This window comes from Hyphomonas sp. J20-32, from assembly GCF_055808555.1.
In genome coordinates this window covers 1,613,863-1,838,954 of the sequence record NZ_CM147873.1, presented here as the reverse complement: position 1 = coordinate 1,838,954, position 225,092 = coordinate 1,613,863, and the positions used below count along the sequence as shown (strand labels likewise).

Here is a 225,092-nt window from a genome sequence, read left to right as displayed (position 1 = left end):
GGCGCAAACCTCTATTCAGCGGCCCGCGCCGTGGGGCTGGAGATCGATTTCCGCAAGCTTTTGAAGGAATTCCAGGGCAAGGGCCGCCTCCTGCGGGCCAATTACTACACAGCGCTGGTGGAAACCGACGAATACAGCCCTATCCGGCCGCTGGTCGATTGGCTCGCCTACAATGGATATAATGTTATCAAGAAGCCTGCACGGGAATTCACTGATCGGGAGGGCCGCAAACGCGTTCGGGGCAGCATGGACGTGGAACTCGCCATCGACATGCTCGAAACGGCCAGGAATATCGACCATATCGTCCTGTTCAGCGGCAATGGGGACTTCCGCCGCGCGGTCGAGGCCGTGAAAGCCCGAGGCGTACGCGTTTCCGTTGTGTCGACTGTTGCCTCCAACCCGCCGATGATTTCAGACGATTTGCGCCGCGAAGCCGACCATTTCATCGACCTGGAAGACCTCGGCGAATTGATCGCCCGCCCCAGACGCGACTTTTCCGAGGATGAACAAAGCGGCGACGACGAGAACTAGTTGAGCCAAAGATTTACGGATCTACCCGGCCCTGCCCGCCCTCTCGATACCTGCCGCATAGTCAGCGCGCCGCACGTGTCAGGCGACCGACATCCCCTTTTTTACCTCCGGCGCGAGGGATTCTGCATGGGCCGAGAGCTCAGCATATTTCTGGTCGGCACCAGCACCAAAAAAGCCCGCAGACAAGTTGAGCAGTTCAGCGCCGATCGCGTTCGCAACACGCAATTGGTCTTCCGGGTTCGTTGTTTGGCCAGTGTCGCGCGATGCGAGCGCCGCCAATCCCACCAGAATGATCCGCTCCTGGACGGCTGGCGGCCAATCATCTTTCTTTTCCGCAAGGTATTGCGCGCAAAAGTCGGCGAAGGCCGTTTCGCTGAACAGCCATTTTTCATTCACGTCCCAGAAATATTCGGCTGTATTCACCAGTTCGGGATCTTTCCCGCGAGGAACGACCGCTTCCACGACACTCTCCAGCCATTTCGAGCGCGATGGAGAAGAAAATGAAGCCGTAATGAAATGGGCAAGGGCATAGACTGGCACATCCTCCAGTTGCTCTTGGCTGTGATCCTCGAGGTATTCTTGAAACCTGGCTTCCGATTGGGTGTACGTCGAGATCGCGGACAGGACTTTAGCGGCGGCATCGACATTTTGATCGCTGGCCATCTGTGGCCGGGGCGGCGCCTCGGCGCCAGTGCCGCGCTGCTTCCCCGTTTTGACGAGGATCGACAACGCGATGAGCGCCACAACGGCGACCAACACGATCACACCAAAGCTCAAACCGTCCATGTCCCACTCCCGCGCCAGCCATGAAGGTGGCTAGCCGAGGAACCTTAACATCATACAAACTCTAGACTGGCGGATTCTGCCGCACGTAAACCACGGTCGGCTTTCGCCAAGCCTGCACGACGGTAAGCAGACTCCACACCCAGTTGGCAACCAGAACGAGGATGCCAAACCCGCCAAACGGAATAAGCAGGACGCCAACCGGGATGAGCACGAGCTGGATGATCGCCGTGCCGATACGTCCCACGAAAAACGTGCCCAGACCCGGGACGAAGAAGTTCAGGATGAAGGCCACGATTTTGAACGTGCCTTTGGCTGTCGCCGCAGCCGCGCTGCCTGCTGCGTGTCCGATACCGCTCTTTTCTGGATATTCCGGAAACCTAGTCATGTTGGCGATATGGTCCGGTTGCCCAAAGGATTCAATTCCCTAGCGTGCCGGCACGTGTGCCGCGATCAGTTGCGGTCCCTCCGCCGCAAATGCCTGCTCCAGCGCCTTGTCGAAAGCGTCCGCCGTATCGACCGCAACGGCCGGCACTCCCATGCTTTGCGACAGGGCCACCCAGTCGATCTCCGGTTGGTCCAGCTCCAACATACTCTTGGCCGTCGGGCCCGGATTTCCGGCGCCGGTCCGTGCAAGCTCAATGTTCAGGATACGGTAGGAATGGTTGACGAACACGACCGTCACGACGTTCGCCCCCTCTCTCGCCATGCTCCACAGGGCCTGATTCGTATACATCGCTGCGCCGTCACCGGTCAGGCACAGAACTTTCCTGTCCTTTGCCGCCATCGCTGCACCCAGCGCCAGCGGCATGCCCTGTCCGATCGCCCCACCCGTCAGCATCATCCAGTCGTGTGGTTTCGCCTTCTGCGTCATCAGGAAAGCCGGCAATCCGTTCGACACGCCATCATCCGACACGAAACTGCCTTCCGGCAGGTGGCGCGCAATCGACTGGCCCACGCTAGCTGCATTCAGCCCGCCGCTCGGCATGTCTGGCTGCTCAAGCGCCGCGAACGGGGCCGCCTCTTTCGCACCCAACGCATCAGCCAGTGCGGCAAGGATAGCCGCACTGTCGCATTCGGGCCCGCCCAGGATCATCGTGCTGCAGCCTTCCGGCACCAGCACGCTCGGCTTGCCCGGATAGGCAAAGAAGGCCACCGGCACCTGCGTGCCCGCCACCAGCATCAGGTCGCAACCCTCAAGATCGGCCATCGCGCCTTCCGCGAAATACTGCATCCGGTCCGGTATGAATCGTCCGGCCCCGCGCGCCTGACGTGGGAAGAACGTGTCTGTCATCACTCGTACGCCTGCGGCCTTCAGGCGGGCCGCCGTGGCAAGCCCCGACCCGGTCAGCGCAGTGCCATTTATCAGGATCATCGGTTTCGCTGCCGCCTTGACCGCCTTCGCCGCAGCCTCGACCCGGGAATTATCCGGTGCTCGAAGCATTGGCCGCGCCCGCGTCTTGCCCGCCTTGCCGCCCTCCAGCCAGGCCGTGTCCGCTGGCAGGATCAGCGCCGCCGGCCCCGACATTGGCGACAGGCTCGCTTCCCAGGCCTCTGCCGCCAATTCGCCAGCGGTCTCCGCCTTGTCCGCCGACTTGATCCACACAGAGTTCGGCCCGGCCATGCCCCTGATGTCGGAAGCCAGCGGCGCATCGTAGCGCTGGTGCGGGACGGCATGGTCGCCGATAACATTGACCATCGGCGTCCATGCCCGGCGCGCATTGTGGATGTTCGCGCCGCCATTCAGGTAGCCCGCGCCAAGGTGCAGCAAGGTCATCGCCGGACCGCCGGTCACCCGCGCATGGCCATCCGCCGCTCCCGTCGCGACCCCTTCAAAGAGGCAGAGCACCGAATGGATCCGCGGCTCATGGTCGAGCGCAGTCACGAGATGCATCTCCGATGTGCCGGGGTTGGCGAAGCAGGCGGAAACGCCATGATCAGCAAGCGTGGAGACGAGAGCTTCGGCGCCAGTCATGTTGCGTTCAGGTTCAGTGGTCATTGATGGTCGGCCCTCGATTGTTTGAGCGCCTGTGTAGCGCGTTCGCAGTGAGGGTCAAAGCGGGACGGATCGCGACACTACCGGAGCAGACTTGGGGTTTACACCGGCAGCTTCGCGATCCGCCCGCCAGCCAAAGGGGATCTGGCTGGAGCCACCGTTGGTGGACATGCAGCTCCACAAACAATCTTAATTACAGACTGAATGAATTCCACCCAGAATCTGGCGTTTCCGGCGGATTTGAATGAATGCAGGGCTCAATAACTGACGAGAATAACATCTGGCGCTGGTGAATCCTCGTAAATTCGGTCAACTTGGTCCTTGCGCAGATCCAGCGTCCGGCCTTGATTCATATAACCCTTTTCGGTGATTTCGCCCGCGTCCGCTTGCGGTGGCGTCTCCTGCAACAGGATTCGCGCGATTCGCGCCGACGCCTTCGGATGGGCCGCATTGTGCGCCTGCAGCCCGTCTTTCACCGCGGCTATGACCTTCGGATGATGCGCCAGTTCCGCCAGGGCCAGAGCTTCGCCAACCAGGCGCTGGCACCATGCCTCGTTGAGGAAGCCAAGCAGGCAGATCTCGTCCCGGTTGAGACCGCACACGACCGCGTCCGACAGTGCCCCGCCTGTCGCCGCCACTGCTTGCACCCGCACCGTGCCGGCTGACACCCAGGTGCCGCTCGCGAGCTTGAACTCCTCTGCCGTGCGGCCATCGAACGCGAGGCCCTTCTCCGGGTGGTCCGGATCAACGAAACGCACCGCATCGCCCAATCGGTAGTATCCCTCCTCGTCAAATGCCGCCGCCGTTTGCTCGGGATTGCGATAGTAACCGGGTGTCACGTTGACGCCCTTCACCCTGAGCTCCAGCTTGCCCGCATTTGGCACCAGCTTGAACGTATTTCCCGGCAGCGGCAGGCCGATCAGTCCCATCACGTCATTTGGCCAGTGCACGTTGGAGGCGGTTGGCGACGTCTCCGTCGCACCATAGCCAGCCGACAGAGAAATACGTTCTCCCGTGACGCGCACCGCCACCGCCTGGATGCGCTCATAGATGTCCTGCCCCATGGCTGCGCCGCCATAGGCCATGCTGACGATACGCTTGAAGAAGTTTTCGGCAAGCGCATCGTCCCGCTCCAGCTCTGTGGCCAGCGCCGCCCACGCCGCCGGGACGGTCGTGTGCTGCGTGGTCGGGATTTCCTTCAGGTTTCGGATCATCTCCGGCAGGCGGGCCGGTGTCGGCGCGCCCTGGTCGAGATAGAGCGTTCCGCCCCAGTCTAGCATGTTGTGCAATATCGAATGGGCGCCATAAGTGTGGCTCCATGGCAGGAAATTGCACATCACCTGCGGTCCGCCCGTGATGGCGTCCAGCCTATCCTCGTCCCAGACTGACCGGATCATCTTGGCATTCGCCGCGACCATACCATGCAGGTTGATCACCGCCTTCGGCTCGCCGGTCGAGCCGGAGGTCAGCATGTATTTCGCCACGGTCTCCGGCGTCAACGCCGCATAGGCCGCATCGACCGCCGGGGTCGGCTCCTTGGCGAAACGGCCGATATTGACGCTATCGCATCCCTTCGGCTCATGGCGGCTATACAGGACAAGGCGACTGCCCACGCCCATACCATCAAGGCCGCGCTGGTACTCGGCGCCATCCTCGACATAGATGAATTTCGGCTGGGTCAGCTTGTCGATATATTTCAGCCGTGCGAAGTCATTGCTGAGCAGGGCATAGGCGGGCGTCACGGGCACGACGGGGCTGCCAGCCCACATCGCCGCATACATAACCAACGCGTGGTCGATGGAATTCTTCGACAGGATCATCACCGGCGCGTCCTGCCCTGCCCCGGCATCAATGAACCCCTGAGCGAGCCGCTTCACGCGCTCAAGCCCTTCGCCATAAGTCATCTCGCGCCAGCCGTCTGATTGCGGGTCTTCCGGCACGCGCTCAGCCAGCCATATCCGATCCGGCGCCTCGGCCGCCCATTTCACCAGCGGCGCCAACAGGTGTGGCGGATACGGCTTCAGCGGCTGGCCGTTGTTCAGGTAAATCGTGCCGTCCGGCCGACGGTCGACTTCCAGCTTCAGCGGCAGGTAGGGCACTTCGCGGAAGGGTAGATTTGAGGTACTCATGTCAGGCCTTTTGTCTGGATATGGATCACCGCGCCGCAATGCTTGCAGTGGACGGCGTCAGGGTCGTGCATTGTCAGGCCGCAAGTGTCGCATTCCTGCTCGACCTTGTCGGTTGGCCGCAATATGGCGCGCACCAGCCGCAGGAACAGGGTCAGGCCCAGCACCATGATGACGATAGCGATCAGCTTGCCGCTCTCGCCCACCAGCAGCACGTCACCATAGCCTGTCGTGGTCAGGCTGGTGACGGTGAAATAGAGTGCGTCGAGATAGGTATTGATACTGTCATTGATCCGCACCTGCGAAACATAAACGAGCGCCGCCATGATGAAGACGAACACGACAAGGTTGGTGACCCGGTCGATCACCTGCTCATGGCGCGAGACAAAGCTCCACATCTTCCCGGCGCGACGGATGAAAGTGAAGGCCCGTACCGCCCGCACCGCTCGCAGCACGCGCAGGAAGGCCATGTTCGCCACCAGCAGCGGCGCGAACATGGTGATGACCACGATCAGGTCTGCCCAGGGCAGGAACCGCATCAGGAATTTGCGCTTGGATTTCGCGATGTAGAACCGCGCGACAAGGTCGAACAGGATCACCGCACCGATCGCATAGTCGATACCGACATGATGCGGCCCCCGCTGCGCGAAAGGCGCCAGCAGGAAATAAACGATGGTCGCGAAATCGAAGATCAGCATGGCCCATCGGAAGATGAACGGCCCGCGACCATGCCCCTCGTAAAGCCAGAACAGCCCCCGGTTCAACCCTCTGCGATCGCTCAAGACAACTCCTCGAAAATTCCTATTGCCAAGCGCGCGCCCGTTCGGGTGATCCTTGTCTCATTCTGCATGAGCGCTTCTCGAAAAGCAAAGCCGCTCGCCCATTAGGCTGAAGACGACGATTTGTACATTCGCCCATATGGCGCACAGATTCGCGGGAAGGCATAGCGGCACGATCTGCTTGACCTGAAAGGGTGCGCAAACCACGATGAGGTCACCGACCAGCAACGAGACAGTGTACATGCGAAAAGACGGGATCCCCTCACATGTGAAAACCATGTTCGCAGCGGCGGCTGTCATGACCGCGTCGGCCTGTGGCGGCGGCGGTGGCGGCGCGTCACCGCCGCCGCCTCCACCAACTCCTCCTGCTGCAACGGGGCCGACGTGGACCCAGGGCACCTACGCTTCGGCGAGCAGCTTTGTTAACAGGTGCGAGGTGGTCCGCACGGGAGTCGACCTTGAGGGAAACCCATTCCCCGACCAGGCTGGATCCCTGTTGCAGGAAATGTTCTGGCTTCGGTCATGGACGCACGAGACCTATTTATGGCCCGACGAAGTCACGGACCGGGACCCCAACAACTACAGCGACCGAATAGCGTATTTTGACACGCAGAAGACCATCGCCACGACAGCGTCCGGTGAAAACAAGGACGATTTCCACTTCAGCCAGCCCACCGAAGAATATCTCGAGCAACGAAACTCCACCGCTCTTCCGGGTTATGGCGCAGCATTCGTCGTCTTTTCGTCCACACCGCCACGCGACATTCGCATCCGCTATACGGAACCTGGTTCACCGGCATCCGAAGCGCCTCTCGGGCAACCTAATCTTGTGCGTGGAACCCGCATCCTGCGAATAGACGGCATCGACGCCGTCAATGGTGCCACCACGCAAGCGGAAGTTGACTTGCTGAACCGGGCCCTCTCTCCGCAGACCGTTGGCGAACAGCATGATTTCGTCGTGCGCGACCCGGGCAGCTCGACCGACCGCTCGATTTCGTTGACCGCAGCCAACATCGCTCCCAAACCCGTCAACCGCTTCTCGACCATCGACACATCGGCCGGCAAGGTCGGTTATGTCCTGTTCAACACGTTCAGCCCCTTTGCGTCGGAAAAGGATATCGCCGACGCAATCACGTCGCTGAAGACATCCGGCATCAACGACCTGATCCTGGACCTGCGTTACAATGGCGGCGGACTGCTCGCGGTCTCCTCGCAGCTCGGCTACATGGTCGCCGGGCAGGCGCGCACGCAGGGCAAGACGTTTGAACAATTGCGATTCAATGCCGCCGCCGGCAGCCGTAACCCGGTAACCGGCGCATTCAATGACCCGATCCCGTTCTATTCAACCGGGCTCGGCTTCTCGCTCACCGACGGCCAGCCCCTGCCACAACTTGGTGTGCCACGTGTCTATATCCTGACGACGGGCCGCACCTGCAGCGCCAGCGAAGCCCTGGTTAATGGCCTGAGGGGCGTCGATGTGGACGTGGTGCTGATCGGGGATACGACCTGCGGCAAGCCGTTCGGCTTCTACCCCACCTCCAATTGCGGCGAGACCTATTACAGCATCCAGTTCCAGGGTGTGAACAATAAGGGTTTTGGCGACTATACGGATGGTTTCACACCCCAGAATTCATCCAGCGCCTTTGCTGTGAAGACGCCCGGATGTCAGGTCACAGATGATTTTACCCGGGAACTTGGCGACACGAGCGAAGCGCTGCTCGCTGCGGCCCTGCAGCATCGCCTGGACGGTTCCTGCCCGGCCGTCCCGGTCTCCAGCCAGTCCACCCAAAGTGTTTCGGTGGACAAGGCAACCACCGCAGACGGGCCGGCGATCGACTTTCCCTCGCCGGGCCTTTCGGAAACCAATCGCGACATGAGCATGCCGCGCACAAAATGGAGTACCGGCCGATGAAAAAACACGCGCCTCTGGCCTATATCTTCGCCAGCCTCTCCCTGTTCGCCCTGCCAGCCTGCCAGACCCATGCCGACATGACACCCGCGACACTCTCAACCACCGATGATTCCAATATCGCCATCCTGAAGTCCGCGCTCGGCGAAGCCATGGGGCGCGCCAGCATCCAGATAGCCGAGACAGACCTGACAACGGCCACCCATGTCTCTGTGCTCCCACCACCGCCCGGAGAGTTCGAGACCCATAGCGTGGCCATGCCCGTCGCGTTCGACATTGTCCTGGATGACGGGGTTTGCACGCTCGTGCGCCGCGACACCGGCAAGCATCACGCAGCGCCCGGACTGGCCTGTCGTCCCGCGAAAGACTGACCGCAGCCTTCGCGGTCGCTTAGGCCCCAGATTCAAGACCGGAAATGGCCCGGGCCAGATTCGCACGGGCCTGTTGGTCCCATTCCGCATGAGCTAGATCGGTCAGGTAGAGTCTCTCACGCCCAAGGAAGTCCTTCAGGATGGCCTTCCTGGCGATCCGGAACCTTTCATCGGGAACGAAATCATATTCGGCGCGGATGTCATGCTGCTTTTGCGCAAAGTCAGATTCCGACGCCGCGAAGGAGGAGAGGTCCAGATCGAGGAACAGGGAAAGGTCGTCCGCATCCGGGCCGGTCAGCCCTTCCGGCACCCTGTGCCCCGCCGTCGCACGGATAATCTGCGCGGCAAAGGCGATGTCTTCCGGCGGCAAGTTACCGGCAGCTTCCTTCCCCAGCAGACGCGCGCTCTGCTCCTCATTGTCGGATGCGCGCGGATCGTAGATCGCGTCATGCCAGTAGAGCGCCCAGAGGACCGGTTCCGGCCGATGGAAATGCGATTCCCAGCGGCGGAAATTCGCCAGCAAGGACTCGATATGCGCCCAGGTGTGATAGTGCCGCTGCGGTTCGCCGTAACGCGCCTTCAAGGCGTCCAGCAAACCGGGCGGCACATTCAAGCCTGCGGCTCCAGCGTCTCGTTGAAGCGCACAGGCTTGCCTCCGCCCTTGGCGACGATCTCGCCGTCGCGCATCACGAATCCGCCGCGCACGATGGTGGCCACCGGCCAGCCGGTTGCTTCGAAGCCGTCAAACGGTGTCCAGCCGCATTTCGATTTCGACCACTCGGCGGTGATGGTCTCCTTGCGCTTCAGGTCCACGACCGTGAAGTCGGCATGATAGCCCTCTGCGATGCGGCCCTTGTCGGCGAGGCCGAACACGCGCTGCGGCCCGGCGCTGGTCAGTTCGACGAAACGCTGCAGCGACAGTTTCCCATTGTTCACATGCGTCAGCATGACCGGCACCATGGTCTGCACGCCCGGCATGCCGCTCGGGCTCGCCGGATACGGCCGCGCCTTTTCCTCGATTGAGTGCGGCGCGTGGTCTGATCCCATCACATCCACGACCCCGGCATTCAGCGCGCGCCACAGCGCATCGACATGACGCTGCTCGCGGATCGGCGGGTTCATCTGGGCATAACCCTTGAGGCGCTGGTAGGCCTCCGGCGCCACCAGTGTCAGGTGCTGCGGAAGGCATTCGACGCTGGCCACGTCCTTGGCGTCGCGCAGCATGTCCAGCTCTTCTGCCGTCGTGATGTGCAGAACGTGAATGCGTTTGCCGACCTTGCGCGCCAGTCTCAGCAGGCGCCGGGTCGACATCACTGCCGTTTCCACGTCACGCACCACCGGGTGGCTCGTCCAGTCGCCCGTCACTGCCAGTTCGCGCCGCTCGGCGAGACGGTACTCGTCCTCGGAATGGAACGCAGCGCGCCGCTTGATTGCCTGCAGCACAGCCTCGACACCCTCGTCGTCATGCACCAGCAGGTCGCCCGTCGAGGCGCCCATGAACACTTTCACGCCGCAACAGCCCTGCGTGCGCTCCATCTCGGCCAGCAGGCCGACATTGTCATGCGTCGCCCCGGCATAAAAGGCGTGGTCAATATCCATCCGGCCCTTCGCGCGCGCCAGCTTGTCAGCCAGCATTTCGGGGCTGGTGGTCGATGGGTTCGTGTTCGGCATCTCGAACACCGCCACCACACCGCCCAGCGCCGCTGACCGCGCACCGCTCTCAAGGTCTTCCTTCCATTCGAGTCCCGGTTCGCGGAAATGGACTTGGCTGTCGATCACGCCCGGCAGGATGTGCAGCCCGCCTGCATCATAAGTCTCGCCGGCACTCGCTCCGGACAGGTCGCCAATTTCGGCGATCCGCTCGGCCCGCACACCAATATCAACGCGGGCTTCGCCGCCGGGGGTGACGACAGTGCCGCCACGCAGGATCAGGTCAAATGTCTTGGTCATGGCCTCTATATGCTACCGCTTGCGTGGCCTGTCATCCCATGACGCTGCCGCAGGCTTGACCCGCTCCCTGCTGCGCCGCACAAACGCCGCTGAATCACCGACAGGACCTCCCATGAAATTCGCCCACACCCATCCCCTCACCCACCCTGCGCTGCGCCCCCTGGCCATTGGCTGTCTCGGCGTCGCAGCACTGACCGCATCGTCCTATATCTCCGTGCCGATGTACCCTGTCCCGGTGACGTTGCAGACCATGACCGTCCTCTTGATGGGGGCCCTGTTCGGCCCGCGCATGGGCGCAGCCATCGTCCTGTCCTGGCTGGCCCTGTCGATGACCGGCGCGCCTGTGCTGGCGGGCGGCAAGTCCGGCCTTATGGCCTTTGCCGGCCCGACCGCCGGCTACCTCGCTGCCTTCCCGCTGGCCGCCTTCCTCGCCGGCCACCTACCCAAGGGCGACCGCCTCGCCGCCCACGGGGTGCGCCTTGCGGGCTTCCTCGGCCTTCACGCCCTCATCCTGACGCTTGGCTGGGCCTGGCTGTCAGGCTTTGTCGGCGCTGAAACCGCCTTTGCAACAGGCGTTGTGCCTTTCCTGATCGGATCGCTTCTGAAAAGCGGCCTTGCCGCCGGAATCTATGCAGCATGGAAAGGCACTGACAAACAGGGCCGCGCCCACTAGATTGACGCCATGTCAAAGCGCGCCCTGCCCAACCGGTCCATCATTCGTCTGTCCGGCCCGGACATGCTGACCCTGCTGGACCGCACGGTCACTCATTCGGTCGACAACTGGAACACCGGAGAGATGCGCTACGGCGCCTTGCTGACACCGCAGGGCAAGATCATTGCCGAATATCTCGCAATGCTCTCGCTCGAAAATATCTATCTCGACGTCCACGCTGACGCCGCCGGCGATCTGGAAAAACGCCTGCGCATGTTCCGCCTGCGCTCAGATGTGCAGATCGACCGCATCACTGACGACGTGGTCACCGAAGGCAGCTGGGTCGACGTGCGCTCCGCTCAGCTTCCCCACCGCGCCATCTCGCCGCGCGGCGAGATCGGCATCGATATGCCCGAAGCCGAATGGCACGCGGCGCGCATCGCGGCCGGCGTACCCGAATGGGGCGCCGACTACCGCGCCGCTGAAGTTTTCCCGACCGACGTGAACATGGATGTCATGGGCGGCATCGACTACAAGAAAGGCTGTTTCGTGGGTCAGGAGGTCGCCAGCCGCATGAAGCGCAAGGGCAAGATCCGCAAACGCACATTGCCCGTGCATGGCACTGGGCTGGAAGCGGGTGTGGATATTCTCGCCGAAGCGCCGATTGGACATGTTACCAGCGTGGCGGGCGACAGCGGCCTCGCCCTCATTCGCACTGACCGGCTTGTTGCAGCCGAAACCGCAGGCATCGCCCTCACCTGCAACGGCCAGCCTGTCACGGTTAGCAAGCCAGCCTGGCTCGAACCCGAACTACTAGCGGTAGTGGCTGATGACTGAAGCTCCCTACTGCGCCTGGGCCCCGCTCAATGACACGATCTATCGCGGTTACCATGATTCCGAATGGGGCGTGCCCGAGCGCGACTCCCGCGCCTTGTGGGAAAAGTTGCAGCTCGACGGCATGCAGGCCGGGCTCTCGTGGATCACCATATTGCGCAAGCGCGAGTCCATCCGCGAGGAGTTCGACGGTTTCGAGCCTGAGCGCCTCGTACGCTGGACACAGGCGCGTATCGACAAGGCCCTGCAAAACCCTGGCATCATTCGCAGCCCGAAAAAAATCGAAGCCACGATCGGCAATGCCCGCGCCTATCTCGACATGGCAGAAGCAGGTGAAGACTTTTCCGAATATTGTTGGGACTGGGTCGGTGGCAAACCCATCGTCAATCGCTGGAAACACTTCCGTCAGGCACCGACCTTCACGGACTGGTCCACAGCGATGTCGAAAGACCTCAAGAAGCGCGGCTTCAAGTTTGTCGGGCCGACAATTGTCTATGCGTGGGCGCAGGCAGTCGGCATGGTCAATGACCATGATGTAACTTGCCCGCGTCACAAAGCTGTACAGGAATGCTGAAGATGAAACATCTCGTCATTACAATCCTCGCCAGCCTGCCACTGCTATCGGCCTGCACGGCGACGTCAGGTCCGGAATACCGCAACCAGGTCGCCTGGAATCGCTGCGCCAATTCACCCGGCCCCGAAGCCCGTGCCTCCTGCATTAAAACCCAGGTCGCACTACTGGAAGCCGCTGACCGTGCCGAAGCTGAGAGCGTCAAAGCCAAGCAGGAAGCCGCCGAGGACCGTCAGGCCAGGATAGAAGCTCACGGCGTTCCTGCCGACAAGGCGAAGCAAACGACAGATTCCGGCCTGGACTGGCCCAGGTGATCACTTGCACCTCGTCTCTCGACCCGATGGGCAACGCGGTTTACACCTACCTCATTGAATAGACTATCGTAAAAAGGTGCGGACCCCACCGCACTCATCCCGAGGGCAAGATGAAAACTGCAGTTATATCGGCGACCGGTCTCTGGACGCCATCGCAATCGATTTCGAACGAAGAGCTTGTTGAGAGCTACAATGCCTGGGCGGACAACTGGAATATCGCCTACGCTGCCGAGATCGGCGCGGGAACCGTCGATCCGAAAACCCATTCCTCGGTCGAGTTCATCGAGAAGGCTTCCGGCATCAAGTCCCGCTATGTCATCGACAAGGAAGGTGTGCTCGACCCCGGCACGATGGCACCGCGCATCGACGAACGCCCGAACGACCAGATTTCCGTCATGGCGGAAATGGCGGTGCATGCTGCCCGCCAGGCGCTCGAACGCGCCGGTCGCAAGCCGGAAGACGTCGACGCAGTAATCTGCGCCGCCTCAAACATGCAGCGCGCCTATCCGGCGATGGCCGTCGAAGTTCAGGCCGCACTCGGTTGCGGCGGCTTCGCCTTCGACATGAATGTCGCGTGTTCCTCGGCCACATTCGGAATCCAGACTGCGGCGGATTTCATTCGCAGCGGCAGCGCCAAATCGGTCCTGATGGTCAATCCGGAAATTTGTTCCGGCCACCTGAACTTCACCGATCGCGACAGCCATTTCATCTTCGGTGATGTCGCCACCGCCGTTCTTGTCGAAGAAGAAAGCGTTGCGCCCGCAGGGCACTGGAAAATCCTCGGCACGAAGCTCAAGACCGAATTCTCGAACAATATCCGCAACAATTTCGGCTTTCTCAATCGCGCAGCACCGGAAGGCGTCGGCGCACCGGACAAACTGTTCGTCCAGGAGGGTCGCAAAGTGTTCCGCGAAGTCGTCCCGATGGTTGCCGATATGATCGGCGAACATCTCGGCGAACTTGGCCTGAACGGTTCAAACCTGCGTCGCATGTGGCTGCACCAGGCAAATGCCAACATGAATTGTCTGATTTCGTCGAAGGTCCTGGGGCATGAGGCGAGCGATGACGAAAGCCCGACCGTGCTCGACACGTATGCCAACACGTCGTCTGCGGGTTCGATCATCGCGTTCCACAAGCACTCGAGCGATTTCAAACCCGGCGACAAGGGACTGATCTGTTCGTTCGGTGCGGGCTATTCGGCTGGAACGGTATTCGTCGAGAAAACCGCCTGAGGCGCCAAACTAGTCTTCGAGGTCTTCAGCAAACATGTCGCCCCAAAGGGCAATCCGGCTGGCTCGGATGGCTTCGACCACGACTATGATACAGCCGCCAAGCAACACGCAGAATGGCAGCGTCTGGCCGGAAATGAACTGTGTCATGGAGTCGATCATGTTTGTTCCTTGCTGGGCCACACTTCGTGCGCGGCCTTTGGCGTGTGATATGCAATGGTTATGCCGCAAAGGACTTAACATGGCATTGGCCAATCGAGGCGGAAATGGGGTGACTTCGTAACCGGATCGCCTCGGTTTCTTTACCCTTGCTACCAATAGCTTAAAGATGGCCCGAATGAGCACCCAACCGAAGCGTTCTGTTAAACCTCCTCGTGTCTGGCAGCGCATGCTGTCAGGGCGCCGGCTCGATCTTGCACACCCTTCTCCCGTGGATGTCGAGATCGAGGACATTGCCCACGGCCTTGCGCGTGTGGCCCGCTGGAATGGCCAGACAAGGGGCGGCCACGCCTTCTCGGTGGCCGAACACTCGGTGATCGTCGAGCAGCTCTGCCGCACATTGGAGCCGGGTCTCAATCCACGCGACTGCCTGACAGCGCTCCTTCATGACAGTCCGGAATATGTCATCGGCGACATGATCTCACCGTTCAAGGCGCTGCTGGGCGAAAGCTACAAGTCGATCGAGTCGCGCCTGCAGGAAGCGATTCATATCCGGTTCGAGCTGGCGACCGTCACGTCGGTCAGGCTGAAGAAACTGATCAAGAAAGCCGATCACATCTCGGCCTGGTTCGAAGCAGTGCAACTGGCCGGTTTCTCCGAGGAAGAATCGAACAAGCTGTTTGGCAAGCCGCCCGAAGGCATTCGCCTCAAGCTGAAACCACTCTCGGTGCCCGAAGCACAGGAAGCTTTCCTTGCGCGCTATGGACAACTGCACAATGATTTCGAAATGAGCAAACGGCGATGACCTATTCTGTACTGATTGGCCTGTCTGCCGTGATGGTGGCCATCGAGGATGACGCGCCACTCGTCCTGGTCAGCCAGCGCGAAACGGGAGAAGACGCCCTGCCCTTCGGTCCGTTCGATCCGGAACGCCACCGCACGTTCGACCTGTCGCTGCGCGGCTGGGTGCGCGAGCAAACCGGCTTCGAACTCGGTTATGTTGAGCAGCTTTACACGTTCGGCGACAAGGACCGCGATACCCCCGAGGCCACCCTTGCCGACACCCCGACAGCCGCCCGCGTCATCTCGGTCGGTTATCTCGCCCTGATGCCCGAAGCGGCGCCAACCGACGCCCGGTTCGAGGCCCGCTGGCAAGGCTGGTACCGCTACTTCCCGTGGGAAGACCATCGCCACGGTCGCCCTAAAATGATCGACACCGAACTCGCCCCCCACCTCTACACTTGGGCGGCCGGCAACACACAGCGCCTTGATCGCGCCCGCATCGCCTTCGGTCTCGACGGTGCCCGCTGGGTCGAAGAGCGCGTGCTTGAACGCTACGAGCTTCTTTATGAGGCTGGTCTGGTTGCCGAATGCGCGCGCGATGCCGGCCTGCCTGAGCCCGCGGTCTGCCTCGGCGCCGCCATGGCCTCAGACCATCGCCGCATCCTGGCCACCGCCCTGTCACGCCTGCGCGGCAAGATCAAATACCGGCCCGTCGTGTTCGAACTGTTGCCCGCGTGCTTCACGCTCTCAGCCCTTCAGCGCACCGTTGAAGGCATACTCGGCCTTTCGCTGCACACGCAGAACTTCCGGCGCGCACTTGAAAAGACCGGCCTTGTCAAAGGCACCGGGCGGCTCGAGACCGGCACCGGCGGGCGTCCTGCCGAACTCTACGAATTCTGCCGGGACTATGTGCGCGGCATCGCAGCCCCGGGCCTTGCGACGCCGCGCAAGTCACAGGACTGACTATTCGAGGCCTTCCGGCTCACCAACGATGACAAAAGTGAACTTGTCGGGCGACAGGTATTCTTTCGCCACCCGGTTCACATCGTCCAGGGTGACCGCGTTGATCTTTGCGTTGCGCGTGTCGAAATAATCGATGCCCAGTTCTTCCTGGCGCACCCCCATCATCTGGTCGGCAATCTTCGCATTGGAGTCAAACCCCAGCGCATAGGAACCGGTCAGATAGGCCTTGGCATCGTCCAGCTCTTCCAGCGTTACGCCATCGGCGACGAACTGGTTCAGCTCCGCATGGATCCCGTCCATGAACTCGCCCGCGCTTTCGTTCTTGGTCTGCCCGCCGCCGCTCCATGTATTGAGATGGTCTGAGTTCGACAGGCCGGTATAGATGCCATAGGTGAGGCCTTTTTCGACACGCAGCGTTTTCATCAGGCGACTTTCGAAACCGCCGCCACCGACCGTGTAGTTGAGGACATAGGCGGTGAAAAAATCCGGATCGGTGCGCTTGAGGCCCGGCGCGGAAAACGAGACCAGACTCTGCGGCTGCGGCAGGTCGACCAAGATGGGTTCGGACGGCGCCGCGGGCAATGCGATATCCGCCACGGCGTCGATCTCGCTCGAACCCGGCAGTCTTTCAACAGCCTTGTCTATCATGGGCGCCAGCTCTTCGGGTGTCACAGCGCCAACGGCCGTTACCAGCAACCGGTCCTTGACCATCAACTTGCGCATATGCTCCCGCGCGAGCTCCGGTGTCAGGGCGGATATGCTTTCAGTGCTTGTCTGCCTTGCGTAAGGGTGCTCGGGAAAAAGCGCATCGGCCATGGCCGCACGCGCCAGCCAGTTCGCGCTCGTTTCGCGTTGCTTGATACCGATCAGGTTCTCGCGCTGGAATCGTTCGAACGGGCCTTCATCGAACCGCGGCGCGGCGAAAGCCGTTGCGATCAGGTCCATGGCGTCGGTCGCATTCTCGGTCAGCATGGAACCCGAACAGCTCGTCCAGTCACTGCCTGTCGAACAGCCGAAACTCATGTTCAGCTCTTCCATCCGCGTCTGGAATGCCAGCGAGTCGAGATCGCCCGCGCCTTCATTCATGTTGTAGACGACTGAATCTGAAAGGCCCTCGAGACCTTCAGGATCCGAGGTCTCGCCGCCACGCCAAGCCATCTCCAGAGAGAGAATCGGGATCGACGGTTCGGACACGAGCCAGACCGAGACGCCGCCCGGCGTCACGAATTGCTGGATTTCCGCGAAGTCTCCCTTGTGAACGTCGACCACCATGCCTGGTTCGGTCACGGTTGAGACGAGCGTTTCAGGTGTGGGTGCAGGCAGGGGCTCGGAGACGCAGGCCGTCAGGGCAACCGCCGTCACCGCGCCCAGGATCAGCTTCAGGTATGTCATCTCAAATGCCTCCTTCGGCTGGTACGAGTTCGGCTTCGATATAGTGCCGGTCTTCGGCGAACACTCTGCGCACGGCGGCAAGGGCCTCGTCCGTCGTGATCGAACGAAGCTCGTCAGGATAGTTCAGGATATCGTCCACCGTGCCTCCAAGGGACAGCGTCGACCCGAACGTATTGGCCATCGCGGACTGGCTGTCGCGACCATAGATCGCCTGGGCCGCCAAAGCATTGCGCGCGCGCTCCACCTCGGCGTCGGTGAACCCTTCGGCGAGAACTTCACGTACCTTTGCCATCACCGCCGTGTCGAGTTCATCAAGCGACACGCCGTCGACAGGGCTCGCACTGATGATCGCCGGGCCTTCATCGTGTAGCGTGGTCCATGCATATGTGTTCACGTCGATGGCAATCCGCTCGTCTTCAACCAGCGCCTGGTAGAGACGGCTGGTCATGCCACCACCCAGCACGGCCAGACCGACGTCCAGGGCGTAGGATTCCCGCCTTTGACGCGACTGCGACAGGCCTGAATAATATCGGCTCCAACTGGGCTGGCGAACCTTCGGGTCTGCATGCACGATCAGCGAGTTCTCGGTGAGCAAGGGCACCGGAGCCCATTTGCGTGTCCCATCCACAGTGCCCGTCGGGTCGATCTGGCCATAGGTCGCTTCGGCGAGCATACGAACCTCATCTGTCGTCACGTCGCCAGCCACCACGAGGATCGCGTTCTCAGGCGAATAATATTTCTCGTAGAACGCCATGCCGTCTTCCGGTGTCAGGGCAGCGACCTCGTCCATCACGCCAATCACGGTGATCTCGTAGGGGTGCCCCTTCCACAGCGTCGACAGCACCTGCTCCTGCAGGATCGCGCCGGGATTGTTCTCGATGCGCTGGCGGCGTTCTTCCTTGACGACGTCGCGCTCGGAAATGAACGGGCCTTCGGGATCGTCATTGATCTTGAGATTGACCATCCGCTCGGCCTCGAGCTCCATCATCCTGCCCAGTTGCGGCTTGGCCACCCGCTCGAAATAGGCTGTGTAGTCCCAGCTCGTGAAGGCGTTCAGCTGCCCGCCATTGCGTTGGACGATCGTGGTGAATTCCTCGGGGCCGAGATTCTCGGTCTCCTTGAACATCACATGCTCGAACAAGTGGGCCAGGCCCGACTTGCCTTCGGCCTCGTCCACGGCACCGACCTTGTACCAAACCATATGCGTGACGACCGGCGCCCGATGATCAGGTACCACGACAACTTCCATGCCATTGTCGAGCGTAAAGGTCTCCGGTGCCCACGCGGCCTCGTCAGCCAACGCAGCCGGGCACAATAGAGAAACCGCGAGCAGCCCCCCGGTAATTATCCGTTTCATGGGCAGGCTTCCTCTATTCGTGTCTAGCATCCGGTATTGGTGTGATCAGGTACCCGGCAGCTTCAGGCGGGTCGACCCGCTGGCCTTCTCGATGACGACATCGCCGCCACCCGTGGCATTGTCGGCCCGCGCTGCTTCAATATCTTCCGGGTTTTCCTTGCGCCAGAAGAGCAGCTTGTCGACCACACCGGACGACTTGCGGATCGTCTTGGTCTCTTCATAGTCGACCTGCGAGCGCACCATCGGGTTGACGGCATTCGCGCCTGCGGCAGCGACCAGGGCACGCTCGGACTTGCTGGCGTCCTTGCCAACTGTCGTACCAAAGGCGGTTGCCACTTCGGTGCGGGCAGGATCGACTTCAGCGGGCAGCGAGCCGCCAGCCGGTGGTGGACGCAGTGCATATTCCGGCGGAATGATCAGCGGCGCCTTCGTCACAACGCGAAACTCGTCCGGCGTCCGCGCGCCGCCACTGCCGGAACTGCAGGCGCTCGTCACTGCCATGGCAGCCCCAGCTGCAATCAAAAGAACAGGTTTCATCATGATAGGGCGTCCTCGCCTCGGGTTGGCATCGGTTTCAATAGTCATATCAGGCCTTAGCCTGCTTTCGGCCCGACAGTAAGAACTGATCGACAAACAGCAAGACCGCTCCGACACTAATTGCAGCATCGGCGACATTGAAGACCCACGGGAAAAACAGGGCGTTGGCGTCTATAAAGTCGACCACGGCGCCGAAACGCACCCGGTCGATCAGGTTTCCGAAGGCGCCGCCAACAACCAGGGCGAGCGACAGTTTGAGCAACCGACCTTCGGCGCGCAGCAGCCAGACCAGGAATCCCAGCGCAATTACCAGCATCACAGCCGCAAGTACCCAGCGCATGATACCTTCCGACTGAAGGAAGCCATAGCTCATGCCCCGGTTCCACAGCATGCTCAGGTCAAGCGGACCGGGCACAATCATCCGACCACAAGGCACGCTACCATCGAGGCAAGGCAGAGCATTGAAGCGCGGCTCTGACAGGATCATCCACTTCGTCACCTGATCGGCCAGGACAACGACGGGCACGAGGGCCAGCGCCCAGATATTTGCCGGATTGAACTTCATGCCGTGCAGATTGCAGACCCCGCCCCGCCGATCAAGCGATTCTGTACAGGTTGGGGTCGCAAGTCCGCACCTGGCTGCCCTCCAGGAATCAATGAGTACGCGGCGCCCCTTGCAGGAAGGAACGCCACTACAGGTTATTCAGGGTTGGTCAGCTTCAGAATGAACCGGTCAGTCTGGCCTCGCACGGCCGGGTCGAACACATTTTTAGTGTGATCGTCAGTCGCGCTGGCCAGGATATTGCGGTTCTCTTCAACTACAAATCCTGCGGCCTCGGCCGACGCCACCGCCAGCGCCGGATCAATCCGGTGCAGTTCGTTGTTGTCAGCCCCGGGTACACCGGCATGATCGATCACGCCCAGCACTCCGCCTGGCTTCAACGTCGCCCGAATTGCGGACAGGAAACCAACCGCTGCGTCGGGCCCGTACGAATTGTAGACGTCGTGAAAGTTCAGGCCTGTCAGCGCAACGTCGACGCTACCCGCCGGGATGGTGAGCGCTGTCAGTTCTTCGTCCTTGCGCACGACATTTGGCAACCGGTCGCCGTCCAACCGTGCCGTCAGCTCCTTGTCATAAGCACGGTCCCGCAGGGCGAGCGCCGCTTCGCTGTTCTGGGCATAGACCGTACCATCCGGCCCTATTGCGACCGAGAGCACTTCGGTGTACCAGCCGCCTGACGCGATGAAGTCCGCCGCCGTATCGCCAGGCCTGAGTCCGAGATAAGCCAGCACTTCGGCCGGCTTGCGGCCTGAATCGCGCGCCTTGTCTTCGTCTGAACGGCTTGCCGCAGTCGCGAGTGCCTCGGACAATGCAGCCGCTGGCTCGACCGCCATATCCGCTTCAGGAGCCACCTCCGGCGCGGCGACTTCGACGGGCGCAACGGGAGCCTCCACGAAAGTGGCTTCCGGCGCGTCGGTTACAGGTGTCGCGCAGGCACCGAGCATCGTCGTGCCCAACAATGCAATAGCGAGATATTTCATGATCTGTCCCTCCCGATCATTGTTATGATTGAGGGGAAGCCTAAACAGGTCGCTCAGACCCGGCAACGATTGCCGGGGCTGACTCTACTCAACAATCCGTGAGCGATTACCCGTTGATCGCATCCCATGCTTTCACGGTCAGCGCGTCACGTGGGGTGATATCCGCGAAGGCCGGGTCTGCGGTCGCCGGATCGAAATACTTCCAGCTGCGCCGGCACTTCACGCCATCCGCCTTGACCGGATACACGATCACGCCGGGCGTATCGTCCAGCGTGAACCCGCCGCCGTCGTCTTTGGCCGAGTGCACCAGTTCAGCGCCTGACGTGATGAACAGGTCGCCGGCATCCTCGCCCTCGAACGCCTTGACCAGTTCCTCGTCGGCAACCAGCACGCGCGGCGTGGATTCGAGTGACGCCCCGATCCGCTTCTCGCGGCGTTCGACTTCAAGTGCGCCTGTCACGACACGCCGAACAGTGAAGATCTTCTCCCAGCGTGCCGCCAGCTTGGCATCCTGCCAACCTTCCGGCGTTTCCGGGAACTGCAACAAGTGCACCGACGCCGCACGGTCCTTCAGGTGGCTTTCAAGGAAGGCCTCTTCCATCGTGAACGGCATCACCGGCGCGAGCCAGGTCAGCAGCCGTTCCAGCACTGCCGCCATCACAGTACGCGCCGCGCGCCGCCGGTTGCCGAACGCCTCGGTCGCCTTGTCCCACGCTTCCGCCGTCTCGAAACGCGGATCGCAATAGAGACTGTCCTTTCGAATGTCGAAATAGACGGCCGAGAGGTCCACACCGCAGAAATTGACGAGCAGGCTCATCACCTTCTTGAAATCATAGACATTATAGGCGTCGCGCACCTGCGCATCGAGTTCCGACAGGCGGTGCAGAACCCAGCGCTCGAGGCCCGGCATCTTGTCTGCCGCGATGGCTTCGTCTGCCGTGAAACCGTCCAGCGCGCCCAGCATGTAGCGCACCGTGTTGCGCAGCTTGCGATAGGATTCCACCGATCCCTTGATGATCTCGTCGGAGATGCGCAGGTCGTCGGTATAATCGCCGCTCGCCGTCCATATCCGCAGGATTTCGATGCCGTACTGTTTTTGGATCTGCTCCGGCTCGATCGTGTTGCCGATCGACTTCGACATTTTCTTGCCTTCAGCATCGACGATGAAGCCGTGCGTCAGCACCTGCTTGAAAGGTGCCATGCCGCGCGTCGCGCAGCATTCCAGCAGCGAAGACTGGAACCAGCCACGATGCTGGTCTGAGCCTTCCATGTAGAGGTCGGCCTGCCCTGTCTCGGCATCGATGATGCCGCGCTCGCGCAGCGCAAAGGCATGCGTCGTGCCGCTATCGAACCAGACGTCGAGCACGTCCGTGACCTTGTCCCAATCTGCAGCGTCTATGCCGTGCGCCGACAGGAACGTCTCCTTCGGCGTGTCGAACCAGGCCTCGACGCCGCCCTCGGCGATGGCCGCCTTGATCGTCTCGTTCAGCGCCTTTGCCATGTCGGCTGGCAGCGCCGCCGTATGCGGCTGGCCGGACTTGTCCACGAAGATCGTGATCGGCACGCCCCAATTGCGCTGCCGGCTGATCAGCCAGTCCGGGCGGCCTTCCACCATGCTGCGCAGGCGGTTGCGGCCCGTCGCCGGGAAAAATTCGGTCGCGTCGATGGCCGCCAGCGCATTCTCGCGCAGCGACTTGCCGTTCGGGCCGGGCTTGTCCATCGAGATGAACCATTGCGGCGTCGCCCGGCGGATGACCGGCGCCTTGGACCGCCACGAGTGCGCATCGCGGATCGTGGTGATGCCGCGCGCCAGCAGGTTACCGCTCTCGGCCAGTGCCGCGATCACTTCATTGTTCGCCTTGCCCGGCTCGCCACGCTTCTTGCCGCTGGTGCGGATGATATCCATGCCGCCAAAGCGCGGCACGTCCGGCGTGTAGCAGCCATCGGCATCGACGATCTGGCGAACTGCGCCACCATCTTTAAAGATGATCTGCGTGCCACCGCCCGTCCAGTGGCCTTTAGACCCTATCTCCTTCATCCAGACCGCATAGTCGTCTTCGCCGTGAGCCGGTGCGGTGTGCACAAAACCAGTTCCCGCGTCATCGGTAACGTGGTCGCCCGAGAGCAGAGGAATTGGGTGATCCCAAAATGCATTCATGTCAGCGAAGGGATGCTTTAGCGCTGACAACTGACTCGGGTCTACATCTCCAGTCCGCTTGTAAGACGATACTTTTGCACCATCCATCGTTGCGGCTGCGAGCTTGTCAGCAAGGATGAGTTTATCGCCGGGATTCACGTAGGGTGCAAAGCCGAGTTCTTCCTCACTCATCACCGTTTCGACTTCGTAGAGACCATAGGCGATGGAAGGACTATAACTGACAGCCTGATTGGCCGGGATAGTCCACGGAGTTGTTGTCCAGATCGCGACCGCCGCGTCGCTGCCGCTAACCGGAAACTTCACCCAGATCACCGGCACTTTCCGGTCGTAATATTCCACTTCCGCTTCCGCCAGCGCCGTGCGCTCCACCGGGCTCCACATGATCGGCTTGGCTCCGCGCACCAGCGCGCCCTGCATCGCCATGCGCAGGAACTCGGCGACGATGGTCGCTTCGCTCTCGAACTTCATGGTCAGGTACGGGTTGTCCCACTCGCCTTCGATGCCCAGCGCGCGGAATTCCCGGCCCTGTATCTCGACCCATTTGCCGGCATAGGCGCGGCAGGCGGCGCGGAACTCGTCGCCCGGCACATCGTCCTTGCCACGGTTCTTGCCGCGAAATTCCTCTTCCACCTTCCATTCGATCGGCAGGCCGTGGCAGTCCCAGCCTGGCAGGTAGGAGGCATCATGCCCCGTCATCTGGTGCGAGCGCACGATGATATCTTTCACGATCTTGTTCATCGCCGTGCCGAGGTGGATATGCCCGTTGGCATAGGGCGGGCCGTCATGCAGGATCCACTGCTTGGCGCCGCGCGCTTTGGCGTCCGCGCGCAAGCCCTCGTACAGCTTCATATCGTCCCAGCGTTTGATCCATTCCGGTTCGCGCTTGGGAAGCCCCCCGCGCATCGGAAAATCGGTTGTCGGCAGGAACAGCGTGTCGCGGTAATCGCGGTCAGTCAGGGAATCGGTCATGGGGCTCTGTATGGCTTCTTGCGGTATCTAGGGGTCTGATACGGGTTTCCCACGGCTTTGCCACGGGTTTCTGGATGGTTGGCTGCAGAATGAATTCCCGGCTTCGCCCGCCCCGTCAAATCGGGTCAGTGCGCCGCCGGGCGTCTAATTCGAATGCAGTATATCCGTGCCATGCCATCCGCCTAGCAGGCGGGACAAGACCTGTCACTATCTGACGCCATCCGGAGCCATTTCCACGCCATCGGCAGGTGCCGGGTCTTCGAGTTCGCCAGACAGTTTTTCGCAGAGCACTTCAAACACGGCCGCGTTCTCAAGCAGGTTCGCCCAGGTCACGCCATGGTCGAGAATGACATAGCGCGACACGCGCACAGTATGTGGATCGGACTTGTAAACCGACACGGCCGCGTAGGATTGATCGATCAGACTGACCTCTTCAATGGACCTGTCCGACTTGAGACCCAAAAGGAATTCAAGCCCACGGCAATCCGTGCCATCCGGATTGGCGCAGGCCGTGTAGATCGCGAAGGGCCTGCCATCCTTGCTCGTCGCAAACACATAGGGCGCATTTCGGTCATTGACGCCCGTCATGGTCAGATGGGCGCCCATGTCGTCCAGCAGCAGGTGAAGATCACCTATGCCGACAGACCCGACCAGCATGTCGGGCGCGCGAATGCTCGATTCTGGCACCTGCGCCAGCGCGTAAGCCGGCGCGGCAACAGACAGGCAAAGGGACACGATGGCTTTCTGCATACGAACTCCAACTCAGCGGCGTTCAGGCGTTCCGACCGGCAGTATCAGTTTTCGAGGTAAATCAGGCGCTAATTGGGCGGGAACGAAGCCGTTTTCAGCCGGACGCGCAATTCCGCAGCATCCTTGTGCATCTGTTCGATCAGGGCGTCCACGCTCTCAAACTTCAGTTCAGGCCGCAGGTACGAAACCAGCTGCACTTCCAGCCACTTGCCATAAATGTCCTGATCGAAGTCGAAGATGAACGTCTCCAGCAGCGGATCGCGCAGGCCAGTCGTGGGCGTGCGTCCGAAACTGGCGACGCCATCGCGCCAGCCGTCTTCGCCTTCGATCCTTGCGCGCACCGCATAAACACCGTGCCGCGGGTGGATCAGGTCGTGAAGATGGATATTGGCCGTCGGAAAGCCGAACGTCCGACCGTTCTTTTCACCGGATTCGACCAACCCATCGGCAATCCACCAGTCACCCAGTATCTCGGCCGCCGTTTCCGGCTCGCCCGCCATCAGGGCTTGCCGCGTTGCTGTCGACGACGCCTTCATTCCCAATTCGAGCACTTCCTCGACGATCGACACGCCGAAACCGAGGGCCCGCCCCAGGCTGGAAAGACGCGCCGCATGGCCCATCCGTCCGCGCCCGAAACGGAAGTCAAAGCCGACCGACACGTGCGACACGCCCAATCCCTCGACCAGGACCGATCGGACAAACCCCTCATCCGTCATCGCCGCCATTTCGCCATTGAACGGCAGCTCAAACACAGCATCCGCGCCCTCGGCGAGGATGCTGGCATTGCGTCTTTCCGGACGAAAGATACGAAACGGCGGGTCGTTCGGCCTGAAATAGGCACGCGGAGGCGGCTCGAATGTCGCGACTGAAAACTTGCCATGCCCGGCCTTGCGAGCCGCGTCGATCACAGCCCGGTGTCCCGCATGCAATCCATCAAAGTTGCCAAGCGCAATCGACGCGCCTCGCGCACTCTCAGGCAATCCGCGATAATCGGCGTAGATGGCCATCAGGCCTCCCGGCGCGGCGCAACCACTTCGGCTTCGCCTGTAATGACGCGTTTGCCGTCAACCGTGCACTCGACTTTGAGGGTCACCCGGTTGCCCCGATCCTGCTTTTCAGCGACTTCGGCGCGAACTGTCACCGTGTCACCGATATGAACCGGGCGCTTGAAGCGCATGGACAGGCCGATGAAGATGGCGCCCGGGCCTGGCAAATTGTTGCCAAGAATGCCGGATATGTAGCTGGCTGTAAGCGCGCCATGGGCAATGCGGCGTCCGAAAACGGTTTTCGCCGCGAATTCCTCGTTCATGTGCAACGGGTTGTAGTCGCCAGACACTTCAGCAAACCGCTGGATGTCGTTTTCGGTAATCGTGTGCACGGTTTCGTGCGCCATGCCGATTTCCAGGTCTTCGTACTTGTAGCCGTTGAACTCGCTCATGCGTTCGGGTCTCCGATATTGATCTGAAAGGTTCGTTACACGCGGGCGATGCCCACGTCACCATCTTAGGCCTGTCATCGCGTAAGTGGCTTCTTCGCCATAGTCGGCCAGCAGATCTGTCACTTCCTGCTCAAAGTCCGCGCCGTGCTCCTTCAGTCCCGTGCCGACATAGAGGCTGTCAAAGCCCTGCAGGCGCGCGCCGCGCACGTCGGTCGCCGGGCTGTCGCCAATGCACAGGACGCGGGCGGCGCCTGCTCCGAGTTCACGCAAACGCGCCACTGCCTGCCGATAAATCGCGGCGTGCGGCTTGCCCGGGTAGACAACCGTCCCGCCGAGGTCTTCGTAAATTTCGGCCAGCGCACCGGCACACCAGTAAAGCTTGCCGCCAACGCGCACCTGCTTGTCCGGATTGGCACAGATCATCGGCAGGTCACGGTCAACGCCCTGTTTGAGTTCCGCCCGGTAGTCGCCCGGCAGGTCATTCACCTGGTCACGCAGGCCGATACACAGCAACAGGTCAGCGTCGGCGGTATCGACAAAGGTCAGGTCGAGGCCGTCGTAGAGGTATTTGTCGTGCTCGAAGCCCTCGTCGGAGCCCAGCCGCCAGATTGTCTTGTCGCGGCGCAACTTGAGTTCGGCGCGGGTCGCATCCCCGGACGAGACGCAATCGTCAAACGCCTCGGCCGGCACACCGAGCGGCTCAAAATAGCGGATGACCTGCGCTTTCGGCACCGGCGCATTGGTGATCAGGCACACGCGCCCGCCCTGAGCCCGGAAAGTCACCAACGCATCACAAGCCTCGCTGAACGCCGCGCGGCCGTTATGGATCACGCCCCACACGTCGCACAGGATGGAATCGTAATCCTGCGCAATCGTGGACAGGCCTTCAGGGAACTGGAGTTTTGTCATGCGCCGCGACCTAGGCTGCGCCGCAGGCAGGGTCAATCCAGACCAAAACTATTGGGTCAACCCGCAGGCGCGTGGCGGCAGCGGATTAAGCACATAGAGCGTGGCCGTCGGGATCGCATGCGCGTTCGCGAGATAGCAACCCCGCACTGTCACGACCTGGCCGATATTCTCGCCGAGTTGCAGGCTCGGCATGTATTCGCAGGACACGCTATTGGCGGCGAATTGCGCCGGGTCTCCCGGGCGTATGTTCAGGAGCAGATGGTTGGACCCCGTCGGCACCGACATCATGCGCACCCCGTCCATCGGGCCGAACTCACAATCGCCGTCCAGCATTGAGTACGTGCCGTCGGCATTTTCAAACGACGGATAGGCTTCGACTGACATGGTCAGGTCCAGAAGGACGATGGAATGGTCTTCGATTTTCTCAAGGTCGGGCGGCACCTCGTACTCCTGCGGATCAGGCAGGATAGCCCTGACGGAGAGCACGTCGGGCGGCGCCTGCGCCGACGCCGCGCATGCAAATGCGAACAGGAAAAAGGGCAAGGCAATCAGGCGCATAAGGCTACTCCCGTCTCAATCGGACAGGCGCATTAAGCTCGGCGATTGGGGCGAAATGATGCCGGACAGTCAGCCGAAGCTGGACAGGCGTTCCACCAGCGCCTGTGGCGGGGCAGTCTCTTCCATGAGCGACGCCTTGATAGGACGCGGCGCACCAAAGATGTGGCCCTGACCGTACGGGATGTCATATTCGAGGATTTCAACGACGCTGGCTTCGTCCTCGATTTTTTCCGCAATCATGGTGACACCGTAGCGCGAGAAGACCGCACTGACTTCCTCGCCACCAACCCGGCGGTTGATAGACGAGACGGGGCGGGCACCGTGCGGGTCGCGCAGCTGGTCGATCAGGGTCGTGCCGTTCATCTTCACGAAACGGACGCCCGCCGCCTGAAGGCGCGGCAGATCAAGTGACAGCTCGGTTGCATGGTCAATCGAGAAGCGGAAGCCGAGGGCAGTGAGCCGGTCCATGTTATCCCGCATCGTACGCGAACGTGTCTCAAACCGGTCGGCGCGGATCTCGAAAATCACCGCCCCGGACAAGTCGCGATTCTCGGTCATGAACTGCAGGAACATCGGGAAGAAGGCCGTGTCTTCCAGCGACGATGCCGCAATGTTGCAGAACACGCCTACCCGGCGGTCGCGCTCGGCGAGTCGCCGCACAATCTGGACGCAACGGAACAGCGTGAAATTGTCGATGATTCCCATCAGGTTGGCGCGGCGGCCGGCATCCAGGAATTCAGCTGGAAGGATCAGCGAACCATCCGGACGGCGCAGGCGCGTGAAACCTTCGTAAAATGACACGCGGCGCTGTGGAAGCGACACAATGGGCTGGAGGTGGAGGTCGACCCGGCCATCCTTCAGCGCATCCTTCACATCCCGCAGGACGGCGTCTTCCTGCGGTGCGACTGCCGATACGATGGACGGCTCGGACAGTTTCGATTCGAAGCTCCGCGAGAGACGGTCGATCAGGCCTTCCAGTTGCTTCATCTCGGATACCAGCGCGTCGCGGCGCTCGGTCAGCTCATGCTTCACGGTGGCCTCGACGGCGTCTGTTCGCGCGTCGATGACATCGACCCGCTCTGCCGTGTCGCGATTCCTGCGCTCGACCTGGTCCATGCGCTCGTCAAGTTGCTGACGGGAGCGACTACTGGCGGTGAGAACATGAATCTGGGCGAGGATCACGGACGTGATGGCCCCGCTTGCGATCGACAGCGGCAAGCTGAGACCTGCGTAGGTATTAACGCCATAGCCGACGCCGCTGCCTATCGCGATGTACAGCAGGAACAGGACAAAAGTCATACGTTCAGCACCCAGTTCAATCCATCAACCTTAACAGATATGGCCAATTGGTTAACGAATTGCGTGGAAATGGCCTGATTTGCCACCTCCGACAATCCCGTCGCGGTCCATCGTTGCGTCAAGGTCACAGACATTTTGAGTCACACTCATGACACGTCTGCCAAGACTAGACAAAGGTTTAGGTCGGCGATACCCGAGCGCCATCCCGTCGCACTGGTCCGTGGCCATTTTATTGGCCGGAGCGGGGGCGATCTCGGGGGAGAACGGGGCCCTGCAGCGATGCGGGGCCTCGTCGCTTTACGGCGCTTCGGGGCCTGTTTCCGCTTCACTTCGGACGACAAAGACGAGTTCGGTGACAGGCCAGGTCAGCCCGCTGTTCTGGCACGCCACGGTCAGGTCTGATTCTCCGGCGAACTGCATTGCCTGGGTCATGCCACACGGTTCGAGAACGAGACGAAAACCATTATAATCAATCCAGTAGCCCACTCGCCCTGCATCGTTCACCAGATGGGTCACAACCAGGTCGCCTGTGTCGAAGACACGCGTCTTGGTATCCTTTTCACCCGGCAAGGGCCTGAGGACGGCTGCATTGAATCCGCCTGCAGGCGCCTCTTCCACGAAGGTGAAGGCATCCGACGTTTCATAGGCCGTGTTGATGGCGGACAGGACCTCGCTTGTTCCCGCCGGACCGGAGACGCGGAGAGGCAATTCATGGCCCGCGCGCCAACTGGAATTGCGCACTTCGTCGAGGCCTTCGAGGTCGTCACTGCGCAGTGAAAACAGCATCACGGCATCGAGATTCCGGAGGTCTTCCAGGGACATATCCGCCGCCACGCCAGCAGGTGTGCCAAAAAGGACACGCTTTCCGCCCGCCATCACCAAAACGCAGGGGTTCGGGGCCGTCCGGGGTCCGCAGGGCAGCAGTGCGAAGTCCGTGCTGGTGATGTGGGAACGGGAGGTGTCCGGGGGTGGCAAGGGTGTGGCAGGTCCGCCGCAAGCAGCCAATGCAAGACTGGACAGCAGGATGATGATTCGCATGCAAGGGAGCTCCGGTCTACGCGATGACGGTCTCGCCCGGTTCCCTTACGATTTCGTTTTCAGTGAAGCCGAGACAATCGATTTCGACGCGGACGCGGTCGCCCGCCTTCAGCCATTTCGGTGGCGTGTGGCCCGCCCCGACCCCGGCAGGCGTGCCGGTGAAGATGACATCGCCCGGTTCCAGCGTGAAGGCGGCCGTGAGGTGGGCGATCTGCGCCGGGATGTCGTGGATCTGGTCACGCACGTATCCGACCTGGCGCGGCTCTCCGTTGACGAAGGTACGCAGCTCGAGTGCGGACAGGTCGTCGATCTCGTCCAGCGTGACGATGGCCGGGCCGAACACGGCATGGGTGTCGAACCCCTTGCCCATGATCATGGTCTGGCTGGCGCGTTGCCAGTCGCGCACCGAATAATCGCAACCGACCGTAACGCCGGCAACAATCTCGAACGCGCGTTCGCGCGGCACATGGCGACCATGCTTGCCGATGATGACAACGAGTTCGCCTTCATAGTCGAGCTGCTCTGAGACCTTCGGCAAATGAACCTCAGCATAGGGGCCGTTCACCGCGGTGACCTGTTTGTTGAACCATTTCTGGACCTCAGGTTTCTTCGTATCGATGAAGCTGACGCTTTCAGCAGCGTGCGCCGCGTAGTTGACGCCGATACCAAGAATCTTGCCGGGCTTAGCAACAGGCGCAAGCAGGGTGACGTCGTTCAAGGCAATGGGATCGCCCGCTGCTGGAGCCTCGAGCGCCAACTCAAGCGTATCCCCGGCAAGTGGAATAACAGAGGTTGCCTGCAAGGCCCCGAAGTGCACCTCGCCCTCAAATTCAAATCTCACCAGACGCATACCGTTACTCTCCCGTCACACTTTTGCCCAAACACATTGCCAACCGTTCATCCCGCGTTGTGATGGTGTTTGGCAAGGGCTAGGGAAAAGGGCTGTATAGGGGAATTGAAATGGACCTCGGCGTACGAGCTCAGGAGAGCTCGCTAAGCGGCATATTCGGACAGGGAGAACGCCTGTGCATGCCGCCCTACCAGCGTAGTTATTCGTGGGGAGAGCGCGAAGCCCTCGACCTGCTCGGCGACCTTGCCGAAGCGACCGATAGCAACATTCCGCATTTCATCGGCGCGATCGTTCTCGTGAATGGCGCCGAGTCCGGCATGGTGGAGATTGTCGACGGGCAGCAGCGCCTGACCACCCTGACGATCCTGCTGGCCGTGCTGCGTGACCTTGAGCCAGACAAGGAACGCGCCGCAGCGTTGCACGCCATGATCGCCGATGATCCGCGTCCGATGCTCGGCGAAGCCGCCAACTGGCGCCTCACGCTGAATTATATGGATGGCGCATTTTTCCGCGACACGATCCAGCGCCTTGGCGCAACAAAGACGCTCCGGAACGAACCGGGCGAAAGCGACAGCCAGCAACGCATGGTAGGAAATGCCAGTGCCCTGCTGAAGGAACTCAAGCAGATGCCGGACGAGCGTCGCCGCGCCCTGACGGATACAGTCGTCACCGGTTGCGCGCTCGTTCGGGTCGTCGTGAACGACAAGGATCAGGGGTTCAAGGTTTTCAGGGTCCTCAACACGCGCGGCAAGGAACCTGACGCACACGACATCATCAAGACCGAACTGTTCCAGAAAGCGAAATTCTCGGTCAAGGAAGCCAATACCTATGCCGAACGCTGGGCCGAACACGAGGCCATCCTGGGTGGCGGAGCCTTTGACGACCTGTTGCGCCAGATCCGCGCGATCCATGATCGTTCGCCCAAGGGTGATCTCGTGGCGGGTTTCCAGAAGGCGGTCCTGTCGAAAATCGATCCGCGCAAGTTCCTGGACGACATGCTGCCGAACTATGTCGCCGCTTACCGGCAAATCACGACCGCCAAAGTGACTGACAGCCCCAATGCCACGCTCGTCGCCGACAAGCTCAACCAGCTTCGCGCGCTGGAGCAACAGAGCTGGCGGGCGCCTGCCCTCAAATTCCTAGTCGAGCGCGGGATCGACTCCCCGATTGCGCCGCAATTCTTTACCGGTCTCGAACGCCTCGGCTATGTCATCCAGCTCATCCTCCACGACAAGGACCAGCGCAACAAGCGGTTCAACAAGGTGAGCGATGCCGTGACGAACGAACGAACGCTCCTCGCGAAGAACGGCCCGTTCGCAATCTCGAAGGACGAATCCCGCAAGGTGCGCGAGCGCCTGCTTGGCCGCTTTGCCACATTCGGCCAGAGACGCGCCATGGCGCTGCGCCTCAATGCGGCGCTTGATGGCGGCTTCACCATCCCGCCGGAATCGGACGCGACTGTCGAACATGTCCTGCCGCGCAATGTTCATGAAGACAGCCACTGGATGATCACCTGGCCAGACCCCGCCAAGCGCCGCGAACAATGCGATACGCTCGGCAATTTCGTACTGCTGACCAATAAAGTGAACCAGAAGGCAGACCGGCTTGATTATCGCGCCAAGAAGGAAGTCTATTTCAACGGCGGCGGCGGCGCAGACTTTGCCCTGACCCGCGACCTGATGGACCAGGACGCCTGGACGCCGGAAGTCGTGCGGAAACGCACCGAACGGCTCGCAGAAATCCTGGTGGAAGAATGGAGCCTGCTGGGCTAGGGCGCCTGGCGCATCCACAAAAAGCGTTCAAAGCCTCCTATTTTGCGCCTTTCGCTAGGTAACCCCTAGCGGCAGGGCGCGTCAGACCTTACCCTCGACCCAGACATAAAACACGAGGGAGCGGCGCCATGAGCCTGTTTGATCTAACCGGAAAATCAGCCATCATTACAGGGTCTTCGCGCGGCATCGGCCGGGCAATTGCAGAGGCCATGGCCGATCAGGGCGCCAAGGTGACGATCTCTTCGCGCAAGCCCGGCCCGTGCCAGGAAGTCGCCGACGTGATCAACAAGAAGCATGGCGACGGCACGGCGATTGCCGTACCCGCAAACATCTCTTCGAAAGACGAATTGCAGGCGATGGTCGATGCGACGAACAAGGCGTTCGGCAAGGTCGACGTGGTTGTGTGCAATGCAGCCGCCAACCCGTATTACGGCCCGATGGAAGGCATTACGGACGAACAGTTCGAGAAAGTCCTCCAGAACAATATCATCTCGAACCACTGGCTGATCCAGATGTGCATGCCGCAAATGCGCGAGCGCAAGGATGGCGCGATCATCCTGGTGTCGTCGATTGGCGGCCTGCGCGGCTCCCCGATCATCGGCGCATACAACATCTCGAAAGCGGCTGACTTCCAACTCGCCCGCAACCTGGCAACCGAATACGGCAAGGACAATATCCGCGTGAATTGTATCGCGCCGGGCCTGATCCGCACAGATTTCGCCCGCGCCCTGTGGGAAGACCCGAAGAACCTGAAAAGCGCCCTGTCCGGCACGCCCATGGCGCGGATTGGCGAACCGGTCGAGATCGCCGGTGCAGCCGTGTACCTGGCATCGGCAGCAGGCGCCTATATGACCGGCCAGATGATGGTCGTCGATGGCGGCGCGACGTGCTGAAACCGACATGCACCTGACTGACAAACCGGACTCCCCGGAGGCGGCGCCAACCGATTTCGCCACCTTCCGCGAAATCGACATCCGTATCGGAACGATCCTCGAAGCCGCCCCGCTGGGCGGAGCGCGCAAGCCCGCCTTGCGGCTGGTGATCGATTTCGGTGCGGGCGTTGGCGTGAAGAAGAGTTCAGCGCAGGTAACTGTACACTACAAACCCGAAACACTTGTCGGCAAACAGGTTGCTGCCGTCGTCAATTTCCCGCCCCGCCAGATCGGCAAGTTCATGTCGGAAGTGCTGACGCTCGGATTTCCCGATGCCGATGGCGCCATCGTGATGTTCTCACCCGACCTGCCGGTGCCAAACGGAGCCCGCCTCGCATGAGCCGTACCGAACTTTCCGCCCAACAATCCGAATTCTTCGCCCGCCTGAAAAACGGCACCTGGGACTTCCCGCCCGGCATCAGGAATCTCGGAATCCGGCCGGACCTCTGGCTGAAGGAAGTGTCCTATGGCCACACGCGCTACGAATGGCCGAATGACGGCTCGCGCGACATCAATGAAGGCCGGGTCTTCGGCGGCTGGGTGGCCGGCCTGTCCGACCATATCGTGTCGATGACCATGGCCAGCGCACTGGAAGACGGCGAATGGTTCACCACAATGGAATTGCAGACGCGCATCCTGCGCCCGGTGCCGCACGGCCTGATCACGATCGAAGGCCGGCTCGTCAGCCGTGGCAAGACGACCGGACTGGTGGAAGCTGACTGGCGCGACGAGAAGGGCCGCCACCTGGCCCGCATAACGGCCGCCAAAGCAATCCGCACGATGGACGAGTTACGCGGCCCGGCTGCGCTGAAATCAACCGCCTGACACCTGTTGCTCAGGGCAAGAGCAGGCAGGCATCGCCGTAGGAATAGAACCGGTAGTCGTTCGCAATGGCGTGCGCGTAGGCGGCCTGCATCACGTCCGTCCCCATGAGCGCGCAGACAAGCATGAACAGGCTGGATCCGGGCAGGTGGAAATTGGTGACAAGCGCGTCGGTGGCGCGCACGGCGTCGCCGGGCTTGAGGAAGATATCGGTAGGGCCGGTAGCAGGCGAGAGAGTGCCTGATGGCGTGCTGCAGCTTTCCAGCGTGCGCATCGCAGTCGTACCGACGGGGACACAGCGGTGTCCGGCGGCCCGGGCGGCATTGAGGCGCCCCGCGGTTTCCGGCGTCAGCCGGCGCCATTCGGCGTGCAGGCGGTTGGCTTCAATCTGCGCATCTTCGAGCGGCTTGAACGTGCCGAGGCCAACATGAAGTCGAACCGTCTCGCGCTGCAGACCGGCGGCATCGAGTTCCGACAGGAGACGGGGCGTGAAGTGCAGGCCCGCCGTCGGCGCGGCAACTGAAGCCGCATCCTCGCCGGCGAAGGCGGTCTGGTAGGTCTCCCGGTCACGGGAATCGGCGGGGCGGCGGCGGGCGATGTAAGGGGGCAGCGGCATGGCGCCATGGGCGTCCAGCGCCTGTTCCAGTTCCGGTCCGGACAGCGAGAAAGAGAGTTCGATTTCCCCGCCATCGACGCGCTGTGTGATGCGGGCCTGGAAGCCCTCGGCGAAATGGATAGGGTCTCCGGGCTTCAGCCGCTTGCCGGGCCGGGCGAGCGCGCGCCATGTATGGTCGTCGATCCGCTCGACCAGGTTCACGTCACAGGCAACATCGGCGCCCGTTTCGTCGCGCGCCGGACGTACGCCCTTCAAGGCGGCGGGCAGAACGCGCGTATCATTGAACACGAGCACATCGCGGGGCGAGAGGTAGCGCGGCAGGTCGCGCACATGCGCATCCTCAAGCCGGCCATCCCCGTGCACGACCAGCAGCCGCGCGGAATCCTGCGGGTCCGCAGGCCTGAGCGCTATCAGGCGCTCTGGGAGGTCGAAATGAAAATCCGCAAGATTCAAGGGCATGGAGCGTGTGTGCCCGTGAAAGGCTCTGGCAGTCTAGTGCGCAACAACGGCCGGAACGGACGGCAAATCGCACACGCCGAGGTCTTCGCTCACATCGGCCAAGCCCGCCGTGAAGACGGGACCATCCGTGCGCTGGACCCAAACGTTCGGGCGGTCAGACTTCGGCATGTCTGCAGCGACCTTTGCTGACATCAGAATATCCGGGAGAGCGACTTCGCCATTGAGCGCATCCTTGCCTGCCTTGATGGCCAGCACGACATCCTCGCCTTCGACGACACGGCCCCAGGCTGTGTACTCCTTGTCGAGATGCGGAGACGTGTCGCGCATCAGGAAGAATTGCGAATTGGCGGAGTTCGGATCAGACGTGCGCGCCGTCGACACGACACCGCGGCAATGCGGAATCCAGCTTTCGACGAGCCCGTCAGCCGACATTTCCGCGAAGAAAGACGCCTGCGTTGCGATCGGGAACCCGTTCACATAACCCGTTTTTGCTGAATCCGCGGGGCCGATGCTGGCCTGGAGCGGCATCTCGGCCGGATTTCTGCGGAACGTGAACTCGCCTGGAATGTTCGGCAGGCCGGACTCACGGCCCTTGAGGGCATAGATGTCGCCGCCCTGTGCCATGAAGCCATTGATGACACGGTGAAAGCTGGTGCCATCGAGGTCGCCCGAACGGATGATGGCGAGGAATTGCGCGTAATGCTTCGGCGCAACATCCGGGAAGGCCTCGATCAGGATGCGGCCCTTATTGGTCTGGAAGACGAACAGCCGCTCCGCGTCAACAGCGCGCCAATTCGCGGCATCAGCCTTTGCCTCTTCGACTGTCGTCGCCGGGGCAGCATCCGCGACCGCCGTTGTCGTATCCGCGTGCGCCGTCAGACCCAGCGAAAGGGTCGCGGCGGCCAATGCCAAAGTAGCCAGCTTCATTTGCCGTATTTCTCCATGAGGGCCCGTTTCACGTCAGGGCTTACAAAAGGCGAAATATCGCCGCCGAGACTCGCGATTTCCTTCACGAGACGCGACGCGACCGCCTGGTGCCTAACATCGGCCATCAGGAACACGGTTTCAATATCGGGATTCAGTTGCTCGTTCATCGCCGTCATCTGGAACTCGTATTCGAAGTCCTGAACGGCCCGAAGCCCGCGCAAGATCATCTGCGCGCCGCACGCTTCGGCAAACTTCATGAGCAGGCCGTGCATCGGCATGACCTTGATTTCCGCCATGCCGGGACCGTTGAACCGGGCACACTCGTATTTCACCATGTTCACACGCTCTTCGAGCGAGAAAAGCGGCTTCTTGGCCTCGTTGATTGCAACGCCGATCACGAGTGTATCGACCAGTTTCATTGCCCGGCCGAAAATATCGATATGGCCATTTGTCGGGGGGTCGAATGTTCCCGGGTAAAGTCCGATACGATGCACTGGCACCCCCTATTGCCTATTCCTGTGGGTCAGGCGCCCCGGTTTCGGTCGGGCCACCCTTGTCGGCCTCATCCATATCGGTTTCAGCGTCTTCTACAAGACGTGCAACAGAAACAACGTGTTCGCCTTCCGCCGTCCGCAGGACCCAGACGCCGCCGGTGGAGCGGCCCGCGATGCGAATCTGGTCGACAGGCGTACGGATCAGCTGCCCGCCATCGGTGACGAGCATGACCTGGTCTCCATCATCGACCGGGAAGGACTGGGCAACCTTCTTGGTCGGCCCCTTCTTTTTGTCGCGGCCCCAGATGTTCTGCGCGACGAGGCCTTTGCCGCCGCGTCCGGTGGTACGGTAGTCATAAGCGGAAGACCGTTTGCCCATGCCGTCATCCGCAATCGTCAGGATGAATTCTTCAGCGGCGCCGAGTTCGGCAATCCGCTCAGCGCTGAGCGCGGCATCGACAACGGCATCATCGGCCTCATCCTCGCCGATTTCCTCTTCTTCGCCGGTGGCCGCCCGGCGCATGGCCGAGGCATGCTTGAGATAAGCGCGCGCCTCTTCCGACGAAGCCTCGACATGGCGCAGGATGCCCATCGAGATGACTTCATCCTCGGCCCCGAGACGGATGCCGCGCACGCCGGTCGAGTTCCGGCCGGCAAACACGCGCACGTCGGTGACCGGGAAGCGGATGCACTGGCCGAGCGCGGTGGTGAGCAGGATGTCGTCGCGTTCGGAGCAGATCTTCACCGAGACGATGCCATCGCCCTCGTCGAGTTTCATCGCGATCTTGCCGTTGCGATTGACCCGCGTGAAGTCTGCCAGCTTGTTGCGGCGGACAGTGCCGGAGCGAGTGGCAAACATGAGGTCGAGCACTTCGTGCGCCGTTTCGTCATCCGGCAGCGGCATGACGCTTTCGATGCGTTCATCGGCGGCCAGCGGGAAGATGTTGACCAGCGCCTTGCCGCGCGAATTCGGTCCGCCAACGGGAAGCCGCCAGACCTTTTCCTTGTAGACCATGCCAGCCGACGAGAAGAACAGGATCTCGGTATGCGTGGTGGCCGAGAACAGCTTGACCACGAAATCCTCGTCCTTCATCGCCATGCCTGAGCGGCCCTTGCCGCCGCGGTGCTGGGTCCGGTAGGTTGAGAGCGGCGTACGCTTCACATAGCCGCCATGGGTGACGGTAACGACCATGTCTTCGACCTCGATGAGGTCCTCGTCTTCCATGTCGATACCGCCAAACGCGAATTCGGACCGCCGCGGAACGGCGAACTTCTCTTTCACGTCGGTCAGTTCTGCCTTGATGATCTCGCGAATGCGCGGACGCGACCGCAGGATATCCAGCAGGTCGGCGATCTTGTCGGACAGGCCCTTGGCCTCGTTGCCGATCTCGTCGCGGCCAAGGCCGGTCAGGCGGTGCAGGCGCAGGTCGAGGATGGCGCGGGCCTGCTCATCCGACAGGTAGATCGTGTCGCCGCCGGACCAGCGCGTGCGCCGGTCTGCGATGAGTTCGAGCAGCGGACCCATGTCCATGATCGGCCAGGCCTTGGCGAGCAATTGTTCGCGGGCCGTTGCCGGGTCTGGCGAGTGGCGGATGATGCGGATCACTTCGTCGATATTGGCCACGGCAAGGGCGAGGCCGACCAATACGTGGGCCCGGTCGCGCGCCTTGTTGAGATCGAACTTGGTGCGGCGGACAATCACTTCCTCGCGGAAGCTGATGAAACAATCGAGCACCTTGCGCAGGTTCATCAGTTCGGGACGGCCGCCATTCAGGGCGAGCATGTTGACGCCGAAACTGGTCTGCAGCTGGCTGAAGCGGAACAGCTGGTTCAGCACGACTTCGGCGCTGGCGTCCTTCTTCAGTTCGATGACAACGCGGATGCCATTGCGGTCGGACTCGTCGCGCAGGTCGGAAATGCCCTCAACGCGCTTTTCGCGCACCAGCTCGGCGATCTTGGTGATCATCGCGGCCTTGTTCACCTGGTAGGGAATTTCGGTGACGATGATCGCCTGACGGCCGTTCTTGGCTTCTTCTATGTCGGTCTTCGCGCGCATGATGACCGATCCGCGCCCGGTGGTCAGGCCCTTGCGGCTGCCGGCATGGCCCATGATCAGGCCGCCTGTCGGGAAGTCGGGGCCCGGCACGATTTCAAGCAGCGCCTCATCCTCGATCAGCGGATCGTCGATCACGGCAAGCGTCGCATCCACGACTTCACCGAGATTGTGCGGCGGGATATTGGTAGCCATGCCGACCGCGATGCCGCCGCCGCCATTGACCAGGAGGTTCGGGAACTGCGCCGGAAGCACCATCGGTTCCTGCTGCGAGCCGTCATACGTGTCCTGAAAGTTGACCGTGTCCTTTTCGATGTCGGCGAGCAGGTAGGTTGCCGCCTTGGTCATCCGGCTTTCGGTGTAACGCATGGCGGCCGGCGGATCATTGTCAATCGAGCCGAAATTGCCTTGCCCGTCGACCATGGGCAGCCCCATCGAGAATGGCTGGGCCATGCGCACGAGCGCGTCATAGATCGCGCTGTCGCCATGGGGGTGGAAGTTACCCATCACGGCGCCGACGATATTGGCGGATTTCTTGTATGGCTTGTCCGGCGTGTTGCCGCCCACTTGCATGGCGTAGAGGATGCGCCGGTGCACCGGCTTCAGGCCATCGCGCACATCGGGCAGCGCGCGGCTGACGATCACGCTCATCGCATAGTCGAGATATGAACTTTTCAGCTCGGATTCGATCGAGATCGGCTCAATTCCGTCCGGAAGGGCGGGGTGGCCTTCGCCTGCATTCTCAGGGGTTTCCGGCTCGTCCGGCGGGGTCGTATCGTCACTCATGAGGGGGCTTTCTGCGTGTCCGGTCTCGTGCGGCGGGGACCATGCCCGAATCGCCTATATTTATTGAGAAAACACTAGCAGGCGGAGGGGGCGAAAGCCACCCTTTCGGCCATATTTTGGCAGTTGCCGCCCGGCGCCTCGAATGCCCCGAAAACCACACGAATACATGCACGTAGATTGCACGGAAACAGCCCGGAGCCACCCCGGCCAGTCCGGGCGCCGGTGCCTGTGCCAAACAGCCGAGCGGCGGGCCTATTGGGCCCGCGGGAGCACCCCGAGATCGGACAGGGCCTGCATGACAGCGGCCTTGCGCCTGGGCACGTCGGCTTCCGGATCGCTCATGTCCATGTTGAAGGCGAAGGCATAGGTGCCGGGTACCTCGCCACCAGTCTGCTCCAGCCAGCCGACGAACCAGCCGATATCCGTTTCGCCCTTCACGCTTTTCCAGCCGGTCTTGCCGTAGAGCGTCCAGCCCGCGCCGGACTCCAACACCATCATGGGGACCGCAAGCTCATAGGTGCGGGCCGTCAGCGGCAGGGTGCGCCTCGCCAGATGGGACAGGAACGCGACCTGTTCCTCGGCGGAGATGGCCAGCGGTCCCGCCAGCCAGTATTGCGACACGTCTTCCGGCGCGCCGACATCGGCATTGCCGTAATGGAACTGGTCCAGCCAGTCGTGCAGCGCGGCAGAGCCGATGCGCGGCGTGACAGCCTGGTAAATCCATACGGTGGAACGCCTGAAGGCGTCGGCAAAGGCCTGGTCTTCGTTCCAGCTGTCGACAAAGCGCTTCTGGCCGTCCCAACTGAACATCTCGTCCGGGCCGGAGACGGCCCTTGTCTCTAAGGCGATCAATGTGTGCGGGATCTTCGACGTGGAGGCGGGCGTGAATCGCTCCTCCGCACGGTCAGGGTTGCTGATCCATGTGCTTGAGTCCTCGAGCCGGTAGACGACCAGCGTGGACGTTTCAGGATCGACGCCCGCAGCGGCGACGCTCGCACTCAGCGCCGGCGGCGTTGCCAGCGTCATGCAGGCGGCCAGCACGCAGGCCGTCAGGGCCAGAACCAGACCACTGGCGACGCGCGTGAAAGGGGCCACCCTGCGCTGCAATCATGCCTCCTAGAACGGGATTTCGTCGTCAAGATCCTGGCTGAAGCTCTCGGCCGGGCCGCTCATCTTGCGGGCGCCGCCCTGCTGACTGCCAAAATCATTACCACCTGACCGGGCACTGCCACGATCACTGGCGCTGTCGAGCATGGTGAGCGTGCTGCCGAAGCCGCGCAGCACGACTTCCGTCGTGTAGCGGTCCTGGCCATCCTTGTCCTGCCACTTGCGGGTCTCGAGCTGGCCTTCGATGTAAAGCTTGGAGCCTTTTTTCACATAGTTCTGGACGACACGGACGAGACCTTCGCTCAGGATCGAAATCCGGTGCCACTCGGTCTTTTCCTTGCGCTCTCCGGTCGCCTTGTCTTTCCACGTCTCGGACGTGGCCAGCGTGAAGCTGGCGACCTGGCCACCATTCTGGAACTGGCGGACTTCCGGATCCTGCCCAACATTTCCGACAAGGATGACCTTGTTCACTGATCCTGCCATGTATCCATCTCCGCTCAGGCTTGTTTCGTTATCGAATCTGTTCTCTTGTACCCCGACCGGAAGCAACTGTCGCCTCCTGAGGCGTTTTTCCACAGGCCGGGTTGAAAAAAGCAGCTCGACCGAAATGTTCACATTTTGTTCTTGTGGTCAAGCTGGACTCGCGCCACACATAAAGCCTAGCAACACACCAATCCTGTTTCGTCACCGTAACGAGCTTTCCGCATGGCCCGACTAGAATCGCCTTTCATCCGCGTGCGCGGCGCAAAGGAACACAATCTCAAGAATATCGACGTGGACATCCCGCGCGGCGAGCTTGTCGTGATGACCGGCCTGTCGGGCTCAGGCAAATCCTCGCTCGCGTTCGACACGATCTATGCCGAGGGCCAGCGACGCTATGTCGAAAGCCTGTCGGCCTATGCGCGCCAGTTTTTGGAGCTGATGCAGAAGCCGGACGTGGAAAGCATCGAGGGCCTCTCGCCCGCTATCTCGATCGAGCAGAAGACGACCAGCCGCAACCCGCGCTCGACCGTCGGCACCGTGACCGAGATTTATGACTATATGCGCCTGCTGTGGGCGCGCGTGGGCATTCCCTATTCGCCCGCGACCGGCCTGCCGATCGAGAGCCAGACGATCAGCCAGATGGTCGACCGGACGATGGAACTGCCCGAGGGCACGCGCCTGTACCTGCTGGCGCCGATGATCCGAGGCCGCAAGGGCGAGTACCGCAAGGAGTTCGCCGAGCTGCTGAAGAACGGCTACCAGCGCGTCAAGGTGGACGGCGAATTCTTCGAACTGGAAGACGCGCCCAAGCTGGACAAGAAGTTCAAGCATGACATCGACGTCGTGGTCGACCGCGTGGTCGTGCGCGAAGGCATGGAGCAGCGCCTCGCCGAGAGTTTCGAGACGGCGCTGGGCCTGGCGCAGGGCATTGCGCTAGCCGAATATGCCGACCTCGAAGAGGGCGAGACTGAGCCGAAGCGGATCACCTACAGCGCCAACTTCGCCTGCCCGGTCTCGGGCTTCACGATTTCGGAAATCGAACCGCGCCTGTTCTCGTTCAACAATCCGTTCGGCGCCTGCCCGACCTGTGACGGCCTTGGCAACCAGCTGAAGATCGATGCCGACCTGATCGTGCCGGACAAGGACCTCGACCTGCTGAACGGCGCCATCGCGCCCTGGGCCAAATCGACATCGCCCTACCAGACACAGACGCTGCAGGCCCTGTCGACGCATTACCGGTTCGATCTCAAGAAGCCGTGGAACAAGCTGCCCGAAGCCATCCAGCAGATGATCCTCCACGGCACCGGCGAGGAAGAAATCAAATTCGTCTATGATGACGGCATGCGCCGCTACGAGGTGAAGAAGACGTTCGAGGGCGTGATCCCGAACCTGGAGCGGCGCTATCGCGAGACGGATTCCGCCTGGGTGCGCGAGGAAGTGGCCAAGTTCCAGTCGGCAGCGCCCTGCCCTGCCTGTGGCGGCAAGCGCCTGAAGCCGCAGGCGCTGGCGGTGAAGATTGCGGGTCTCGATATTTCGGACTCCAGTGAATTCTCGATCCGCGAGGCGGGCGACTGGTTCGGCAAAGTGTCGAAGACGCTGACCAAGCAGCAGAACGAGATTGCCAGCCGCATCCTGAAAGAGATCAATGACCGCCTGAACTTCCTCAACGATGTCGGCCTTGAATACCTGACGCTCAGCCGCGGGTCGGGCACGCTGTCGGGCGGCGAGAGCCAGCGCATCCGGCTGGCCAGCCAGATCGGTTCGGGCCTGACCGGCGTGCTCTATGTGCTCGACGAGCCAAGTATCGGCCTGCACCAACGCGACAATGCGCGCCTGCTGGAAACGCTGAAACGGCTGCGCGACCTCGGCAATTCCGTGATCGTGGTCGAGCATGACGAGGATGCGATCCTGACCGCAGACCATGTCATCGACATGGGGCCAGCCGCAGGCGTCCATGGCGGCGAGATCATTGCCGAGGGCACCCCAGCCGAAGTGTTGGCGAACCCGAAAAGCATGACAGCGGACTATCTGAACGGCACGCGCGAGATTGCGATTCCCAAGCGCCGCCCGGTGGAAAAAACCAAGCGCAAGATCACGCTGAAGGGCGCCACCGGCAACAACCTCAAGAACGTCACCGCGACGATCCCGCTTGGCAGCTTCACCTGTATCACCGGCGTGTCCGGCGGCGGCAAGTCGACCCTGATCATCGAGACACTTTACAAGGCGCTGGCCCGCAAGCTGAACGGCGCGTCCAGCCCGCCCCAGCCCTATGACAGCCTTGAAGGCCTCGAATTTCTCGACAAGGTGATCGATATCGACCAGAGCCCGATCGGGCGCACCCCGCGCTCGAACCCGGCCACCTATACCGGCGCCTTCGGCCCCATCCGCGACTGGTTCACCGGCCTGCCGGAATCCAAGGCGCGCGGCTACAAGGCCGGGCGTTTCAGCTTCAATGTGAAGGGCGGGCGCTGCGAAGCCTGCCAGGGCGACGGCGTAATCAAGATCGAGATGCACTTCCTGCCGGACGTTTATGTCACGTGCGAGACCTGCAAGGGCAAACGCTACAATCGCGAGACGCTGGAAGTCCTGTTCAAGGGCAAGTCGATTGCCGACGTGCTGGACATGACGGTGGAAGACGCGGCGAAATTCTTCTCGGCGGTGCCTGCCATCGCATCCAAGATGGACACGCTGGTGCAGGTCGGCCTCGGCTATGTGAAGGTTGGCCAGCAGGCGACGACCCTGTCGGGCGGCGAGGCCCAGCGCGTGAAGCTGGCCAAGGAACTGTCGAAACGCGCCACGGGACGGACGCTGTACATTCTCGACGAGCCGACAACGGGCCTGCATTTCGACGATGTGCGCAAGCTGCTGGAAGTGCTGCACGAGCTGGTCGATGCCGGCAATACGGTGGTCGTGATCGAGCACAACCTTGACGTCGTGAAGACGGCCGACTGGGTGCTCGACCTTGGCCCGGAAGGCGGCGATGGCGGCGGCAAGCTGGTCGCAGCCGGGACGCCGGAAGACATCGCGGCCAATAGCGACAGCTGGACCGGCAAGTTCCTCGCCGAGACCTTCCGGCGGCATGACGAACGCCGCGCCGCGCGCAACAAGCGGACGCGGGCCGCGACGTCGACGGAGCCGAAGAAGGCTGCCAAGAAAAAAACGTCAAAGCCCGCTGAGGCAGCCGCCAAGACACCAAAGGCCGCAGCCAAGCGAAAGGCGCGCTCGCCAAGCCCGGCCAAGTAGGACCCGGTTGAGCCAGCCCGCCCGAAGACCGGACAGGCAGGCGTTCAAGCGTCCGGCCTAGACGAAGGTTTCGTCTATCGCGGGATTTTCGGCCCATTGAGGGTCTGTCCGTGCGGCCAGCGCAGCCGGCCCGGCGAACACGTGCATCCAGCAGGCCTGGATGAAAATGAAGGCCACCATCAGGAGCGCGCCGGGCACGATGATGCCGGGCGCGGCCATCGCGGAGAAGACGGCTGTCGGGTCGTCCTCGATCCCGCTCATCGCCGGCATCAGCGCTGCCATCATGACCATGGCGAAGACCATGTAGAGCGCGAAGAAGGCGGCGAACATGATCAGCATGAGCACGATCCAGCTGCCGACAATGGTCCAGGCCTTGCCCCTGGTGACGCGCCAGGCCTGTCCGAACCGGATGCTGCGGTCGCGAACCGTGAGGGCTGAAGCGGGTGAGAACCGCGCCGTCAGCCAGAGCGCGAAAACGAAGTAGGCAATCGTCAGGACCAAAGCCAGCAACCCACCCATGACGGCGGCCTGGCTGGTGCCTGTCGCTGCAATGATGCCAACCGGCACGGCGATCACGACAATGCCGCCAATATAGAGGGCGATGAACACGCCGAACCAGATAATCCCGACGACGAGAAGGCGCCATTCATCGGCCCCCAGCCGCAGGCGAAAGCCTTCCGCCCGCATGTAACGCCGCTGGTTGGCCCCTTCGAACAGCATCCAGAAAACGAGGCCGACCGGGATCATCAGCAGGTAGCCCAGAAGGACACGGCCCATCTGCCCCGTCATGGCCGCTTCCATCGCCATCGGATCGTTCATCATGTCCGGGTTGAACATCATCCCGAACATCGGCCATTGCAGCCAGAGGTTCACCGCAGACAGCAGCAGGTAAAGCACCGCATAGGTTGCGCCGTATGCGAGCAGGAACCCTTTCGGGCCGCCCGTTCGCCTGAAATGGAATAGCGCATTGTCAAAACTGAAATCGAGGTTCGTCATGGCATTTTCTCCCTGGTCAATCGAACACGGCCATGCGCGCGGCATCGTCGACACCCCCACGCGGATCATGGCGGGCGGCAAAGGCGGCCGGACCGCCATTGATGTGTTGCTGGAGCGCGGACAGGAACGCGCTCGCGAAAATGTAGACACCGATCGGAACAGTGAATGCAGATGAGTAGACCAGCAGCAGGACGTCCTCGCCCGACTCGACATTCCCGATGCCGGAGAGGGCGCGGTCCAGGCCAAACTGGAAAACCTCGTCGATCACGCTCGCGATGATACCGCCAGCAATCGCGAGAATGAGATAGGCGCCGAGGATGGGCCAGAACCGTCCGCGCGACACATTCCACGCGTCAAAGAAGACGATACGCCGGTCCTTGATCGTCATCGCAAAACACGGCGACAGGCGTGTCGCGAAAAAGACGTAGACCGGAAACAGCAGTAGCATGAGCGCCAGAGAACCTAAGGCGACTGCAAATATCTCGCCCTCCATGCTCGACAGCGACTCTCCGTCCAGCGCCTGGTTGAACAGCGACGGCGCACTGTCGAACAGGATGAGCAGCGCCGGCAGGAAGCAGGCCAAGTTGAGAAGGGTCCACAGCAACCCGACGACCATCATGCGCATTTCATCTGCGCCGAATCGGAGCGAGAAACGCTCATCGCGCACATAGCGCCGCTGCGAGGCTGATTCGAACATGGCCCAGATTGCCCAGAACCCAACAGCAAGAACAGCGCCCACCGGATAGAGCGGCGTCATCGTGCCAAGCAGATGTGCCAGAATCTCGCGTGGTTCGGCCTGGTCGAGATTGGCATATTCCAGGGCCTCAAGCGCCTGGATGAATTCCTGTACGGCGCCCTTGGACACGTACCCCGTTATCGCCACAAACACGACCACGACGAGCGCGTACACACCCGCGAATATCCATGGAAACGTGCGAAAGTGCGCCGCGCGAAAGGCGTTTGTCAGCGCACCTTCAAACGAAAACTGTGTTGGCAAAATCCCACCCTCCCAAATGGACTTGCCTCAAACTAAGGCGATTTACTCGACAGGGGCAATCTCCGAGGCCTCATCGGGATCGGGCATGAGGCGCGGCAACACGCTAACTGCCAGCCCGTGCCCGGCGAGGATGAACGGTGCGAGCAGCAGGACGACCAGTGCACCGCCAAGGAACATCCCTCCGTTCACGGCGGCCAGCCTCGGCGCGGCACTTGTGAAGATACCGGCCGCCACCGCGAATGGCGCGACATGCGTTGCCAGCGCAGCCAGGCCAAGGCGAAGCGCATGCCCCTTCGTCCACGCCCATGTGCGGAAAACCATGGTCTCGCCGGTCTGGACACTGGCCGCGCCGAAGAGAAGCAGGCGCACGGCCATGAAGCTGAGCGCCAGGACGCCTGCGGAGCTGGCGAGGTAGAAGGTGGCGCCATAGGATGACAGAAGCATGGCGCGCATCGCTTCTCGCGTGATTTCCGGGTCCGCGTTCGGATCGAAATCCGGCCCTGCAGAGATCGCAAAGATGATCCAGAACAGCAACAACAGGAAAAACGAGATGAACACGCCGACAAACAGGAACGCGACATAGACTGAAACATTCGCGTGGCTGAGCGACACTAAATGACCGGACTTCTGTCCCAGCATCTTGCGATACACTGCGAGTGAAAAGGCCATGCCGATGAAACAGGCGATGAGGAAAGCGCCAAACACGACGCCCGAACCTACGTCTCCCACGCGGCCCAGGGCCAGGAAAAAGCCTCCCCAAGCGACCATCAGCAGGCCAAGCCATGGCAGGCCGGGCACGAGCGCGCGAACGGCGAGCCGCCAGGATTCGGCGACGATCTCCACGACTGGCAGTTTTTCGTCCATTTTCGGGCTCCTCGCTGCTGACACACCTAAACCGCAAGGCGCCGGGCGGCAAACACCATCTTGACGCGCGGGACCGGCCTGCGCATGTCCCCCTCATGAGCATCAAACCCATACATATCATCGGTGGCGGCATGGCCGGATCAGAGGCGGCCTGGCAGATCGCAAGCGCGGGCGTGCCGGTCATCCTGCACGAAATGCGCGGCGTGAAGGGCACCGAGGCCCACCAGACCGACCAGCTGGCCGAGCTGGTCTGTTCCAATTCCTTCCGTTCCGACGATCATACGACCAATGCCGTCGGCGTATTGCATGAGGAAATGCGCCGGGCGGGCGGCCTGATCATCACCACGGCCGCCGATCACCAGGTGCCGGCCGGCAGCGCCTTGGCGGTCGACCGGGAGGGCTTTGCCGAGGCCATCACGGCCAAGCTGGAAGCCCATCCACTGGTCACCATCGTGCGCGAGGAGATTGCCGGCATTCCGCCCGAAGACTGGGACAGCGTGATCATTGCCACCGGGCCGCTGACGTCTCAGGCGCTCGCCGAGGCGATCCACGCGCATACCGGCGAAGGCGACCTTGCCTTCTTTGATGCGATTGCACCGATCATCTATTTCGACTCTGTCGACATGACCAAGGCCTGGCGCCAGAGCCGGTATGACAAGCCCGGCCCCGGCGGCGACACGGCGGCCTATATCAATTGCGGCATGAACGAAGCCCAGTACCACGCCTTTCTCGACGCCCTGATCGCGGCGCCGAAAACCGAATTCAAGGACTGGGAAAAGGACACGCCCTATTTTGAAGGCTGCCTGCCGATTGAAGTGATGGCCGAACGCGGACGCGAGACCCTGCGCTTCGGCCCCATGAAACCGGTCGGCCTGACCAATCCGCACGACCCGACGGTGAAATCCCACGCCGTGGTCCAGCTGCGCCAGGACAATGCCCTCGGTACTCTGTGGAACATGGTCGGCTTCCAGACCAAGCTGAAGCATGGCGCCCAGACCGAGATATTCCGCATGATCCCCGGCCTCGAAAAGGCCGAGTTCGCCCGCCTCGGCGGCATCCACCGCAACACGTTCCTGAACTCGCCGAAACTGCTCGATCAGCAGCTGCGCATGAAGTCGATGCCGCGCCTGCGCTTTGCCGGCCAGGTCACCGGTGTCGAAGGCTATGTCGAGAGCGCCGCAATGGGCCTGCTCGCCGGACGCTTCGCTGCCGCAGAGCGCCTCGGACGTACACTCGCTCCGCCGCCACCGACCACAGCGCTCGGCGCACTCGTGCTGCACATCACCGGCGGCCACCTGCAGGGCAAGCAGACATTCCAGCCGATGAACATCAATTTCGGACTGTTCCCGGACATTGAGGATTATTCGAAAGTCGGGACCGACGGCAAACGCCTGCGCGGCAAGGACAAGGGCCGCGCCAAGAAAATGGCGCAGGCCGTGCGAGCGCTGGAAGACGTGGATGCGTGGCTGGCTGGCGAGGCGGCACTGGTGCCGGCGGAGTAGGCCTACACCTCGCCAGTATTCATGGCCTTCATGATACTGAGCCGCTTCGTGATCGCATTCGGGTTGCGACCGTCACAATAAAACTTGCGCAGGCGAAAATGGGCGACTGCCGGGCGGATAAGCTTTGGCGCAGGCGTGACATGCGGACCGAAGGCTTTTGTGTCGCTTCGGCGCGTGGCGGCATAGGCAGGCGCCACATCCTGTATCCTGGTTCCCCAGGCATGGGCGCCGCACAGAACATTTGCAGCGATCGTCGCCAGCCAGGCTTCCGGCTCGCGCGACCTGTCTTCCGCTTCGAAGGCGGCCTCGTAGCCGTCGACCAGCTTCTGCAACGCGCCGACTTTCAGCCGCTGGCAGGCAACTTCCTCGTTCAGGGCGAGACAGACATCATGCGCCCGGGGCGCCTGTTGTGCCTCGATCTCGCTCAGTGCGTCGCGCCACCACTGGAACCGGATCGCGCCTAATGTGTCTTCGGACACTGCGAGACGGACCCGGGCCAGCTCGTAGGCGAGCGCGTAAAGGGCCGTCAGTGCGTTGCGGTAAGCCTCCGGAGCGAAGCGGCTGGATATCCAGCGGTCTTCGTCGACACGCTTGACGCGGGCGTCGATTGCCTTCCACTGGGATTTACTCAAAGGACTGGTCTCGTTTGACATGGCACCCATATGTGGGAAGACGCGCTGATACACCAGTCAATCATATGCAAGAAAGGACGCTGACATGGCATTTTCCCTTCCCGACCTCCCTTACGGGCGCGGAGCCCTCGCCCCGCACATCTCCGAGGAGACTCTCAACTTCCACCATGGCAAGCACCATCAGGCCTATGTGACCAATTTGAACGGCCTGATCGAAGGCACAGACCTGGCGAACGCGTCGCTCGAGGACATCGTCAAGAAGGCTGCGGGCGACAAGGCCAAGGCCGGCCTGTTCAACAATGCGGCCCAGGTCTGGAACCACACATTCTACTGGCATTCGATGAAACCAGGCGGCGGCGGCAAGCCAACCGGCAAGATCGCTGCGATGATCGACAGCGACCTCGGCGGCTACGACCAGTTCGTGAAAGACTTCAAGGCAGCCGGCGGCGGCCAGTTCGGATCCGGCTGGGCATGGCTCGTGCTCAAGGACGGCAAGCTGGCCATCACCAAGACACCAAATGCCGAAACTCCGCTGACGGAAGCCGGCGTGACGCCGCTCCTGACCATGGATGTCTGGGAGCACGCCTATTATCTCGACTACCAGAACAGCCGTCCAAACTATATGGACGCGTTCCTGAATAACCTGATCAACTGGGATTTTGCCAACAAGAACCTTGGCTGAACCTGACCAGACGGCTGCCCCCTGACCCTGCGGGTCGGGGAGGCACGCCGCCTCATTCCCGAATGACCTGAAGTCCCGTCAGGGCGCTGCAGCGACGCGGAATCCCGTAAACTCATCGCGCAGTGCAGCATCGCTCCGGGTCCGCGCCGCGATCCTGAGTTCTGCCGCCGTCGAGGCGTGCGAACCGCCCCGGACAACACGCTGCTTGCACGATGCCGCTTCCACCGCGCGTCCATCGAGCGGTGCATTTGCAAACGTGTCCACATAACAATCCTGCACCCACTCGCGCAGGTTCCCCGACACACCGCGCAGGCCAAACGTATTGGCAGCCAGTTCGCTGACCGGCTTCAGGTCCGCTCCCGACGCAGCCTTTTCGGGGTCAAACAGCGCACCCCACCAGAAAGGCGTCTGTGTGCCTGCGCGCGCCGCATATTCCCATTCCGCCTCGCTCGGCAGACGGTAGGTGCGACCGGACTTTTGCGAGACCCAGGCGACATAGGCCTGCGCATCCTTCCAGGATACCTTGGCCACAGGCTGCGAACCCCGCCCCAGAAGTCCGGCCGGCGGAGAATAGGCGCCGCAACCACCGTCCGCCGCACAGGCATCCCACTGGTCGAAGGTCACCTCGGTCGTGCTGATCACGAACGGGGCCATTGCGACCTTTCGCTGGGGACCCTCCCACGCATTGCGTGCAAGTTCGTCTTCGGGCGAGCCCATCATGAATGTGCCGCCGGGGATGTTCACCATTTCCGGGCACATGTCACAGTCGTGGAACGTGGGCTCGGGAACCGGCTCGGACGGCACCTCAATCACGGGTTCGGCAATAGGTGGCGGGGGCTGAGGCGTGTTGACGGCGGACGCCAGCACGACGTCCTGGGGATCCGGCTCCTCCGGTTCTGCTGCGACGGCTACATTCTGGGCCGGATAGGCAGGCAGCATCGACAGCAAGGGCTGAACAAGGTCCGGGCGAAGGGCATAGACGCCCACTGCAGTGATCAGCCCGAACGAATACGCCATCAGGTGCGTGACAAGCACGCCCCGGCCTGACCGGTTCTTTTTTTCTCGCGCTTTTTTCGCCTTGGCCGCCGCCTTGGCGACGCCTCTCGGCTTGCCTTTTTGACCGGCGCTGCCGCCGCCTTCGGCCGGTATGGATTCCAGCCGGTGGCGGATGACCTCAATGAATGCAAGCCAGCTCGGATCGGTCCGTTCGCCTGTCCATCCCGAAAGATCGGTTGTCTGGATGAGTTCGAACATGACGGGCCTGTCGCAAGGCTCAATCATCAGCGGCACCAGTGTGTTCTTGCGCGCACCGATCGTCGCTTCCGCCCGCACCCATCTCGATTTGACTGAACGCCTCGACCACAGAACGACCACTGCGCGCGCCTTGTGCAGGCGCTCCTCGGTGATCTCGTCATAGTTTTCGCCAGCCTGAAGGTTCGTGTCCAGCCAGACACTGAACCCTTCCTGCAGCAATCCATCGACAATCCTCTGTGCGATGGGCAGGTCGTCCCTGTTGTACGATACGAATACTTCCGACATTCCGTCCCCCGGGGTATCGGTTTGACTGTATGCGAAGCTTAGGCGCTGCACAACAAGCGGCCGGGCACCCCCGAGAGGCGATCTGGGCCTGCGCGCCACAAGGCCAACCTGCATCAAAGGAGGGCACAGCCTGCCGCCGCCCCACTGCGCCTGACCTCAGCATCTATACGCGGCGCCATTTTTGCATTATGTGCAGCGCAACAGACGCTCCGGGCCCAGGATTCGCCCGGCAAGGCTGCCATTCGGGCAGCGTCGGGTATTATCAACAATCCTTGGACTGGAAACACTTTGAACGACGTAACTTTTGCAGATCTCGGCCTTGGGCCGAACGTACTTAAGGCTGTGGAAGAGGCGGGATATACACATCCCACGCCTATCCAGATGGAAGCCATCCCCCACATCCTCTCCGGCGGCGACGTCACGGGCATCGCCCAGACCGGCACCGGCAAGACGGCGGCCTTCGTGCTGCCGATGATCCACCGCCTCGCGCGCGGACGGGCCCGGGCCCGCATGCCGCGCTGCCTGATCCTCTGCCCGACGCGCGAACTCGCCGCGCAAGTGGCCGAGAACTTCGAGAAATACGGCAAGCACCTGAAGCTCACCATGGCCCTGCTCATCGGCGGCGTCAGCTTCAAGGAACAAGAAGGCCTGCTGCAGCGCGGCGTTGACGTGCTGATCGCGACCCCTGGCCGCCTGATGGACCAGTTCGAACGCGGCAAGCTGCTGCTGATGGGTGTCGACTATCTCATTATCGACGAGGCCGACCGGATGCTCGACATGGGCTTCATTCCCGATATCGAGAAGATCGTCTCCAAGATTCCAGCCAAGCGGCAGACGCTGCTTTTCTCGGCAACATTCCCGACCGACATCCAGCGGCTGGCGAAGACCTTCCAGCGCGATCCGGTAAAGATCGAAGTCGCCCGGCCGACAGACGCCGCCAAGACGATCACGCAGCACGTGGTCCACATTCCGACCAATGATGCCAAGGCCAAGCGTACTGCGCTGCGCCGCGTGATCGAATCCCGCGACGTCAAGAACGGTATCGTGTTCTGTAACCGGAAGGTCGAAGTCGATATCGTCGCGGCTTCACTGCAAAAGCATGGCCACGATGCTGCGGCAATCCATGGCGACCTGCCGCAAGCCTTCCGCACAGAAGTGCTGCAGCGATTCCGCGATGGCGACCTGAAACTGCTCGTGGCATCAGACGTGGCTGCGCGCGGGCTCGACATTCCCGATGTCGGACAAGTGTTCAACTATTCACCGCCGCCGAAGGACGAAGACTATGTCCACCGGATCGGTCGCACGGGCCGCGCTGGACGCGAAGGCGAAAGCTTTACGATCGTGTCGCCAGCCGACGAGAAATCCTGGGGCTTCGTCCTCAAGATGATCCAGCAGGACGTTGAGGACTACATGCCCGAGGGCCTGCTGGAGGAACTCGAGAACCTGCCGCCGGAAGAGCGCTCCAGCCGGAGCGGACGCGGCGGGCGTAGCGGCGGCAGCAGCAGCCGTGCGCGCGGCCGGGGTGAACGCCCCGAGCGCGGACGCTCGCGCCGCAAGCCAGACGAAGACGCGCCGAAGACTGAAACCGCACCCGCGCCCGCAGACGCGGCGCCGAAGCCCGAACGCGCTGAAAAGCCAAAGCGCGAACGCGCCCCAAAAGCGGAAAAGCCCCAGAAAGCCGAAAAGGCTGACGTGGCTGCAAAGCCGGAAAAGACAGAGAAACCCGCACGCACCGAACGCGGTTCACGTGGCGGCCGGCCGCCGCGCGACCAGAAGCGCAAGGATGACGATCCGATCCTGGCGCCAGCGCCCGAGCGCGTCAAAGGCTTTGGCGACGACGTTCCTGCATTCCTGAAACGCTAGGCACCAGAAGTCCTGTCGCGTGGAGTCCACCCACGCGACAAGGCGCTGACGACTGCCGCGCGGCTAGCGCTTCAGGCGCGACTTCATCTGCTTACGGAACGCATCTGTATAGGGCGGGCGGATCATTGCCAGCATCTCACTTCCGGTCTGCGTATAGACAGACTTCTTGTGGCTGAACTCGTAAAAGCCTTCGCGGCCATGATAGCTGCCCATGCCCGACGGTCCGACACCACCGAACGGCAGGTCCTCCTGGGCAACATGGAAAATCACATCATTCACGGTGACGCCGCCTGACGTCGTGTTGTTCAGGACCGTATCCCTTTCCGCAGAATCCTCGCCGAAATAATACAGGCCCAGCGGGCGGTCATTGGCGTTGATATAGGCAATCGCGTCGCTGGTTTCGCCATAGGACTTGATCGGCAGGATCGGGCCGAAAATTTCGTCCTGCATCACGGTCATGTCGTCTGTCGGATCGACGATGATGTGCGGCGCGATCTTGTGGTGCGGCTGTTGCGTGAAATTATCCCCAGTCGGATTGATCTCGATCACTTCGGCGCCCTTGGCGCGGGCGTCCTCGATATAGCCCATGATCCGGTCATAGTGGCGCTGGTTCACGATCGAGGTGTAGTCGTCATTGTCCTTCAGGCCGGACGGGAACATCTTCTGCACGGCGCTCGTCGCGGCAGCAGTGAATTCAGCCGTCTTTTCCTTCGGTACGAACGCATAGTCGGGCGCCAGGCAAATCTGGCCCGCGTTCAGGGTCTTGCCGGCCATGATGCGGTTGGCCGCCTTCTGCATGTCGGCTGAGCGGCCGAGGATGACAGGGCTCTTGCCGCCGAGTTCCAGTGTCAGCGGAACAAGATTGTCAGCTGCCGCGCGCATCACGTGCTTGGCGACCGACGTCGCACCGGTGAACAGGATGTGGTCGAAGGGCAGTTTGGTGAACTCAGCGCCCACTTCCGGACCGCCGGTGATCACGGCCACTTCGTCAGCATCATAATACTGGGCAATCACAGACTTCATCAGTTCCGATGTCGCCTCGGTGAATTCCGACGGCTTGATCATGCAGCGATTGCCGGCGGCGAATACGCCGGCCAGCGGCGTGAAGGTCAGGTTCACGGGGAAGTTCCACGGGCTGATCACACCGATCACGCCCTTGGGCTGGAACTGGAGCTGCGCCTTCGACCCCAGCAGGCCGAGCGGGAAATCGACCTTGCGCTTTTCAGGCTGCATCCATTTGTGCAGGTGCTTCTTCGCAAATTTCAGGGCAGCGATCGACGAGACGATGTCGGTGAAACCAGACTGGTCCTTCGAGCGGTGCCCGAAATCGTCGCACATGGCCTCGTTGAACGCATCGCCATGCGTTATCAACAGGTCGATCGCCTTGTCGATCCATTCGATCCGCCGGGCGGCTGACGGGATGCCGTCGCGCAGGTTCGCTGCCTTTTGCCGCGTCAAAATGGATTCCATGCCGCTGCCGGCTGCGCTGTCGAGTGCCATGCCAATTTCTCCCATGCCTGTTCTTGCTTGTGAACAGTGTAGCCCGCGTTCAGCGCTTAACAAAGCAAAATGCATTGCCGCTGCGTGAGGCGTTCCCTTCCATGCCAATCCGACTAGATTGCCCCCAGACACATCAGGGAGAGAGTTGAGATGGCTTACGAAAAGATTTCCTACGAACTGGACGGCACTACCGCCATCATCAGCTTTAACGATCCGGCAACCATGAATGCGTGCGGCGTCGATACCGCGCAGGAACTGCTCCATGCGTTCGAAAAGGCCAGCCTTGAAGCGCGCTGCACGATCCTGACCGGCAAGGGGCGTGGCTTCTGTTCCGGCGCCAATCTGGGCACGACCGGCGGCGACACACCACTCAGCCATCCAGGCTCTCTGCCAGATGCCGGACGTCCCCTCGACACGCATTACAATCCGCTTGTCCTCGCCATCCAGGATCACCCCCACCCGGTGATTACCGCCGTCAACGGCGCTGCAGCCGGCGTCGGCTGCGCGCTGGGACTTGTTGGCGACCTCGTAATCTGCGGCAAGAGCGGCTATTTCCTGCAGGCATTCCGGCGCATCGGCCTCGTGCCCGACGGCGGATCGACCTACCTGCTGGCCCGCACGATCGGACGCGTGCGCGCCATGGAGATGACGCTGCTGGGCGAAAAGGTCCACGCCGAACAGGCGCTGGCCTGGGGCCTGGTCAACCGCGTGGTCGAAGACGACGCCTTGCTGGACACAGCAAAGCAGTTGGCCAAACAACTCGCAGAGGGACCAACACAGGCCCTCGCGATGACCCGCAAGCTGGTGTGGGACGCCTGTGACGGTGATTTCAAGGGCGCCCTCAGGGCCGAACGCCTTGCCCAGCGCACGGCTGGCCGCACTGACGACTTCAAGGAAGGCGTCATGGCATTCCTCGAAAAACGCAAGGCAGTATTCAAAGGCAAGTAATCATCTTTTGATTGAAGAAAACTGTATTCGATTAAGAATAGAGTAAGGCATCCGTGACAGTTTGCGGCCTACGCATGGGGCCGGGGGGCGGATGTAGGCATGGACGCTAGACTGATCCATTTCAATTGCGCGCGACCGGTTGGCGAATTCACATTCGACAACGAATTCGTGCGCGTGTTCCTTGCTATACTTCCGCGGATATTCAGCGATGCCGACACGTTCGAAGGCATTCACTGGCATCGCCATGGCCTGCGTCAGCCGGATGGTCGCTGGCGTGACCTGGGTAACGCGTTTCCCTATGCCAAAGACCTTGGCGTTCCCGACGTGTGCACGATGGCTGGCTGGACGTCTCTCGAGGACATGCGGTCCTTCGTTTACAAGGGCAAGACACACCCCTCGGGCATGCGGCGCCTCCGGGAACAGCTCGTTCGCAACCAGGGGCCCAGTTTCGTCATGTGGTGGGCCCCGCGCGAAGAGAAATTCACGATGGAGGATGGCTGGCAACGCCTCGCGCACCTGCGTGAGAACGGATCAAGCCCTTACGCCTTTTCGCTCGACCAACCCATTGCCCGGCCGCAGGTCGCATGAGCCTGACGCGGCGCAACCTGCTCGGGCTTGCTTGCGCACTGTTGACGCTGGCAGCTTGCGCCACTGCCACACCGGACCCCGAGCACACGATCTACCTGGTTCGCCACGCCGAAAAGCAGGCTGGTGACGACCCCTCGCTGACGCCCGAAGGCGCTACTCGCGCCGCCCAGCTCGCCGAAACGCTTGGCGATGCCGGCATCCTTCGCATCTATTCCACCGACTATGCCAGGACACGGGAAACGGCCGCGCCGATTGCCGAAGCCATCTCGGTACCGGTGACGCTCTACGATCCGTCCGACCTTTCGGCGTTTTCCGGTCGCCTGAAGGCCGAACCGGGCACCACGCTCATTGTCGGCCATTCCAACACGACCCCCGCTTTGGTAGAAATCCTGGGCGGTGAACCGGGCACGGACATTGACGAGGCCGCCGAGTATGACCGGCTCTATGTCGTCCGTATCCGGGATGATCGGGTGGACACCGAACTGCGCCGCTACGGCGCGCCGTACCAGCCTTAAACCTTCTTCGCAGGTTTGGCCTGCTTTGCAGCCAACGCGACTGACAAGGCCCGGCGGCCCCATGCACTTGCCTCGTCGGCGTCGTCCATTGCGGCAGATGGCAGGCTGACATAGCCCATCTCCATCCGTCTGCCATCGCTCGGCCGCTCCCAGACAAAGGCTTCTCCTCCTTCGACCTCCAGCGCGGCGCGCAGGGCAGCATCGGTCTTCAGGTAGACTACGTCTTCAGCGAGGAGGGCGAACATCACGCCTTGTGCATAGACGCCTGCCCCGCCGAACATGCGCCTGATGCTGACATCACCCATCGAACGGAACAGGTCCGTCACGAAGTCATGGAACGAGTCCGGCGACATGGCCATACGCCTAGACCGGCGGCAGGCCGAGCCGGTAGACGCCCTTGAACGCATCCAGGTTTTCCACCGGCTTGCCCTTGCGATAAATCGTGATCGTGCCCGCCTTGGCGAGTCGGACAGCTTCCGCGCGCACATCCTTCAGCACACGCTGGAAGTTCTCCTCGCTCACCGCACGGGCCGCCTGTTCGGCGCTGATCGTCTTTCCCGCGCCGCATTCCGCCGTCAGCGCAAGGATGGCTTCGCGGACTGCATTGTGACCCGGTTCGCTCACCAGTCGATCGCCGCGTAGACGAGCTGCTGCAGCTGCTGACGCATCGGATAGGTCGAGGATGGCATCAATTGTGTGGCCTGGATGGCGATGATTTCCTCTTCCGGGTCGATCCAGAAGAAGGTCGACGCAAGACCGCCCCAGCTGAACGTGCCCTCGCTACCCGGCTGCTGGCCCGCCACGACATCCACCACCAGCGACCCACCGAGGCCGAAGCCCACGCCGTCGGCCATGACTTCCGTAAACATGGACTTGCCCATTTCGCGCATGGTGCCGCCATTGGGCAAATGGTTCTGGCGCATGAACTCAACGGTCTTTGGGCTGACGATGCGCTGGCCGTCCAGCGTGCCGCCGCGCAAAAGCATCAGCGCGAAGCGATGGTAATCACGCAGCGTGGACACGAGCCCGCCGCCGCCATTCAGGAAGGTGGGGCGCTTGGTGTAAAGTTTTGACGCCTTGCCAGCGCCATCGGCCAGTGTCGTTTCGCCTGTTTCGGCGTCTTTCTGATAACAGGCCATCAAGCGGTCGGTCTTGTCTTCCGGCACCCAGAATTCCGTATCGTGCATGCCGAGCGGCCCGGTAATGCGCTGGCGGAAAAATTCGTCCAGCTCCATGCCGGACACGATCTCGACTATCGCACCAAGCACGTCGATCGAATGCCCGTACCACCATTCGGTGCCGGGCGAACACTGCAGCGGCAACGCTGCCAGCCGCTTGACCATGGCCTGCAAGGTCTCGTCCGGCCGGCCGATCTTCTCCCGGCGATACAGGAAGTCGACCGGATGCTGCATCATGAAGCCATAGGTGATGCCCGACGTGTGCGTGAACAGGTCGAGCACTTTCATGGGACGGTCCGGCTTGCGCGTCGTGAAGCTGTCCTTGTCGCCCGCGTCCCAGACCATCACGTCGGCAAATTCAGGGATATAGCGGCTGACATCATGGTCGAGGCGCAGCTTGCCTTCCTCGAACAGCATCATCGCCGCCAGGGACGTAATCGGCTTGGTCATCGAATAGATACGGAAAATCGTGTGCGGACCGATATGCTCGCCGCTGCCCAGATGTGTCGTGCCGGAATAATTCTCCAGCGCGATCTCGCCGCCGCGCGACACCAATGTGGCCATGCAGGGCAGCTTGCCGGTGTCGAGATAGTTCTTCTGGAAATATTCGGGAATGGCATCGAGCCGGTCTGCGTTCAGGCCAACTTCATGCGGGTCGGTCGGGTCATGGTCAAACATCAGAGGTTTCCTGCCTTTGCGGCCCGGGCGAGCTCCCGGGCGATGATGATCTGCTGGATCTGGCTCGTGCCTTCATACAGGCGGAAGATGCGAACGTCGCGATAGAAGCGCTCGATACCGTAATCGGTGACATAGCCAGCGCCGCCGAATACCTGCACCGCGCGATCCGCAACACGGCCGCACGCCTCGGTGGAGAACAGTTTCGTGCACGAGGCGAGCATAGTGACATCCTCGCCCGCATCACGGCGGCGCGCCGCGTCGAGGATCATGCAGCGTGCGGCATAGGTTTCGGCCTGGCTGTCGGCGATCATCGCCTGGATCAGCTGGTGGTCCATGATCGGCTTGCCGAATTGTTTGCGCTCAAGGGCGTAGTTGACCATTTCCTTGATCAGCCGCTCGGATACGCCGGTCGCCACGGCGGAAATGTGCAGGCGGCCCTTGTCGAGCACGCTCATCGCCACTTTGAAGCCTTCGCCCTCTCCAGCGAGCCTGTTCTCGACCGGAACCCGGGCATTCTCGAAGATCACGTCGCAGATATGCGCGCCCTGCTGGCCCATCTTCTTTTCAGGCTGGCCGACGGACACGCCGGGCGTGTTGCGCTCGACCACGAAAGCCGACACGCCCTTGGCGCCGGGCATGGACGGATCTGTCCGCGCCATGACCGTGAACAGGTCCGCCTTGTTGGCATTGGTGATGTAGCGTTTTGTACCGTTCAGCACGTAATGGTCGCCGTCGCGGATCGCCTTGGTCGTCAGGCTGCCTGCGTCAGACCCTGCTTCCGGCTCGGTCAGGGCGAAACTCGCGATCAGGTCGCCGCTGGCAATGCCGGGCAGCCATTTCGATTTCTGCGCGTCAGTGCCGAACAGGACAAGCGCCTGGCTGCCGATGCCGATATTCGTGCCGGCAACAGAGCGAAAAGCCGGCGAGGTGCGCCCCAGCTCGAAGGCCACGAGGCATTCGGTTTCCATGTCGAGATCGAGGCCGCCATATTCCTCCGGCACGGCAATACCGAACAGGCCGAGCTGCTTCATCTCGTCCACAATGGATTGCGGCACCGCATCGTTCTCGGCAACATCCGCTTCAATCGGCACGCATTTCTCGGTCACGAACCGGCGCACCTGCTCAATCAGGGCGGCGCGAATTTCGGCGTCAAAGGCCATCTGGGAACTCCCGTCATTTTTTGTCTGTGACAATGATATGCCGTTGCGACATGCTTGTCGAAGGGTACCCGTGCGGTATCAAAGCGAAAAGGGAGGAACAAGGCGGAAATGCTTGCAACTGAAGTTACAGACGGCGAATTCAAAGGCTGGAAGACCTGGACAGAGGAGCCGTTCGAGCACGATACGGCTGGCCCGTTCTACATGCGTACTGACGAGAGAGGCCAGGTTGCGGCCTTCCGCGCCCAGCGCAAGCACATGAATGCCGGCGGTGTGATGCATGGCGGCTGCCTGATGACGTTCGCCGACTTTGCCTTGTTCGCCATCGCCCATCACGGGATGGAAGGCGTCTACGGCCTGACCGTGGCGTTCACCTCCGAATTCCTCGACGGCGCCCTCGAAGGCGAACTGATCGAAGCGCGCGGCGAAGTACTGCGCCAAGGCCGCTCGATCACTTTCGTGCGCGGTATCGTCACCGCCAATGACCGGCCCGTCCTCAATTTCTCCGGAACCATCAAACTCAGGAAACCCAAAACATGAGCCAGCCCCCCTACAAGGAACTCTCGCGTTCGATCAAAGGCAAGACCGCCCTCATCACCGGCGCCGCCAGCGGCATGGGCCGGGCGACCGCACACCTGTTCGCCCGCGAAGGCGCCAATGTCGCCGTCACCGACCTGCGCCAGGGCGATGTCGATACCGTGGTCAAGGAAATCAAGGATGCCGGCTTCGACAATGTGAAGGGCTGGGAACTGGACGTGTCAGACCCTGCCGCAATCAAGCGCGTCATCGACAATGCAGCGGCGCATTTCGGCGGCATGGACATTCTCGTCAACAATGCCGGCTTCGCCAAGGCTGGCGATATTGGCGAAGAAAGCTACGAAGACAGCTGGGGCCCCAGCATCAATGTGATGCTGACCTCGCACCAGCGCGCCATCCGCGCCGCCCTGCCCTATATGCGCAAGAATGGCTGGGGCCGCATCGTCAACATCGCCTCGACCGAAGGCCTTGGCGCGACGCCAGGCAATTCGCCCTATGTCGCGGCCAAGCATGGCGTGATCGGCCTGACGCGCGGCCTCGCCGTCGATCTCGGCCGCGAAGGCATCACGGTCAACTGCATCTGCCCCGGCCCGATCATCACCGGCATCACATCGGGCATCCCCGACGAGCACAAAGAGATCTACGCCAAGCGCCGCGTGCCACTGCGCCGCTACGGCATCCCCGAAGAGGTCGCGAACATGACGCTGTCCCTGGTCCTGCCGGCCGCGTCATTCCTGAACGGCGTGCACATCCCGGTCGATGGCGGCATGTCGATCAAGAACGCCTGATCCCCAGGGCGGGTTTGCGGGGGCCTTACGCTTTCGCGAACCCGCGCTCGGTCATGGCCTTGTGCCAGCGGCCAAGGTTTTCGAACTCCTTGTGCGGCTCCCATTTCATCACGCGGCAGAAGCCGCAGGCGACATAGAGCGTGATGTCGGCAATCGAGAACCGGTCGGCGGCGACGAAATCCTTGCCGGCGAGATGCGCGTCGATCCACTTGATCATGGTTCGCGCGGCTTTCTCGCCCTTCGCGGCGGCCTCGGCGCTTTGCGGCACTTCCAGCGGCGCCATGGCCGGGTGGGCATTGCGGAACCAGCCGGCGAACTGGACGAAGAACATCAGCTCGATGCGCCGGTCCCACATCTCGATCAGCGCCTTCTCCTTCGGATCGCGCCCCATCAGGTTCGGCTCCGGGAAGACGCCCTCGAAATAGGTGCAGATCGCGCGGCTCTCGGTGATTGTCGTGCCATCGTCCAGCACCAGCGCCGGCACCTGTGCATAGGGCGATATCGCCCGGTATTCCGGCGTCTTGTGCTCCTGTTTCATGATCGAGACTTCGTGCATCTCGACCGCGTCGAGCTTGCCTTTCGCCCGCAGGAAAAAGACGACCCGGTCAGGGTTTGGCGCCATCGGGCTCTGGTAAAGTTTCATGCGTTATCCTCCTAGAATTTTTTCCTGACGCCCAGCGTCGCATTCAGCGGCTCGCCGGGGAAATAGCGTTCATTGCCGAAGGCGAGGTCCGCCCGGTCGGCATAGGCCTCGTCGGTCAGGTTGCGCACGATCAGGAAGGCTTCCATGCCTTCGCTGAATTCATACGATCCGCGCGCCGACAGGACCGTATGCCCGGGATAGGTCGCCGTGTTCGCGGGATCGATGAAATACTCCCCGACATGCTCCACCGACAGGGACAGGGCAATCGCTTCGGTCGCCTGCCAGTCGAGCGACGCATCCGCCAGCCATTCCGGCGCCGTGTCGATGGCGTTGCCATCGCGGATCGTTTCCGTGCCCGAGCCGACGATGCGGTCGAACGTGTAGGTCTGGTCCGACCAACTGACATTGCCCTTGAGCACGAGCGTGTCCGTCATGTTGAACGACGCCGCCGCCTCGACGCCCTGATGGCGCGTCGACCCGTCGGGCACGTTGAGGCCGTCGCTGTCGCGGAAGAAGAAATTCTCCTTGTCCATCCAGTAAGCGGCGACATCGAAGACGAGCCGGCCGTCCGCCACGCTGCCCCGCGCGCCGATCTCGACACTGTCCAGCGTCTCGGTATCCACTTCGCCCGCCACCTGCAGGCTCTGCAGCCGGTAAAGGTCGGAAGCCTGCGGCGCACGCTCGCCGCGCGCATAGTTGATGTAATAGCTGATATCACCCGGCGACCAGATCAGGCCGAGCTTCGGCGTCAGCAGGTCAAAACTGTCGCTGCGGTCCGCGGTGACATTGAAGCGGCCCGAAATGCCGACAGGCGCATCGGTGGCATAGTCATAGTCATGCGTCTCGCCGCGCAGGCCCGCCAGCACGCTGACATTGTTGCCGAGCGCAAATTCCGCCTCGGCCCATAGCGAAAGCTCGGTCGTGTCGACCGAGTAGTCATAGTGGACGCCCTGCGGGAACCGGCTATCGCCCGGAAAGAAACCGAACGGATCCGGCTGGATTTCCTTGAGGTAGCCGCTCGCGACATCCACATCCGCGCCAATGCGCAGCGCCAGAGCATCGCTCGCCTGCCAGCCATAGCGCGCCATCAGGCCGCCGCCCGTGTGTCCGTTCTTCTCGACGCCGCCATTCGGCAGGAAGTGCTGCGAGAAGATCATCGCCTGTGTGTGGGCATAGGGCGTGAGCACCAGCGTGCCGCCCCCCAGCTCGCGCTCTGCCCGCGCCCCGATCCGCGCCGACCAGGCATCACGATAGGCTTCCGGGTTCGGGTTCGTCGTCACAACGTCGCTGTCCTTGTAACTGTCCGTGCCGCCGAGGAAGCCAGCCGATTCCTGGTTGAGGTTCGAGGCAGACAGCCAAGGCGTTACATCCCATGGCCCGAGATCATACGCTCCGACGACAGACAGTTTTTGCTGGTCCATCCCGGTATTGTCGCGCCAGCCCGTGTCATGCTGCAGCGACAGGCCGAGGCGGACACGTTCGCCCTCGTCGAGGGCCATGTCGGTGCGGTAGCGGCCCAGCGTGCCATAACTCGCGCTCGCGAAACTGCCATCGCCCGGTGCCCCGAGGATGACATTGACGAGGCCATGCACGGCATTCGAGCCATATTTCGCGCTGCCCGGCCCGCGCACCACTTCGATGGCGCTCGCCACTTCATGGTGCGGTTCCATCAGGCTGTTCACGTTGCCGAAGGCGGGCGAGCGCGTCGGCACGCCATTTTCGAGGATCAGGAAACTGCCCTGCCCTGCCCCGCCGGTCAGCACCGGCGAGCGGATGGCAATCAGGTGCTCCTGCCCGGAATTCATCTGGATATTCACGCCGGGCAGCGTGTTCAGGATTTCTGCGGGATGGTCGGCGAGGGTGGCGACGATGTTCTTGCTGGTGGCTGCGGAGAAACTGCCGGGATCGGTTTCGGACCGGTCTCCCCAGACTTCGACCGGGTCCTGACGATATACCCAACCCGCCGAATCAAATACCCGGACCGCTTCGCCGGTCTCTCCATCAATGCAAGTAATCTCAGCAGCAGAGCCGAGAACCTCCGAACAGGGGGGCAGCACAGCCGCCTCTTCTTCAACCTGCTGCGCCACCGCCGGCAAACCACCAACCGCAAATGTCATCCCGGTCGCAGCGCAGAGCGCGAAGAGGCGGATCGCGCCCGGTCGCGTCATACGCGCCCCCCTCTCCCTTGGGAGAGGGGCCGGGGGTGAGGGGGAGCGGTATGTCGGCATGAACTGATCCTGCGAAGTAAAACTGACTGTGTCCTTGCGGTGGCTGACCTGACGGCAATCAAGTGAGAAGGCGTCGCCCCTCATCCCCAACCCCTTCTCCCCGGGGAGAAGGGGCTTTGCGGCTCAGCCGTGGACACCTGCAAACAGCTGGTACGGCAGAGCCCCGACAACCGCGCCTGACAGGCAGGTCGCCAGTGTGCCAGCCAGAAGCGTGCGCCAGGCCAGCGCCAGGAAATCGTCGCGCCGTTCCGGTTCGACAATCGAGAGGCCGCCGATCAGGATGCCCATCGAGCCGAAATTGGCAAAGCCGCAGATCGCGTGCGCCGTGATGATGCGCGTGCGCGGGTCCATCGCGTCCACCGGCACTTCGGCCAGCTGCAGGAAGGCCACGAACTCGGTCAGCACGGTTTTTACGCCCATCAGCGAGCCGGACTGCGACGCCTCGGCCCATGGCACGCCGATCATGTACATCAGCGGCGCGAAGACCCAGCCGAGCACGCGCTCGATCGACAGCGGTTCGCCCATGACGGCCGGGAACAGGCCGAGCGCGGCATTGATCAGCCAGAGCAGCGCCAGCGCCGCGATCAGCATGGTGGTGATGTTCAGGACGATTTTCAGGCCGTCGGTCGCCCCGGTCGAGAAGGCGTCCATGGTCGAGGCATAGTTGAAATCCGGTTCCTTCATCCGCTCGGTCGAAGGCGTGGTTTCGGGAATCATTGTCAGCGCCACGGCCACCGCGGCCGGCGCCGCCATGATCGAGGCCGTCAGCAGCTGGGCCAGCGGATTCGCCATCTTGCCATCGAGGAACGCGCCATAGACGACCAGCACAGAGCCCGCGATGGTGGCGAAACCCGCCGTCATCATGATCAGCAGTTCCGAGCGCGTCATACCCTTGATGTAGGGCCGGATCAGGACGGGCGCCTCGGTCATGCCCATGAACACGTTGGCTGACACGGCCAGCGAGGTGGCCCCGCCAAGGCCCATCGTGCGCTGGAAGATATAGGCGAAGCCATTGGTCACCCAGCGCAGGATACGCCAGTGCCAGAGGATGGCCGACAGGGCGGCCACCACGATCACGATGGGCAGTATCTGGAAGAAGAAGAGCGGCGGGGGCGTACCCTCCATCAGCTCGGCACCTGCCGTATTGTCGCCGACATAGCCGAACACGAAACCCGTGCCCGCGCGGGTGGCGGCCTGAAGGCCATCAACCACGTCATTGGCATGGAACAGGACGCCGCGCACGAACGGCACACCGAACAGGAGCAGCGCAAACACGAATTGCATCACGGTCGCGCCGATCACGATCCGCCATGGAAACAGGCCGCGCTTTTCCGAGACCACCCAGCAAATCGCGTATATTACGGCGATCCCGATCAGCGCGCGGGCATTGTCCCAGCCCCATTCATAACCTGCCAGCATCCAAATTCGCTCCCGAGCCCGATTTGATAGGCATATGACTTAGCCGTGACGGTCCGGATTGGAAAGCGCGCAAGTGCAACGCAACACGCACACATCCCGGATTGCTCGCGTCAGGCGCCGGTCAGGGCGTCATTTCCCAAACATTGCCGGGCTTGTTGACGCCCCTTAATCCTGAGCCTAGGTTTTTGCTTTAATTATCAAGCGTCTGGTCCGGGAAGTGACCTAGATGCCCGGCCAGCCCCTGGAGAGCCAACACACACATGAAAATGCGCGCCCTATTGATGGCCATGGTCATGGCCGTCGCCACGCCTGCCTTCGCTGAAGCCAAACCGGACAAGACCGACTCTGACAAGGCGGAGGCCGCAAAGCCTGTCCCCGATCCCGTGATGTTCAAAAGCACGCATACCGGCACGTTCGGCAAGACGAAGGTCGCCTACACGGTCGAGGCGGGCGAGACCTATATCAAGGGCGAGGACGGCGAGCCGGCCGCGAGCCTCTTCACCACATCCTATGTCGCCGACAAGGCTGGCAGCGCGCGCCCGGTAACGTTCATCTTCAATGGCGGGCCGGGCTCGGCCTCCGTCTGGCTGCACATGGGCCTGCTCGGCCCGAAACGGGCGCAGGTAGCGAGCGATGCAGACGCCGATGATGGCGCGGCGCCGTACACGCTGGTCGACAATCCCCTGTCCATTCTCGATGTGACCGACCTTGTCTTCATCGACCCGGTTGGCACGGGCTACAGCCGCGCCATCGGCAAGGGCGAGAACAAGGATTATTGGAGCGCGGCAGGCGACACGGCCTCCATCTCGGAATTCATCCGGATCTGGATCACGACACACAAGCGCTGGAACGCCCCGAAATACCTGATCGGCGAGAGTTTCGGCACGACGCGGGCCGCCTACATCGCGGACGAGCTGACAACGGGCGATGTCGATATCGCGCTCAATGGCATCGTCCTGATCTCCCAGGCGCTGGACTATGAGGGCTCAACCTCGGTCCATGACAACATGTATTCCTACATCACCTACCTGCCCAGCATGGCCGCCACCGCGCAATATCATGGCAAGGCGGGACTCGGCATTCCGCAGGCGGACTTCCTGGCAGAAGCCCGCGCCTTCGCCCGCGACGAATACGGCCCGGCGCTGATGAAGGGAGACCGGCTGAACGCGGAAGACCGGGCCCATATCCGCGACCGGCTGGCCTATTTCACCGGGCTTGATCCGGCCTATATCGAGACCTCTGACCTGCGTATCCTGATGCACCGCTTCCAGAAGGAATTGCTGCGCGACAAGGGCGTGGCGCTGGGACGGCTCGACGGGCGCTACCTTGGTGACGAGGCCGACGATGCGGCCGAAGGCCCGGAAGACGATGTCTCGAGCTATGCCATCAGCTCGGCTTATTCGGCCCTGATGAACCAGTACCTGTCTGCTGATCTCGGCGTCGAGATGGACCGTCCCTACATGGTCTCCAGCGCGGACGCCGGCGAGCAGTGGATTTTCCGCGATGTCCCGGATGGCGAATACTGGGAACCGCACTATGTGAACCCCACCCGCAAGCTGACCACGGCGATGCGCCACAACACGGCGCTGAAGGTGATGGTCGCCAGCGGCTATTTCGACCTGATCTGCCCCTTCTTCGATGCAGAGATCACATTCGCCCGCTATGGAATTCCGCAGGACCAAGTCGCCATGACCTATTACCAGGGCGGACACATGATGTACCTGAACGAGGGCGCGCTAAAGGCCCTGAGCGCGGACGTGCGGGCCTTCTATGCCGGCCAGCTCGAAGACAGGCGGCCGGACTAGGTTGTCGGGAAAGAATCCTCCCCCGGCATCCGCCGGGGGAAGTCGTTTGAGGCGGACTTAACCCAGCTTGCAGACGCAGATCTTGTTGCCGTCCGGGTCGCGGAAATAGGCGCCATAGAAGGTCGGCATCCGGTTGCCCGGTGCGCCTTCGTCGACAGCGCCAAGGCTGATCGCCTTGTTGTAAACCTTGTCGACGGTTTCCTTGTCGGCAGCGGCGAGGGCGGGCATCACCCCATTGCCGCAGGTGGCGGCGTCCTTGTCATAGGGATCGCCAATGGCCAGCATCGGCTGGCCGGGGCCGACGCCGTAGAATTGCAGGCGGTCATTGGCGAAGAACCGTTTGGCGCCCATTTCGCCCAGCACGGCGTCATAAAAAGCCAAGGCTTTCTCTTTATTGTTCGTTCCGAGGGTTACATAGGCCAGCATGTCGGTTCCTCCCTTTGCATGCGTTTCGTTTCGGTACTCTGACCACACGCGCGCCCCTGTGCAAGATATGACGCAAGGACGCGCCTTGACGTTTACGTGAACGTCTGGTGTGAAACCGCCCAAACCGATTTATTGCAAATGCAGGAGTTCTCCCATGTCCGATATTCGTTTTGACGGCCGCGTTGCCATTGTCACCGGCGCCGGTGGCGGTCTTGGCCGTTGCCACGCCCTCGAGCTCGCCCGTCGCGGCGCGAAAGTCGTGATCAACGATCTTGGCGCCAGCATGGACGGCACGGGCGGCAATTCCGCCGCCGCCGAAGCCGTGGTCAAGGAAATCGAGGCCATGGGCGGCGAAGCCATGGCCAACGGGTCGTCCGTTGCGGATGAAGCCGGCGTCAAGAAAATGATCGACGACACGATGGCCCGGTTCGGCCGGATCGACATCCTGATCGCCAATGCGGGCATCCTGCGCGACAAGTCCTTCTCCAAGATGACTCAGGCCGATATCGACCTCGTCATCGACGTCCACCTGCGCGGCTCGTTCATGCCGATCCACGCGGCCTGGAATATCATGAAAGAACAGAATTACGGCCGTATCGTCGTCACCACGTCCTCGACCGGCCTCTACGGCAATTTCGGACAGGCCAATTACGGCGCCGCCAAGCTCGGCCTCGTCGGCATGATGAACACGCTGAAGATCGAAGGCGCCAAGAACAATATCAAGATCAACTCGGTCTGCCCGGTGGCCGCCACCCGCATGACCGAAGGCCTGATGCCCGAAGCGGCCCTCGCCCAGCTGAAGCCGGAATATGTCACGCCCGGCGTGATGAACCTGGTGAAAGACGACGCCCCGACGGGTGTGGTCCTGTCAGCCGGTGCCGGTGCCTTCTCGATGGCCCGTATCGTCGAAACCGAAGGCGCCTTTGTCGGCCAAGGCGACGCCCTGACAGCCGAAGCCGTTGCCGCGAAGTGGGACCAGATCACCGACACGTCGAAAACGCTGCCCGCCTTCAAAGGCGGCGGTGAGCACGGCCAGCACATGTTCGCCCTCGTGGCCGGTGGCGTGAAAGCCTAAGGTTGCTTCAGGCGAGTTTTAAGCGCAGGATTCTCCTCACACGCTTTTTGAGGAGAATCCATGCGGTTCACTGCATCCACGCTTCTATGCTCGATTCTCCTGCTTGCCGCCGCCTGCAGCGCGCCGCCGCCTGCTGAGACCGTCAAGCCCGTCGTCCAGCCTGTTCCCGTCAGTGCGGAAGGGGAAACCTGTGGCGGCATCGCAGCCCTGAAATGTGAAGACGGCTATTTCTGCAAGCTGGAGGACGGTGCCTGCAGGACCACAGCGGATGTCGCCGGCACGTGCGAGGAAATCCGGCCCGCCTGCACGCGTGAATACGCGCCGGTCTGCGGGTGTAACGCAAAGACCTATCCCAACACATGCGAAGCGCACGCCGATGGCACGAGCGTGGCTCACAAGGGCGCCTGTACCGGCTAAGGGCGCTGGCCTCCCTGCCGGGAGGCCGTATCGTCCCTATTCCTGCATCGCCTTGAGATACATCGAGTTTTTCGGCTTTGAGAACACGCGCTCCACCATCGGTGCGAAGAATTCCAGCGGCTCGCTTTCATAGTCCGGATCGAAGGCTGCCTGGTCGTACTTGTGGCAGAACTCGGCGCAGCGCTGGTAGTGCGGGCTGTCCTTGAAATTGTCGCGCATGTTCTTGTCGAGGCCGAGATACTCGAAAAAGTAATAGCCCTGGAACGCGCCGTGATTGGCCACCATCCAGAGATTTGCCTCCGACACGAACGGCTTCAGGATCGCAGCAGCCACGTCCGGATGGTTCATGCTGCCCAGCGTGTCGCCGATATCATGCAGCAGCGCGCAGACGACATATTCCTCGTCGCGCCCGTCGCGATGGGCGCGCGTCGCGGTCTGCAGCGAATGCTCCAGACGATCAATCGGGAAGCCGCCAAAATCGCCGTCCAGCAAGCGCAAATGGTCCAGGACACGCTTGGCGAGGCCCTTGTTGAAGATTTTGGAGTGCTCGGCAATGATGCTCCAGTCTTCCTTCGTGCCTTCGAGCATCTCGCGGAATTTTGCGCGTTCGCCCATATCATGTCCGTCTGCCATTTCGGTCTCCTCCAAGCCTTGTTGGCAAAAGGATATACCACACTGCCTGCATAGGAAAGCGGCGGCGTTCCCGGCCAGATTTGGTCGCCTGTCCAAAATGTGGCATTCTGCACACTGCGAAAGCGAGGAGCGCGATGCTCAGGAACCCGGATTCAATTGCAGGCTGGTGTGGCTTCAAGGCGCAAAACATGCGCGTCTGGGCGACGGCCTTGCTGTTCCTGGCCGCTGTCCTTCCCGCCGCCGCGACGGAACGGCAGGTCATCCCCTTCGACATGGCCCCGTCCGGACACATGACCGTCCCACTTCGGATCAATGGCGCAACCCGAGCCGTCGGCGTCGTCGACACCGCAGCCACCTATGCCATGATCGACGATGCGACGGCGACGGCAGCCGGCGTGCCGCCCCCTGACGCGCTTTCTATCAATGTGCTCGGGCTGGAGGGGCCGCAGGTTTTCCCTGTGGTTCACGTCAACAGCCTTTCGGCCGGCAACACGCGGATTGATCAATTCCCGGCCGCCCTGAGCCAGCGGATCGCGGTGAGCGGGATCCACAATGTCGTGCCGCTGACGGCGCTGGACGGCGATGTTGTCGACTTCGATTTCGATAAGGGCCGCATCCTGGTTTACGATGGCCGGCCCGACAGAAGCACCGGCCTCTCATCCAGCCGAATGAAAACGCACCTGCGACAGGGACTCTGGTTCGCCGAAGTGAAATTGAACGGTGTTGAAGGCCTGGCCCTTATCGATACCGGTTCGAGTATCTCCTACGTGAACAGTCGGTTCGCAGAAGCAGCAGGCGCCAAGCCGAACGATGAAAAAACACAAACGATACGCGGAATCACTGGCGGCAACGTGGCGATCCGGGTTGCAACCGCACGCAAGTTCACGCTCGGCCGGCACCGGGTTACCGGCCCCGACCTCATCGTCGCCGACCCGGCCCTGTTTGCGCATCTCGGCATGGCCGACGAACCCGCGATGGTTCTTGGCCTGGACTATCTCTCCATTTTCCGTGTCCAGCTCGACCGTCGCAGGGGCTATCTCGTCCTGGGAATTACCGAATCGCGCCGTGGCATGGGCGGCGTGCACCTGAACGCCACCGGTACACATATCCGCGCGGATTGATCCAGCAACCCCGAATGCATGGCATCCTGTTGGCGACAGGTTTCCGCGTAAAAAAAACCCCTCCTCCCAAAGGAGAAGGGGCTTTCAGTCAGACGCCTCAGTCCCACAGCGACCCCAGCACGAGCCGGTCTCGCCATGTTTCGCGCGATCCCACATGGGCTGGGCCGCAATCCTCGCACGCATGCTCGTGCAGGCGACGGGCCAGGACCCATGTGGATTCGCCAGTACGCACACCGGCCTGGTCAAGGACGGATACGATGCGGCGAAGCAACTGGTCCGAGACATCGGCATTCTGGCGGCCTTTCGCCTCGGCGAGACGCCAACCAGCCGGGTCCTGCCGCAGGGCCAGGGCCACCATTTCGCTGCCCTCATGAACAGTGAAAACGGCCATGCGCCCGGCAGCGAGGTCGCCGGTGAAATCCCGCAGGCAGTTGCGGAATTCAAGCGCCACATTGACCAGCGTCTTGCTGTCCGTGACCGGCTTGAACACCTCCGGAAGACGCGGCACAGGCATGACTTGCCCGAACCGAACCGGCTGGAGTGCTTCAGCGGCCATGTCGAACAAGGTCAGCATCTTGCCGGCCCGGTCCCACCGCTGGGCGATCGCCGCGGCCTCGCCAGCACCATGAATGCGCAGGGCGAGGCGGTAAGCGTCTGCCAGTTCCTCCACCGCCACGGCACGGACGGGCAGGTTGGCGATGATTCCGGCCCGGCGCAACGGCGCCGGCAACGCCCCGATCAGGGCGAGCCTGTCGGCGGCGATGACCTTCATGTGGCGCAGCACGCGCCCCGCTTCCTCCTCGGCGAAAAGTCCGAGGAACCGGGCATAATCGCTTGCGGCCCACAAGACTTCACCGAGCCGCCCCATCGCCTTCATCAGGCCGCCCGGAGGCTCACTGTTGACCAGTAAGCGTGCAACGTCGCGGTCGCGGCCGCGCTCCACGGCACGGACAATATCCGTACCGCGAAGGCCTTCCGCATTTGCCAGCAGGATCGCTGCTGCGTGACGGCGCGCTGTCGGCAGCGTCAGGAACCCGCTATGAGGTGCGGGCCATGCCCTGGCGATGATATCGGCATGCGGCCCGGCCAGGAAACCGAGCAGCGGCGTCTGAACTGCATGCCCTTTCGGACGCACATGCAGCAGGGTCATGGGCGTGCCCATGATCCACCTCCTTTCACTTCGCAGTCGCCAAAACAGAGTTTCAGCGGCAGCGGAATCAAGGTTTCAATGCGATGTCAGGCGCCCACCGGCAAATGCACGGGGGACGCTGGCAGCGCTCCCCGCAATGGCGAGGAGCTGGTCGGGTTTTTACAACTCAGCTTCATCTCAAATCTCTTCCGGTTGGAGCTGCCGGGCCGTCCTTGAACGGATGGCCCGGTAGCGAGGGGCAGCGTATAAAGCCGCACAAGGATGGCTGTCAACCCTTGACGCAAACCACCTGACGCAAAGTGTGGACCACTTCAATCAGATCGAATTGCGCCGCCATGACTGCGTCGATGTCCTTGTAGGCCATCGGCGTTTCGTCAATGACGCCAGCATCTTTCCGGCACTCCACCGCTGCGGTGGCAGCGATGTGATCGTCGAGCGTGAACCGACGCTTGGCTTCGGTTCGGGACATTGCCCGCCCTGCGCCGTGCGAGCACGAGCAGAACGATTCAGCATTTCCTTTCCCGCGGACAATGAAGGATTTCGCCCCCATTGACCCTGGAATGATACCTAGATCTCCGTCTCCGGCGCGTACCGCACCCTTACGGGTCACCCAGATATCCGCACCGAAATGGTGCTCCCGCTCCACATAGTTGTGGTGGCAGTTCACCGCCTGCTTTCCGAGCGTGAAAGGCGGAAGCATTTCACGCAAGGCAAACAGTACACGATCCATCATGACTTCACGGTTCAGGCGCGCATAATCCTGCGCCCAACCGACGGCGGCTGTATAGTCGTCGAACAATGCCTCTCCTTCCACAAAGAAGGCGAGATCCTTGTCCGGCACATGGTAGCCGAGCACGCGTTTCTCCAGCGCCTCGCGGGCCTCCCGGATGAAATACGTGCCGAGGATGTTCCCCGTCCCACGCGACCCGGAGTGAAGCATCACCCAGACGCGATCCGCCTCATCGAGGCAAAGCTCGATGAAATGGTTCCCGCCGCCGAGCGTTCCCAGCTGTTTGGCAAAGGCCGTACGCTGAATTCGCTTGTGCTTCTTCAGGATCAAGTCGAGGCGATCCCCGAGACCGGACGCGCGCAAGGCAGTCGCCGACCGCGCAGGAGTCTCCTTGTGGCTGCCACCGCGACCATTGCCGACTGGCACCTTGCGCTCGATCTCACTGCGAATTGCGGACAGACTGTCCGGAAGATCGCTCGCCGTCAGGCTGGTGCTCACCGCCATCATGCCGCAACCAATGTCGACACCGACCGCTGCAGGAATGATCGCCCCCCTGGTCGGAATCACCGAGCCGACCGTGGCGCCGCGCCCAAAGTGCACGTCGGGCATCACCGCCAGGTGCGAGTGAATGAACGGCAACCCGGCTACATTCTCGAGCTGACGCCGCGCGCCGTCTTCAACCGGAACGCCTTTCACCCAGGCTTTGATGCGCCCACCAGCGCTGGTTTCGAATACTTCAAATTGGCTCATCGTTCTAAAGTCTGGGACGTCCAAACTCCTCCTCATAAGCCCTCCGCGGTTCCCTTTGGGTGAAAGAAACAAAAAACCCTCCGGGCGAATAGCGCGGAGGGCGGACAAAGACCGGTTTCCCGGTCTGCGGGCTGACATTCAGCCCTATCCAGCATCCTCCATGCGAACGCACTCGCCGCGCAGATTGCGCGCGACAAAATCTGTCCCTGGTTGATTTGGGTACGACCGTTTCATCGGCGTCTCCGTTGCTGAATGGACGCGCCGTATGATGGAAGCTCAGGGAAGCGTCAACCCAAAAACGAAAAGGCCCCGGGCGAAAACGCCCGAGGCCCTTGAATTTCCTGGCAAACTTTTTTGGACTAGTCGTCCATTGCGTCCAGTTCAGCCTGGTGACGGGCCTTGTCGGCGGCGCCTTTGGCGCTTTCGTCACGGTCGACCAGTTCGAGCACGGCAACGGGGGCATTGTCGCCCGGACGGAAGCCCGCTTTCATCACGCGCGTGTAACCGCCATTGCGATCCTTGTAACGGTCGCCCATCACGTCGAAAAGCTTGCGGACAGCGTCTTCGTCGCGGACTTTCGCGATGGCCTGACGGCGCGCTGCAAGGTCACCCTTCTTGGCAAGCGTGATAAGCTTGTCCATGATCGGCGCCATTTCCTTGGCTTTAGGCAGGGTCGTCATGATCTGCTCGTGCGTGATCAGGCTTGCCGCCATGTTCGCGAACATCGCCTTGCGGTGCGACGTCGTCTTGTTCAGTTTGCGGTGGGCTAGTCCGTGGCGCATTGTCGTGTCCTCTGGAGGTGATCAGGCCCCCGTAATCAGATTGATCGGGTCCTATAGGTGGTCGTCGTACTTCTTGGCAAGGCCTTCAATATCTTCCGGCGGCCAGTCCGGCACTTCCATGCCGAGGTGCAGGCCCATGCCGGCGAGGACTTCCTTGATCTCGTTCAGCGACTTGCGGCCGAAGTTCGGCGTGCGCAGCATCTCTGCTTCGGATTTCTGGATGAGGTCGCCGATATAGACGATATTGTCGTTCTTCAGGCAGTTTGCCGAACGCACGGACAGTTCCAGCTCGTCGACCTTCTTGAGGAGGACGGGATTGAAGCCGAGGTCGGTTTCTTCCTGCTGCTGTCCGACTTCGAGGGTCGGCTCTTCGAAATTGATGAACAGCTGGAGCTGGTCCTGAAGGATACGGGCCGCGTAGGCGACAGCATCTTCCGGCGTGACAGATCCATCTGTATCGATGTCGAGCGTCAGCTTGTCATAATCCAGCACGGTGCCTTCGCGCGTGTCTTCGACCAGGTAGGCGACACGGCGGACAGGGCTGTAGATTGCGTCAATCGGAATATAGCCGATTGGGGCATCTTCGGGACGGTGCGCATCGGCAGGCACATAGCCCTTGCCAGTTGCAACCGTGAATTCCATGCGAACTTCTGCGCCTTCATCGAGGGTACAGATGACATGGTCAGGGTTCAGGATCTTGCTGTCGGCTGGCGTTTCGATCTGGCCGGCCTTGACCTCTCCCGGACCTTTCGCCTTCAGCACCATGCGCTTGGGCGTATCGGATTCCATGAAGATGGCGACCTGCTTCAGGTTCAGCACGATCGTGGTAACGTCCTCGCGAACACCAGGGATTGCCGAGAACTCATGAACCACGCCGTCGATCTGCACGCCGATGATGGCTGCGCCCTGAAGCGAAGACAGGAGCACGCGGCGCAGCGCGTTGCCGAGCGTCGTGCCGTAGCCACGCTCAAGTGGCTCGATGACCAGCTTTGCTTTCCGCTTGGTATCGTACCCGGCCTGAACCACAGGACGGTTCGGGCGGATCAGTTCTTTCCAGTTGCGGTCGTTGACGGAGATAAGTTCTTTGTCAGCCATGGGCGACTTTCCTTGAAAGCGGCAAGCGGCGCAAAGTGCGCCGCAGGATATGGTTTAATTAGACGCGGCGACGCTTCGGCGGGCGGCATCCATTGTGCGGGATCGGCGTCGTGTCATTGATCGACGTCACCGTCAGGCCGACGGCCTGGAGGGCACGCAGGGCGCTCTCGCGACCCGAACCCGGTCCACGCACGTTCACTTCAACCGTCTGGAGGCCATGCTCCTGGGCTTTCTTCGCAGCGTCTTCAGCAGCCATCTGCGCAGCATAAGGCGTCGACTTGCGCGAGCCCTTGAAGCCCACGACACCTGAAGACGACCAGGAAATCGCATTTCCCTGCGCGTCGGTGATCGTCACCATCGTGTTGTTGAAGCTCGAGTTTACATGAACAATACCGGTCGTAATGTTCTTGCGCTCTCTGCGGCGGACTCGTGTTGTTGTATCGCGGGCCATGTCGGTCTGATCCTATTTCTTCTTGCCGGCGATCGGCTTGGCCGGGCCCTTGCGGGTACGGGCATTGGTGTGGGTGCGCTGGCCGCGGACAGGCAGCTTGCGACGGTGGCGGAGGCCACGGTAGCAACCCAGGTCCATCAGGCGCTTGATGTTCATCGACGTGTCGCGGCGGAGGTCGCCTTCGACCAAATAGCCGGCATCAATCGTTTCACGAATGCCAATGACTTCAGCGTCGGACAGTTCCGCGACGCGGCGCGTGGGATCGATACCCACTTTTTCAATGATTTCGCGTGCCATGGCCGGACCAATGCCGTGAATATAACGCAGCGCGATTTCCACGCGCTTGTTGGTCGGGATGTTAACGCCTGCAATACGGGCCAAAGCCGTTACTCCTGAAGCGACTGTTTCAAACATAAAGAGCGCAAGGGGGCGGATCCCGCCCCGTCGCGCACTGGCGATTAAGCCTTAAGCTAAGAGAAGAGGCTTATAGCCCTCCAAATTCCCGCGTCAACAGCGGAATCCCAGCTTTAAGCGGTCTGTTTCAGGGCCGTGTCAATTTCGGACGCGACCGTGTCAATTCCGCCCATTCCGTCGATTTCCACCAGTACGCCACGCTCGGCGTAGATCGGCAGCAAGGGCGCTGTATCTTCGTAATATTTCTCAAGCCGGCGCGAGAAAGTTTCCGGATTGTCGTCCTTCCGGCCCTGCTCCTCGAACCGCTTGGTCACGCGCGTCAGCAGCTTGTCGTCATCGACCAAAAGACGAATGACCCGGTCCACCGCGCTGCCGCGCGATTCCAGCAACGTATCCAGCGCCTCGGCCTGGCCGACCGTGCGGGGAAATCCGTCGAAAATAAAGCCGGGCGCACCGGCCTGAACTTCCAGCTGCTCGTCGATCAGGGCAATAACGATCTCGTCGGATACGAGGCCGCCTTCGTCCATGATCTTGGCAACGCGCTGGCCGAGCTCAGAGCCCGAGGCCCGCGCAGCGCGCAACATGTCGCCCGTGGACAGCTGGACGAACCCGCGCTCCTCCACCAGGCGTTTGGCTTGTGTACCTTTCCCGGCCGCAGGCGGCCCGAATAGTATCAGGTTCATTTCTTACGGCCCCCGAGCTTCGACTTCTTGATCATGCCTTCATATTGGTGCGCGATCAAATGCGACTGAATTCTGCGTGACCGTATCCATTGTTACAGAAACCACAATGAGTAGAGATGTCCCACCTATGTAAAATGGGATCTCTGGGAAATAACGACGCAGGAGCTCGGGAAGAATGCAGACGAAGACCAGATAGAGGGCACCGATCGTGGTCAGGCGCGTAAGGACATAGTCGATATAGGCTGCCGTGTTCGACCCCGGACGGATGCCGGGAATGAACCCACCATACTTGCGCAGGTTGTCTGCGGTCTCTTCCGGATTGAACATGATCGATGTGTAGAAGAAGCAGAAGAAGGCAATCAGGATCGCCTGCGTGATGATGTAGGTCCAAGAGCCCGGCGAGAAGTGAGTCGCCAGGAAGCCGAGCATGCCGCTGCCGCCGCCATCCGCCACGTTGCCGCCGAGGAAACCGATCGCTGTCATTGGCAGCATCAGCAGGGCCGAGGCGAAGATTGGCGGGATAACACCCGACGTGTTGAGCTTGAGCGGCAGGAAGCTGCGCTGGCCTTGCGCGAATCCGTGCGATTGCTGGCGCTTGGGATACTGGATCAGCAATCGGCGCTGCGAGCGCTCCATGAACACAATGAACATGACCAGCGCGATGACCATGGCGGCGATGGCGATCACGAAGACAATGTTCACCGAGGTCGTACGCGCCTGCGTAATTAGGTTGAAGATCGCGCGCGGCAGTTCCGCCACGATGCCCGCAAAGATGATCAGCGAGATGCCGTTACCGATGCCGCGAGCGGTGATCTGCTCACCCATCCACATCAGCAGCATGGTGCCGCCGGTCAGCGTCACGACGCCGGTCAGGATGAAGAACCAGGGCGCGATACCCTCAATGCGGACCGAAGACAGCCCGCCAGCAATGGCGAACGACTGAACCAGTGCGAACGCGAGCGTCAGGTAGCGGGTGTACTGGTTGATCTGCTTGCGGCCCGATTCGCCCTCTTTCTTGAGTTTTTCAAGCGTGGGGGACGCAGACGTCATCATCTGGATGATGATCGACGCGGTGATATACGGCATCACGTTCAGGGCAAAGATGCCCATCCGCTCGACGGCACCGCCAGCAAACAGGTTCATTGACCCCAGGATGCCGCTGGACTGGCTGGCGAACAGGCTCGCATATTGCGACGGGTCGAGGCCCGGAATCGGGATGAACGTGCCTAGCCGGTACAGGACAAGGATCGCCAGCGTGAACAGGATCCGGCTCTGGAGGTCCTTGGCTTTCCCGAAGCTCGCAAAATTGACGTTGCGAGCCATTTGTTCTGCAGCATTCGCCATCGGCCGTTCAGCCTCCCTGAAAAAGCGTTCGCCGCCAAAATCGGCGGCGAAACAGTGTTTGTGAAGGGGTGTCGGAAAAAAACCGCTGATTAAACTTCAGCTGTGTCTTTCTTGGGACCAGTCAAAGTGACTTTTCCGCCCGCCTTCTCGATTGCTTCAATGGCCGCTTTCGAGGCGCCGGTCACTGTAATATTGACCTTTTTGGGAGCGTCGCCCTTGGCAAGCAGGCGCACGCCGTCGCCCAGCTTGTTGACCAGGCCCGCTGCCATCAACGTGTCCTCGGTAACGTTCTTGGCGTCCAGTTTGCCGTCTTCGATCGCCTTGGCAAGGCGGCCGAGATTGACCCAAGCGTGCGATTTCGAGTTGCGGGCCGTGAAGCCGCGCTTTGGCAGACGCATATAGATCGGCATCTGGCCGCCTTCGAAACCGTTCACGGCAACGCCGGAACGTGCCTTCTGGCCCTTGACGCCGCGACCGGCTGTCTTGCCTTTGCCCGAGCCGACACCGCGACCAACGCGCATGCGGTTCTTGGTGGAGCCCTCAGCTGGGGACAGATCGTTGAGTTTCATCGCTTTATCTTCCGATAATCTATTCTGAGAGGCGGCTGCCAGTTTGCGCTCGACGCGCTACTCGCTGACCACCTCGACCAAGTGGGCCACTTTGCGGATCATACCACGCACAGGCGCAGTATCTTCGAGTTCCTTCGTACGGCCAACCTTGTTAAGGCCAAGCCCCATCAGCGTCTGGCGCTGGCTGGGATCGCGACCGATCGGGCTGCCCGTTTGACGGACGGTGAGCATTTTCTTCGCCATGTCGCCTGTCCTTCTAGCTTACGATATCAGCCATGCCGGCTTCGGATGCACCGTCGGTACGACGACCGACAACATCCTGAACCTTGAGGCCGCGCTTGGAAGCGACAGACCGCGGGCTGGCTTGTTCTTTGAGAGCATCGAACGTGGCACGAACCATGTTGTACGGGTTCGACGAACCGATCGACTTGCCGACAACGTCCTGGACGCCGAGCACTTCCATAACAGCGCGCATCGGGCCACCGGCGATAACGCCCGTTCCCGGAGGCGCTGCGCGAAGCACGACCTTACCAGCACCGTGACGGCCCTTGCCGTCATGGTGAAGCGTGCGGCCTTCGCGAAGCGGCACGCGCACCATGTTGCGCTTGGCTTCTTCGGTTGCCTTGCGGATCGCCTCAGGCACTTCGCGGGCCTTGCCCTTTCCGAAGCCTGCGCGGCCCTTCTGGTCACCGACCACGACGAGCGCGGCGAAACCGAAATTCTTGCCGCCCTTCACCGTCTTGGCGACACGGTTGATGCCAACCAGCTTGTCGACGATCTCGGAAACTTCTTCCTCACGATCGCGACGGCGGCCTCGTCCTCTTTCTTCAGCCATTTGGCTTCTCCCTAGAATTTGAGGCCGCCCTCACGGGCGGCGTCTGCCAGGGCTTTCACCCGGCCGTGGAACATATAGCCGCCGCGATCAAACACGACGTCCTCGACACCCGCCTTCTTGGCGCGCTCGGCGAGCGCCTTGCCAACAAGGGCGGCAGCAGCAGAATCAGCGCCGGTCTTGGACTTGCCCAGGACATCCTTTTCCAGCGTCGAGGCCGAAGCGAGCGTTACGCCCTTTTCGTCGTCGATGATCTGGGCAGAAATGTTCTTGTGGCTGCGCGCAACCGACAGGCGCGGGCGCCCTTCGGCGACCTTGCGGAAGCTTCGTGCGGACCCGCTGAGCGCGGCGCTGCATTTTTTCGCGTGAACTTTTCATTGGCTTACTTCTTCTTGCCTTCCTTGCGGCGGACATATTCGCCAACGTAACGGATACCTTTGCCTTTATATGGCTCAGGCGGACGATACTTGCGGATTTCAGCGGCGACCTGACCAACGGCCTGCTTGTCGGCGCCCGTGATGACGACTTCGGTTGGCTTCGACGAGGCGAGCGAGATGCCTTGCGGCGCCTTGTAGATCACATCGTGCGAGAAACCGAGTGCCAGCTTCACGTCATTGCCCTGCATCTGCGCGCGGTAACCCACGCCGACCAGTTCAAGCGACTTGGTGAAGCCTTCCGAAACACCCTGCACCATGTTGGCGGCGCGGGCACGAGCGGTGCCCCACTGAGTGCGGGCTGTCGAATCGAGCGCCTCGGCGAAGGTTGGCAGACGACGACCGCGAGCCTTTTCGGCTGCGATCTTGTCCTCGGCGGCCTTCACCAGGTCAGCACGTGGCATCACGGTAAGTTCGTTATTCTCGAACTTCGGCGTGATCACTTCTGCGACGGTGAACGTCATTTCGCCCTTTGGGCCTTTTGCCGAGATCGTCTGGCCATTGACGGAAACCGTCGTGCCATTCGGGACCGGGATTGCGAGTTTTCCAATACGTGACATCAGCGCTCTCCTAGAATACCCGACAGAGCACTTCGCCACCGACATTTTTCGTCCGTGCGGCATTGTCCGACATGACACCCTGCGAAGTCGACAGGATGGAAATGCCAAGACCATTGCGCACGAGCGGAATGTCAGAGACCGAAGAGTACACGCGGCGACCCGGCTTGGAGATACGCTTGATCTCCGAAATGACCGGCTGGCCTTCGTAATACTTGAGCTCGATTTCGAGGTTCTTGTGGCCGTCTTTTTCCACTTCCGCATAGTCGCGGATGTAACCCTCATTGATGAGGACATCCAGGACGCGGGCGCGGATTTTCGACGCCGGGGTTACAACTTTCGACATGCCGCGCATCTGGGCGTTCCGGATGCGGGTCAGCATATCACCGAGGGGATCAGAAAGGTTCATTTAGCTCTTCCTCCCTACCAGCTGGATTTCACGAGACCGGGGATCATGCCCGTGGAACCGAGGTCCCTGAGCGCAATCCGCGACATCTTGAGTTTACGATAGTAACCGCGCGGACGCCCGGTAACCTCGCAGCGATTGCGAACACGGCTCGGCGCGGAGTTCCGAGGAAGCTCTGACAGCTTGAGACGCGCCTTGAAGCGCTCCTCAAGAGACAGGTTCTCGTCCATCGCGATGGCCTTCAGCTCAGCGCGCTTGTCCGCATAGCGGGCAACAAGCTTCTGACGCCGGTTGTTCTTCTCGATTGCGCTCTTCTTTGCCATGTCAGCAGATCTCCTGGCGCTAGTTCCGGAACGGGAAGCCACATTCGGCGAGCAGTGCCTTGGCTTCTTCGTTGGTTGAGGCGGTGGTGCAGACGATGATGTCCATACCGCGAATCTCTTCCACCTGATCGTAAGCGATCTCCGGGAAAACGATGTGTTCTTTGAGGCCCATGGCAAAGTTGCCCATGCCGTCGAAGCTCTTGCCGTTCAGACCACGGAAGTCCTTCACGCGCGGAAGCGCAATGTTGGTCAGGCGGTCGAGGAACTCGAACATGCGGTCCCGGCGCAGGGTCACCTTGCAACCGATCAGCATGCCTTCGCGCAGCTTGAAGCCGGCGATGGATTTGCGGGCCGCGGTGGCCACAGGCTTCTGGCCCGCGATGCGTTCCAGTTCGGCCAGGGCCGACTTGATCTTCTTGGAGTCGGAGACGGCTTCGCCCACACCCATGTTGATCACGACCTTGTCGAGTTTCGGAACCTGCATAGGGTTCGTGTAGCTGAACTGCTCTTGCAGTTTGCCCCGGATCTCATCGCGGTATTTCGTCTTGAGACGGGGTTCGTATGCCTTAGACATCGATGGATTCCCCTGAACGCTTGGCAAACCGCGTCTTGCGGCCATGCTCGTCTGTCTTGAAGCCGACGCGGACGGGCTTGCCGTCGCGCGGGTCAGCGTGTGCAACATTGGACACGTGGATCGTGGCTTCAAAATTCTTGATGCCACCCGGGTCCATTTGTGTTGGCTTCTGGTGACGCTTCACGACATTCACGCCGCGAACGACAACACGGTGTTCGTCAACGAGTACTTTAAGCACCTCGCCTTTCGACCCTTTGTCGCGTCCCGCGAGCACGATGACCGTGTCACCTTTTTTGATCTTCGCAGCCATGACTACAAAACCTCCGGCGCCATATTGGCGATCTTGACCTGGTTCTTGCCGCGAAGTTCACGCGGCACCGGACCAAAAACGCGGGTTCCGATTGGCTCACCATTATTGTTGATGAGCACGGCAGCATTGGAGTCGAACCGGATGGTCGAACCGTCTGCACGATTGATGTCCTTGGCGACGCGAACGACGACGGCCTTGCGGACGTCACCTTTCTTCACGCGGCCGGTCGGGATGGCTTCCTTGATGGACACGACAATGACGTCGCCCACAGAAGCGTACCGGCGACCAGCACCACCCAGCACCTTGATGCACTGGACCCGGCGCGCGCCCGAATTGTCGGCGACCCGGAGGTTACTCTGCATCTGGATCATGCGTCACTCCCTTCGCCGGAAACGAGTTCCCAACGCTTCAGCTTGGAATGCGGCGGGCATTCCTGGATGGTCACAATCTGGCCTTCGACAGCGGCATTGCCTTCGTCGTGGGCGTGATACTTCTTCGAGCGGCGAACGATCTTTTTCATCACCGGGTGGGTGAAGGTACGCTCGACGCGAACGATGGCTGTCTTGTCCTGCTTCGTCGAGACAACGACACCTTCCATAATACGTTTAGGCATGTTCTCTCTCCTAGGCCTTACCTGCCACGGCCTTTTCGCGAAGGATCGTCTTGACGCGAGCGATGTCGCGGCGAACTTCCTTGGCACGGGCAGTTTTTTCGAGCTGGCCGGTGGCCGACTGGAAACGCAGGTTGAACTGTTCTTTCTTCAGCTTGATCAGCTCGTCCTTGAGCTGGTCGGCGCTTTTTGTTCTCACATCAGAGGCTTTCATGATCAGATCCCCTCAATCCGCTTGACGACTTTTGTCTTGATCGGAAGCTTGGCTGCGCCAAGGCGCAGGGCTTCGCGAGCGATATCTTCCGGCACACCGTCGATCTCGAACATGATGCGGCCCGGCGAGACGCGCGCGACCCAGCGGTCGACACTACCCTTGCCTTTACCCATCCGGACTTCGATCGGCTTGGCCGACACAGGCACATCCGGGAATACGCGGATCCACACTTTGCCCTGACGCTTCATATAGCGCGTAACGGCTCGGCGAGTGGCTTCGATCTGGCGCGCGGTCACGCGCTCAGGTTCGAGCGCCTTGAGGCCGAACTCGCCGAAAGCCAGCGTGAAGCCGCCTTTCGGCTTGCCATTGATCCGGCCCTTGAAGGCCTTCCTGAACTTGGTACGCTTCGGTTGACGCATCTCTTACGCTCCGGAGGCTTGCGCACCGGTAGCCGGTCCGCGTTGATTGGTGTTGGCACGGGCACGTGACTGGCCCGACGTCTCGAGGCGCTTGTCCTGAGCCATTGGATCATGCTCCATGATCTCGCCCTTGTAGACCCAGACCTTGATGCCGATGATTTCGTAAGTGGTCGACGCTTCAGCCGTGCCATAGTCGATGTCGGCGCGCAGCGTGTGCAGCGGCACGGAGCCTTCTGCATACTGCTCAGTCCGAGCAATTTCAGCACCGCCAAGACGACCGGCAACCATGATACGGATACCCTGGGCACCGAGGCGCATGGCCGACTGGATCGAACGCTTCATCGTGCGGCGGAACGAGGCCCGGCGCTCAAGCTGGCGTGCAATATCGTCAGCGATCAGCGTGGCGTCGATTTCCGGCTTGCGGATTTCCACGAGGTTCACGCGAACCTCATCGCTGGTCATCTTGCCGAGTTCCTTGCGCAGGACTTCGATGTCGCCACCCTTCTTGCCGATCACCAGGCCCGGACGGGCCGTGTGGATCGTGATCAGGCACTTCTTGTGCGGACGCTCGATGATGATTTTCGAGATGCCGGCCTGCTTCAGCTTGGCGCGGATCGCCTTGCGGATCGCAAGGTCCTCATGCAGCAGGCGACCGAAATCGGCACTGTCTGCATACCAGCGGCTGTCAGCTGTCCGGTTGATACCGAGACGAAAACCGATCGGATTAACTTTCTGACCCATCAGGCGGCCTCCGCTTCCATGCTTGTGTCACGAAGGACAATGGTAACTTGCGCAAATGGCTTCAGGACACGGGCTGCGCGGCCACGGGCACGGGCCCGGATACGCTTCATCACCATGTTCTTGCCGACGTGGGCTTCAGCAACGACAAGGCTGTCGATGTCGAGACCGTGATTGTTCTCTGCGTTGGCGATCGCGCTCTGCAGCAGTTTGCGAACGTCCTTGGCAGGACGCTTCGGCGAAAACTGAAGCTCGGCAAGCGCACGCTCAACCGGCAGGCCGCGGATCTGCTGGGCCAGCAGGTTCAGCTTTTGCGGGCTCGAACGGTACATGCGCAGGACGGCGCGCGATTCGTTGGCAGCCTGCTTCGGAGGATTCTTCGTCTTACCCATGACTACTTCCGCTTCGCTTTCTTGTCGGCGCCGTGACCGTAGAACGTACGGGTCGGAGCGAACTCGCCAAACTTGTGGCCGACCATCTCTTCCGAGACCGTGACCGGGATGAACTTGTTACCGTTATGGACCTGGAAGTTCAGGCCGATGAAATTAGGCAGGATTGTCGAACGGCGCGACCAGGTCTTGATGACCGAGCGCTTCTCGGAGGCGCGCGCCTCTTCGGCTTTCTTCAGCAGATAGCCGTCAACAAATGGGCCTTTCCAGACAGAACGTGACATGTCTCGCGGCTCCTCTAGCGTTTCGCGTTACGGCGGCGGATGATCAGGCGATCCGTCGCTTTGTTGGTACGGGTCTTCGGACCGCGGGTTTTCTTGCCCCACGGCGTCACCGGGTGACGACCGCCGGACGACTTGCCTTCACCACCACCGTGCGGGTGATCGACCGGGTTCATGACCACGCCGCGAACAGACGGGCGCTTGCCCATGTGACGCTTGCGGCCAGCCTTGGACAGGACCTGGTTCATGTTGTCCGGGTTCGACACGGCGCCGATCGTTGCCAGGCAGGTGTCGAGCACCATGCGAAGCTCGCCGGAGGTCAGCTTGATCTGGGCATAACCACCGTCACGGCCGACCAGCTGGGCATACGTGCCAGCCGAGCGGATCATCTGCGCGCCCTTTTCAGGCTTCAGCTCGATATTGTGGATGATCGTTCCGACCGGGATGCTCTTCAGCGGCAGCGTGTTACCCGGCTTTATGTCGGCCGTTTTCGACGTGACAACCGTGTCGCCGACTTCAAGGCGCTGTGGCGCGATGATGTAAGACAGAAGGCCGTCTTCATATTTGATCAGCGCGATGAATGCCGTACGGTTCGGGTCATATTCCAGCCGCTCGACAACAGCCGGGATGTCCCAGCGGTTACGCTTGAAGTCGACCTTGCGGTACAGCTTCTTGGCGCCGCCACCGATACGGCGTGCAGTAATACGACCGCGGTTGTTGCGGCCACCTTTCTTGGACAGGCCTTCGGTCAGCGCCTTGACGGGCTTGCCCTTGTGCAGGTCCGAACGGTCGACCAGCACGAGCTGGCGACGGCCGGGGGAAGTTGGGTTGAATGTCTTGAGTGCCATTTTCTACGTCCTTCCCCTACAGACCTGTCGAAATATCGACAGATTGGCCTTCGGCGAGCGTGACAATGGCCTTCTTGGTGTCGTTGCGACGACCAAGATGACCTTTGAAACGCTTCGTCTTGCCCTTCTGGAGCAGCGTGTTGACCTTGGTGACCTCAACCTTGAACAGGGCCTCGACGGCCTCCTTGATGGTCTTCTTGTCAGAGTCCATGGACACTTCAAAAACGATCTTGTTCTCTTCGGCGACCAACGTCGATTTCTCGGTGATGATCGGGCGACGGATGACGTCGTAATGATGTTGCTTCGGATCAGCCATGACTATTCAGCCTCTGCTGCGATTGCGGGTTGAGCCAGCGTGCCGTCGAAGCGAGCCTGAATGCCTTCAGCTGCTTCCTTGGTGATGACGAGCGTCTTGCGGCGCAGGATATCGTACACGTTCAGGCCGGCGACCGGCAGCACATCCACGTTTGGAATGTTGCGTGCGGCCTTGGCGAAATTTTCGTCAACCGTGACGCCCGAAATGATCAGGGCGTTCTCGATGCCGAGGCCAGCGAAGTGAGCCGCCAGGTCCTTGGTCTTGGCTTCCTTCAGGGTCGCCGCATCGATCACCAGGAACGATTGCGCAACCACTTTCGAGGACAACGCGTGAGCCAGCGCCAGCTTGCGGACCTTCTTGGGAAGGTCATGCGCATGGCTGCGAACACGCGGTCCGTGAGCGACACCACCACCAACAAAGATCGGGGCGTTGCGCGAGCCGTGACGTGCGCCGCCCGAACCCTTCTGGCGGATGAACTTCTTGGTCGTGACCGACACCTCCGACCGGGTCTGGGTCTTGTGCGTGCCAGCCTGGCGCTTGGCCAACTGCCAGCGGACCGTACGGTGGAGGAGGTCCTTGCGGATGTCCTCGATACCGAAGATCGCGTCGTCGAGCGTGATCTTGCCAGCGGCTTTGCCGGCGAGGGTTTTGACTGCGAGTTCCATTATTCAGCACCCTCTGTCTGGGCTGGCGCACCTGCCGACTTGAACGAACCGGCTTTCGGCGCATCCTTTGGCAGGGCCTTTTTCACGGCATCACGGATTTCCACGAACGAACCGTCATGACCGGACACGGCACCCTTCACGAGGATCAGGCCGCGCTCAACGTCGGTGCGCACAACCGTCAGGTTCTGGGTGGTGATACGGTCGGTACCGAGGTGGCCGGCCATCTTCTTGTTCTTGAACACGCGGCCCGGATCCTGGTTCATACCGGTCGAACCATGGGCGCGGTGCGAAATCGACACGCCGTGCGTGGCGCGCATGCCGCCGAAGTTCCAGCGCTTCATGGCACCAGCAAACCCCTTACCGATGGCGTAGCTGGACACGTCAACCTTCTGGCCGGGGACGAAATGGTCAGCGACCACTTCAGCGCCAACCTCAGGCAGGTCGCCCGACACGCGGAATTCTTTCAGCTTGGCTTTCGGCGCGACGCCGGCCTTGGCGAACTGGCCGCGCAGGGCCTTGTTCGTGCGCTTGGCTTTCTTTTCGCCAGCACCCAGGATGACAGCCTTGTAGCCGTCGGTGCGGGTGACTTCGCCGCCCTTCTTGGTGGTGACAGCGCGCTCGTCTTCCGTGCGCACGCCAACAACCTGGCAACCGTCGAGCGACAGGACCGTCACGGGAACGTGGCGACCGTCTTCATCAAATATGCGCGTCATGCCCAGTTTGCGGGCCAGCACGCCTGAACGGGGGGCTGGAAGCGCCATTAGCGTGCTCCCTCAAGCTTGATTTCAATACCAACGCCCGAGGACAGGTCGAGCTTCATCAGCGCGTCGACTGTTTGCGGGGTCGGGTCCACGATGTCGAGGATGCGCTTATGGGTGCGAATCTCGAATTGCTCGCGCGACTTCTTGTCGACGTGCGGCGAACGGTTCACGGTGAAACGCTCGATACGGGTTGGAAGCGGGATGGGTCCCTTCACTTCCGCGCCCGTGCGCTTGGCCGTGTTCACGATCTCTTTCGCCGACATGTCGAGCGCGCGGTGATCGAAGGCTTTGAGCCTGATCCGGATATTCTGTCGTTCCATCGTCTCGTCCGTCCACACAAAACACTTAAGCCCAGGGCGATGGCTCGTCAGCATCGAGCGCCCGGGCGTGGGTAGGTTAAATTGTCAGTTTCGAGGGAGCGTTCGCTAATCCAAGCGCAGCCTTCCCGGCGAATTGGTGCTTCTATGGGAAGGAATCACCGGCGTCAACAGGCGAAACGGGGATTTAGCAGGCCATACCTGCAGCGCAGCAAAATAGGTCGAGATCATGCCCAAGAACACCCATGCCCCCTGCTCCGATGGCCCGCCTCACGCGCGGCGAAAGCCGGACCACCGGACAGGAAATGACCAAGCAGGCGGAAAGCGCTCGCGACCTCACCGGGGAGCGCCAAGCCCTGCCCCTCCACGTACACCCAAGGTTTACCCCGCGCCAAGCCAGGCCGATTAAGGATGACACCCGCCCAGACCTGAATAGAGTGGCGGCACGATGAACCCTGCAACGACGCACCGTACATCATTGCCTACCCGGATCGCTTATGGATTTGGCTCTGTGGCCTATGGCGTGAAAGACGCCGGCTTCGGCTATTTCCTGCTTCTCTTCTACGGCACGGTCGTTGGCGTCGAGCCCGGCCTGGTCGGCCTCGCCATATTCATCGCGCTCGTGGTCGATGCTATCAGTGACCCGGTCGTCGGATATTTGTCAGACAATTGGCGATCACGCTGGGGGCGCCGGCACCCCTTCATGTATGCGGCGGCCATTCCGGTATCTGTCAGCTACTTCCTGCTCTGGAACCCACCTGCCCTCAGCGACGGACAGATGTTCTGGTACCTGCTCCTGCTTGCCATCCTGATCCGCACGTTCATCACATTCTATGAAACGCCCAGTTCGTCGCTGATGCCCGAACTCTCGCAGGACTATGACGAACGCACCAAGCTCCAGGCCTGGCGCCTCTATTTTGGCTGGACGGGCGGCAACCTCATGAGCGTTCTCATGTTCGGCGTGCTTTTGGTGGCCACGGAAAAATACCCGGTCGGAACCCTCAACCGGGATGGTTATGCCACCTATGGCATCATCTCCTCGATCCTGATTTTCCTCGCCATCATGATTTCCGCCCTCGGTACGCATCCACAGATCAAGCATTTTCACGCACCGCCGCCGCGTCGCAAGATCGGTCTGGGCCCAATTTTCAAGGAAGTCTTCGAAACGCTGGGGGACCCATCCTTCTTCGCTCTGTTCATCGCCACTCTGTTCGGCGCGGTCGCCTCCGGCCTGTCCGCCGCGCTCGCTTTCCTCATGTTGACCTATTTCTGGGGCTTCTCGAGCGAACAAATATTCCTGTGGACCTTGCTTGTTTTCCTCTCGGCGCTGATCGGCCTGCTCGTCGCACCCAGGATCGTAAAGCGGTTCGGCAAGAAGCGCGGGGTCATCTGGCTCGGAATCATTGCCTTCACGATGGCCCCTGCGCCGGTCATCCTGCGCCTCATCGGCCTGATGCCCGCCAATGGCGACCCGCTTCTCTATCCCATTGTCGCCACGATCAACACGATCGACGTTGCCCTGATTATCGCGCTCCAGGCCGTACTCTATTCGATGATCGCAGACCTTGTGGAACAGAGCGAGCTCAAGACTGGCCGACGCTCGGAAGGTGTGTTCTTCGCCGCTGTCACTTTCACCCGAAAGGCGACCCAGGGCCTGGGTGCGTTTTCGGCCGGGCTGATCCTATCGTTCGTATCCTTCCCGCAAGGCGCTGCCGTGGGCGAAGTCCCGCCGGAAACCCTGTGGCGGCTCGGCGCAAGCTATGCTCCGACGCTTCTCCTGCTATGGACATGCATGATCATCGCCGTCGCCTATTACCGCATCGAACGCGGCGACCATGAAGACAATCTCCAGCAGCTCGCAGATCGCCGACGCACAGAAGCGCCCCCGCAATCGGCCGACTCGGCCTGATCCACCCCTCATTCCACGCATTTGCCAGACTCGAAACACCCGCCGACCCGGGCGCTGGCGTAACGAAAAAGGCCGCTTCCTTGCGGAAGCGGCCTTTGCCGTCAGAACGGGATCCCGTTCTTATTTCTTGATGGCGGAGACGACGCCGGCGCCGACGGTACGGCCGCCTTCACGGATGGCGAAGCGCAGGCCCTGGTCCATGGCGATCGGCTGGATCAGCTCGACATCCATTTTCACATTGTCGCCCGGAAGCACCATTTCCTTGTCGGCCGGCAGCGTCACCACGCCCGTCACGTCGGTCGTGCGGAAGTAGAACTGCGGACGGTAATTGGTGAAGAACGGCGTGTGACGGCCACCCTCTTCCTTCGTCAGGATGTAGGCTTCGGCTTCGAACGTCGTGTGCGGCGTGATCGAACCGGGCTTGCAGAGAACCTGGCCGCGCTCGACGCCTTCACGGTCGACGCCGCGAAGCAGCGCGCCAATGTTGTCGCCGGCCTGGCCCTGGTCGAGCAGCTTGCGGAACATTTCAACGCCGGTACAGGTCGTCTTGACGGTCGGGCGGATGCCGACAATCTCGATTTCCTCGCCAACCTTGATGATGCCCTGCTCAACCCGGCCGGTCACAACCGTACCGCGGCCCGAGATCGAGAACACGTCTTCGACCGGCATCAGGAACGGCTTGTCCAGCGGACGCTCCGGTGTCGGGATATAGTCGTCCACAGCCTGCATCAGCTCGAGAACCTTGTCCCGGCCGATTTCAGGATTGCGGCCTTCGACAGCGGCCAGCGCGGAGCCCGCGATGATCGGAATGTCGTCGCCCGGGAAGTCGTACGAGGAGAGAAGTTCACGCACTTCCATCTCGACCAGTTCCAGAAGCTCGGCATCGTCGACCTGGTCGACCTTGTTCAGGAAGACAACCATGGCCGGCACGCCGACCTGCTTGGCCAGCAGGATGTGCTCGCGCGTCTGCGGCATCGGGCCGTCAGCCGCGTTCACAACCAGGATCGCGCCGTCCATCTGCGCGGCGCCCGTGATCATGTTCTTCACATAGTCAGCGTGGCCGGGGCAGTCGACGTGGGCATAGTGACGGTTGGCCGTCTCATACTCGACGTGCGCCGTGTTGATCGTGATGCCGCGCGCCTTTTCTTCGGGCGCAGAGTCAATGTCGGCATACGACTTGGCTTCGCCGCCGGATGCTTCCGCAAGAACCATCGAAATCGCCGCCGTCAGCGTCGTCTTGCCATGGTCAACGTGTCCAATCGTGCCGATGTTCACGTGCGGCTTGTTGCGTTCAAACTTTGCCTTGCCCATCGGGCCTCTCCTTCATTCTAACTTCAAAAGACCGGATTGCCGGTCGGGATGGATCAGGAACCTGCGACTTCCTGGATAATTTTTTGCGCTTCGGCACGTGGCACTTCGTCATAGTGATCGAAGAGCATCGTGAACTGGGCGCGCCCTTGCGACATGCCGCGAAGGTTCGAAACGTAACCGAACATGTTGACCAGCGGAACGAAGGCATTGATTGCCACCGCATTGCCGCGGGGTTCGGAACCCTGGATCTGGCCACGACGAGAGTTAAGGTCGCCGATCACGTCACCCATATAGTCTTCGGGTGTCACGACTTCCACTTTCATGATCGGCTCCATCAGGCGCGGATCGCCATGACCCTTGAGCTCGCGGAACGCACCGCGGGCGGCGATTTCGAAAGCGAGGACCGAGGAGTCAACATCGTGGAAGGCGCCGTCAACCAGCACAGCCTTGAAATCGGTCACAGGATAGCCGGCCAGCAGGCCGTTTTCCTTGGCCATGTTCAGGCCCTTCTCGACGCCGGGAATGTATTCCTTCGGCACCGCGCCACCAACGACCGTGTTCTCGAAAACGAAGCCCGATCCGGCTTCGAGAGGCTCGAACTGCAGCTTGATGCGCGCGAACTGGCCGGTACCGCCGGACTGTTTCTTGTGCGTGAAGTCGATCTCGGCCGCACGGCCGATTTTCTCACGATAGGCCACCATCGGCTGACCGATATTGGCCTCAACCTTGAACTCGCGCTTCAGGCGGTCGATCAGGATGTCGAGGTGAAGCTCGCCCATGCCCTTCATGATCGTCTGGCCGGATTCGAAATCGGTTTCGACGCGGAAAGATGGGTCTTCAGCGGCCAGGCGCTGCAGGCCGACCGACATTTTTTCCTGGTCAGCCTTGGACTTCGGTTCAACAGCGATCTCGATCACCGGATCCGGGAACGTCATCGTTTCCAGGACGACCGGCTTGTTCGGATCACAGACCGTGTCGCCGGTCGTGGTTTCCTTGAGGCCGGCGAGCGCAACGATGTCGCCTGCAAAGGCTTCCGTGATCTCGTCCTGCTTGTTCGAGTGCATCATGACCATCCGGCCGACGCGCTCGCGCTTGCCTTTGGTCGAGTTCATGAACGCATCGCCTTTCGACAGCGTGCCCGAATAGATACGCGTGAAGGTCAGCGTACCCATGTAAGGGTCGTTCATGATCTTGAACGCGAGGCCCGAGAACGGGTCGCTGTCATTGGCGCGACGCTCGACATTGCGAACTTCGTCTTCGTCGCCGGGCAGGAAGCCCATGTAAGGCGGCACGTCGAGCGGACCCGGAAGGTAGTCAATAACGGCGTTCAGCATGGGCTGCACACCCTTGTTCTTGAACGCGGAACCACACAGGACTGGCACGAAGGACATTGACAGCGTGCCTTTGCGGATCAGCTTGCGGAGCGTCGGGATGTCCGGCTCATTGCCTTCCAGGAAGGCTTCCATAGCATCATCGTCTTGCTCGACGGCAAGCTCAACAAGCTCGGCGCGCATCTTGTCGGCCTGGGCCTTGAGACTGTCGCGCACAGGCTTGAGCACCCAGGACGCGCCGAGATCGTCGCCTTCCCAGACCCATTCCTGCATCGTGACGAGATCCACGTGCCCCGCGAGATCGACTTCCGAACCGATCGGGAACTGGATCGGCGCCGGAATCGCACCTGTCCGGTCCTTGATCATGCGGACACAGTTGAAGAAGTCAGCGCCGATCTTGTCCATCTTGTTGACGAACACGATCCGCGGAACCTTGTAACGGTCGGCCTGACGCCAGACGGTTTCGGTCTGCGGCTCAACGCCAGCGTTTGCATCGAGAACGCAGACTGCGCCGTCGAGAACGGCCAGCGAGCGCTCGACCTCAATCGTGAAGTCAACGTGTCCGGGCGTATCGATGATATTGAAACGGTATTTGTCGGACAGCGGAGTCGAGCCGTCTTCCGTGCGCTCCCAGAAGGTCGTCGTCGCAGCGGACGTGATCGTGATGCCACGCTCCTGCTCCTGCTCCATCCAGTCCATCGTCGCAGCGCCGTCGTGCACTTCGCCAATCTTGTGCGACTTGCCGGTGTAAAAGAGGATGCGCTCTGTCGTCGTGGTCTTACCAGCATCGATGTGAGCCATGATGCCAAAGTTACGATAGCGATCCAGCGTGTATTCGCGGGCCATGTGAGTAAACCTTCGTGTCTGCTTTCCGGGAGGAAAAGGTGGCAACTGACGGGCGCGTTACCCGCAGTTGCCTTGAAATTCCAGAGCTGATTACCAGCGGTAGTGCGCGAACGCCTTGTTGGCGTCGGCCATGCGGTGCGTGTCTTCGCGCTTCTTGACGGCGTTTCCGCGGCCCTGGCTCGCGTCCATCAATTCACCCGCAAGACGCTCGCGCATCGTGTTTTCGTTCCGGCCAGCAGCCGCGGCCGACAGCCAACGGATGGCGAGAGCCTGACGGCGCTCTGTACGCACCTCGACCGGCACCTGATAGGTCGCACCACCAACGCGGCGCGAACGCACTTCGACGGATGGGGCGACAGCTTCAAGTGCGGCGTGGAACACTTCGACCGGGTTCTTCTTGGCGCGGGCCTCGACGAGGTCGAACGCACCATAGACGATGCGCTCGGCAACCGACTTTTTACCATCGCGCATGATCTGGTTCATGAACTTCGTGACGATGATGTCCTTGAATTTCGGATCCGCGAGGACCTGACGCTTCTCTGCACTGTGACGACGAGACATGTTGCGGCCCTCTTATTTCGGTTTCTTCGCGCCGTAATGCGAACGGCGTTGTTTACGGTTCTTGACGGGCTGGGTGTCCAGCGCGCCGCGGATGATGTGATAGCGCACACCGGGAAGGTCTTTCACGCGGCCGCCGCGGATCAGCACAACCGAGTGCTCCTGCAGGTTGTGGCCCTCGCCCGGAATGTAGCACAGCGACTCGAACCCGGAGGTGAGGCGCACTTTTGCCACTTTACGAAGCGCCGAGTTCGGCTTCTTTGGTGTGGTCGTATAGACGCGCGTACACACGCCGCGGCGCTGAGGACAGGCCTTCAGAGCGGGTGTCTTGGTACGCGACGGCTTTGGCGAACGCGGGTTACGAATTAGCTGCTGGATTGTGGGCATTCGGGCCTTCTGTCTCTTCTGAACTCATGGCCCGATGGGCCGATAACGAAATGATGTCCCGAAGGCTGGAAACAGCTTCCGGGACGGCTGAAAACTTGGGGGCCAGATTGGCCGGGTCATTCCTGAGCCGGTGCGGTGAACGGGCCAGAACCCGTACGCCTCTCTGACGATTTGTGGCGTGTAAGCCTCTCGGGCGCTGGCGTCAAGGGTCGCATGCCGCTCAGCCGCAGCAATCTTTGGCGATCCGGCGCCGGTCTAGAACGGCAGACCGATCCTGGCGATGCAGGCAGACGCATCGGCCCCGGCACGGCCTGCCTCCAACTCTGCCCGAAAGGCAGAAAGCTCTTCTGCCATGGCGGGTTCCAGGTCACCTGCCCTTTGAAAATCGGCGGTGCGCAGGACTTCCCGACAATCGGCGATCTTCCAGCTTTCGAGGGAAAGCCAGGCCACCAGGCCGATCGCGACAATGGCACAGGCAGCACCAATCATGTCGTTCCGTTGCATTGCTGATCCATCCCTGAAAACAAGAAAGCCTGCCAAGGCTGGCAGGCTTTCTGTTCTGTTTCAAGCCGCGTTGAGACCCGGCTATTCGTCCGAAGGCTCGGCAACCGGCGCTGGCAGCGCGGCCATGGCAAGATTTGCCGCCTCTTCCTGGGCCTTGGCCATTGCGGCTGCCCGCTTGGCCTTGAGCTTCGTGTCGCGTTCTGCGGCGACGCGGCGGAACTGGCGGATACCACCGCCCGTACCGGCCGGGATCAGGCGTCCGACGATGACGTTTTCCTTCAGGCCGTCCAGCGTATCGATCTTGCCCTGGATGGCCGCTTCGGTGAGCACGCGGGTCGTTTCCTGGAACGACGCAGCCGAGATGAAGCTGCGGGTCTGGAGCGACGCCTTGGTGATACCGAGCAGCAGCGGATTGGCCGTGGCCTCGCGCTGGTCCTTCTTGCGGGACTTGCGGACAACTTCATTGGCGTCATCGAAGTCAATGACGTCGATATGCTCGCCGACGATGAATGGCGTATCGCCACCGTCGAGAATTTCGACCTTCTGAAGCATCTGGCGGACAATCACTTCGATGTGCTTGTCGTTGATCGGAACACCTTGCAGGCGGTAAACCTTCTGGACTTCCTCAATCAGGTAGTTCGCAAGCGCTTCGACGCCCAGTGTCGACAGGATGTCCTGCGGCGCCGGGTTACCGTCCATCAGGTACTCACCACGCTTGATGAAGTCGCCATCCTGAACCGCGAGGTGCTTGCCCTTCGGCACAAGGTAGTCGATCTGGTCGCGACCTTCCTCGATTGGAACAATCGAGACACGGCGCTTGTTCTTGTAGTCACGTCCGTAAAGAACCTTGCCATCGACCTCTGCAATGATGGCGTGGTCTTTTGGCCGGCGCGCTTCAAACAGTTCAGCCACGCGCGGCAGACCACCCGTGATGTCCCGGGTTTTCGCCCCACCGGTCGTGACACGCGCGAGCGTATCGCCGGCTTCGATCTTGTCCCCTTCAGATACCGAGAGGATCGCCCCCACGGACAGCAGGTAGACCGCATCGGAACCGTTAGGCAACTTCACGGGGTCACCGTTCTTGTCGACGACCTGGATGGACGGTTTGACATCTGCCGACTTCGAGGCCGAACGCCAGTCAATCACGACGCGGGACGAGATACCCGTCGCCTCATCGGTTTCCTCGCGTACGGACACGCCGTCGATCACATCGATCAGCTTCGCCTCACCAGCGACTTCCGACACGATCGGTTGAGCGAACGGATCCCAGTCCGCCAGCAGCATGCCAGGCGACACTTTGGCCTTGTCCTTGACCATGAGGCGCGTGCCATAGGCCGGACGGAAGGACTGACGGGTACGACCGTCGGCATCGACGATTTCGACCTGCATGCGCCGGCCGACAACCACAATGCTCTTGTCTTTTCGGGTCACGAACTCGGCGTCGGTAAACCGGACCGTGCCTTCGAAGCTGGCTTCGACGGACGACTGGTCTGCCACCTGCGCCGCGCCACCGATGTGGAACGTACGCATGGTAAGCTGCGTGCCGGGCTCACCGATGGACTGTGCCGCGATGACGCCGACCGCTTCGCCGCGGTTGACGACAGTGCCGCGGGCAAGGTCACGGCCATAGCACTGGACGCAGATGCCGTTGCGGGCTTCGCATGTCAGGGCCGAACGGGCCTTCACCACGTCAACACCACACTTCTCGATCTCATCCGCGAGATCTTCATCAACATAGGTGTTGGCCGGAGCAACGAGCGCGCCATCGGCACCCTTGATGTCCTCTGCAGTGACGCGGCCGAGCAGACGCTCTCCGAGCGACACGACTACATCCGCACCTTCCATGACCGCACTGATATCAATGCCCTTTTCGGTGCCGCAATCGTCTTCGTTGATGATGCAGTCTTGCGCAACATCGACCAGGCGGCGGGTCAGGTAGCCCGAGTTGGCCGTTTTCAGAGCCGTATCGGCAAGGCCCTTACGCGCACCGTGCGTGGAGTTGAAGTACTCCAGAACAGTCAGGCCTTCCTTGAAGTTCGAGATGATCGGCGTTTCGATGATCTCGCCCGATGGCTTGGCCATGAGCCCACGCATGCCGGCAAGCTGCTTCATCTGGTTCTTCGAACCACGCGCACCGGAATCGGCCATCATGTAGATCGAATTGACCTGGGCCTTCCGGTCTCCCTTGGCAGCCTGGGCTTCAGCAGCCGAATCCATCATGGCGTCAGCGACCTTGTCCGTACACGTGGACCAAGCGTCAACAACCTTGTTGTACTTTTCACCACGCGTGATGAGACCATCGGCATACTGGCGCTCGTATTCGGACACCTGCTCCTTGGTCGCTTCAACAAGCTTCTTCTTGGCCGCAGGAATGACCATGTCGTCCTTGCCGAACGAAATACCGGCCTTGCAGGCCTCCTTGAAGCCGAGCTCCATCATCTTGTCACAGAAGATGACCGTCGCCTTCTGGCCGCACAGGCGGTAGACTTCGTCGATGATCTTCCCGATCGCCTTCTTGGTCAGCGTCGTGTTGACCATGTCCGGCTGGATGCCCTTCATGCGCGGCAGGATGTTCGCAACCATGTAACGGCCCGGCGTCGTTTCGATCACGCGGCGCCATGGCTTGCCCTCGTCATCAACGCCCTCGTACATCGCCTTCACTTTCGAGTGCAGCGAGACGAAACCATTGTCGAGCGCCTGTTCGATCTCGGCGAGATCGCTGAACAGCATGCCGTTTCCGGCTTCTTCGTCCCGGTCGAGCGACAGGTAATAGAGGCCGAGAATAATATCCTGCGACGGAACAATGATCGGCTTGCCGTTCGCAGGCGACAGGATGTTGTTGGTCGACATCATCAGCACGCGGCATTCCAGCTGCGCCTCAAGGCTCAGCGGAACGTGAACGGCCATCTGGTCACCATCGAAGTCAGCGTTGAACGCAGCACAAACCAGCGGGTGAAGCTGGATGGCCTTGCCTTCGATCAGCTTGGGCTCGAACGCCTGGATGCCGAGACGGTGCAGCGTCGGCGCCCGGTTCAGCAGGATCGGGTGCTCGCGGATAACCTCGTCGAGGATGTCCCAGACTTCCGGCTTTTCTTTTTCGACCAGTTTTTTGGCAGCCTTCACTGTGCCGGCAAGGCCCTTGGCGTCTAGACGCGCATAGATGAACGGCTTGAACAGTTCGAGCGCCATCTTCTTGGGAAGGCCGCACTCGTGCAGTTTCAGGTTCGGGCCAACCACGATGACCGAACGGCCGGAATAGTCGACGCGCTTGCCGAGGAGGTTCTGACGGAAGCGGCCCTGCTTGCCCTTCAACATGTCGGAGATGGACTTCAGCGGTCGCTTGTTGGTGCCGGTGATCGTACGGCCACGACGGCCATTGTCGAACAGGGCATCGACGGATTCCTGCAACATCCGCTTTTCGTTGCGAATGATGATGTCAGGCGCGCGCAGCTCCATCAGGCGCTTCAGGCGGTTGTTCCGGTTGATAACGCGGCGATAGAGATCGTTGAGGTCAGACGTCGCGAAACGGCCGCCATCCAGCGGCACCAACGGACGAAGGTCGGGCGGGATGACCGGCACGACTGTCAGGATCATCCATTCGGGCTTGGCCCGCGAGGTCAGGAAGGATTCGACAACCTTGAGGCGTTTGGAGGCCTTCTTGGTCTTCAGTTCCGATGTCGACTCACGCAGGTCGTCGCGAAGCGTATCCGCAAGGGTGGGAAGATCCAGGTTGCGAAGGATCTCACGGATGGCTTCAGCACCGATCATGGCGGTGAATGCGTCTTCACCCAGATTGTCCTGGGCATCCATGTATTCTTCTTCGGTCAGGAGCTGTTTGGGCTCCAGTTCGGTGAGACCGGGCTCGATGACGACATAGCTTTCGAAGTAGAGCACGCGCTCCACGTCTTTCAGCGCCATGTCGACCAGAGTCGCAATCCGGGACGGCAGCGACTTCAGGAACCAGATGTGCGCAACAGGCGCAGCAAGATCAATGTGGCCCATGCGCTCGCGCCGGACGCGCGCCAGCGTGACTTCAACACCGCACTTCTCGCAGACGATTCCGCGATACTTGATGCGCTTGTACTTTCCGCAAAGGCACTCGTAGTCTTTCACAGGACCGAAGATGCGCGCGCAGAACAGGCCGTCGCGCTCGGGCTTGAATGTCCGGTAATTGATGGTCTCGGGCTTCTTGATCTCGCCCGATGACCACGAGCGGATCTTTTCCGGGCTCGCGATCGAGATGCGGATCGCCTCGAAAGTCGGGGCGGGAGTATTCGGGTTAAAAATGCTGGCGACGTCCTGGCGCATGGGTGTCTGCTCCTTGGGTGGGCGGTGTTGTCGGGGCAATGGGCCCCTGCCCTCATGAAATTTTGTATCGACCGTGACGCCCCGCAAAAACGATTCTCGTTTGGCGGGGCGTCCCGTATTTCGCGTATTGTCTACTCGGCAGCGACCGTGGACTCTTCGTCCTCGATTTGACCGTTGTCTTCCTCGATCAGTTCCACATTGAGACCGAGAGAGCGCATTTCCTTGATCAGGACGTTGAAGCTTTCCGGGATGCCGGCCTCGAACGAATCGTCGCCACGGACGATCGATTCGTAAATCTTCGCACGGCCCGCCGTGTCGTCCGACTTGACGGTCAACATTTCCTGCAGCGTGTAGGCAGCGCCATAGGCTTCGAGCGCCCACACTTCCATCTCACCGAAGCGCTGTCCGCCGAACTGCGCCTTGCCGCCCAGCGGCTGCTGGGTGACGAGCGAGTAAGGACCGGTGGAACGCGCGTGAATTTTCTCGTCCACGAGGTGGTGAAGCTTGAGCAGGTACTTGTAACCGACTGTCACCGGGCGCGAGAACTGAACACCCGTCCGTCCGTCGAACATCTTCACCTGGCCCGAGGTGTCGAGACCGGCACGCTCAAGCAGGTCGTTGATGTCGCTCTCACGGGCACCGTCGAAGACCGGCGTCGCAATCGGCACGCCATTGCGCAGGTTGCCCGCAAGCTCCACGATTTCATCATCGGTTTCGGGCAGTTCCTGCTCCTTGCCATAGGCCGTAACCAGAGCTTTTCGCAGGGCCTTCATGTCATGCTTCTGGTGGAATTCTTCCAGAGCCTGATCGATGATGCGGCCAAGGCCGCGGCACGCCCAACCCGTGTGGGTCTCGAGAATCTGACCGACGTTCATGCGCGATGGCACGCCCAGCGGGTTCAGCACGATGTCGACCGGCGTACCGTCTTCAAGGAACGGCATGTCTTCGCTCGGGTTGATCTTGGAGATCACACCCTTGTTGCCGTGACGGCCAGCCATTTTGTCGCCCGGCTGAAGCTTGCGCTTCACGGCCAGGAAGACCTTGACGACTTTCATCACGCCCGGAGGCAGGTCATCGCCGCGCTGGACCTTGTCGACCTTGTCATTGAAGCGGGCTTCAAGCTCATGGATCGAGCCATCGAACTGGGCGCGCAGGGCATCCAGTTCGGCCTGGGCCTTTTCAGACTTCAGGGCGATATCCCACCACTGGCTTTCGCTCAGCTCTTCAAGCGCCGCAGCGGCAATCCGTCCAGGCTTGAAGTTCTTCGGTCCGGCAACGGCTTCCTTGCCGGTCAGCAGGTCAGCCAGACGCGCATAGGTGTTGCGCTCGAGGATGGACTGTTCGTCTTCCTTGTCTTCCTGCAGCTGCTCGATCTGCTCGCGCTCGATCTGAAGCGCACGCTGGTCCTTGTCGATACCGTGGCGATTGAAGATGCGAACATCCACAACCGTACCGGCATCGCCTGGAGGCACGCGAAGCGACGTATCGCGAACATCGGATGCTTTCTCACCAAAGATGGCGCGGAGGAGTTTCTCTTCCGGCGTCATCGGGCTCTCGCCCTTCGGCGTGACCTTGCCGACGAGAATGTCGCCTGCCTTCACTTCAGCACCGACTGCCACGATCCCGGCTTCGTCGAGGTTGCGCAGGGCCTCCTCGCCGACGTTTGGAATGTCGCGCGTGATCTCTTCCGGCCCAAGCTTCGTGTCGCGAGCCGCGATCTCGAATTCCTCGATATGGATCGACGTGAACACGTCATCCTTGACGATGCGCTCGGAGATCAGGATCGAGTCTTCAAAGTTGTAGCCGTTCCACGGCATGAACGCGACGAGCACGTTCCGGCCAAGAGCCAGCTCGCCGAGATCCGTCGACGGACCGTCAGCGATGATGTCGTTCTTCGTCACGACGTCGCCCACTTTGACGATCGGGCGCTGGTTGATGCAGCTGTTCTGGTTGGACCGGCGGAACTTGGCCAGGCGATAGATATCAACGCCAGACTTCGAGCCTTCGAGGTCCTCGGTTGCCCGAACCACGATGCGCAGTGCGTCAACCTGCTCGACCACACCCGCCCGGCGGGCAATGATGGCTGCGCGGCTGTCGCGGGCCACGATGGATTCCATGCCCGTACCAACAAACGGTGCTTCGGATTTGACCAGCGGCACCGCCTGACGCTGCATGTTCGAACCCATGAGCGCGCGGTTGGCATCGTCGTTTTCAAGATATGGAATGAGCGAGGCAGCAACAGACACAACCTGCTTCGGCGAGACGTCCATGAACTGGATGTCGTCCTTCGAAACCATGGTGGCTTCGCCGGCAACACGCGCGTTGACGAACTCGTTCTGAAGCTCGCCCTTGGCGTTGACCGAGGCATTGGCCTGGGCGATCGAATAGATCGACTCTTCCATGGCCGACAGGTAGACGACTTCGTCAGTCTGCTTGCCGTTCACAACCTTGCGGTAGGGGCTTTCGATGAAGCCGTACTTGTTGATCCGCGCATGCGTGGCCAGCGAGTTGATCAGGCCGATGTTCGGGCCTTCCGGCGTCTCGATCGGGCAGATACGGCCATAGTGCGTCGGGTGAACGTCGCGGACTTCGAAGCCGGCACGCTCACGTGTGAGACCGCCCGGGCCAAGTGCCGAAAGGCGACGCTTGTGGGTGATTTCCGAAAGCGGATTCGTCTGGTCCATGAACTGCGACAGCTGGGACGAGCCGAAGAATTCACGGACAGAAGCCACAACCGGTTTCGCGTTGATCAGGTCGTGCGGCATGACCGTGTCGATATCGACCGAGCCCATCCGCTCCTTGATCGCACGCTCCATGCGCACGAGACCGATGCGATAGTTGTTTTCCATCAGCTCGCCGACCGAACGCACCCGGCGGTTTCCGAGGTTGTCGATATCGTCGATTTCGCCCTTGCCGTCCTTCAGGTCGAGGATGACCTTCATGACGCCGAGGATGTCGTCATTGCGCAGGACGCGCATGCTGTCTTCTGCCGCTTCGTAGCCTTTGACGGCGACGCTGAGGCGCATGTTCATCTTGACCCGGCCAACAGCCGAGAGGTCGTAGCGCTCCGGATCGAAGAACAATTGGCCAAACAGCGCGTCGGCCGCTTCCTGCGTCGGTGGCTCACCAGGGCGCATCACGCGGTAGATGTCGGACAGCGCCTCGAAACGCGTCTCATTCTTGTCGGCCTTGAGCGTGTTGCGCAGCCATGGGCCACGGCCCGACGCGTCGATGTCGAGGACTTCGATCGTCTTGATGCCGTATTCGCGCATCTCGGCGATGACTTCCTCTTCGAGCATGTCGCCAGCTTCACCAAAGATTTCGCCAGTTTCCATGTTGACGACGTCACGGGCCAGGAACTTCCCGATCAGAGCCTCTGACGGAACGAGAATCTCGTCCGTGCCGGCTTCGGCAATACGCTTCGCCTTCAGCGCGGTGATCTTCTTGCCCGCTTCGGCAATCGACTTCTTCGACTTCGCATCGATCAGTTCGAATTCCGGCTTGAGGCCCTTCCAGGCTTCCGAACGGAAACCCGTGATCCAGCCCTTTTTGTCCATGCGATAGATGGAGTGGGTGTAGAACAGGTCCAGGATCTGTTCGGTGTCATAACCAAGCGCATAGAGCATCGTCGTCGCCGGCAGCTTGCGCTTGCGGTCGATGCGGATGTTCAGGACGTCTTTGGCGTCAAACTCGAAATCGAGCCACGAGCCGCGGTAAGGAATGATACGCGCCGTGAACAGGAGCTTGCCGGACGTGTGGGTCTTGCCCTTGTCGTGGTCAAAAAACACGCCAGGCGAGCGGTGCATCTGCGAAACAATCACGCGCTCCGTGCCGTTGACGACGAACGTACCCTTGTCGGTCATCAGCGGGATGTCACCGAGATAGCATTCCTGCTCTTTGACTTCCTTGACCGAGCGGGCGCCCGTGTCTTCGTCGATGTCGAAAACGACCAGCTGGAGACGAACCTTGAGCGGCGCCTGATAGGTCAGGTCGCGCTGCATGCATTCCTCAACGTCAAACTTTGGCGTTTCGAACTCGTAATTGACATACTCGAGCGTCGCGCGCTCGGAAAAATCTGAAATCGGGAACACCGATTTGAAAACACCTCCGAGCCCATCGTCCGTGCGCTTCTCGCGCGGCGTGTGCATCTGAAGGAAGCTCTCGTAAGAATCGCGCTGAACCTCGATCAGGTTCGGCATTTCAATGGCTTCGGGAATACGCCCGAAGGACTTGCGGATACGTTTCTTTTCCGTGAAGGAGAGTGCCATCCCAGGATCCCAATTTTGTCCGTCCGGGCCACATGGCCACAGACCTTATAACCAGAACGCGAGTTCGCGGCGGCCCCTGAAGAGACCGCCGCGCATTTCTTGAATAGGACAGCGCCTCGCGCGAACACTGTCCGAATTTGAAGAAGCAGGTGCTTACTTGAGCTCGACGGTTGCGCCGGCTTCTTCGAATTTCTTCTTGATCTCTTCAGCTTCAGCCTTGGAGACGCCTTCTTTGATTGCCTTAGGTGCAGCTTCGACCAGGTCTTTCGCTTCTTTCAGGCCGAGAGCCGGAACGACATCACGAACGGCTTTGATGACGTTGATTTTCTTGTCACCAGCCGACGTGAGAATGACGTCGAACTCGGTTTGCTCTTCAGCAGCAGCAGCCGGAGCCGCACCACCTGCAGCCGCGGCGACAGCCACGGGCGCAGCGGCGGAAACGCCCCACTTTTCTTCAAGCAGTTTTGCGAGCTCAGCAGCCTCAAGAACGGTAAGGGCCGAGAGGTCTTCGACAATCTTTTCGAGATTTGCCATTGTTTGATATCCTGTTTGGTTCGGTTGTTAGTACAAATTTGTCGCGAAAACGGATGTCTTAGGCGGCGTCTTTCGACGCGTAAGCCGACACCACACGGGCAAGCTGGCTGGCCGGGGCCTGAACAACGCCAGCGATTTTCGTCGCCGGTGCCTGCAGGAGGCCAACAATTTTGCCACGAAGCTGATCGAGAGAAGGAAGCTTCGCGAGAGCCTGAACGCCATCGGCATCCAGAACCACATCGCCCATCACGCCACCGATGATGATGAATTTCGCATTGTCTTTCGCGAATTCATCCGCTGCTTTCGCAGCCGACACCGGGTCAGGTGAATAGGCAATTGCCACAGGCCCCTGGAACAGGGCCTGGGCATCGTCGCCACCTTTTCCGTCCAGCGCAATTTTTGCCAGACGGTTCTTGACCACCTTAAGCTGACCGCCGTCCTTGCGAAGGGCGCCGCGCAGCTTTGTCATTTCCGCAACGGTCATTCCGGAATAGTGCGTCACGATGACAGCACCGGACTCTGCGAAAACCCCTTTAAGGGTCTCGAGGGCCACTGTTTTTCCAGCTTTATCCATAGCGGGTCTCCAGTAGAGGCGCCCGGACCATCCGGCCGCCCTGGTAATCGCCTTCCGCCCGAAAAAAGAGCTTCCAGCGCCTGCCCAGGGATTGGCCTGCCCGGTATAGCTGCCCAGGGAAAATGCCCCGAACACCCGAACCGTTTCAACGCCTCACCCCGTCTGCATAGGTGGCCAAAATGCCTTTATCTCACCCGAAGGATTGACCTATGGTCTTGGACAGGAAAACGGGAGGCCGCCGATACACATCGGTGATCTCCCGTCAAGAGAGGTCTGTTAACGCTTTATCCAAAGGGCTGCAACCCCCTTCGGTCATAAAATGTGCACTCGCAAGAAAAAGCCCGGCGCCAATGTGGCCCGGGCTCATTTCATTCTGACCTGATCAGCGGAAGATCAGGCGGATTTGGCCTCTGACGTATCGATCATAACGCCTGCACCCATCGTGGAAGACAGGGAAATCTTGCGTACGAACGTGCCTTTTGCGCCGGTTGGGCGGGCCTTGACGAGCGCGCTGAGGAACGCATTCACGTTTTTCTCGATTGCATCCTGGCTGAAGCTCGCCTTGCCGATGCCGGCATGGATGATACCCGCCTTCTCGACACGGAACTCGACAGATCCGCTTTTCGCATCCTTGACGGCCTGCGCGACGTTCGGTGTCACGGTGCCGACTTTCGGGTTAGGCATCAGGCCGCGTGGACCCAGAACCTTACCGAGGCGGCCGACGACTGCCATCATGTCCGGCGACGCGATGACGCGATCAAAGTCCATGAAGCCGCCCTGGATCTTCTCCATCAGGTCTTCTGCACCGACAAAATCGGCGCCTGCAGCCTTGGCCTCATCCGCCTTGGCATCCTTTGCAAACACAGCGACACGAACGTCCTTGCCCGTGCCCGAAGGAAGGTTGACCACGCCGCGGACCATTTGGTCTGCGTATTTCGGGTCAACGCCAAGATTGACGGCGATATCGATGGTTTCATCGAACTTCGTCTTTGCATTGGCCTTCACGAGCGAGACAGCCTCGCTGACGGTGTAAGCCTTGTCGCGATCAACTGTTTCAGCGATTGCGCGAGCGCGTTTTCCTGGTTTCGTCATTGTTCTTACTCCACCACTGTCAGGCCCATTGCGCGGGCGGACCCGGCAATGATCTTGGACGCTGCGTCGAGGTCGTTCGCGTTGAGGTCTTCCATCTTCATTTCCGCGATTTCGCGAACCTGCTTCATGGAGACAGAGCCGACCGTGTCATAGCCAGGCTTCTTCGAGCCGGAAGCAGGCTTCTTGCCGAGCTTCAGGCCGGCAGCCTTCTTCAGCAGGACCGAAGCCGGCGGCGTCTTCGTGACGAACGTGAATGATTTGTCCTGATAATACTGGATCACGACAGGAATCGGCAGGCCTTCTTCCATGCCCTGCGTCTTGGCGTTGAACGCCTTGCAGAATTCCATGATGTTGATGCCGCGCTGACCGAGCGCCGGGCCGACGGGCGGGGAAGGGTTTGCCTTGCCTGCGGGAATCTGGAGCTTGATCTGCCCCAGCAGTTTCTTAGCCATTGTGTCCTCACAATTGTTACGAGGGGACGGTGGTCTTTCGATCCGTCCCGATTGGGTATCGAGGGTCCGCGGTTCGGCTGGCTGGCCTTCCGCAGAAGCGCGCGTATGGCGCAATCACCCCTGCGGGTCAAGCTGGCCTGATGCAAAAAGCCCGGACGGCGCAGGCCATCCGGGCTGTTTCAGTCGCGACTTCGAGCCGGACTACATCAAGGCATAACCGCGCGCGTTGATATACTGGCGCAGGGCCGTTGCCCGGTTGGCCGGGTCCGGGTGGGTCGACATGAATTCCGGCGGCCTTGCTCCCGTGGAGTTTGCGTCCATGAGTTCCCACAGGCGCACGGATTGCGTCACGTCGTAGCCGGCATTGTGCATGTAGTCGACACCCAGCTTGTCCGCTTCCAACTCGTTGGACCGGCTGTAAGGCAGGATGACACCATACTGGACAGCTGCGCCGCCAAGGGCCCCGATCGCAGCGCCATACTTGCTGAGGGTCTCGGACTGGCCGACGGCGATCTGGCCGGCCATCAATCCGACCTGCGCTGCGGTCTGGATCGAGTAGCGCTCTGCCGCGTGACGTGCGATGACGTGGCCGGTTTCATGGCCGAGCACCGAGGACAGCTGGTCGTCATTCTCCGTCAGTTCCGTAATGCCCCTGTAAACGCCGACACGGTTGCCGGGCATCACGAAGGCATTGACGTCGTCAGTATCGAAGACGGCCACATCCCATTGTTCATTCTGCTTGCCGGCACCTGCTGCCGTCCGGTTCCAGACATTCAGAACGCGGTTCTTGAGGGCCGTATTCGATGTTTGGGGCGTCTGCGCCTTCATGTCGGTCCAGGCCGCCGCCGCCATCGTCGCAATCGCATCGTCTCCCACCAGCAGGAACTGGCTGCGCCCTGTGGCGGGATTGGTCGTGCAGCTCGATATGAGTGGGAAAACGGTCCCTGCCGCCAGGCCGCTGATAATGCCACGCCGCGACAGGTTTATCCGCGGGGCATCTTCGAGAATCTTGCTGTCAAATTCGATCCGTTCAGTCATCTCAATCTCCGTTGCGGTGTGGCGCTGAGGGTAACCATCATCCGCCAAATTGCAATCTGGAAGGCCGCGTCACTGCGCCCAAACTGGGCTATGAAGACTGAACCTGTAATGAATGAAGGTCTGGCTCCTACTCGTCGGCAACGTCGCCGGACAGGATTGCAGCCTGCTCAACCCAGCCTTCGCGGGAAATCCGTCCCGAGAAATTCAGGTGATGATCGACCCAAGCAATATTCTCCGGGCTCCAGGCCGCGATCTGGTCATAATGGAAGATGCCGAGCTCGTTCAGCACTTCCTGGATCTTGGGGCCGATGCCACCAATGATCGTCAGGTCATCAGGCGCGTCGGCGACCGGCTTTTCAAGCGCGATGGGCCGTTCGGCCTCAATCTCGTCCTCGGCCTCGTCCGATTCTTCGGCATCATCTTCATCGTCCGAATCCAGGTCGCCCTCGTCGACCTCGTCCTCGTCAAAGGCGTCTTCGTCGATGTCGCCTTCTTCGGAATCGTCATCGTCGTCATCGACGTCTTCATCATCGGCTTCGTCGTCGTCCGAATCCTCATCTTCATCGGACTCGTCGTCATCTGAGTCGTCGTCATCATCCGACTCGTCGTCTTCCGATTCGTCGTCATCCTCATATTCGTCGTCGTCTTCGCCCGACTCATCATCAGAAAACGTGTCATCGTCCGCTTCTAGCGCGTCGTCGAATTCCGCATCATCGTCATCGTCGTCTGACTCAGCTTCATCTTCGTCATCCGCTCCAGACTCGTCGTCCTCATCAGCCAGGTCGGCCTCGTCGGCATCAGCCGCCGCGTCCGCCTGCTCCAGTTCGGTCAGGATCGCATCCGTGGCCGAAACCGATTCCGCACCATCGTCCGACGAAGACTCGTCCGCAGCATCCGAAGCGTCTTCCGACGCAGACGCAGAATCCCCTTCGAAATACGCCACGCGGCCTTCGAGAAAGCGATTGCGCCAGCGCAGGCGCGCGAGTTCCTCATTCACGTCACCCTCGGCGACGGGATGCGCTGAACCGGCAATTGCGGCGGGCTGGGCGGCCAGTTCGGCCTCAAGCGCTTCGACGCGCTGCTTCAGGACGTCCGTCTGCCACTTCAGCTTGTCGACCTGGGCTGCGTCCTCATGGGACGCACTACTGGCCACCGCATCCGCAGGCACGACTGTAGCGGCCGCAGCGGTGGCCGGCTGGTGGAGCGCCGACTCCAGGTGCCGCACGCGGCTTTCGAGATGGCGGTTTCGCCAAAGCAGGCTTGGTTCTTCGTCAGGTGCCGTCGCTGCGGGCTTGGCCGAGGCAGCCGCGGGAGCGACGGAGCTTCCACGCCCGGCACCGGATTTCAGGGCTTCAAGCTCTGCCTTCGACCGCGCCAGCTCGGACGATAGTTCTGCCATTCGCTTTTCGCGCACGTTGAGCTCGGCTTTCAGGGCGGGATCACTCGCCCCGGGGGCGGTATTGCGCTGCGCGGCGTACAGGCCCTCGATTTCGGCCCTCGCCTGCTCCAGCTCGGTCTTGGAAACGTCGCGGTCGACGCGCGCCGTGCGCAGTTTGCCAACCAGAAGGATGCCGCGAACGGACCACCCGAAAAGGAGCCCGAACAGTCCAACAGCGGCAAGCGCCATCCACATGTGCGTGAGTAGCCAGGACATTATTCGCTCCGTTCTAGAACAGTGATTTCGATCTGCCGATTGTCTGCCCCGGCGTCAGCCGAATCAATAGCCTGCTCCGCAACACCGGGGCCATAGCCAATCGCAGACAATCGGTCGGCATCAATGCCTGCTACTTTGAGGAAATCAGCCACATTGGCTGCGCGGGCCCTCCCTAGTTCCACGTCTGACCGTGCCGCGTTCATGGCGTCACCATTGCCAACAATGGTGAAAACCAGCGCAGGGTCGCAGGCATCGACGGCACTTGCCAGCCTGTCGAGCGCATCGCCGCTATCGCGACCGGGGGCTGAAGCGCCCGCAGCGAAGGCGATCGGGCTGGTATCCAGCAGGGAGGAAACAATGTCCTGGCACGCGTCGAGCGCGAGCGGCGACGCGCCGGTTGCAGTTGAGGCAGGCAAATGACGGTCGACAACCAGATTCGCCGAATAGGCGCCTGATAGACCCGCCAGGTCTTCTTCAAGGTAGGCGAGCACGCTCGGCCCGGCCTCGCCCGCGATATAGAAGCCAGTTCCGTCTGGATCGAAAGCCATCTCGCCATCCTGGAACCTGGCAAACTGGGGCAGGCCCCGACGGACTCCGTCCATCCATCCGGGATAGGCTTGGTCGGCGACTACCATCTCGTCGGTAACATCGCCTTTGAAGTGTTTTCGCGCGAGCGTCAGGATTTCACGGCGCTCGGATTCACTCGACACATTGCCCTTGAGCAACAGGCCCGATTCCGACACGCGAGCCAGCCAGAGGGACGCGCCGCGGACCATCGGCTCACCCTTGAATGGCGCCGCAACATTGCTGATTTCGGCCTGAACCTTTGCGCGAATGTCCGGATCAGCGGACACGCCATGTACGCGCAATCGCCGGTCATTGAGGCTGACATCGCCTGAGCTGAGGCGCGCCAGTTGCTGCAGGCCGAGACGCGCCATTCCCTGCCAGTTTCCGGCGGGTGCGCCGGTGGCGAGTTGCATCCGGTCGTCCACGTCGGCACCATTCGAGAGGAGAGCTGCCTCGCCCAGCAAGGCCTTGCGGATGGCCTTCGAGGGCACATGTCCGGAGAGCACGTAAGCGCCTTGCAGGGTTTTTTCGGCGCGCCAGACATAGGGCGACACAGGCGGTGCGCTGTCAGCGGCATTCTCGACCTGGGTCACGCCTCCGAAGATCAGGCCACCCGGACCGTCGGCCCCCAGAACGATCAGTGCGGCGTCGCGAACCGCATCGGGCGACGGGGCCTTTCCGGAAAGGACGGCGCGCTGGCCATCCATGTTCACGACGGCCCAGTCCATGCCGGCAGCCTTGAGCGCGGCCGAGGTTTGCTGCTGAAGACGGAACTGCAGGTTTGCAGCATTCTGCGGTGACTGATAAACGCCCCACCAACTCGCGGCGACAAGACCGGCGAGCGCCACGAGGGCGAACAGGTAATCGAGTAGCCTCATTGGGACCCCTCTTATTTTCCTGAAGACACTTCCCTGTGCTCAGGGATGCCCTATTCAACCTTTATCCGCAAGACTTCTGCTGTAGGCCCCATTCTCCATAAATCACCCGATTGAGACCATCACCAGCCCTTCGAATGCGCTCATTAAGTCCTTGAAAAGTCTTGAAAGGAAGAAGGGACGTGCCGAGACAGGCCTTTTCCTGGCAGAGGGTGCAAGACTGGTCGAACAGGGCCTCGAACAGGGCTGGAGAGCGGAGACGCTCGTCATTGCCTCAACGATGGCGGACCGGCCTCATCTGGCAACCCTCGCCAAGCGTGCCGGCGCGGCCGGCGCGCGCGTCGTGCAAGCGCCTGAACGCTTGATGTCCAAGATCACGCACAAGGACAACGCCCAGAGCGTGATCGCCTCCTTCCATCAGGCTCACCGGCCGCTCGAAGCCTTGAATTCCGAGGGCGACGGCATCTGGATTGCACTCTATGAGGTGCGAGACCCCGGCAATCTCGGCACCATCCTGCGCACCGCAGACTGCGCTGGTGCCAAGGGCGTGATCTTGCTTGAAACCTGTTGCGACCCGTACAGTTTCGAAACCGTCCGGGCGTCGATGGGTTCGATCTTCGACATGCCGTTTGCGAATGCCACGTTCGATCAGTTCAATGCATGGAGGCACGACGGCAAGATGAGCCTGACGGCGGCCTCGGTGAACGGCACCGTGCGTCACGACCAGGCACCGTTCGGCCCCCGCGCCGTGATCATCATGGGTAATGAACAGGCCGGCCTGCCAGAGTCCATCGAAGCCCAATGCGACACGCTGGCCCTCATCCCGATGCGCGGCGGCGCCGACAGCCTGAACCTTGCGCAGGCCACGGCCATCATGACATACGAATCCTGGCGGCAGAGAAATTTCCAATGATTACAGAAACAAAACTCCTCATCGCCGATGACTGGGACGATTATGCGCTGCTCGACAGCGGTCATTTGAAGAAGCTGGAGCGCTTCGGCAGCCAGACCGTGATCCGGCCTGACCCGCAAGCCTTCTGGGAGCCTGCCCGGCCACTGGACAGCTGGAAGGCCGATGCCATTTTCGCCAGTAAAAGCAGCGACGAGGATGGTGGCGGCCAGTGGGAAATCCTCTCGCCGCGCGCCGTCGAGGAATGGCCGATGCGCTGGAACGGCCTGACCTTCACCGCGCGCCGCACGGCCTTCCGTCATATGGGCGTATTCCAGGAACATTCGGTCCATTGGCGCTTCGCACAGGATCAGGTCCGCGCCGCCAAAAGGCCCGTTAAGGTCCTGAATTTATTTGGCTATACCGGAATGATGTCGCTCGCCTGCGCTGCCGCCGGCGCGGAGGTGACGCATCTGGACGCCAGCCCGAAATCGAACGGTTTCGGCAAGGATAACCAGGCCCTGAGCGGCCTCGCAGACAAACCGATCCGCTGGATCGCCGACGACGCGATGAAGTTCGTCGCCCGTGAAATTCGCCGCGGCAACCGTTATGACGCCATTGTCCTGGACCCACCCAAGTTCGGGCGCGGCCCCAAGAATGAGACCTGGCGCTTCGAGGAAGACCTGCCGCTCCTGCTTGATAACATTCGGGAATTGCTGAGCGATTCCCCGCTATTCGTGATCGCGACGGCCTATGCCGTGCGCCTGTCCTACCTCGCCCTGTCGCAGACTTTGGCCGACCGGCTCAGCCCGCTGGGCGGCATCATGGAACAGGGAGAGATGGCCCTGCCGCAGCAGGGAAAAGACCGCCTCCTGCCGACGGCCCTCTACGCCCGGTGGCGCGCCGCCTGACCGCTGGATAGCCTGCTCCTTTTCCCGCAACAGCGATACACGGAAAAAGCCCGAAACCAACACGAAGACCGCACGGACATGCACGGTGCGGCAGCTGCGCCTTTCTCGCGTTGCATGGCCAGGTCGCGCGGTGCCTTTTCATCGGACCTCACGCCCAAAAGAAAACGGCGGCCCCGAAGGACCGCCGTTCCCGAATGTTTGCCATGAGGCGTTGGACTAGAAGTCCAGCGTCGCACCAACGAAGAAGTAACGACCAAGAGCGTCGTACGTCTGTGGGTAGGTGTTACCGTTACCCGTTGTACCGGTCGAAGCCGACAGTGGTGGATCTTCATCCAGCACGTTGTTGACGCCGAAGCGGAACGTAGCGTAGTCCGTCGCGCCCCAAGTACCGGCGAGATCGAAGTAGTTCGTTGCATCAAGCGTGGAGTCGACGCGACCAGTTGCACCGGTGTCGAGATCGACAGCACCAACGTAGCGCCATGTACCAGACACTTCGAGGCCCTCAACAGGTGTGACCCACTGCATACGGGCGCGGTGACGCCATTCCGGGATCGGAGTCGTGCAGTCGTTGCCATACTTCGCAACACAGTCATACGCGTAACCAGCGTTGCCGACAGGGTCGACATCGTAGCTGTTCAGGTAGGTACCGTTCATGGACAGGTTGAGTGCACCCATCTCACCGATATCGAAGCCGTAGGCACCGCTGATATCGACACCCGACGTGGCGATGCCACCGATGTTGATATTGGTGTCTACAACGTTACCCGTACCGACCCAGAGTTGGCCATTCGCGTTACGCTGGATGCGGCTACAGGCATCCATGTCACCTTCAAGGTAGCAAAGCTGCATGGTGACGCTGCCACCGACCGTCGAGATCGCCTGCTGAATGTCGATGTCATAGTAATCGACCGACAGGCTGAGGCCCGGCAGGAAGGTAGGCGTTGCAACGAAGCCAACCGTATAGGTGTCAGCTTCTTCTGGCTCGAGGTTAGGGTTACCACCCTGCAGGTAGTTGTACTGGCCAGCGGGGCTGTTCAGTGCGCCACCGTTCGCCTGGGCACCGTTCACCTGCCATGGGTTGGAACCGATACATGCGGATGCATCCGCCGTGCCGTCTTCGGCCGGATCCGTGAAGTCGCAGAGGTCATCGTCAAGGTCGAACAGGTTGAAGCCCTGTGCCTGGAAGAGGTCGATGACGTTTGGCGCACGGACAGCTTTCTGGAAGCTGGCGCGGAAGCGGATGTCTTCGCTCGGAGCATAGTCGCCGCCGATCTTGTAAGCGTCCGAGCTCGTTCCCGTCGAGTAGGACGAGTAACGATAAGCACCTTCGAGCGACAGCAGCTCGATGCCGGGCTGGCCGGAAACGAGTGGCAGCTGGAATTCACCGAAGGCTTCGTATGCATCGATAGCACCCGAAAGGCCGATCGTTGGTCCACCCTGACCAGCACCGTCACCCGTAGCGAACGAGTTGTCAGTGATGGATTCAAGCGAGTCACGGCGGTATTCAACACCGAGCGCCACTTTCAGGCCTTCGTCAGCCGATGGCATTTTCCAGCCATACTGACCGAGGTCGCCGGAGAGAACGCCAGACACGATGTTCTGTGTCGTGGTGCCGCTCTGCAGCAGTGGAACCTGCAGGTAGTTCAGAGCCGCTTCCGTAACACCACCGATTTCGAAGATGTTGTACGGTACACAGTTCGGATCGGTGCCGTCGAGGACGCTGGCACAAACCGGCGTGCCGGAACCATCGTCAACCACGTCAAGAGCGCGCGTGAGGCGCGTGATCGAGAATTCGTTCGTGTAGGAACGGTTCATCGTGACCTGCGAGTACTGAGCAGATACGTCATACGTCCAGCCTGGCGCTTCCGGCAGGTCGCCACGAAGGCCGACAACACCGCGATAGGTCTGGTAACCGAGGTTATCCGTACGTCCGCCGCCTTCGACGTTACGACGTCCGAAGTAAGATGGAACCACACCGTCGAATGCTGCCGAACCAAGCGTTCCGTCAGTATTCAGGAATGGCGACGCGCCCGTAATGGCATCTTGCGTACCAATTGTGGCAGCAACCCAAGCCGCACCGACGGCAGGATCATCAAAACCGGCAATGAAGTCAGCAACTTCGTCATCGGTCGTGTCTGGATCATCAACGATATCCGGCACGAGGTCGATCGCACAAAGGGCAGCCTGCTGGCTGGCCGACAACAGCGCATTGTCGCAGCTGATCGTGTTCGTCACGAAGAAGTTACCCGACGGCGCGATCTGCGCTTTCGACTGGTAATCCATGAACATGACCGAAGTATAGGCTTCGACGTTCGAGTTGATCTCGTAGTGGCCATTGAAGCCGAACGAATAACGCTCATCCGGACGCTGGTAATAGTTCAACGGACCATAGTTGTACTGGTCAGTCGCGCTGTTCCAAGGCTTGAAGTCGCCAGTTGCCTGGTCGATCGTGTAGTTGAAGCTGTTGAAGTCCGTAATACGGCCCGGATAGGACGTGGACGAACCACCACATGTGAAGCCCGTGGCAGATGCCGAACCAATGGCACAAGCCGAATAGTCACGGTTGCCCTGGAGGACTTCGTCATTGTCGCGGAACGAAATGTATGCGGTCAGGTTGCCGCGGCCATCATCGGTGTTGACACCCATGATCGCGGTCACTTCCTTCGAAATACCGTCAACGACGTTATCTTCCGGAACCTTGAACTGAGCCGGGTTCGACGCAGCACGGCTTTCGATCACGCTGCGAAGGTCGCCGTTCGTGTCATAGTCGTTATTGTGCTGGAAGAAGCCGTACTGGGTGTCGATCTGCACGCCTTCGAAGTTGTCCTTCATGATGAAGTTGACAACACCGGCAACAGCGTCCGAACCGTAGACAGCCGAAGCGCCGCCGGTCAGCACGTCCACGCGCTCAACAAGAGCGCCCGGGATCAGGTTAAGGTCGGCAGCCGCATCGTTTGGCGAACCGTATGGCATGCGCTTGCCGTCGATCAGGACGAGCGTACGCGTCGCGCTGCCACCCTGGTCGAGGTTACGAAGGCTGACCGTAGCCGTACCGGACGCACCGTTCGAAACAGACGAGTTCTGCGCAGCAAATGCCTGGGGCAGCTGGGTGACAAGGTCTTCAACGCGGGTCACGCCCTGAAGCTTGATGTCTTCGGCCGAAACACTCGTCACCGGGCTGGTCGTGACAAGGTTTGGCGACGCGATGCGCGAGCCAGTCACATAGACTGTAGCCTGACGCGCGGTCGCATCCTCTGCTGCCGGCGCTGCGACTGTGTCGACTGCGTCATCAGCTTCCTGAGCTGTAGCGAGCATACTCGCCGATGCCATAAGTGCAGCGCCCGCAAATACGGACGAGGCAAGCAGGCGGGATTTCATGGTATTCCCGTTCACGTTGGTACCTCCAATTGTTACAAAGGCGCCCTGTTCAGGACGCTAGCCCGGACCCCTGATTCCGGGACTTGGCCATATCGATAGGGCTTTCGTCACGTAGACGTCAACGCGTCGTTACCTTTCCGTCATCAAATCCGACCGGGTGTGGTTTATTTGCCTCAGTCGCGGGCATTTCCTGCCTCAAGTGAGGAGGAAGCTGAGAATGACCAGGCCCATGGCCAGCGAGGCGAGCAAAATCATGCCGAGAAACAACAAAATACTGGTCCTGAGCACCGACATCGCGCGCCCCGTCCGGTAGGCAACCCGCAACATCCTGTAAACATAGATAAAAATGGCCAGAATGCTGCCAAAAACAAGCCCCTCGACGGTTTGCGGGAAAAGCGCCACTGCAAGCAAAAGTGTGGTGCCCAGCAAATAGAGAAACGTCTGGAAATGCAGGCCGACAATGAGATGGTCGTATACATAGACCTTGCGGTGCCAAGCGTAGAGCAAAGTCAGCAAAAGGGAGAACACTGGCAAGAACAAAAGGCTGAACCGCGGAGCCCATTGACGCAACCGGGCGCCGAAACGGTCCTGGTTTTCGTACACCGTCGCCGCCTGCTCGGCCGCCTTGTAAGCCGTCTCCATTTCCGCTGGTGTTGAACCAGCGTCCATACGGTCGCGGATCAGCGCGCGCAGTGCGTCGCGATCAATTGTGCCGTCGGGCAGCAGAGTCTCGGCGAATGGGAAAGCCGGATCCCCCTGCTCGCTTCCGGCTGGCGTTTGCGCATCGAACCCGGCCTGTTCCAATCGCGCCGTCGCTTCCTCGCTTGCGGCCTGATCGGCCGCCGCAACGTGGTTTTCTGTCACCCCCGCGGACATGACCGGGTCGAATTTCCAGCCTGCAAACCACCCCAATTCGTCGCTCAGCGTGAACACGGTCAGGAAGAAGACGAGCGACGCCAGCAGGAACATCCGAAACGGCGGGACATAGCGCGCCCGCTGGCCGTCCAGGTAGTTGCGAGTCACGCGTCCGGGCCGGAACATCAGCACCGGCAAGGTTCGCAGCAGTCGGCCGTCCAGCGAAAACAGGTCGGCGAGGCTGCCTGAGATCAGCTCCCAAAAGGGACGGTGGAAATCCGAAGCGAGCTGGCCGCAAGTTGTGCAGAACCTGTCCGCAACGATTTCACCGCAATTTTTGCAGGGCTCGCCCGATTGCACCGGATGGTGCCCACCCGCTGACAAGCCACCAAGTGATGCTGCACCTGCAACTTCGACATCATGCTCCATGCCGCCCTCCCCGCGACCCAGAAAACTATTTCGTTTTCATACCGTCCCGGCAGAGAAAACGCGAGCGGTGCTGGTCGACGGCATTGTCGGTCCAGCCTGTGAGGCTTGGATCAACCAGGTTCTTGGTCACCTGGAACCACATCGGCGTGATCGGGTAGTCGTTCAGCATGAGCTGCTCGGCTTCCGCAAAGGTTTCGGCGCGCTTCCTGAGGTCGAGTTCGGCGTTCGAACGGGCCAGAAGTGCGTCATATTCCGGGTTCGAATAGCGGCCATAGTTCTGCTGGCCGGTGTTTGACTCCAGAAGGTACAGGAAGTTTAGCGGATCATCATAGTCGGCAACCCAGGCACCATCGGAGACCTGGAAATCGGACTGGCGCAGCCGGGCGTAAAGCACTTTGGTATCCTGCTTGATGATCGTGGGCTCGACCCAAGGGGCGATTTCGGCCCAATTGGCCTGGGCCACCGGCGCAGCCTTTGGATTGTCGTCGGTCGAGCGGTGGATGAATTCAAACCTGAACGGATTGTCCGGACCGTATCCGGCCGCTTCTAGCAGGCGCTTCGACTCAGCGAGCCGTTCTGCGCGGGGCATGTCTTTCCAGTCAACCGACGGACGCTCGACGTCATAATTGTCGATACCGGGCGGAACCATCGAATAGGCTGGCAGGAAGCCGGGCGTCAGGACGTTGCGGACGATGAATTCGCGGTCGAGCGCCATCGCGAGCGCCTTGCGGACCCGCACGTCCTTGAACGTCTCCTGCGAGGAATTGATGCTCCAATAGGTCGTGTTAAGCGACGGTGTCGTGCGCGGCCAGCCCGGGAACTTCACCTCAAGTTCGGCCTGGCGGGCGCCGTCAAACGCATTGTTTATGTCGAGTTCACCCGCCGCAATCTTGTTCTCGACGGCCGTCTGGTCCTCAAGCTCGTAATAGACAACCCGGTCAAAACAGACCTGGTCAGCGGCGAACCCGGTCGGGTTCTTCTCCGAGACGAGCTGGTCGCCAGTGCGCCAGTAGACGAGCTTGTAGGGGCCATTGGTGACAATGTTCCCCGGTTGGATCCAGGCGTCGCCGAACTGCTCGACGGCGTGCTGGGGCACCGGGTAGGTCGTGTAATGGGTCAACAGGCCGGGCAGGTAAGGTGCAGGGTATTCGAGCGTGAGTTCGAGAGTCTTGTCATCGATGGCGCGGACGCCGAGCTCTTCAGGCGCCATTTCGCCCGTATTCACCTTGGCGGCGTTCTTGATGACATACAGCAGGGACGCGTATTGCGACGCGACTTCCGGCTTCTGGATCCTGCGAAGGGCGTAGACAAAATCTCCAGCAGTCACCGGCGCGCCATCCGACCAGACATAATCTCCAAGGTGGAACGTCCAGACCAGGCCCGTCGGGTCTGTCTCGTAGCTGTTTGCCATGCCGTAAACGGGCTTTCCGTCCTCACCGTGAGTCATGAGGCCGATCATCATGTCGCCGATAACGATGTTTTCCCACTGCGCCGACGACTTGTGCGGGTCGAGCGTGTCGACCTTGGCTGAAATGCCTCGGCGAAGCGTTGGCACGTCGTCAGCCGCCTTGCCACCACCGCCGCCACAGGCAGCAAGGGCCAGCACCAAGGCGGCCGTCACGGTCGAACTCATCAGGGGCTTCAGCATCATGTTTCTTGTCTCCGGTGGCTTTCCGGCAGGCGCCAGATTTGCCACACTGCTGCCAGACTGGCACGGCTTTGGAAACCCTGCGGCCTGACACGAACACAGAGGACAACCTGCAATGACCCGATTCCTGAGCGCGATTGCCGCGATTTGCCTCGTTTCAATGCCCGCACTGGCAGAGGACGTTTCCACGGATGACGTCTATGCCTGCGCTGGCATCAGCACCGATGCCGAAAGGCTGGCCTGCTATGATGCGGCCGTCGGACGCCTGAAAGCCGCTGAAGATGCCGGCGAAGTGACAACAATCACTCGTTCCGAAGTCGAGAAGGTGAAACGCGACTCTTTCGGATTCTCGATCCCGTCCCTGCCGTCCCTGGCGCTGAAGAAGAGCGGCGGAGCCGACACGGACCTGAATGAGATCACGACGGGCGTAACGTCCGTACGCATGGACAGCGCCGGCAAGCTGCGTGTTACCCTGGATAACGGGCAGGTCTGGGTGCAGATCGACGACAAGAGCACCCGCGCAAGGAACCAGACCGAAGCCCGCATCTATTCCGCTGCCCTCGGGAGCTACAAGATGAAGCTCGACGGCGGACTGGCCTTCCGGGTGCGCCGCGAACAATAGGCGGTCACGCCGGTTTTTCCTTTGCACTTGCCCGGACTTTCGGCACTCTCCCCAAAAAAACGGGAGAGGAAACACAATGAGCAAGCATTTGGGATGGGCCCTGCCGGCCCTCGCACTGGCCGCATGTGCGCCAGCCGCAACAAACGCCAAGATCCATGAGGCGGCGGCGCCAGCCGCTGACCAGCCCACCCCGGCCGCAAACCCAACCCGCAATGCCTATTTCGGCGATGTCCACGTGCACACGAGCAATTCATTCGACGCCTATATTTTCGGCGTGCGCGCGACCCCGGACGATGCCTACAGGTTTGCCAAGGGCGAAGCCATCCGCCACCCCGCAGGTTATGATATCAAGCTGTCCGGTCCGCCGCTGGATTTCCTCGCCGTCACGGATCACGGCGAATACCTCGGCGTGGTTCCTGCGATGGATGCGCCGTCGTCTCCCTTGTCGCAAACCGCTCTGGCGCAATCGGTGTTCGGTGCCGATGCAACCGATCCCGGCAAGTCCTTCCTGCGCGTCGGCGTGACGGTCGTTTCGGGCGAGGAAATTGAAGAGATCTATGATCGCGAACTCATCGATTCCGTTTGGGCCGCGACGGTCAATTCAGCCGAACGCAATAACGAGCCCGGCAAGTTCACCGCCTTTTCTGGCTACGAATTCACAGCAATGATGGCAGTTCCCGGCGATGGGCCGCCGGCAGCTGGCAACCTGCACCGCAATGTCATTTTCCGGGGCGAAGCGCCCGAGCGCCTTTTCTCGACGCTCAATTCCACCAATCCCGAAGACTTGTGGACATGGATGGAGGGACAACGCGAAGAGGGGCGTGACGTACTGGCCATTCCGCACAATTCAAACGCATCGAACGGCGAGATGTTCGCCCTGCAAACCTATGATGGAGAGCCCCTGACGGCAGGCTATGCCGACAAGCGCATGCGCAACGAGCCGCTTGTCGAAGTGTCCCAGGTCAAGGGCACGTCGGAAACAACTCCCACCCTGTCGCCGAATGACGAATGGGCCGATTTCGAACAATACGAGTATTTCATCGGGAGCACGATGAAGACGAATCCCGGCGCGGGAGACTTTGTCCGCTCCGCCTACAAGCGCGGCCTCGCCCTGCAGGAGGCAGAGGGATTCAATCCGTACAAGTTCGGTCTCATCAGCTCCAGCGACACGCACGTCGCAGGCGCGTCGCTGGTTGAGGAATTCCATTGGGGCAAGACTCCCCAGGACGGCGCCAGTCCCGAAGCCCGCCGGTCGGTTCCCCCAAATGGCGGCAAGACCTGGGACGGCGCTGAAGACCCCAAGACACGGAGACAGATAACGGCAACCCAGTTCAGCTCCAGCGGCCTTGCCGGCGTATGGGCGGAATCCAACACGCGCGACGCCATTTTCGACGCGATGCGCCGCAAGGAGACGTTCGGCACGTCGGGCCCGCGCATGAAAGTGCGCTTCTTTGCCGGCATGGATTACACCGCCTCGATGCTCGACGATGCGGACATGCTGGCCCGCGCCTATGATGAGGGCGTTGCAATGGGCGGGCAGCTCGAGATGGTTGGCAGCGACGCGGCCCCCGGCTTCCTCGTCTGGGCCGTGCGCGACCCGATGAGCGCGCCGCTGCAGCGCGCGCAGGTGGTCAAGGTCTGGTCCAGCAACGGGAACACGCACGAAGCCGTGCATGACGTTGCCTGTTCGGGTGGCGCCGAGCCGGATGCCGCGACGCACCGCTGCCCTGACAATGGGGCAAGCGTGGATATCTCGGATTGCAGCACACAGCCCGGCACCGGCGCCAATGAGCTCAAGGCCTATTGGCAGGATCCCGGCTTCGATGCCGGTCTCGAGGCCGCCTATTATGTGCGTGTCCTGGAAAATCCTACCTGCCGCTGGTCGACATGGGACGCGGTGCGCAACGGTACGCCGCCAAATCCGGAATTGCCCGAGACCCTGCAGGAGCGGGCCTGGTCGTCACCGATCTGGTATGCCGGTCTTGATCCGCTGGCGAACGAATAGGCCCGTCAGGCGTTCGTGCGAACCAGTTCGAAACGAGAGCGAACCGTCGGCGCATCGTCAGGGGTGCGCACGACACCCGCCTTGATCAGTGCCATCATGTGGCCGAGAACGGACATGGCTGCCGCCGGGTGGAGACGTTTTTCGACGTCCGCATACATGATCTCGACCATGGCCGGAATCGACGTTTCACCGTTGCGCAGGTGTTCGAGGATGGCTGCCTCGCGAGCGCGGCGGTGGCTGGCATATTCGGTGATGAACGTGTTGACGAAATCCTTACCGCGAACCGGATCGCCATGCGTCGGCCAGAGCGTCTCGAAACCTTTGACGCGGATCTTTTCAAGGCTGTCCATATAGTCGGCCATGTCGCCATCAGGCGGCGCGACCACCGTCGTGGACCAGCCCATGATATGATCGCCGGACAGGCAGGCATTTTCTTCCCGCAGGCCGAAGCAAAGGTGATTGCAAGTATGCCCGGGTGTCTCGATCACATCGAGCGTCCAGCCCGGGCCGGAGAAGCTGTCGCCATCGCCAATCTTGACGTCCGGCATGAAACCGAGATCGTCCGCGCTTCCCAGTTCGCCCTTGGCGGTCGGAACACCGCAATTCTTTGCGTAAGTCTTGCAACCGGCCCATTCGGCGAGCGGCTTTGCAAGCGGCGAGTGGTCTGAATGGCCGTGCGTCACGAAAACATGCGTGACAGTCTCGCCTTCAAGGGCGGCCTTCAGGGCTTCGAAATGCGCGTCATCCATCGGACCGGGATCGATCACGGCCACTTCACCCTTGCCGATAATGTAGACGCCGGTGCCGACATAGGTGAACGGGCCCGGATTATTGGCAATCACGCGGCGGATCAGCGGTGAGACCTGCTGGACCTCGCCGTACTCGAACTCAATGCCCCGAACATATGGAATAGCCATGCTTACACTCTTGAACTTTCACCTTGCCGGTTGGGATCAGCGTTTCTTCGGTGCGAACGCCCCGGCAAACGCGATGGCCATGCGGCGCGTGGCGCGCAGCTTCGCGCCCAGTTTGAGCGCCACTGGCGGGCCCATGTCGGTCTTGTTCGCATCGACGATGTAGATTCGCCCTGACATCCGGTCACGTAAGACGTCAACACCGCCCCAGTCCAGCCCGACTTCTGCAGCAAAGCGTTCAATCACGGCAATTTCATCGGCCGTGTAGCAATTGCGGGGCTCGTCGAGCAAAACTTCGACATTCTCGTTGAGAAATCGCCGAGCCAGCGGACGACGCTTGCGAAACACGATAATCGGCGATCCGCCGACGATGCAGCAGCGCAGGTCTTCGACAAGACCGCCGTCAATCTCGTTATCGACCAGCAACTGGTATGTCTTTCCCGCGACAGGCGTATCAAGCGGGCCTTCGAGGACGCGGCCATCATGGGCAGCGTTCAACTCGGACTTTTCGACCATACGCCCTTCATAGGTGGTTGGATCGACCTTGAGCGAATAGCCAGCCGCGCGTTCGAACGCTTCGGCGACGGTCGTCTTGGAAACGTCCTGGCAGCCAAAATTGACGAGGCGCGCATTTTCCCGAACCGCGGGTACAGCGTTGTCGGTTTCCGTAGAATCATCAAACTGGAAGACAATGTCGGCCTTGGAAACATCGTCTATCAATTTCGAGCCCGAGACATGCATGACGGGCCAAATAAAGTACCACGGACGCGGCTTGTCGGGATAGAAGGCGATGGTGGGGCGCTTGTGGCCCGTGATGCGGCGCCATGTGCGCCATGTCTGGGCAAAGAAGTAGAAGCAGAACCAGGTGAAAATACTGTGCAGGAGCGAAAGGTCCGGCACGATGCGATGCCCGGTCTTTTTAACCAGGATCGTACCCTCGTCATACTTGAAATCCGTGATCCAGAGACGTTCGGACATCGCGTCAACTCCTGTCGCGGGAACAACGGATGGCTGCGCCCTCGCTTCGCTCTGCCTCGCACGGTGACTGATCACTGACAACACACTTAATGCCGCACAAATGTGACGTTTTGCTCACATAAGTTTGTTCGGCGTGCCGCAGGCTCATCTAGAGCAGCGATTCAAGGCTGGACAGATCATATCCGGCTGCGCCCGCCGCATCAATGATGTCGCCGGAAGCCCCCTGCCCGGCCTGGGTCAGGGCCCAGGCGGTGATGCAACGCGTGCCAGTGCGGCAATAGGCGAGCACTGGCTGGGGGGCCTCATTGAGAATATTGCCCATCCGCTCGACAATCTCGGGCGTTGGTGCGCCTGAAAACGGCAAGGCTGCGAAGCTCAGCCCCAGCGATTCGGCTTTCGCACGGATCGGCCCCATGCGCGGCTGGTCGACGCCGCCTTCGCCATCCGGGCGATTGGCTACGATGGTCTTGTAGCCGGCAGCAGCAATCGCCTCGACATCGTCTTCTGAGATTTGCGGAGCAACGGAAAAAGCGTCCGTCACGCGTCGAATGTCTGCCATGGAAATATCCTGAATGTTGGCGCAGTCTTGATCGGCTCTGTACACAAGCTAAGGAGGATGACGCAACCTTCCAAGCTTCAGCGCGCAACTTTCACCGCCTGACCAGCAACAGCTACAGAAAGACACTCTCCCTTGTCTTCACTCCAGAGAGCTCTCAGCCGCGTTCCATGGGCCTATACGCTCCGGCGGCTGCTGATCGCCGTCCCGACAATGCTGGCCATTATCACCATGGCCTTCCTGATGATGCGCGCCGCGCCGGGCGGCCCGTTCGACGGAGAACGCAAGCTTCCTGCCGCCACTGAACAGGCCATTGCCGCCAAGTTCGGCTTCGACAAGCCGCTCCACGAACAATATTTGAGCTATGTCGGCGGCGTGCTGCAAGGCGATTTCGGACCGTCCTACAAGACGCTCGGCAAGAGCGTGAACCAGCTGATCGCGGACGGGCTGCCGATTTCCCTGACCATCGGCTCGCTGGCGATGCTGCTGGGACTGGGATTGGGCACACTGCTGGGTGTTTTCGCGGGGCTCCGACAAAATTCGGCAGCCGATTTCAGCATCATGGGCATTGCCATGGCAGGCATATCCATCCCGACCTTTGTCACCGGCCCCATCCTGATCCTGGTCTTTTCGCTCGGCGCGGGAATATTTGCGGTCGGCGGACTGGGCCAATACCCGAACATCGGCATGAACTGGCACAATATGACCCTGCCGGTCGTCGCTCTCGCCCTGCCCCAGATCGCGATCATCTCGCGCCTCATGCGCGCCTCGATCATCGAAACAATGCGTTCGAACCATATACGCACCGCGCGCAGCAAGGGCCTCTCGGAGCGCCAGGTCATCGCGCGCCACGCCCTGCCCGCCGCCATGCTGCCCCTCATTTCCTATGCCGGCCCCGCCATGGCCCGCGTCATGACCGGATCGGTCGTGATCGAGAAGATCTTTGGTCTTCCGGGCCTCGGCTCATACTTCGTCAATGGCGCACTCAACCGCGACTACACGCTCGTGATGGGTGCGATCATCGTTTACGCAGGCCTGATCGTGATCCTGAACCTCGTCGCCGACGTGCTGTATGCGGTGCTTGATCCGAAAGTGAAGTACGACTGATGACCGAGAGCAACCCCCTCCTCGACCCGACGGGACGCGTCGAACCCGTGACCCAGGCCATCATTGGCGGCCGCTCGCTGTGGGACGATGCCCGCGCACGCCTGTTCCGCAACAAGGCCGCCGTCGTCTCCATGTGGATTCTCGGCGTGATCGTCCTCATCGCCGTGTTTGGCCCCATGGTCTGGGTCAATGACTACAAGGCTATCTCGGACGCGCGCACCATAGCGCCCACGCTGGAAAACTGGCACGTGCTGGGCACCGACATCCAGGGGCGTGACCTGCTCGCGCGCCTTATGATCGGCCTGCGCATCTCGCTGACAGTGGGCATCGTCGCCACCGCCGTCAGCCTCGTGATCGGTGTCACCTGGGGCGCAACAGCCGGTTATCTCGGCGGGCGTGTCGACAATTTCATGATGCGGATCGTGGACGTGCTCTACGCCCTGCCCTTCATCTTCTTCGTCATCCTGCTGCTGACCGTGTTCGAACGGAACATCGTGCTGATCTTTGCGGCCATCGGCGCCATCGAATGGCTGACCATGGCGCGCATCGTGCGCGGCCAGACGCTGGCCATCAAGGGCAAGGAATTCATCGAGGCCGCCCGCGCTTCCGGCGTGTCGCGCCGGGCGATCATCCTGCGCCACATCCTGCCCAACGTGATCGGGCCCGTCGCCGTGTATGTCACGCTGACCATACCGGTCGTGATCCTGGCCGAAAGCTTCCTGTCCTTCCTTGGCCTCGGCGTGAACGAGCCGCTGACATCGCTTGGCGTGCTGATCTCGGAAGGCGCCAAGACGATGGAAGAGAAGCCGTGGATGCTGCTCGCCCCCGCCGGAACCATGGCGGTCACGCTGCTTTGTCTCAACTTCATCGGCGATGGCCTGCGCGACGCATTGGACCCGAAGGAGCGCTAGGCGCCAAAGCCTAGTTCAGGCGGACCTCAATCTCGTCGAGCAGGTCACGCACGCGTTTCGAATTCGCCCCGAGGTCCGACAGGCCGACCCGGCTGATCGAACGGACATCGATGCGCGAACCCTCGCCGTCCGGAACCACGCGGATCAGGATATCATCCTTGAAATCGAACCAGAACGAGGTTTGCGTCGCCTCGATGCTGCCGGATTCGACATCATTGGTGACAATCGTCCAGCCACGGTCTTCCACCGCGGCAAGCGCTGCCGCAAACGCCATGTCGTAGGATGCGGCAGGCTCGACCAGCGTTTCCAGCATGGGATAAGGCGCTGATTTCGGCGACTTGTGTGTCGCGGGATCGAATTCAGCCTCTTCCTGGAGCTCGGAAACCAGGCGTCCGCCTGTGCCGGGCCAGCGGGCGTTGGCACCCTCCGGAACAACAGGCGCAGCCTCAATCAGGTTCTGTGCGCCTGTCGCCTGGCGCGCCGCCAGCAGCGCGTCACTCGGCTGGATCGGATTTGACCAGTCCGTTTGGACGTCATGCAGGGGTGGGAGGCGCCCGGCCTGGGCGCCAAAGGCCACCACGCGTCCGAAAGAGAGCCCGGATATCAGTAGGGCGCCAAGCGCCAGCATCAGGGCCTGCTTCCGCGGCGCCTTGATCAGCGCCACGATGATCGCGATCACCGAGATACCCAAGGCAGCCATGAGCAACATGGGCCCCCAGCCGATTGTCATCTTGCCGAGGCCGAATTGCCAGCTCCACAGTCCGAGCTTCGTACCGATGGCCGCGGCGGCGAACCACAGGACCGCAAAAATCGAGAGGCCCAGCGCAAAGCCGGCCAGCTTGCCGCGCCATCCGGCGTCTTGTGACTCTTCAGATATGCTGGACATGCGCCCGTCTCCCTTTGTTTTCCATCAGATACCGCGACGTGCTCGCTTTGTCGCCCCCGGCCTTATCCCTCACATTCGCCCCGCCGTTCAGTAACAATTGCGGCATGTCGGGGGAATTTGTCCGACACTGCCGGAACCGGCTTATTATTGCCGCCAATGTCGCTTCTCTCGCCCCCATCAGATCTTCCGGTACACCTGCGCCCGGCCTGGCCCTGGATATGGCTGCAGCACCTCGTGCTTCTCGCCTGGGTGCGGCTCACCTATGGCCGGGGATTCCTGTATTGCTGGGGCATCACGGACACGGGCCGCGTCGAATTGCTGTGGATCGACAGCGACTCGTGCAATCCGGCCATGATCCGGCCCGTCGAAGCGCCCGCATCAAAGCGGCTCGCAGCCGCCCTCAGCGGCGAAGCGTTCGAGCCGGTCTTCACGCCTGCGCTGTCGCTGGCGACGCTGGTACACACCTTGCCCGTGCCGCGCGTTCACAGCGCCCGTCCAGCCGCGCTGCCATTGCCGGACTCCTGACCTTCCGGCACAGCCCGCAAAGAAACCTGGTCCACATGACAGGCGCCTTCACGGGCGTCGCATCTGCTGGCGTGAATGTCAGGCGGTCGGCAGCTTGTAGTCCTTGAACGTGTTGCGCAGGGCCAGCTTGTTGATCTTGCCGGTTGCCCCCAGCGGGATTTCATCGACGAAGGCCACATCGTCCGGTGTCCACCATTTGGCGATCTTCCCTTCGAGGGAGGCGAGGATTTCTTCCTTGGACGGTGTCTCTCCGGGCAGCGCCTGGATGACAAGCAAAGGACGTTCGTCCCATTTCGGATGATAGATGCCGATAGCGGCCGCGTTGGCCACTTTCGGGTGGCCGACCGCGATGTTCTCGATATCGATGGAGGAAATCCACTCACCGCCGGACTTGATCACGTCCTTGGCGCGGTCGGTGATCGTCATCGTGCCGTACTCGTCGATATTGGCGACATCGCCGGTATCGAAGAAGCCTTCAGCATCGAGCACGTCACCGCCATCGCCCTTGAAATAGCCCGCGGCAATCGCCGCGCCGCGCACCAGGAGGCGCCCGGATGTCTTCCCGTCGCGTGGCAGCACCTTTCCGCTATCGTCTACGGTTCGCAGCTCGACGCCGAAGGGCGGCCGCCCCTGCTTCAGTTTCTGCGCCATGCGCGTGTCGACGTCGGCGTCGACAAGGTGTGGTGGCAGCGTGCCAAGCGTGCCGAGCGGCGAGGTTTCTGTCATGCCCCAGGCATGGACCACATCGACTTCATAGTCCTCTTCGAAGGCGCGCAGGATCTTCTCGGGGATTGCAGACCCGCCGATAATCACCCGGTTGAGGTGCGGCAGTTTCAGGTCGTTTTCCTGCAAATAGGTCAGCAGCATCAACCAGACCGTCGGCACTGCTGCCGTGATCGAGACCTTTTCGGTATCGAGCAATTCATAGATCGACGCGCCGTCCATCTGGGCGCCCGGCATGACCATGTTGGCCCCGGTTGCCGGACAGCTGAGGGCGAGCCCCCAGGCATTCGCATGGAACATCGGCACGACCGGCAGCACGACATCCGCAGAGCCCATGCCCATGGCGTCCTTCGACATGGTCACCAGCGTGTGCAGCACATTGGAACGGTGCGAATAGAGCACGCCCTTGGGGTTGCCCGTCGTGCCGGACGTGTAGCAGAGGCCGCAGGCCGTGTCCTCCGGGAAGTCCCCCCACCGGACCTCGGTCGAGCGGCCGTCGATCCAGATGTCAAACGGGATCGCGCCCAGCGTGTTCTCCGGCATCGTGTCGGCTCCGGCGAAGATCACGAACGTCTTCACCGTCAGGAGCTGGTCCTTGATCGCCTCGACAATCGGCAGGAAGCTCTTGTCGAAGATCAGCACCTTGTCTTCGGCATGGTTGGCGATCCAGGCGATCTGCTCGGGGTGAAGGCGCGGATTGATCGTGTGCAGGACGGCGCCAATGCCCATCGTACCGTACCAGGCGGCCATATGGCGCTCAGAGTTCCAGCCGAGCGTAGCCACCCGGTCGCCCATGCCGATATCGATATCCTTCAAGGCGCTGGAGACTTGTTTGGACGCGACAAAGAGATCGGCATAGGTCGAACGCACGATATTGCCCTCGACGCGCCGCGTGATGATTTCACGTGCGCCGTGCTGCATGTTCGCGTGTTCCAGGATCTTGTTTACCGTCAGCGGCCAGTCTTGCATGATGCCTTGCATCGATATCCTCCTCAGTACCGCCATTCGGCAGCGTTTTTTCATCGTTGAGGTTGGGTTTATTCGCGCTAATGCTGCAGCGCAAGGAACTAGGAGTGCGACCATGTTGAGATTTGCCTTACTTGGCGCGGTACTGGCGATGCTGGCAGCCTGCGGCGACACATCCCGTCAGGCGAGTCCCGGCGATACCGACACGCTGGCTGTGGCGACTGCCGCGCCCGTCCTTCCATTGCCCGACTATTTCGACTGTGTGCGAGAAAACAAGGGCCTGCTCATCGCTGCCCATCGCGGCGGCCCGGCACCTGGGTATCCGGAGAATACGCTGGAAACCCTGCAACACGGCTTTGCCAACGGCATCAACGTGTTCGAGATTGACGTGGCCGAAAGCCGTGATGGCGTCATGCTGCTGATGCACGACAACCGCCTCAACCGCACGACCACTGGCGACGGCTATGTCGCCGATACCGACTGGGTCGAGCTCTACGGTCTCCGCATGGTCGACAATGATGGCAAACGCACGAACTTCTCCCCGCCCAAGCTGACCGACGTCCTGATCTGGGCCAAGCAGTCCGGCGCCATTCTCGAACTCGACCGCAAGCCGACGACCAGTTTCCACAATATCGTCGCCGCCGTTCATGCGGCAGGCGCGGACGATAATGTGCTCCTGATTTCCTATTCGGATGCCGAAGCGGCCGAAATCGCCGCCGCCGACCCGAACCTGATGCTCACCGCTTCAGCCAAGGGCTCACGTGACATTGGCCGGCTCGAAGATGTCGGCGTCGACCGCACACGCCTCGTCGCCTGGACCGGCACCGGCTCGCCGGACGCTGCCGCCTGGGCCCGTGATCTCCGGGAAGGCGTCGAACCGGCTTTCGGCACGCTCGGCCGCAAGGGCGAGCGGCTCGATGACCAGTATTGGGCCGATGGCGATGGCAGCGAATACCAGGACTTCGTCGATGACGGGCTCGTCCTTCTCGCAACAGACGAGCCCTACCGCGTCGCCGCCGCGCTCACCTCCGACGATCTCGCCCGGGAAAAGTGCGGGCGTTGACGCAGCGCCAATCCCGGCGTATTGGCGGCCCCGGTTTGAGACACCAGCCGCTCGCCGGGACACAATCCCGAAGGTGAAGATCTCACAGGCGCCCTTTGGCGGCTGGACTTACAGGATGCTGAACCTCTTCCAGCGGTCCTGCGGCAAGGCGAGCCCCCGCGTTGACGTGACCGCGTCTGGATGACGGTAAAGGATCTTTCTCATGTCACCCTCCATCAATACGCGCGAACAGGCGAAAGCCCGTGCGCGCGATCTCCGTGCAGCCGCCACGCTGGCTGGCACGCCCCTCTCGCATTCTGCCGCGCTCGAACGCGTCGCCGCCGAACTCGGCTATCGCGACTGGAACACCGCCTCGGCGCGCCTCTCCAACCTGCCCGAAGTGCCCGTCCAGGTCGGCGACCGTGTCAGCGGCCTCTATCTCAAGAAGCCGTTCGAAGGCGTGGTCCTGGCCGTGCGCGACATTGGCGGCGGCTCGGCCTTCGAAGTCACGCTGCACTTTGACGAGCCGGTCGACGTGGTCGAGTTCGAATCCTTCTCGGCCTTCCGCCAGCGCGTCACGGCGACGATCTCGGCAGATGGCAGCTCGTGGGCGAAGACCAGCGACGGTCACCCGCACATGCGCGTGCTGTCCGTCGCGAACGGGATCGTTTGAGTTCAGGGATACAGGCGCGTCGTCGTCCAGCCCTTGGCCTTGCGCGTGTAACGAAGCCGGTCGTGCATGCGGAAGGCCTGGTCCTGCCAGAACTCGATCTCGGTCGGCACGAGCCGGAACCCGCCCCAGAATTCCGGACGCGGGATATCCGGGTCGTCGCCGTAAATCTCGGATACTTCCGCGATGCGCTGCTCGAAGACTGAACGGTCGAGCAGCGGACGCGACTGGTCTGACGCGATGGCGCTGATCCGACTCTGCGCCGCGCGCGAGGCAAAATAGGTATCGGCTTCTCCATCCGACACGCGGGAGATATTGCCGCGAATGCGCACCTGACGGCGCAGGCTCTTCCAGTGCAGGCACAGCGCGGCGCGGGGATTTTCCGCCAATTGCCGGCCCTTCTGGCTTTCAAGGTTCGTGAAGAAGGAAAACCCGGCCGCGGATATCTCCTTCAAAAGGACAATCCGGACATCCGGCATGCCGTCAGAGTCGACTGTGGCCAGAGACATCGCGTTGGAATCATTCAGCTCATTCGCGCGCGCTTCGGCCATCCATTCCGTGAAAAAAGCGATGGGATCATCGGTGACCGGGATCAGCGGCCGATCGCGCCCGGTTGTATACTCTTCAGCGCTGGGTGACGGGGGAATGACAGGAGACACGATAGCTGGCCCTTTTTGCGGGTTTGTTAGGCTTCGTGTTTTCATATAGGAGGCAGCGAGCTTTAACGAGGGGTGCGGCACAACATGTCACACAACACATTCGGTCATTTGTTCCGTGTCACGACCTGGGGGGAAAGCCACGGGCCGGCCCTTGGCTGCGTCGTCGATGGCTGCCCCCCGGGTCTGGCGCTGACGCCGGAATGGATCCAGGGCTTCCTGGACAAGCGCCGCCCCGGCACGTCGCGCTTCGTCACCCAGCGCCAGGAACCGGACGCCGTGAAAATCCTGTCCGGTGTTTTCGAGGACGACCGCACGGGCGGGCCTGTTACGACGGGCACGCCGATATCCCTGATGATCGAGAATACCGACCAGAGGTCGAAGGACTATGGCGAAATCCGCGACCGCTATCGCCCCGGCCATGCCGATTTCTCCTATGACGCGAAATATGGCGTGCGCGACTATCGCGGCGGCGGGCGGTCAAGCGCCCGGGAGACAGCGGCCCGCGTGGCCGCCGGCGCCGTCGCGCGATGCGCAATTGGCGATGGCATTACCCTTCGCGGCGCTGTCGTGCAGATCGGACCGCACGCCATTGATCGCACAAAATGGAACTGGGACCAGACTGGCCAGAACCCCTTCTGGTGCCCGGATGCCGATATGGCCACGCAATGGGAAACCTTCCTCGATGCAACCCGCAAGGCCGGCAGCTCGGCGGGCGCCATCGTCGAGGTCCATGCCAGCGGTGTGCCCGCAGGCTGGGGCGCGCCCATCTATGGCAAGCTCGATGCGGAGTTGGCTGGCGCGATGATGAGTATCAATGCCGTCAAGGGCGTCGAGATTGGCGCGGGCTTTGCGGCAGCTTCCTTCAGCGGCGAACAGAATGCCGACGAGATGCGCGCCGGCAATGACGGCGTCCGCTTTCTGGCCAATAATAATGGCGGCGTCGCAGGTGGCATTTCCACCGGACAGGATGTGGTCGTCCGCATCGCGATCAAGCCGACCTCGTCCATCCTCAACGAGGTCAAATCCGTCACCCGCGACGGCGAGGAGGTTGACGTGCGCACGGTCGGACGCCACGACCCATGTGTCGGCATTCGCGCCGTGCCGGTCGCCGAAGCAATGATGGCGTGTGTTCTGGCCGACGCAAAACTGCGTCACCGGGGCCAGACCGGGCGCTAGGCCGGCTTGCGCCAGGTCGTGACCTTGGTGAGGAAGGCCAGCACTTCACGTTCGGCCATCAGACCTGCGACGCCGCACGATGCCGCAATGTCCCAGGAAAGAAACGTTTCGTAGTAGGGTTCGTGGAAGCCATGCGGGAAATATTCCAGCAGGCCGTCCATGTCCGGATAGTCTCCGAATTGGGTGCTGTCGGCGAGGATGAACAGTCCGCCCGGTTTCAGGACACGCGCCACTTCGGCCAGCACCTGCTCACGCACCTCCGGCGGCAATTCATGGAACAGGAAGATCGACACGACGATGTCGAGGCTCGCCTCTGCGATCGGCATGGCCTCGGCCGCCTCGTGCAACACGCTCACCTGCGGCCAACGCTCCAGGCGCTTGCGTGCGGCGTCGGTATAGCTGGGCGAAAGGTCCAGCCCGCTCGCCTGAAGCCGCGGATAGATGCTCATCACACGCGACAGGAACCGGCCATTGCCGCAGGCAAGGTCGAGCAGGCTGATACCGCGCTGGTCGCGGCCTTTCAGCTCGCGGGAAATTTCGGCAAGCGCCGCCCGGCGCATTGCATCCGCCGTGCCGGTGAACAGCGCCTCGACCTGCGTGTCGTAGAGTTCGGCGCTTTCATCGGTGAACCAGCCGCCCGACTGGTAGTGAAAGTTCTGGCGGTAATAGTCCGGATATCGGTTGGAGTTTTCAGGCAGCGTTTGCTGGATTTCCGTGCCGTCGCGGGCCTGGCGGCGCCGGTCCACTTCGGCGACATCGGCGCGGAAGGCCCGGGCCGATTTCAGGGCATTGGGCAGGTCGCGCACACGCACATCATGCGGCGCAGGATACAGGCCCGCTTCCACGTTCAGCCGGTCCTGGATGAAGAGGTCCACATAGGCCTTGCGCAGGGCCGCCATGTCGGGCGTGCCCCGTATGGGCTCGAAGGCTGGCTCGCCGGGTCGGTTGAACCCGCCGGCGCTGCGCCGGGCGGCTGACATCTGCGCACCATACCAGGCCGAGCGCAGGCCCTGTTCTGCAGCGTAGCGGGCGCGCGCAGCGGATTTCGAGGCAATACTGAACAGTCCCATGCGGGCAATATGAGGCGCTGCAGGAAGCCCGTCCAGTCTTCAGGCCCGGTTCAGGTTCACAGCGCAATGGTAGGCGTCAGTCTGGCGGCATGGTGCCTGCCAAAAAGGAGATTCGCGATGATGAAACTGTCGCTTCTCGCCGGAGCCGCAGCCCTTTTGGCGCTGGCGATTCCCGAAACAGCCGCTGCGCAGGCAGGATATGGCTACGCGCAGCAGAATACCGCGTGCGAGCGCCAGCGCAGCGACGACAAGCTTGCAGGCGGCGTGGCAGGCGCCCTGATCGGCGGACTTATTGGCGGCGCCATCGGCAACAATATCGACGACAATGACGACCATTATCGCGGTCGTCGCAGCCATCGGGGGTACCATCGCGGATATGACCGAGGTTATGATCGCGGCTACGGGCGAAACTATAATCGTGGCCATTCCCGCAGCAGCGACAACAGCGATCAGGTCGTGGTGGGTGCCCTGATCGGCGCCGTGGTCGGTGGCATTGCCGGCAGCGAGATTGCCGGAAATTCCAGCGCCAATTGCCGATCTACCGGCCCGACGCCGTACCAGCCTGCGAACAGGTACCAAGGCAGTTATAATCAGGGCGGTTCCATCCCGCGCACGACCGACGGGCTGTATGGCGGTCCGGAAGTGATGCAGCAGCCGAGCTATCCCTACTCACCGCCGCCTGCGCGAACCTATCCTTCCTCCTACCCGGCATCCGGCTATGGTAACCAAGGCTATCCCGATACCGGATATCCCGAACAAACCTATCCAGACAATGGGGACTACGGTTATCAGGAATGCCGAATGATCTACCAGAACGGCGGACACGTGATGGCCTGCCGCGACAACCCCACCGAGACATGGCGTGTCGTCAACGACCGCGCTCAGGACCAGGAACTCTACGGCTACTGAGCCCTGACAGCGTGAAACAGGCGTTCGGTATTGCCATCGCCCCCTGAAATCGGGCTGGCCGTCCAGGCATGGATGGGCCAGCCTCTTTCTTTCATCCAAAGGGCAAACGCTTCGACAGCCCGTTCGGTGGCCTCATTGTCCATAACCAGCCCACCCTTGCCGACATGGGCGCGGCCAACCTGGAATTGCGGCTTGAACAGGCCGACAAAGTCCGCCCCGGGCGCGGCGAGACCGAGCGGAACATCCAGCAGTTTCTCGAGGCCGATGAAGCTGGCATCGCAAACGAGGAGGCTCGGCGGCTCGGGCAACATGTCGGGCGTGAGGGTTCGCGCGTCCTGGGCCTCCAGGGAGGTGACGCAAGGGTTGCCCTGCAAGGAGGCGTGAAACTGCTCGCGGCCAACATCGACGGCGGTCACATGAGCAGCGCCGGCGCGCAGCAGAACATCGGTAAAGCCCCCGGTCGAGGCGCCAATGTCGAGGCAATGTCGGCCTGCAGGATCAACACCGAACGCTTCCAGCGCATGCGCGAGTTTCAATCCCCCCCGAGAGACATAAGGATGGGCGGCCTCGGCCGTGATTGCGTCATCGGCCGAAAGCATCTGCGATGGTTTTGCGACGGTAACACCATTAGCTGTGACCCGACCTGCCTCGATGGCAGCACGGGCGCCTGCCCGGCTGTCAAAATGCCCGAGGGACACGAGGAGTTTATCCGCCCGGTCTTTCATTTAGTGAAACTCTCCCTGCATTTCCTGCGTTGTGCCCTATAATGGTTCCAAGATCGACAGGAGACACGTCATGCTCGACCGGTTCGCCATCGCACTTTTTGCCCTCTCGCTGGCCGCCTGCGGCCAGGAAGCGGCCCAGCCGCAGGAACTGCCTGACGGCCCGCTGCCCACGGAAGCGGAATTGCCGGGTCCGGCGGACGGTGTCTACCCGTCGATGATGCGTTCAACGGCTTCGATCATCGGCAGCGAAGGCACGGAGATCGGCACGGCCAATCTGCTCGGTGGTCCGAATGGCATCCTGCTCCGCGTGGAAATAGCGCCCGGCGGCCTGACGCCGGGTTGGCACGGCCTGCACCTGCATATGGTGGGCGACTGTTCCGATGTCGGCACGTTCAAGGCGTCAGGCGGCCATGTCGGCATGGTCATGGGTGGACACGGCCTGCTCAATCCGAATGGCCCCGAGGGCGGCGACATTCCCAACATCTGGGCCGGCGCAGATGGTGCGGCAGGCTATGAAGCATTCACGACGCTGGCCGAGTTGTCCGACCTGACCGACGCCGACGGTTCGGCGATCCTGATCCATGAAGGCGAGGACGACCATCTCTCCCAACCGATTGGCGGCGCGGGCGGACGCGTGGCTTGCGGCGTGATCAAATAGGACGGCCGGACAGCGCAACATCTTCAGACAAGCGTCGAAGGATGGCCTCGCCCATGGCAGCATGGCGCGGCGTGTCCCGCCGCCCTGTTTCGAGCAGGATCACCCCATAGAACACCGCCCAGCCCATGGCGCGCGAACAGGTTGCGCCTGACATGCGATAGGCCGCGACGGCCTCGGCGCGCGCTCGGGACTCCGCGAATAGCGACCAGATCGACGCCAGGTCCGTGGCGGCGTCCCCGGCACACATGTCGCCCCAGTCGATGAAGGCGGCCAGCTTTCCCTCGTGGACCAGCACATTGCGGGCATGGACGTCGCCCGCAATCCATGTGCGTGGCAGGTCGATTGGCGCAATCAGCGCTTCTGCCCAAATCCGTTCGATGGCTGGGGTGATGGCATCTGTCTCGCGCTTGAGGATCGCCATGCGGCGCTCGGTGTCCGCCTGCTTGCCGGAGAGCGGACAATCGCGCACGGGATTCTTCGGCGCATCGGCTGGTGCCGGCTTGTGGACAGCGCGGAGGAAGCGGGCGAGTACCGGTGCTTCAGACGGGTCGGGCGGAGCGAGGTCCGCGGCTTCGCCCTCTATCCATGTCAGGATGCTCCACACGAAAGGATAGCCCGCGCCGGGAACGCCCGTGCGGAGCGGGGCCGGAATGGGCAGTGGCAGGGACGGTGCCAGTTTGGGCAACCATTCCTGCTCACGCCTTAGCAGGTCTTCAGCGATGGCCCGGCGCGGCAACCGCGCCAACAGGCTATCGCCAATCCGGACCATGACATTGTCCCAGCCCGCATCCAGCAGGCTGATCGGCTTGTCGGCGATATCCGGATGCTGTTCGCGTAGCAGAACCCGCACCAGATCAGGCGTTACATCTACTTCGGCCTGCGGGCTGGACGGCGCGTCGGCGCTCATCGTTTCGTCCTCTTGCGCTTGATGGCGGACCGATACACGGTAGGTCCAGCAAGCAAAAGACTTGGGAGGACACAAAATGACCCGGATCACTCGACGCGAAACACTGCTGGGCGGCTCCGCGCTGGCTGCGCTTGCAGCCTGCGGACAGAAGCCCGCCGTAGCCGTTGCACCAACAGAAGCTGGCGCTGTTCCCGCGCCCCCAGCTAAGGATCGCATGGATGGCACGGCGATGGCCGCCGCAATTGCCTCAGGCGAAACCACGTCGATCGAGCAGGTCAACGCCGCAATTGCGCGGGCACAGGCAGTGAACGGCCAGATCAACGCCATTGCTTCGGAAATCTATGACACCGCGCGCACCGATGCCGGCCACACGCCAGCTGGCCCGTTCCAGGGCGTGCCGACCTTCATCAAGGACCTGCACAACTGGAATGGCGCGCCGACCTATTATGGCAGCCGTGCCTTCAAGGGCTACATGCCCGGCAAGGACGACCCCCTGTCGGCCAGATGGCGCGCCGAAGGCCTGGTCGTACTCGGCAAGTCCACCTCACCGGAAATGGGGCTGATGGCCTCTACCGAACCACTGGTGACCGGCGATACGCGCAATCCATGGGACACGACGCGCATTGTCGGCGGCTCCTCCGGCGGATCGGCTGCGCTGGTTGCGGCCCGCGTCGTGCCTTTTGCCCATGCCAGCGATGGCGGCGGCTCGATCCGGATTCCGGCCAGCACTTGCGGTGTGTTCGGCCTGAAGCCGTCGCGCGGCCAGCTGCCGGCGCAGGAAGGCCCGAATCCCCCGCCGGTGGATATTTCCGTCCAGCACGCCGTAACGATCTCGGTGCGCGACTCTGTGAACCTGTTTCGCGACACGCAGAAGAATGACGGCACGTTTGCGCCACTCGCCGCGAACCTCCAGCCGCTGAAACGCCGCCTGAAGATCGGTTTCACGACCGACGCCTATGCCGGTACGCAAGTGGCGCCGGAAACGAAAGCCGCCCTGGAAGAGGTGGCAAATATCTGCGCCGGGCTTGGGCACGAAATTGTCGCCTATACGCCATCCTTCTCCGGGCCGGAATTCCTGGACAAGTTCCTGCTTTATTGGGCTGCGGGCGCAGCTGATTTTGCCCAGCAGGCGAGCGCCTATTCCGGCAAGCCGGTCGGGCCGGAAATCGTGGAACCGTGGACACTGGGCCTGACCAATATGTTTATGACCCGCAAGGACGAGATGGACGCGACCGTCGCCTGGCTGAAGGGGTTCGAGGCCGCCTACGATTCCGGCTTCACAGACCAGGGCATTGACGTTCTGCTGTCGCCAGTGACCGGCAGCCCGGCCGTGAAACTGGGCGAGCAGGCTCCGACAGTGGCCTATGACACGCTTTACGACCGTGTTGTCACGTTCGCGGCGTTTACCGCCCCGATGAACGTGGCCGGGGCCGCGTCGATGAGCGTGCCATTGTCATGGTCGCCTTCGGGTCTGCCCATCGGATCTATGTTCTCAGCCAAGCGGGGCGATGACCAGCTCCTCTTCGAACTGGCACTGGAACTGGAAGCGGCGCGTCCATGGGCCGCGAGACTGCCGGGCGTGGTAGCCAGCTAGATGACTGACCAGCCAGCACCTGCAGCCAATGGCAAACCGGACGATACTCCCGGCATCGAGCCGTTCGTGTTCGGCTTCGGCTTCGCGGCCGATGGCACGGCAACGCCGCTGACATGGGAAGACGTGCTGTCTGACAAGCTGGCGACCTATCCACGCGTATGGCTGCACCTCAATCGCCTGTCGCGTCAGGCGCAGGGGTGGCTGTACCGAAAGAGCGGCCTCGACAAGGTGGCCGCGCAATCCCTGTTGCAGGAGGATACGCGGCCACGGTCCACGCGGCACGGACATGGGTTCCTGGTCAACCTGCGTGGCGTCAACCTGAACGCCGGCGAAGCGCTGGAGGATATGCTGTCCCTGCGTATGTGGGCGAGCGACACGTTGCTTGTGACGCTCCGGTCAAGGCCGATCCAGGCGACGCGCGACGTCGAGGCCATGATCAAGGCCGGCGAGGCGCCTCACTCAACAGGCGGTCTCGTGGCAGCGCTGGCCAACGCCTTGACCAACCGGATGGAGCCGGAAATCGCCGCTTTCGACGAGCAGGCGGATGGCTTTGAACAGGACATCCTCGACCCGAGTATCCGTGTCGGTCGTGCTGAACTTGCCGACTTTCGTCGAAAGGTTCTGGCCCTAAGGCGCTATATCGTACCTCAGCGCGAGGCCATGTCGCAGCTTGTTCGCGAGGGCAGCTCAGTTGGGTTTTTCTCCGAGACAGATATTCTCTACCTTCGGGAATCTGTCGACAGGGTCACCCGGCTTGCAGAAGATCTCGATTCCATTCGCGAACGCTCGGTCGTCCTGCAGGAACAGATCATGGAGGAACGCTCCGAGTTGATGAATCAGCGCCTGTTCGTTCTGTCGATCCTTTCGGCGGTCTTCCTGCCGATCAGCTTCGTGACAGGCCTGTTCGGGGTGAATGTTGGCGGCATTCCGGGATCCGGCAATCCATTGGCGTTTGGCGTCCTGATCATGTCACTCGTAGCGGCCACAGGCATCATGCTGGCGGTGTTCCGCTGGCGCCGCTGGATCTGACAGCCCTCCCTTCCCTAAGGGCATTTGTTAACCATAACTTTCGACCTGCCGCGAAAACGACGCAGTGCTTTCGTCATAATTCAATGGTGTTGGCGTAGTTAAAGATAGACGCGGCGCTTACCTGAGCGACGTACGAACCTATATTTGCTTAAGCCAATCCCTTGAAAGACGTACTCCGTGAACCGTTCTGTCGCCATCGCCCTCGGGCTTCTCATTGTAATTGTTGCTTATTTCGGCATTCGAAGCGCCGTGCGCGGCAGTATCAGCTCGCAGAGCGAAGCCGCCGTGGTCGAAACGGAGTCCAAAATTCCGGAAGCGATTGTCGAGCAGGTCTCCAGTGCAATGCACTCGGTCGTGCTTGAAGCCAAGGGACGGACAGCGCCTGACAAGGTAGTAACCGTCAAAGCAGGAACGACAGGCACAGTCGTGGCAACACCCGCCCAGGAAGGCAGCTTCGTTCGCAAGGGCGCCTTGCTGTGCGGCCTTGACGTGGAGGCCCGCAGCGCCCGCGTAAAAGAGGCCGAAGCCCAGCGGGATTCCGCCAAGGTCGATTACGAAGCCGCCCGTTCGCTCGCAGCCAAGGGCCTGACACCTGCCAATCGCGAAGCCTCCGCAAAGGCCACGCTTGATGCGACCGAAGCCGCTGTGAATTCCGCGAAGGTCGAATTGTCGAAAACCCAGATCCGCGCGCCGTTCGACGGCGTGTTCGAAACACGGCTTGCCGAAGCCGGTGACTTCCTGGCCCCCGGCGGGGCCTGTGGCGTGCTGGTCGACATGACACCGGTCATCGTGGCGGCCGAAGTGTCAGATGAATATGCCGGTCGCCTGAAACTCGGCTTGAACGCCACGGCCCGTTTGGCCAGCGGCGAATCCTTTCCGGCTAGTATTCGATACATATCGCGCACTGCCAGCGAACAGACACGCACGTTTCTGGTCGAAGCTGTACTGGAAACCGGCGATGCTATCGTCCCGGCAGGTGTTTCAGCTTCACTGATCCTCCCCGTGGCCACGGTGCCAGCCACGCTGATCTCGCCTGCCCTGCTGACGCTGTCGGATTCGGGCGAACTTGGCGTGCGCTATCTCGAAGCGGACGACACTGTGCAATTCGCCCCGATCAAGGTGATTGATGAGGGTGTCGGTGGCGCCTGGGTGACCGGCCTGCCAGACACGGCCCGCGTCATCTCAATGGGGCAGGATTATCTCAGCGAAGGGGTCAAGGTCACGCCGGTACCCGCGAGTGGAGCTGCACGATGAACAGTTTGATCGACGGCGCCATCGGGCGGGCACGCATGGTGCTCGCCATTCTCGTGTGTGCCATCATCGCGGGCACGGCCACCTATATCGGCCTGCCCAAGGAAGCCGACCCCGACATCCAAATTCCCTTTGTCGGTATCACAGTGCCGCTCGCTGGCGTGACGCCTGAAGATGCCGAACGCCTCCTGGTCAAGCCGATCGAGCAGGAAATCCAGTCGCTGGAAGGCCTCAAAACATTCAGCGGCTATGGCGCCGAAGGCGCTGGCCAGCTCATGCTGGAATTCGAGCTGACGGCCGATATCGACCAGGCCATCCTCGACGTGAAGGACAAGGTGGACATGGCCAAGCGCTATTTCCCCGATGATGCCCGCGAGCCGATCATAACAGAACTGAACGCAGCTCAATTCCCCGTCATGGTCGTGAACCTGTATGGCGACGCTCCCGAGCGGGGCCTGAACGAGATTGCTGAAGACCTCCAGGACCGCCTGGAGCGAAACGCCGGAATCCTGGAAGCCCGCATCGTCGGCCGACGCGACGACGTCCTGGAAATCATCGTCGATCCGGTCAAACTCGAAACCTACAACATCTCCTACCAGGAGATTTACCAGGTTGTTTCCGCAAACAACCAGCTCGTGCCGGCCGGCCAGATTGATACCGGCGAAGGCAGTTTTGCCGTGAAGGTCTCTGGCCTGATCCGGACGGCAAACGACGCACTGAGCCTGCCCATCAGGCGCACCGAGAACTCGGTCGTAACCCTTTCGGACGTCGCCGACGTGCGCCGCACCTACAAGGACGCAACCGGTTACGCGACCTTCAATGGCCAGCCGGCCCTGCTGATCGAAGTGGTCAAACGCACGGGAGCCAACATTCTCGAGACCGCCAATTTCGTGCGGGCGACCATCGACGAATCGGAGAGCAGCTGGCCGACGACCGTGAAGGCACAGATCACCTCCGATGCCTCTGAACTGATCGGCGAACAGCTCGGACAGCTGCAGAGCTCGATCGTCACGGCCGTGTTGCTGGTGATGATCATCTGCGTCGCCGCACTCGGCTGGCGGTCCGCCCTGCTCGTGGGCATTTCCATTCCGGCCTCGTTCGTGATGGCCTTTCTGATCCTTGGCGCCTTTGGCTACACGATCAACATGATGGTCATGTTCGGCATGGTGATCGCTGTGGGTATCCTCGTCGACGGCGCAATCGTGGTCACCGAATATGCCGACCGCAAGATGGCTGAAGGCCTGAACCGCAAGGAAGCCTACTCCCTCGCCGGCAAGCGCATGTTCTGGCCCGTCGTCGCGTCCAACGCGACCACACTCGCTGCCTTCGTGCCGTTCCTGTTCTGGAACTCGATGCCAGGCAAGTTCATGGCCTATTTGCCAATCACGCTGATCTTCGTGCTGACGGCATCGCTCGTCATGGCGCTGATCTTCCTGCCCGTACTTGGCTCCGTGATCGGCGCCCGCCCGAGTGGTACGAATGAAGACCTCGCGGCTCTCGCAGCCGATGCCGACCCCGGGCAGGCCAAAGGCTGGCTCGGCGGCTATGTCAAGCTCATCAAGGGCCTGATCGCGCGGCCTCTGATGGTGACGTTCGCTGCATTTGGCTCGGTGATTCTCATTTTCATGTGGTTCGGTTCAACTCCGCACAAATCCGAATTCTTCCTCGATATAGAACCTGAGCAGGCCTACGTTTTCATCCAGGCTCAGGGCAGCTTGTCGGCGGCTGAAGAAGCCGTGCTCGTCCGCCGCGCCGAATCCGCGATCAGCCACGTCGATGGAATCGAAGACATTTCGACCCGGACAGGCGTTGGTGGCGAAGGCAGCTTCAGCTTCGGCGGAGCATCGCCACCGGTGGACACGATTGGCCAGATCCTGCTCGATCTTGCGACCGATGACGGCGTGCATGACGGGCGCAAGACGCTCGCCCATGTCCGCGACCTGCTCGATGCCGTTCCCGGCCTCAGGTACCAGATACAGGCCCGCGAAAACGGTCCGCCTGCCGGCAAGGACGTTCAGATCGCTCTCTTGTCGGAGGATAGCGCTGCTTTGGATGCAGCCGCAGTTCTTCTCCGCACGAAGCTCGAAAGCATGAGCGAGTTGCATGAAATCGACGATACGCGGCCTCTGCCTGGCATCGAGTACCAGCTCGAAGTCGACCGTTCGGAGGCCGGCAAGTTCGGTGTCGACATTTCGCAGGTCGGCGCTGCAGTCCAGCTGATCACGAACGGCATCCTCGTTGGGCGCTATCGCCCAGACGATGCGCCTGACGAAGTCGACATCCGCGTGCGCTTCCCGCAGGGTGACCGCAGCGCTTCGGCAATCGACCAGCTCCGAATAGCTACCCCCGCCGGCAACGTGCCGCTGTCGCTGTTCGTCAACCGCGTTCCTGCGCCAAGGGTCAGCCAGATCGAACGCCGCGACGGCAAGCGCGTAATCGATGTGCGCGCAAATGCAATCGAACAAGGCGCTGGCGCTGCCATCGTCACTGAATTGAAGGACTGGATTACGCAACAGGGCATTCCTGCCAGCGTGGAAATCCGGTTCGAGGGGGCCGACGAGGACACTGCTGATGCCGGCGCGTTCTTCATGGGCGCCGCCTTGTCCGCGCTATTCATGATGGCAGTCATCCTGCTGTGGGAATTCAATAATTTCTGGCAGGTCATCCTGACGCTTACGGCCGTGATCATTTCGACAGCCGGCGTACTTGTCGGCATCCAGCTGGTGCTGCCCTACGTCTCCATCCTGATGATCGGGACCGGGGTCGTCGCGCTCGCCGGGATCGTGGTCAATAACAATATCGTCCTGATCGACACCTATAATCGCCTGCGCAGCGACGGACGCTCGCCGGAATATGCGGCGATCGCCACGGCGGCCCAGCGTATCCGTCCGATCCTGCTGACGACCGGCACGACGATCTGCGGCCTGCTGCCAATGGTCTTCCAGCTGAACGTGAGCTTTGCCCAGGGCGCAATCAATGTCGGCAGCGCATCGTCGGAATGGTGGGTCCAGCTGGCAACGGCCGTCGTGTTCGGCCTCGCCTTTTCGACCATCATGATCCTGCTGGTCACGCCAGTCTGGCTGCTGGTCCCGTATCGCGTCGGACGGTGGATGCGCCGGATGCGCGACCGCATTGTCGGTCGTAAACCGGCTGATGCGGTGCACCTCCTTTCCGGTGACCAAAAACACGAGGATCGTGATCGCATCCTGCCAGCCGCTGAATAAGCCTTCTGGCTACGACTTCCTTCAGGCGACGGTTTCGCCCGGTTTCACGTCTGTGAACCGAGCACCATCGCGCGCGAGCCGTTTCAGCGTTGCTGCCGGCTTGAACCGGTCGTCTTCGGCGCCAAGCCGTTCCATCGTGGCGAGCACCTTGTCGGCGCCGACCATGTCGCCATACAGCATCGGACCGCCCTTGTCGGCCGGCCAGCCATAGCCGTTCAGCCAGACGATATCGATGTCGGAGGCGCGCTGGGCCATCTTCTCTTCCAGTATCTTGAGGCCTTCATTGATCATTGGATGGATACAGGTGGCGATGATCTCGTCCTGCGAAGGCGCGCTGCCTTCACTGACGCCCGTGATCTTGCGGATGATGCCAGCGGTGACGTCTGACGGGATCGGCTTGCGGCTCTCGTCATAGTCGTAATAGCCGGCACCTGTTTTCTGGCCGCGACGATCAAGTTCGCACAGGGCATCGCGGATGGGATTGGCCGTCTTGGCGCCTTTCTTCCAGCCAATGTCTAGCCCGGCGAGATCCGACATCTGGTAGGGGCCCATGCGGAAGCCGAAAGCGTTCAGCGCGGCATCGACGTCCCAGGGCATGGCCCCGGCATAGACAAGTTTCTGCGCCTGCGCCTGACGCGCAAACAGGATGCGGTTGCCGACGAAGCCCGGGCACACGCCGACCAGGACCGCGATCTTGTTGATCGTCCGTGCAAGGTCCATGCAGGTCGCAATGACATCGTTGGATGTCTTCGCAGCCCGCACGATCTCCAGAAGTTTCATCACATTGGCTGGCGAGAAGAAATGCAGGCCAATGACGTCGCCGGGGCGCGAGGTCACGCTGGCGATCTCGTCGATGTTCAACGCGGATGTGTTGGTCGCGAGAATGGCGCCGGGCTTCATGATGCGATCGAGATCGGTGAATATCTTTTTCTTGATATCCATGTCCTCGAACACCGCCTCAATGATCAAGTCGCAATCGGCGAGGCTCTCCATGTCGAGCGTGCCCTGGAGCCGGGCCATGCGAGTCTCGACCTCGTCCTGCGGAAAGCGTCCCTTGTCGGCGCTACGCTGGTAGTTGCCCCGGACGACTCCGAGTCCCCGGTCGAGCGCTTCCTGCTTGGTCTCGAGGATGCGGACCTCGAACCCAGCCGTAGCAAAATTCATCGAAATGCCGCCGCCCATCGTGCCGGCGCCGATAATGCCGACCGTCTTGATCGTGCGCCGCTTTGTGCTGGCCGGGACGTCCGGCACTTCCCAAGCCTTGCGGCCGGCTTCGGCGATATAGGCGGAGACCTGTTCGGGCGTCATTGTTCGGGCTTGTGTCATGGCTGTTTCCTCATTCTCGTATGCTGCCTTGTCATGGCATTTGTGGGCCAGTCGCCTGATGCTGAGCCAGCGCCTTGTCTGGACTGACTGAAGCAGAAAGCTGATGCCTTCGCCAGTCGCGTCGCTGCGGCAGTCTTGAATTGGCGCTGGAACGGCCACGGCCAGCGAGTGCCAGATGCCCGAAATTAATGCAAGCAGCGACCCGGTCGCCCAAAAGATGCTGAAACGATCGAATTCACTCGCCAGCCGTTTTGGTCCGTTTGCATGTTCGACGATACCGGGAGAACACTAAGCCAGTCCCTGTTCCAACTGGGACCGTGCCCGGCGCAGGGTGCATGCCTTCGATGATGAAGCTGACCATCAAGCAACACGTGCAAGCGTGATGAGTTTCATCCTGCATTGCGGCAAGCTCTGGCTTGTTCCGCACTGCCTCCCACGAAGGCAAATCTCATGAACAACATTCATCTTCGACCAATAGGCGCCAGCCTATTTCTTGCGGCTGCGATTTTCAGCAGCAGTGCCGAGGCCGATGAGGCGGCCAGCCAAAGTCAGATTGAGACAGCGCTCAAGGACTCCAAGCCGCTGTTCGACCTGCGCCTTCGCTACGAGAATGTCGATCAGGACGGCTTCTCGGACTCTGCTGAGGCCCTCACCCATCGCTTGCGCGCAGGCCTTGAAACCGGCACGGCTTTCGACACATCGGTCTTGATTGAATTCGAGCATGTCGATGCCCTGATCGACGACTACAATTCCACCATCAACGGCAAGGCCGGCTTCCCCGTTGTGCCGGACCCGCGTGGCACCGAACTTAACCGTTTCCAGATCACCAATACGTCCCTGCCGGGAACGAAAACGACCCTCGGCCGTCAACGAATCGTGCTCGACGATTCCCGGTTCGTCGGAAATGTCGGCTTTCGCCAGAACGAGCAGACATTCGATGCCATTCGCTTTCAGAACACGTCTTTTGGCCAGCTAACGCTCGACGCAACGTATCTCAATCAGGTCAACCGGATTTTCGGAGACGGCTCTCCCGCAGGCCGCTGGCATGGCGATTCCTATCTGCTCAATGCCAGTCACCCAACACCGATCGGCAAAGTGACAGCATTTGCCTACATGATCGACGTGGATGAAAATGGCGGGTCGAATGCGTCACAGACCATTGGCGCCCGGCTCGCAGGGAAAAAAGAGATAGCCGGCGGCACGATCGACTACGCAGCAAGTATTGCCAGGCAGCAAGATTACGGCTCAAGCAACATTGAATATTCCGCCGAATACTATTCGGCAGAAGCCAAATTCACCTCTGGCAAATTCAATTATGGGCTCGGATTCGAAATACTGGGCGGTGATGACCAACGTGGATTCCAGACCCCGCTGGCCACCCTGCACAAGTTTCAGGGCTGGGCTGACAAGTTTTTGAGCACGCCGACAACAGGAGTGGAAGATGTTTATGCGCTGGCAGGCTTTTCAGCAGGCGACGTGGGCGCACTGTCTGGTGTGAAGCTTCTCGCGGTCTACCATGATTTTTCTGCGGAATCTGGCGGTGGCCACCACGGAGATGAAATCGACCTGCTGGCGACTGCAAAATGGCGAGAAGTGAACCTGAGTGTCAAATACGCGGATTACAATGCCGATGAATTCGCTTCCGACACGCGGAAAATCTGGTTCGAAATCGGATATGCCTTCTGATAAAGCAGCGCCGCTGCGCGTACTCATTGTCGACAATGACGCCGCACGTGCGCGCCAGGTGGAAGAGGGATTGGCCAGCGATGCAGTGGTTCACACTGCGACGCAGGTGCATGGCCGAATCCTGCTCGACCTGATCGCGGAAATCGGCCCCGATGTAATTATCATGGATTGCCAGTCACCCGACCGGGATACGATCGAAAGCTTGCGCCAGGTGGCCCAGTCGAATCCCAAGCCGATCGTGATGTTCGTCGAGGAAGAAGGCATTTCTAGCATGCAGGAAGCCATTGACGCCGGCGTCAGCGCCTATGTGATCGACGGCCTGACGCCGAAGCGGGTGCGCCCCCTGATCGACACCGCCATCGCGCGCTTCAAGCAGATGGACAAAATGCGGGCTGAACTCCGGAAAACAAAGGATGACCTTGCCTCGCGCAAAGCCATCGAGCGGGCCAAGGGATTACTTATGGAACGACAGGGAATGACGGAGAATCAGGCCTTTTCGGCCATGCGTGACATGTCACAACAGCAAGGCAAGCCGCTCAAGGATGTTGCGGAAAGTGTCATTGCGATCTTTGGAATCATTGGCAATACAGGCGGGAAAGACGCGCTATGACCAGAGCCTCCCTGAAACTCGGGTTTGCGCAACTGTCCGATTGCGCACCAATTGCCATCGCCAAGGCGCACGGCCTCTTCGAGGTAAACGGTCTTGATGTCGAATTGGTACGCTACGCGTCCTGGGCCGCTATGCGGGACGCGCTCGGGGCCGGGGTCATCGATGCTGCACACATGCTTTCGCCGATCGTCGTGGCATCGGCTGCGGGACTGGGGCCCTTTCCGGGAGCATTCACGACCGCCATGACGCTCAACCTGAACGGCAACGCAATTACGGTTGCAACCGCCTTGTTCAATGAGATGAACGAGATTGCCCCGGAGGCCATGACGCGATGTCCACTCTCTGCGGCATCGCTGAAATCAGTAATCAACTTGCGTGCCGCACAAGCCGCAGCCCCCCTGGCGCTGGCCCATGTCTACACTCATTCCATGCACGCATACGAATTGCGGTATTGGTTGGCCGCGGCAGGGATCGACCCCGACAAGGATGTCCGCCTTGTGGTCGTCCCGCCAGCTCAAATGGTGAATGCGCTTTGGGAAGGACAGATCGATGGATTCTGTGTTGGGGAGCCCTGGAACAATGCCGCCGTTTCCGCCGGGATCGGTCGCACCCTGATAACCTCGGGCGAGATCTGGTCCAATGGACCGGAAAAGGTGCTGGCCGTCAGGCACGATTGGGCAGAACAACATCCGGATTTGCATCAGGCGCTCCTGCGTTCCGTGCTGAAAGCGTGCCAATGGTTGGATCAACCGGCCAATCGGGTTGCCGCAGCGCAGATCATCTCATCGTCAAACTATGTCGGCATCCCGTTCGAGGAAATCGTCGGTTCATTGTCCGGCGAAAACCACCAGACAGCCGGCAAGTTGCAGATGGACATGCCCGACTTCAATGTATTTCATCGCTATGCGGCCAATTTTCCCTGGCATTCGCATGCAAAATGGATCCTCTCCCAGATGGTCCGCTGGGGAGAAGCGCCTGCCGATCTCGACTTTGACGCCATTGCCCGCTCGGCCTTCCAGCCGGACACGTACCGGAGCGTCGCCAAATCAATGGGTATCGCCTGCCCTCACGAAGATGAAAAAATCGAAGGCGCACACGCCCACGCCTGGCTCATGACGGACGCGTCCGCGCCCATCGCATTTGGTCCAGACAGGTTCCTTGACGGGCGCATTTTCGATCCCGCGGATATCAGGAATTATGCTGCAGGTTTCGATATTCGCCATCGCGGCAGCCGCCTTGGCGAAAGGGATGAAGCCCAGGCGCTGACCTTGGTCAGAACAGCTCGCTAGAGAGCGCGCTGCAGGACTGGCACCGAAGCCTTACCATGCTCGGCCAGGCTCAGCGGATAACGCACAAGCAGGATGGCCGGATTCGTCACATTGTTTGCCTTCGCATCCAGGGCAAGCCGGTCCAGACGAGTGGGAATGGTCCGCATATCTGTCTGGCCAGCTTTTTCTATCCAGTCAGCAGGCGCATTTCCGGGCACACCGGCGGCCATGAGGACAGACTGGATCCGCCAGGCTTGCGCAACTCCCATATAAAAGGCGACACACACGCCGGGCTTCATGACGTTTGCCCAGTCCGGTTGCGCATCGGAATCAGCCGAACGTCCAGTCGTCATGACGAAGCTTTGCAGTTCTGCCCGCTCTGTCACGGTAATCAGCGCGCCCGACGCTGCGGCGAGCGCAGCCGTTACACCAGGAACGATTTCGACCTCGGCGCCAATGGCTTCAGCAACCGCAATTTCCTCTGCCGCGCGTCCAAACACCATGGGATCCCCCGACTTGAGCCGGGCAACCAGGCGCCCTTCCGACAGGGCCGTTCGCAGGCAATCATTTATATCCGCCTGCTGAACGCCGCCATCCGAACAGCCTTTTCCGACATAGCGGCATTCGGCGCCGCGTCCCGCTAGCGCAACGACGTCCGGATCGACGAGCCGGTCGTAGAGAACGAGATCGGCTTCCGCAATCTTGCGGGCAGCTCGTATTGTCAGCAGGTCGACTCCGCCGGGGCCACACCCAATCAGAACAAGTTTTCCGGGCATATGCATCTCCATCATTCAGCTGCAACCTGGCCAACGCGCATGGCCTCTGCTCGCATGGATTCCAGGATTGTGCGGAGCTCGGGCTTGCACGATCCGCAATTTGTGCCGGCGCCAGTAGTTTTGCCTATATCCTGTTCGTTTGCAGCACCGGCAGCGATGGCAGCCTGTATCGCGTTCATGCCTGTCCCCATGCAGGAACAGACAATCCGCCCGGTCGCCTCGCCGCACGGCGGGCGCCCGGCCAGGATTTCAAATCGCGCCTCAGGTCCGTGCGAGGCCTTCAATTGGCCTGCTAGCCAAGAGCGGTCTGCGAAGACCGGGCCCCGGGCAGAAAGCTTCACCATCGCCAGCAGGCGCTCGTCATCGAACAGAGCGCCTGCCATGCTGCATTGTGCCGTCTGCAGTAACACCGCGTCAGTGTGGGAGATCAGCCCCATGGCCGCGCGGCGCATGCTCCCCGAGCCAGCGAATTCAAGTCGCCAACCACCGGGAGCTCTTGCCAGCGCCCAATAGTCAAGGGCAGCAAGCTGGTCGGCTGACGGCTCCTCGGCAAACACACCAAATCCGAACCAGTCAGTCGCGAACGGTTGGATGCGTACCGGCGTGTATTTGAATTCCGGTTGTCCCGAAACCGGATCGGTATTCGGTGCGACCAGCGCATCGACACGCGCGCATGAACTGTACCTGTCGGTCCAGTGGATCGGGACAAAGACTTCCCCTTCCCTGACGCGATCCGTTTCAAGAACTCGAAGGACGGCTTCGCCCTGGGCGCTGGCGATCTTGACGAGCCCAGCCTCGTCAAGGCCAGCGAGGCGGGCGTCCTTCGGGTGAATCTCAACGAAGGGTTCGGCCATGTGAGCCGACAAGCGCGGTGTCTTTCCGGTTCGCGTCATCGTGTGCCAATGGTCACGCACACGGCCCGTGTTCATGATGAAGGGGTAGTCCGCCGATACTGCGCTCCTGGGGCTCTCAACGGGTGTTGGCACGAACCGGGCCCGGCTATCGGGCGTGTAAAATTGACCATCGGCAAAGAAGCGATGGTCGCTTTGGTCGCCCGTCCCGGCCCGTTTTCCGCCTTTGGGCCGAGGCCATTGGAATGGCTGCATTTCGTCATAGGCCTGCTTGCTCAAATTGGCATGGGCGCCAATGTCGAAATCACGGCTGCCATTGTTCTCAAATCCGGACAGCCCGGCATATTCCGCGTAGATCTCCTCAGGCCCCTGGAAATCAAACCCGTCATAGCCCATCAGGCGTCCGACTTCACACAGCGCCTGCCAGTCGTGGCGGGTCTCCCCTGGAGGCCTTAGAAAACTGCGCTGGCGCGAAATGCGCCTTTCCGAATTCGTCACGGTTCCGGATTTCTCACCCCAAGCAGTCGCTGGCAGAACGATGTCGGCGAGCTTTGCCGTATCAGACGTGGATACAACCTCCGACACGACAACCAGCGGACAGGCCTCAAGTGCAGCCCTGACCTTGTCTGCATCAGGCATGGACACAACCGGATTGGTCGCCATGATCCAGATCGCCCTGATCCGACCGTCGGCAACAGCATCGAACATATCGACTGCCTTCAGGCCCGGTTTTGCGGCGATTGCGGGCGACTTCCAGAACCGCTGCACCCGATCGACATCGGCAGGTGAAAAGTCCATGTGCGCGGCCAGCTGGTTGGCGAGTCCACCCACTTCTCGCCCGCCCATGGCATTGGGCTGGCCGGTAATCGAAAATGGGCCCATGCCGGGCTTTCCAATGCGTCCGGTCACGAGGTGCGTGTTGAGAATGGCGTTCACCTTGTCCGATCCGGTGGAGGACTGGTTCACGCCTTGAGAGTAGACCGTCAGCGTTCGGTCTGTCTCCTCCACCCATGAGAAGAACTTGGTGAGATCGCGTTCCGGAATCCCGGTGGCATCGGCAACCTGAGAAAGCGGCAAGGTACCTGCGGCGCTCAGTGCGTCTTCCAGTCCTTGGGTATGTGATGCAATGAAATGCTCGTCCCGTGCGCGGGACCGGGCCAGATGCCGGAACAGCGCATTGAACAAGTGCACATCGCCGCCCGGACGAATGGGCAGGTGCAGGTCGGCCGCTTGCGTTGTCGCCGTCTGGCGAGGATCGATCACAACGATGCGCGTACCCCGTTTGCGCTGTGCCTCCAGAAGGCGCTGGTGAAGCACCGGATGGCACCAGGCGAAATTGCTGCCGACCATAACCACAAGGTCGGCAAGCTCCAGGTCCTCATAACATCCCGGCACCGTATCTGCCCCGAATGCCCGTTTGTGGCCGACGACCGACGACGCCATGCACAGGCGTGAATTCGTGTCGATATTGGCGGAACCGATGAAGCCCTTCATCAGCTTGTTGGCGACGTAATAGTCTTCCGTCAAAAACTGGCCAGAGACGTAGAACGCGACACTGTCCGGGCCATGCTCCTCAATGGTTCGGGAAAAGCCGTCCGCCACCCGTCCGATGGCATCCTCCCAGCTGGTTTCAGCACCGTGGACCACTGGCACAAGGAGGCGCTCCTTGAGATCGATCGTCTCTCCCAGGGCTGAGCCCTTGGAGCAAAGCCGTCCCTTGTTGGAAGGATGCAGCGGATCGCCCCGCACCTCGGCCGTCTGGCCATCCGACGACGCCCTGACGCGCACACCGCAGCCCACTCCGCAATACGGGCAGGTCGTGGCGACTTCAGGGACGGAGACGGCCGGTGCATCCATGAATCAGGCGCCAACCCGCACAGACACTCGATTGTCGTCGACCCTGACGCCGTAGGTCTTCACGCAGCCGGCGTCGGCCCCGGCTGCCCGACCGGTCGGAAGGTGCATGATGAGCCCATGCAGTGGACAGGTAACGCCGTCATCGTGGACGATCCCCTCCGACAACGGACCTCCCTTGTGAGGGCATTGATTGTCCAGCGCATAGACCTTGTCCTTGCTGGTGCGGAACACCGCGACTTCCTGCCCGAATATCCTGACCCTCCGTGCACCCCGTTCCGGGATATCGTCGAGGGCACACACGTCGACCCATCGTTCCATGCTGGCACTTCCATCCATCTTCATCCCTCCACAGGCGCAAGTTCTCGAAACTCGTGCGCGTCTACGCGGCCACTGGCTCGCTCTGCCCAGGGGTCTGTCTGGGCAAATGTCTGGGCGTTCAGGAAGCGCTCATAAAGGGCAGCGCGATTGGCATCATCGGCCACTATTTGCTCACGCACCTTGTCGAATCCGACTCGGGCCGACCATTTGTATATCCGCTCGAGATAGAAGCCCTGCTCCCGGTAGAGCTGGAGAAGCGCCGCGCAATATTCGAGGGCCTCACGCTCAGAGGGTACTTTGCAGAGGATTTCCGTGCCCTTGATTTCCATCCCGGCTGCCCCGGCGAAGTGGAGTTCGTAGCCGCTGTCGACACAGATAACGCCGATGTCCTTACAGGTCGCTTCGGCGCAGTTGCGTGGGCAACCGGACACAGCCAGCTTGACCTTGTGCGGTGTCCACGAGCCCCACATCATTTTCTCGAGCTTGATACCAAGGCCGGTCGAATCCTGCGTCCCAAAGCGGCACCATTCACTGCCGACGCAGGTTTTCACTGTCCGCAGGGATTTGCCATAGGCGTGACCTGACACCATGCCTGCCGCATTGAGGTCGGCCCAAACGCCGGGCAGGTCCTGCTTGCGTACGCCAAGCATGTCGATGCGCTGGCCTCCTGTATACTTCACCGTCGGTATGTTGAACTTGTCGATGACATCCGCGATTGCACGCAATTCTGCAGCTGTTGTCATGCCGCCCCATGCACGCGGCACGACGGAATAGGTGCCGTCTTTTTGAATATTGGCGTGCACGCGCTCGTTGATGAAGCGGGATTGACCGTCATCAACATATTCGCCGGGCCAACTGGCTAACAGGTAATAGTTGAGGGCCGGGCGGCACTTCGCGCACCCACAGGAAGTGGTCCAACCCAGTTCCTGCATCACAGCCGGGATCGATTTGAGGGACAGTGAAACGATCAGGCGCCTCACTTCGTCATGGGCAAGTTCTGTGCAACCGCAAACCGTCTTCTTTGTCGGCGCGGCAAATGCGTCACCCAGCTTGAACGCCAGCAGGCTTTCGACAAGGCCCGTGCAGGTTCCGCAGGATGACGACGCCTTCGTACAGGCGCGCACGCCTTCAACATCCTTCAGCCCTTCCTTGTCTATGGCGGCGAGAATCTTGCCTTTGGATATGCCGTTGCAACCGCAGATTTCCGAATCATCCGGCAAGGCTGCAACGGCTGCCATAGGGTCCAGGGGGGTGCCTCCTGCATAGGCCGGACCGAATATCAGCGTGTCGCGCTCATCGGGTGCGATGGCGCTGCCCTCCCTGATCTTCTGGAAGAACCATGCGCCGTCCGCCGTGTCGCCGTAGAGGACCGCGCCAACAAGGCGATCGCCTTCGAGGACAAGCCGCTTGTAGACACCGCGAGCAGCATCCCTAAAAACGATTTCCTCTCGGCCCTCGGCCTCCGCGAAGTCGCCCCCGGAGAAGAGGTTGATGCCCGTAACCTTGAGTTTCGTGGATGTTTCCGTGTGGACGAATGCGTGGTTCCGGTCGCCCGCCAGCACCAGCCCGCAAACGCGCGCCTGTTCATAGAGCGGCGCAACGAGACCGTAGCAATTGCCTTCGAACTCAACACATTCCCCGACCGAATAGATATCCGGGTCCGACGTCTGCATCGTGCAGTCGACCTTGATGCCCCTGCCGACGTCAAGCCCGGATTCCTCCGCAAGCTTGTAATTGGGGCGAATGCCCACAGCCATGACGACAATATCGGCATCTATTTCGGTTCCGTCATCGAGCATCACCCCCGTGACTTTTCCGTCTCCGAGTATCTTCTTCGTGTTGGCCGACGTACGGACATCTATTCCCCGGCCAGCCAGCTCCTTCTCCAGCAAATACCCCGCCGACGGATCTAGCTGGCGCTCCATCAGCGTGGGCATGATGTGGAGTACCGTCACATCCATACCCTGCGCCAGCAATCCGGCGGCGGCTTCCAGCCCCAGCAGGCCTCCGCCGATAACAACCGCACGGCCGCCGCTTTTCGCGGCAACCATCATCGCGTTCACATCATCAAGGTCGCGATAGGTAAGCACGCCGGGAAGATCATGACCTGGCAACGGGATGATGAAAGGGTTCGATCCGGTGGCGATCAGCAGCTTGTCATAGGATGCCGTTTCGCCATGCTCGGACGTCACAGTCTTCGCATTGCGGTCGATACCAACAACCTTGTGCCCCTTGTAGAGAGTGATGCCGTTTTCGACATACCATCCATCGCCGTGGATCACGATGTCTTCGAACGATTGCTCGCCGGACAAGACCGGCGACAGCATGATGCGGTTGTAGTTCACACGCGATTCCGCATTGAAGATGGTGATGTCATAGGCATCGGGCGCCGCCTCGATTAGGGTTTCGAGAACCCGTCCGGGCGCCATGCCGTTTCCGATGACAACAAGGCTTTTCCTGGTCATGGATAGTGCTTCCTTTCGAACTAGTTGGCCGCCCGAACCAGCTGGGTAGCGAGTATGACGGTGATGATGAAAAGGATGAGGCTCAGCCCCTTCCAGAAAGCGAGGGGGTTGCGGGCAAGGAGAGATGTTTCGGTCGCCTTGCTGCGTGCGAAGTCGCCTGGCGACTTGATATCCGAAAGGAACTCAGATTGTGCGAGATAGCGAAACTCCGGATTGGGCGCGCAAGCCTTCTCAAGGGCCGCACTGACCCAAAGCGGAATATCGGGTCGCACGCTGTGGGCCGTCTTGTGGCCCCATGTCGCCAGCGTCCATTTGTGACGCGCGCCATCCGACAAGTCGAAAGGCCGCCGTCCAGTCAGCATTTCGTATGTGACGACCCCCAGGGAGAACAGGTCGGATTGGGCCGTCGCCTTGCGCCCGAGTACATATTCCGGGGCCGAATAGGCGACCGACCCGACAGCATGGTTTTCCTTGATGGGAGACGTCACCTCAGTGAGGCCTGCAACCTGAACCGTGCCGTAGTCGATGATTTTCACGTCGCCCTGATGCGTAATCATGATGTTTTCCGGCTTGATATCCCGATGCACCATGCCCATCCGGTGAATCGCCCTCAGCGCCATGACAAGGCTTTCCACGATAGTGCGGACTTCGGACAGGGATGGTGAAGGATGATCGACCATCCACTCGCGCAACGTCTGTCCGGAAATTGGTTCGCAAAGAAGGTAGAGGAACGGACTGCCTTCGGGTCGAGGGTAGACTTTCATCAGGCCCGGATGATCAAGGCGCCGGCCAACCCATTGCTCCCGCGCAAATCCTTCGAGATAGACATTGTCATCCGCAAAATTCATGGACGGCGCCTTGAGGACATATTTCTCCTGCGTGCTTTCTCCGACAACCTCGTAGATATGGCTGCGTGTTCCGCTGTGGATTATTCGCGATACCTTGAATCCGTCTATCCTGTGACCGACGGCCATGACCGGTGGTATTGCCCGCTCGCGCAGGCGGAGATGCGCCTCCTCGACGGACTCCTCAGGGAGCGCGTCGATCACGAGGATACCGCATGTCACATTGTCCCCGGTGTCCCGCGCGATGGCCAATTTGCAGATACTTTCTGACAGCACGTCCAGGTCCGTTGGCTGAACGGGAAGAACACGCAGCCGTTCCACCATATCTTCCGGTGACAGAACATCTGTCACACCATCGGTCGCGAGAAAGATGATGTCACCCTCGCTGGCGTCCATCTGGCGATAGTCGACATTGAGCCGTGGATCCATTCCAAGCGCAGCACTCAGCATCTGCTTGCCACCCGACAGGCTGACAGAATGATCCCGGGTAAGCAGCTCGAGATTCTGACCCCGAAGCCGATAGATGCGACTGTCACCGACATGGAGGATGTGGAGCGTCCTGGACTTGACGATGGCCGCGCTGAACGTCGTGACCATGGCGCCGGCTTTCGCCAGACGGCTCTGTCCGCACAGCCAGTCATTGATCGAACGCAGCACCCGCGCAGCTGATTCTTCCACGCTCCAGCTATCGGGTGTTGCAAAATAATCCTCGATGAACTGCGTGACAGACAGCTGGCTCGCGAGATGAGAGCGGTCGCTTTCGCTGACGCCGTCGGCAATACACGCGACCGCTCCCTTCATGGCCGCCACGCTCGCCTGCACTGGCATTTCGGCGGCAAGCGCATCATCATTGCGTGCTTTGCGTCCGGCGCAACTGAACCCGCCAGACCGCACTTTCAGGACGACCGGACGCGCCTGCTCTGACCCGCTCAGTGCCGAGCTGGTCTTGCCTGGTCGAAGAGACGGGACCGCACTCATTCGGTCATCCCACTGGTATCATCTGGACCGTGCCGTCTTCTGCAATCTCGGCGATTTCACCGTTTGGATTCTCAAGCGCCAACAAGGTGACAAGACCGAGAACGGCGGTCGCAGCGATCACGAGAAAGAAGGTCGACGGGGGCACCAGCGCGTACACGATGAGGTAGATGACAGCCCCGACATTGCCGTACGCTCCTGTCATGCCGGCAATCGCACCAGTCTGAGACCTCTTGATGAGTGGCACGACAGCAAACACGGCTCCCTCGCCAGCCTGGACGAAGAACGAGCAGGCCATCGCAACGACAACTGCGAGCCAGATCGGCCAGGTCTCGCCGACCAGCGACATGGCGAAATAGCCGAGCGCCAGCCCCATGGTCAGCACAATGAGTGTCGATTTCCGTCCAAACCGATCTGAAATCCAGCCGCCCCCAGGCCGCGACATCAGGTTCATGAAGGCATAGGCCGAGGCGACCATGCCAGCCGCAACAGGGCTGAGCCCGAATGTCGTTGCAAAGAACAGCGGCAGCATGGAGACCACGGCCAGCTCGGACCCGAAAGTCGCGAAGTAGAGAACGTTCAGGACTGCGACTTGTTTGAACTTGTACTGGTGAACCGGGGGAATACCGCGCTTCAGTTCAGGCCAGTTCGCGCGGAAGGCATTGCCGGAATCAAGCAGGAAAACCGCGGCCAGCCCGACCCAGACCGCCATCTTTACCTCGGAGGTCAGAAGCCCGACCTTCGTCAGGTTCCAGGCCAGCAGGCCGAGCGCAACATAGAGCGGGACTTTCATGGCGATCATGAGCGCCAGATCGGACTTGCTCGTCACCATCATCGACCCCGTCGACTTGGGCTTGAAATAGTGGGACCCTTCAGGCACGTCGCGGGCATTGGCATAGTAGATGAAGCTGTAGACGAAGCAGATCAGGCCCGTGATGGCGATCGCCCAGCGCCAGCCTTCCTCCCCACCGAACGCCAGTGCGATTGTGGGCAACGTGAAGGCTGCAGCGGCAGACCCGAAATTCCCCCACCCGCCATAGATGCCTTCGGCCGTTCCGAGCTCATTGTGCGGGAACCATTCCGAGACCATCCGAATGCCAACCACGAAACCCGCGCCGACAAATCCAAGCGCAAAACGTGCAATCGCCAACTGGGCGTAGGAAGAGGCGAATGCAAAGGCAAAGCAGGGAATCGCCGCCAGGAACAGGAGACCTGAATATACCCTTCGCGGCCCGAACCTGTCTGTCAGCATACCTACGATTATCCGCGCCGGGATTGCCATCGAGACGTTCAGGACAAGAAGTGACTTTATCTGGGGCTTGGTCAGGCCGAATGTGTCGCCAATGGCCTGCAGCATCGGCGCCATGTTGAACCACACAACAAAGGTGATGAAAAAGGCGATCCAGGTCAGGTGCAGGGTTTTCATCTTGCCGGAAAATGAAAACAGATTGAAGCTTGTGCTCGTTGAAGTGCTCACCAAACGTCTCCCGAAAATATCCACAGCGCCTGGCAGTGGAGATGACTTTCAATCCAGGAACCGGACACTCGCCAGGAGCACGCGGTCTGGAAAACGAAAGTCCTTCGGCGGACGTTAAAAAACCCGAGACAGCATCGTCACATTCCCTGTGTCGCTATCCGGTCTTGTGAAATCAACATATTTATTGCGCCGCAGCACAAACCCGGCAGCGAGACATCAAGAATGCTCGATAAGTCCGCAGCGATGCCCAATTCTTGATCGCAAAGCGGTCAGGCAGTGCATGTGTCAGGTTGCCCCTTGCGCGCGCTCGGCATCGCGCGGTGTGTTGATGTTGAAAAAGGGATCTCGTCCATCACTTACGGAAAAATCCACAGGCGTTGCCCCAATAGAATGGACCCAGGTTTCAACTTTTCGCTGGCCCGATTGCAGGAAGGCCTCCAGACCCGCTGCTTCGCTCACTGGCCAAAAGCCGCACACGCCATGGATGCGCCCGAGACTTTGGGCCACCGACGGTGCCCCAGCGCCTGCCAGCTGAGAAACCAGGTCTGCAGGCAGGAACGGCGTGTCTACAGGCGAGGTCAGGACCGACGGGTACCCGAGGCTTTCCGCCCAGCGCATGGCCGAGTGAATGCCCGCGAGGGGGCCCAGTTGTCCGGTCATCACGTCTTCAATGCAGTCGAAACCGCATTCGGCATAAGCGCCGCCAGCCTGGGCATTCAGGACTACGGGCCCGCCCACCTGCGCTCTCAGGGTTGTCGCGACATGCTCGACCAGCGGAACGCCCTGAAGAAGCGCAAGCCCCTTTGGCGCCCCGAACCTGTGCGAGGCTCCACCCGCGAGGATCACGCAAGGTACATCCAGCCTGTTGTGAATCACCATTTCAACAGCCACTCTCAGTTGCCCGCTTCGCCGCGCATCTCACAACAACCGCAAAAGAACGCTTGATGCAATTCCACCTTGCCGGCCTCCCTTTACTGGCGCCCGTGATACATTCGCGTTGTTCACTCGGGGAAAACAAGAAATCACTGTCATGACTTGCCCTGTATCCGTTGACCAAGCGATCGCGCTGCTTGGCGAGCACCGCCCGCCGAGACCCGTCGAGTGGGTGGCACTCGACGCTGCGCTCGGTCGCACACTGGCGAGCGACGTAGCAGCGCGGGTTGCACTGCCACCGCGCAATTCTTCCGCCATGGACGGGTATGCCGTTCGCCTGGCTGATGTCAAAAAGGCTGGCGCACGGCTCCGTGTCATCGGCGAGGCGCCTGCGGGTACGCTTTTCCATGGTTCGGTAGCGACTGGCGAGGCCGTGCGCTTGTTCACCGGCAGTGCCATGCCGGATGGCGCAGATCATGTCCTGATCCAGGAACATGCCATCCGCGACGGCGATTACCTCACGACAACCGAAGCACAACCGAAGGCCCGCCATGTCCGGCTTGCCGGGATCGACTTCAGGACCGGCGATATTCTCCTTCCTTCCGGCACCATGCTCGGTCCTGCAGAAATCGCCGTCGCTGCCGCAGCCGACCATGCGGTTTTGCCTGTCCACAAGCGCTTGCGCGTGGCGGTCCTTGCCAATGGCGACGAGTTGCGCCCGCCGGGAAGCGACCCGGTCATGGGAAGTGTGGTCAGCTCGAATGCAGCAGGCCTGGCGGCTCTCATCCGGCGCTGGGGTGGCGAAGCCATTGACCTCGGAATTGCGTCCGACAGCATCAACAGCATCCAGTCGCACATCGGCCAGGCCCAGGCGGCGGATATCCTGCTTCCGGTCGGCGGCGCTTCCGTCGGCGATCATGACCACATGTTCGGCGCCTTCGAAGGATTGGGCCTAAAACCAGTATTCAGGAAGATCGCGGTCAAGCCGGGCAAACCGACCTGGTTCGGGACACTGGGAGACCGCTGCGTCCTCGGCCTGCCCGGAAACCCGGCATCCGCATTCGTGTGCGCCCACTTGTTCCTGAAGCCCTTGCTTGCAGGAAGACCGCAGCTCGACCTCCTCGACGCCCGCATCAAGCACCCACTTGATGCGAACGGCCCACGCGAAACATTCCTGCGGGGCGTTTGCACACTCGTTAATGGTATCGGGCGAAGTGTCGAAATCCTGCCCAATCAGGACAGTTCGCTGGTCACGGCCTTCCTGCAGGCCAATTGCCTCGTGCGCCGCTCGGCGCACGCCCCGATGGTCAATGAAGGAGACAAAATCCAGATCGTCCCGCTGTGAACGCCTGACAATGGTGGGCGGTAACGGGCTCGAACCGCTGACCCTCTCGGTGTAAACGAGATGCTCTACCAACTGAGCTAACCGCCCTTCAGCGGCTAGATGCCGGGACTGGATTCAAAAAGCAAGATGGCCGCCCATCAATTGGGCGGCCATCTGCAGTTTCTGTGTCAGGGACTAGTGCGTACGCACGGTGTCCGAGGCGGATGCGGGCTGGCCTGAAAGGCTCGCCTGGAGGGCGGCTTCGTCGGCCTCGGACCAGACAATCGGGCTCAATGGGGCGCTGAGCGCAAGCTCGAGCACTTCATTGATATCCGACACCGGGACGATCCGGAGTCCGGTTTTCACATTGTCCGGAATGTCCTCGAGATCCTTCTCGTTCTCTTCCGGGATGAGCACCGTCTTGATGCCGCCGCGCAAGGCCGCAAGGAGTTTTTCCTTCAGTCCGCCAATTGGCAGGACCCGTCCGCGCAGCGAGATTTCACCCGTCATCGCGACTTCGCGGTTGACCGGAATGCCGGTCAGCAGCGAGACGATGGCCGTGGTCATCGCGGCGCCGGCACTCGGCCCGTCCTTGGGCGTAGCGCCATCGGGCACATGGACGTGGATGTCATTGGTGCTGAACACTGTCGGCTTGATGCCGAGAATGACAGACCGGGACCGGACAAGCGAACTGGCCGCCTGGATCGATTCCTTCATCACATCACGCAGGTTGCCCGTGACCTTCATGTTGCCGCGACCCGGCATCTTGACCGCCTCGATGGTGAGAAGGTCACCACCGGATTCTGTCCAGGCAAGGCCTGTAACGGCACCGATCTGGTCGGTCTCATCGGCAAGCCCGTAACGGAATTTCCGCACACCGGCATAGTCCGGCAGGGACTCCGCCGTGATCGTGATGCTGGTCAACGCCTCGTCGGAAGCCAGCTTGCGCACGACCTTGCGGGCGAGCCGCGCGATCTCGCGCTTCAGCGACCGGACACCGGCCTCACGCGTGTAATAGCGCGCAATGTCGCGGATGGCCTCGTCGGTGACGATCCATTCGTCGGCTTTGAGGCCATGGTCCTCACGCACCTGAGGGATCAGGTGACGCTTGGTAATTTCGACCTTCTCGTCTTCCGTATATCCGGCAATCCGGATGATCTCCATGCGGTCCAGCAAGGGCTGGGGCATGTTGAGCGAGTTCGCCGTGGTGACGAACATCACATCCGACAGGTCATAGTCGACTTCAAGATAGTGGTCGTTGAAAGTCGCGTTCTGTTCCGGGTCGAGCACTTCGAGCAGGGCCGAAGCCGGATCGCCGCGATGGTCCATGCCCATCTTGTCGATCTCGTCGAGCAGGAAGAGCGGGTTGCCGGTTTTGGCCTTTTTCAGCGACTGCACGATCCGGCCCGGCATCGAACCGATATAGGTGCGCCGGTGACCGCGAATCTCGGATTCGTCACGCACGCCGCCCAATGACACGCGCACAAAGTCGCGTCCCGTGGCTTCGGCGATGGACTTGCCGAGCGATGTCTTGCCGACGCCCGGAGGGCCGACGAGGCAGAGGATCGGGCCTTTCAGCTTGCCGGTGCGTTTCTGCACGGCAAGGTATTCCAGGATCCGCTCCTTGACCTTCTCGAGACCGTAATGGTCGTCATCAAGCTGCTTCTCGGCTTTCACGAGATCGGTCTGGATATCCTTGCGCTTGCCCCATGGCAGGGACAGGAGCCAGTCGAGATAGTTGCGAACGACCGTTGATTCCGCAGACATCGGCGACATCTGGCGGAGTTTCTTGACCTCGGCTTCGGCCTTCGCGCGGGCTTCCTCGGAAAAGGCCGTATCGGCGATTTTCTGTTCCAGTTCGGCCACTTCGTCGCGTTCGCCGCCGTCGCCGCCCTGTTCGCCCAGCTCGCGCTGGATCGCCTTCATCTGCTCGTTGAGGTAATACTCGCGCTGGGTCTTCTCCATCTGCCGCTTGACGCGGTTTTTGATTTTCCGCTCCATTTGCAGCATGCCCATTTCGCCTTCCATCAGGGCGAATACCTTTTCGAGGCGGTCCTTGATGTCTGAAAGCTCGAGCAATTCCTGCTTGTCGGAAATCTTCACCGACAATTGCGAGGCCACCGCATCCGCCAGCTTGCCCGGCTCGGTCAGCTGGCCAATCGTGGTCACGGATTCCGGCGGGATCTTGCGGTTCAGTTTCACATAGTTTTCGAACTGCTCCTGCACGGCGCGCATCAGCGCCTGAACGTCGCCGCTGTCGGTATCGGCTTCGGGGATGGTTTCGACTTCGGCTTCGAAATAGTCGCCGCGGTCGTGCAACTTTTGCAGGCGCGCGCGATTCTGGCCCTCGACGAGGACTTTCACCGTGCCATCGGGCAGTTTCAGGAGCTGGAGAATGGTGGCGACCGTGCCGATTTCGTGCACGTCATCGGCGCCGGGATCGTCGATCGCAGCGTCGCGCTGGGCCACCAGCATGATTTCATTGTCGCCCTCGTCAATCATCTCGAGCGCACGAACAGACTTATCGCGGCCCACGAAGAGCGGGGCGACCATGTCTGGAAAAACAACGATGTCCCGTAGCGGCAACACCGGAAGGTTCTTCGATACTGGCATATGAATGCCTCCTTGGAATTTGGCCCCGCTTGGCGGCGACCCTTTAACCCTGCCCGTCAATCATGACGAGAGTCGGGCGATTGACTAAGATGTGGATCGTCAGGACCGGTGCTTCAACCCGAAGAATGCGCAAGATTCTGGGGAATTGGAAATACGCCTGAAATCAAGGCATCGCGGCCCGCCACATCTTGGCACTCCCGGTTTCCCGCTTCTGATGGGCCATGAAAGCCTTGAGAACGCCGAGTTTGGGGTTCGGCGCCTTTCCGGCCGCCAGCAAGCGAAGCTGCTCATAATACCATCCCTGTGCGCCGAAACCGTTAAGCGCCTTGACCAGCTTGATCGGGGAATGCGGCCCGAACAGGCCCGGGCCGATGCGCAATTGCGCCTCCCAGCGGTCGGCTGCCTTGATTTCGCCGGAAAGCAGCTTTGCCGGCGTCGCCGTATCGACGCAGAGCGGGCGTCCGATTCCGATGAGATCCGCTTCGCCCGATGCGAGCGCCGCATTCATGCCGCTGAGCGTCCGGAAGCCGCCTGTCACCATGAGGGGCATGCTGGCCCGGTCCTGGACGGATTTGGCATAGGAGAGGAAGTAAGCCTCCCGTTCGCGAGTCGATGCAGGCCTGAAGTCCTCGAATGACGGTTCCAGGCCTTCCATGTCCATCATCTTGGGCTGTTCGTAATTTCCGCCGGAAATCTCCACGAAATCAACGTCCAGCCCGTTCAGGATGTCGATGACGAGGAGGCAGTCCTCATGGCTGAAGCCGCCTTTCTGGAAATCGGCGGAATTGAGCTTTACCGAGACCGAAAATCCCGGGCCACCCTGCACTTTCGCTTCGCGGACGCAATCGACCAGCAGGCGCGCCCGGTTTTCCAGCGGGCCGCCCCAGTCGTCCTCGCGCCGGTTAGCCAGCGGCGAGAGGAAGGAACTGAGCAGGTAGCCGTGGGCAGCATGGACCTGGATGCCGTCAAAACCCGTGCGTTTGGCTACGTTCGCGGCGCGGCCGAAACCTTCCACGACAGCGCGGATTTCGTCCGGCGTCATGGCGCGCGGCGTTCCGAACTGCCCGCCCGGCAGGCCGAGCGCGACGGGGCTCGGGGCGGCCGGACGCAGATTGACCAGTTTCGGCGTCTGGCGTCCGGCATGGCTGACCTGCATGACCAGCGCCGCACCTTTAGACTTCGCCGCCTCGGCCCAGCGCGAAAAGCCGTCCATTTCGTCTTCGCCGGTCTGCGCATCGATCACGACATTGCCGACGCGTTCGAGATGATGACGATCAATCTGGACGTTTCCGGTGATCAGTCCGCCTGCCCCGCCGTCGGCCCAGCGGCGATATAGCGTCATATGGGCTTCAGTTACCCGGTTGCGCGCATCGGCGAGTCCCTCTGTCATGGCCGCCTTCACCAAACGGTTCGGGAAGGCCAGACCGCTCTGCAGGGTTAACGGGGTGTTAATCGTGACGGGCATTATGTTCTCCCAATATCGACACTGAGTCGCTTGCCCACTAAGGGAGACCACAAATGGGCGCTGCCAAGCAAGTAAAGCTGTTCGACAACATGATACCAGATTCTTCAGGCTATTCGGCCAAGGATATTGAAGTTCTTGAAGGACTTGAGCCCGTTCGCAAACGGCCGGGCATGTATATCGGCGGCACCGACGAGCGCGCCTACCATCACCTGTTCGCCGAAGTGCTGGACAATTCGATGGATGAGGCCGTCGCCGGCCATGCCAACCGGATCGAGATCAAGCTGGAGGCCGACGGCTTCCTGACCGTGTCGGACAATGGCCGGGGCATCCCGGTCGATCCGCACCCGAAATTCCCCAAGAAATCAGCGCTTGAAGTGATCATGACCACGCTCCACGCGGGCGGCAAGTTTTCCGACAAGGCGTATGAAACAGCCGGCGGCCTGCACGGCGTCGGCATTTCGGTGGTCAACGCGCTGTCGGACCTGGTCGAGGTCGAAGTGGCCCGCGACAAGGTGCTTTACCGCCAGAGCTTTTCCCGCGGATTGCCACAGGGAAAGCTGGAAAAGGTCGGCGCAGCGCCCAACCGGCGCGGCACGAGCGTGAAATTCCGCCCGGACACGCAGATATTCGGCGAGAAGCTGCGCTTCCGCCCGGCCCGCCTGTTCCAGATGGCCCGCTCGAAAGCCTATCTCTATCGCGGCGTCGAAGTGCGCTGGAATTGCGATCCGGCCCTGCTGCCGGAAGATTTGAAAATCCCCGCCGAAGCGGTCCTGTCCTATCCCAACGGCCTGGCCGACCAGCTGGACGAAGTGTTCCACGACAAGGCGACGATCACCGAAACCGCGTTCACGGGCCTCGTCGACCTCGGCAAGGAAGGCAAGGTCGAATGGGCGATTGCCTGGACCCGCGCCGGCTTTGGCGAGGCGGACGGCTTTGCCCGCTCGTATTGCAACACGATCCCGACGCCGGAAGGCGGCACGCATGAGGCCGGCTTCCGGTCGGCCATCACCAAGGGCCTGCGCAATTTTGCCGAGCTGACCGGCCAGAAAAAGGGCGGCGACATCACGGCGGAAGACATTATGGGCCATTCCGGCCTGCTGCTGTCAGTGTTCATCCGCGGCCCCGAATTCGTCGGACAGACCAAGGACAAGCTGTCGACCACGGCGGCCTTCCGCCTGGTGGAAAATGCCGTGCGCGACCGGTTCGACCACTGGCTGGCCGGCAGCCCGAAGGAATCCGACAAGCTGCTGACCTGGGCGATCGACCGGGCCGAAGAGCGCGCCAACCGCCGCAAGCAGAAAGAGATCAGCCGCAAGTCCGTCACCAAGCGCCTGCGCCTGCCCGGCAAGCTGGCCGATTGTTCGGCCAAGGGCCCGGAAGGCACCGAGCTGTTCCTCGTCGAGGGCGACTCGGCCGGCGGCAGCGCCAAGCAGGCGCGCGACCGGAAAACGCAGGCCATCCTGCCCCTGCGCGGCAAGATCCTGAACGTGGAAAGCGCCTCGGCCGACAAGCTGGCCGGCAACCAGGAACTCAACGACCTTGCCCTCGCGCTCGGCACCCAGCTCGGCCGCAAGTTCGACCTCGACGAGCTGCGCTATGACCGCATCATCATCATGACCGATGCCGACGTTGACGGCGCGCATATCGCGGCGCTGCTGATCACCTTCTTCTTCCGCATGACGCCGGGCCTGATCGAGAGCGGGCGCCTGTTCATGGCGATGCCGCCACTGTTCCGCCTGTCGAACAAGGGCACGATCGCCTATGCCATGGACGAGGAACACCGCTCGGAAATCATGGCCAAGCATTTCAAGCCGAACCAGAAGGTCGACATGGTGCGCTTCAAGGGCCTCGGCGAGATGAACCCGTCGCAGCTGAAAGAGACCACGATGAATCCGGCGTCCCGTACGCTGGCCCGCATCACGCTGCCGGATTCGCTCGACGCGCTGACCGAAGTGAAGCCCTCGGACCTGATCAACATCCTGATGGGCAAGAAGGCCGAAACGCGCTTCAAGTTCATCCAGGAAAACGCCGCCTTCATCGACGAGCTGGATATCTGATCCGCCTTGAAATTCTGCAGGCCCCTGCGCAGGCAGGGGTCCATGAACTGGCCTTTCCCCCGGCCCCTGCGGCGCCCTTCGTCCATGGATACCTGCTTTCGCAGGTATCATCGGGGGGAGAGATGCGGGTGTACCCGGAAACACCTCCCGGTGCCCGGCATACCTGTCTGACAAGCCTGTCGGACTCAGCTTGAATTTTCCCACTTTTCGAGGGCCGCATTAAGCAGGCCCGGCAAGGCCGTGGCAATCGCACCGAGTTCAGGCCGGAGCCGATGGGCCGATGCCATGGGCATTGCGACCGGTTTGGGGTCGCCGCGTTTGCGTTGGCGGGCGAGGCTGCGCGCGAGGCGTTTGGCGTGGACGTCTGGCGCTTCGAGCACCTTGTAGAGGGCGCTGACGCGCGCGAGGAAGGGCGCGGCGGACACCGGGCCGCTTGCCCGGACACTGCCCGGAAACAGCCCGGACGCGTCGGGGTCCACAGCCGGCTGTACCCTTCCCGACAGGGCAAAGCGGCGCGGGGCCGGGAAGGTGGCGATCTCGGTGCCCTCGGGGAGCGGCGCGGGGGTGGCAGGGGTGAGGCCGGTCCGCGGGCGGACCGCCGGCAGGGAGAGGGCCAAGGCCATCAGGGTCAGCAAGCGCCGGACGATGATTTCGAGCTGTTTCAGCCGCCCCATCGCTTTTTGCCAGAGGCTGCGCTTGAGCGTCAGCGGGCGCAGGTGGGCATTGGTCATGTTGATCACCGCCCACAGCGCAAGCCGCGCCTGTTCAAGGCCGTGATGGATCAAGTCGGGCGGATGGGTCATGCGGCGCAGTATAGCGCAGGTGGCATATGGGTTGGATAAGGCGGGGTAGAGGCGTTGCAGCGGGTGCGGTGTTTGCGGAGGAGCCGTGGCCCCTCACCCCTAACCCCTCTCCCAAGGGAGAGGGGAGAAGCGAGCGTAAGGGGCATCAAGGCCGCGGGCTGCAATGAACCGCCATTGGGGCCGCCTTCAAATGGTGCATTGCGCTGCGCTTAATGCACCCTACGCTTGTTCCGTCCGGCTAATGTTGCGCGATCAATCGCCCAAACTCTGATCTTGGTATGACACCTCTGGGCGAGCCTTCCACATTAACTACAATCTCGGCGATAACAGGCATTTCGATTGCCATTTCCAACAACAATTTTCCTGTCATGGTCACGTATTTACAGCCTTCTGGTTTCCATTTTAATAGCTGTTCAATCGTGGTGAATGCCGGAATGGCGCCATTGCCGACACTCGTCTTTATACAAATCACAGGAACATCATAATTTCCGGTTCCAATCGCGGTCACCTCCGCTGACACAGGCACGAGAACTTCATCCTGAACAAGTGCCGAATCTAGGGCTCGCAACGTAGCATCACTACGGTTGGACGTGTATGAGAGGATTGCCGCTTCGATGAGAGTAGCCACTTGGTTCAATCCCCACCATTTCGTCTTGCCACCCAAGGCGGTTTAGCCGAACATTTTGCAATTTCCAACTATCGTCGGCTCTTTGTGCCCGGCGGTATGTATTTATTTGCGGTGATCACTGTAGCGCCCCCTTCTCCCTTGGGAGAAGGGTTGGGGATGAGGGGCAGAGGCGTTGCAGCGGGTGCGGTGTTTGCGGAGGGGCCGTGGCCCCTCACCCCTAACCCCTCTCCCAAGGGAGAGGGGAATTTTCGCGGTGGTCAAATTCGCTATTGCCTGAGAAAATGCGGAATGCCGCGAAATCCTGATACGTATCGCGCCCGCCGGTTGAGGCAGGAGGCCAATACGCCCGAGCAGGCGGCGTGGCAGGCGCTGCGCGGGTTGCGGGCGTTTGGTTATCCGGTGCGGCGGCAGCACCCGATTGCGGGTTATGTCGCCGATTTTGCGATCTTGAAGGCACGGCTCGTTATCGAGATTGACGGGTCGGTGCATGAGGGCGAAGCGGCGCGCGCAGCCGATGCCGCGCGGCAGGCCGAGATTGAGACGCTGGGATGGCGGGTGGTGCGGATCGGGGCGCAGGCGGCGCTTAGCGAGGATTATGTGTTTGCGGTCGTGTCTGAGGCCTTGGGCTTGTGAGGCGCGATTGTGGCCCCTCACCCCCGGCCCCTCTCCCAAGGGAGAGGGGAGAAGAACTCAATTCCCCTCCGCAATCCTCACCAAGGCCGCGTCCATCATCGGCGTGGCGGATGAGACCGCCAGGGGTCGCTCGTTTGCGATGACTGAGAAGGCCAGCATCTGGCCGCTGGCGGCCACCATGTAGCCCGACAGGGCGTTGGTGCCTTTGAGGGTGCCGGTCTTGGCGAAGATGTTGCCTTCCAGGATCGTGCCGCGGAAGCGGCGCCTGAGGGAGCCGTCGGTGCCGCCGACGGGGAACGTGCCTTTCCAGTCTTCGCCCCAGTCCTGCGCGGCGGCATAGGTCAGCAGGCTGACAATCGTGCGGGGGCTGGCGCGGTTATAGACCGACATGCCGGACCCGTCGAACAGGTCGTAGCCATTGGGGTGGGCGCCTGCCTCTGCCAGCAGGGCGGTGACGCGGGCGAGGCCGGCCTCGGCGCTGCCGTCTTCGCTGATATGGCCGAGATGGCGCAGCAGGAGTTCGGCCTGGAGGTTCCGGCTGTCCTTGGCGACGGCGACCAGCGCATCGACAAAGGCGGGCGGCACCAGCGCGGCGAGCGGCGGGTCTCCGTCATCCAGCGCGGTCAGGGCCGCCTGCGGCGCGGCGCCGGGCGGGCGATGGCGGGAGACAGGCGGGCCCTCGACCGTGACACCGCGCGCGGCCAGCAGGGCGCCAAGGCGCGCGGCAGCGGCGAGGGCCGGGTCATCAAGGCCGAGAGGCACGCGGCGCGGGGCGCTGCCCGGCGGCACATGGCCGGAGACGCTGACCGTGGCCGTGCCGGGCAGATGAGAAACGCGGAGATCGTCCTCCGCCTCGGCCTCGCCCGCGCTTTCGGTATCCGGCGGCGGGCGCGGGGCCGTGATGGTGTCGTTGAGGATCGTGTAGGCGGCGTCGCCCGGCGCCCATGCGACATCCGCCGGGGCGCCCTCCGTGGCGGCGGGCGTGATGATGAGGGTGGCGGTGTTGTTGTTGACGGTGAGAGCCGATGTGGCCGTGCCGAAGGCGGTCTGCAGGTCGTCCCAACTCCAGCCGGGGCCCCAGCGCTGGTCCGGGAACCAGGTATCGTCGCCGACCACATGGGCGATGGCGGTGAGGCCGATGCCGGCCACGGCGTCTGCCAAGGTGGCGAGGCAGCGTGTTTCGCAATCGGGCGTGTCGCTGAGGGCCGGGTCGCCCCGCCCGTGGAGGACAAGCACGGGGGCGCCGGTCTCGCCGACATCTTCCAGCGCGATGAAGGTGCCGAGGCGGGGCGACATGGCGTCCAGTTCGGCCTGCCAGCGGAAGACGGCGGCGGTGGTGAAGAGCTTGGTATTGGAGGCGGGCAGGAAGCGCTGGTCGGGATTGCGGGCGACGATCTCGCGGCCCTGCATGTCGGTGACGAGCAGGCCCCAGCGCACGCCCTGGGTCTCCGGCGGATGCAGGATCGTATCGAGGTCGCGCTGCAGGGGCGAGACGCAGGCGGAGACGAGGAGGCATGCGATGAGCAGGATGGCCCGATATGTCGTTTGCATGGAATCCCTTCTCCGGCCCGACCGGCGCGTCGTGCGGAGCCTAGCGCAGCGAACCGGGGAGATCGACGGAAAACCGAGGGCGCGGGCGGGAGGGCCGCCCGGCGGAAGTTTCGTCCGCAGCCTTGACGCGCACGGAAGGCCTCCTTCAATCTGGACTGACCGTTCCGATCGCAGACGGGTCGGACAATCGCGAAAGGCCCCGCTGAAGAGGGCCCGACCGAACATGAGGGGGAATTCGAATGACCGGCATGGATGACACCGGAGGGCGGGCCGCCCGCCAGAAGGACAGGCTGCTGCAGCTGGGCGCGCTATTATTCCTGCTCGGCCTGCTGTCGGGGCTGGTGACGGGCCTGATGGCCAATCCGCGCATGGGCCTGTCGGCGCACATGCAGGGCCTGACCAATGGCACGTTCCTGCTGGCCGCGGGGGCCGTCTGGGACCGGGTGAACCTGGGGCCGCGCACCAAGGCGGCGGCGTTCTGGGCCCTGGCGTTCGGGACCAGCGTCAACTGGCTGATGACGCAGCTGGCCGCGCTCTGGGGCACCGGGAAGATGACGCCCATCGTGGGCGCCGGGCATGAAGGCGCCGACTGGCAGGAAATGGTCGTGAGCGCGGGCCTGCTGGCGCTGACGCTTGCGATGCTGGCCGGGGCCGGGTTGCTGCTGGCGGGGCTTTTGCGGCGGGCGCGCTGACGCACCTGCCTGACACACACCGGGTTTCTGACACATGACGGAAGGATAGGCGGGATGCTGGAATACCATGTCACGGCGCGGCGCGTTGATTCGCATGGCAGCGAGGCACGGGCGAAAGAGGCCGTGCTGGTGATCGATACGGACCTGAAGGGGCGCGCCGACGCGTTCAACCCGGCGGAACTGTTGCTGGCGTCTGTGGCAGCCTGCATGCTGAAAGGGATTGAGCGCGTGACGCCGATGCTGGATTTCCAGCTGCGCGGGATCGATATCAGCCTGCACGGCGTGCGCCAGGATTCGCCGCCGAAAATGGTGGCCATTGCCTATGAGATCATTGTCGACAGCGACGAGACGGACCACCGGCTGGACCTGTTGCACAAGAATGTCCGCAAGTTCGGGACGATTTCCAATACGGTGGCAGACGCGCTGGACCTGAGCGGCACGCTGGTGCGGAAATCTTAGCCGGGCCTGCTGCGGGCCAATCGATCCCCGGTCGATTGCTTGTGCACATTTCCCGGCTTTAGGCGGCGTGGAAAGGGCAATCGATCCTCGATCGATTGCTTATCCTTTCCACCCCGCCTAAATGCTCAGAATGAGCAAAGTCCTGGATATTCTCGCGGCACAGCTGAACCCTGTGGTTGGTGACATTAATGGCAACCTGGCGCTGGCGCGCGAGGCCCATGCCGAGGCCCGGGAGCGGGACGCCGACCTGCTGGTGCTGAGCGAGCTGTTCATTCTCGGCTATCCGGCCGAAGACCTGGTGCTGAAGCCGGCGGCAGTGAAACAGTCGATGGCGGCCGTGGAATTGCTGGCCGAGGCGACGGCGGACGGGCCGGCCATATTGATCGGCGCGCCGTGGCGGGACGGCGACAAGGTGCACAATTCCAGCGTGCTGTTGCAGGGCGGCCATGTGGCCGGGCGCTGTGACAAGCGCGAGCTGCCCAATTACGGCGTGTTCGACGAGAAGCGCATTTTCGATGCCGGCACCGGCGCGCCCTTCGTGTTCACGCTGAAGGGGGTGAAAGTGGGCGTCGCGATCTGTGAGGATATCTGGTTCGACCGGGTGCCGCTGGCGCTGAAAGGCGCAGGCGCGCAGGTGCTGGTCGTGCCGAACGGCTCGCCCTGGCGCCGGACGGTGCACGCCGAACGCCACTCGACCTTTTCGGCCTGGCGCAAGACCGGCCTGCCCTACCTGTTCGTCAACCAGGTCGGCGGGCAGGACGAGCTGGTCTTCGACGGGTCGAGCTATGCCGTGGACGATGACGGCACCGAGCACCAGCTGCTGGGCGATTTCGAGACCGGCACGGCGATGGTCGCGTTCGATGGCGCGACGGGCAGCTTCCAGAGCGGGCCGAAGGAAGAGCTGACGACAGGCTGGGAGGCGGAATACCGCGCGGCGGTGCTGGCGCTGGGCGATTATGTCAACAAAAACCGGTTCCCGGGCGTCGTGCTGGGCATGAGCGGCGGGATCGACTCGGCGCTGACGGCGGCGATGGCGGTGGATGCGCTGGGGGCCGAGCGCGTCTGGTGCGTGATGATGCCGTCGAAATACACGAGTTCGGACAGCCTGGAGGATGCCAAGGCCTGCGCCGAGCTGCTGGGCTGCCGGTATGACATCATCAATATCCGCCCCGGCGTGAACGCGCTGGACGAGATGCTGAGCGAGCAATTCAAGGACACGCAGCCGAACACGACGGAAGAGAACATCCAGTCGCGCCTGCGCGCGGTGACGCTGATGGCGCTGTCGAACAAGTTCGGCCACATGGTGGTGACGACGGGCAACAAGAGCGAAATGGCGGTCGGCTATGCGACACTGTATGGCGACATGTGCGGCGGCTACAATGCGCTGAAGGATTTCTACAAGACCGAAGTGTTCGAACTGGCGAAATGGCGCAACACGGCCATCCCGCGCGGGGCGCGGGGGCCCGGCGGCGAGGTGATCCCGGTGCGGATCATCACCAAACCGCCCTCGGCCGAGCTGCGCGAAGACCAGAAGGACGAGGACAGCCTGCCGCCCTATCCCGTGCTGGACGATATATTGCGGGGCCTCGTGGACCTGGAGGAAGATGTCGACGACATCCTGGCCCGCGGGCATGACGCGGCGACCGTGCGGCGGATCGAACACCTGCTCTACATTGCCGAATACAAGCGGCGGCAGGCCCCGCCGGGCGTGAAAGTGGGCGGCAAGAATTTCGGCCGCGACCGGCGTTACCCGATCACCAACCGCTTCCGCGACGACTGAGCCCTATTCGACGACATTCCAGCGACCCGACGCGGCCACGTCCCGGGCATAGTCGGCAAAGTCCTTTGGCGGGCGACCGAGCGCCCGCTGGACGCCGTCCGTCAGGGTCGCATTGCGCCCGTCCAGAACGGTCGAAAAGAGATAGTCGAGCATCCAGACGACATCCTTGGGTGCGCCAGATTCGGCCAGGCCGCCGACGAAGGCGTCATGGGGAACATCGACATAGCGGATCGGTCGCCCAGTCACAGTCGAGATGTCTGCCGCGACATCCGCGAAGGTCATCAAGCGGGGACCGGTCACTTCGTAGAGTTCACCGGCATGGCCCGGCTCACTGAGCGCAGCAACCGCGATGTCGGCGATGTCATCGACATCGACAAAGGGTTCCGGCGTGGACCCGGCCGGCAGAGTGATGGCGCCCTCAAGCACCATGGAAATGAAGGCGCCTTCCGAAAAGTTCTGGTTGAACCAGCTGGCCCGGATGATGGTCCAGTCTAGACCTGAATCCTGCACGATCCGCTCACAGGCCTGGGCTTCTGCCTCGCCCCGCCCGGACAGCAGGACCAGGCGCCTGACGCCATGGTGCCGGGCCAGGTTGACGAAGGCCCGGATCGCGTCGGCCGCACCCGGCATCGCAAGATCCGGCGCGTACGTAATATAGGCGGCGTTCACCCCTTCGAGGCACGCGCTCCAGCCGCTTTCATTGTCCCAGTCAAAGGCCGGAATGGACCCGCGTGACCCGACTCGCACCGGCTTTCCCATTCTGTCGAGGCGCGCGGCGACGCGGCTGCCTGTCTTGCCAGTTCCGCCAAGTACGAGAATCCGGTCCTTGGTCTGATTTTTCTTCTTGCGTATGAGATTCATCGACTTGCGCCTTTTCGTTTGCTGCAAGACGAAAAATAGCCGGGCCTTCGATTCAACTCTTGTCACGCGGCGACAAAGTTTTGTCCCGGCACGCCAGTTGAATCCCTAGTTGGCCTCCAGGCGGTAAGACCGTGGTGTCTGCCCGGCCCAGCGCTTGAACGCGCGCGTGAAACCGCTCTGCTCTGCAAAACCCGTCAGGAACGATATCTCGGCCAGGTTGTAGTCGGTCGACTTCAGCAATTGCTCTGCCAGCTCGCGCCGCGCAGCGTCCACGAGTTCCTGATAGGAGAATCCCTTGTCCGACAAGCGCCGTTGCAGGGTGCGCGCGCTCATACCCAATTGCCTTGCCACTTCGGAAAGCGTCGGAACCCCTTCGCTCAGGCGCTGCGAGACATGAATCCGCACACGGCGCTCAAGTCCTGCATCATCAGCCAGCCGCTCCAATTGGGCATCCAGATGGGTCTGGAAGAAGCGCGACATGCTTTCGTCGCCCAACCTGTTTGGCGCGTCCATGATGGAATCGTCGACGCGGAGCGCGTCCCTGTCTGCACCGAAGATGACAGGACATCCGAAATAGCTTTCGTGTGCCGAGATATCGGCTGGTCCATCATGCACGAAGAAAACAGCGCGAGGCTGGAATGGCAAGGAACAGACCTGACGGGAAATGGCGACAACGCTGGCAAGGCTCGCTTCATTGGAAATGCGCAGCCCGAGCGTCCTGTCCCCGTTGCGGCGAAGATGGAAAAAGGCGCCGCCTTCCGTCTTTTCGATCTCCCATCGTGTCACGCTCGTCAGGACGCGCCCGAAACGGACGGCGCGGTCAAATGATCCACGGAGCGAAACGGCAGCCTTCCAGGCAAGGCCGAATGCCCCATAGTCATCGCATTGCATGGAACGACCGACGCGCACAGGCAGGGTGTGACCGTTCGGTTCCGCGCCCACGATGCGTTCCAGCATGTCGTAATAGGCTGCTGACCTGACCATCAATGCCGGGTCTGGTTCGGAGTCCGGATCAATCCCGACCGATTCCAGCAATGTGCGCTGGTCCAGTGGCGCATCGACCTGCGTGATCACCTTGCGCGCAAATATCGACGTAATCTCGCCCATGTGGGCAAATAACGCGTTCAGCCTCAATGTACAGGGCGGTCAGGTCGATAGCGCCTGAACATCCAGTTGATTGTGGTAACAGCACAACTCATCACACGTGAGGTGTGGCACAAATTTGAAGCAAAGGCCTATTCGAGCGGCTGGTCGGCGGACTCGGCGGCAACTGCCGCGTTCACCTCGGCGTCGAACCGGATCGAGTCCACCTGATCGGCGGTGATGTCGGAGGCATCGCCATAGCCGGTAATCGGCGAAGGCGCGATGCCCGGCACGGCGACGACTTCGTCATAGAGGAGCCATGGCTGGGAGCCTTCAGCGCAGGTGACGCGCACCCATTCGTCTTCCTCGCCCTTGGAATCCTGGATGTCGGTGATGTCCATCAGTTCGGCTTCATTGATGTCATATTCCGTGCCGCCGAAGGACAGGATGGCGAAGCCCTCGCCGAGATAGCGCAGGTAGTTGAGCTGGTCGCCCTGTTTCAGCTCGAGCACCTGCATGCTGCCGGCATCGCTGACATATTCGACAGCGGCGTCCTGCGTGAGCGTGACCGGGAAGGTTTTCGTGGCGACGAAGAATTCGAGCTTGTCGGCGGAAACGCGCGGATAGTTCCACAACTGGTAATTGGCGAGGCGGGGCAGCGTACAGGCCTGGTCCTGTGGCGCGGCCGGGTTGGGGCGTGCCCGCGCCTGCAGGGTCAGGCCTTCATCCAGCACGACAAAGCCGGCCGGATACTCACCGGGCCAGCCGGGCGAAATGTACCAGCCCTCGCCATAACCGGACAATTTGGCGAAATCCGGCATGACATAATCACTCGCACGGGCCGGTTGGGCACCGTCTGCTGCCTCGAGCTCGGAGCCGTCCGTGGCGACAATATCGCTCTCCTGCGGCGCATCGGACGATTGCCCGCAGGCGGCCAGCACGATGGCGGCGGCAAAGATCCAGCCAGATTTCATGTCCCACTCCTTAGGGCGACTCGCTTGAGTCTCGATGTTTAGCACAAACAATAGCAAGATTGTGACGCCCATGCCTTGGCTTTTTAGCCGATTTGATGTCGAAAGCGGCTTCTGATGACTGGAAAACCACGCCAATGACCCACCCCATTGTCCGCTTTGCCCCTTCGCCCACTGGTCGCCTGCACGTCGGCAACGTCCGCACGGCCCTGATCAACTGGCTGTTTGCGCATGCGCAGGGCGGGAAATTCATCCTGCGCATCGACGATACCGACCTCGAGCGCTCGACCAAGGCCTATGAAGACGGGCTGCGCGAAGACCTGACCTGGCTGGGCCTTGTCTGGGCCGATACGTTCAGCCAGTCGGACCGGTTCGGCGAATATGACAAGGCCGCCGCGCGCCTGAAGGAGATGGGCCTGCTGTACGCCTGTTACGAGAGCGCCGACGAGCTGGAGCGCAAACGCAAGATCGCCCTCTCGCGCGGCCGTCCTCCGGTCTATGACCGCGCTTCGCTGGCCCTCAGCGACGCGGAGAAGGCCAAGCTGGAAGCCGATGGCGTGAAGCCGCACTGGCGGTTCAAACTGTCGGGCAATCGGGTGGAATGGGACGACCTGGTGCGCGGGGGCCAAAGCATCGACACGTCGAGCCTGTCGGACCCCGTGCTGATCCGCGAGGATGGCAGCTATCTCTACACGATGCCGAGCGTCGTGGACGATATCGACGCCGGGATCACGCATGTCGTGCGTGGCGAGGACCATGTGACGAACTCCGGCGCGCAGATCGAGATCTTCCTGGCGCTGGGCGGCACGGCCCCGCAGATGGCGCACACGCCCCTGCTGATCGGCGCCGATGGCCAGGGCCTGTCAAAGCGGCTGGGCTCGCTGTCGATGGGCGAACTGCGCGAGCAGGGCTTCGAGCCGATGGCGATCACCAGCCTGTTGGCCAAAATCGGCACGTCGGACAATGTCGAGGCCCGCACCAGCCTCGAGGAACTGGCCAAGGAATTCGATTTCGCCAAGATCGGCCGGGCCCCGGCGCGCTTCGACGAGGCCGAGCTGCTGTCGCTCAACGCCCACATCCTGCACGGCCTGCCCTTCGCGGACGTGAAGGACCGGCTCGCGGCGGTCGACCCGCGCGCGGCGGACGAGGCGTTCTGGACGGTGGTGCGGGCGAACTGCTCGCTGCTGCCGGAGGTGAAGGGCTGGGTCGAGACCGTGTTCGGCGACGTGGCGCCACTGGTCGACGCCGAGGACCGCGACTTCGTGCTGCAGGCGGCAGACCTCCTGCCTGCCGGTGACCTGACGGTCGATAGCTGGAGCGAATGGACCAACGCCGTGAAGGCCGCGACGGGCCGCAAGGGCAAAGGCCTGTTCATGACCCTGCGCAAGGCGCTGACCGGTCAGGAACACGGTCCGGACATGGCGAGCCTGCTGCCGCTGATCGGGCATGACCAGGCGCTCAAGCGCCTGATGGCGGCTTAGAACACCAAGCCGCAAGCTCATCCTGAGCGCTCAGGCTGTCAGGACTCTTCGGCCAGTTGGACCAGGACCACGCCTTCGGCCACCTGCTCGCCGACCGTGCCTGACACCTTCTCCACGACGCCGTCGCGCGGGGCGCCGAGGCTGTGCTCCATCTTCATCGCTTCCATGACGGCGAGCGTCTGGCCGTGGGTGACGGTGTCGCCCGCCTTGACGTTCATGGCGATGACCTTGCCCGGCATCGGGGCTTTCACCGCGTCGCCGCCGAGCAGGGCTTCGACATCGGCGTCATAGTCCGGCACTTCGACCAGCACGCTGTCGCCTGCCGTGGTGACGGCGTAACGGCGGGGTGAGAGGTCGGTGACGAGCGGGAGCGGAAGGTCCTGTTCGACCTCGAAGTCGTCAGGGTCGATCCAGTCGGCATCGCCGCCGACGGCCACGGACGCCCTGTGCATGGAGGCGCGGTTCATGCGCCAACCATCTTTCATGTCCCAAGGCTGGGCGGCGCCCGGCGCGTCCAGCTGAACGTCGCAGACGGCCATGACCGAGGCGTGCTGGTGGGCCTCGGGTGCGGCAGTGAGCGCGTCACCCTGTTCGGCGATCCAGTTCACATGATGGGTGGCATCGAGGAAGGCGTCCGACATGGCGCATCGGCGCAAGAAGCCCGCATTGGACGGTACGCCGACTAGCTGGGTATGGGCGAGCGTGTCGATCAGCCGGTCGACGGCCTCTTCGCGGTCATCGCCGGACACGATCAGTTTCGCGATCATGGAATCATAGCTTGAAGGCACGCGGTCGCCGGTTTCGAAGCCGGTGTCCCAGCGGACCAACTCGCCGTCGACGGGTTCGAGCAGCCCGAACTCAAGGATCAGGCCCGCGCCGGGGCGGAAGCCTTCGGACGGGTCTTCGGCGCAGATGCGGGCCTCGATGGCGTGGCCGCGAAGCGTGATTTCGTCCTGCGTCAGGGGCAGCTCACCGCCGCCCGCGACGTGGAGCTGCCACTCGACAAGATCTGTGCCTGTCACGATCTCGGTGACCGGATGTTCGACCTGCAGCCTTGTGTTCATTTCGAGGAACCAGAAGCTGTCAGTGCTGAGCGGCTTGCTGCCATCGACGATGAATTCCACCGTTCCGGCGCCTTCATACTTCACGGCGGCGGCGAGTTTCACGGCGGCGTCTGTCATGGCGGCGCGCACATCGTCCGGCATGCCGGGTGCGGGGGCCTCTTCGAGCACTTTCTGGCGGCGGCGTTGCAGCGAGCAATCGCGCTCGAACAGGTGGACCGTGTTGCCATGGCTGTCGCCGAAGACCTGGACCTCGATATGGCGGGGCTGTTCGACCAGCTTTTCCAGCATGACGCGGCCATCGCCGAAGGCGGCTTCGGCTTCGCGTACGGCGCTTTCCAGCTCGTCCTTCAGGGCGGACGCCTTAGAGACGAGGCGGATGCCCCTGCCCCCGCCGCCGGCGATCGCCTTGATGAGCAGCGGGTAGCCGACGTCTTTCGCCGCCGCTGTCAGCGTCTTCAGGTCTTGTGCCTCGCCGCGATAGCCGGGCAGCACGGGCACGCCGGCTTCCTCGGCGATGCGCTTGGCTTCATCCTTGAGGCCCATGGAGCGGATGGCAGAGGGTGGCGGGCCGACCCAGATGAGGCCGGCATTGCGCACGTCTTCAGCGAAATCGGCATTCTCAGACAGGAAGCCGTAGCCGGGATGGATGGCATCAGCGCCACTGGCCTTCGCGGCGGCGAGAATCCTGTCGGCGCGCAGGTAGCTCTCGGCGGCAGGCGCGGGGCCGATATGCACGGCCTCGTCGGCTTCGCGGACGTGTTTCGCATACGCATCGGCGTCGGAATAGACCGCAATCGTGCGGATTCCGAGGGTGCGGCAGGTGGCCATGATGCGGCAGGCGATTTCACCGCGATTGGCAATGAGGAGGCTTTTGATCATGGCGGCAGCAAGACCCGATTTTGCCTCAAAAGACAAGTTGCGCGACCGTCAGTCCGACAGTTCCGCCTGCCGCACGCGATGGACGCTGGCCACGAGCACGAAGCTGATGATCATCAGGAGATACCATGAACCAAGCTTGGCGAGCGAGACGAGTTCCCAGCCGTCCTCCTGCCCCGGATAGGCCCAGGCGCGGGCGAAAGTGCCGAGATTCTCGGCAAACCAGATGAACAGCGCGACGAGGCTAAAGCCGACGACAAGCGGCATGCGCCGGTAGGACACGTCGGGCCGGAAACGCACCCAGCAGCGGCCATAGATCAGGAGCGTCGCGGCAAACAGGGCGAGGCGCACGTCCGGCAGCCAGTGGTGGGCGAAGAAGTTCACATAGATGGCGACGGCCAGCAGGCCCTGCAGCCAGAGCGGCGGGAAATGCGTGAAGCGGAAGGCGAAGATGCGCCAGACGCGGGCGAGATAAGAGCCGACGGCGGCATACATGAAGCCGGAGAAGAGCGGCACGGCGCCGATGCGCAGGAAACTGTCCTCGGGATAGATCCAGCTGCCGGCCTGCGTCTTGAACAGTTCCATCACGGTGCCGACGACGTGGAAGACGAGGATAATCCGCGCTTCTTCCCATGTCTCGAGCCCGGACAGGAGCATGGTGGCCTGAATGGCCAATGCCGCAAGGACGAGGAAGTCGTAGCGTGAAAGCCCTGCCCCGTCCGGATAGAACAGGAAGGTCAGCAGCAGCAGGCCGAGCATGGCGCCGCCGAACAGGCAGGCCCAGGCCTGTTTGATGCCGAAGGCGAGGAATTCGAACAGGAACTGGCTGACCGGGCCGCGCACCCAGCGGGCGTGCAGGGTGGCGCGAGCGGTGTGCAGGCGGTGTTGCAAGGGGGTGGCGGGGGGTGGGGTCGGTCCAGAGGGCATGAGGCATCCGTCGGCCCGGAAACGGGCGGGTTTGAGACCGGACCGGGCCCGTCCCGGGGTAAAATTCCGGCTTTGTCAGGCCCTCGGCTTGTCGTAAGGGTTAACCCTAGTCAATTGAGGGGACTAAAAATGGCCTATGCATCCGGAGTTCAGTTGAGCGGCCTTGCCGGCGTCGTCGGCGCGGCAGTGGGCGGCTATATCGGCTATACGCAGGCAGCCGATGTCAGCAATTTGACACCGATCAGCGGCGCGCTGATCCTGGGCGGCATCGGCCTTGTGGCGGGCAGCGCCGGGGCCTTCCTGCTGAAATCCTTGATGCAGTTCGTGATCTATCTCATCCTGGTCGGCGTGCTGGCCTATGTGTTCCAAACACCGATAGAGAAGATGACCGGGATAAACCCGGTGACCGCGACATTGAACCAGTTGTCAGAATTCGGCATTCCGGTGAAAGCCGTCAGGAAAACGCTGGTTACCGACCCCAGCTAGGCTTGCGCTTCTCGAGGAAGGCCGCGATGCCTTCCTTGCCTTCATCCGATGCCCGGCGAGCGGCAATGCGGCGCGCGGTTTCGTGGCCGAGATCCTTGTCGATGATCTCGCCCGTGACATCGCGCACGAGGCGTTTGGATTCAGAGATCGCGCCTGGCGCCGCCGCGAAGACCAGATCGGCCAGGTGCTCTTCCATCGCTGTCATGCCGGCCTGGTCGTCCACGACATAGTGGACGAGGCCCATGCGCTCGGCATAGTCGGCGTCGAAGCTTTCCGCGGTAACGAACAAGGCACGGGCCCAGCGCGGACCGATGGCGTCGATGACATAGGGGCTGATCGTCGCCGGGGTGAGGCCAAGACGGACCTCGGAAAAGCGGAACTTCGTGCCGTTCATGGCGACGGCAACATCGCAGGCCGCCACGAGGCCAGCCCCGCCGCCCATGGCCGCGCCATGCACGAGGGCGAGTGTCATCTGGGGCATTTCGTAAAGCGACTGGAGCATGGCGGCGAGCTTTTGCGCGTCGTGCTCATTGTCCTCTTTCGTGTGCAGTTCGGCGGCCTGCTTCATCCAGTTGAGGTCGGCCCCGGCGGAAAATGACGGGCCCGCGCCGCGCAGGATCATCATCCGGATCGCATCCTGATCGGCAATCGTGTCGAACGCGTCGGTCAGCTCCTCGATCACTTCCGCATTGAACGCATTGTGCACATCCGGCCGGTTCAGGGTGACGACCGCGAGGCCTTCCTGCGTGGCTTCGAGGCGGATGGTGTCATAGATCGTGTCGGTCATGCGGTGTCCTGACGTGTGAAAGGGCGTTCGGGTGCGGCGTGAGCGCCGGTTCCCGCGCACCATGCCAGAGATGCAGGCTGGTAGCGAATACGAGATAGCCCGTAAAGGCCATGGATGGGGCACGTATCACGCCGGCGGCAAGGACCTGCTCAGACAGCCTCGCGGCCGAGGATGCGCATGTCGGTGCACCAGCGCTTGAACTTGGCCTCATCGACCTCGCCGGCCCCGCCGAGAATCGTATGGTGCAGCGGGCCGAAACCGGAGAGCCCCAGCACGCCGCGCTCCAGCGCACGCAGGGCGCCTGAATCCATGCCGAACCGGTAGACAAGGCCCGGCATGCCCATGGTGATGACCGTGCGGGCGGATTTTCCCTTCATCAATTTCAGGGGCCATTGATCGGCGCTGTCCACCTTGGCGAGGAAGAACTCATCCCTTGCGACCTGCTCAAAGAAGGCGCGCAGTTTGGCCGGCATGCCGCCCAGCCATAGCGGGAAGGCGATCAGCAGGTGATCGGCGGCGTCGATCTTCTCGCGCTCGGTCAGGATCGGCTCGGGCGGCGGGGTGGCGAATTCCTCCGCCGTCTGCATAATCGGGAAGGAGAGCTTGCCCACATCGATCCGTGTGACCTGATGCTCCTCTTCCGCCGCACCCTCGGCATAGGCATCGCACAGCGCGTGGATGAGATGGCGCGGCGCCGGGTCCGGGTGGCCGTCTATGATACAGATTCTGGTCATGTCGCGCTCCTGGTCGAGTCCTGTCCCTGACGCCGTTCCTGCCAGACCTGGCGACGCCGCCCAATACGCAACTCCCCCTAGGCGTGGGACACGGACACAAAAAGAGGGCCCGCCACAGGCAGGCCCTCTCCCGGATCCGTGTCATATGCGGTTACTGGCTATCAGCCGGATCAGTCGCGGACACGGACGTGTCGTCATCATTGCCCCGCCAGGCGTCGACGGCGCGGCGCAGCTCGTCTTCGCTGACCGTATGGTTCTGGTCGAGATCGAACCGGGCGAACTTGGCGAGGGCCTCGGATTCATTGGCGCGGCGCGTGCCGGTCTGGTGGGAGACATATTCGTCTTCCGAGATCAGGCCGTCATCATCGAGATCGAACTGGGAGAAATCCGGCAACTGGTCGGCATGGCCCGCCAGCGCCGTCATCATCGCTGCCGCCATGAGGAAACCTGCCCGTCGTGCCATATCGCACCTCCTTCGTCATAAGTGTGCCGCCTGAGGCACAAACATACGGCAAGGCGCCATTAATTGGGCGTGAAAAGCCGTTCACGAACCAGATGTAATGATCACATCCGAAACACGCCGAACCCGCGGTCCGGGAATGGGGCGTTGAGGCTGGCGGAGAGGGCGAGGCCGAGGACGCGGCGTGTGTCGGCGGGGTCGATGATGCCATCATCCCAGAGGCGCGCGGTGGAGAAATAGGGATTGCCCTCTTCCTCGTAGAGATCGCGGATCGGCTGTTTGAAGTCTTCTTCCTCCTGCGCCGCCCACTCTCCGCCCTTGCGCTCTATGCCTTCGCGCTTGACCGTGGCAAGCACGGAGGCGGCCTGTTCACCGCCCATGACCGAGATGCGCGCGTTCGGCCACATGAAGAGAAAGCGGGGCGAATAGGCGCGCCCGCACATGCCGTAATTGCCTGCGCCAAAGCTGCCGCCTGTCACCACGGTGAACTTGGGCACGCTGGCGGTGGCGACGGCGGTGACCATCTTGGCGCCGTCCTTGGCGATGCCGCCGGCCTCATATTTCGAGCCGACCATGAAGCCGGTGAGGTTCTGCAGGAAAACGAGGGGGATGCGGCGCTGGTCTGCCAGTTCGATGAAGTGGGCCGCCTTCTGGGCGCTCTCGGAGAACAGGATGCCATTGTTGGCGAGGATCGCGACCGGCATGCCGTAGAGCCGGGCGAAACCGCAGACGAGGGTTTCGCCATAGAGCTTCTTGAACTCGTGGAATTCCGAGCCGTCAACGAGGCGGGCGATGACTTCGCGCGCGTCATAGGTCTCTTTCAGGTCCGGCGGAACGAGGCCGTGCAGTTCGGCGGGGTCGTAGAGGGGCTCAGCCGGCTCTGTGAGGGCGAAGGGCTGGGGCTTGGGCGTGGCAAGCGTGCGGATGATCGAACGCACGATGGCGAGCGCGTGGGCGTCATGGGCGGCATAATGGTCGGCGACGCCGGACTGGCGGGCATGGACATCGGCGCCGCCGAGGTCTTCGGCGGAGATGATCTCGCCGGTGGCAGCCTTCACCAAAGGCGGGCCGCCGAGAAAGATGGTGCCCTGCTTGCGCACGATAATGGTCTCGTCGCTCATTGCGGGCACATAGGCGCCGCCAGCGGTGCAGCTGCCCATGACGGCGGCGATCTGGGGGATGCCCTTCGCGCTCATCTGGGCCTGGTTGTAGAAGATGCGGCCGAAATGTTCGCGGTCGGGGAAGATTTCCGACTGGTGCGGCAGGTTCGCCCCGCCGGAATCGACGAGATAGATGCATGGCAGGCGGTTTTCGAGGGCGATCTCCTGCGCGCGCAGGTGTTTCTTGACCGTCAGGGGATAGTAGGTGCCGCCCTTCACCGTGGCGTCATTGCAGACGATCATGCATTCGCGGCCCTCGATGCGGCCAACGCCCGTGATGATGCCGGCGCCGGGCGCATCGCCGTCATACATGCCATGGGCGGCCAGCGCGCCGATCTCAAGGAAGGCGCTGCCCGGGTCAACGAGGCGCTCGACGCGCTCGCGCGGCAGCAGCTTGCCCCGCTCAGTGTGGCGCTTGCGTGAGGCTTCAGGGCCGCCAAGGGCCGCCGCTGCGGTCTTTTCGGCCAGTTCGTCCAGCAGGGCCTGCATGGCGGCGCGGTTGCGGGCAAAGCCCGGCCCGGCAACGTCGAGACTCGATTTCAATACCGGCATGGTGCCTCCCTTATGGGCCAAAGGCCTGCTTAGCGAGGCCCGGGCCCACTGTCACGCGGCTGTAACTCAAAATTGAGAGAGTTCAGGTAAGCTCCCACTTGGAAGGTTCACACGAAATGGGCATGCTCACTCACATGAATATCGACGTCACGCCGGCGCTGAAGAATATCCCGTTCCTGAAGGACGTGCCGGCCCGTGCCATGAAAGCAGCCGGCAAGGAAGCCCGCTGGTTCTCGCTCTCGGCCGGTGGCGCCCTGTTCAAGACGGGTGAGCCGGCGGACTGTATCTATTTCGTCCTGTCAGGCTCGCTGGGCGCGTTCCGGGAAAGCCCGGACGGCGTGGACGAATTTATCGGGCATATCCGAACCGGCGAACCCGTGGGCGAGATGGCCCTGTTCCTCGGCGGACTCGACCTCGACGGCGACGGCGAACCGGAGAATGCCCCGCACACGGGATCGGTCTATGCGATCCGCGATTCGGAAGTGATCGCGATCACCCGCAAGGGCTGGCAGCGCATGGTGAAAGCCGAGCCAGAACTGCTCGAGGGCATGATCCGGGTCATCCTGAAACGCCTCGGCAAGGCCGGGCAGCGGTCGACTCGAGCCGCGCCGAAAGTGTTCACGCTGGTCGCCACGTCGCCCACGATAGACCTGACCCTGCGCGCCAAGGCGCTGGCCGAGTGCCTCGGCCGGGCGGGGAAGTCTGCTGTCGTGGTGGGCGAAAAGGAGGGGGACGAGAAACCCGCGGCCTTCTTCGACGACCTGGAAATGCACCATGATGTGGTGATCCTGATCTCGACGATTGGCGACAATGCCTGGTTTCGCCTGTCGATCCGGCAGGCCGATCGGATATGGGTCATGGCACGGGCCGATGCGCGACCGTCGATCCCGCTGATGCCGGACGAGAAGTCGCCGGCGCTGGCCCTGAAACTGGTCGACGTCGTGCTGCTGCATCCCGGCAACGAGCGCCGGGCCGCCCGGCCCGTCGAATGGCTCGAGGCCTCGGGCGGAACCCGTGTGTTCCACTGGACCGGTGTGCACGGTAAAAGCTGCGCGCACCTTGCCCGTGTCATGGACGGTCGCTCGGTCGGCGTGGTCATGTCGGGCGGCGGGGCGCGGGCCTATTCACATATCGGCATGGTGAGGGCGATCCGCGAAGAAGGCATCCCGATCGACTTTGTCGGCGGCTCGTCGATGGGCGCGGTGATCGCCGCCTGCGTCGCCATGGGCTGGGACGACACCGAAATCGACCAGCGCATCCGCAAGGCCTTTGTCGAGACCAATCCGCTCGGCGACTACAACCTGCCTGTGGTCGGCATGGTGAAGGGCGTACGCGTCAATGCCCGCCTGAAGGAACATTTCGGCGAGGCAGAGATCGGCGATCTCGACATTCCCTTCTTCGCGACCTCGACAAACCTCACGACGGGCACGCTGCACTTGCACCGGACCGGCCTGTTGCGTGACGCCCTGCGCGCCACGATTTCCCTGCCCGGCATCCTGCCACCTGTCGTTGACGGGAACGACGTGCTTGTCGACGGGGCTGTACTCAACAATTTCCCGGTCGATGTGATGCGCGACTTGCATCGCGGCTATGTGGTCGGCTGCGACGTGACCCAGCAGGCCGAGGGCCTCAATGTCGAGGAGTTCATCAATCCGCCCAACTTTTTCCGCTGGGTGCTGGGAAATGGGTTCTCCGCCGCCCCGCCGATTGCCGGCCTGTTGATGCGAACCGCCACGATCCGGGCCGATCGGACCTTCGGCCGGGACATGACGGATGTCCTTGTCCTGCCGGACCTGATCGACACGGAACTGCGTGACTGGGAAGTTTACGACGCGACCGTCGAGGAAGGTTATGAGGCCACCAAGAAGGCGCTGGAATCGAGCGATATCAAGGCAAAATGCTGCACACCTTAACCGGATCCACCGCCCTGGTTTCAATAGTCCGTTAACCGAAAAAGTGACATTATCCTGTCAGCCGCGACCCAGAAAAACAATCCCGTCCGGCCAGGAGGAACTCAGCCATGGATGCAGCCGTCCTGGACATGTTGCCGTTTACAATTGTGGAACTGGAACCCGTACGCGATTCCGATGGCCAGATCGTCGACTTCATCTGGGTGACAGCCAATGAGGCGGCCAACAGGGTTGTTCTTCCTGAAGGTGGATCGATTGTCGGCCTGCGCGTCTGCGACGTCGATCCGGCCTACCGGGACTCCAGCATGTTTCGCGACGCGGTCCTTTGCATCGAGACAGGCGAGATAAGGGAACTCTTCAACAGCGGACGAAAGCCCAGCCCGAAAGGCCGGCTGAAGCACCTGCAGGGCACCGTGGTGCGCTATACGATCCTGCCAAAGGACGATGGCTGCCTGATCTGCTCTGTCGAGATCACCGACCTTGTCAGGGAACGCGATGCCGCGAACGATTCCTACGAGATGTTCCTCGCAGCCTTCACTCACGCCGTTCAGGGCATTACGCTGACCACTGAGTCAGCCGAAATCATCTATGCCAACCCGGCATTAAATGAGCTGCTCGGATATGAGCCGGACGAACTGATCGGCCAGTCCAGTGCCGTGATCATGCGTCCGGAGGATTTCAACGCCGTCGTCAAGGCCGGCACGAAAATGTGGGGCGGCAAGATCGAACAGGAGGTCATCGACATCGTCCTCCTGAGCAAGACCGGCGAAGAGATCATCGTGTCGAATGCCCTGTCGAGCGTCTATTCTGAAGTACGGGGCGAACGGATATTCATCTCCCACGCAAGGGACGTGCGCGAGGAACGAAAAATCGCCCACGAGCTCGCGTCAGCCGTCCAGAAAGCCGAACTCGCAACCCAACTGAAGTCCGAATTCCTGGCAAATATGAGCCATGAAATCCGCACGCCCCTGAACGGCATTCTCGGCATGGCGCAAGTTCTGGCCAGTTCCGGCCTCGACACGCAACGCGCCGATCAGGTGAACGTTATCCTCGAATCAGGAAATGCCCTGCTCTCTATACTGAACGATATCCTCGACCTCTCCAAGATTGAAGCCGGCCATATGGAAGTGTCCCCGATCGAATCGGACCTTCGCCACAAGCTGGACCGGCTCTGCAAGCTGTATGAGCCGAGTGCAGACGAAAAGGGCCTCAAGCTTAAACTGTTTATCGACCCGAGCGTGCCATCGACCCTGACAATCGATCCCATCCGCGTAAGACAATGCGTCGGCAACCTGATCTCGAACGCCATCAAGTTCACCGAATCCGGCGACATCCTCGTTGTTGCGACCTGTCAGCCGGGCGACGGGGACAATATGAAGGTCACGATCCATGTGTCCGACACCGGCTGCGGTATTCCGGCCGACAAGATGGACAGGATTTTCGAATCCTTCGCGCAGGCTGACGGCTCGACAACGCGCCGTTACGGCGGCACCGGGCTTGGCCTGCCAATCACGCGCCAGCTTGCCCGGATGATGGGCGGCGATGTCACGCTCGTCAGCGAACCGGACCGGGGTTCAATCTTTACGCTGACGTTTGAAGCCGAAATCCGACAATCTGTTTCAAGGGAAACGCTGCTGCGAAAACTGCAACCGGCTGAGCCGAAGCCTGCCGAAGCGCGTCAATTGCCGAATGCGAGCGCAAGATTGCTCGTTGTAGACGACAATGCGATCAACCGGTGCGTCGCCCGGACCTTCCTCGAGCAGAAGGGATACGAAGTCGACGAGGCGATCAATGGAAAGCATGCGCTTGAAAAACTTGAGGGCAGTCAGTTCAAACTTGTCCTGATGGACATTCACATGCCCGAACTTGACGGGCAGCGCGCGTTCGACCGCTTGCGCGCCGGGGCAGGCCCGAATGCCGCTATCCCGGTGATCGCCCTGACGGCCGATTCCATGCGCGGGGACCAGGAGAAATACCTCGCCCGGGGTTTTGACGGCTACGTGTCCAAGCCGATAGACCAGAACTCACTGATGACCGTGGTCGAAGAATGCCTGGCAGGAACAACCGCGCAAGAAGACCGCCGCCGCAAGGCCTAGACACCCGTCCGTCCCGGCAGGACATCCCTCAGCAAACGCGGTTCATCCGGCTGGCCATCAGCCAGAGCCGCCAGCGGCCGCTGCCACCAGCCTACATCGTGCCAGGCGCCATGTTTGTATCCGACATGCGTGTAGGTGCCGAGATGCTGGAAACCGGCTTTCTCATGAAGCGCGATGCTGGCTGCATTCGGCAGGGAAATGCCCGCGAAAGCCGAACGAAATCCTTGCAAGCACAGGATATCGAACAATTCTGTGTAAAGACGTGTTCCTATTCCCCGACCCCGCACTGCCTCACCCATGTATATGGTCACGTCACAGGACCACCGATAGGCCGCACGCGTGCGGTGCTGCGAGGCATAGGCATACCCGAGGATTCCACCGTCCTGCTCGGCAACCAGCCAAGGGTGGGAGACCAGCGTCGCGGCGATGCGTTGGCGCATCTCTTCCGGCGTGGGCGGTTCGGTTTCGAACGAGATGGCCGTGTCGCGCACAATCGGGGCGTAGATCGCCGCTATATCGGCGGCGTCTTCCAGGCGTGCGAGCCGGATGGTGATCATCGGCTCCGCCCCGGTATCAGGCTGTCTCGCCGAACAGTTCCCGACCAATCAGCCAGCGGCGGATTTCGCTTGTGCCAGCGCCGATCTCGTAAAGCTTCGCGTCGCGCAGGAGGCGACCGGTCGGGTATTCGTTGATATAGCCGTTGCCGCCGAGCAGCTGGATGGCATCGAGCGCCAGCTTGGTCGCGGTTTCCGCCGCATACAGGATCGCCCCGGCCGCATCCTTGCGGGCCGTCTCGCCCCGGTCACACGCCTTGGCCACCGCATAGACATAGGCCTTGGCGGCATTCATCTGGACATACATGTCGGCGAGCTTGCCCTGCACGAGCTGGAACTCGCCGATCGACTGGCCGAACTGCTTGCGGTCGTGGATATAGGGGATCACGACGTCCAGGCAGGCCTGCATGATGCCGGTCGGGCCCGCCGACAGCACAGCGCGTTCATAGTCGAGGCCGCTCATCAGGATGCGTGCGCCGGCGCCCACCGGGCCCATGACGTTCGCTTCGGGCACTTCGCAATTGTCGAACACCAGTTCGCCGGTCTCCGATCCGCGCATGCCCAGCTTGTCGAGCTTTTGCGCCACGGAGAAACCCTTGAACCCGCGTTCGATCAGGAAGGCTGTGATGCCCTTCGAGCCGCCCTGCGGATCGGTCTTGGCATAGACGACAAGCGTGTCGGCGTCCGGGGCATTGGTGATCCACATCTTGGTGCCGTTGAGGACGTAGCGGTCGCCCTTTTTGTCGGCCCGCAGCTTCATCGAGACGACGTCGGAACCGGCGCCGCTTTCGCTCATCGCGAGGGCGCCGAGATGTTCGCCGGAGATCAGTTTCGGCAGGTAGCGCGTCTTCTGGTCGTCATTGCCCCAGCGGCGCAGCTGGTTGACGCAGAGGTTCGAGTGGGCGCCGTAGGACAGGCCCACTGAAGCCGAGGCGCGGGAGATTTCCTCCATCGCCACGACATGTTCGAGATAGCCGAGGCCGGTGCCGCCCCATTCCTCTTCCACGGTGATGCCGAGCAGGCCCAGTTCGCCCATCTTGGGCAGCAGGTCGCGCGGGAATGTGTCGGTCCGGTCGATCTCTGCGGCGCGCGGCGCGATCTCGTTCTGGGCAAAGCTTGCCACGGTTTCACGGATCATGTCGGCGGTTTCGCCGAGATCGAAGTTCAGGCTGGGATATGTGTTCGCAATCATCCCGCCTGACTAGCAGGAGCTGCCGGGCATGTCAGCGGAAAATACATTGCAGGGACGGTCAGGTCCGCCGCGCCAGAATCCGCATCAGGTAATAGGCGGAGGTCACAAGGACGACCCCGCTGCCAAGCGCGACCAGCGGCCCGACATAGATATCGGATGTGCGCTCGACGAGGCGTGAGGCCTCCCTGAAGAACCGTTCGACTCCCAGGAGAAAGCCGATCATGCCAAGGCCTGCCAGCAGCGCGAACGGCCAGCCTTCGCGCATGACTTCATACCAAGTGTCATCATGATAGTTGCCATTCTCCGCGAGGGTGCGCTCGATTTCCTCGTCGCTGAGGCGGATTTGCTGGAGGTCGTCGACAACGGCCGGTTCCGCCGGCGGCAGCATGCCGCCACCATGCGCGAGCGGTGAGCCATAAGGCGGCGGCGACGGTGGCCGCGGCGTACGGCGGCGCTCGACGCCTTCAGGCGGTCCCTTGGCCACATCGATCACGGGCGACAATTGCGATTTGCCCTCGGGATCGGCCAGGGCCGATACAGCGCGGGTGATTTCGTCAATACTCGGACCGTCCTGAACACTGTCATTGTCGGCGACCGGGCGTGCCTGGCCGGATGCAAGCGACGCATTCTCGCCGAGGATACGTGTGAGCCGCTCGTTGACGGCGCGGGCAGCGGCCTGCGGCGAACTGCCGGGCGCGCGCGTCCTGGCGGCGGTCGCGCGATCTCCGTCGACCCGCGTTTCGACGACAATTGCCCGCTCGTGCGGCGTCATCAGCGATGCGTCGACATCCAGTTCAGGCCGGACAAGCGCGGAAGGGATAGACGCCCGGCCCGACGGGTGTTCGAGGAAAAGCGCTGTCTCGGCTGCGCGACGGCGCACCAGCGCGTCGATCACGCGCACTTCGCCCTCGATACGGCCCTTGCGCCAAAAGCCCATCGCGTCTGCCGCCTGCAGGCGGTCACCCATGTTGAGATAGTTCAGCACCTCGGAGCCGGTAAAAGCTTCAATGCCGATATTGAAAACGAACGAGGCGAGCGCGTCGAATTCATTCTGGTTGAGCGGCGCGAGGACACGGTCGGCAATCGCCTGTTCGACAGGCAGAAGGTCATGATGGCGCAGGATCAATTCGGCATCGGCTCTGGTGACGGTCAGGCCCTTGCGGGCCGTGGCCGTGTGGCCAAATCCAATGATCCAGGTGCCATTCGGAAGCGCAATTGCACGCGAACGAAAGCCCTCAAAGCTCTTGACGAGTTCGAGCCCTTGCCGGGACGTTCGCATTGGACGGGCCATACAGGTGGCTCCCGTATTGATACAATTGGACTTTTACTATCGCGCCAACCTGCAAATGGCGCGCCTGTTCGCCTAAGCGGCGAACTTGGTACGGCAAATGCCCCGTTTTACAGCAGGACCAGCGACGCCAGCCCCAGGAAACTGAAGAACGCCATCACATCGGTCAGGGTCAACACGAACACCGAAGAGGCGACGGCGGGGTCGGCGCCAAGCCGTTTGAGGGTGAGCGGCACCAGGATGCCGGAAAGCCCCGCCCACATGAAAGTGGCCAGCATGGATGCGGCGATGACAAGGGCCAGCTTCACGTCGCTGAACCAGATCAGCGATATGGCGCCGACACCGATCGCGAAGATGACCCCGTTCACCAGGCCGCTGAGGAATTCACGCATCACGGCCCGGCGGGCCGCCGCTCCGTCAAGCTCGCGTTCGGCGATGGCGCGCACGGCCACCGCAAGGCCCTGGCTGCCGGCATTGCCGCCGAGCGCTGCGACAACCGGCATCAGGATCGCCAGTGCGACGATCTGCTGGATCGTGCCCTCGAAAATCGAAATGATCGCCGAGGCGATGAAGGCGGTGAAAAGGTTGACGCCCAGCCAGGGCGCACGCGCCCTGACCGTGTCCCAGACCGAGTCGGAGCCGGCGGCCGAGCTGACGTTGAGCAGGGACAGCAGGTCTTCGGTGTTTTCAGACTGGATGACGTCGACCATGTCGTCGACCGTGATCATGCCGACAAGCCGACCGGCCGAGTCCTTCACCGGCGCCGAGGCGAGCGAGTATTTCTGAAACTGGTAGGCGACCTCTTCCTGGTCCATGTCGGTGGTAATACTGGACATCGGGTCTTCCATGATGTCCGACAGCGGCGTGTCGCGCGGCGAGCGCAGCAGCGTTGCCAGCGATACGACACCGGCGAGGCGGTGGGCCGGATCGGTGACATAGACTTCGTAGAAGACTTCCGGCAGCTCGGTCCCTAGCTTGCGGGCATAATCGATGGACTGGCCGACCGTCCAGAATTCGGGCAGCGCCACGAATTCCGTCTGCATGAGACGACCGGCGGTCTCTTCCTCATAAGCAAGGCCGCGTTCGAGCTGGGCCCGGTCGATCGGGGCGAGGTCTTCGAGGATACGCTCGCGCCGGTCATCGTCCAGGTCGTCGAGGATCGTGGTCGCGTCATCGGAATCGAGTTCGTCGAGTGCGTTGGCGACCGCGTGGTCGGGCAGCATGTCGACGGCGCCTTCGCGATAGGAATCACGCAGCTCGATCAGGATATCGGGCGGCAGTTCTCCGCCGAGAAGCTCGACGGCTTCCTCGAACGCGTCATAGGGCAATTGCTCGAGCAGGTCGGCCGCATCGGCCGGGTGCATGCGTTGCAGCGTACGGGCAAGCCAGCGCGTATCGTGCTCCTCGACGGCATCCTTCACGTCCGCCAGCAGCGCGGCGTCGATCTCGGCCGGGTCCTGTGTCGGGGAAGAAGGCTGCGAAGTATCCGTCATGGCGCCGTTCTTGCCGGGGTTGGCGCGTTTCGGCAAGCGGCGACATCAACGGGCCGGGCCGGGACGACAGAATCGTGATCGCGCCTGACCATCAACACGGCACAGTCAAGGCTTTGCCGTTTCGAAGGGCAATCCTGACCTCGATGCATCCTGGATGAATGGCGCCGGGAAAGGCCAGATGGTGCGGTCAAGAGGACTCGAACCTCCACGGGTTGCCCCACAGCGACCTCAACGCTGCGCGTCTACCAATTCCGCCATGACCGCACACTGGTCTTTAACAGGCAGAGGGGCCGTATAAGGCGCGCGCAAACCTTTGTGAAGCCCCGATTGTCGCCTATATGCGAACGATCATGCAGAAACTTCCCGCCGTTGAATGGGCCGTATCCGATGCCCCGGTGCCATATGAGGCCGCCATCGCCTTCATGGAGGCCCGCGCCCGCGCGATTCGCGAGGGCGAGGCGTCCGAACTGGTCTGGTTCCTGGAACATCCCCCGCTTTACACATCCGGCACGTCCGCCAAGCCGGAAGACCTCAAGGATGCCAGCCGCTTTCCCGTTTTCGACGCCGGGCGCGGCGGCCAGTACACTTATCACGGCCCCGGCCAGCGCGTCGCATACGTGATGCTGGATGTCGCTGCACGCGGCCGCGATGTCCGGGCGTTCGTGCAGAATCTCGAAACCTGGATCATCGCCGCCCTCGCCGCTTTCAACATCGACGCCGGACCGCGCGACGGCCGTGTCGGCGTCTGGGTCGACCGCACGCAAGCAGGCAGCCCGCTGCGCGAAGACAAGATCGCCGCCATTGGCGTACGCCTGAAGCGCTGGGTCAGCTTCCACGGCATTTCACTGAACGTCGAACCGGACCTCGAGCATTTCACCGGAATCACGCCTTGCGGCATCGCCGACCCGCGCTACGGCGTGACCAGCCTGGTCGATCTCGGCATCCCGGCCAGCATGGGCGATGTCGATATCGCCCTGCGCGATGCGTTCGAAACCGTATTCGGCAACCGTCTGGTGGCCGTGCCGAGCCCGCTTCAGGCCGTTTCGTAGGGTCTGCGCAAGGCTTCGTTCTCAGGGATATGGCTGCCGGTGCTGAACTCGCCGACGCCGCCATTGGGGATACGCGCCACAAAAAGCAACGTCCACAGCATCGCCCCGAAAGACGCAAGCAGCCAGATTGGGAGGGCCATGCCCATCCCGGTGCCAATCGCCGTCTCCCCTGCGGTCTTGGGCTCCGGCGGCGGCCCGCGCCGTTGCTGCGGTTTCTTCGCTTTGGGATTCTCCTTCGCCTTGGCCTCTGCTTCCGCTTTGGCAGCCGCTGCCCGGACCGGATCTGCGGCAATTTCCTTTTCGAGCGCCGCCTTGGCGGCCTGGGCCTCATGCTGTGCAATGCCCATCGCAGCGCCGCCCGCAAAGGCCAGCATGCCGAGCATGAGCGGCAACAGCACAAGTCCCGCCAGCAGCGTGGAACGGCCCGCTTCGGCCAGCCGCCGCACATGGGCCACGAAAGACGTGTACTCTGTCAAAAGGACGAACAACACAAAGGGCACCAGCATGGCCGGCACTGGAATCGGTCCGAGATTGACGGGATTGTTGAACGATTCCGTCTTCACGCCGGCAATACCGATAACGGCCACGACAAATGTCGGCACCAGGTAGAGCAGCACGCGGCCCATGAACATGAACGTCCAGGCTCTGCTGAAATGCAGCTTGCTGGACTGGCCCATCGGATTGAACAGGGTCTGGATCCAGTTCATCGTTGACGGGTCGTCACGGCGATCGAGAATCCACGGGCGGTGCGGATCGATCAGGGCGGGAGATTCTTGCATTATCAATATCCTCGGGGGGAATCAGGAAAACGTGTCAGCCTGGCCGGAGCTGTCAGAGGGCGGGCCGAACCGGTTGGTCGACGGGTCGGACCGCAGACGGGCGGCAATCAGGCCAAGCGCGCCGCTGGTCAGCAGGAAGGCGACAATCGTGGTGAGCACGGACTTGCGGGCAAGCTCCTGTGCGATCTTTGCCACTTCTTCCATGGCCGCGCTGAACTGGCCTTCCATGGCAAGTTTCTGGAAATCGGCCTGCATCAAGAGGGCTTCCGGCGACAGGATCGGCATCAGGATGGCAGTCGCGGTTGTCGAGAGCACGAAATATCCCGCCAGGAAGACAAGGTAGAACCAGGCGCTGTAGCCGCCATCGTGCAGCCGCTTGCCGAACACGCAGACATAACTGAAGACAAGCGGGTATTGCAGCATGCCAAAGGCGGGCGACACCAGCGCAACCGCGATCTGGACGATCATCATCGCGCCGGTCAGCAGGATCAGCCCGCGACCGAAATCGCGCGGGCCAATGCGGCCATTCGGGCTGAGCAGGACATATTGGATGTCCATCGGGGCGGTCTCCTTGGGTTGGCGCCGGTTGGTCGCGTCTTAGCGCCTTTGCAGCCTCTTATCAATAAACGATAAATTCTTGCAACAAAAAAGAGCCGGAGCGTACCTCCGGCTCTGCAGGATGATTGATCGGCGCAAGCAGGCTCAGACGAATGTGTCGGCCGCTACTTCGCCCGGTGGCGGCCCGAACCTGTTCGTGCCGGGCGTCGACTTGAACAGGCTCATGACAAAGCCGATCACGCCCGTGACAATTGCAGTCGACACGATGTTCGGCGCGAGCTGGGCCTGCGCCATTTTCTTGGCGGCTTCCATCGTGGCAGCGATCACCGCGCCGGGATCGTTGCTGGACGCCATGTCTTCCATGTCGCGCGCAAGCTGCTCCTGCATCTCGAGCGTATCGACGCCGAACAGTCCGAGCACGATATTGCCAAGCACCATGGACAGGACAATCGAGAGAACGACCATGCCGATCGTGATCCAACCCGTCTTGTCGGCATCATGGAAGCGTTTCACGTGCAAGACGATCCAGGGCCAGACGACGACCAGGCTCAGAATACCGAGAAACGGGGACGAGTAAGCGGAAATTGCGGTCAAGACGGCACTGATGACAAACAATGTAATCACGCCGCGCCAATAGGTAGGCTGATCAATCCGTCCGTTCGGGCTGAGATAAAGGTTCATGCTGTCCTCCCTGCATAACCGGCTGTCACGGTAACGGAAATTCCGCCACCGATCCAGTGACGCGCCAATGACAGGGGGGCTGCCCCTGTGAGGCGGCCAGAAGCCCATGTTTCTGGTTGTCAGGCCGTTAAGCCGGCTCAGGCGAACTCGACCATGATCTCGTCGGCCGCCACGCTGGCGCCCGCCGCGACATTGATCGCCTTTACCGTTCCGGTGGCTTCGGCGCGGATGATGTTCTGCATCTTCATCGCCTCGACAACACAGACGGCTTCGCCGGCCTGCACTTCCTGGCCGACCGCGACATCCATTGACACGACAAGACCCGGCATCGGCGAAATGACGAGTTTCGACGTGTCCGGCTTTTCCTTTTCAGGAAGCCGCGCATGCAGGTCAGCAACCGTCGGTGTGCAGACGAGTGCGCGCAGCGCGACACCCCGGTGGCGGAAGATATAGCCTTCGGTCCGGTCGGCGAACTTCACCGCGAACGGCTTGCCGTCCAGCACGCCTTCGACGAGGTGCTGTCCGGGCTGCCAATCGGTGACCAGCGAATGCGGCTTGCCGCCATTGATCGTAACCTGCGCATCGCCGTCTTCGCCCAGTTCGAGGTGAACCGGATGGTGCTTGTCGCCGAGAATGACGATCCAGTCCTTGCGGGCTTCGGGCACCGGCGACATGCGACCGGTCACGTGCTGGCCCCGGCGCGAGAAGAAGCCGTGGACATAGGCCGCCGCCGCGATCAGCTGGGTTTCCTGCGCCTTGGTCGGCTCGGTGCCATGGAACCCGTCCGGGAACTGGTCCTTGATATAAGCCGTTGTGATGTCGCCCGAGCGGAAACGCTTTTCGTCCATCACTGCCGCGATGAACGGGATATTGTCCTGGATGCCTTCAATATGGAACCGGTCGAGCGCTTCTGCCTGGGTGTCGAGCGCCGTATCGCGGTCCTTGCCGTGCGTAATCAGCTTGGCAATCATTGGATCGTAGAACATCGAGATCTCGTCGCCTTCGCGCACGCCCGAATCCATGCGGACAGTGCCCTTGCCGAGCTTGCCTTCAACTGGCGGATGGAATCGCTTGAGGCGGCCGATGGACGGCAGGAAGTTCCGGTACGGATCTTCTGCGTACACACGCGTCTCGACAGCCCAGCCATTGATCTTCAGGTCGCCCTGCTTGATCTTGAGTTTCTCGCCATAGGCAACGCGCAGCATCTGTTCCACGAGGTCGACGCCGGAAATCATTTCCGTGACGGGATGCTCCACCTGCAGGCGGGTATTCATTTCAAGGAAGTAGAATCCCTTGTCCTTGCCGGAAACGACAAACTCGACCGTTCCGGCGCTGTCATAATTGACGGCCTTGGACAGCGCGACGGCCTGCTCGCCCATCTTCTTGCGGGTTTCCGGGTCGAGCAGCGGCGAAGGCGCTTCCTCGATGACTTTCTGGTTGCGGCGCTGGATCGAACATTCGCGTTCGAAAAGGTAGACGCAGTTGCCATGCTTGTCGCCGAGCACCTGGATTTCGATGTGACGCGGATCAAGAATGAATTTCTCGATGAACACGCGGTCATCACCGAACGAGGATTTCGCTTCGGCCTTCACGGCCGGGAAGCCTTCTTCGACTTCCTTGTCATTGGCGGCCACACGGATGCCCTTGCCGCCGCCGCCGGCCGAGGCCTTGATCATTACCGGATAGCCAATATCGCGGGAAATCTTCACCGCTTCCTTGGTGTCCTCGATCAGGCCCATATGGCCCGGCACGGTCGACACGCCGGCTTCGGCCGCCAGCTTCTTCGAACTGATCTTGTCGCCCATGGCCTCGATCGCGAAGGCGTTCGGTCCGATCCAGCCGATTCCCTCTTTTTCGAGGCGCTTGGCAAAGGCCGGGTTCTCGGACAGGAAGCCGAACCCCGGATGGATCGCTTCGGCACCGGTCTTTTTGACCGCATCGATGATCTTGTCCGCAACGAGGTAGGATTCCGAGGCAGGCGAACCGCCGATATGTACCGTTTCATCGGCCATTTCCACGGCCATCGATCCGGCATCGGCATCGGAATAGACAACGACCGTTTTCACACCGAGTCGGCGGCACGTCTTGATGACGCGAACGGCAATTTCGCCCCGGTTGGCAATCAAAATCTTCTTGAACATCTCACCCCTGGCCTGCTTGGCATTTCAAATCTGCACCGCAGTTAAGCCGCAGGTGGCAACTTGTCTACATTCCCGGCGAGTCAACCAGGCTTGCCGGGCATCATTAGACATGTTAATGAGCGCTCACATTCAAAAGAGAGTTCCGACATGTCCATCATTCGCCTTGACCTGAATGCCCTGACCAAAGCCGGCACAATTTCGCCCGAAGAGGCGGCCCGCTTGAAAACATTTGCCCTGCCAGACAGAAAAAACGGGCTACTCATCAACCTGTTGCTGATCTTCGGTGCGATCTCTGTCGCGACCGGAACCATCGCTTTGGTGCCCAATGCGGCAACCGGATTGGCGCTCGCCCTGTTCGCGCTGGTCAGCGCCGAGGCATTGCGACGCATCGACGTCGACGAGTCCCTGAAAGTTCTGGGCGCCGGCCTGACCCTCATGGGCGCGCTTGGCGTGGCCGGATGGATCGGCTGGGAATTCCAGGATGCCGCCGAGTCGGCCTATCCGACATTGGCCATTGCAGCCGTGCTCAGTGCGACGGCCATCTGGTTCCGTTCATCTTTCCTTGCCGCGCCGGCGGTTCTGGCACTCGGCGCAACGCTCGGGTCGGGCACCGGCTATTGGCACGCCAGCTATGCGATTTTCGTCGAGGAGCCGACGCTGACCATCCTGTTCTTCAGCGCCGTATCTGCCGGTCTTTTCGCGCTGCGAAAGCGTATTGCCGAGGCTTATCACAGCCTTGCCACGATCGCGGCCCGCACGGCATTCTTCATGGTCAATTTCGCTTTCTGGGTCGGCTCGCTCTGGGGCGACCGGATTGGCGAACACTGGCTGGCACCGCGCGCCTGGAGCGATCGCAATGACTGGCGCGAGGCGGCAACCGAAATACCCGAACTCGTCTTCACACTCGGCTGGGCCGCGTTCCTGATCGCAATGATCGTCAAGGCGCGCCGCGGCGGCTTCGTCTCGGTCACGTCAATCGTGTTTCTCGCTATCCATGGCTACACGCAATATTTCGAACTGCTCGGTGCGAATGCGGCCAGCCTGGTGATCGGAGGTGTCGTGCTGGTGGGACTGGCCGTCGGCGGGGCCCGGTTCTTCCGCAGCAATCCGGCCTAATCGTCCAGCCGTTCGATATCCGCCTCGAATGCCCGCACGCGGGCCGTGACAGCGACAAGGAACGCCGTCGACCAGCCAATCAACAGGAAGCCATTCGCCGCCTCGGCCGCTCCCAGCATGCGCCAGTCATCGTGCAGCAGCACATCGCCAAAGCCCACGGTGGTAAAGGCCGACGTGGAGAAATACAGCGCCTGCTCGACACTCTCGAGCTGCCCCAGCGCGAGATACGCGAAGGCATAGGCCCAGATCTGGATCGAGTGCAGGGCGAACAGGCTGATCACCACGAACAGGATCGACACGCCTTGTCCGAAAATGCTTTGGAGATTGACCGGATGTACGCCGCGCCGTCGCAGGAATGCCGACAGGCCGACCAGTCCCACGAAGTGGATTGTAAAAGTCAGCGCGACCATCGCGCCAGCGACAATCAGATTCAGCCACAGCATGCAATGACCGTTAGACGATCAGCCCGCGACTGCAAGGCCTTGCGTGAAACCTGGCGCCTCAAGTTTCAGGAAATCGATCAGCGCCCGCTCGGCCAGACTGACAGACTTATCCAGCTCAAGGCGCTGGAGGAACCACGAGGTTTCGTCTTCAGTGCCAATGTTCAATTCGCGCAATGCCGCCTGCCGGGCAACGCGGCGCGCGGCGTCGGCCTTGTCGTCATTCTGGCAAATCGGATGGAACCAGCCATCATCTGCAACACCGGTCCGCGCATGCTCCAGGAATGTTCCCGGTTCGGGCCGCATGTCGCCCACCCAGTGATCGCGTGACAGCAGCGACCTTTCACTGAACGGTTCGGGATGAGCCCGTGCCATGAGGTGATTGGAAACCGCGCGGGCGAACAGGTCGTTCCAGGACGGATCGTTCGCGGAAAAGGCAATCGCGTCATTCGTGCGCACCAGCAATTCGGCTTCCGGCCCTGAAATCCAGGATTGGCATTCGCCAGCGGGCACGATCAGGGCCCGGCGCACCCGTTCCACGTCTTCGGGTGCTGCCTTGCCGACATGGGTGATCCGCGCGCAGGCCATTTGCAATGCAAAATAACCGAGCCGCTCCGGCACGCCTTCCGCGTAACGAATGATTTGCAACAGGAGGTCCACTTCGGATGCAATCGGGCCTGTCGTGTCGCGCTTGATGTGGTCGATCAGCCAGTCTGTCTCGTCTTCGGTCACCCAGCTTTTGGGATCGCTATGCACGAGCACGAAATCCTTCATCGCCGCGATGAACAGCCGGTCCCAGGCCGGATCGGTCCCCGCAGTCGTGAAATTAACGCGAAAAAGGGCCTCGGCATCGGTCAGGGACAGGATGCCGTGACGGTACATATCCGTCGCCACGCGGGAGGCGTCATCCTCGGACAGCTTCACCACGGCCGATATCTGCGCGAGGAGCCCCTCGAACCCCTGATCCATTCCATCACCCTCCAAACACCGGAACCTGCATAAAACACAACAGTTTCCGCTTGGTTGATATATTCACTCTGAAATGAACAAATCGGGCATATTGACTTTACGCTGCGTCAGGCTTCTTCAGGTTGCCATCAACAAGACAAACCAGAGGGTGGACCAGACATGGCAGAACTTCGCGATCTTTCCGGGCGTACCGCATTGGTAACCGGGTCGGCGACCGGGCTGGGACGATCCATCGCCCTGAAACTCGCCGAGCGCGGCGCAGAGGTCATCATCAATTGCAGCCGCTCCGTGGCTGATGCTGAAGCGACCGTCGCCGATTGCCAGGCGCTGGGTGCCCAGGCCCGGCTGGTCCAGGCTGATGTGGCGACGGAAGCAGGCTGCCAGACCCTGGCCAGCGCCGCCGGCGCAAGCGGCCGTCTCGACATTCTCGTCAACAATGCCGGCATTACCCGCCACGCGCGCGACCATTCCGACCTCAACGCGCTCAGCCGGGACGACTTTCTCGATACCTATGCCGTGAACGTTGTCGGGCCGTTCCTGATGATGCAGGCCTGCCGCGACCTGCTGGTGGCCAGCCATGCGCAGACAGGCCGCGCCGCCGCCGTGCTCAACGTGTCGTCCATCGCGGGCGTCACGGGAATCGGCTCTTCGGTTGCCTATGCCGCCACAAAAGGCGCGCTAAACACGATGACCCTTTCCCTCGCCCGCGCGCTGGCGCCTGCGATTCGGGTCAATGCGGTGTGCCCCGGTTTCATCGGCACACGCTGGTTCAAGGACACGATGGACGCCGAGCAGTACAAGCGCATGGAAGCCGGCGTGGCGGCCTCGGTGCCGCTGAATGTGGCCAGCGGCCCTGATGATATTGCAGATACGGCGCTTTTCTTCCTGTCAGACGCCTCGCGGCACGTGACCGGTGAAACGCTTCTCGTCGATGCCGGGATGCATCTGGGATATGCTCCGCTCGTGGCCCGGTAATTAAGCGCGAGCGCACAAAGCGCAGGCATTTCCAATACTGGCGCGCCCAAAATAGTGGCGATCCATGCGCGGAAAAACATCACTGTGGTTTTGGTTCGAACGCACAGAAATCCCGGGCTATCCTCGATTTTGAGCTCCAAACCGGAGTGAGTCTCTAGACGGGGAACTACACGATGAAAACCAAGGTAATACGGGCGGGGGTCGCCCTTGCTGCACTGCTCGCCACCGCCGGTACGGCTTTCGCTGAAGGCGAATGGTCAGGCAACGTCGCCATCACGTCCGACTATGTCTGGCGCGGCATTTCGCAATCCAACGAAGATCCGGCCATCTCCGGCGGCTTCGACTATGCCAATGGCGGCTTCTACGCGGGCACATGGGTTTCCAATGTCGATTTCGGCGACGCGTCGGACACCAACCTGGAAGCTGACTTCTATGGCGGTTTCGCCAGCGAATTCGCGAACGGCGTCACCTGGGATGTCGGCGTCATCTATTACGCCTATCCTGATGCTGATGACGAAGATCTCGACTTCGTCGAACTCCAGGCTGCGCTCGGCTATGAATTCGAAGGCGGCGTGGGCGTCGGCGGCGCGGTCTTCTGGGACCCCGACAATGAAAGCGTCTATATTCAGGGCACCGCAGGCTACAGCTTCACGGATGCCTTCGCGGCTGACGTGAGCGTCGGCAATTACAGCTTCGACGGCGGCGGCGACTACACCAACTGGTCGCTCGGCGGCACCTACAGCCTGCCGATCGGCATCGACGTCGACCTGCGCTACTGGGGTACCGATGTCGATGATGTCGACATTGCCGACGAGCGTGTCGTCCTGACGCTCTCGAAGAGCCTCTAGGCAGAAAAACTTCCTCCTAAACTGGGCGTGGACTTGATTGCCCTCCCCCACGCCCGGCAAAGTGAAGGCCGCCAGTCCGAAATGGATTTGGCGGCCTTTGTAATTTCGCCGCAATCACCCTAGATTTAAGCGATACGCACAACACGCTCATTAGGAGACGCAGACCACGCATGGCCGCAGAACTGACTCCCGTCGAAGCCCTGATTCCCGCAATCACACTTCTCGGCTTCGGCGCATCAGCTGCGCTTGCGTCCAAGGCCATGCGGCTCAGCCCGATTGTCGGCTACCTCATCGTGGGAATCCTGATCGGACCCGGCGCTCTCGGCCTGATCGAGATCAGCAGCGCCACGCACTTGCTGGCCGAACTGGGCGTCGTGTTCCTCCTGTTCGATATCGGCATGCATGTTTCCCTGCGCGAGCTGAACGAAAGCCGCACAGACCTGTTGCGTCTCGCGCCGACGCACCTGTTCCTCACCGGCCTCGTCAGCGCCGCCGCCCTCGCCATGATCGGCGTGGACTGGCCCATCGCCATTGCCATCGGCCTCAGCCTCGGCTTGTCGTCGACCGCCGTGGTCGCCCGCATCCTGACCGAGCGGGAGCAGAATTCCTGCCCGATTGGCCGGGCGGCAACCCATGTCCTGATCTTCCAGGATATTGTGGCGATCTTCCTGATGATCTTCGCCAGCTCCCTTGGCGAGTCCGACGTCGGCGCGCAGGGGCTCGCCGGGCTTGTCTCCGACTTCCTGCTGGAGGGCGCGAGCGTTCCCCTCTATGCCGCGCTCGGCCTGTCGGTGGTCCAGACGGGCATCGCCTTCGGCGCCGCGCTGCTGGCCGGCAAATACCTGATCAATCCTGTCTTCCGCACCCTCGCAGCCACCCGCAATGCCGAGGCGTTCACGGCCTTCACCCTGCTGCTCGTCCTCGCTGCCGCCTGCGCCACAGCCGTGATCGGCCTGTCGCTGACGCTGGGCGCCTTCCTTGCGGGCCTTGCGGTATCGGGCACGCCGTTCCGCCACCAGGTGCAGACAGAGATGGGCCCGTTCAGGGGCCTGCTTCTATCATTCTTCTTCATTAGCGTCGGGCTCGGCATCGACATCATGGCACTGCTGGCGCACCTCCCCTTGGTCATGGTCGCGGCCGCCGCGATCCTGGTTTTCAAGACCGGTCTTGGTTATGTCGCAGCGCGGCTCAACCATTGGAGCACGCCGGGGGCGACTCAGATGGCCTTCCTGCTGGCCCAGGGGTCGGAATTCACGCTGGTCATCCTGTCGCTCGGCGCCATCACGGCAGGCATCTCCACAGACCTGATGAGCAGCATTGTTGCCGCCGTGGCCCTGTCGCTCGCACTTGCGCCCAGCTGGGCCGGTCTCGGCGTCCGCCTGTCGCGCCACCTCGCCGAACGCAGCAAGACCGAATCCGAATTCACCAGCACGACGGCCAATGTCAGCGACCGCCCAGTCATTGTCATCGGCATGTCCTCAGCCGGCCGCCTCGCCATCGACGCCCTTGTCGACCATGACATTCCCTATATTGCGACGGAAGCTGACCCTGACCGCTTCCTGGCCGCCGTCGCCGACGGCTATCGTGTATCCTTCGGGGATGCGTCGAACATGAAGCTTGTCGAGGCCGTCGGCGGCAGCAATGCCCGCGCCGTCGTGCTCGGCTTCTCTCGCTACGAGGTCTCCCGCGAAGTGACCCCAACGATCACCCGCCGCTTCCCGGACCTTGTCCGCTTCGTTGCCGTCGACAACCGGCTCGACCTTGAGCGCTATCTCGACCTCGGCGTGCGGGCCCACATCGCTGCCGGCCAGCCCAAGGGCATCGAAATGGTCGCCGACATCCTGATGACGCTGGGCGTGCCTGAACCGGACGTGCGTGAATGGATGGAAGAAGAGGCTGAGCGGTTCAGCATCGGTGACGCCAGCGACCATAACGACGAAGACGACGATCCAGACCTGATCGAAGCGGCCGCCTGAGAAGGGCTGGAATTTCGTCCTCGCCGGGTTTATAGGCATGTCCTTCCCCAAGGAGAGCGAAGATGCGCATAGGTGTTCCAACTGAAATCAAGAAGCAGGAATCTCGTGTCGGACTGACACCTGAAAGTGTCAGCGAACTGACCCGCGCAGGCCATGAAGTGAATGTCCAGTCGGGTGCCGGCCTCGGATCAGGCTTCTCGAACGAGGCGTACACGCTTGTCGGCGCCAAAATCCTGCCCGATGCCGACGCCGTTTTCGCCTCCAGCGAATTGATCGTGAAGGTGAAGGAACCCCAGCCGGAAGAAACCGCCCGCCTCACGCCCAAACACACCCTCTTCACTTACCTCCACCTCGCTCCGGATCCCGTCCAGGCCGCCGGCCTGATGAAGTCGGGCTGCCTCGCCATCGCCTACGAAACCGTGACGGACGCTGAAGGCGGCCTGCCGCTGCTGCGCCCGATGAGCCAGGTGGCCGGTCGCATGTCGATGCAGGTCGCGGCCTGGGCCCTCATGCGGACAACGCGCGGGCGCGGCATCCTGCTCGGCGGCGTGCCCGGCGTGGCGCCTTCGAAAGTGGTCATTATCGGCGGCGGCGTCTCCGGCACCCATGCAGCCGAAATTGCCGTCGGCATGCGCGCCGATGTCACGATTTTCGACCGCAACAATAACCGCCTCGCCGAACTGGACGAACAATTCCGTGGCAGCCTCAAGACCATGTATTCAACCGCCCACTCGCTCGCCGAGGCCATCAAGGATGCTGACCTCGTCATCGGCGCCGTCCTCATCCCCGGCGCCTCCGCACCGAAACTGGTCAGCCGTGAACAGCTCAAAACCATGAAGCCGGGCGCCGTGCTCGTCGACATCGCCATCGACCAGGGCGGCTGTTTCGAAACCAGCCATGCCACCACCCATGAAGACCCGATCTATGACGTGGACGGCATCCTGCACTATTGCGTCGCCAACATGCCGGGCGCCGTGCCGCGCACGTCCACTTACGCGCTGAACAACGCCACCCTGCCCTTCGTGCTGCAGATCGCGAACCTTGGCGGACGCGCCGCCATCAACGCCAACCCCCACCTCGCCCACGGCCTCACCGTCGACGCCGGCAAGATCGCCCACGAAGCCGTCGCCCGCGACCTCGGCGAACCCTATGTGCGGCCCGACTGGCTGGCGGTGTAGGACGCCCTACGCTTCTCTTGATAGGCACCAACGGAATTCTGAATCGACGGGACAAGGCCCGCACCGAAAGGTGCGGGTTTTTCTTTGCGCAAGACAGGAACATCCGCACTTTGTGCAAATAGGGGCGCAGACACTGTGCGCGTGAATGCTGAATATCGCACTGCAAGGCGCGATGGCGGCGTCGCCGCAACCTCTTTCAGGGGATGGCGATCCCCGCCTCATCGAACAGCGCGGCCCGCCGGCTGAGGCTATCGGGTGACCAGGTCTCCTCGTACTCGTAATAGATATCGACGACCCTGGCGCCTTCGGGAAGGCGCACCCAGGGTTGCTTGGTGGAGGTGAAGATATGCACGTCGGGCGGCATCATATCTGGATTGTCGAGTGTTCCGACGCGGATGAAGCGAATGCGCTCTCTCAAGCCAGACATGTGATAATTGCTCCAGACCGCGATGCGACACTTGGGACAGCGCGCGATGGTCTGCCCTTTGCCGCTTGGTGAAGCGACGGTGAGTTCTTCGACTTCGCCCTGAACAAGTTGCACCCGGTCTGCCTCGATCAGCGCGTTCAGCGCAAAGGCGGTCCCGGTCTGTCTCTGGCAAAAGCGGCAATGACAGCAATGCACGATCATGGGTTTTGACACCACATTGTAGCGGACATGGCCGCACGTGCAGCCGCCTTCGTTTGTGTGAGATTCTTCGGTCATCGCCTGCCTTTCCGTTTTGGAGCTTCGTTCACATCGGCCTGGACATTATCCTGCACTGACGATGTCTCCCTTCAGGCCATCGAGAAACGCCAGCACTTCTGCACCTTCCGATGCGCCGACACCGAGTTCTCCCGCGACTTGAATCACAAGCTCAATGAACCGCGCCCAGTCAATCTCGGCAATCCCCATGCCGGCATGAGCCAGCGCCATGTCGCGCCCGGTATAATACATCCTGCCGCCGGTCTCGCGGACGAGATAGTCGATCAGCATCTGTAGATCGCGTGCGTTGCGGTCCTCGCCGCGATGGGCCCAGAAGCGGCCAAGCAGGCTGTCGGACTGTGCCCGACCAATAAGCGTCGAAGCGAATTCCCCGATCGCATCGTATCCACCCAGGCGATCGTAAAGCGAAACCGTCATTTTGAAGTCCCCGTTTTCCATCAGTTTCAACGCGTGCAGCCAATTCTATCAGCCCGGCTGGCTTCCTGATTTGAGTTGCCATCTGGGTCGCATTCACGCACGCTCTTGGGAATTCGGGAAAAATCGACAGCGGTTTTGCAAAAATGCACCATGGGGGAGAGGCCGGATGCAGTGGGACGATGCGCGGATGTTTCTTGCCTTCGCCCGCGAAGGCTCTTTCAGCGCCGCAGCCAAACGGTTGGGCGTACAGCATTCCACTGTCTCGCGGCGAATCCACGCGCTGGAAAAGGATCTTGCAACGCCCCTGGTTGAACGCAGCGCATCGGGCTATGTACTGACCGAAGCAGGCGAAGACCTGCGGAATTCGGCCACCCGGATTGAGCGAGAATTATTGTCGTTTGAGGGCGCCAGTTCTGGCCAGAGTGATGATCCGTCTGGAGAGCTTCGCGTCACCGCGATCGCCAATATGGCCTCATCGGTACTCATGCCCCTGTTTGCCCGTTTCATTACCGCCTACCCGAACATTGACTTGCGTGTTGAGGTGACAAACGAGTCTGTTCGTCTGGCAGAACGCGACGCCGATGTCGCCCTCAGGCAGACGAATGCGCCCGGCGAAACGCTTATCGGCACACGGCTAACGACGGTCGCCTCCGCTGTATACGGCTCAATCGAATATTGTGCTGCGCTTGCGGCCGGACGCACCCCGGAAAAGTGGATCGGTGTCGATTGCTGCGACTACCATAGGACCTGGACCAGACAGGCCAGGCCGCAACTTGATCATTCGTTCTGTGTCGATGACACGTCTCTCACGGCCGCTGCCCTGAAGGAAGGGCTTGGCGTGGGGTATCTCCCCTGTTTCATGGGTGACAGCGACCCAACACTGGTCAGATTTCGGGAACCTGAAAAACAACACGAACTCGGATTGTGGCTGCTCTATCACCGTGACTTGCGAAGTACCAAACGCGTAATTCTCTTCCGGCAGCATATGCAACGCGAGATCGAACAGATCAGCGCTCTGTTCGAGGGCGCGGCGCCCGAGGCAACAGGGCGTTAGGCAATCGTCATCGAGATGGTGGCAAAGGCCCCTTCTTATCCTCCCCCTCCCGGCCTGCGCGTATGATGCGCCGCGATGCCGCCTTTCAGCCTCCTCACTCCAATGCCCGGCCTGCCCTGGTACCTGTTGCCAGTCTGGCCGCTGGTTTTCTGGCGTATCCAGCGCCTCAAGAAATGGTTCCGCGCGGCCGGTGGTCCGGGCAGCCAGATGCTCTGGGGCGTGATGTGGACTGGCCGGGTTGTGATTGTCCGGTTGTCGGATGATCTCTCCGGGCATCCTTCGTGCAGGTTTCGCGCACCTGTGTCGGATCGGCTCAAACCAGCTCTTTCACCCGAAACTATGGTTCCGTGTCCCCTGCGAAGGCAGAGGCTGCGAAACTCAAGTCTAAACACGCACGTCACCGCGCCCCTGCCTTCGCAGGGGACACGTGCCTACTGGCTGCCGCTGCCCCACACCTGACCCATACCACCACCGCACAACACCCGAGCCACACCCGCGAAGCGCCCTCACAGGCGCCGCAGGCTCGGGCGTAAATGTCAGGAATCCAGGGCGGCGATGGCGTCGTCAATCGTGGCGCGGGGCTTGTCGAGAATGGCGGCGATCTGCGCGCGCTGCTCGATAGCCAGCCACAGGCCCAGCACTTCAACATCGACGACGCGCCATTCGCCGTTCCGCTCCATCACGCGCCAGCGGACTGTCGTCGGCTGTTCGCCTTTTTGCGTCACGCGCGTTTCAACCACGGAGTCTTTTTCGTTGCGGTCAATTGAGCCGACCACGTCGACCCGGGCGTTCTTCAGCTTGTTCTTCTGGTTCTCGAACGTGCCGACGAGGAATTTTTCGAACGCCGCCGTGAAACGCGCCTGGTCGGCCTCGCTGAGCTGGCGGGAATGCTTGCCCAGCGTGAACCGGGCGATGGCGGGGATATCCAGAGCTTCTGTAAGCGATTCCGCGCCGGTCTGGGTGCTGGAAATCTGGGTGGCGGTTCCGGCGATCAAGGCCTCTGCCTCGGGGCTGGCCTGTGCAGAGAGTGCCATGATGGCGAAACCGGTCGAAACGATTAGCGTGCGCAACATTGTATCTTGTCCTTCAAGCCAGATTATCCAGATCTGGCTTGTAGATATGTTTGGCCGCCCCTTTTTGTTCCCTCCGCCTTTATATAGGTGCCATTCCGGACCTGCATGGGCCGGGCACTCGGAATCGTGAAAGCGTCCACACGGATTCTGGAAAGTGTGGCTTTCGCGCTACATTTTTCGCGATCTGGTGGAGAATGGTGCGGACGGCCGGGCTTGAACCGGCAAGGCCTTGCGGCCGACAGATTTTAAGTCTGCTGCGTTTACCAATTTCGCCACGCCCGCACTGGCATGCCTGAGTATGCGCGCCCGCCTGCCTTGGCAAGCGGGCCGCCCTGTCTAGCTGACCCGTTCGAACACCGCCGCCAGGCCCTGCCCGCCGCCAATGCACATGGTCTCAAGTCCATAGCGCGCCTCGCGTCGCTCCATCTCACGCAGCATCGTGGTCAGGATCCGCACGCCCGTCGCGCCCACCGGATGGCCCAGCGATATACCCGAGCCGTTGACGTTCAACCGCTCCATGTCGTCCGCGCCCAATCCCAGCGCCTTGGTGCAGGCAAGCACTTGCGAGGCGAACGCCTCGTTGAGTTCGATCAGGTCGAGATCCTTGAAGTCCAACCCGGCCTGCTTGAGCGCCTTCTGGCTCGACGGCACCGGCCCGATACCCATGACGGACGGACCGACCCCGGCCACCGACCAGGAAACCAGTCGGCCCAAAGGCTTCAGGCCATACTTTTCCGCCGCTTCGCGCGTGCAGACGATACAGGCCGCCGCGCCATCATTCTGGCCGGACGCATTGCCAGCCGTGACCGTCGCTTCGGGGTCTGCCCGGCCCTGGATGGCCCGCAGCGAGGACAATTTCTCCAGCGTGGAATCCGCGCGGATATGCTCGTCTTCCGACACCACGGTGTCGCCCTTGCGGCCCTTCACGGAAAAGGGAATGATCTCGTCGGCAAACTTGCCGCTCTTCTGGGCCGCAGCCGCCTTCATGTGGGAATTGAACGCAAACTCATCCTGCGCGGCGCGGGTGATCTGGTAGTCGCGGCGCAGGTTCTCGGCCGTCTCGATCATGCCGCCCGGAACCGGGTGGAACTTGCCGCCCGCGGTATAACGACCGCGTGACAGGCCATCATGCAGCATCAGGCCGTCGCCCTTGATATTCCAGCGCATATCGATGGAGAAAAAAGGCGCGTTCGACATGCTTTCAGCCCCGCCCGCAATAACAAGGTCATTCGCGCCGGTGGCCACCTGCATCACGCCATTGATCACCGCCTGCAGGCCCGAACCGCAACGGCGGTCGATCTGGTAGCCGCCGGTCGAGGTTGTCAGGCCCGCATCGAGCGCCACCATCCGCCCGAAGGCCGGCGCTTCCATGGTCGGATAGCATTGCGCAAACAGGCAATCCTCGACCGCTTCGGCTGGCAGTTTCGTGCGCGCCATCAGTTCGCTGATGACGTGGCTCGCCATTTCATGCGCATGAACCGTCTTGAATGCGCCACCAAAACCGCCAACAGCCGTGCGAACCGGCTCGCAGATTACAACATCTCTCATTGGGGAAATCCTCTTGATCTAGTTCAGGCCGCGGCCGCGTTCTGTGACTTGCTTGCGCGCCGCTTCCACGCTTTCGGCGGTGACATTTGCGGCGTGGGCAGCAGAACGGCGGATCTCTTCCTTCAGCGCCTCGCCGAACGGCATGGCAAAGCCGTCATCGATCATCTTCTTGTAACCGCGCAGCAGGACCGGGTCGCAGCTGGTCATCTCATGCGCCAGCTTGCGGGCAGCGGGCAGCAGGTCGTCGGCCTTGTAGACGCGATTGACGAGGCCCCAGCGTTCAGCGGTTTCCGCGTCAAGGAAGTTGCCGGAGAAGGAGAGTTCCTTCGCGCGGCTGATGCCGATCAGGCGCGAGAGTTTCTGCGACAAGCCCCAGCCTGGCATGATCCCGACGCGTGCATGCGTATCTGCAAACTTGGCATTCTCAGATGCCAGCAGGACATCGCACATGAGGGCCAGTTCGAAGCCGCCGGTGATTGCAAACCCGTTGATCGCGCCAATGACCGGCCAGGGATAGGCGCCTATCGCCTTGGCGATATCGATCTCGCCGCCGTCAGCGCCGAGGGCGAAGCCCTTTTCGCCGGCTTCCTTGAGGTCGACGCCCGCCGTGAAGGCCCGGCCGGCGCCGGTCAGCACCACGGCGCGGATGTCCTTGTCAGCCGCAAGCGCAGTGAACGTGCGCGAGATTTCCGCGCGCAGCGCGCGGCTCAGCGCATTCAGTGCGTCGGGCCGGTTCAGGGTGACAATCGCAACCGCTTCGTCGCGTTCAACAGTGATGATGTTCTCAGCCATGCAGGCGTATCCTTCCAGTCTTCGTTTCGTATGTGCTTCGGTCGGCCTTCAGGCTTTCCGTTTGCGGAATATGTTCACGACCGCGATGAGCAGCGCGACGAGGGCGATTGCCGCAGCCAGGAAAAACAGGCCGAATTTCAAGGGGGTGAGCCAGTCCTTCGCATCGAGTGCATCAGCCGCGCCAGACAAGGCAAGGGCCTGGACCGTATTCTCGGTCAGGTCGACAATCGCCGTCGCCAGGGCGGGAAGCGCCGCGAGGCGTCCATACTTGCCAAAGAAGCGCAGCGCCATAGCGGCTAGGAATCCGCCATAGGCCAGCGGGTACGCGGTATCGAGCAACACTGTCACCCAGAAATGCGCCGAGCGTTGCGCTTCGCTGAGGCTCGCGACCAGCGAGCGGCTTTGGTCCCCATTGGTGATCGAGTCGAGATAGGTGCCGCCGGCGGCTTCACCAAATACGCCGAACCCGGCACCGATCAGGATCGCAGCGACAAACAGCCCCCAGATCACAGGCGTTCGCGTCAGGAATGACGTCACTTCGTGTCCTCCAGGATGCGTTCGGGTTTAACGCCCGTTGCCGTGATGATGTTTTCAAGCCGCTGCGTCACGTTCGCGATCAGGTCTTCGCGGATCGTGCTGGCGACGAGATGAACGCCATTGTCGCCGACCGACCGGAACCAGGGATAGGAGCCGAAGGCCACTTCGGGAATTTCCTGAGCCAACGCGCCGAGCGGTTCGGCGATATCGCCTTCGCGCAAGCCAATGCCCCGGATCGTGACCTTGTGCACGACCGCGCCGGTGCGCAGGCGCGGGCCGATATCTTCCAGCATGGCACGGGCAACCTGCGGCACGCCAGCCAGCGTGAAGACATTCTCCATCTGGAATCCGGGCGCGCCGGAAACGGGATTGGAGACCAATTGTGCGCCGTGAGGAATGCGGGCCATGCGGCGACGCGCAGGCGTGAACTCCGTCTGCATCTCGGCATAGCGCGCCGACAGCATGTCGATGACTTCAGGATGTTCGCCGATGCCGACGCCAAAGGCCGCCGCAATCGCGTCTGCGGTAATGTCGTCATGCGTCGGGCCGATCCCGCCCGTGGTGAACACATAGGTATAGGCCGCGCGCAGATCGTTCACCGCCTTCACGATGCTTTCCTGAACATCTGACACAGTGCGCGATTCCTGCACCTGAATGCCAAGCGGCGCGAGGTATTTGGCGATCTGCTGCAGGTTGATATCGCGGGTGCGACCGGACAGGAGTTCATCGCCGATCAGCAGAACGGCGGCAGTGGGTGAAGGCATGGTCATCATACTCACATTGCCCAGAGCGGCCTATTCCGCAAGCGCGTCATAAACGAGGCGCGCCGATTCTCCGCGAAAATCCACCTCGGGCCCGTTCGAACCGAAACGCTGGATCATGCCGATGAAGAACAGGTCGTTCTCCGGATCGATCCAGAACCATGTGCCAGCCGCCCCGCCCCAGAAATACGTGCCGGCGCCTTGTGGCCGCTGCGCCGCTTCCGGGTCGACGATCAAACCGAAATCAAGCCCGAATCCCAACCCGTCGGTCTGAGCACTTGGCTGGGTGCCGTCGGAAAACAGCCTTGCGCCGACCGGCAGCATATCGGTCCGCATCAGGGCGACAGTCTCGGGTTTCAGGATGCGAACGCCGTCCAGCTCGCCGTCGTTGAGCAGCATCTGGCAGAACCGCGTATAGTCATCCATCGTGGAGACGAGACCGCCACCACCGGATTCCATACCAACGGTCTCCTTTCGGAACTGCACAGCCGGCACATTGTAGGGCAACAGGCCCAGTTCAGGTTGCTCTGGCGAATAGACGTAGACCTCGCTGAACCGGTCCAGGTCTGCTTCGGGCACATAGAACCCGGTATCGGTCATGCCGAGCGGCGCAAACAGCCTTGCCTGCAGGAACTCACCAAACCGCATCCCTGAAATCACCTGGACGACATAGCCCTGGACATCGACCGACGCACTGTAAGACCACGCGGTGCCCGGCTGGAAAAGCAGCGGAACGTCGGCCACCTTGTCGATGAACACGTCGAGATCAGGCGAGTACAGGATGAGCTCGTCGCGGAAAGCCTTGTTCGCGATGTCGTCACCGAACAGGCCATAGGCGAACCCAGCCGTATGTGTCATCACTTCGCGCATGGTCGGAACATGGTTGGGGTCGGCCAGGATGGGTTCCCCGTTTTCATCGACGCCGTCCAACACTTTCAGGTTCGCAAATTCGGGCACGAATTTCGTCACCGGGTCGTCCAGCGTGAACGCGCCTTCCTCGTACAGCATCATCAAGGCCACGCCGGTGATGGGCTTTGTCATCGAATAGATGCGATAGATCGTGTCGTCGGTGATTGGCGCGCTGTCCTCGACGCGGCGTACGCCCGCCTGCATGTCGCTGACCACTTCGCCATCGCGCACAAGGCGCGTGGCGATGCCTTTGACATGGCCAAGCGCCACCTCATTCGCCATGGCCGCTTCCAGCGCGGCGATCCCCTCCGGCGAGAAACGCCTGGCCTCGGCGGGCGGTGAGAGGCTGACCGGGTCTGCGACCGGCACGCTGGTGCAGGCACCCAGGCTGAAGACCGCCGCAAGTCCCACGCTCAAAGCCCGAGACACAATCCAATTCGCTGAAGCCATCACATTCCCTCCCAAATCAGGTTTTGCCTGCAAGGTTAGAGAGATGTCGCCAGCCTGCAAGCTGAACGTGGCGTAAGTGTCCTGAGTGCTGAGCTGCAACAGCCTGAAACCGTCATGAAAGGTGGAAATTTCGGCCGCAATCTGCCAAATAGGGACACAGATACCTGAAAGCATGATCCATGACCGATACGACAGCCCTCCTGCCCATGCGCACCGGCGAAATCCGCATCCATGATGCGGAGGGATTTGAAGGCATGCGCAAGGCCGGCCGCCTGGTCGCAGAATGCCTCGACATGCTGGTCGGCGAGGTCAGGCCAGGCGTCACCACGCGTCATCTCGACGACCTTGTGCGCGAGTTTGTCCTCGATCACGGCGCCCAGTCGGCGACGATCGGCTATCGCGGCTATCGCCACGCCTCCTGCATCTCGGTGAACCACGTCATCTGCCACGGCATCCCGGGCGGAAAGCCGCTGAAGGAAGGCGACATTGCCAATATCGACGTGACCTGCATCCTCGACGGCTGGCACGGCGACCATTCGCGGATGTATGCCGTCGGAGAGGTGAAGCGGAAAGCCGAACGCCTGATGGATGTGACCTATGAAGCCTTGATGGCAGGCATCAACGCCGTGAAACCCGGTGCCCGTTTCGGCGACATTGGCGGCGCGATATCCGAGATTGCGCGCCTGAACCGGATGTCCGTGGTCGAGGATTTCTGCGGACACGGACTCGGCCGCCTCTTCCATGACGAACCGAACGTCGTTCACTCGTCAGACTATGGCACCGGCCCGGAACTCAAGCCCGGCATGTTTTTCACCATTGAGCCGATGCTGAACCTTGGGCGCAAGGACGCGGCCATCCTGCCGGATGGCTGGACCGCCGTGACCCGGGATCGCCAGCTCTCGGCCCAGTTCGAACATTCGGTCGGCGTGACGGAGACCGGGGTCGAGATATTCACAAAGTCGCCCAAAGGCCTGCACACCCCCCACACGGTCAAGCAATAGGCGATGCCGGGGGGCGACAGCCAGCCGGACACCAAACCCCACTGGCAAGGCCATCGCGAACGGCTGCGGGGCAAGCTGCTGAAACGCGGCGCCGGCGCGCTGGACGATTATGAGGTGCTGGAAGTCATCCTCATGGCGTTCATTCCCCGCCGTGACGTGAAGCCCGTTGCCAAGTCATTGCTGGCCCGATTCGCCAGCCTGTCGGGCGTGCTGGCCGCGCCTGCGGCCGACCTCGTCAAGATTGATGGGATTGGCGAAACCGTTGCGGCCTACCTCAAGGCGATCACCGAACTGCAATCTCGCGCCGCGCGCGAGGAAATTCGCCAGCGGCCTGCCATTTCGTCCTGGACGGCGCTCGTCAGCTATGTGCGCACCGAATTGCAGCATGAAGGGCGCGAGCAGTTCCGGGTCCTGTTCCTCGACCGTAAGAACCAGCTGATTGCCGACGAAGTCATGGGCCAGGGCACGGTCGACCATGCGCCGGTCTATCCCCGCGAAATTGCCCGGCGCGCCCTGGAATTGCAGGCCTCCAGCCTGATCCTGGTGCACAACCACCCTTCAGGGGACACGACCCCCTCGCGCGCAGATATCGACATGACGCGCGAGATTATCAGTGTGCTCGACCCCCTGGATATCACGGTCCACGATCACCTGATCGCCGGCACCGGGGGCGTGACAAGCTTCCGTTCGTCTGGCCTGATCTGACCGTAACGCCACGATAAGGCTTGCGGATGGACGGCAGGCCGCTACCGTGCGCAAAATCGAATACGCGCCGTCAGAGCGCGACCAGTTTAGGGAGGCTGACAGCGCATGACCGACACCACCGCGGGCAACACCGCTACGAATGGGCAAATGACCGGTTTCGGGTCCAAACGGTATCGCAACTATGTGTTGCTTCTCCTCATGGTGGTCTACACACTGAACTTCATCGACCGCACACTCATTGCGGTTGTTGCAGAACCCATCATCCGAACATTTGAGCTGACTGATTCTCAGTGGGGGCTGCTCTACGGGCCGCCTTTTGCGATTTTCTACGCGGTTATGGGACTGCCCATTGCCATGTGGGCCGACCGTTCCAACCGCGTGAAGATCATCACGGCCTGTATCATACTCTGGTCGGTCATGACCGCCCTCTGCGGCGTAGCCATGGGCTTCATGACGCTGCTCCTTTTCCGCATCGGGGTTGCCGTCGGCGAGGCTGGCTGCACGCCTCCTGCCAATTCGATCATTGGCGATTATTTTATCCCCAAGAGCCGATCGACGGCGCTGGGCATCTATTCGATGGGCGTAACGCTGGGCGGTGTACTGGCGAATCTATTTGGCGGACCGATTGCGGAACTGGCTGGTGCCGATGTTGGCAATTTCGTCAACGGTATCGGCATGGGCTGGATGTTCGGCAGCCTGAACTGGGCTGCCGTGGAAGGCTGGCGGGTGGCCTTTGTTGTCGTCGGGGTGCCGGGCGTGCTGATCGCCCTTCTTGTCCTGCTGACCATCAAGGAGCCGCCCCGAGGATACTCCGATCCGCCAACCGCGCATCAAATCGAAAGGGCGAGCGTCACCGAAACCCTACGTGAGCTGGCGACAAAGCCCAGCTTCTGGTGGATGGCCCTTGGCGCGTCTCTGGTTGCTTTTGTCGGCTACGGTCTGGTCAGCTTTCAGGCGCCATTCCTGCAACGCGAGCATGGCATCGGCGTACGGGACGCAGCCGTGCATTATGGTGCGCCTCTCTCTTTCTGCGCCGCTATCGGAACCTTCGTCGGCGGGTTGATCACCGAGCGGTTCTCCAAGCGGTCCATCACGGCGATTGCCATCGTTCCTGCCGTCGGACTGCTGATCGCCGTGCCATGTTATATCGGCGCCTTCTACTCCTCGAACCTCACGATCGTCTTCGTCTTGTGGGCTATCGCTGCCACGGCGCACTACGCTTACCTTGGGGCGCAGTACAATATCGGCCAGGGGGTCGTTTCCAGTCGGTCGCGCGCCACCGCCATCGCGATCCTTCTCATTCTTGTATCAATCATCGGGAACGGCATCGGCCCCTATTTCGTTGGGTTTTTCTCTGACCTGTTCATGAACATGAACCTCGCGGCCCAGGAGCATGGAGCCGGGCTTACAGTTGCCGCTTGCCGCGCCCGAGACAGCTTCACCGAGGATCAGGTCTCGGCGTGCGTTTACGCAACGTCGCAAGGCTTGAAGCAGTCTATCTCGCTTACGGTGTGCTGGTTCCTGATCGCCGCGTTCGCCTTCTTCATGTCGGCCCGTACACTCAAGCGTGATTTTGTCGCCAATATCGACTGATACGCTCAGCGCACAAGGAAACCACGATGACCGACACGACCGTCAGTGCCGAACGAAAGCCGGGCTATGAGACCGGATATCGCACACCCGCCTACAGGGCCTATGTCCTGTCATCGCTGCTCATTGTCTACATTTTCAATTTCATCGACAGGTCGATCTTTGCGATCCTGACGGAGCCGATCAAGACCAGCCTGAAGCTGGAAGACTGGCACATGGGACTGCTCGGCGGGCTCGCATTCGCCATGTTCTATACGACGCTGGGGATTCCCATCGCCCGCATCGCCGAACGAAAAAGCCGCATGATAATCATCATCGTTTCACTGCTGATGTGGAGCCTGATGACGGTGCTGTGCGGGTTTGCCGTCAGCTTTGCGACCTTGTTTGCCTGCCGGCTTCTCGTCGGTATCGGGGAAGCCGGGTGCACGCCGCCAGCCCAATCCGTGATTGCCGACTATTTCAAGCCATCGAGCCGCGCCACGGCGGCATCCATCTATGCCTTGGGCGTACCACTTGGCGGCATGATGGCTGGCCTCGCAGGCGGTCCGATCAACGATTATGTGACCGGGGAAAATGTCTACAACCTGCTCGGTTCATGGGGCTGGGGATGGCTGCAGAATGCGATCGACTGGCAAAGCCTCGAAGGCTGGCGGATCGCGTTCATTGCGGTCGGCCTGCCCGGCGTGCTGTTCGCGGTCGTACTCGCCCTGACCGTCAAGGAGCCGCCGCGCGGTTACACTGACCCGCCCGGCACCGACAAACTTGAGCGTGAGGGTTTCGGAGTTGCCCTCCGAAAGCTGATGAAGAAGCCCACCTATGTCCACGTCGTTATCGGCGCCGCGATCGCGTCCTTCACCGGCTACGGCATCGCGCAATTCTCGACCTCATTCCTGCGGCGCACCCATGGCCTCTCGCTCACCGAAGCCGCGCTGATTTTCAGCCTCGTGCTTGGCCTAATGGCCGCTTTGGGCGTTTTCCTGTCCGGATACCTTGCCGACAAGTTTTCAGCGCGCCATCCGAATGCCCTGTCATGGATGCCCGCGCTGGGCATGGGCCTTTCCGTTCCGCTCTACTGGATCGGTTACCTGAGCCCCTCTGTGCCGCTTATGCTCCCGCCCCTGATGGCGGCCGCGACGCTGCATTATTTCTATCTCGGTCCGATGTATGCGGTCTCGGCGGGCGTCGTCGACAGTCGAACGCGCGCAACGGCCGTGGCCATTACCCTGTTCGCAGTCAACCTGATCGGGCTGGGTCTTGGGCCAACACTGATCGGATTCCTGTCGACCTTCCTGAAGACGCTGATCATCAACGGCCATCACCTCGAACTCACGCTCGACCTGTGCCGTGACACGAGTGTCCTGCCCGCTGACCAGATCGCCGCCTGTGACGATGCGAATGCCCGCGGACTGCAATGGTCCATCATCATATTCGCCTCGCTTTATGGCTGGGCGGCCTTGCACTATTTGTGGGCCGGCAAGACGCTGAAGCGTGACATGATCAGCGCGGCAAACTAAACCGCGCCTCATGGCTGTTTATACACAGGTTTCCGACGAGGCGCTGGCTGCGTTCCTCGCCGAGTATGATCTCGGCACGCCCTTGGCTTTCAAGGGCATCGCCGAGGGCGTGGAGAACTCGAACTATTATCTCGAGACGACGACGGGCCGCTACATCCTGACCCTGTTCGAGAAGCGGGTGAAGGCGGACGACCTGCCTTATTTCATCGGCCTGAAACAGCACCTTGCGTCCAAGGGGTATCCCTGCCCGGAGCCGATCATGGGCAAGGACGGCACCGCCCTGCGCGCTTTGGAAGGCCGACCGGCAGTCATCATTTCCTTCCTTGAGGGGCTTTCGCCCCGCCGCCCGAACATCGCCCAATGCCGCGCGCTCGGCGAGGGCCTTGGCCGGATGCACGTGGCGCTAGCCGATTTCCCGATGGCACGCGAGAATGCGCTGGGGCCTGCTTCATGGCCGCGCCTCTGGAAGGGCCGTGAGGCGGGCGCAGACGCCTTGCAGGACGGATTGGCAGCGCTCATCGCCGCTGACCTTGGCGATATCGCACAGGCGGATCCTGACGCCCTTCCCCTCCCCCGTGGGACGGTCCATGCCGACCTGTTCCCGGACAATGCCTTCTTTCTCGGCGACGATTTTTCCGGCGCCATCGACTTCTATTTCGCCTGCACGGATGCGCTCGCCTACGACCTTGCCGTCTGCCTCAATGCCTGGGCGTTCGAGGACGGCATGGCGGGCGATTCCGCTGGACTGCAATACAATTTCTCAAAGGGCGCAGCCCTCATCGCCGGTTATGAAAGCGTGCGCCCACTGGAACCGGCAGAACGCGAAGCCTTGCCCGTTCTGGCCCGAGGCGCCGCGCTCCGATTTTTCCTCACCCGCCTTGTCGACTGGACGGACACGCCGGAAGGCGCCCTCGTAAAGCCCAAAAATCCCCTCGAATATGCCGGCCGGCTGGCCTTTCATCGCAAGGTGATAAGCGCCGCCGACTATGGCGGGTAAATGCACTAGCGGGGCCAGCATGACCGTCGAAACAGACAGAAGCGACAGCGTACCTGCCTATGCCGATCCCGCGCCGCGAAAGCACATCAAACGGGTCAAGCTCGCCCTTTTCCTGTCGTCGCTGGCGGCTTGTCTCGGCGTGTCGCTGATCGGCGGAATCAGTCTCGGCCTGTCGCAGGCCCTGATGGGGGCGATGGGAATCGACCGTGTGATGCCGTTTGAATCGACCTTTTTCGGGGGGCTGACAACCGGCCTGCAGCTATCGGCCCTGAACTTCATTCTCTTCTTCATCACGGTGCCGGCAGCCTGGATTGCCCTGGGGTTTTCGATCGGTCGCATGCCGCACCGCAGAATAGCCGCCAAACAGCCCTATGTCCGCTGGGCCGTCATCTGGGGCGCTATTCTGGTGGGCGGAACGACAGGCGGGTTTGGCTTGATCGAGAGCGTTGTGACCGGCCTCGGCGCGCTCGTCTCGGGCGCCAGTGTCGGTGCGCTGGCTGGCGCAGGGTGCGGGCTGCTTTTCCATGCGATTGTCCGGCCCGCAGAACAGCTGCGCGATGTCGATGTGAACGTATTCTGAGCCGTCTTGACGGGTGCAGCGAAACCCATCACCTGAAACCCATGACTGATCTGATCGAAATCTGGACGGATGGCGCCTGCAGCGGCAATCCCGGCCCCGGCGGCTGGGGCGCGCTCCTCATTGCCGGTGACAATCGCAAGGAATTGTTCGGCGGCGAGAAGCAGACGACCAATAACCGCATGGAGATGCAGGCCGTGATCGAGGCCCTCAATGCTCTCAAGGGCCCTTCGAAGGTCACGCTTCATGTCGATTCGATGTACGTGAAGGACGGCCTGACCAAGTGGATCAAGGGCTGGAAGCGCAATGGCTGGAAGACAGCCGCGAAGAAGCCGGTGAAGAACCAGGACTTGTGGCAAGCGCTCGACGAGGCCTGCCAGCGCCATGACATCGAGTGGAAATGGGTCAAGGGCCATGACGGAGATCCGGGCAACGAGTGCGCGGATGAACTCGCCCGGCGCGGCACGGACCAGGCACGCGGACGCTAGGCGTTTTCGAGAATGGCTTTCGCTGCCCCGGCCACGTCACCTGATGACAGGCCGGATAGCGCGACGACCTGGACCGGTTGATCCTCGCGCCGCTTGCGGCTGCGGGCATAGAGCGGGTCATAGTGTTCCAGCATCAGCACCTCGGCGAGTTTGCGATGTTCGCCCGCATCTGCCAGCGCCTGCCACTCTGCGAGAGTCTCTTTCGCATGGAATGGCTTGAGCAGGCCAAGCGACCGGGCAACGCTGTCGCGGTCGCTGACGGCGTCGCCATAGGCCGAGACGAGAAATGCGCTGCGAACAGCGGCAGGCGCGTGAATCTCGACTCGCGGCGCGGCCAGCATGGCGTGCCACAGTCGGCGGGGCACGCGGCGAAGGCCCACACGCGCGGATTCGGCTTCGACATAGACGGGACGCGACAGGTCGAACCGACGCAGCTGGTCCCATATATGGGTCTCGAAGAGGCGCTGGGCTGGTTGCGGCTGGTCGTCAAATCCGCCGAAGGCCGAGCCGCGATGATTGGCGAGGCCTTCGAGATCGATCACTTGCCCGCCCTGTTCAGCAAGGGACAGCAGGATGGCTGTCTTGCCGCTTCCGGTCGGACCGTCGATCAGGACAATCGGCAAGGGGTCCGTGTCCCCGTCGAGACCATGAACCACTTCGCGGCGCCATGTCTTGTAGCCACCTTTGACGATGCCGACCGGCCAGCCCACCGATGACAGGATCGTCGCCATCGCGTTCGACCGCATCCCACCGCGCCAGCAATACACGAGCGGGCGCCAGCCGCGCGGCATGTCCACCAGCGCCGTCTCGAGATGCCCGGCAATGTTGCGCGCGACGATGGCGCCGCCGATCCGGTTGGCCTGGAACGGGCTCTCCTGCTTGTAGATCGTGCCGACTTCGGCCCGTTCGGCATTGCTCAGGACTGGCAGGCTGATTGCGCCCGGCATGTGATCGTCCGCGAATTCTGCGGGCGAGCGCACATCGATGATGGCATCGAAGCGCGACAGGGTTTCGGGGCCAAGGTCTGTGACGGTTTCTAGGTAAGGCATTGCGTGCACGCTTAGCAGGTTTTCATTGCCTCGCCAGAGGCGTGCGCGCTAAGCCCGTCGGAGAGACAAGGACACGCCATGCCCGATACGAAGACAGAGCCGCCACTGACCTCCCTCGCCCATGGCGGCGGGTGCGGGTGCAAGCTCGCGCCGAACGTGCTGGCCGACATTTTGAGCGAGATGCCGCTGGCGCTGGGCAGCACGAACCTGATTGTCGATGCGGCAACCAGCGATGACGCTGCGGTCTACCGCGTGAATGACACAACGGCGCTGGTCGCGACGACGGATTTCTTCACACCCATTGTCGATGACCCGCACACGTTCGGCCGCATCGCGGCGACGAATGCCCTGTCGGATGTCTTCGCCATGGGCGCCCGTCCGATTTTCTCGCTTGCCATCGTCGGCATGCCGATTGGCAAGATTTCGAACGCGACGATCCGGGCCATCCTCGCCGGTGGCCAATCTGTCGCGGAGATTGCAGGGGCACCGATTGCTGGCGGCCATTCAATCGACGCGGCAGAGCCGATTTACGGTCTGGTCGCGCTGGGACTGGTGCACCCGGACAAGATGCTGCTGAACTCCGGTGCGAAGGCTGGCGACGTCCTGATCCTCGGCAAACCGCTGGGCGTTGGCATCTACAGCGCCGCGTTGAAGCGCGGGATCATCGCGGAGTCCGACTATGCCGAGATGATCGCCTCGACCACGCGCCTGAACACGCCAGGCAGCGATCTTGCCGGCATGGACGGCGTGCACGCGGCTACGGATGTGACCGGATTCGGTTTGCTCGGGCACCTGTCGGAAATGTGCCGTGGCGCAGGCGTTTGCGGTGTCGTCGAAGCAGGGTCGGTGCCGGTGTTCGAGGGCGCGCGACGCCTGGCCGAGGCGGGAGTCAAAACGGGCGCATCAGGCCGCAACTGGGACTCGGTGAAAGCGTCTGTCACGCTTGAACGCTCGCTGCCAGATGCCGAACTCGACGTCCTGTGCGATCCCCAGACGAGCGGCGGGCTGCTGGTCTCGTGTGCACCGGAGGCCGCCGAAACCGTGCTCGGCGTGTTCGCACGTCACGGCCATGCAGGTGCCGCAGTGATCGGACGCATGGAAGCCGGCACGTCCGGTGTGCGCGTCGTCTGATAGAATAGAAAAAGCCCGGCTTTGGGAGCCGGGCTTCGAATAATTCTGGTATCTTTAAGCGCTCTAGGCGGCTTCTTCGACTTCGTTGGCGCGCGAGCTCGGGCGCGGATCGCGAAGCACATAGCCTCGGCCCCAAACGGTTTCGATATAGTGTTGTCCGCCGGTCGCCTGCTGCAGCTTCTTGCGAAGCTTGCAGATGAACACGTCGATGATCTTGAGTTCCGGTTCGTCCATGCCGCCATAGAGGTGGTTGAGGAACATTTCCTTGGTGAGCGTCGTACCCTTGCGAAGGGAGAGCAGCTCGAACATCTGGTATTCCTTGCCGGTCAGGTGAACGCGCTCTTCGTCGACTTCGACCGTCTTGGCGTCGAGGTTGACCAGGATTTCGCCGGTGCGGATGACGCTTTCGGCATGGCCTTTCGAGCGGCGGACGATGGCTGTGATCCGGGCGATCAGCTCGTCCTTGTTGAAAGGCTTGGTGAGATAGTCGTCAGCGCCGTAACCGAGCGTCTTCACCTTGGCTTCGATGTCAGGGTTGCCCGAGAGGATCATCACGGGCGTGTTCACGCGACCCATGCGCAGCTGCTTGAGCACTTCATAACCGGAAATGTCAGGCAGCGACAGGTCGAGCACGATCATGTCGTATTCGTAGACTTTGCCGAGGTCGACGCCCTCTTCGCCTAGATCCGTTGTATAGATATTGAAGCCTGCGGCTTTCAGCATCAGTTCGATGGACCGCGCTACAGCGCTATCGTCTTCAATTAATAGGACGCGCATGGCTCGTCTCCCGAATCGTTCATACGACCAACCTAGTCGCTTTGTTTAACCTTGTGAATCCTACAGGCTGTTTCTTTAACGAAGGTTAACGGCGAGTAGGCTCTGCCCCAAATTATTCCAAATTATTCACACTGATTAATAGCCAAGCTCTGCCGCCTGGGCATTGCCTGTCAGCATCTGAGAGATGGCGATCACGTCCTGGATCGGCTGTGCTTGCTGGTCTGTAGAGATCAGCGTCTTCTGACAACGGATGGCGTCCCGCACCTTCGGATCGCGCATGACGATGCCGGCAAGATGTGGACGAAATCCGAGGAAGGTCTGGCAGGCGCGCGCAATCGCCTCATACGTTCGCTGTCCCGCAGCGCGCGTATCCGCCTGGTTGATACATATCACGGGTTCAACGTTGGGTGCGTATCCGCGCAGCACCTTGATGAACGCATAGGCATCGGTCATCGATGTTGGTTCGTCGGTGATGACCATCAATGCCTTGTCGGCCGCGCGGGCAAGCCGCATGCAATTGGCCTCGATACCGGCCCCCAGATCAAGCACGACCTGGTCATATTGCAGCGCAAGAGCCGACAGGCCCGCAGCGAGGCGCGCCACTTCTTCGGGCGGCAATTCCGCGAGGGCGCCAGACCCGGACCGACCGGGCAGCACGTCAAAGCCGCCATTGCCCGCACCGCCATCGACCGGCGTAACGGCATCATCAAGCTCGACCCAGCCCGCAATCACGGCAGCCAGGTCTGTCTCCGGAGCAATACCGAGTTGAACGTCGACATTGGCGAGGCCAAGGTCACCGTCGACGAGCAAGGTTCGCTTGCCAGCCTGGGCAAAGGAACTGGCGAGCGTGATCGCCATGAAGGTTTTCCCGACGCCGCCCTTGCCACTGGCAACAGCGATGACGGAAGCAGGGGCGACACGCGGTGTGGGGCGCGCTTGCGGACGATCCTGAGATTTTCGAAGCATGAAACTCATAGGGCTACGCGGCTCCTTTCATGGCGATAACATCGCCGGGGGCGTCTTCCATTAACAGGGCGGCCAGGCGCGACGGCGCGGCCGGAACGAGGCCGCCACCGATGAACGGTGTCACGGCCAAATGCGAGAAGGCGATGCCGGCAGATGACAGCGCAGCAATCGCGCCACCACGTCGTCGGACAACGTCGAGCTTGGTCAGGACGGCGCGTTTGACGCCGGACCGCGCGAAAGCCTTCGCGGCCTCGGCCTGGTCTTCAGGATGCCCTTCGGCCGACATGACGAGCACGGGTTCGGCGCGGATCACGGCGATCAGGTCCTGCAGGCTGGCCATGTCGTCATCGTCAAACGGGTTGATGGCGGGCAGGTCGATGACGCAGCGGCGGTTTTCATTGCGCAATGCTCTCAGCGCCGCGAACAGATCGTCCGGCGTCCGGGCAACGCGGATCTGGTCCTGCTCGAGTTCGAGAT

212 protein-coding genes, 3 tRNA genes and 2 pseudogenes (2 of these 217 only partly in view) are annotated in these 225,092 nt (G+C 61.5%); 72 read left to right on the top strand and 145 right to left on the bottom strand.

Features of this window, described 5'->3' with window-relative positions:
• Positions 1–531, top strand: partial view of a LabA-like NYN domain-containing protein gene (locus tag AC0L7I_RS09135; RefSeq protein WP_473396127.1) — the 3' portion only. 42 nt of this gene lie to the left of the window's left edge; 531 of the gene's 573 nt are visible here — the last part of the coding sequence; its start codon lies off the left edge, out of view; it ends in the stop codon at positions 529–531.
• Between the two features lie 78 nt (positions 532–609).
• Here AC0L7I_RS09135 and AC0L7I_RS09130 read toward each other — a convergent pair whose 3' ends face one another.
• The 5 genes from AC0L7I_RS09130 to AC0L7I_RS09110 all read right to left on the bottom strand — a co-directional run bounded on the left by AC0L7I_RS09130 (position 610) and on the right by AC0L7I_RS09110 (position 6,218).
• On the bottom strand, positions 610–1,317 hold the full coding sequence (locus tag AC0L7I_RS09130) for a hypothetical protein (RefSeq protein WP_473396126.1): 708 nt from the start codon (positions 1,315–1,317) through the stop codon (positions 610–612).
• 61 nt (positions 1,318–1,378) lie between these two features.
• Positions 1,379–1,702, bottom strand: a complete 324-nt coding sequence (locus tag AC0L7I_RS09125; RefSeq protein WP_473396125.1) for a hypothetical protein — start codon at positions 1,700–1,702, stop codon at positions 1,379–1,381.
• 39 nt (positions 1,703–1,741) lie between these two features.
• Positions 1,742–3,289, bottom strand: coding sequence for an acetolactate synthase large subunit (locus tag AC0L7I_RS09120; RefSeq protein ID WP_473399131.1), 1,548 nt, complete (start codon positions 3,287–3,289; stop codon positions 1,742–1,744).
• Between the two features lie 278 nt (positions 3,290–3,567).
• On the bottom strand, positions 3,568–5,439 hold the full coding sequence (locus tag AC0L7I_RS09115; protein WP_473396124.1) for a feruloyl-CoA synthase: 1,872 nt from the start codon (positions 5,437–5,439) through the stop codon (positions 3,568–3,570).
• On the bottom strand, positions 5,436–6,218 hold the full coding sequence (locus tag AC0L7I_RS09110; protein ID WP_473396123.1) for an ion channel: 783 nt from the start codon (positions 6,216–6,218) through the stop codon (positions 5,436–5,438). Before AC0L7I_RS09110 ends, AC0L7I_RS09115 begins: the two co-directional genes overlap by 4 nt.
• Before the next feature lie 274 nt (positions 6,219–6,492).
• Here AC0L7I_RS09110 and AC0L7I_RS09105 point away from each other — a divergent pair, with 274 nt between their 5' ends.
• Together AC0L7I_RS09105 and AC0L7I_RS09100 are read left to right on the top strand one after the other, a co-directional pair.
• Positions 6,493–8,127 (top strand): S41 family peptidase, encoded by a 1,635-nt coding sequence (locus tag AC0L7I_RS09105; RefSeq protein ID WP_473399130.1) that lies wholly within the window; start codon positions 6,493–6,495, stop codon positions 8,125–8,127.
• Complete coding sequence (locus AC0L7I_RS09100; protein WP_473396122.1) at positions 8,124–8,495, top strand: hypothetical protein; 372 nt, start codon at positions 8,124–8,126, stop codon at positions 8,493–8,495. Before AC0L7I_RS09105 ends, AC0L7I_RS09100 begins: the two co-directional genes overlap by 4 nt.
• A gap of 19 nt (positions 8,496–8,514) precedes the next feature.
• Here AC0L7I_RS09100 and AC0L7I_RS09095 read toward each other — a convergent pair whose 3' ends face one another.
• Complete coding sequence (locus AC0L7I_RS09095) at positions 8,515–9,108, bottom strand: HD domain-containing protein (protein ID WP_473396121.1); 594 nt, start codon at positions 9,106–9,108, stop codon at positions 8,515–8,517.
• Positions 9,105–10,445: a dihydroorotase gene (locus AC0L7I_RS09090; protein WP_473396120.1), complete on the bottom strand. Its 1,341-nt coding sequence runs from the start codon at positions 10,443–10,445 to the stop codon at positions 9,105–9,107. Before AC0L7I_RS09090 ends, AC0L7I_RS09095 begins: the two co-directional genes overlap by 4 nt.
• A 112-nt stretch (positions 10,446–10,557) precedes the next feature.
• Here AC0L7I_RS09090 and AC0L7I_RS09085 point away from each other — a divergent pair, with 112 nt between their 5' ends.
• The 5 genes from AC0L7I_RS09085 (at position 10,558) to AC0L7I_RS09065 (ending at position 14,048) form a co-directional block, all read left to right on the top strand.
• A complete protein-coding gene (locus AC0L7I_RS09085) occupies positions 10,558–11,118 on the top strand; it encodes a biotin transporter BioY (RefSeq protein WP_473396119.1) in 561 nt (186 codons plus the stop codon).
• Between the two features lie 9 nt (positions 11,119–11,127).
• A complete protein-coding gene (gene ygfZ, locus AC0L7I_RS09080; protein ID WP_473396118.1) occupies positions 11,128–11,934 on the top strand; it encodes a CAF17-like 4Fe-4S cluster assembly/insertion protein YgfZ in 807 nt (268 codons plus the stop codon).
• Positions 11,927–12,505, top strand: coding sequence for a DNA-3-methyladenine glycosylase I (locus tag AC0L7I_RS09075; RefSeq protein ID WP_473396117.1), 579 nt, complete (start codon positions 11,927–11,929; stop codon positions 12,503–12,505). Before ygfZ ends, AC0L7I_RS09075 begins: the two co-directional genes overlap by 8 nt.
• A gap of 2 nt (positions 12,506–12,507) precedes the next feature.
• Positions 12,508–12,816 (top strand): hypothetical protein, encoded by a 309-nt coding sequence (locus AC0L7I_RS09070; protein ID WP_473396116.1) that lies wholly within the window; start codon positions 12,508–12,510, stop codon positions 12,814–12,816.
• Positions 12,817–12,926: 110 nt separating this feature from the next.
• Complete coding sequence (locus AC0L7I_RS09065) at positions 12,927–14,048, top strand: beta-ketoacyl-ACP synthase III (RefSeq protein WP_473396115.1); 1,122 nt, start codon at positions 12,927–12,929, stop codon at positions 14,046–14,048.
• A 9-nt stretch (positions 14,049–14,057) separates the two neighbouring features.
• Here AC0L7I_RS09065 and AC0L7I_RS09060 read toward each other — a convergent pair whose 3' ends face one another.
• The gene (locus AC0L7I_RS09060) at positions 14,058–14,207 is read right to left on the bottom strand and encodes a hypothetical protein (protein ID WP_473396114.1); all 150 of its coding nucleotides are present in this window, start codon (positions 14,205–14,207) and stop codon (positions 14,058–14,060) included.
• Between the two features lie 175 nt (positions 14,208–14,382).
• Here AC0L7I_RS09060 and AC0L7I_RS09055 point away from each other — a divergent pair, with 175 nt between their 5' ends.
• The gene (locus AC0L7I_RS09055; protein ID WP_473396113.1) at positions 14,383–15,009 is read left to right on the top strand and encodes a YfbR-like 5'-deoxynucleotidase; all 627 of its coding nucleotides are present in this window, start codon (positions 14,383–14,385) and stop codon (positions 15,007–15,009) included.
• A complete protein-coding gene (locus AC0L7I_RS09050; protein ID WP_473396112.1) occupies positions 15,006–15,950 on the top strand; it encodes an NUDIX hydrolase in 945 nt (314 codons plus the stop codon). The genes AC0L7I_RS09055 and AC0L7I_RS09050 overlap by 4 nt, the downstream gene beginning before the upstream one ends.
• On the opposite strand, the gene AC0L7I_RS09045 is transcribed toward AC0L7I_RS09050, so the two are convergent.
• The 14 genes from AC0L7I_RS09045 to AC0L7I_RS08980 form a co-directional block, all read right to left on the bottom strand.
• Positions 15,951–17,342: a M16 family metallopeptidase gene (locus AC0L7I_RS09045; RefSeq protein WP_473396111.1), complete on the bottom strand. Its 1,392-nt coding sequence runs from the start codon at positions 17,340–17,342 to the stop codon at positions 15,951–15,953. It abuts the gene before it with no gap.
• A gap of 1 nt (position 17,343) precedes the next feature.
• Positions 17,344–18,699 carry a M16 family metallopeptidase gene (locus AC0L7I_RS09040; RefSeq protein ID WP_473396110.1) on the bottom strand — a complete coding sequence of 452 codons (1,356 nt, stop codon included), beginning with the start codon at positions 18,697–18,699 and terminating at the stop codon, positions 17,344–17,346.
• Positions 18,700–18,744: 45 nt separating this feature from the next.
• On the bottom strand, positions 18,745–19,239 hold the full coding sequence (locus AC0L7I_RS09035) for a DUF3035 domain-containing protein (protein ID WP_473396109.1): 495 nt from the start codon (positions 19,237–19,239) through the stop codon (positions 18,745–18,747).
• Between the two features lie 46 nt (positions 19,240–19,285).
• Positions 19,286–19,801, bottom strand: coding sequence for a signal peptidase II (gene lspA, locus AC0L7I_RS09030; RefSeq protein WP_473396108.1), 516 nt, complete (start codon positions 19,799–19,801; stop codon positions 19,286–19,288).
• A 134-nt stretch (positions 19,802–19,935) separates the two neighbouring features.
• Complete coding sequence (locus AC0L7I_RS09025) at positions 19,936–20,778, bottom strand: class I SAM-dependent methyltransferase (RefSeq protein WP_473396107.1); 843 nt, start codon at positions 20,776–20,778, stop codon at positions 19,936–19,938.
• A gap of 106 nt (positions 20,779–20,884) precedes the next feature.
• Positions 20,885–23,905: an isoleucine--tRNA ligase gene (gene ileS / locus AC0L7I_RS09020; protein ID WP_473396106.1), complete on the bottom strand. Its 3,021-nt coding sequence runs from the start codon at positions 23,903–23,905 to the stop codon at positions 20,885–20,887.
• 207 nt (positions 23,906–24,112) lie between these two features.
• Positions 24,113–24,655, bottom strand: coding sequence for a type III secretion system chaperone family protein (locus tag AC0L7I_RS09015; RefSeq protein WP_473396105.1), 543 nt, complete (start codon positions 24,653–24,655; stop codon positions 24,113–24,115).
• A 68-nt stretch (positions 24,656–24,723) separates the two neighbouring features.
• A complete protein-coding gene (gene ribF / locus AC0L7I_RS09010; protein WP_473396104.1) occupies positions 24,724–25,662 on the bottom strand; it encodes a riboflavin biosynthesis protein RibF in 939 nt (312 codons plus the stop codon).
• Positions 25,662–26,093 carry a MaoC family dehydratase gene (locus AC0L7I_RS09005; RefSeq protein WP_473396103.1) on the bottom strand — a complete coding sequence of 144 codons (432 nt, stop codon included), beginning with the start codon at positions 26,091–26,093 and terminating at the stop codon, positions 25,662–25,664. Before AC0L7I_RS09005 ends, ribF begins: the two co-directional genes overlap by 1 nt.
• A 57-nt stretch (positions 26,094–26,150) precedes the next feature.
• Positions 26,151–27,002: a TIGR01459 family HAD-type hydrolase gene (locus AC0L7I_RS09000; protein WP_473396102.1), complete on the bottom strand. Its 852-nt coding sequence runs from the start codon at positions 27,000–27,002 to the stop codon at positions 26,151–26,153.
• 48 nt (positions 27,003–27,050) lie between these two features.
• Complete coding sequence (locus tag AC0L7I_RS08995; RefSeq protein ID WP_473396101.1) at positions 27,051–27,560, bottom strand: hypothetical protein; 510 nt, start codon at positions 27,558–27,560, stop codon at positions 27,051–27,053.
• A 69-nt stretch (positions 27,561–27,629) separates the two neighbouring features.
• A complete protein-coding gene (locus AC0L7I_RS08990; protein ID WP_473396100.1) occupies positions 27,630–28,859 on the bottom strand; it encodes an EAL domain-containing protein in 1,230 nt (409 codons plus the stop codon).
• 297 nt (positions 28,860–29,156) lie between these two features.
• Entirely contained in the window at positions 29,157–29,681 is a 525-nt protein-coding gene (locus AC0L7I_RS08985) for a hypothetical protein (RefSeq protein WP_473396099.1), read from the bottom strand.
• Positions 29,682–29,913: 232 nt separating this feature from the next.
• Positions 29,914–30,747, bottom strand: a complete 834-nt coding sequence (locus tag AC0L7I_RS08980; protein WP_473396098.1) for a fumarylacetoacetate hydrolase family protein — start codon at positions 30,745–30,747, stop codon at positions 29,914–29,916.
• 110 nt (positions 30,748–30,857) lie between these two features.
• On the opposite strand from AC0L7I_RS08980, the gene AC0L7I_RS08975 reads away from it, so the two are divergent.
• From AC0L7I_RS08975 to AC0L7I_RS08960, 4 genes are all read left to right on the top strand, one after another.
• On the top strand, positions 30,858–32,519 hold the full coding sequence (locus AC0L7I_RS08975) for a DUF262 domain-containing protein (RefSeq protein WP_473396097.1): 1,662 nt from the start codon (positions 30,858–30,860) through the stop codon (positions 32,517–32,519).
• A 128-nt stretch (positions 32,520–32,647) separates the two neighbouring features.
• On the top strand, positions 32,648–33,412 hold the full coding sequence (locus tag AC0L7I_RS08970; protein WP_473396096.1) for an SDR family NAD(P)-dependent oxidoreductase: 765 nt from the start codon (positions 32,648–32,650) through the stop codon (positions 33,410–33,412).
• A gap of 7 nt (positions 33,413–33,419) precedes the next feature.
• Positions 33,420–33,791, top strand: coding sequence for a tRNA-binding protein (locus AC0L7I_RS08965; protein WP_473399129.1), 372 nt, complete (start codon positions 33,420–33,422; stop codon positions 33,789–33,791).
• Entirely contained in the window at positions 33,788–34,276 is a 489-nt protein-coding gene (locus AC0L7I_RS08960; RefSeq protein ID WP_473396095.1) for a PaaI family thioesterase, read from the top strand. Before AC0L7I_RS08965 ends, AC0L7I_RS08960 begins: the two co-directional genes overlap by 4 nt.
• A 10-nt stretch (positions 34,277–34,286) precedes the next feature.
• On the opposite strand, the gene queA is transcribed toward AC0L7I_RS08960, so the two are convergent.
• From queA to ssb, 6 genes are all read right to left on the bottom strand, one after another.
• Positions 34,287–35,348 (bottom strand): tRNA preQ1(34) S-adenosylmethionine ribosyltransferase-isomerase QueA, encoded by a 1,062-nt coding sequence (gene queA / locus AC0L7I_RS08955; protein WP_473396094.1) that lies wholly within the window; start codon positions 35,346–35,348, stop codon positions 34,287–34,289.
• A 33-nt stretch (positions 35,349–35,381) separates the two neighbouring features.
• Positions 35,382–36,275, bottom strand: a complete 894-nt coding sequence (locus AC0L7I_RS08950; RefSeq protein WP_473396093.1) for a peptidylprolyl isomerase — start codon at positions 36,273–36,275, stop codon at positions 35,382–35,384.
• On the bottom strand, positions 36,272–36,769 hold the full coding sequence (gene coaD / locus AC0L7I_RS08945) for a pantetheine-phosphate adenylyltransferase (protein ID WP_473396092.1): 498 nt from the start codon (positions 36,767–36,769) through the stop codon (positions 36,272–36,274). Before coaD ends, AC0L7I_RS08950 begins: the two co-directional genes overlap by 4 nt.
• Before the next feature lie 16 nt (positions 36,770–36,785).
• Positions 36,786–39,608, bottom strand: a complete 2,823-nt coding sequence (gene gyrA / locus AC0L7I_RS08940) for a DNA gyrase subunit A (RefSeq protein WP_473396091.1) — start codon at positions 39,606–39,608, stop codon at positions 36,786–36,788.
• A gap of 252 nt (positions 39,609–39,860) precedes the next feature.
• Positions 39,861–40,715: an OXA-1090 family carbapenem-hydrolyzing class D beta-lactamase gene (gene blaOXA, locus AC0L7I_RS08935; protein WP_473396090.1), complete on the bottom strand. Its 855-nt coding sequence runs from the start codon at positions 40,713–40,715 to the stop codon at positions 39,861–39,863.
• 9 nt (positions 40,716–40,724) lie between these two features.
• Positions 40,725–41,198 (bottom strand): single-stranded DNA-binding protein, encoded by a 474-nt coding sequence (ssb, locus tag AC0L7I_RS08930; RefSeq protein ID WP_473396089.1) that lies wholly within the window; start codon positions 41,196–41,198, stop codon positions 40,725–40,727.
• 222 nt (positions 41,199–41,420) lie between these two features.
• Between ssb and uvrA the strand changes: the two genes are divergently transcribed.
• The gene (gene uvrA / locus AC0L7I_RS08925; protein WP_473396088.1) at positions 41,421–44,441 is read left to right on the top strand and encodes an excinuclease ABC subunit UvrA; all 3,021 of its coding nucleotides are present in this window, start codon (positions 41,421–41,423) and stop codon (positions 44,439–44,441) included.
• Positions 44,442–44,498: 57 nt separating this feature from the next.
• On the opposite strand, the gene AC0L7I_RS08920 is transcribed toward uvrA, so the two are convergent.
• The 3 genes from AC0L7I_RS08920 to AC0L7I_RS08910 are packed head-to-tail and all read right to left on the bottom strand — an operon-like array spanning position 44,499 to position 47,298.
• Entirely contained in the window at positions 44,499–45,437 is a 939-nt protein-coding gene (locus AC0L7I_RS08920; RefSeq protein WP_473396087.1) for a hypothetical protein, read from the bottom strand.
• A gap of 16 nt (positions 45,438–45,453) precedes the next feature.
• Positions 45,454–46,434: a hypothetical protein gene (locus AC0L7I_RS08915; protein ID WP_473396086.1), complete on the bottom strand. Its 981-nt coding sequence runs from the start codon at positions 46,432–46,434 to the stop codon at positions 45,454–45,456.
• Between the two features lie 42 nt (positions 46,435–46,476).
• A complete protein-coding gene (locus tag AC0L7I_RS08910) occupies positions 46,477–47,298 on the bottom strand; it encodes a hypothetical protein (protein ID WP_473396085.1) in 822 nt (273 codons plus the stop codon).
• A 95-nt stretch (positions 47,299–47,393) separates the two neighbouring features.
• On the opposite strand from AC0L7I_RS08910, the gene trmFO reads away from it, so the two are divergent.
• Entirely contained in the window at positions 47,394–48,800 is a 1,407-nt protein-coding gene (trmFO, locus tag AC0L7I_RS08905) for a methylenetetrahydrofolate--tRNA-(uracil(54)-C(5))-methyltransferase (FADH(2)-oxidizing) TrmFO (protein ID WP_473396084.1), read from the top strand.
• Positions 48,801–48,802: 2 nt separating this feature from the next.
• Here the strand turns inward: trmFO and AC0L7I_RS08900 are convergent, their stop codons facing one another.
• A complete protein-coding gene (locus AC0L7I_RS08900) occupies positions 48,803–49,453 on the bottom strand; it encodes a squalene/phytoene synthase family protein (protein WP_473396083.1) in 651 nt (216 codons plus the stop codon).
• Positions 49,454–49,517: 64 nt separating this feature from the next.
• On the opposite strand from AC0L7I_RS08900, the gene AC0L7I_RS08895 reads away from it, so the two are divergent.
• Positions 49,518–50,114, top strand: a complete 597-nt coding sequence (locus AC0L7I_RS08895) for a superoxide dismutase (RefSeq protein ID WP_473396082.1) — start codon at positions 49,518–49,520, stop codon at positions 50,112–50,114.
• Between the two features lie 78 nt (positions 50,115–50,192).
• Here the strand turns inward: AC0L7I_RS08895 and AC0L7I_RS08890 are convergent, their stop codons facing one another.
• Entirely contained in the window at positions 50,193–51,653 is a 1,461-nt protein-coding gene (locus tag AC0L7I_RS08890) for an SUMF1/EgtB/PvdO family nonheme iron enzyme (protein WP_473396081.1), read from the bottom strand.
• A 288-nt stretch (positions 51,654–51,941) separates the two neighbouring features.
• Here AC0L7I_RS08890 and AC0L7I_RS08885 point away from each other — a divergent pair, with 288 nt between their 5' ends.
• Positions 51,942–53,516 carry a DEAD/DEAH box helicase gene (locus tag AC0L7I_RS08885; RefSeq protein WP_473396080.1) on the top strand — a complete coding sequence of 525 codons (1,575 nt, stop codon included), beginning with the start codon at positions 51,942–51,944 and terminating at the stop codon, positions 53,514–53,516.
• 63 nt (positions 53,517–53,579) lie between these two features.
• Here AC0L7I_RS08885 and AC0L7I_RS08880 read toward each other — a convergent pair whose 3' ends face one another.
• Complete coding sequence (locus tag AC0L7I_RS08880; protein ID WP_473396079.1) at positions 53,580–55,016, bottom strand: coniferyl aldehyde dehydrogenase; 1,437 nt, start codon at positions 55,014–55,016, stop codon at positions 53,580–53,582.
• 150 nt (positions 55,017–55,166) lie between these two features.
• Between AC0L7I_RS08880 and AC0L7I_RS08875 the strand changes: the two genes are divergently transcribed.
• The 3 genes from AC0L7I_RS08875 (at position 55,167) to AC0L7I_RS08865 (ending at position 57,067) form a co-directional block, all read left to right on the top strand.
• A complete protein-coding gene (locus tag AC0L7I_RS08875) occupies positions 55,167–55,964 on the top strand; it encodes an enoyl-CoA hydratase/isomerase (RefSeq protein WP_473396078.1) in 798 nt (265 codons plus the stop codon).
• Positions 55,965–56,063: 99 nt separating this feature from the next.
• A complete protein-coding gene (locus AC0L7I_RS08870; RefSeq protein ID WP_473396077.1) occupies positions 56,064–56,552 on the top strand; it encodes a DUF3291 domain-containing protein in 489 nt (162 codons plus the stop codon).
• Entirely contained in the window at positions 56,549–57,067 is a 519-nt protein-coding gene (locus tag AC0L7I_RS08865; RefSeq protein ID WP_473396076.1) for a SixA phosphatase family protein, read from the top strand. Before AC0L7I_RS08870 ends, AC0L7I_RS08865 begins: the two co-directional genes overlap by 4 nt.
• On the opposite strand, the gene AC0L7I_RS08860 is transcribed toward AC0L7I_RS08865, so the two are convergent.
• The 4 genes from AC0L7I_RS08860 to AC0L7I_RS08845 are packed head-to-tail and all read right to left on the bottom strand — an operon-like array spanning position 57,064 to position 60,083.
• The gene (locus AC0L7I_RS08860) at positions 57,064–57,420 is read right to left on the bottom strand and encodes a TfoX/Sxy family protein (protein WP_473396075.1); all 357 of its coding nucleotides are present in this window, start codon (positions 57,418–57,420) and stop codon (positions 57,064–57,066) included. The genes AC0L7I_RS08865 and AC0L7I_RS08860 overlap by 4 nt on opposite strands.
• 10 nt (positions 57,421–57,430) lie before the next feature.
• The gene (locus tag AC0L7I_RS08855; protein WP_473396074.1) at positions 57,431–57,691 is read right to left on the bottom strand and encodes a DUF3253 domain-containing protein; all 261 of its coding nucleotides are present in this window, start codon (positions 57,689–57,691) and stop codon (positions 57,431–57,433) included.
• On the bottom strand, positions 57,688–58,923 hold the full coding sequence (locus tag AC0L7I_RS08850) for a serine hydrolase domain-containing protein (RefSeq protein ID WP_473396073.1): 1,236 nt from the start codon (positions 58,921–58,923) through the stop codon (positions 57,688–57,690). Before AC0L7I_RS08850 ends, AC0L7I_RS08855 begins: the two co-directional genes overlap by 4 nt.
• Positions 58,923–60,083, bottom strand: coding sequence for an acyl-CoA dehydrogenase family protein (locus tag AC0L7I_RS08845; protein ID WP_473396072.1), 1,161 nt, complete (start codon positions 60,081–60,083; stop codon positions 58,923–58,925). The genes AC0L7I_RS08850 and AC0L7I_RS08845 overlap by 1 nt, the downstream gene beginning before the upstream one ends.
• 108 nt (positions 60,084–60,191) lie before the next feature.
• Between AC0L7I_RS08845 and AC0L7I_RS08840 the strand changes: the two genes are divergently transcribed.
• Positions 60,192–60,620 (top strand): PaaI family thioesterase, encoded by a 429-nt coding sequence (locus AC0L7I_RS08840; RefSeq protein ID WP_473396071.1) that lies wholly within the window; start codon positions 60,192–60,194, stop codon positions 60,618–60,620.
• A complete protein-coding gene (locus tag AC0L7I_RS08835) occupies positions 60,617–61,405 on the top strand; it encodes an SDR family NAD(P)-dependent oxidoreductase (RefSeq protein ID WP_473396070.1) in 789 nt (262 codons plus the stop codon). The genes AC0L7I_RS08840 and AC0L7I_RS08835 overlap by 4 nt, the downstream gene beginning before the upstream one ends.
• 25 nt (positions 61,406–61,430) lie before the next feature.
• On the opposite strand, the gene AC0L7I_RS08830 is transcribed toward AC0L7I_RS08835, so the two are convergent.
• The 3 genes from AC0L7I_RS08830 to AC0L7I_RS08820 form a co-directional block, all read right to left on the bottom strand.
• A complete protein-coding gene (locus tag AC0L7I_RS08830) occupies positions 61,431–62,048 on the bottom strand; it encodes a glutathione S-transferase family protein (protein ID WP_473396069.1) in 618 nt (205 codons plus the stop codon).
• A gap of 11 nt (positions 62,049–62,059) precedes the next feature.
• Positions 62,060–64,216: a TonB-dependent receptor gene (locus AC0L7I_RS08825; RefSeq protein ID WP_473396068.1), complete on the bottom strand. Its 2,157-nt coding sequence runs from the start codon at positions 64,214–64,216 to the stop codon at positions 62,060–62,062.
• Positions 64,217–64,399: 183 nt separating this feature from the next.
• Positions 64,400–65,695, bottom strand: a complete 1,296-nt coding sequence (locus tag AC0L7I_RS08820; protein ID WP_473396067.1) for a NupC/NupG family nucleoside CNT transporter — start codon at positions 65,693–65,695, stop codon at positions 64,400–64,402.
• Positions 65,696–65,955: 260 nt separating this feature from the next.
• Here AC0L7I_RS08820 and AC0L7I_RS08815 point away from each other — a divergent pair, with 260 nt between their 5' ends.
• Positions 65,956–67,500 carry a S10 family peptidase gene (locus AC0L7I_RS08815; protein WP_473396066.1) on the top strand — a complete coding sequence of 515 codons (1,545 nt, stop codon included), beginning with the start codon at positions 65,956–65,958 and terminating at the stop codon, positions 67,498–67,500.
• Between the two features lie 57 nt (positions 67,501–67,557).
• Here AC0L7I_RS08815 and AC0L7I_RS08810 read toward each other — a convergent pair whose 3' ends face one another.
• Entirely contained in the window at positions 67,558–67,926 is a 369-nt protein-coding gene (locus tag AC0L7I_RS08810) for a VOC family protein (protein ID WP_473396065.1), read from the bottom strand.
• Positions 67,927–68,080: 154 nt separating this feature from the next.
• Here AC0L7I_RS08810 and AC0L7I_RS08805 point away from each other — a divergent pair, with 154 nt between their 5' ends.
• Both AC0L7I_RS08805 and AC0L7I_RS08800 read left to right on the top strand, forming a co-directional pair.
• Complete coding sequence (locus tag AC0L7I_RS08805; RefSeq protein WP_473396064.1) at positions 68,081–69,001, top strand: SDR family NAD(P)-dependent oxidoreductase; 921 nt, start codon at positions 68,081–68,083, stop codon at positions 68,999–69,001.
• Between the two features lie 60 nt (positions 69,002–69,061).
• Complete coding sequence (locus AC0L7I_RS08800) at positions 69,062–69,418, top strand: Kazal-type serine protease inhibitor family protein (protein ID WP_473396063.1); 357 nt, start codon at positions 69,062–69,064, stop codon at positions 69,416–69,418.
• Positions 69,419–69,454: 36 nt separating this feature from the next.
• Here AC0L7I_RS08800 and AC0L7I_RS08795 read toward each other — a convergent pair whose 3' ends face one another.
• Positions 69,455–70,051, bottom strand: coding sequence for an HD domain-containing protein (locus AC0L7I_RS08795; RefSeq protein WP_473396062.1), 597 nt, complete (start codon positions 70,049–70,051; stop codon positions 69,455–69,457).
• 188 nt (positions 70,052–70,239) lie between these two features.
• Between AC0L7I_RS08795 and AC0L7I_RS08790 the strand changes: the two genes are divergently transcribed.
• Positions 70,240–71,172, top strand: coding sequence for a pepsin/retropepsin-like aspartic protease family protein (locus tag AC0L7I_RS08790; protein ID WP_473396061.1), 933 nt, complete (start codon positions 70,240–70,242; stop codon positions 71,170–71,172).
• Positions 71,173–71,269: 97 nt separating this feature from the next.
• On the opposite strand, the gene AC0L7I_RS08785 is transcribed toward AC0L7I_RS08790, so the two are convergent.
• From AC0L7I_RS08785 to rpsJ, 29 genes and pseudogenes are all read right to left on the bottom strand, one after another.
• Positions 71,270–72,334: a hypothetical protein gene (locus AC0L7I_RS08785; RefSeq protein ID WP_473396060.1), complete on the bottom strand. Its 1,065-nt coding sequence runs from the start codon at positions 72,332–72,334 to the stop codon at positions 71,270–71,272.
• Positions 72,335–72,590: 256 nt separating this feature from the next.
• On the bottom strand, positions 72,591–73,802 hold the full coding sequence (locus AC0L7I_RS08780) for an RtcB family protein (RefSeq protein WP_473396059.1): 1,212 nt from the start codon (positions 73,800–73,802) through the stop codon (positions 72,591–72,593).
• Positions 73,803–74,161: 359 nt separating this feature from the next.
• A complete protein-coding gene (rplQ, locus tag AC0L7I_RS08775) occupies positions 74,162–74,584 on the bottom strand; it encodes a 50S ribosomal protein L17 (protein ID WP_473396058.1) in 423 nt (140 codons plus the stop codon).
• 51 nt (positions 74,585–74,635) lie between these two features.
• On the bottom strand, positions 74,636–75,679 hold the full coding sequence (locus AC0L7I_RS08770) for a DNA-directed RNA polymerase subunit alpha (protein WP_473396057.1): 1,044 nt from the start codon (positions 75,677–75,679) through the stop codon (positions 74,636–74,638).
• Between the two features lie 58 nt (positions 75,680–75,737).
• Positions 75,738–76,130: a 30S ribosomal protein S11 gene (gene rpsK, locus AC0L7I_RS08765; protein WP_340692205.1), complete on the bottom strand. Its 393-nt coding sequence runs from the start codon at positions 76,128–76,130 to the stop codon at positions 75,738–75,740.
• Positions 76,131–76,142: 12 nt separating this feature from the next.
• Entirely contained in the window at positions 76,143–76,511 is a 369-nt protein-coding gene (gene rpsM / locus AC0L7I_RS08760) for a 30S ribosomal protein S13 (RefSeq protein ID WP_473396056.1), read from the bottom strand.
• A 146-nt stretch (positions 76,512–76,657) separates the two neighbouring features.
• Complete coding sequence (locus tag AC0L7I_RS08755; RefSeq protein ID WP_473396055.1) at positions 76,658–77,227, bottom strand: adenylate kinase; 570 nt, start codon at positions 77,225–77,227, stop codon at positions 76,658–76,660.
• A pseudogene (secY, locus tag AC0L7I_RS08750) lies at positions 77,224–78,571 on the bottom strand (preprotein translocase subunit SecY). The gene AC0L7I_RS08755 and the pseudogene secY overlap by 4 nt, the downstream one beginning before the upstream one ends.
• An 89-nt stretch (positions 78,572–78,660) precedes the next feature.
• Positions 78,661–79,140 (bottom strand): 50S ribosomal protein L15, encoded by a 480-nt coding sequence (rplO, locus tag AC0L7I_RS08745; RefSeq protein ID WP_473396054.1) that lies wholly within the window; start codon positions 79,138–79,140, stop codon positions 78,661–78,663.
• A gap of 57 nt (positions 79,141–79,197) precedes the next feature.
• Positions 79,198–79,383 (bottom strand): 50S ribosomal protein L30, encoded by a 186-nt coding sequence (gene rpmD / locus AC0L7I_RS08740; protein WP_373005483.1) that lies wholly within the window; start codon positions 79,381–79,383, stop codon positions 79,198–79,200.
• A 13-nt stretch (positions 79,384–79,396) separates the two neighbouring features.
• Positions 79,397–79,975, bottom strand: a complete 579-nt coding sequence (gene rpsE, locus AC0L7I_RS08735) for a 30S ribosomal protein S5 (protein WP_045694790.1) — start codon at positions 79,973–79,975, stop codon at positions 79,397–79,399.
• Between the two features lie 11 nt (positions 79,976–79,986).
• Positions 79,987–80,350: pseudogene (rplR, locus tag AC0L7I_RS08730) on the bottom strand (50S ribosomal protein L18).
• Positions 80,351–80,354: 4 nt separating this feature from the next.
• A complete protein-coding gene (gene rplF, locus AC0L7I_RS08725) occupies positions 80,355–80,966 on the bottom strand; it encodes a 50S ribosomal protein L6 (protein WP_473396053.1) in 612 nt (203 codons plus the stop codon).
• A 10-nt stretch (positions 80,967–80,976) separates the two neighbouring features.
• A complete protein-coding gene (gene rpsH, locus AC0L7I_RS08720) occupies positions 80,977–81,372 on the bottom strand; it encodes a 30S ribosomal protein S8 (protein WP_373005475.1) in 396 nt (131 codons plus the stop codon).
• Between the two features lie 14 nt (positions 81,373–81,386).
• On the bottom strand, positions 81,387–81,692 hold the full coding sequence (gene rpsN / locus AC0L7I_RS08715; protein ID WP_473396052.1) for a 30S ribosomal protein S14: 306 nt from the start codon (positions 81,690–81,692) through the stop codon (positions 81,387–81,389).
• A gap of 19 nt (positions 81,693–81,711) precedes the next feature.
• The gene (gene rplE, locus AC0L7I_RS08710) at positions 81,712–82,266 is read right to left on the bottom strand and encodes a 50S ribosomal protein L5 (RefSeq protein WP_473396051.1); all 555 of its coding nucleotides are present in this window, start codon (positions 82,264–82,266) and stop codon (positions 81,712–81,714) included.
• Positions 82,259–82,576, bottom strand: coding sequence for a 50S ribosomal protein L24 (gene rplX / locus AC0L7I_RS08705; RefSeq protein WP_373005469.1), 318 nt, complete (start codon positions 82,574–82,576; stop codon positions 82,259–82,261). Before rplX ends, rplE begins: the two co-directional genes overlap by 8 nt.
• Positions 82,577–82,578: 2 nt before the next feature.
• Positions 82,579–82,947, bottom strand: coding sequence for a 50S ribosomal protein L14 (gene rplN, locus AC0L7I_RS08700; protein WP_034738431.1), 369 nt, complete (start codon positions 82,945–82,947; stop codon positions 82,579–82,581).
• Positions 82,944–83,189, bottom strand: coding sequence for a 30S ribosomal protein S17 (rpsQ, locus tag AC0L7I_RS08695; protein ID WP_373005467.1), 246 nt, complete (start codon positions 83,187–83,189; stop codon positions 82,944–82,946). The genes rplN and rpsQ overlap by 4 nt, the downstream gene beginning before the upstream one ends.
• Before the next feature lie 10 nt (positions 83,190–83,199).
• Positions 83,200–83,400, bottom strand: coding sequence for a 50S ribosomal protein L29 (rpmC, locus tag AC0L7I_RS08690; protein ID WP_373005465.1), 201 nt, complete (start codon positions 83,398–83,400; stop codon positions 83,200–83,202).
• Between the two features lie 2 nt (positions 83,401–83,402).
• Positions 83,403–83,819 carry a 50S ribosomal protein L16 gene (gene rplP / locus AC0L7I_RS08685; protein ID WP_473396050.1) on the bottom strand — a complete coding sequence of 139 codons (417 nt, stop codon included), beginning with the start codon at positions 83,817–83,819 and terminating at the stop codon, positions 83,403–83,405.
• Positions 83,820–83,822: 3 nt separating this feature from the next.
• Positions 83,823–84,560 carry a 30S ribosomal protein S3 gene (rpsC, locus tag AC0L7I_RS08680; RefSeq protein WP_473396049.1) on the bottom strand — a complete coding sequence of 246 codons (738 nt, stop codon included), beginning with the start codon at positions 84,558–84,560 and terminating at the stop codon, positions 83,823–83,825.
• A complete protein-coding gene (gene rplV, locus AC0L7I_RS08675; protein WP_473396048.1) occupies positions 84,560–84,949 on the bottom strand; it encodes a 50S ribosomal protein L22 in 390 nt (129 codons plus the stop codon). The genes rpsC and rplV overlap by 1 nt, the downstream gene beginning before the upstream one ends.
• 2 nt (positions 84,950–84,951) lie before the next feature.
• Positions 84,952–85,230 (bottom strand): 30S ribosomal protein S19, encoded by a 279-nt coding sequence (rpsS, locus tag AC0L7I_RS08670; protein ID WP_335593428.1) that lies wholly within the window; start codon positions 85,228–85,230, stop codon positions 84,952–84,954.
• Positions 85,231–85,244: 14 nt separating this feature from the next.
• On the bottom strand, positions 85,245–86,075 hold the full coding sequence (rplB, locus tag AC0L7I_RS08665) for a 50S ribosomal protein L2 (RefSeq protein WP_473396047.1): 831 nt from the start codon (positions 86,073–86,075) through the stop codon (positions 85,245–85,247).
• A 16-nt stretch (positions 86,076–86,091) separates the two neighbouring features.
• Positions 86,092–86,391, bottom strand: coding sequence for a 50S ribosomal protein L23 (locus tag AC0L7I_RS08660; RefSeq protein ID WP_473396046.1), 300 nt, complete (start codon positions 86,389–86,391; stop codon positions 86,092–86,094).
• Positions 86,392–86,393: 2 nt separating this feature from the next.
• Entirely contained in the window at positions 86,394–87,056 is a 663-nt protein-coding gene (rplD, locus tag AC0L7I_RS08655) for a 50S ribosomal protein L4 (RefSeq protein ID WP_473396045.1), read from the bottom strand.
• The gene (gene rplC / locus AC0L7I_RS08650; RefSeq protein WP_473396044.1) at positions 87,056–87,817 is read right to left on the bottom strand and encodes a 50S ribosomal protein L3; all 762 of its coding nucleotides are present in this window, start codon (positions 87,815–87,817) and stop codon (positions 87,056–87,058) included. The genes rplD and rplC overlap by 1 nt, the downstream gene beginning before the upstream one ends.
• Positions 87,817–88,137: a 30S ribosomal protein S10 gene (gene rpsJ / locus AC0L7I_RS08645; RefSeq protein WP_034738419.1), complete on the bottom strand. Its 321-nt coding sequence runs from the start codon at positions 88,135–88,137 to the stop codon at positions 87,817–87,819. The genes rplC and rpsJ overlap by 1 nt, the downstream gene beginning before the upstream one ends.
• Positions 88,138–88,582: 445 nt before the next feature.
• Between rpsJ and AC0L7I_RS08640 the strand changes: the two genes are divergently transcribed.
• Complete coding sequence (locus AC0L7I_RS08640) at positions 88,583–90,043, top strand: MFS transporter (protein ID WP_473396043.1); 1,461 nt, start codon at positions 88,583–88,585, stop codon at positions 90,041–90,043.
• 120 nt (positions 90,044–90,163) lie between these two features.
• Here the strand turns inward: AC0L7I_RS08640 and tuf are convergent, their stop codons facing one another.
• The 14 genes from tuf to AC0L7I_RS08570 form a co-directional block, all read right to left on the bottom strand.
• Positions 90,164–91,354 carry an elongation factor Tu gene (tuf, locus tag AC0L7I_RS08635; RefSeq protein ID WP_473396042.1) on the bottom strand — a complete coding sequence of 397 codons (1,191 nt, stop codon included), beginning with the start codon at positions 91,352–91,354 and terminating at the stop codon, positions 90,164–90,166.
• Positions 91,355–91,407: 53 nt separating this feature from the next.
• Positions 91,408–93,531 (bottom strand): elongation factor G, encoded by a 2,124-nt coding sequence (fusA, locus tag AC0L7I_RS08630; protein ID WP_473396041.1) that lies wholly within the window; start codon positions 93,529–93,531, stop codon positions 91,408–91,410.
• Positions 93,532–93,621: 90 nt separating this feature from the next.
• Complete coding sequence (gene rpsG, locus AC0L7I_RS08625; protein WP_473396040.1) at positions 93,622–94,092, bottom strand: 30S ribosomal protein S7; 471 nt, start codon at positions 94,090–94,092, stop codon at positions 93,622–93,624.
• A 12-nt stretch (positions 94,093–94,104) separates the two neighbouring features.
• Entirely contained in the window at positions 94,105–94,476 is a 372-nt protein-coding gene (rpsL, locus tag AC0L7I_RS08620) for a 30S ribosomal protein S12 (RefSeq protein ID WP_473396039.1), read from the bottom strand.
• Positions 94,477–94,731: 255 nt separating this feature from the next.
• Positions 94,732–94,980, bottom strand: a complete 249-nt coding sequence (locus AC0L7I_RS08615; protein ID WP_473396038.1) for a hypothetical protein — start codon at positions 94,978–94,980, stop codon at positions 94,732–94,734.
• Positions 94,981–95,061: 81 nt separating this feature from the next.
• On the bottom strand, positions 95,062–99,288 hold the full coding sequence (gene rpoC, locus AC0L7I_RS08610; RefSeq protein WP_473396037.1) for a DNA-directed RNA polymerase subunit beta': 4,227 nt from the start codon (positions 99,286–99,288) through the stop codon (positions 95,062–95,064).
• Positions 99,289–99,419: 131 nt separating this feature from the next.
• A complete protein-coding gene (rpoB, locus tag AC0L7I_RS08605) occupies positions 99,420–103,556 on the bottom strand; it encodes a DNA-directed RNA polymerase subunit beta (protein WP_473396036.1) in 4,137 nt (1,378 codons plus the stop codon).
• Positions 103,557–103,709: 153 nt separating this feature from the next.
• On the bottom strand, positions 103,710–104,090 hold the full coding sequence (rplL, locus tag AC0L7I_RS08600) for a 50S ribosomal protein L7/L12 (RefSeq protein WP_473396035.1): 381 nt from the start codon (positions 104,088–104,090) through the stop codon (positions 103,710–103,712).
• 58 nt (positions 104,091–104,148) lie between these two features.
• Positions 104,149–104,664 (bottom strand): 50S ribosomal protein L10, encoded by a 516-nt coding sequence (gene rplJ, locus AC0L7I_RS08595; RefSeq protein ID WP_473396034.1) that lies wholly within the window; start codon positions 104,662–104,664, stop codon positions 104,149–104,151.
• Positions 104,665–105,057: 393 nt separating this feature from the next.
• A complete protein-coding gene (rplA, locus tag AC0L7I_RS08590) occupies positions 105,058–105,756 on the bottom strand; it encodes a 50S ribosomal protein L1 (RefSeq protein ID WP_473396033.1) in 699 nt (232 codons plus the stop codon).
• A gap of 5 nt (positions 105,757–105,761) precedes the next feature.
• On the bottom strand, positions 105,762–106,208 hold the full coding sequence (gene rplK, locus AC0L7I_RS08585; protein WP_473396032.1) for a 50S ribosomal protein L11: 447 nt from the start codon (positions 106,206–106,208) through the stop codon (positions 105,762–105,764).
• Between the two features lie 201 nt (positions 106,209–106,409).
• Complete coding sequence (locus AC0L7I_RS08580) at positions 106,410–107,246, bottom strand: M48 family metallopeptidase (protein ID WP_473396031.1); 837 nt, start codon at positions 107,244–107,246, stop codon at positions 106,410–106,412.
• 127 nt (positions 107,247–107,373) lie between these two features.
• Positions 107,374–108,900 (bottom strand): hypothetical protein, encoded by a 1,527-nt coding sequence (locus tag AC0L7I_RS08575; protein WP_473396030.1) that lies wholly within the window; start codon positions 108,898–108,900, stop codon positions 107,374–107,376.
• Entirely contained in the window at positions 108,900–110,345 is a 1,446-nt protein-coding gene (locus tag AC0L7I_RS08570; RefSeq protein ID WP_473396029.1) for an OmpA family protein, read from the bottom strand. Before AC0L7I_RS08570 ends, AC0L7I_RS08575 begins: the two co-directional genes overlap by 1 nt.
• Positions 110,346–110,442: 97 nt before the next feature.
• Between AC0L7I_RS08570 and AC0L7I_RS08565 the strand changes: the two genes are divergently transcribed.
• Complete coding sequence (locus tag AC0L7I_RS08565; protein ID WP_473399128.1) at positions 110,443–111,255, top strand: TrmH family RNA methyltransferase; 813 nt, start codon at positions 110,443–110,445, stop codon at positions 111,253–111,255.
• Positions 111,252–112,142 carry a class I SAM-dependent methyltransferase gene (locus AC0L7I_RS08560; RefSeq protein ID WP_473396028.1) on the top strand — a complete coding sequence of 297 codons (891 nt, stop codon included), beginning with the start codon at positions 111,252–111,254 and terminating at the stop codon, positions 112,140–112,142. The genes AC0L7I_RS08565 and AC0L7I_RS08560 overlap by 4 nt, the downstream gene beginning before the upstream one ends.
• Before the next feature lie 216 nt (positions 112,143–112,358).
• On the opposite strand, the gene AC0L7I_RS08555 is transcribed toward AC0L7I_RS08560, so the two are convergent.
• The 3 genes from AC0L7I_RS08555 to AC0L7I_RS08545 all read right to left on the bottom strand — a co-directional run bounded on the left by AC0L7I_RS08555 (position 112,359) and on the right by AC0L7I_RS08545 (position 118,455).
• Complete coding sequence (locus AC0L7I_RS08555; RefSeq protein WP_473396027.1) at positions 112,359–115,535, bottom strand: TonB-dependent receptor domain-containing protein; 3,177 nt, start codon at positions 115,533–115,535, stop codon at positions 112,359–112,361.
• Positions 115,536–115,715: 180 nt separating this feature from the next.
• The gene (locus AC0L7I_RS08550; RefSeq protein WP_473396026.1) at positions 115,716–116,804 is read right to left on the bottom strand and encodes a DUF3667 domain-containing protein; all 1,089 of its coding nucleotides are present in this window, start codon (positions 116,802–116,804) and stop codon (positions 115,716–115,718) included.
• A gap of 25 nt (positions 116,805–116,829) precedes the next feature.
• Positions 116,830–118,455 (bottom strand): peptide ABC transporter substrate-binding protein, encoded by a 1,626-nt coding sequence (locus tag AC0L7I_RS08545; RefSeq protein ID WP_473396025.1) that lies wholly within the window; start codon positions 118,453–118,455, stop codon positions 116,830–116,832.
• A gap of 112 nt (positions 118,456–118,567) precedes the next feature.
• Between AC0L7I_RS08545 and AC0L7I_RS08540 the strand changes: the two genes are divergently transcribed.
• Together AC0L7I_RS08540 and AC0L7I_RS08535 are read left to right on the top strand one after the other, a co-directional pair.
• Positions 118,568–119,074, top strand: a complete 507-nt coding sequence (locus AC0L7I_RS08540) for a hypothetical protein (protein ID WP_473396024.1) — start codon at positions 118,568–118,570, stop codon at positions 119,072–119,074.
• Between the two features lie 76 nt (positions 119,075–119,150).
• Positions 119,151–121,079, top strand: a complete 1,929-nt coding sequence (locus AC0L7I_RS08535; RefSeq protein WP_473396023.1) for a DUF3604 domain-containing protein — start codon at positions 119,151–119,153, stop codon at positions 121,077–121,079.
• 5 nt (positions 121,080–121,084) lie between these two features.
• On the opposite strand, the gene AC0L7I_RS08530 is transcribed toward AC0L7I_RS08535, so the two are convergent.
• From AC0L7I_RS08530 to AC0L7I_RS08520, 3 genes are all read right to left on the bottom strand, one after another.
• Positions 121,085–121,996, bottom strand: a complete 912-nt coding sequence (locus tag AC0L7I_RS08530) for an MBL fold metallo-hydrolase (RefSeq protein WP_473396022.1) — start codon at positions 121,994–121,996, stop codon at positions 121,085–121,087.
• Between the two features lie 36 nt (positions 121,997–122,032).
• Positions 122,033–122,971: an ATP-grasp domain-containing protein gene (locus tag AC0L7I_RS08525; protein ID WP_473396021.1), complete on the bottom strand. Its 939-nt coding sequence runs from the start codon at positions 122,969–122,971 to the stop codon at positions 122,033–122,035.
• Between the two features lie 148 nt (positions 122,972–123,119).
• Positions 123,120–123,530, bottom strand: a complete 411-nt coding sequence (locus tag AC0L7I_RS08520; RefSeq protein WP_473396020.1) for a protein tyrosine phosphatase family protein — start codon at positions 123,528–123,530, stop codon at positions 123,120–123,122.
• 132 nt (positions 123,531–123,662) lie between these two features.
• Here AC0L7I_RS08520 and AC0L7I_RS08515 point away from each other — a divergent pair, with 132 nt between their 5' ends.
• The gene (locus tag AC0L7I_RS08515) at positions 123,663–124,634 is read left to right on the top strand and encodes an ABC transporter permease (RefSeq protein ID WP_473396019.1); all 972 of its coding nucleotides are present in this window, start codon (positions 123,663–123,665) and stop codon (positions 124,632–124,634) included.
• Positions 124,634–125,545, top strand: coding sequence for an ABC transporter permease (locus tag AC0L7I_RS08510; RefSeq protein ID WP_473396018.1), 912 nt, complete (start codon positions 124,634–124,636; stop codon positions 125,543–125,545). The genes AC0L7I_RS08515 and AC0L7I_RS08510 overlap by 1 nt, the downstream gene beginning before the upstream one ends.
• A 10-nt stretch (positions 125,546–125,555) precedes the next feature.
• Here the strand turns inward: AC0L7I_RS08510 and AC0L7I_RS08505 are convergent, their stop codons facing one another.
• Positions 125,556–126,431 carry a DUF1499 domain-containing protein gene (locus AC0L7I_RS08505; protein ID WP_473396017.1) on the bottom strand — a complete coding sequence of 292 codons (876 nt, stop codon included), beginning with the start codon at positions 126,429–126,431 and terminating at the stop codon, positions 125,556–125,558.
• Between the two features lie 156 nt (positions 126,432–126,587).
• Here AC0L7I_RS08505 and AC0L7I_RS08500 point away from each other — a divergent pair, with 156 nt between their 5' ends.
• The gene (locus AC0L7I_RS08500) at positions 126,588–126,956 is read left to right on the top strand and encodes a hypothetical protein (RefSeq protein WP_473396016.1); all 369 of its coding nucleotides are present in this window, start codon (positions 126,588–126,590) and stop codon (positions 126,954–126,956) included.
• 78 nt (positions 126,957–127,034) lie between these two features.
• Here AC0L7I_RS08500 and AC0L7I_RS08495 read toward each other — a convergent pair whose 3' ends face one another.
• Positions 127,035–128,660: a long-chain-fatty-acid--CoA ligase gene (locus AC0L7I_RS08495; RefSeq protein WP_473396015.1), complete on the bottom strand. Its 1,626-nt coding sequence runs from the start codon at positions 128,658–128,660 to the stop codon at positions 127,035–127,037.
• A 100-nt stretch (positions 128,661–128,760) separates the two neighbouring features.
• Here AC0L7I_RS08495 and AC0L7I_RS08490 point away from each other — a divergent pair, with 100 nt between their 5' ends.
• Positions 128,761–129,708: a glycerophosphodiester phosphodiesterase family protein gene (locus AC0L7I_RS08490; protein WP_473396014.1), complete on the top strand. Its 948-nt coding sequence runs from the start codon at positions 128,761–128,763 to the stop codon at positions 129,706–129,708.
• 202 nt (positions 129,709–129,910) lie between these two features.
• Positions 129,911–130,360 (top strand): glyoxalase superfamily protein, encoded by a 450-nt coding sequence (locus AC0L7I_RS08485; protein ID WP_473396013.1) that lies wholly within the window; start codon positions 129,911–129,913, stop codon positions 130,358–130,360.
• A 2-nt stretch (positions 130,361–130,362) separates the two neighbouring features.
• On the opposite strand, the gene pdxH is transcribed toward AC0L7I_RS08485, so the two are convergent.
• Positions 130,363–131,019, bottom strand: a complete 657-nt coding sequence (gene pdxH / locus AC0L7I_RS08480; protein WP_473399127.1) for a pyridoxamine 5'-phosphate oxidase — start codon at positions 131,017–131,019, stop codon at positions 130,363–130,365.
• Between the two features lie 81 nt (positions 131,020–131,100).
• Here pdxH and aroC point away from each other — a divergent pair, with 81 nt between their 5' ends.
• Complete coding sequence (gene aroC, locus AC0L7I_RS08475; protein ID WP_473396012.1) at positions 131,101–132,192, top strand: chorismate synthase; 1,092 nt, start codon at positions 131,101–131,103, stop codon at positions 132,190–132,192.
• Here the strand turns inward: aroC and AC0L7I_RS08470 are convergent.
• Positions 132,189–133,262 carry a class I SAM-dependent methyltransferase gene (locus AC0L7I_RS08470; RefSeq protein WP_473396011.1) on the bottom strand — a complete coding sequence of 358 codons (1,074 nt, stop codon included), beginning with the start codon at positions 133,260–133,262 and terminating at the stop codon, positions 132,189–132,191. The genes aroC and AC0L7I_RS08470 overlap by 4 nt on opposite strands.
• Positions 133,263–133,379: 117 nt before the next feature.
• Here AC0L7I_RS08470 and AC0L7I_RS08465 point away from each other — a divergent pair, with 117 nt between their 5' ends.
• Complete coding sequence (locus tag AC0L7I_RS08465) at positions 133,380–134,171, top strand: hypothetical protein (protein ID WP_473396010.1); 792 nt, start codon at positions 133,380–133,382, stop codon at positions 134,169–134,171.
• Here the strand turns inward: AC0L7I_RS08465 and AC0L7I_RS08460 are convergent.
• Positions 134,165–134,896: a TlyA family RNA methyltransferase gene (locus AC0L7I_RS08460; protein WP_473396009.1), complete on the bottom strand. Its 732-nt coding sequence runs from the start codon at positions 134,894–134,896 to the stop codon at positions 134,165–134,167. The genes AC0L7I_RS08465 and AC0L7I_RS08460 overlap by 7 nt on opposite strands.
• A gap of 70 nt (positions 134,897–134,966) precedes the next feature.
• On the opposite strand from AC0L7I_RS08460, the gene AC0L7I_RS08455 reads away from it, so the two are divergent.
• Positions 134,967–135,554 (top strand): superoxide dismutase family protein, encoded by a 588-nt coding sequence (locus tag AC0L7I_RS08455; protein ID WP_473396008.1) that lies wholly within the window; start codon positions 134,967–134,969, stop codon positions 135,552–135,554.
• Here the strand turns inward: AC0L7I_RS08455 and AC0L7I_RS08450 are convergent.
• On the bottom strand, positions 135,547–136,461 hold the full coding sequence (locus tag AC0L7I_RS08450) for an aminoglycoside phosphotransferase family protein (RefSeq protein ID WP_473396007.1): 915 nt from the start codon (positions 136,459–136,461) through the stop codon (positions 135,547–135,549). The genes AC0L7I_RS08455 and AC0L7I_RS08450 overlap by 8 nt on opposite strands.
• A gap of 76 nt (positions 136,462–136,537) precedes the next feature.
• On the opposite strand from AC0L7I_RS08450, the gene AC0L7I_RS08445 reads away from it, so the two are divergent.
• The 4 genes from AC0L7I_RS08445 to AC0L7I_RS08430 all read left to right on the top strand — a co-directional run bounded on the left by AC0L7I_RS08445 (position 136,538) and on the right by AC0L7I_RS08430 (position 143,559).
• The gene (locus AC0L7I_RS08445; RefSeq protein ID WP_473396006.1) at positions 136,538–138,055 is read left to right on the top strand and encodes an amidase family protein; all 1,518 of its coding nucleotides are present in this window, start codon (positions 136,538–136,540) and stop codon (positions 138,053–138,055) included.
• The gene (locus tag AC0L7I_RS08440) at positions 138,056–139,084 is read left to right on the top strand and encodes a zinc transporter ZntB (protein WP_473396005.1); all 1,029 of its coding nucleotides are present in this window, start codon (positions 138,056–138,058) and stop codon (positions 139,082–139,084) included.
• 177 nt (positions 139,085–139,261) lie between these two features.
• Positions 139,262–140,338 (top strand): efflux RND transporter periplasmic adaptor subunit, encoded by a 1,077-nt coding sequence (locus AC0L7I_RS08435; RefSeq protein WP_473396004.1) that lies wholly within the window; start codon positions 139,262–139,264, stop codon positions 140,336–140,338.
• Positions 140,335–143,559 carry an efflux RND transporter permease subunit gene (locus AC0L7I_RS08430; protein ID WP_473396003.1) on the top strand — a complete coding sequence of 1,075 codons (3,225 nt, stop codon included), beginning with the start codon at positions 140,335–140,337 and terminating at the stop codon, positions 143,557–143,559. Before AC0L7I_RS08435 ends, AC0L7I_RS08430 begins: the two co-directional genes overlap by 4 nt.
• 21 nt (positions 143,560–143,580) lie before the next feature.
• On the opposite strand, the gene AC0L7I_RS08425 is transcribed toward AC0L7I_RS08430, so the two are convergent.
• Entirely contained in the window at positions 143,581–144,885 is a 1,305-nt protein-coding gene (locus AC0L7I_RS08425; RefSeq protein WP_473396002.1) for a 3-hydroxyacyl-CoA dehydrogenase, read from the bottom strand.
• 450 nt (positions 144,886–145,335) lie between these two features.
• Here AC0L7I_RS08425 and AC0L7I_RS08420 point away from each other — a divergent pair, with 450 nt between their 5' ends.
• From AC0L7I_RS08420 to AC0L7I_RS08410, 3 genes are read left to right on the top strand one after another with little or no spacing between them, the layout of a single operon-like run.
• The gene (locus AC0L7I_RS08420) at positions 145,336–146,571 is read left to right on the top strand and encodes an alginate export family protein (protein WP_473396001.1); all 1,236 of its coding nucleotides are present in this window, start codon (positions 145,336–145,338) and stop codon (positions 146,569–146,571) included.
• Positions 146,561–147,181, top strand: coding sequence for an ANTAR domain-containing response regulator (locus tag AC0L7I_RS08415; protein WP_473396000.1), 621 nt, complete (start codon positions 146,561–146,563; stop codon positions 147,179–147,181). Before AC0L7I_RS08420 ends, AC0L7I_RS08415 begins: the two co-directional genes overlap by 11 nt.
• Positions 147,178–148,470 carry a CmpA/NrtA family ABC transporter substrate-binding protein gene (locus AC0L7I_RS08410; RefSeq protein WP_473395999.1) on the top strand — a complete coding sequence of 431 codons (1,293 nt, stop codon included), beginning with the start codon at positions 147,178–147,180 and terminating at the stop codon, positions 148,468–148,470. Before AC0L7I_RS08415 ends, AC0L7I_RS08410 begins: the two co-directional genes overlap by 4 nt.
• Here AC0L7I_RS08410 and cobA read toward each other — a convergent pair.
• From cobA to mobA, 7 genes are all read right to left on the bottom strand, one after another.
• The gene (cobA, locus tag AC0L7I_RS08405) at positions 148,467–149,225 is read right to left on the bottom strand and encodes a uroporphyrinogen-III C-methyltransferase (RefSeq protein ID WP_473395998.1); all 759 of its coding nucleotides are present in this window, start codon (positions 149,223–149,225) and stop codon (positions 148,467–148,469) included. The two genes, AC0L7I_RS08410 and cobA, sit on opposite strands and share 4 nt — an antisense overlap.
• Before the next feature lie 11 nt (positions 149,226–149,236).
• Positions 149,237–151,933 (bottom strand): molybdopterin-dependent oxidoreductase, encoded by a 2,697-nt coding sequence (locus tag AC0L7I_RS08400; protein ID WP_473395997.1) that lies wholly within the window; start codon positions 151,931–151,933, stop codon positions 149,237–149,239.
• A 3-nt stretch (positions 151,934–151,936) separates the two neighbouring features.
• A complete protein-coding gene (nirD, locus tag AC0L7I_RS08395; protein WP_473395996.1) occupies positions 151,937–152,251 on the bottom strand; it encodes a nitrite reductase small subunit NirD in 315 nt (104 codons plus the stop codon).
• A gap of 20 nt (positions 152,252–152,271) precedes the next feature.
• On the bottom strand, positions 152,272–154,716 hold the full coding sequence (gene nirB, locus AC0L7I_RS08390) for a nitrite reductase large subunit NirB (RefSeq protein ID WP_473395995.1): 2,445 nt from the start codon (positions 154,714–154,716) through the stop codon (positions 152,272–152,274).
• Between the two features lie 20 nt (positions 154,717–154,736).
• The gene (locus tag AC0L7I_RS08385) at positions 154,737–156,539 is read right to left on the bottom strand and encodes a bifunctional protein-serine/threonine kinase/phosphatase (protein WP_473395994.1); all 1,803 of its coding nucleotides are present in this window, start codon (positions 156,537–156,539) and stop codon (positions 154,737–154,739) included.
• 4 nt (positions 156,540–156,543) lie between these two features.
• A complete protein-coding gene (locus AC0L7I_RS08380; RefSeq protein ID WP_473399126.1) occupies positions 156,544–157,962 on the bottom strand; it encodes a NarK family nitrate/nitrite MFS transporter in 1,419 nt (472 codons plus the stop codon).
• Between the two features lie 336 nt (positions 157,963–158,298).
• Entirely contained in the window at positions 158,299–158,904 is a 606-nt protein-coding gene (gene mobA, locus AC0L7I_RS08375; RefSeq protein WP_473395993.1) for a molybdenum cofactor guanylyltransferase, read from the bottom strand.
• A gap of 139 nt (positions 158,905–159,043) precedes the next feature.
• On the opposite strand from mobA, the gene AC0L7I_RS08370 reads away from it, so the two are divergent.
• Positions 159,044–160,231 carry a molybdopterin molybdotransferase MoeA gene (locus AC0L7I_RS08370; protein WP_473395992.1) on the top strand — a complete coding sequence of 396 codons (1,188 nt, stop codon included), beginning with the start codon at positions 159,044–159,046 and terminating at the stop codon, positions 160,229–160,231.
• Positions 160,232–160,242: 11 nt separating this feature from the next.
• Here the strand turns inward: AC0L7I_RS08370 and AC0L7I_RS08365 are convergent.
• From AC0L7I_RS08365 to AC0L7I_RS08355, 3 genes are all read right to left on the bottom strand, one after another.
• A tRNA-Val gene (locus AC0L7I_RS08365) sits at positions 160,243–160,318 on the bottom strand.
• A gap of 87 nt (positions 160,319–160,405) precedes the next feature.
• Positions 160,406–162,823, bottom strand: coding sequence for an endopeptidase La (gene lon / locus AC0L7I_RS08360; RefSeq protein WP_473395991.1), 2,418 nt, complete (start codon positions 162,821–162,823; stop codon positions 160,406–160,408).
• A 163-nt stretch (positions 162,824–162,986) separates the two neighbouring features.
• The gene (locus AC0L7I_RS08355) at positions 162,987–164,288 is read right to left on the bottom strand and encodes an NADH:flavin oxidoreductase/NADH oxidase family protein (protein WP_473399101.1); all 1,302 of its coding nucleotides are present in this window, start codon (positions 164,286–164,288) and stop codon (positions 162,987–162,989) included.
• A 53-nt stretch (positions 164,289–164,341) separates the two neighbouring features.
• Here AC0L7I_RS08355 and parE point away from each other — a divergent pair, with 53 nt between their 5' ends.
• Complete coding sequence (parE, locus tag AC0L7I_RS08350; protein WP_473399100.1) at positions 164,342–166,345, top strand: DNA topoisomerase IV subunit B; 2,004 nt, start codon at positions 164,342–164,344, stop codon at positions 166,343–166,345.
• 185 nt (positions 166,346–166,530) lie between these two features.
• Here parE and AC0L7I_RS08345 read toward each other — a convergent pair whose 3' ends face one another.
• Both AC0L7I_RS08345 and AC0L7I_RS08340 read right to left on the bottom strand, forming a co-directional pair.
• Positions 166,531–167,148, bottom strand: a complete 618-nt coding sequence (locus AC0L7I_RS08345; protein ID WP_473399099.1) for a hypothetical protein — start codon at positions 167,146–167,148, stop codon at positions 166,531–166,533.
• A gap of 238 nt (positions 167,149–167,386) precedes the next feature.
• Positions 167,387–167,776 carry an SseB family protein gene (locus tag AC0L7I_RS08340; protein ID WP_473399098.1) on the bottom strand — a complete coding sequence of 130 codons (390 nt, stop codon included), beginning with the start codon at positions 167,774–167,776 and terminating at the stop codon, positions 167,387–167,389.
• 288 nt (positions 167,777–168,064) lie between these two features.
• On the opposite strand from AC0L7I_RS08340, the gene AC0L7I_RS08335 reads away from it, so the two are divergent.
• A complete protein-coding gene (locus tag AC0L7I_RS08335) occupies positions 168,065–168,409 on the top strand; it encodes an endonuclease domain-containing protein (RefSeq protein ID WP_473399097.1) in 345 nt (114 codons plus the stop codon).
• 57 nt (positions 168,410–168,466) lie between these two features.
• On the opposite strand, the gene dacB is transcribed toward AC0L7I_RS08335, so the two are convergent.
• Positions 168,467–169,960, bottom strand: coding sequence for a D-alanyl-D-alanine carboxypeptidase/D-alanyl-D-alanine endopeptidase (gene dacB, locus AC0L7I_RS08330; RefSeq protein WP_473399096.1), 1,494 nt, complete (start codon positions 169,958–169,960; stop codon positions 168,467–168,469).
• A gap of 239 nt (positions 169,961–170,199) precedes the next feature.
• Between dacB and AC0L7I_RS08325 the strand changes: the two genes are divergently transcribed.
• The 3 genes from AC0L7I_RS08325 (at position 170,200) to AC0L7I_RS08315 (ending at position 172,891) form a co-directional block, all read left to right on the top strand.
• Positions 170,200–170,652, top strand: a complete 453-nt coding sequence (locus AC0L7I_RS08325; RefSeq protein WP_473399095.1) for a hydrogenase — start codon at positions 170,200–170,202, stop codon at positions 170,650–170,652.
• A 54-nt stretch (positions 170,653–170,706) separates the two neighbouring features.
• Positions 170,707–171,111, top strand: coding sequence for an OsmC family protein (locus AC0L7I_RS08320; protein WP_473399094.1), 405 nt, complete (start codon positions 170,707–170,709; stop codon positions 171,109–171,111).
• Between the two features lie 130 nt (positions 171,112–171,241).
• A complete protein-coding gene (locus AC0L7I_RS08315; RefSeq protein ID WP_473399093.1) occupies positions 171,242–172,891 on the top strand; it encodes an NAD+ synthase in 1,650 nt (549 codons plus the stop codon).
• 3 nt (positions 172,892–172,894) lie between these two features.
• Here the strand turns inward: AC0L7I_RS08315 and AC0L7I_RS08310 are convergent, their stop codons facing one another.
• The 3 genes from AC0L7I_RS08310 to AC0L7I_RS08300 form a co-directional block, all read right to left on the bottom strand.
• A complete protein-coding gene (locus AC0L7I_RS08310) occupies positions 172,895–173,752 on the bottom strand; it encodes an NmrA family NAD(P)-binding protein (protein ID WP_473399092.1) in 858 nt (285 codons plus the stop codon).
• A gap of 105 nt (positions 173,753–173,857) precedes the next feature.
• On the bottom strand, positions 173,858–174,859 hold the full coding sequence (locus tag AC0L7I_RS08305; RefSeq protein WP_473399091.1) for an AraC family transcriptional regulator: 1,002 nt from the start codon (positions 174,857–174,859) through the stop codon (positions 173,858–173,860).
• Positions 174,860–174,987: 128 nt separating this feature from the next.
• Complete coding sequence (locus AC0L7I_RS08300; RefSeq protein WP_473399090.1) at positions 174,988–175,809, bottom strand: hypothetical protein; 822 nt, start codon at positions 175,807–175,809, stop codon at positions 174,988–174,990.
• Between the two features lie 134 nt (positions 175,810–175,943).
• On the opposite strand from AC0L7I_RS08300, the gene gltX reads away from it, so the two are divergent.
• A complete protein-coding gene (gene gltX, locus AC0L7I_RS08295; protein WP_473399089.1) occupies positions 175,944–177,287 on the top strand; it encodes a glutamate--tRNA ligase in 1,344 nt (447 codons plus the stop codon).
• 38 nt (positions 177,288–177,325) lie between these two features.
• On the opposite strand, the gene AC0L7I_RS08290 is transcribed toward gltX, so the two are convergent.
• Entirely contained in the window at positions 177,326–179,230 is a 1,905-nt protein-coding gene (locus tag AC0L7I_RS08290; RefSeq protein WP_473399088.1) for an acetyl/propionyl/methylcrotonyl-CoA carboxylase subunit alpha, read from the bottom strand.
• A 48-nt stretch (positions 179,231–179,278) separates the two neighbouring features.
• Positions 179,279–180,154: a DUF817 domain-containing protein gene (locus AC0L7I_RS08285; RefSeq protein ID WP_473399086.1), complete on the bottom strand. Its 876-nt coding sequence runs from the start codon at positions 180,152–180,154 to the stop codon at positions 179,279–179,281.
• Between the two features lie 129 nt (positions 180,155–180,283).
• On the opposite strand from AC0L7I_RS08285, the gene AC0L7I_RS08280 reads away from it, so the two are divergent.
• The gene (locus AC0L7I_RS08280; protein WP_473399085.1) at positions 180,284–180,640 is read left to right on the top strand and encodes a hypothetical protein; all 357 of its coding nucleotides are present in this window, start codon (positions 180,284–180,286) and stop codon (positions 180,638–180,640) included.
• Here the strand turns inward: AC0L7I_RS08280 and AC0L7I_RS08275 are convergent.
• The 4 genes from AC0L7I_RS08275 to AC0L7I_RS08260 all read right to left on the bottom strand — a co-directional run bounded on the left by AC0L7I_RS08275 (position 180,624) and on the right by AC0L7I_RS08260 (position 184,333).
• Positions 180,624–181,427 (bottom strand): enoyl-CoA hydratase-related protein, encoded by an 804-nt coding sequence (locus AC0L7I_RS08275; protein ID WP_473399084.1) that lies wholly within the window; start codon positions 181,425–181,427, stop codon positions 180,624–180,626. The genes AC0L7I_RS08280 and AC0L7I_RS08275 overlap by 17 nt on opposite strands.
• A 149-nt stretch (positions 181,428–181,576) precedes the next feature.
• Positions 181,577–182,161, bottom strand: coding sequence for an NAD(P)H-dependent oxidoreductase (locus tag AC0L7I_RS08270; RefSeq protein WP_473399083.1), 585 nt, complete (start codon positions 182,159–182,161; stop codon positions 181,577–181,579).
• Between the two features lie 151 nt (positions 182,162–182,312).
• A complete protein-coding gene (locus AC0L7I_RS08265; protein WP_473399081.1) occupies positions 182,313–182,624 on the bottom strand; it encodes an EF-hand domain-containing protein in 312 nt (103 codons plus the stop codon).
• A 101-nt stretch (positions 182,625–182,725) separates the two neighbouring features.
• Positions 182,726–184,333 (bottom strand): carboxyl transferase domain-containing protein, encoded by a 1,608-nt coding sequence (locus tag AC0L7I_RS08260; protein WP_473399080.1) that lies wholly within the window; start codon positions 184,331–184,333, stop codon positions 182,726–182,728.
• Between the two features lie 122 nt (positions 184,334–184,455).
• Here AC0L7I_RS08260 and AC0L7I_RS08255 point away from each other — a divergent pair, with 122 nt between their 5' ends.
• Positions 184,456–186,246 (top strand): patatin-like phospholipase family protein, encoded by a 1,791-nt coding sequence (locus AC0L7I_RS08255; protein WP_473399078.1) that lies wholly within the window; start codon positions 184,456–184,458, stop codon positions 186,244–186,246.
• A 107-nt stretch (positions 186,247–186,353) separates the two neighbouring features.
• The gene (locus AC0L7I_RS08250; protein WP_473399077.1) at positions 186,354–188,339 is read left to right on the top strand and encodes an ATP-binding protein; all 1,986 of its coding nucleotides are present in this window, start codon (positions 186,354–186,356) and stop codon (positions 188,337–188,339) included.
• Here the strand turns inward: AC0L7I_RS08250 and AC0L7I_RS08245 are convergent.
• The 5 genes from AC0L7I_RS08245 to AC0L7I_RS08225 all read right to left on the bottom strand — a co-directional run bounded on the left by AC0L7I_RS08245 (position 188,336) and on the right by AC0L7I_RS08225 (position 193,130).
• Complete coding sequence (locus AC0L7I_RS08245) at positions 188,336–188,896, bottom strand: arsinothricin resistance N-acetyltransferase ArsN1 family B (RefSeq protein WP_473399076.1); 561 nt, start codon at positions 188,894–188,896, stop codon at positions 188,336–188,338. The genes AC0L7I_RS08250 and AC0L7I_RS08245 overlap by 4 nt on opposite strands.
• Before the next feature lie 16 nt (positions 188,897–188,912).
• A complete protein-coding gene (locus tag AC0L7I_RS08240; protein WP_473399075.1) occupies positions 188,913–190,085 on the bottom strand; it encodes an isovaleryl-CoA dehydrogenase in 1,173 nt (390 codons plus the stop codon).
• A gap of 58 nt (positions 190,086–190,143) precedes the next feature.
• Positions 190,144–191,376, bottom strand: a complete 1,233-nt coding sequence (locus AC0L7I_RS08235) for a lysozyme (protein ID WP_473399074.1) — start codon at positions 191,374–191,376, stop codon at positions 190,144–190,146.
• A gap of 107 nt (positions 191,377–191,483) precedes the next feature.
• On the bottom strand, positions 191,484–192,866 hold the full coding sequence (mgtE, locus tag AC0L7I_RS08230; protein WP_473399073.1) for a magnesium transporter: 1,383 nt from the start codon (positions 192,864–192,866) through the stop codon (positions 191,484–191,486).
• 179 nt (positions 192,867–193,045) lie between these two features.
• Positions 193,046–193,130, bottom strand: a tRNA-Leu gene (locus AC0L7I_RS08225).
• Between the two features lie 86 nt (positions 193,131–193,216).
• Here AC0L7I_RS08225 and lipB point away from each other — a divergent pair.
• Complete coding sequence (gene lipB, locus AC0L7I_RS08220) at positions 193,217–193,915, top strand: lipoyl(octanoyl) transferase LipB (RefSeq protein ID WP_473399072.1); 699 nt, start codon at positions 193,217–193,219, stop codon at positions 193,913–193,915.
• On the opposite strand, the gene AC0L7I_RS08215 is transcribed toward lipB, so the two are convergent.
• The 4 genes from AC0L7I_RS08215 to AC0L7I_RS08200 form a co-directional block, all read right to left on the bottom strand.
• Positions 193,900–194,694 carry a hypothetical protein gene (locus AC0L7I_RS08215; protein ID WP_473399071.1) on the bottom strand — a complete coding sequence of 265 codons (795 nt, stop codon included), beginning with the start codon at positions 194,692–194,694 and terminating at the stop codon, positions 193,900–193,902. The genes lipB and AC0L7I_RS08215 overlap by 16 nt on opposite strands.
• Positions 194,695–194,715: 21 nt before the next feature.
• Entirely contained in the window at positions 194,716–195,252 is a 537-nt protein-coding gene (locus tag AC0L7I_RS08210; RefSeq protein WP_473399070.1) for a DUF805 domain-containing protein, read from the bottom strand.
• Positions 195,253–195,396: 144 nt separating this feature from the next.
• Positions 195,397–195,933: a DUF805 domain-containing protein gene (locus AC0L7I_RS08205; protein WP_473399069.1), complete on the bottom strand. Its 537-nt coding sequence runs from the start codon at positions 195,931–195,933 to the stop codon at positions 195,397–195,399.
• Between the two features lie 137 nt (positions 195,934–196,070).
• The gene (locus AC0L7I_RS08200) at positions 196,071–198,074 is read right to left on the bottom strand and encodes an acetyl-CoA carboxylase biotin carboxylase subunit (protein WP_473399068.1); all 2,004 of its coding nucleotides are present in this window, start codon (positions 198,072–198,074) and stop codon (positions 196,071–196,073) included.
• 147 nt (positions 198,075–198,221) lie between these two features.
• On the opposite strand from AC0L7I_RS08200, the gene AC0L7I_RS08195 reads away from it, so the two are divergent.
• Entirely contained in the window at positions 198,222–199,190 is a 969-nt protein-coding gene (locus AC0L7I_RS08195; protein ID WP_473399067.1) for a hypothetical protein, read from the top strand.
• Here AC0L7I_RS08195 and AC0L7I_RS08190 read toward each other — a convergent pair.
• Together AC0L7I_RS08190 and AC0L7I_RS08185 are read right to left on the bottom strand one after the other, a co-directional pair.
• Positions 199,187–199,633: an ion channel gene (locus tag AC0L7I_RS08190; protein WP_473399066.1), complete on the bottom strand. Its 447-nt coding sequence runs from the start codon at positions 199,631–199,633 to the stop codon at positions 199,187–199,189. The genes AC0L7I_RS08195 and AC0L7I_RS08190 overlap by 4 nt on opposite strands.
• 18 nt (positions 199,634–199,651) lie before the next feature.
• Positions 199,652–200,599: a hypothetical protein gene (locus tag AC0L7I_RS08185; protein WP_473399065.1), complete on the bottom strand. Its 948-nt coding sequence runs from the start codon at positions 200,597–200,599 to the stop codon at positions 199,652–199,654.
• A 159-nt stretch (positions 200,600–200,758) separates the two neighbouring features.
• Here AC0L7I_RS08185 and AC0L7I_RS08180 point away from each other — a divergent pair, with 159 nt between their 5' ends.
• The 4 genes from AC0L7I_RS08180 (at position 200,759) to ald (ending at position 205,576) form a co-directional block, all read left to right on the top strand.
• A complete protein-coding gene (locus AC0L7I_RS08180; protein WP_473399064.1) occupies positions 200,759–201,574 on the top strand; it encodes an SDR family NAD(P)-dependent oxidoreductase in 816 nt (271 codons plus the stop codon).
• A gap of 173 nt (positions 201,575–201,747) precedes the next feature.
• Positions 201,748–202,422 carry a TorF family putative porin gene (locus AC0L7I_RS08175; RefSeq protein WP_473399063.1) on the top strand — a complete coding sequence of 225 codons (675 nt, stop codon included), beginning with the start codon at positions 201,748–201,750 and terminating at the stop codon, positions 202,420–202,422.
• Between the two features lie 170 nt (positions 202,423–202,592).
• Positions 202,593–204,398, top strand: coding sequence for a cation:proton antiporter domain-containing protein (locus tag AC0L7I_RS08170; protein WP_473399062.1), 1,806 nt, complete (start codon positions 202,593–202,595; stop codon positions 204,396–204,398).
• Positions 204,399–204,460: 62 nt separating this feature from the next.
• A complete protein-coding gene (ald, locus tag AC0L7I_RS08165) occupies positions 204,461–205,576 on the top strand; it encodes an alanine dehydrogenase (RefSeq protein WP_473399061.1) in 1,116 nt (371 codons plus the stop codon).
• A 196-nt stretch (positions 205,577–205,772) separates the two neighbouring features.
• Here ald and AC0L7I_RS08160 read toward each other — a convergent pair whose 3' ends face one another.
• The gene (locus AC0L7I_RS08160) at positions 205,773–206,279 is read right to left on the bottom strand and encodes a GFA family protein (protein ID WP_473399060.1); all 507 of its coding nucleotides are present in this window, start codon (positions 206,277–206,279) and stop codon (positions 205,773–205,775) included.
• A 45-nt stretch (positions 206,280–206,324) separates the two neighbouring features.
• On the bottom strand, positions 206,325–206,696 hold the full coding sequence (locus AC0L7I_RS08155; RefSeq protein WP_473399059.1) for a group I truncated hemoglobin: 372 nt from the start codon (positions 206,694–206,696) through the stop codon (positions 206,325–206,327).
• A 1-nt stretch (position 206,697) separates the two neighbouring features.
• Here AC0L7I_RS08155 and AC0L7I_RS08150 point away from each other — a divergent pair, with 1 nt between their 5' ends.
• Complete coding sequence (locus AC0L7I_RS08150) at positions 206,698–207,750, top strand: LysR family transcriptional regulator (protein ID WP_473399058.1); 1,053 nt, start codon at positions 206,698–206,700, stop codon at positions 207,748–207,750.
• A 536-nt stretch (positions 207,751–208,286) separates the two neighbouring features.
• Here AC0L7I_RS08150 and AC0L7I_RS08145 read toward each other — a convergent pair.
• The 7 genes from AC0L7I_RS08145 to AC0L7I_RS08115 form a co-directional block, all read right to left on the bottom strand.
• Positions 208,287–208,823: an MlaC/ttg2D family ABC transporter substrate-binding protein gene (locus tag AC0L7I_RS08145; protein ID WP_473399057.1), complete on the bottom strand. Its 537-nt coding sequence runs from the start codon at positions 208,821–208,823 to the stop codon at positions 208,287–208,289.
• A gap of 195 nt (positions 208,824–209,018) precedes the next feature.
• Positions 209,019–209,105, bottom strand: a tRNA-Leu gene (locus AC0L7I_RS08140).
• 54 nt (positions 209,106–209,159) lie between these two features.
• On the bottom strand, positions 209,160–210,371 hold the full coding sequence (locus tag AC0L7I_RS08135; protein ID WP_473399056.1) for an acetyl-CoA C-acetyltransferase: 1,212 nt from the start codon (positions 210,369–210,371) through the stop codon (positions 209,160–209,162).
• An 18-nt stretch (positions 210,372–210,389) separates the two neighbouring features.
• Complete coding sequence (locus AC0L7I_RS08130; protein ID WP_473399055.1) at positions 210,390–211,163, bottom strand: enoyl-CoA hydratase; 774 nt, start codon at positions 211,161–211,163, stop codon at positions 210,390–210,392.
• Between the two features lie 48 nt (positions 211,164–211,211).
• Positions 211,212–211,700, bottom strand: coding sequence for a hypothetical protein (locus AC0L7I_RS08125; RefSeq protein ID WP_473399054.1), 489 nt, complete (start codon positions 211,698–211,700; stop codon positions 211,212–211,214).
• On the bottom strand, positions 211,697–212,464 hold the full coding sequence (locus AC0L7I_RS08120) for a competence/damage-inducible protein A (RefSeq protein WP_473399053.1): 768 nt from the start codon (positions 212,462–212,464) through the stop codon (positions 211,697–211,699). The genes AC0L7I_RS08125 and AC0L7I_RS08120 overlap by 4 nt, the downstream gene beginning before the upstream one ends.
• Positions 212,465–212,494: 30 nt before the next feature.
• The gene (locus AC0L7I_RS08115) at positions 212,495–213,820 is read right to left on the bottom strand and encodes a serine hydrolase domain-containing protein (protein ID WP_473399052.1); all 1,326 of its coding nucleotides are present in this window, start codon (positions 213,818–213,820) and stop codon (positions 212,495–212,497) included.
• Positions 213,821–213,999: 179 nt separating this feature from the next.
• Between AC0L7I_RS08115 and map the strand changes: the two genes are divergently transcribed.
• From map to rnhA, 7 genes are all read left to right on the top strand, one after another.
• The gene (gene map, locus AC0L7I_RS08110) at positions 214,000–214,821 is read left to right on the top strand and encodes a type I methionyl aminopeptidase (RefSeq protein WP_473399051.1); all 822 of its coding nucleotides are present in this window, start codon (positions 214,000–214,002) and stop codon (positions 214,819–214,821) included.
• Between the two features lie 3 nt (positions 214,822–214,824).
• Positions 214,825–215,526, top strand: a complete 702-nt coding sequence (gene radC / locus AC0L7I_RS08105) for a RadC family protein (RefSeq protein WP_473399050.1) — start codon at positions 214,825–214,827, stop codon at positions 215,524–215,526.
• A gap of 105 nt (positions 215,527–215,631) precedes the next feature.
• Positions 215,632–217,119: a spinster family MFS transporter gene (locus AC0L7I_RS08100; RefSeq protein ID WP_473399049.1), complete on the top strand. Its 1,488-nt coding sequence runs from the start codon at positions 215,632–215,634 to the stop codon at positions 217,117–217,119.
• 26 nt (positions 217,120–217,145) lie between these two features.
• Positions 217,146–218,630: a spinster family MFS transporter gene (locus tag AC0L7I_RS08095; RefSeq protein ID WP_473399048.1), complete on the top strand. Its 1,485-nt coding sequence runs from the start codon at positions 217,146–217,148 to the stop codon at positions 218,628–218,630.
• Between the two features lie 10 nt (positions 218,631–218,640).
• Complete coding sequence (locus AC0L7I_RS08090; protein ID WP_473399047.1) at positions 218,641–219,627, top strand: homoserine kinase; 987 nt, start codon at positions 218,641–218,643, stop codon at positions 219,625–219,627.
• Positions 219,628–219,646: 19 nt separating this feature from the next.
• Positions 219,647–220,207, top strand: coding sequence for a hypothetical protein (locus tag AC0L7I_RS08085; protein ID WP_473399046.1), 561 nt, complete (start codon positions 219,647–219,649; stop codon positions 220,205–220,207).
• A gap of 41 nt (positions 220,208–220,248) precedes the next feature.
• Entirely contained in the window at positions 220,249–220,692 is a 444-nt protein-coding gene (gene rnhA, locus AC0L7I_RS08080; RefSeq protein ID WP_473399045.1) for a ribonuclease HI, read from the top strand.
• Here the strand turns inward: rnhA and mnmH are convergent.
• A complete protein-coding gene (gene mnmH, locus AC0L7I_RS08075; protein ID WP_473399044.1) occupies positions 220,689–221,741 on the bottom strand; it encodes a tRNA 2-selenouridine(34) synthase MnmH in 1,053 nt (350 codons plus the stop codon). The two genes, rnhA and mnmH, sit on opposite strands and share 4 nt — an antisense overlap.
• A 78-nt stretch (positions 221,742–221,819) precedes the next feature.
• Between mnmH and selD the strand changes: the two genes are divergently transcribed.
• Positions 221,820–222,872, top strand: a complete 1,053-nt coding sequence (gene selD / locus AC0L7I_RS08070; protein WP_473399043.1) for a selenide, water dikinase SelD — start codon at positions 221,820–221,822, stop codon at positions 222,870–222,872.
• A 63-nt stretch (positions 222,873–222,935) separates the two neighbouring features.
• Here the strand turns inward: selD and ctrA are convergent, their stop codons facing one another.
• The 3 genes from ctrA to AC0L7I_RS08055 all read right to left on the bottom strand — a co-directional run.
• The gene (gene ctrA, locus AC0L7I_RS08065; RefSeq protein ID WP_473399042.1) at positions 222,936–223,649 is read right to left on the bottom strand and encodes a response regulator transcription factor CtrA; all 714 of its coding nucleotides are present in this window, start codon (positions 223,647–223,649) and stop codon (positions 222,936–222,938) included.
• Between the two features lie 135 nt (positions 223,650–223,784).
• Positions 223,785–224,624 (bottom strand): nucleotide-binding protein, encoded by an 840-nt coding sequence (locus AC0L7I_RS08060; RefSeq protein ID WP_473399041.1) that lies wholly within the window; start codon positions 224,622–224,624, stop codon positions 223,785–223,787.
• Positions 224,625–224,628: 4 nt separating this feature from the next.
• Positions 224,629–225,092, bottom strand: the 3' portion of a protein-coding gene (locus AC0L7I_RS08055; RefSeq protein ID WP_473399040.1) for a flagellar biosynthesis protein FlhF. It continues 547 nt past the right edge of the window; 464 of the gene's 1,011 nt are visible here — the last part of the coding sequence; its start codon lies off the right edge, out of view; the stop codon is at positions 224,629–224,631.

What these genes read in the sequence shown, in the direction of transcription:
- AC0L7I_RS09130 (WP_473396126.1), bottom strand. Translation starts at nt 1,317, where the DNA reads ATGGACGGTTTGAGCTTTGGTGTGATCGTGTTGGTCGCCGTTGTGGCG.
- AC0L7I_RS09125 (WP_473396125.1), bottom strand. Translation starts at nt 1,702, where the DNA reads ATGACTAGGTTTCCGGAATATCCAGAAAAGAGCGGTATCGGACACGCA.
- AC0L7I_RS09120 (WP_473399131.1), bottom strand. Translation starts at nt 3,289, where the DNA reads ATGACTGGCGCCGAAGCTCTCGTCTCCACGCTTGCTGATCATGGCGTT.
- AC0L7I_RS09115 (WP_473396124.1), bottom strand. Translation starts at nt 5,439, where the DNA reads ATGAGTACCTCAAATCTACCCTTCCGCGAAGTGCCCTACCTGCCGCTG.
- AC0L7I_RS09105 (WP_473399130.1), top strand. Translation starts at nt 6,493, where the DNA reads ATGTTCGCAGCGGCGGCTGTCATGACCGCGTCGGCCTGTGGCGGCGGC.
- AC0L7I_RS09100 (WP_473396122.1), top strand. Translation starts at nt 8,124, where the DNA reads ATGAAAAAACACGCGCCTCTGGCCTATATCTTCGCCAGCCTCTCCCTG.
- AC0L7I_RS09090 (WP_473396120.1), bottom strand. Translation starts at nt 10,445, where the DNA reads ATGACCAAGACATTTGACCTGATCCTGCGTGGCGGCACTGTCGTCACC.
- AC0L7I_RS09085 (WP_473396119.1), top strand. Translation starts at nt 10,558, where the DNA reads ATGAAATTCGCCCACACCCATCCCCTCACCCACCCTGCGCTGCGCCCC.
- ygfZ (WP_473396118.1), top strand. Translation starts at nt 11,128, where the DNA reads ATGTCAAAGCGCGCCCTGCCCAACCGGTCCATCATTCGTCTGTCCGGC.
- AC0L7I_RS09075 (WP_473396117.1), top strand. Translation starts at nt 11,927, where the DNA reads ATGACTGAAGCTCCCTACTGCGCCTGGGCCCCGCTCAATGACACGATC.
- AC0L7I_RS09070 (WP_473396116.1), top strand. Translation starts at nt 12,508, where the DNA reads ATGAAACATCTCGTCATTACAATCCTCGCCAGCCTGCCACTGCTATCG.
- AC0L7I_RS09065 (WP_473396115.1), top strand. Translation starts at nt 12,927, where the DNA reads ATGAAAACTGCAGTTATATCGGCGACCGGTCTCTGGACGCCATCGCAA.
- AC0L7I_RS09060 (WP_473396114.1), bottom strand. Translation starts at nt 14,207, where the DNA reads ATGATCGACTCCATGACACAGTTCATTTCCGGCCAGACGCTGCCATTC.
- AC0L7I_RS09055 (WP_473396113.1), top strand. Translation starts at nt 14,383, where the DNA reads ATGAGCACCCAACCGAAGCGTTCTGTTAAACCTCCTCGTGTCTGGCAG.
- AC0L7I_RS09050 (WP_473396112.1), top strand. Translation starts at nt 15,006, where the DNA reads ATGACCTATTCTGTACTGATTGGCCTGTCTGCCGTGATGGTGGCCATC.
- AC0L7I_RS09045 (WP_473396111.1), bottom strand. Translation starts at nt 17,342, where the DNA reads ATGACATACCTGAAGCTGATCCTGGGCGCGGTGACGGCGGTTGCCCTG.
- AC0L7I_RS09040 (WP_473396110.1), bottom strand. Translation starts at nt 18,699, where the DNA reads ATGAAACGGATAATTACCGGGGGGCTGCTCGCGGTTTCTCTATTGTGC.
- AC0L7I_RS09035 (WP_473396109.1), bottom strand. Translation starts at nt 19,239, where the DNA reads ATGATGAAACCTGTTCTTTTGATTGCAGCTGGGGCTGCCATGGCAGTG.
- lspA (WP_473396108.1), bottom strand. Translation starts at nt 19,801, where the DNA reads ATGAAGTTCAATCCGGCAAATATCTGGGCGCTGGCCCTCGTGCCCGTC.
- AC0L7I_RS09025 (WP_473396107.1), bottom strand. Translation starts at nt 20,778, where the DNA reads ATGAAATATCTCGCTATTGCATTGTTGGGCACGACGATGCTCGGTGCC.
- ileS (WP_473396106.1), bottom strand. Translation starts at nt 23,905, where the DNA reads ATGACCGATTCCCTGACTGACCGCGATTACCGCGACACGCTGTTCCTG.
- AC0L7I_RS09015 (WP_473396105.1), bottom strand. Translation starts at nt 24,655, where the DNA reads ATGCAGAAAGCCATCGTGTCCCTTTGCCTGTCTGTTGCCGCGCCGGCT.
- ribF (WP_473396104.1), bottom strand. Translation starts at nt 25,662, where the DNA reads ATGGCCATCTACGCCGATTATCGCGGATTGCCTGAGAGTGCGCGAGGC.
- AC0L7I_RS09005 (WP_473396103.1), bottom strand. Translation starts at nt 26,093, where the DNA reads ATGAGCGAGTTCAACGGCTACAAGTACGAAGACCTGGAAATCGGCATG.
- AC0L7I_RS09000 (WP_473396102.1), bottom strand. Translation starts at nt 27,002, where the DNA reads ATGACAAAACTCCAGTTCCCTGAAGGCCTGTCCACGATTGCGCAGGAT.
- AC0L7I_RS08995 (WP_473396101.1), bottom strand. Translation starts at nt 27,560, where the DNA reads ATGCGCCTGATTGCCTTGCCCTTTTTCCTGTTCGCATTTGCATGCGCG.
- AC0L7I_RS08990 (WP_473396100.1), bottom strand. Translation starts at nt 28,859, where the DNA reads ATGACTTTTGTCCTGTTCCTGCTGTACATCGCGATAGGCAGCGGCGTC.
- AC0L7I_RS08985 (WP_473396099.1), bottom strand. Translation starts at nt 29,681, where the DNA reads ATGTCCCTGGAAGACCTCCGGAATCTCGATGCCGTGATGCTGTTTTCA.
- AC0L7I_RS08980 (WP_473396098.1), bottom strand. Translation starts at nt 30,747, where the DNA reads ATGCGTCTGGTGAGATTTGAATTTGAGGGCGAGGTGCACTTCGGGGCC.
- AC0L7I_RS08975 (WP_473396097.1), top strand. Translation starts at nt 30,858, where the DNA reads ATGGACCTCGGCGTACGAGCTCAGGAGAGCTCGCTAAGCGGCATATTC.
- AC0L7I_RS08970 (WP_473396096.1), top strand. Translation starts at nt 32,648, where the DNA reads ATGAGCCTGTTTGATCTAACCGGAAAATCAGCCATCATTACAGGGTCT.
- AC0L7I_RS08965 (WP_473399129.1), top strand. Translation starts at nt 33,420, where the DNA reads ATGCACCTGACTGACAAACCGGACTCCCCGGAGGCGGCGCCAACCGAT.
- AC0L7I_RS08960 (WP_473396095.1), top strand. Translation starts at nt 33,788, where the DNA reads ATGAGCCGTACCGAACTTTCCGCCCAACAATCCGAATTCTTCGCCCGC.
- queA (WP_473396094.1), bottom strand. Translation starts at nt 35,348, where the DNA reads ATGCCCTTGAATCTTGCGGATTTTCATTTCGACCTCCCAGAGCGCCTG.
- AC0L7I_RS08950 (WP_473396093.1), bottom strand. Translation starts at nt 36,275, where the DNA reads ATGAAGCTGGCTACTTTGGCATTGGCCGCCGCGACCCTTTCGCTGGGT.
- gyrA (WP_473396091.1), bottom strand. Translation starts at nt 39,608, where the DNA reads ATGAGTGACGATACGACCCCGCCGGACGAGCCGGAAACCCCTGAGAAT.
- ssb (WP_473396089.1), bottom strand. Translation starts at nt 41,198, where the DNA reads ATGGCAGGATCAGTGAACAAGGTCATCCTTGTCGGAAATGTTGGGCAG.
- uvrA (WP_473396088.1), top strand. Translation starts at nt 41,421, where the DNA reads ATGGCCCGACTAGAATCGCCTTTCATCCGCGTGCGCGGCGCAAAGGAA.
- AC0L7I_RS08920 (WP_473396087.1), bottom strand. Translation starts at nt 45,437, where the DNA reads ATGACGAACCTCGATTTCAGTTTTGACAATGCGCTATTCCATTTCAGG.
- AC0L7I_RS08910 (WP_473396085.1), bottom strand. Translation starts at nt 47,298, where the DNA reads ATGGACGAAAAACTGCCAGTCGTGGAGATCGTCGCCGAATCCTGGCGG.
- trmFO (WP_473396084.1), top strand. Translation starts at nt 47,394, where the DNA reads ATGAGCATCAAACCCATACATATCATCGGTGGCGGCATGGCCGGATCA.
- AC0L7I_RS08900 (WP_473396083.1), bottom strand. Translation starts at nt 49,453, where the DNA reads ATGTCAAACGAGACCAGTCCTTTGAGTAAATCCCAGTGGAAGGCAATC.
- AC0L7I_RS08895 (WP_473396082.1), top strand. Translation starts at nt 49,518, where the DNA reads ATGGCATTTTCCCTTCCCGACCTCCCTTACGGGCGCGGAGCCCTCGCC.
- AC0L7I_RS08890 (WP_473396081.1), bottom strand. Translation starts at nt 51,653, where the DNA reads ATGTCGGAAGTATTCGTATCGTACAACAGGGACGACCTGCCCATCGCA.
- AC0L7I_RS08880 (WP_473396079.1), bottom strand. Translation starts at nt 55,016, where the DNA reads ATGGCACTCGACAGCGCAGCCGGCAGCGGCATGGAATCCATTTTGACG.
- AC0L7I_RS08875 (WP_473396078.1), top strand. Translation starts at nt 55,167, where the DNA reads ATGGCTTACGAAAAGATTTCCTACGAACTGGACGGCACTACCGCCATC.
- AC0L7I_RS08870 (WP_473396077.1), top strand. Translation starts at nt 56,064, where the DNA reads ATGGACGCTAGACTGATCCATTTCAATTGCGCGCGACCGGTTGGCGAA.
- AC0L7I_RS08865 (WP_473396076.1), top strand. Translation starts at nt 56,549, where the DNA reads ATGAGCCTGACGCGGCGCAACCTGCTCGGGCTTGCTTGCGCACTGTTG.
- AC0L7I_RS08860 (WP_473396075.1), bottom strand. Translation starts at nt 57,420, where the DNA reads ATGTCGCCGGACTCGTTCCATGACTTCGTGACGGACCTGTTCCGTTCG.
- AC0L7I_RS08850 (WP_473396073.1), bottom strand. Translation starts at nt 58,923, where the DNA reads ATGTTTGACCATGACCCGACCGACCCGCATGAAGTTGGCCTGAACGCA.
- AC0L7I_RS08845 (WP_473396072.1), bottom strand. Translation starts at nt 60,083, where the DNA reads ATGGCCTTTGACGCCGAAATTCGCGCCGCCCTGATTGAGCAGGTGCGC.
- AC0L7I_RS08840 (WP_473396071.1), top strand. Translation starts at nt 60,192, where the DNA reads ATGCTTGCAACTGAAGTTACAGACGGCGAATTCAAAGGCTGGAAGACC.
- AC0L7I_RS08835 (WP_473396070.1), top strand. Translation starts at nt 60,617, where the DNA reads ATGAGCCAGCCCCCCTACAAGGAACTCTCGCGTTCGATCAAAGGCAAG.
- AC0L7I_RS08830 (WP_473396069.1), bottom strand. Translation starts at nt 62,048, where the DNA reads ATGAAACTTTACCAGAGCCCGATGGCGCCAAACCCTGACCGGGTCGTC.
- AC0L7I_RS08825 (WP_473396068.1), bottom strand. Translation starts at nt 64,216, where the DNA reads ATGACGCGACCGGGCGCGATCCGCCTCTTCGCGCTCTGCGCTGCGACC.
- AC0L7I_RS08820 (WP_473396067.1), bottom strand. Translation starts at nt 65,695, where the DNA reads ATGCTGGCAGGTTATGAATGGGGCTGGGACAATGCCCGCGCGCTGATC.
- AC0L7I_RS08815 (WP_473396066.1), top strand. Translation starts at nt 65,956, where the DNA reads ATGAAAATGCGCGCCCTATTGATGGCCATGGTCATGGCCGTCGCCACG.
- AC0L7I_RS08810 (WP_473396065.1), bottom strand. Translation starts at nt 67,926, where the DNA reads ATGCTGGCCTATGTAACCCTCGGAACGAACAATAAAGAGAAAGCCTTG.
- AC0L7I_RS08805 (WP_473396064.1), top strand. Translation starts at nt 68,081, where the DNA reads ATGTCCGATATTCGTTTTGACGGCCGCGTTGCCATTGTCACCGGCGCC.
- AC0L7I_RS08800 (WP_473396063.1), top strand. Translation starts at nt 69,062, where the DNA reads ATGCGGTTCACTGCATCCACGCTTCTATGCTCGATTCTCCTGCTTGCC.
- AC0L7I_RS08795 (WP_473396062.1), bottom strand. Translation starts at nt 70,051, where the DNA reads ATGGCAGACGGACATGATATGGGCGAACGCGCAAAATTCCGCGAGATG.
- AC0L7I_RS08790 (WP_473396061.1), top strand. Translation starts at nt 70,240, where the DNA reads ATGCGCGTCTGGGCGACGGCCTTGCTGTTCCTGGCCGCTGTCCTTCCC.
- AC0L7I_RS08785 (WP_473396060.1), bottom strand. Translation starts at nt 72,334, where the DNA reads ATGGGCACGCCCATGACCCTGCTGCATGTGCGTCCGAAAGGGCATGCA.
- AC0L7I_RS08780 (WP_473396059.1), bottom strand. Translation starts at nt 73,802, where the DNA reads ATGAGCCAATTTGAAGTATTCGAAACCAGCGCTGGTGGGCGCATCAAA.
- rplQ (WP_473396058.1), bottom strand. Translation starts at nt 74,584, where the DNA reads ATGCGCCACGGACTAGCCCACCGCAAACTGAACAAGACGACGTCGCAC.
- AC0L7I_RS08770 (WP_473396057.1), bottom strand. Translation starts at nt 75,679, where the DNA reads ATGGCTGACAAAGAACTTATCTCCGTCAACGACCGCAACTGGAAAGAA.
- rpsK (WP_340692205.1), bottom strand. Translation starts at nt 76,130, where the DNA reads ATGGCCCGCGATACAACAACACGAGTCCGCCGCAGAGAGCGCAAGAAC.
- AC0L7I_RS08755 (WP_473396055.1), bottom strand. Translation starts at nt 77,227, where the DNA reads ATGAACCTGATACTATTCGGGCCGCCTGCGGCCGGGAAAGGTACACAA.
- rplO (WP_473396054.1), bottom strand. Translation starts at nt 79,140, where the DNA reads ATGAAACTCAACGATCTGTCCCCAGCTGAGGGCTCCACCAAGAACCGC.
- rpmD (WP_373005483.1), bottom strand. Translation starts at nt 79,383, where the DNA reads ATGGCGAAGAAAATGCTCACCGTCCGTCAAACGGGCAGCCCGATCGGT.
- rpsE (WP_045694790.1), bottom strand. Translation starts at nt 79,975, where the DNA reads ATGGCTGAAGAAAGAGGACGAGGCCGCCGTCGCGATCGTGAGGAAGAA.
- rplF (WP_473396053.1), bottom strand. Translation starts at nt 80,966, where the DNA reads ATGTCACGTATTGGAAAACTCGCAATCCCGGTCCCGAATGGCACGACG.
- rpsH (WP_373005475.1), bottom strand. Translation starts at nt 81,372, where the DNA reads ATGAACCTTTCTGATCCCCTCGGTGATATGCTGACCCGCATCCGGAAC.
- rpsN (WP_473396052.1), bottom strand. Translation starts at nt 81,692, where the DNA reads ATGGCAAAGAAGAGCGCAATCGAGAAGAACAACCGGCGTCAGAAGCTT.
- rplE (WP_473396051.1), bottom strand. Translation starts at nt 82,266, where the DNA reads ATGTCTAAGGCATACGAACCCCGTCTCAAGACGAAATACCGCGATGAG.
- rplX (WP_373005469.1), bottom strand. Translation starts at nt 82,576, where the DNA reads ATGGCTGCGAAGATCAAAAAAGGTGACACGGTCATCGTGCTCGCGGGA.
- rplN (WP_034738431.1), bottom strand. Translation starts at nt 82,947, where the DNA reads ATGATCCAGATGCAGAGTAACCTCCGGGTCGCCGACAATTCGGGCGCG.
- rpsQ (WP_373005467.1), bottom strand. Translation starts at nt 83,189, where the DNA reads ATGCCTAAACGTATTATGGAAGGTGTCGTTGTCTCGACGAAGCAGGAC.
- rpmC (WP_373005465.1), bottom strand. Translation starts at nt 83,400, where the DNA reads ATGAAAGCCTCTGATGTGAGAACAAAAAGCGCCGACCAGCTCAAGGAC.
- rplP (WP_473396050.1), bottom strand. Translation starts at nt 83,819, where the DNA reads ATGCGTCAACCGAAGCGTACCAAGTTCAGGAAGGCCTTCAAGGGCCGG.
- rpsC (WP_473396049.1), bottom strand. Translation starts at nt 84,560, where the DNA reads ATGGGTCAGAAAGTTAATCCGATCGGTTTTCGTCTCGGTATCAACCGG.
- rplV (WP_473396048.1), bottom strand. Translation starts at nt 84,949, where the DNA reads ATGGGTAAGACGAAGAATCCTCCGAAGCAGGCTGCCAACGAATCGCGC.
- rpsS (WP_335593428.1), bottom strand. Translation starts at nt 85,230, where the DNA reads ATGTCACGTTCTGTCTGGAAAGGCCCATTTGTTGACGGCTATCTGCTG.
- rplB (WP_473396047.1), bottom strand. Translation starts at nt 86,075, where the DNA reads ATGGCACTCAAGACATTCAACCCAACTTCCCCCGGCCGTCGCCAGCTC.
- AC0L7I_RS08660 (WP_473396046.1), bottom strand. Translation starts at nt 86,391, where the DNA reads ATGGCTGATCCGAAGCAACATCATTACGACGTCATCCGTCGCCCGATC.
- rplD (WP_473396045.1), bottom strand. Translation starts at nt 87,056, where the DNA reads ATGGAACTCGCAGTCAAAACCCTCGCCGGCAAAGCCGCTGGCAAGATC.
- rplC (WP_473396044.1), bottom strand. Translation starts at nt 87,817, where the DNA reads ATGGCGCTTCCAGCCCCCCGTTCAGGCGTGCTGGCCCGCAAACTGGGC.
- rpsJ (WP_034738419.1), bottom strand. Translation starts at nt 88,137, where the DNA reads ATGGAACGACAGAATATCCGGATCAGGCTCAAAGCCTTCGATCACCGC.
- AC0L7I_RS08640 (WP_473396043.1), top strand. Translation starts at nt 88,583, where the DNA reads ATGAACCCTGCAACGACGCACCGTACATCATTGCCTACCCGGATCGCT.
- tuf (WP_473396042.1), bottom strand. Translation starts at nt 91,354, where the DNA reads ATGGGCAAGGCAAAGTTTGAACGCAACAAGCCGCACGTGAACATCGGC.
- fusA (WP_473396041.1), bottom strand. Translation starts at nt 93,531, where the DNA reads ATGGCCCGCGAATACACGCTGGATCGCTATCGTAACTTTGGCATCATG.
- rpsG (WP_473396040.1), bottom strand. Translation starts at nt 94,092, where the DNA reads ATGTCTCGTCGTCACAGTGCAGAGAAGCGTCAGGTCCTCGCGGATCCG.
- rpsL (WP_473396039.1), bottom strand. Translation starts at nt 94,476, where the DNA reads ATGCCCACAATCCAGCAGCTAATTCGTAACCCGCGTTCGCCAAAGCCG.
- AC0L7I_RS08615 (WP_473396038.1), bottom strand. Translation starts at nt 94,980, where the DNA reads ATGCAACGGAACGACATGATTGGTGCTGCCTGTGCCATTGTCGCGATC.
- rpoC (WP_473396037.1), bottom strand. Translation starts at nt 99,288, where the DNA reads ATGCGCCAGGACGTCGCCAGCATTTTTAACCCGAATACTCCCGCCCCG.
- rpoB (WP_473396036.1), bottom strand. Translation starts at nt 103,556, where the DNA reads ATGGCACTCTCCTTCACGGAAAAGAAACGTATCCGCAAGTCCTTCGGG.
- rplL (WP_473396035.1), bottom strand. Translation starts at nt 104,090, where the DNA reads ATGGCAAATCTCGAAAAGATTGTCGAAGACCTCTCGGCCCTTACCGTT.
- rplJ (WP_473396034.1), bottom strand. Translation starts at nt 104,664, where the DNA reads ATGGATAAAGCTGGAAAAACAGTGGCCCTCGAGACCCTTAAAGGGGTT.
- rplA (WP_473396033.1), bottom strand. Translation starts at nt 105,756, where the DNA reads ATGACGAAACCAGGAAAACGCGCTCGCGCAATCGCTGAAACAGTTGAT.
- rplK (WP_473396032.1), bottom strand. Translation starts at nt 106,208, where the DNA reads ATGGCTAAGAAACTGCTGGGGCAGATCAAGCTCCAGATTCCCGCAGGC.
- AC0L7I_RS08580 (WP_473396031.1), bottom strand. Translation starts at nt 107,246, where the DNA reads ATGACTGAACGGATCGAATTTGACAGCAAGATTCTCGAAGATGCCCCG.
- AC0L7I_RS08575 (WP_473396030.1), bottom strand. Translation starts at nt 108,900, where the DNA reads ATGTCCTGGCTACTCACGCACATGTGGATGGCGCTTGCCGCTGTTGGA.
- AC0L7I_RS08570 (WP_473396029.1), bottom strand. Translation starts at nt 110,345, where the DNA reads ATGAGGCTACTCGATTACCTGTTCGCCCTCGTGGCGCTCGCCGGTCTT.
- AC0L7I_RS08560 (WP_473396028.1), top strand. Translation starts at nt 111,252, where the DNA reads ATGATTACAGAAACAAAACTCCTCATCGCCGATGACTGGGACGATTAT.
- AC0L7I_RS08550 (WP_473396026.1), bottom strand. Translation starts at nt 116,804, where the DNA reads ATGGAGCATGATGTCGAAGTTGCAGGTGCAGCATCACTTGGTGGCTTG.
- AC0L7I_RS08545 (WP_473396025.1), bottom strand. Translation starts at nt 118,455, where the DNA reads ATGATGCTGAAGCCCCTGATGAGTTCGACCGTGACGGCCGCCTTGGTG.
- AC0L7I_RS08540 (WP_473396024.1), top strand. Translation starts at nt 118,568, where the DNA reads ATGACCCGATTCCTGAGCGCGATTGCCGCGATTTGCCTCGTTTCAATG.
- AC0L7I_RS08535 (WP_473396023.1), top strand. Translation starts at nt 119,151, where the DNA reads ATGAGCAAGCATTTGGGATGGGCCCTGCCGGCCCTCGCACTGGCCGCA.
- AC0L7I_RS08530 (WP_473396022.1), bottom strand. Translation starts at nt 121,996, where the DNA reads ATGGCTATTCCATATGTTCGGGGCATTGAGTTCGAGTACGGCGAGGTC.
- AC0L7I_RS08525 (WP_473396021.1), bottom strand. Translation starts at nt 122,971, where the DNA reads ATGTCCGAACGTCTCTGGATCACGGATTTCAAGTATGACGAGGGTACG.
- AC0L7I_RS08520 (WP_473396020.1), bottom strand. Translation starts at nt 123,530, where the DNA reads ATGGCAGACATTCGACGCGTGACGGACGCTTTTTCCGTTGCTCCGCAA.
- AC0L7I_RS08510 (WP_473396018.1), top strand. Translation starts at nt 124,634, where the DNA reads ATGACCGAGAGCAACCCCCTCCTCGACCCGACGGGACGCGTCGAACCC.
- AC0L7I_RS08505 (WP_473396017.1), bottom strand. Translation starts at nt 126,431, where the DNA reads ATGTCCAGCATATCTGAAGAGTCACAAGACGCCGGATGGCGCGGCAAG.
- AC0L7I_RS08500 (WP_473396016.1), top strand. Translation starts at nt 126,588, where the DNA reads ATGTCGCTTCTCTCGCCCCCATCAGATCTTCCGGTACACCTGCGCCCG.
- AC0L7I_RS08495 (WP_473396015.1), bottom strand. Translation starts at nt 128,660, where the DNA reads ATGCAAGGCATCATGCAAGACTGGCCGCTGACGGTAAACAAGATCCTG.
- AC0L7I_RS08490 (WP_473396014.1), top strand. Translation starts at nt 128,761, where the DNA reads ATGTTGAGATTTGCCTTACTTGGCGCGGTACTGGCGATGCTGGCAGCC.
- AC0L7I_RS08485 (WP_473396013.1), top strand. Translation starts at nt 129,911, where the DNA reads ATGTCACCCTCCATCAATACGCGCGAACAGGCGAAAGCCCGTGCGCGC.
- aroC (WP_473396012.1), top strand. Translation starts at nt 131,101, where the DNA reads ATGTCACACAACACATTCGGTCATTTGTTCCGTGTCACGACCTGGGGG.
- AC0L7I_RS08470 (WP_473396011.1), bottom strand. Translation starts at nt 133,262, where the DNA reads ATGGGACTGTTCAGTATTGCCTCGAAATCCGCTGCGCGCGCCCGCTAC.
- AC0L7I_RS08465 (WP_473396010.1), top strand. Translation starts at nt 133,380, where the DNA reads ATGATGAAACTGTCGCTTCTCGCCGGAGCCGCAGCCCTTTTGGCGCTG.
- AC0L7I_RS08460 (WP_473396009.1), bottom strand. Translation starts at nt 134,896, where the DNA reads ATGAAAGACCGGGCGGATAAACTCCTCGTGTCCCTCGGGCATTTTGAC.
- AC0L7I_RS08455 (WP_473396008.1), top strand. Translation starts at nt 134,967, where the DNA reads ATGCTCGACCGGTTCGCCATCGCACTTTTTGCCCTCTCGCTGGCCGCC.
- AC0L7I_RS08450 (WP_473396007.1), bottom strand. Translation starts at nt 136,461, where the DNA reads ATGAGCGCCGACGCGCCGTCCAGCCCGCAGGCCGAAGTAGATGTAACG.
- AC0L7I_RS08445 (WP_473396006.1), top strand. Translation starts at nt 136,538, where the DNA reads ATGACCCGGATCACTCGACGCGAAACACTGCTGGGCGGCTCCGCGCTG.
- AC0L7I_RS08440 (WP_473396005.1), top strand. Translation starts at nt 138,056, where the DNA reads ATGACTGACCAGCCAGCACCTGCAGCCAATGGCAAACCGGACGATACT.
- AC0L7I_RS08430 (WP_473396003.1), top strand. Translation starts at nt 140,335, where the DNA reads ATGAACAGTTTGATCGACGGCGCCATCGGGCGGGCACGCATGGTGCTC.
- AC0L7I_RS08425 (WP_473396002.1), bottom strand. Translation starts at nt 144,885, where the DNA reads ATGACACAAGCCCGAACAATGACGCCCGAACAGGTCTCCGCCTATATC.
- AC0L7I_RS08420 (WP_473396001.1), top strand. Translation starts at nt 145,336, where the DNA reads ATGAACAACATTCATCTTCGACCAATAGGCGCCAGCCTATTTCTTGCG.
- AC0L7I_RS08415 (WP_473396000.1), top strand. Translation starts at nt 146,561, where the DNA reads ATGCCTTCTGATAAAGCAGCGCCGCTGCGCGTACTCATTGTCGACAAT.
- AC0L7I_RS08410 (WP_473395999.1), top strand. Translation starts at nt 147,178, where the DNA reads ATGACCAGAGCCTCCCTGAAACTCGGGTTTGCGCAACTGTCCGATTGC.
- cobA (WP_473395998.1), bottom strand. Translation starts at nt 149,225, where the DNA reads ATGCCCGGAAAACTTGTTCTGATTGGGTGTGGCCCCGGCGGAGTCGAC.
- AC0L7I_RS08400 (WP_473395997.1), bottom strand. Translation starts at nt 151,933, where the DNA reads ATGGATGCACCGGCCGTCTCCGTCCCTGAAGTCGCCACGACCTGCCCG.
- nirD (WP_473395996.1), bottom strand. Translation starts at nt 152,251, where the DNA reads ATGGAACGATGGGTCGACGTGTGTGCCCTCGACGATATCCCGGAACGG.
- nirB (WP_473395995.1), bottom strand. Translation starts at nt 154,716, where the DNA reads ATGACCAGGAAAAGCCTTGTTGTCATCGGAAACGGCATGGCGCCCGGA.
- AC0L7I_RS08385 (WP_473395994.1), bottom strand. Translation starts at nt 156,539, where the DNA reads ATGAGTGCGGTCCCGTCTCTTCGACCAGGCAAGACCAGCTCGGCACTG.
- AC0L7I_RS08380 (WP_473399126.1), bottom strand. Translation starts at nt 157,962, where the DNA reads ATGAAAACCCTGCACCTGACCTGGATCGCCTTTTTCATCACCTTTGTT.
- AC0L7I_RS08370 (WP_473395992.1), top strand. Translation starts at nt 159,044, where the DNA reads ATGACTTGCCCTGTATCCGTTGACCAAGCGATCGCGCTGCTTGGCGAG.
- lon (WP_473395991.1), bottom strand. Translation starts at nt 162,823, where the DNA reads ATGCCAGTATCGAAGAACCTTCCGGTGTTGCCGCTACGGGACATCGTT.
- AC0L7I_RS08355 (WP_473399101.1), bottom strand. Translation starts at nt 164,288, where the DNA reads ATGCCCGTCACGATTAACACCCCGTTAACCCTGCAGAGCGGTCTGGCC.
- parE (WP_473399100.1), top strand. Translation starts at nt 164,342, where the DNA reads ATGGGCGCTGCCAAGCAAGTAAAGCTGTTCGACAACATGATACCAGAT.
- AC0L7I_RS08345 (WP_473399099.1), bottom strand. Translation starts at nt 167,148, where the DNA reads ATGACCCATCCGCCCGACTTGATCCATCACGGCCTTGAACAGGCGCGG.
- AC0L7I_RS08335 (WP_473399097.1), top strand. Translation starts at nt 168,065, where the DNA reads ATGCCGCGAAATCCTGATACGTATCGCGCCCGCCGGTTGAGGCAGGAG.
- dacB (WP_473399096.1), bottom strand. Translation starts at nt 169,960, where the DNA reads ATGCAAACGACATATCGGGCCATCCTGCTCATCGCATGCCTCCTCGTC.
- AC0L7I_RS08325 (WP_473399095.1), top strand. Translation starts at nt 170,200, where the DNA reads ATGACCGGCATGGATGACACCGGAGGGCGGGCCGCCCGCCAGAAGGAC.
- AC0L7I_RS08320 (WP_473399094.1), top strand. Translation starts at nt 170,707, where the DNA reads ATGCTGGAATACCATGTCACGGCGCGGCGCGTTGATTCGCATGGCAGC.
- AC0L7I_RS08315 (WP_473399093.1), top strand. Translation starts at nt 171,242, where the DNA reads ATGAGCAAAGTCCTGGATATTCTCGCGGCACAGCTGAACCCTGTGGTT.
- AC0L7I_RS08310 (WP_473399092.1), bottom strand. Translation starts at nt 173,752, where the DNA reads ATGAATCTCATACGCAAGAAGAAAAATCAGACCAAGGACCGGATTCTC.
- AC0L7I_RS08305 (WP_473399091.1), bottom strand. Translation starts at nt 174,859, where the DNA reads ATGGGCGAGATTACGTCGATATTTGCGCGCAAGGTGATCACGCAGGTC.
- AC0L7I_RS08300 (WP_473399090.1), bottom strand. Translation starts at nt 175,809, where the DNA reads ATGAAATCTGGCTGGATCTTTGCCGCCGCCATCGTGCTGGCCGCCTGC.
- gltX (WP_473399089.1), top strand. Translation starts at nt 175,944, where the DNA reads ATGACCCACCCCATTGTCCGCTTTGCCCCTTCGCCCACTGGTCGCCTG.
- AC0L7I_RS08290 (WP_473399088.1), bottom strand. Translation starts at nt 179,230, where the DNA reads ATGATCAAAAGCCTCCTCATTGCCAATCGCGGTGAAATCGCCTGCCGC.
- AC0L7I_RS08285 (WP_473399086.1), bottom strand. Translation starts at nt 180,154, where the DNA reads ATGCCCTCTGGACCGACCCCACCCCCCGCCACCCCCTTGCAACACCGC.
- AC0L7I_RS08280 (WP_473399085.1), top strand. Translation starts at nt 180,284, where the DNA reads ATGGCCTATGCATCCGGAGTTCAGTTGAGCGGCCTTGCCGGCGTCGTC.
- AC0L7I_RS08275 (WP_473399084.1), bottom strand. Translation starts at nt 181,427, where the DNA reads ATGACCGACACGATCTATGACACCATCCGCCTCGAAGCCACGCAGGAA.
- AC0L7I_RS08270 (WP_473399083.1), bottom strand. Translation starts at nt 182,161, where the DNA reads ATGACCAGAATCTGTATCATAGACGGCCACCCGGACCCGGCGCCGCGC.
- AC0L7I_RS08265 (WP_473399081.1), bottom strand. Translation starts at nt 182,624, where the DNA reads ATGGCACGACGGGCAGGTTTCCTCATGGCGGCAGCGATGATGACGGCG.
- AC0L7I_RS08260 (WP_473399080.1), bottom strand. Translation starts at nt 184,333, where the DNA reads ATGCCGGTATTGAAATCGAGTCTCGACGTTGCCGGGCCGGGCTTTGCC.
- AC0L7I_RS08255 (WP_473399078.1), top strand. Translation starts at nt 184,456, where the DNA reads ATGCTCACTCACATGAATATCGACGTCACGCCGGCGCTGAAGAATATC.
- AC0L7I_RS08250 (WP_473399077.1), top strand. Translation starts at nt 186,354, where the DNA reads ATGGATGCAGCCGTCCTGGACATGTTGCCGTTTACAATTGTGGAACTG.
- AC0L7I_RS08245 (WP_473399076.1), bottom strand. Translation starts at nt 188,896, where the DNA reads ATGATCACCATCCGGCTCGCACGCCTGGAAGACGCCGCCGATATAGCG.
- AC0L7I_RS08240 (WP_473399075.1), bottom strand. Translation starts at nt 190,085, where the DNA reads ATGATTGCGAACACATATCCCAGCCTGAACTTCGATCTCGGCGAAACC.
- AC0L7I_RS08235 (WP_473399074.1), bottom strand. Translation starts at nt 191,376, where the DNA reads ATGGCCCGTCCAATGCGAACGTCCCGGCAAGGGCTCGAACTCGTCAAG.
- mgtE (WP_473399073.1), bottom strand. Translation starts at nt 192,866, where the DNA reads ATGACGGATACTTCGCAGCCTTCTTCCCCGACACAGGACCCGGCCGAG.
- lipB (WP_473399072.1), top strand. Translation starts at nt 193,217, where the DNA reads ATGCAGAAACTTCCCGCCGTTGAATGGGCCGTATCCGATGCCCCGGTG.
- AC0L7I_RS08215 (WP_473399071.1), bottom strand. Translation starts at nt 194,694, where the DNA reads ATGCAAGAATCTCCCGCCCTGATCGATCCGCACCGCCCGTGGATTCTC.
- AC0L7I_RS08210 (WP_473399070.1), bottom strand. Translation starts at nt 195,252, where the DNA reads ATGGACATCCAATATGTCCTGCTCAGCCCGAATGGCCGCATTGGCCCG.
- AC0L7I_RS08205 (WP_473399069.1), bottom strand. Translation starts at nt 195,933, where the DNA reads ATGAACCTTTATCTCAGCCCGAACGGACGGATTGATCAGCCTACCTAT.
- AC0L7I_RS08200 (WP_473399068.1), bottom strand. Translation starts at nt 198,074, where the DNA reads ATGTTCAAGAAGATTTTGATTGCCAACCGGGGCGAAATTGCCGTTCGC.
- AC0L7I_RS08195 (WP_473399067.1), top strand. Translation starts at nt 198,222, where the DNA reads ATGTCCATCATTCGCCTTGACCTGAATGCCCTGACCAAAGCCGGCACA.
- AC0L7I_RS08190 (WP_473399066.1), bottom strand. Translation starts at nt 199,633, where the DNA reads ATGCTGTGGCTGAATCTGATTGTCGCTGGCGCGATGGTCGCGCTGACT.
- AC0L7I_RS08185 (WP_473399065.1), bottom strand. Translation starts at nt 200,599, where the DNA reads ATGGATCAGGGGTTCGAGGGGCTCCTCGCGCAGATATCGGCCGTGGTG.
- AC0L7I_RS08180 (WP_473399064.1), top strand. Translation starts at nt 200,759, where the DNA reads ATGGCAGAACTTCGCGATCTTTCCGGGCGTACCGCATTGGTAACCGGG.
- AC0L7I_RS08175 (WP_473399063.1), top strand. Translation starts at nt 201,748, where the DNA reads ATGAAAACCAAGGTAATACGGGCGGGGGTCGCCCTTGCTGCACTGCTC.
- AC0L7I_RS08170 (WP_473399062.1), top strand. Translation starts at nt 202,593, where the DNA reads ATGGCCGCAGAACTGACTCCCGTCGAAGCCCTGATTCCCGCAATCACA.
- ald (WP_473399061.1), top strand. Translation starts at nt 204,461, where the DNA reads ATGCGCATAGGTGTTCCAACTGAAATCAAGAAGCAGGAATCTCGTGTC.
- AC0L7I_RS08160 (WP_473399060.1), bottom strand. Translation starts at nt 206,279, where the DNA reads ATGACCGAAGAATCTCACACAAACGAAGGCGGCTGCACGTGCGGCCAT.
- AC0L7I_RS08155 (WP_473399059.1), bottom strand. Translation starts at nt 206,696, where the DNA reads ATGACGGTTTCGCTTTACGATCGCCTGGGTGGATACGATGCGATCGGG.
- AC0L7I_RS08145 (WP_473399057.1), bottom strand. Translation starts at nt 208,823, where the DNA reads ATGTTGCGCACGCTAATCGTTTCGACCGGTTTCGCCATCATGGCACTC.
- AC0L7I_RS08135 (WP_473399056.1), bottom strand. Translation starts at nt 210,371, where the DNA reads ATGAGAGATGTTGTAATCTGCGAGCCGGTTCGCACGGCTGTTGGCGGT.
- AC0L7I_RS08130 (WP_473399055.1), bottom strand. Translation starts at nt 211,163, where the DNA reads ATGGCTGAGAACATCATCACTGTTGAACGCGACGAAGCGGTTGCGATT.
- AC0L7I_RS08120 (WP_473399053.1), bottom strand. Translation starts at nt 212,464, where the DNA reads ATGCCTTCACCCACTGCCGCCGTTCTGCTGATCGGCGATGAACTCCTG.
- AC0L7I_RS08115 (WP_473399052.1), bottom strand. Translation starts at nt 213,820, where the DNA reads ATGGCTTCAGCGAATTGGATTGTGTCTCGGGCTTTGAGCGTGGGACTT.
- map (WP_473399051.1), top strand. Translation starts at nt 214,000, where the DNA reads ATGACCGATACGACAGCCCTCCTGCCCATGCGCACCGGCGAAATCCGC.
- radC (WP_473399050.1), top strand. Translation starts at nt 214,825, where the DNA reads ATGCCGGGGGGCGACAGCCAGCCGGACACCAAACCCCACTGGCAAGGC.
- AC0L7I_RS08100 (WP_473399049.1), top strand. Translation starts at nt 215,632, where the DNA reads ATGACCGACACCACCGCGGGCAACACCGCTACGAATGGGCAAATGACC.
- AC0L7I_RS08095 (WP_473399048.1), top strand. Translation starts at nt 217,146, where the DNA reads ATGACCGACACGACCGTCAGTGCCGAACGAAAGCCGGGCTATGAGACC.
- AC0L7I_RS08090 (WP_473399047.1), top strand. Translation starts at nt 218,641, where the DNA reads ATGGCTGTTTATACACAGGTTTCCGACGAGGCGCTGGCTGCGTTCCTC.
- AC0L7I_RS08085 (WP_473399046.1), top strand. Translation starts at nt 219,647, where the DNA reads ATGACCGTCGAAACAGACAGAAGCGACAGCGTACCTGCCTATGCCGAT.
- rnhA (WP_473399045.1), top strand. Translation starts at nt 220,249, where the DNA reads ATGACTGATCTGATCGAAATCTGGACGGATGGCGCCTGCAGCGGCAAT.
- mnmH (WP_473399044.1), bottom strand. Translation starts at nt 221,741, where the DNA reads ATGCCTTACCTAGAAACCGTCACAGACCTTGGCCCCGAAACCCTGTCG.
- selD (WP_473399043.1), top strand. Translation starts at nt 221,820, where the DNA reads ATGCCCGATACGAAGACAGAGCCGCCACTGACCTCCCTCGCCCATGGC.
- ctrA (WP_473399042.1), bottom strand. Translation starts at nt 223,649, where the DNA reads ATGCGCGTCCTATTAATTGAAGACGATAGCGCTGTAGCGCGGTCCATC.
- AC0L7I_RS08060 (WP_473399041.1), bottom strand. Translation starts at nt 224,624, where the DNA reads ATGAGTTTCATGCTTCGAAAATCTCAGGATCGTCCGCAAGCGCGCCCC.